The 206,832-nt window shown below is 42.6% G+C and carries 205 protein-coding genes, 10 tRNA genes, 8 pseudogenes and 1 CRISPR repeat array; of the genes and pseudogenes, 105 read left to right on the top strand and 118 right to left on the bottom strand.

Features of this window, described 5'->3' with window-relative positions:
• From EFE42_RS07110 to acnA, 4 genes are all read left to right on the top strand, one after another.
• A partial coding sequence (locus tag EFE42_RS07110) for an RNA-guided endonuclease TnpB family protein (RefSeq protein WP_148039263.1) occupies positions 1 to 581 on the top strand: 581 nt, incomplete at its 5' end.
• A gap of 126 nt (positions 582 to 707) precedes the next feature.
• Positions 708 to 1,346, top strand: a complete 639-nt coding sequence (locus tag EFE42_RS07105) for a CDGSH iron-sulfur domain-containing protein (protein WP_123136583.1) — start codon at positions 708 to 710, stop codon at positions 1,344 to 1,346.
• 125 nt (positions 1,347 to 1,471) lie between these two features.
• The gene (locus tag EFE42_RS07100; protein WP_123136582.1) at positions 1,472 to 1,702 is read left to right on the top strand and encodes a citrate/2-methylcitrate synthase; all 231 of its coding nucleotides are present in this window, start codon (positions 1,472 to 1,474) and stop codon (positions 1,700 to 1,702) included.
• A 26-nt stretch (positions 1,703 to 1,728) separates the two neighbouring features.
• A complete protein-coding gene (gene acnA / locus EFE42_RS07095) occupies positions 1,729 to 4,506 on the top strand; it encodes an aconitate hydratase AcnA (RefSeq protein ID WP_123136581.1) in 2,778 nt (925 codons plus the stop codon).
• A 183-nt stretch (positions 4,507 to 4,689) separates the two neighbouring features.
• Here the strand turns inward: acnA and EFE42_RS07090 are convergent, their stop codons facing one another.
• Positions 4,690 to 5,121 carry a peptidylprolyl isomerase gene (locus tag EFE42_RS07090; protein ID WP_072359183.1) on the bottom strand — a complete coding sequence of 144 codons (432 nt, stop codon included), beginning with the start codon at positions 5,119 to 5,121 and terminating at the stop codon, positions 4,690 to 4,692.
• Positions 5,122 to 5,316: 195 nt separating this feature from the next.
• Between EFE42_RS07090 and EFE42_RS07085 the strand changes: the two genes are divergently transcribed.
• Complete coding sequence (locus EFE42_RS07085; RefSeq protein ID WP_233564769.1) at positions 5,317 to 6,513, top strand: NADP-dependent malic enzyme; 1,197 nt, start codon at positions 5,317 to 5,319, stop codon at positions 6,511 to 6,513.
• 85 nt (positions 6,514 to 6,598) lie between these two features.
• Here EFE42_RS07085 and EFE42_RS07080 read toward each other — a convergent pair whose 3' ends face one another.
• The 3 genes from EFE42_RS07080 to EFE42_RS07070 form a co-directional block, all read right to left on the bottom strand.
• On the bottom strand, positions 6,599 to 7,102 hold the full coding sequence (locus EFE42_RS07080) for a type 1 glutamine amidotransferase domain-containing protein (protein ID WP_123136579.1): 504 nt from the start codon (positions 7,100 to 7,102) through the stop codon (positions 6,599 to 6,601).
• Positions 7,103 to 7,145: 43 nt separating this feature from the next.
• The gene (locus EFE42_RS07075; protein WP_013036943.1) at positions 7,146 to 7,511 is read right to left on the bottom strand and encodes a carboxymuconolactone decarboxylase family protein; all 366 of its coding nucleotides are present in this window, start codon (positions 7,509 to 7,511) and stop codon (positions 7,146 to 7,148) included.
• Positions 7,512 to 7,943: 432 nt separating this feature from the next.
• Entirely contained in the window at positions 7,944 to 8,696 is a 753-nt protein-coding gene (locus tag EFE42_RS07070; protein ID WP_123136578.1) for a helix-turn-helix domain-containing protein, read from the bottom strand.
• A gap of 190 nt (positions 8,697 to 8,886) precedes the next feature.
• On the opposite strand from EFE42_RS07070, the gene EFE42_RS07065 reads away from it, so the two are divergent.
• The 3 genes from EFE42_RS07065 (at position 8,887) to EFE42_RS07055 (ending at position 10,651) form a co-directional block, all read left to right on the top strand.
• Positions 8,887 to 9,126: an MTH865 family protein gene (locus EFE42_RS07065; protein WP_123136577.1), complete on the top strand. Its 240-nt coding sequence runs from the start codon at positions 8,887 to 8,889 to the stop codon at positions 9,124 to 9,126.
• Between the two features lie 68 nt (positions 9,127 to 9,194).
• Entirely contained in the window at positions 9,195 to 9,851 is a 657-nt protein-coding gene (locus EFE42_RS07060) for a flavodoxin family protein (protein WP_123136576.1), read from the top strand.
• Positions 9,852 to 9,955: 104 nt separating this feature from the next.
• Entirely contained in the window at positions 9,956 to 10,651 is a 696-nt protein-coding gene (locus EFE42_RS07055) for a 4Fe-4S binding protein (RefSeq protein ID WP_123136575.1), read from the top strand.
• Between the two features lie 125 nt (positions 10,652 to 10,776).
• On the opposite strand, the gene EFE42_RS07050 is transcribed toward EFE42_RS07055, so the two are convergent.
• The gene (locus EFE42_RS07050) at positions 10,777 to 11,274 is read right to left on the bottom strand and encodes a flavodoxin family protein (RefSeq protein ID WP_123136574.1); all 498 of its coding nucleotides are present in this window, start codon (positions 11,272 to 11,274) and stop codon (positions 10,777 to 10,779) included.
• 619 nt (positions 11,275 to 11,893) lie between these two features.
• Between EFE42_RS07050 and EFE42_RS07045 the strand changes: the two genes are divergently transcribed.
• Complete coding sequence (locus EFE42_RS07045) at positions 11,894 to 12,826, top strand: nuclease-related domain-containing protein (RefSeq protein WP_158599203.1); 933 nt, start codon at positions 11,894 to 11,896, stop codon at positions 12,824 to 12,826.
• A gap of 88 nt (positions 12,827 to 12,914) precedes the next feature.
• On the opposite strand, the gene EFE42_RS07040 is transcribed toward EFE42_RS07045, so the two are convergent.
• Positions 12,915 to 12,999 (bottom strand) — tRNA-Leu (locus EFE42_RS07040).
• Between the two features lie 71 nt (positions 13,000 to 13,070).
• Here EFE42_RS07040 and EFE42_RS11000 point away from each other — a divergent pair.
• Positions 13,071 to 13,190, top strand: a pseudogene (locus tag EFE42_RS11000) (CRISPR-associated protein Cas1); the annotation flags it as partial.
• Positions 13,191 to 13,207: 17 nt separating this feature from the next.
• Here EFE42_RS11000 and EFE42_RS07030 read toward each other — a convergent pair.
• Together EFE42_RS07030 and fae are read right to left on the bottom strand one after the other, a co-directional pair.
• Entirely contained in the window at positions 13,208 to 13,732 is a 525-nt protein-coding gene (locus EFE42_RS07030) for a hypothetical protein (protein ID WP_123136572.1), read from the bottom strand.
• 92 nt (positions 13,733 to 13,824) lie between these two features.
• Positions 13,825 to 14,328, bottom strand: a complete 504-nt coding sequence (gene fae / locus EFE42_RS07025; RefSeq protein WP_123136571.1) for a formaldehyde-activating enzyme — start codon at positions 14,326 to 14,328, stop codon at positions 13,825 to 13,827.
• A 184-nt stretch (positions 14,329 to 14,512) separates the two neighbouring features.
• On the opposite strand from fae, the gene EFE42_RS07020 reads away from it, so the two are divergent.
• Positions 14,513 to 14,890, top strand: a complete 378-nt coding sequence (locus tag EFE42_RS07020; protein ID WP_123136570.1) for a helix-turn-helix domain-containing protein — start codon at positions 14,513 to 14,515, stop codon at positions 14,888 to 14,890.
• Between the two features lie 222 nt (positions 14,891 to 15,112).
• Here the strand turns inward: EFE42_RS07020 and EFE42_RS07015 are convergent.
• A tRNA-Leu gene (locus EFE42_RS07015) sits at positions 15,113 to 15,197 on the bottom strand.
• 253 nt (positions 15,198 to 15,450) lie between these two features.
• Positions 15,451 to 15,597 (bottom strand): hypothetical protein, encoded by a 147-nt coding sequence (locus EFE42_RS10515; RefSeq protein WP_158599202.1) that lies wholly within the window; start codon positions 15,595 to 15,597, stop codon positions 15,451 to 15,453.
• 114 nt (positions 15,598 to 15,711) lie between these two features.
• Between EFE42_RS10515 and EFE42_RS07005 the strand changes: the two genes are divergently transcribed.
• The gene (locus EFE42_RS07005; RefSeq protein ID WP_123136568.1) at positions 15,712 to 17,391 is read left to right on the top strand and encodes an ATP-binding protein; all 1,680 of its coding nucleotides are present in this window, start codon (positions 15,712 to 15,714) and stop codon (positions 17,389 to 17,391) included.
• 1,017 nt (positions 17,392 to 18,408) lie between these two features.
• On the opposite strand, the gene EFE42_RS06995 is transcribed toward EFE42_RS07005, so the two are convergent.
• From EFE42_RS06995 to EFE42_RS06975, 5 genes are all read right to left on the bottom strand, one after another.
• Positions 18,409 to 18,480: transfer RNA gene (locus tag EFE42_RS06995), tRNA-Gly, on the bottom strand.
• An 86-nt stretch (positions 18,481 to 18,566) separates the two neighbouring features.
• On the bottom strand, positions 18,567 to 20,543 hold the full coding sequence (uvrB, locus tag EFE42_RS06990) for an excinuclease ABC subunit UvrB (RefSeq protein WP_123136566.1): 1,977 nt from the start codon (positions 20,541 to 20,543) through the stop codon (positions 18,567 to 18,569).
• A 34-nt stretch (positions 20,544 to 20,577) separates the two neighbouring features.
• Positions 20,578 to 20,889, bottom strand: coding sequence for a DUF131 domain-containing protein (locus tag EFE42_RS06985; RefSeq protein WP_123136565.1), 312 nt, complete (start codon positions 20,887 to 20,889; stop codon positions 20,578 to 20,580).
• Positions 20,886 to 21,134: a DUF131 domain-containing protein gene (locus EFE42_RS06980; protein ID WP_123136564.1), complete on the bottom strand. Its 249-nt coding sequence runs from the start codon at positions 21,132 to 21,134 to the stop codon at positions 20,886 to 20,888. Before EFE42_RS06980 ends, EFE42_RS06985 begins: the two co-directional genes overlap by 4 nt.
• Before the next feature lie 30 nt (positions 21,135 to 21,164).
• Entirely contained in the window at positions 21,165 to 21,905 is a 741-nt protein-coding gene (locus tag EFE42_RS06975; RefSeq protein WP_123136563.1) for a hypothetical protein, read from the bottom strand.
• 503 nt (positions 21,906 to 22,408) lie between these two features.
• On the opposite strand from EFE42_RS06975, the gene EFE42_RS06970 reads away from it, so the two are divergent.
• The 6 genes from EFE42_RS06970 (at position 22,409) to EFE42_RS06955 (ending at position 26,936) form a co-directional block, all read left to right on the top strand.
• Positions 22,409 to 23,635: a proteasome-activating nucleotidase gene (locus EFE42_RS06970; RefSeq protein ID WP_123136562.1), complete on the top strand. Its 1,227-nt coding sequence runs from the start codon at positions 22,409 to 22,411 to the stop codon at positions 23,633 to 23,635.
• A gap of 71 nt (positions 23,636 to 23,706) precedes the next feature.
• A tRNA-Glu gene (locus tag EFE42_RS06965) sits at positions 23,707 to 23,781 on the top strand.
• Between the two features lie 308 nt (positions 23,782 to 24,089).
• Positions 24,090 to 25,298, top strand: a complete 1,209-nt coding sequence (locus EFE42_RS10785; protein ID WP_233564762.1) for a FeoB small GTPase domain-containing protein — start codon at positions 24,090 to 24,092, stop codon at positions 25,296 to 25,298.
• The gene (locus tag EFE42_RS10780) at positions 25,268 to 26,122 is read left to right on the top strand and encodes a nucleoside recognition domain-containing protein (RefSeq protein ID WP_233564761.1); all 855 of its coding nucleotides are present in this window, start codon (positions 25,268 to 25,270) and stop codon (positions 26,120 to 26,122) included. The genes EFE42_RS10785 and EFE42_RS10780 overlap by 31 nt, the downstream gene beginning before the upstream one ends.
• Positions 26,119 to 26,283 (top strand): hypothetical protein, encoded by a 165-nt coding sequence (locus EFE42_RS10635; RefSeq protein ID WP_199724101.1) that lies wholly within the window; start codon positions 26,119 to 26,121, stop codon positions 26,281 to 26,283. The genes EFE42_RS10780 and EFE42_RS10635 overlap by 4 nt, the downstream gene beginning before the upstream one ends.
• Positions 26,280 to 26,936, top strand: a complete 657-nt coding sequence (locus EFE42_RS06955; protein WP_123136561.1) for a metal-dependent transcriptional regulator — start codon at positions 26,280 to 26,282, stop codon at positions 26,934 to 26,936. The genes EFE42_RS10635 and EFE42_RS06955 overlap by 4 nt, the downstream gene beginning before the upstream one ends.
• A gap of 81 nt (positions 26,937 to 27,017) precedes the next feature.
• Here EFE42_RS06955 and EFE42_RS06950 read toward each other — a convergent pair whose 3' ends face one another.
• The 4 genes from EFE42_RS06950 to EFE42_RS06935 form a co-directional block, all read right to left on the bottom strand.
• Positions 27,018 to 28,613 carry a hypothetical protein gene (locus tag EFE42_RS06950; RefSeq protein WP_123136560.1) on the bottom strand — a complete coding sequence of 532 codons (1,596 nt, stop codon included), beginning with the start codon at positions 28,611 to 28,613 and terminating at the stop codon, positions 27,018 to 27,020.
• Complete coding sequence (locus EFE42_RS06945) at positions 28,610 to 29,761, bottom strand: poly-gamma-glutamate biosynthesis protein PgsC/CapC (protein ID WP_158599201.1); 1,152 nt, start codon at positions 29,759 to 29,761, stop codon at positions 28,610 to 28,612. Before EFE42_RS06945 ends, EFE42_RS06950 begins: the two co-directional genes overlap by 4 nt.
• Before the next feature lie 192 nt (positions 29,762 to 29,953).
• Positions 29,954 to 31,249, bottom strand: a complete 1,296-nt coding sequence (locus EFE42_RS06940) for a hypothetical protein (protein WP_123136558.1) — start codon at positions 31,247 to 31,249, stop codon at positions 29,954 to 29,956.
• Between the two features lie 170 nt (positions 31,250 to 31,419).
• Positions 31,420 to 31,911, bottom strand: a complete 492-nt coding sequence (locus EFE42_RS06935; protein WP_123136557.1) for a rubrerythrin family protein — start codon at positions 31,909 to 31,911, stop codon at positions 31,420 to 31,422.
• A gap of 102 nt (positions 31,912 to 32,013) precedes the next feature.
• Here EFE42_RS06935 and EFE42_RS06930 point away from each other — a divergent pair, with 102 nt between their 5' ends.
• Positions 32,014 to 32,376: a dihydroneopterin aldolase family protein gene (locus EFE42_RS06930; protein ID WP_123136556.1), complete on the top strand. Its 363-nt coding sequence runs from the start codon at positions 32,014 to 32,016 to the stop codon at positions 32,374 to 32,376.
• Here the strand turns inward: EFE42_RS06930 and hisC are convergent.
• The 8 genes from hisC to EFE42_RS06890 all read right to left on the bottom strand — a co-directional run bounded on the left by hisC (position 32,371) and on the right by EFE42_RS06890 (position 39,437).
• Positions 32,371 to 33,456 (bottom strand): histidinol-phosphate transaminase, encoded by a 1,086-nt coding sequence (hisC, locus tag EFE42_RS06925; protein ID WP_123136555.1) that lies wholly within the window; start codon positions 33,454 to 33,456, stop codon positions 32,371 to 32,373. The two genes, EFE42_RS06930 and hisC, sit on opposite strands and share 6 nt — an antisense overlap.
• The gene (locus EFE42_RS06920; RefSeq protein ID WP_233564768.1) at positions 33,443 to 34,549 is read right to left on the bottom strand and encodes an acetylornithine transaminase; all 1,107 of its coding nucleotides are present in this window, start codon (positions 34,547 to 34,549) and stop codon (positions 33,443 to 33,445) included. Before EFE42_RS06920 ends, hisC begins: the two co-directional genes overlap by 14 nt.
• A gap of 71 nt (positions 34,550 to 34,620) precedes the next feature.
• A complete protein-coding gene (locus tag EFE42_RS06915) occupies positions 34,621 to 35,466 on the bottom strand; it encodes an acyltransferase (protein WP_123136553.1) in 846 nt (281 codons plus the stop codon).
• 133 nt (positions 35,467 to 35,599) lie between these two features.
• Positions 35,600 to 36,073: a PUA domain-containing protein gene (locus EFE42_RS06910; protein WP_370448674.1), complete on the bottom strand. Its 474-nt coding sequence runs from the start codon at positions 36,071 to 36,073 to the stop codon at positions 35,600 to 35,602.
• A 198-nt stretch (positions 36,074 to 36,271) separates the two neighbouring features.
• Positions 36,272 to 37,732 carry an RtcB family protein gene (locus EFE42_RS06905; protein ID WP_199724100.1) on the bottom strand — a complete coding sequence of 487 codons (1,461 nt, stop codon included), beginning with the start codon at positions 37,730 to 37,732 and terminating at the stop codon, positions 36,272 to 36,274.
• A gap of 17 nt (positions 37,733 to 37,749) precedes the next feature.
• Entirely contained in the window at positions 37,750 to 38,178 is a 429-nt protein-coding gene (locus tag EFE42_RS06900) for an archease (RefSeq protein ID WP_123136550.1), read from the bottom strand.
• A gap of 44 nt (positions 38,179 to 38,222) precedes the next feature.
• On the bottom strand, positions 38,223 to 38,834 hold the full coding sequence (locus EFE42_RS06895; RefSeq protein ID WP_123136549.1) for a CDP-alcohol phosphatidyltransferase family protein: 612 nt from the start codon (positions 38,832 to 38,834) through the stop codon (positions 38,223 to 38,225).
• 45 nt (positions 38,835 to 38,879) lie between these two features.
• Positions 38,880 to 39,437: an aldolase gene (locus EFE42_RS06890; RefSeq protein WP_123136548.1), complete on the bottom strand. Its 558-nt coding sequence runs from the start codon at positions 39,435 to 39,437 to the stop codon at positions 38,880 to 38,882.
• A 79-nt stretch (positions 39,438 to 39,516) separates the two neighbouring features.
• Here EFE42_RS06890 and EFE42_RS06885 point away from each other — a divergent pair.
• From EFE42_RS06885 to EFE42_RS06840, 10 genes are all read left to right on the top strand, one after another.
• Positions 39,517 to 39,590, top strand: a tRNA-Thr gene (locus tag EFE42_RS06885).
• A gap of 650 nt (positions 39,591 to 40,240) precedes the next feature.
• Positions 40,241 to 42,994 carry a CRISPR-associated helicase Cas3' gene (gene cas3, locus EFE42_RS06880; protein ID WP_123136547.1) on the top strand — a complete coding sequence of 918 codons (2,754 nt, stop codon included), beginning with the start codon at positions 40,241 to 40,243 and terminating at the stop codon, positions 42,992 to 42,994.
• A gap of 13 nt (positions 42,995 to 43,007) precedes the next feature.
• On the top strand, positions 43,008 to 44,612 hold the full coding sequence (gene casA / locus EFE42_RS06875) for a type I-E CRISPR-associated protein Cse1/CasA (protein ID WP_123136546.1): 1,605 nt from the start codon (positions 43,008 to 43,010) through the stop codon (positions 44,610 to 44,612).
• A 38-nt stretch (positions 44,613 to 44,650) separates the two neighbouring features.
• Complete coding sequence (gene casB / locus EFE42_RS06870; protein ID WP_123136545.1) at positions 44,651 to 45,154, top strand: type I-E CRISPR-associated protein Cse2/CasB; 504 nt, start codon at positions 44,651 to 44,653, stop codon at positions 45,152 to 45,154.
• 19 nt (positions 45,155 to 45,173) lie between these two features.
• Positions 45,174 to 46,280, top strand: coding sequence for a type I-E CRISPR-associated protein Cas7/Cse4/CasC (cas7e, locus tag EFE42_RS06865; protein WP_123136544.1), 1,107 nt, complete (start codon positions 45,174 to 45,176; stop codon positions 46,278 to 46,280).
• A 20-nt stretch (positions 46,281 to 46,300) separates the two neighbouring features.
• Positions 46,301 to 47,047 (top strand): type I-E CRISPR-associated protein Cas5/CasD, encoded by a 747-nt coding sequence (gene cas5e / locus EFE42_RS06860; protein WP_123136543.1) that lies wholly within the window; start codon positions 46,301 to 46,303, stop codon positions 47,045 to 47,047.
• Entirely contained in the window at positions 47,038 to 47,721 is a 684-nt protein-coding gene (gene cas6e, locus EFE42_RS06855) for a type I-E CRISPR-associated protein Cas6/Cse3/CasE (RefSeq protein ID WP_123136542.1), read from the top strand. Before cas5e ends, cas6e begins: the two co-directional genes overlap by 10 nt.
• A 12-nt stretch (positions 47,722 to 47,733) precedes the next feature.
• The gene (cas1e, locus tag EFE42_RS06850; RefSeq protein ID WP_123136595.1) at positions 47,734 to 48,645 is read left to right on the top strand and encodes a type I-E CRISPR-associated endonuclease Cas1e; all 912 of its coding nucleotides are present in this window, start codon (positions 47,734 to 47,736) and stop codon (positions 48,643 to 48,645) included.
• Positions 48,626 to 48,907, top strand: a complete 282-nt coding sequence (cas2e, locus tag EFE42_RS06845) for a type I-E CRISPR-associated endoribonuclease Cas2e (protein WP_123136541.1) — start codon at positions 48,626 to 48,628, stop codon at positions 48,905 to 48,907. The genes cas1e and cas2e overlap by 20 nt, the downstream gene beginning before the upstream one ends.
• 121 nt (positions 48,908 to 49,028) lie before the next feature.
• Positions 49,029 to 50,094: direct repeats of the CRISPR family, unit length 29 nt; unit sequence GAGTTCCCCACACATGTGGGGATGAACCG.
• 40 nt (positions 50,095 to 50,134) lie between these two features.
• Positions 50,135 to 50,644 carry a cupin domain-containing protein gene (locus EFE42_RS06840; protein ID WP_123136594.1) on the top strand — a complete coding sequence of 170 codons (510 nt, stop codon included), beginning with the start codon at positions 50,135 to 50,137 and terminating at the stop codon, positions 50,642 to 50,644.
• A 46-nt stretch (positions 50,645 to 50,690) separates the two neighbouring features.
• Here the strand turns inward: EFE42_RS06840 and EFE42_RS06835 are convergent, their stop codons facing one another.
• The 3 genes from EFE42_RS06835 to EFE42_RS06825 form a co-directional block, all read right to left on the bottom strand.
• Positions 50,691 to 51,308, bottom strand: coding sequence for an N-acetyltransferase (locus EFE42_RS06835; protein ID WP_123136540.1), 618 nt, complete (start codon positions 51,306 to 51,308; stop codon positions 50,691 to 50,693).
• A 105-nt stretch (positions 51,309 to 51,413) separates the two neighbouring features.
• A complete protein-coding gene (locus EFE42_RS06830) occupies positions 51,414 to 51,779 on the bottom strand; it encodes a DUF1641 domain-containing protein (protein WP_123136539.1) in 366 nt (121 codons plus the stop codon).
• Positions 51,780 to 51,789: 10 nt separating this feature from the next.
• Positions 51,790 to 53,043: an NAD(P)/FAD-dependent oxidoreductase gene (locus EFE42_RS06825; protein WP_233564759.1), complete on the bottom strand. Its 1,254-nt coding sequence runs from the start codon at positions 53,041 to 53,043 to the stop codon at positions 51,790 to 51,792.
• A gap of 161 nt (positions 53,044 to 53,204) precedes the next feature.
• Between EFE42_RS06825 and EFE42_RS06820 the strand changes: the two genes are divergently transcribed.
• Complete coding sequence (locus EFE42_RS06820; protein ID WP_123136538.1) at positions 53,205 to 53,393, top strand: hypothetical protein; 189 nt, start codon at positions 53,205 to 53,207, stop codon at positions 53,391 to 53,393.
• Positions 53,394 to 53,449: 56 nt separating this feature from the next.
• Positions 53,450 to 53,890, top strand: a complete 441-nt coding sequence (locus tag EFE42_RS06815; protein ID WP_158599200.1) for a universal stress protein — start codon at positions 53,450 to 53,452, stop codon at positions 53,888 to 53,890.
• A 2-nt stretch (positions 53,891 to 53,892) separates the two neighbouring features.
• On the opposite strand, the gene EFE42_RS06810 is transcribed toward EFE42_RS06815, so the two are convergent.
• The 5 genes from EFE42_RS06810 to EFE42_RS06790 form a co-directional block, all read right to left on the bottom strand.
• Positions 53,893 to 54,099 (bottom strand): hypothetical protein, encoded by a 207-nt coding sequence (locus EFE42_RS06810; protein WP_123136536.1) that lies wholly within the window; start codon positions 54,097 to 54,099, stop codon positions 53,893 to 53,895.
• 9 nt (positions 54,100 to 54,108) lie between these two features.
• Positions 54,109 to 55,350, bottom strand: coding sequence for a 3-isopropylmalate dehydratase large subunit (locus tag EFE42_RS06805; protein WP_123136535.1), 1,242 nt, complete (start codon positions 55,348 to 55,350; stop codon positions 54,109 to 54,111).
• 80 nt (positions 55,351 to 55,430) lie between these two features.
• Entirely contained in the window at positions 55,431 to 55,622 is a 192-nt protein-coding gene (locus EFE42_RS06800; protein WP_233564758.1) for a hypothetical protein, read from the bottom strand.
• An 87-nt stretch (positions 55,623 to 55,709) separates the two neighbouring features.
• Positions 55,710 to 56,087 carry a transcriptional regulator gene (locus tag EFE42_RS06795; RefSeq protein WP_123136534.1) on the bottom strand — a complete coding sequence of 126 codons (378 nt, stop codon included), beginning with the start codon at positions 56,085 to 56,087 and terminating at the stop codon, positions 55,710 to 55,712.
• 159 nt (positions 56,088 to 56,246) lie between these two features.
• Positions 56,247 to 56,323, bottom strand: a tRNA-Ile gene (locus EFE42_RS06790).
• 416 nt (positions 56,324 to 56,739) lie between these two features.
• Between EFE42_RS06790 and EFE42_RS06780 the strand changes: the two genes are divergently transcribed.
• Complete coding sequence (locus EFE42_RS06780; protein WP_370448677.1) at positions 56,740 to 57,825, top strand: PAS domain-containing sensor histidine kinase; 1,086 nt, start codon at positions 56,740 to 56,742, stop codon at positions 57,823 to 57,825.
• A 102-nt stretch (positions 57,826 to 57,927) separates the two neighbouring features.
• Here EFE42_RS06780 and EFE42_RS06775 read toward each other — a convergent pair whose 3' ends face one another.
• On the bottom strand, positions 57,928 to 58,362 hold the full coding sequence (locus EFE42_RS06775; protein ID WP_123136592.1) for a flavodoxin domain-containing protein: 435 nt from the start codon (positions 58,360 to 58,362) through the stop codon (positions 57,928 to 57,930).
• A gap of 166 nt (positions 58,363 to 58,528) precedes the next feature.
• On the opposite strand from EFE42_RS06775, the gene EFE42_RS06770 reads away from it, so the two are divergent.
• Positions 58,529 to 58,605: transfer RNA gene (locus tag EFE42_RS06770), tRNA-Ala, on the top strand.
• 95 nt (positions 58,606 to 58,700) lie between these two features.
• Here the strand turns inward: EFE42_RS06770 and EFE42_RS06765 are convergent.
• Together EFE42_RS06765 and tnpB are read right to left on the bottom strand one after the other, a co-directional pair.
• Positions 58,701 to 59,480 carry a deoxyribodipyrimidine photo-lyase gene (locus EFE42_RS06765; protein ID WP_233564757.1) on the bottom strand — a complete coding sequence of 260 codons (780 nt, stop codon included), beginning with the start codon at positions 59,478 to 59,480 and terminating at the stop codon, positions 58,701 to 58,703.
• Positions 59,481 to 59,604: 124 nt separating this feature from the next.
• Positions 59,605 to 60,726, bottom strand: a pseudogene (gene tnpB / locus EFE42_RS06760) (IS200/IS605 family element RNA-guided endonuclease TnpB).
• A 319-nt stretch (positions 60,727 to 61,045) separates the two neighbouring features.
• Between tnpB and EFE42_RS06755 the strand changes: the two are divergent.
• On the top strand, positions 61,046 to 61,429 hold the full coding sequence (locus tag EFE42_RS06755; RefSeq protein ID WP_123136531.1) for an OB-fold nucleic acid binding domain-containing protein: 384 nt from the start codon (positions 61,046 to 61,048) through the stop codon (positions 61,427 to 61,429).
• 41 nt (positions 61,430 to 61,470) lie between these two features.
• Positions 61,471 to 62,631 carry a sugar phosphate nucleotidyltransferase gene (locus tag EFE42_RS06750; RefSeq protein ID WP_123136530.1) on the top strand — a complete coding sequence of 387 codons (1,161 nt, stop codon included), beginning with the start codon at positions 61,471 to 61,473 and terminating at the stop codon, positions 62,629 to 62,631.
• Between the two features lie 56 nt (positions 62,632 to 62,687).
• On the opposite strand, the gene EFE42_RS06745 is transcribed toward EFE42_RS06750, so the two are convergent.
• Together EFE42_RS06745 and EFE42_RS06740 are read right to left on the bottom strand one after the other, a co-directional pair.
• Positions 62,688 to 63,218 (bottom strand): peptidylprolyl isomerase, encoded by a 531-nt coding sequence (locus EFE42_RS06745; RefSeq protein WP_123136529.1) that lies wholly within the window; start codon positions 63,216 to 63,218, stop codon positions 62,688 to 62,690.
• A gap of 34 nt (positions 63,219 to 63,252) precedes the next feature.
• Positions 63,253 to 64,788 (bottom strand): radical SAM protein, encoded by a 1,536-nt coding sequence (locus tag EFE42_RS06740; RefSeq protein WP_123136528.1) that lies wholly within the window; start codon positions 64,786 to 64,788, stop codon positions 63,253 to 63,255.
• Positions 64,789 to 64,879: 91 nt separating this feature from the next.
• Here EFE42_RS06740 and ilvD point away from each other — a divergent pair, with 91 nt between their 5' ends.
• Complete coding sequence (gene ilvD, locus EFE42_RS06735; RefSeq protein ID WP_123136527.1) at positions 64,880 to 66,541, top strand: dihydroxy-acid dehydratase; 1,662 nt, start codon at positions 64,880 to 64,882, stop codon at positions 66,539 to 66,541.
• Here ilvD and EFE42_RS06730 read toward each other — a convergent pair whose 3' ends face one another.
• The 4 genes from EFE42_RS06730 to mtxX are packed head-to-tail and all read right to left on the bottom strand — an operon-like array spanning position 66,542 to position 69,533.
• Positions 66,542 to 67,111, bottom strand: a complete 570-nt coding sequence (locus EFE42_RS06730) for a hypothetical protein (RefSeq protein ID WP_123136526.1) — start codon at positions 67,109 to 67,111, stop codon at positions 66,542 to 66,544. It abuts the gene before it with no gap.
• Positions 67,112 to 67,162: 51 nt separating this feature from the next.
• Complete coding sequence (mtrH, locus tag EFE42_RS06725; protein WP_123136525.1) at positions 67,163 to 68,095, bottom strand: tetrahydromethanopterin S-methyltransferase subunit H; 933 nt, start codon at positions 68,093 to 68,095, stop codon at positions 67,163 to 67,165.
• A gap of 9 nt (positions 68,096 to 68,104) precedes the next feature.
• Complete coding sequence (locus tag EFE42_RS06720) at positions 68,105 to 68,689, bottom strand: tetrahydromethanopterin S-methyltransferase subunit A (protein WP_123136524.1); 585 nt, start codon at positions 68,687 to 68,689, stop codon at positions 68,105 to 68,107.
• Between the two features lies 1 nt (position 68,690).
• The gene (mtxX, locus tag EFE42_RS06715; RefSeq protein ID WP_123136523.1) at positions 68,691 to 69,533 is read right to left on the bottom strand and encodes a methanogenesis marker protein Mmp4/MtxX; all 843 of its coding nucleotides are present in this window, start codon (positions 69,531 to 69,533) and stop codon (positions 68,691 to 68,693) included.
• Between the two features lie 88 nt (positions 69,534 to 69,621).
• On the opposite strand from mtxX, the gene EFE42_RS06710 reads away from it, so the two are divergent.
• Both EFE42_RS06710 and EFE42_RS06705 read left to right on the top strand, forming a co-directional pair.
• On the top strand, positions 69,622 to 71,091 hold the full coding sequence (locus tag EFE42_RS06710; RefSeq protein ID WP_123136522.1) for a replication factor C large subunit: 1,470 nt from the start codon (positions 69,622 to 69,624) through the stop codon (positions 71,089 to 71,091).
• A gap of 63 nt (positions 71,092 to 71,154) precedes the next feature.
• Positions 71,155 to 72,498: an NAD(P)/FAD-dependent oxidoreductase gene (locus EFE42_RS06705; RefSeq protein ID WP_123136521.1), complete on the top strand. Its 1,344-nt coding sequence runs from the start codon at positions 71,155 to 71,157 to the stop codon at positions 72,496 to 72,498.
• On the opposite strand, the gene EFE42_RS06700 is transcribed toward EFE42_RS06705, so the two are convergent.
• A complete protein-coding gene (locus EFE42_RS06700) occupies positions 72,499 to 73,293 on the bottom strand; it encodes an ABC transporter ATP-binding protein (protein WP_123136520.1) in 795 nt (264 codons plus the stop codon).
• 120 nt (positions 73,294 to 73,413) lie between these two features.
• Here EFE42_RS06700 and EFE42_RS06695 point away from each other — a divergent pair, with 120 nt between their 5' ends.
• Entirely contained in the window at positions 73,414 to 74,175 is a 762-nt protein-coding gene (locus EFE42_RS06695) for an ATPase domain-containing protein (protein WP_123136519.1), read from the top strand.
• On the opposite strand, the gene EFE42_RS06690 is transcribed toward EFE42_RS06695, so the two are convergent.
• Complete coding sequence (locus tag EFE42_RS06690) at positions 74,172 to 74,579, bottom strand: MarR family transcriptional regulator (RefSeq protein ID WP_123136591.1); 408 nt, start codon at positions 74,577 to 74,579, stop codon at positions 74,172 to 74,174. The genes EFE42_RS06695 and EFE42_RS06690 overlap by 4 nt on opposite strands.
• Positions 74,580 to 74,906: 327 nt before the next feature.
• Here EFE42_RS06690 and clpB point away from each other — a divergent pair, with 327 nt between their 5' ends.
• Positions 74,907 to 77,516, top strand: coding sequence for an ATP-dependent chaperone ClpB (gene clpB, locus EFE42_RS06685; RefSeq protein ID WP_123136518.1), 2,610 nt, complete (start codon positions 74,907 to 74,909; stop codon positions 77,514 to 77,516).
• A 32-nt stretch (positions 77,517 to 77,548) separates the two neighbouring features.
• On the opposite strand, the gene EFE42_RS06680 is transcribed toward clpB, so the two are convergent.
• The 3 genes from EFE42_RS06680 to artA are packed head-to-tail and all read right to left on the bottom strand — an operon-like array spanning position 77,549 to position 79,759.
• Positions 77,549 to 78,232, bottom strand: a complete 684-nt coding sequence (locus EFE42_RS06680) for an archaetidylserine synthase (RefSeq protein ID WP_123136517.1) — start codon at positions 78,230 to 78,232, stop codon at positions 77,549 to 77,551.
• A gap of 3 nt (positions 78,233 to 78,235) precedes the next feature.
• Positions 78,236 to 78,937, bottom strand: a complete 702-nt coding sequence (locus EFE42_RS06675; protein WP_123136516.1) for a phosphatidylserine decarboxylase — start codon at positions 78,935 to 78,937, stop codon at positions 78,236 to 78,238.
• On the bottom strand, positions 78,938 to 79,759 hold the full coding sequence (artA, locus tag EFE42_RS06670) for an archaeosortase A (protein WP_123136515.1): 822 nt from the start codon (positions 79,757 to 79,759) through the stop codon (positions 78,938 to 78,940).
• A 65-nt stretch (positions 79,760 to 79,824) separates the two neighbouring features.
• On the opposite strand from artA, the gene EFE42_RS06665 reads away from it, so the two are divergent.
• The 4 genes from EFE42_RS06665 (at position 79,825) to priL (ending at position 82,413) form a co-directional block, all read left to right on the top strand.
• Positions 79,825 to 80,241 (top strand): NUDIX hydrolase, encoded by a 417-nt coding sequence (locus tag EFE42_RS06665; RefSeq protein ID WP_123136514.1) that lies wholly within the window; start codon positions 79,825 to 79,827, stop codon positions 80,239 to 80,241.
• Positions 80,219 to 80,533, top strand: a complete 315-nt coding sequence (locus EFE42_RS06660; protein WP_123136513.1) for a transcription factor S — start codon at positions 80,219 to 80,221, stop codon at positions 80,531 to 80,533. The genes EFE42_RS06665 and EFE42_RS06660 overlap by 23 nt, the downstream gene beginning before the upstream one ends.
• An 83-nt stretch (positions 80,534 to 80,616) precedes the next feature.
• A complete protein-coding gene (locus EFE42_RS06655; RefSeq protein ID WP_123136512.1) occupies positions 80,617 to 81,354 on the top strand; it encodes a DNA polymerase sliding clamp in 738 nt (245 codons plus the stop codon).
• Between the two features lie 3 nt (positions 81,355 to 81,357).
• Entirely contained in the window at positions 81,358 to 82,413 is a 1,056-nt protein-coding gene (gene priL / locus EFE42_RS06650; protein ID WP_123136511.1) for a DNA primase regulatory subunit PriL, read from the top strand.
• A 24-nt stretch (positions 82,414 to 82,437) separates the two neighbouring features.
• On the opposite strand, the gene EFE42_RS06645 is transcribed toward priL, so the two are convergent.
• The 4 genes from EFE42_RS06645 to EFE42_RS06635 form a co-directional block, all read right to left on the bottom strand.
• A complete protein-coding gene (locus EFE42_RS06645) occupies positions 82,438 to 83,889 on the bottom strand; it encodes a homoserine O-acetyltransferase (RefSeq protein WP_123136510.1) in 1,452 nt (483 codons plus the stop codon).
• Positions 83,886 to 85,190, bottom strand: a complete 1,305-nt coding sequence (locus tag EFE42_RS06640; RefSeq protein WP_123136509.1) for an O-acetylhomoserine aminocarboxypropyltransferase/cysteine synthase family protein — start codon at positions 85,188 to 85,190, stop codon at positions 83,886 to 83,888. Before EFE42_RS06640 ends, EFE42_RS06645 begins: the two co-directional genes overlap by 4 nt.
• Positions 85,191 to 85,493: 303 nt before the next feature.
• Positions 85,494 to 85,564, bottom strand: a tRNA-Cys gene (locus tag EFE42_RS10510).
• A gap of 86 nt (positions 85,565 to 85,650) precedes the next feature.
• Positions 85,651 to 85,971 (bottom strand): transcriptional regulator, encoded by a 321-nt coding sequence (locus tag EFE42_RS06635; protein ID WP_233564756.1) that lies wholly within the window; start codon positions 85,969 to 85,971, stop codon positions 85,651 to 85,653.
• Between the two features lie 190 nt (positions 85,972 to 86,161).
• Between EFE42_RS06635 and EFE42_RS06630 the strand changes: the two genes are divergently transcribed.
• From EFE42_RS06630 to larE, 3 genes are read left to right on the top strand one after another with little or no spacing between them, the layout of a single operon-like run.
• A complete protein-coding gene (locus EFE42_RS06630) occupies positions 86,162 to 86,560 on the top strand; it encodes an aminotransferase class V-fold PLP-dependent enzyme (RefSeq protein WP_233564755.1) in 399 nt (132 codons plus the stop codon).
• Entirely contained in the window at positions 86,553 to 87,278 is a 726-nt protein-coding gene (locus EFE42_RS06625; protein ID WP_123136507.1) for a HesA/MoeB/ThiF family protein, read from the top strand. The genes EFE42_RS06630 and EFE42_RS06625 overlap by 8 nt, the downstream gene beginning before the upstream one ends.
• Before the next feature lie 10 nt (positions 87,279 to 87,288).
• A complete protein-coding gene (gene larE / locus EFE42_RS06620; RefSeq protein WP_233564754.1) occupies positions 87,289 to 88,086 on the top strand; it encodes an ATP-dependent sacrificial sulfur transferase LarE in 798 nt (265 codons plus the stop codon).
• Between the two features lie 2 nt (positions 88,087 to 88,088).
• On the opposite strand, the gene EFE42_RS06615 is transcribed toward larE, so the two are convergent.
• Positions 88,089 to 89,402 (bottom strand): cobyrinate a,c-diamide synthase, encoded by a 1,314-nt coding sequence (locus EFE42_RS06615; protein ID WP_123136590.1) that lies wholly within the window; start codon positions 89,400 to 89,402, stop codon positions 88,089 to 88,091.
• Between the two features lie 122 nt (positions 89,403 to 89,524).
• On the opposite strand from EFE42_RS06615, the gene moaA reads away from it, so the two are divergent.
• Positions 89,525 to 90,445, top strand: a complete 921-nt coding sequence (gene moaA, locus EFE42_RS06610; protein WP_123136505.1) for a GTP 3',8-cyclase MoaA — start codon at positions 89,525 to 89,527, stop codon at positions 90,443 to 90,445.
• Between the two features lie 12 nt (positions 90,446 to 90,457).
• Here moaA and EFE42_RS06605 read toward each other — a convergent pair whose 3' ends face one another.
• The gene (locus EFE42_RS06605) at positions 90,458 to 91,747 is read right to left on the bottom strand and encodes a hypothetical protein (RefSeq protein WP_123136504.1); all 1,290 of its coding nucleotides are present in this window, start codon (positions 91,745 to 91,747) and stop codon (positions 90,458 to 90,460) included.
• Positions 91,748 to 91,934: 187 nt separating this feature from the next.
• Here EFE42_RS06605 and EFE42_RS10630 point away from each other — a divergent pair, with 187 nt between their 5' ends.
• Complete coding sequence (locus EFE42_RS10630) at positions 91,935 to 92,084, top strand: hypothetical protein (protein ID WP_199724099.1); 150 nt, start codon at positions 91,935 to 91,937, stop codon at positions 92,082 to 92,084.
• Here the strand turns inward: EFE42_RS10630 and surE are convergent, their stop codons facing one another.
• From surE to EFE42_RS06585, 4 genes are all read right to left on the bottom strand, one after another.
• Positions 92,085 to 92,873 carry a 5'/3'-nucleotidase SurE gene (surE, locus tag EFE42_RS06600; protein WP_370448672.1) on the bottom strand — a complete coding sequence of 263 codons (789 nt, stop codon included), beginning with the start codon at positions 92,871 to 92,873 and terminating at the stop codon, positions 92,085 to 92,087.
• Positions 92,874 to 92,922: 49 nt separating this feature from the next.
• Entirely contained in the window at positions 92,923 to 93,402 is a 480-nt protein-coding gene (locus EFE42_RS06595) for a hypothetical protein (RefSeq protein ID WP_123136503.1), read from the bottom strand.
• Entirely contained in the window at positions 93,399 to 94,997 is a 1,599-nt protein-coding gene (locus EFE42_RS06590; protein ID WP_123136502.1) for a BCCT family transporter, read from the bottom strand. The genes EFE42_RS06595 and EFE42_RS06590 overlap by 4 nt, the downstream gene beginning before the upstream one ends.
• A gap of 102 nt (positions 94,998 to 95,099) precedes the next feature.
• Positions 95,100 to 95,375, bottom strand: coding sequence for a hypothetical protein (locus EFE42_RS06585; protein WP_123136501.1), 276 nt, complete (start codon positions 95,373 to 95,375; stop codon positions 95,100 to 95,102).
• A 246-nt stretch (positions 95,376 to 95,621) separates the two neighbouring features.
• Here EFE42_RS06585 and alaS point away from each other — a divergent pair.
• The 5 genes and pseudogenes from alaS (at position 95,622) to EFE42_RS06560 (ending at position 103,305) form a co-directional block, all read left to right on the top strand.
• Positions 95,622 to 98,396, top strand: a pseudogene (gene alaS, locus EFE42_RS06580) (alanine--tRNA ligase).
• A 95-nt stretch (positions 98,397 to 98,491) separates the two neighbouring features.
• Entirely contained in the window at positions 98,492 to 99,559 is a 1,068-nt protein-coding gene (locus EFE42_RS06575; RefSeq protein ID WP_123136500.1) for a response regulator transcription factor, read from the top strand.
• 135 nt (positions 99,560 to 99,694) lie between these two features.
• Entirely contained in the window at positions 99,695 to 99,949 is a 255-nt protein-coding gene (locus EFE42_RS06570; RefSeq protein ID WP_123136499.1) for a hypothetical protein, read from the top strand.
• A 184-nt stretch (positions 99,950 to 100,133) separates the two neighbouring features.
• On the top strand, positions 100,134 to 102,731 hold the full coding sequence (locus tag EFE42_RS06565) for a valine--tRNA ligase (RefSeq protein WP_123136498.1): 2,598 nt from the start codon (positions 100,134 to 100,136) through the stop codon (positions 102,729 to 102,731).
• Positions 102,732 to 102,783: 52 nt separating this feature from the next.
• A complete protein-coding gene (locus EFE42_RS06560; RefSeq protein ID WP_123136497.1) occupies positions 102,784 to 103,305 on the top strand; it encodes a universal stress protein in 522 nt (173 codons plus the stop codon).
• Here EFE42_RS06560 and EFE42_RS06555 read toward each other — a convergent pair.
• The 5 genes from EFE42_RS06555 to thiD form a co-directional block, all read right to left on the bottom strand.
• Entirely contained in the window at positions 103,298 to 103,939 is a 642-nt protein-coding gene (locus tag EFE42_RS06555; protein ID WP_123136496.1) for a MarC family protein, read from the bottom strand. The two genes, EFE42_RS06560 and EFE42_RS06555, sit on opposite strands and share 8 nt — an antisense overlap.
• A 51-nt stretch (positions 103,940 to 103,990) precedes the next feature.
• Entirely contained in the window at positions 103,991 to 104,623 is a 633-nt protein-coding gene (locus EFE42_RS06550) for a hypothetical protein (protein WP_123136495.1), read from the bottom strand.
• Positions 104,610 to 104,897 (bottom strand): mechanosensitive ion channel family protein, encoded by a 288-nt coding sequence (locus EFE42_RS06545; protein WP_233564753.1) that lies wholly within the window; start codon positions 104,895 to 104,897, stop codon positions 104,610 to 104,612. Before EFE42_RS06545 ends, EFE42_RS06550 begins: the two co-directional genes overlap by 14 nt.
• A 23-nt stretch (positions 104,898 to 104,920) precedes the next feature.
• Positions 104,921 to 105,229 (bottom strand): hypothetical protein, encoded by a 309-nt coding sequence (locus EFE42_RS06540; protein ID WP_148039262.1) that lies wholly within the window; start codon positions 105,227 to 105,229, stop codon positions 104,921 to 104,923.
• A gap of 109 nt (positions 105,230 to 105,338) precedes the next feature.
• Positions 105,339 to 106,667, bottom strand: a complete 1,329-nt coding sequence (gene thiD, locus EFE42_RS06535) for a bifunctional hydroxymethylpyrimidine kinase/phosphomethylpyrimidine kinase (protein WP_123136492.1) — start codon at positions 106,665 to 106,667, stop codon at positions 105,339 to 105,341.
• A gap of 165 nt (positions 106,668 to 106,832) precedes the next feature.
• Between thiD and EFE42_RS06530 the strand changes: the two genes are divergently transcribed.
• The 3 genes from EFE42_RS06530 to purF all read left to right on the top strand — a co-directional run bounded on the left by EFE42_RS06530 (position 106,833) and on the right by purF (position 108,741).
• On the top strand, positions 106,833 to 107,051 hold the full coding sequence (locus EFE42_RS06530) for an LSm family protein (RefSeq protein ID WP_123136491.1): 219 nt from the start codon (positions 106,833 to 106,835) through the stop codon (positions 107,049 to 107,051).
• Positions 107,052 to 107,130: 79 nt separating this feature from the next.
• Positions 107,131 to 107,301 carry a 50S ribosomal protein L37e gene (locus EFE42_RS06525; protein ID WP_072358969.1) on the top strand — a complete coding sequence of 57 codons (171 nt, stop codon included), beginning with the start codon at positions 107,131 to 107,133 and terminating at the stop codon, positions 107,299 to 107,301.
• 27 nt (positions 107,302 to 107,328) lie between these two features.
• Entirely contained in the window at positions 107,329 to 108,741 is a 1,413-nt protein-coding gene (gene purF / locus EFE42_RS06520) for an amidophosphoribosyltransferase (protein WP_123136490.1), read from the top strand.
• On the opposite strand, the gene EFE42_RS06515 is transcribed toward purF, so the two are convergent.
• Positions 108,728 to 109,078: a phosphatase PAP2 family protein gene (locus EFE42_RS06515; protein ID WP_233564752.1), complete on the bottom strand. Its 351-nt coding sequence runs from the start codon at positions 109,076 to 109,078 to the stop codon at positions 108,728 to 108,730. The genes purF and EFE42_RS06515 overlap by 14 nt on opposite strands.
• Positions 109,079 to 109,300: 222 nt before the next feature.
• Between EFE42_RS06515 and EFE42_RS06510 the strand changes: the two genes are divergently transcribed.
• Both EFE42_RS06510 and EFE42_RS06505 read left to right on the top strand, forming a co-directional pair.
• Complete coding sequence (locus tag EFE42_RS06510) at positions 109,301 to 112,909, top strand: hydantoinase B/oxoprolinase family protein (RefSeq protein ID WP_123136488.1); 3,609 nt, start codon at positions 109,301 to 109,303, stop codon at positions 112,907 to 112,909.
• The gene (locus tag EFE42_RS06505) at positions 112,893 to 113,432 is read left to right on the top strand and encodes a M23 family metallopeptidase (protein WP_123136487.1); all 540 of its coding nucleotides are present in this window, start codon (positions 112,893 to 112,895) and stop codon (positions 113,430 to 113,432) included. Before EFE42_RS06510 ends, EFE42_RS06505 begins: the two co-directional genes overlap by 17 nt.
• Before the next feature lie 344 nt (positions 113,433 to 113,776).
• On the opposite strand, the gene EFE42_RS06500 is transcribed toward EFE42_RS06505, so the two are convergent.
• Both EFE42_RS06500 and EFE42_RS06495 read right to left on the bottom strand, forming a co-directional pair.
• Positions 113,777 to 114,361, bottom strand: a complete 585-nt coding sequence (locus tag EFE42_RS06500; protein ID WP_233564751.1) for a DUF5714 domain-containing protein — start codon at positions 114,359 to 114,361, stop codon at positions 113,777 to 113,779.
• Positions 114,362 to 114,903: 542 nt separating this feature from the next.
• On the bottom strand, positions 114,904 to 115,575 hold the full coding sequence (locus EFE42_RS06495) for a corrinoid protein (RefSeq protein ID WP_123136485.1): 672 nt from the start codon (positions 115,573 to 115,575) through the stop codon (positions 114,904 to 114,906).
• Between the two features lie 590 nt (positions 115,576 to 116,165).
• Between EFE42_RS06495 and EFE42_RS10775 the strand changes: the two are divergent.
• From EFE42_RS10775 to EFE42_RS06475, 5 genes and pseudogenes are all read left to right on the top strand, one after another.
• Positions 116,166 to 116,449, top strand: a pseudogene (locus EFE42_RS10775) (ISNCY family transposase); the annotation flags it as partial.
• A gap of 233 nt (positions 116,450 to 116,682) precedes the next feature.
• Complete coding sequence (locus tag EFE42_RS06490) at positions 116,683 to 118,308, top strand: methylamine methyltransferase corrinoid protein reductive activase (RefSeq protein ID WP_123136484.1); 1,626 nt, start codon at positions 116,683 to 116,685, stop codon at positions 118,306 to 118,308.
• A 112-nt stretch (positions 118,309 to 118,420) separates the two neighbouring features.
• Positions 118,421 to 119,293: pseudogene (locus tag EFE42_RS06485) on the top strand (GAF domain-containing protein); the annotation flags it as partial.
• Positions 119,279 to 120,073, top strand: a complete 795-nt coding sequence (locus EFE42_RS06480; RefSeq protein ID WP_370448676.1) for a sensor histidine kinase — start codon at positions 119,279 to 119,281, stop codon at positions 120,071 to 120,073. The pseudogene EFE42_RS06485 and the gene EFE42_RS06480, both read left to right, overlap by 15 nt.
• A 58-nt stretch (positions 120,074 to 120,131) precedes the next feature.
• Complete coding sequence (locus tag EFE42_RS06475; RefSeq protein WP_123136481.1) at positions 120,132 to 120,917, top strand: winged helix-turn-helix domain-containing protein; 786 nt, start codon at positions 120,132 to 120,134, stop codon at positions 120,915 to 120,917.
• A gap of 200 nt (positions 120,918 to 121,117) precedes the next feature.
• Here the strand turns inward: EFE42_RS06475 and EFE42_RS06470 are convergent.
• The 10 genes and pseudogenes from EFE42_RS06470 to EFE42_RS06425 form a co-directional block, all read right to left on the bottom strand.
• Positions 121,118 to 121,804 (bottom strand): annotated as a pseudogene (locus EFE42_RS06470) (formylglycine-generating enzyme family protein).
• A 104-nt stretch (positions 121,805 to 121,908) separates the two neighbouring features.
• On the bottom strand, positions 121,909 to 122,715 hold the full coding sequence (locus EFE42_RS06465) for an SDR family oxidoreductase (protein ID WP_123136480.1): 807 nt from the start codon (positions 122,713 to 122,715) through the stop codon (positions 121,909 to 121,911).
• 21 nt (positions 122,716 to 122,736) lie between these two features.
• Positions 122,737 to 124,158, bottom strand: a complete 1,422-nt coding sequence (locus EFE42_RS06460) for an aldehyde dehydrogenase family protein (protein WP_123136479.1) — start codon at positions 124,156 to 124,158, stop codon at positions 122,737 to 122,739.
• 37 nt (positions 124,159 to 124,195) lie between these two features.
• Positions 124,196 to 125,005, bottom strand: a complete 810-nt coding sequence (locus EFE42_RS06455; protein ID WP_123136478.1) for a hypothetical protein — start codon at positions 125,003 to 125,005, stop codon at positions 124,196 to 124,198.
• 171 nt (positions 125,006 to 125,176) lie between these two features.
• Positions 125,177 to 127,345: an FAD-dependent oxidoreductase gene (locus EFE42_RS06450; protein ID WP_123136477.1), complete on the bottom strand. Its 2,169-nt coding sequence runs from the start codon at positions 127,343 to 127,345 to the stop codon at positions 125,177 to 125,179.
• A gap of 195 nt (positions 127,346 to 127,540) precedes the next feature.
• Complete coding sequence (locus tag EFE42_RS06445) at positions 127,541 to 128,305, bottom strand: ABC transporter ATP-binding protein (RefSeq protein WP_123136476.1); 765 nt, start codon at positions 128,303 to 128,305, stop codon at positions 127,541 to 127,543.
• Positions 128,302 to 129,096 (bottom strand): ABC transporter permease, encoded by a 795-nt coding sequence (locus EFE42_RS06440; protein WP_123136475.1) that lies wholly within the window; start codon positions 129,094 to 129,096, stop codon positions 128,302 to 128,304. Before EFE42_RS06440 ends, EFE42_RS06445 begins: the two co-directional genes overlap by 4 nt.
• Positions 129,089 to 130,060 (bottom strand): ABC transporter substrate-binding protein, encoded by a 972-nt coding sequence (locus EFE42_RS06435; RefSeq protein ID WP_123136474.1) that lies wholly within the window; start codon positions 130,058 to 130,060, stop codon positions 129,089 to 129,091. The genes EFE42_RS06440 and EFE42_RS06435 overlap by 8 nt, the downstream gene beginning before the upstream one ends.
• A 5-nt stretch (positions 130,061 to 130,065) precedes the next feature.
• Positions 130,066 to 131,064 carry a radical SAM protein gene (locus EFE42_RS06430; protein WP_370448671.1) on the bottom strand — a complete coding sequence of 333 codons (999 nt, stop codon included), beginning with the start codon at positions 131,062 to 131,064 and terminating at the stop codon, positions 130,066 to 130,068.
• Between the two features lie 248 nt (positions 131,065 to 131,312).
• Positions 131,313 to 132,267: pseudogene (locus tag EFE42_RS06425) on the bottom strand (IS5 family transposase).
• An 11-nt stretch (positions 132,268 to 132,278) separates the two neighbouring features.
• Here EFE42_RS06425 and EFE42_RS06420 point away from each other — a divergent pair.
• The 6 genes from EFE42_RS06420 (at position 132,279) to EFE42_RS06395 (ending at position 138,518) form a co-directional block, all read left to right on the top strand.
• Complete coding sequence (locus EFE42_RS06420) at positions 132,279 to 132,590, top strand: hypothetical protein (RefSeq protein ID WP_148039261.1); 312 nt, start codon at positions 132,279 to 132,281, stop codon at positions 132,588 to 132,590.
• A 434-nt stretch (positions 132,591 to 133,024) separates the two neighbouring features.
• Positions 133,025 to 134,137 (top strand): uroporphyrinogen decarboxylase family protein, encoded by a 1,113-nt coding sequence (locus EFE42_RS06415; RefSeq protein ID WP_123136471.1) that lies wholly within the window; start codon positions 133,025 to 133,027, stop codon positions 134,135 to 134,137.
• Positions 134,138 to 134,186: 49 nt separating this feature from the next.
• On the top strand, positions 134,187 to 134,657 hold the full coding sequence (locus EFE42_RS06410; protein ID WP_123136470.1) for a hypothetical protein: 471 nt from the start codon (positions 134,187 to 134,189) through the stop codon (positions 134,655 to 134,657).
• 50 nt (positions 134,658 to 134,707) lie between these two features.
• Positions 134,708 to 136,123 (top strand): radical SAM protein, encoded by a 1,416-nt coding sequence (locus EFE42_RS06405; protein WP_123136469.1) that lies wholly within the window; start codon positions 134,708 to 134,710, stop codon positions 136,121 to 136,123.
• 162 nt (positions 136,124 to 136,285) lie between these two features.
• On the top strand, positions 136,286 to 137,425 hold the full coding sequence (locus EFE42_RS06400) for a phenylacetate--CoA ligase family protein (protein ID WP_123136468.1): 1,140 nt from the start codon (positions 136,286 to 136,288) through the stop codon (positions 137,423 to 137,425).
• Between the two features lie 634 nt (positions 137,426 to 138,059).
• Positions 138,060 to 138,518, top strand: coding sequence for a bifunctional nuclease family protein (locus tag EFE42_RS06395; RefSeq protein WP_123136467.1), 459 nt, complete (start codon positions 138,060 to 138,062; stop codon positions 138,516 to 138,518).
• Between the two features lie 5 nt (positions 138,519 to 138,523).
• On the opposite strand, the gene dinB is transcribed toward EFE42_RS06395, so the two are convergent.
• The 8 genes from dinB to dusB all read right to left on the bottom strand — a co-directional run bounded on the left by dinB (position 138,524) and on the right by dusB (position 145,588).
• Positions 138,524 to 139,615, bottom strand: coding sequence for a DNA polymerase IV (gene dinB, locus EFE42_RS06390; RefSeq protein ID WP_123136466.1), 1,092 nt, complete (start codon positions 139,613 to 139,615; stop codon positions 138,524 to 138,526).
• Positions 139,616 to 139,701: 86 nt separating this feature from the next.
• Complete coding sequence (locus EFE42_RS06385) at positions 139,702 to 140,796, bottom strand: outer membrane lipoprotein-sorting protein (protein WP_123136465.1); 1,095 nt, start codon at positions 140,794 to 140,796, stop codon at positions 139,702 to 139,704.
• 85 nt (positions 140,797 to 140,881) lie between these two features.
• Positions 140,882 to 141,520: an endonuclease III gene (gene nth, locus EFE42_RS06380; RefSeq protein ID WP_123136464.1), complete on the bottom strand. Its 639-nt coding sequence runs from the start codon at positions 141,518 to 141,520 to the stop codon at positions 140,882 to 140,884.
• A 24-nt stretch (positions 141,521 to 141,544) separates the two neighbouring features.
• A complete protein-coding gene (porB, locus tag EFE42_RS06375) occupies positions 141,545 to 142,423 on the bottom strand; it encodes a pyruvate synthase subunit PorB (RefSeq protein ID WP_123136463.1) in 879 nt (292 codons plus the stop codon).
• Positions 142,420 to 143,634 (bottom strand): pyruvate synthase subunit PorA, encoded by a 1,215-nt coding sequence (porA, locus tag EFE42_RS06370; RefSeq protein ID WP_123136462.1) that lies wholly within the window; start codon positions 143,632 to 143,634, stop codon positions 142,420 to 142,422. Before porA ends, porB begins: the two co-directional genes overlap by 4 nt.
• Positions 143,635 to 143,895, bottom strand: coding sequence for a pyruvate synthase subunit PorD (porD, locus tag EFE42_RS06365; RefSeq protein WP_123136461.1), 261 nt, complete (start codon positions 143,893 to 143,895; stop codon positions 143,635 to 143,637).
• Entirely contained in the window at positions 143,895 to 144,440 is a 546-nt protein-coding gene (locus EFE42_RS06360; RefSeq protein WP_123136460.1) for a pyruvate ferredoxin oxidoreductase subunit gamma, read from the bottom strand. Before EFE42_RS06360 ends, porD begins: the two co-directional genes overlap by 1 nt.
• Positions 144,441 to 144,634: 194 nt before the next feature.
• Positions 144,635 to 145,588: a tRNA dihydrouridine synthase DusB gene (gene dusB, locus EFE42_RS06355; protein ID WP_123136459.1), complete on the bottom strand. Its 954-nt coding sequence runs from the start codon at positions 145,586 to 145,588 to the stop codon at positions 144,635 to 144,637.
• Between the two features lie 68 nt (positions 145,589 to 145,656).
• Between dusB and EFE42_RS06350 the strand changes: the two genes are divergently transcribed.
• From EFE42_RS06350 to EFE42_RS06340, 3 genes are read left to right on the top strand one after another with little or no spacing between them, the layout of a single operon-like run.
• Positions 145,657 to 146,208 (top strand): dephospho-CoA kinase, encoded by a 552-nt coding sequence (locus EFE42_RS06350; protein ID WP_123136458.1) that lies wholly within the window; start codon positions 145,657 to 145,659, stop codon positions 146,206 to 146,208.
• Entirely contained in the window at positions 146,195 to 146,629 is a 435-nt protein-coding gene (locus EFE42_RS06345; RefSeq protein WP_123136457.1) for an RNA-binding domain-containing protein, read from the top strand. The genes EFE42_RS06350 and EFE42_RS06345 overlap by 14 nt, the downstream gene beginning before the upstream one ends.
• A 1-nt stretch (position 146,630) precedes the next feature.
• On the top strand, positions 146,631 to 147,410 hold the full coding sequence (locus EFE42_RS06340; protein ID WP_123136456.1) for a sugar phosphate isomerase/epimerase family protein: 780 nt from the start codon (positions 146,631 to 146,633) through the stop codon (positions 147,408 to 147,410).
• Here EFE42_RS06340 and EFE42_RS06335 read toward each other — a convergent pair.
• Positions 147,400 to 147,570, bottom strand: a complete 171-nt coding sequence (locus EFE42_RS06335; RefSeq protein ID WP_072359607.1) for a type II toxin-antitoxin system ParD family antitoxin — start codon at positions 147,568 to 147,570, stop codon at positions 147,400 to 147,402. The two genes, EFE42_RS06340 and EFE42_RS06335, sit on opposite strands and share 11 nt — an antisense overlap.
• A gap of 187 nt (positions 147,571 to 147,757) precedes the next feature.
• Between EFE42_RS06335 and EFE42_RS06330 the strand changes: the two genes are divergently transcribed.
• Positions 147,758 to 148,306 (top strand): hypothetical protein, encoded by a 549-nt coding sequence (locus EFE42_RS06330; protein WP_148039260.1) that lies wholly within the window; start codon positions 147,758 to 147,760, stop codon positions 148,304 to 148,306.
• Positions 148,307 to 148,325: 19 nt separating this feature from the next.
• Here the strand turns inward: EFE42_RS06330 and EFE42_RS06325 are convergent, their stop codons facing one another.
• Positions 148,326 to 148,586 carry a DUF3303 domain-containing protein gene (locus EFE42_RS06325; protein ID WP_123136454.1) on the bottom strand — a complete coding sequence of 87 codons (261 nt, stop codon included), beginning with the start codon at positions 148,584 to 148,586 and terminating at the stop codon, positions 148,326 to 148,328.
• A 192-nt stretch (positions 148,587 to 148,778) separates the two neighbouring features.
• A tRNA-Lys gene (locus tag EFE42_RS06320) sits at positions 148,779 to 148,852 on the bottom strand.
• A gap of 129 nt (positions 148,853 to 148,981) precedes the next feature.
• On the opposite strand from EFE42_RS06320, the gene EFE42_RS06315 reads away from it, so the two are divergent.
• On the top strand, positions 148,982 to 150,067 hold the full coding sequence (locus EFE42_RS06315; RefSeq protein WP_233564765.1) for a PAS domain-containing sensor histidine kinase: 1,086 nt from the start codon (positions 148,982 to 148,984) through the stop codon (positions 150,065 to 150,067).
• On the opposite strand, the gene EFE42_RS06310 is transcribed toward EFE42_RS06315, so the two are convergent.
• Positions 150,068 to 151,858 carry an ATP-binding protein gene (locus tag EFE42_RS06310; protein ID WP_123136452.1) on the bottom strand — a complete coding sequence of 597 codons (1,791 nt, stop codon included), beginning with the start codon at positions 151,856 to 151,858 and terminating at the stop codon, positions 150,068 to 150,070.
• Complete coding sequence (locus EFE42_RS06305) at positions 151,851 to 153,104, bottom strand: DNA double-strand break repair nuclease NurA (protein WP_123136451.1); 1,254 nt, start codon at positions 153,102 to 153,104, stop codon at positions 151,851 to 151,853. The genes EFE42_RS06310 and EFE42_RS06305 overlap by 8 nt, the downstream gene beginning before the upstream one ends.
• Before the next feature lie 309 nt (positions 153,105 to 153,413).
• Between EFE42_RS06305 and EFE42_RS06300 the strand changes: the two genes are divergently transcribed.
• The 8 genes from EFE42_RS06300 (at position 153,414) to thsA (ending at position 161,050) form a co-directional block, all read left to right on the top strand.
• Positions 153,414 to 154,568, top strand: a complete 1,155-nt coding sequence (locus tag EFE42_RS06300) for a glycine betaine/L-proline ABC transporter ATP-binding protein (protein ID WP_123136450.1) — start codon at positions 153,414 to 153,416, stop codon at positions 154,566 to 154,568.
• On the top strand, positions 154,565 to 155,395 hold the full coding sequence (locus EFE42_RS06295; protein ID WP_123136449.1) for a proline/glycine betaine ABC transporter permease: 831 nt from the start codon (positions 154,565 to 154,567) through the stop codon (positions 155,393 to 155,395). Before EFE42_RS06300 ends, EFE42_RS06295 begins: the two co-directional genes overlap by 4 nt.
• A 53-nt stretch (positions 155,396 to 155,448) precedes the next feature.
• Positions 155,449 to 156,339: a glycine betaine ABC transporter substrate-binding protein gene (locus EFE42_RS06290; protein ID WP_123136448.1), complete on the top strand. Its 891-nt coding sequence runs from the start codon at positions 155,449 to 155,451 to the stop codon at positions 156,337 to 156,339.
• A 108-nt stretch (positions 156,340 to 156,447) separates the two neighbouring features.
• A complete protein-coding gene (locus tag EFE42_RS06285) occupies positions 156,448 to 157,305 on the top strand; it encodes a glycine betaine ABC transporter substrate-binding protein (RefSeq protein WP_123136447.1) in 858 nt (285 codons plus the stop codon).
• Between the two features lie 340 nt (positions 157,306 to 157,645).
• Positions 157,646 to 157,828, top strand: coding sequence for a hypothetical protein (locus EFE42_RS10995; RefSeq protein ID WP_199724098.1), 183 nt, complete (start codon positions 157,646 to 157,648; stop codon positions 157,826 to 157,828).
• A 52-nt stretch (positions 157,829 to 157,880) separates the two neighbouring features.
• Positions 157,881 to 158,759: a glycine betaine ABC transporter substrate-binding protein gene (locus EFE42_RS06275; RefSeq protein WP_123136446.1), complete on the top strand. Its 879-nt coding sequence runs from the start codon at positions 157,881 to 157,883 to the stop codon at positions 158,757 to 158,759.
• 271 nt (positions 158,760 to 159,030) lie between these two features.
• Positions 159,031 to 159,204 carry a DUF5350 domain-containing protein gene (locus EFE42_RS10505; RefSeq protein WP_158599198.1) on the top strand — a complete coding sequence of 58 codons (174 nt, stop codon included), beginning with the start codon at positions 159,031 to 159,033 and terminating at the stop codon, positions 159,202 to 159,204.
• Positions 159,205 to 159,364: 160 nt separating this feature from the next.
• Positions 159,365 to 161,050, top strand: a complete 1,686-nt coding sequence (thsA, locus tag EFE42_RS06270; RefSeq protein WP_123136445.1) for a thermosome subunit alpha — start codon at positions 159,365 to 159,367, stop codon at positions 161,048 to 161,050.
• 52 nt (positions 161,051 to 161,102) lie between these two features.
• On the opposite strand, the gene xth is transcribed toward thsA, so the two are convergent.
• From xth to EFE42_RS06255, 3 genes are read right to left on the bottom strand one after another with little or no spacing between them, the layout of a single operon-like run.
• The gene (gene xth / locus EFE42_RS06265; protein WP_199724103.1) at positions 161,103 to 161,861 is read right to left on the bottom strand and encodes an exodeoxyribonuclease III; all 759 of its coding nucleotides are present in this window, start codon (positions 161,859 to 161,861) and stop codon (positions 161,103 to 161,105) included.
• Positions 161,862 to 161,869: 8 nt separating this feature from the next.
• Complete coding sequence (locus EFE42_RS06260; protein WP_233564748.1) at positions 161,870 to 162,382, bottom strand: TOBE domain-containing protein; 513 nt, start codon at positions 162,380 to 162,382, stop codon at positions 161,870 to 161,872.
• A gap of 28 nt (positions 162,383 to 162,410) precedes the next feature.
• Positions 162,411 to 163,526, bottom strand: a complete 1,116-nt coding sequence (locus tag EFE42_RS06255; RefSeq protein WP_123136443.1) for an ORC1-type DNA replication protein — start codon at positions 163,524 to 163,526, stop codon at positions 162,411 to 162,413.
• A 112-nt stretch (positions 163,527 to 163,638) separates the two neighbouring features.
• On the opposite strand from EFE42_RS06255, the gene EFE42_RS06250 reads away from it, so the two are divergent.
• The 5 genes from EFE42_RS06250 to EFE42_RS06230 all read left to right on the top strand — a co-directional run bounded on the left by EFE42_RS06250 (position 163,639) and on the right by EFE42_RS06230 (position 166,718).
• The gene (locus tag EFE42_RS06250; protein ID WP_072358895.1) at positions 163,639 to 163,944 is read left to right on the top strand and encodes a DUF134 domain-containing protein; all 306 of its coding nucleotides are present in this window, start codon (positions 163,639 to 163,641) and stop codon (positions 163,942 to 163,944) included.
• A 14-nt stretch (positions 163,945 to 163,958) separates the two neighbouring features.
• Complete coding sequence (locus tag EFE42_RS06245) at positions 163,959 to 164,792, top strand: Mrp/NBP35 family ATP-binding protein (protein WP_199724097.1); 834 nt, start codon at positions 163,959 to 163,961, stop codon at positions 164,790 to 164,792.
• A 35-nt stretch (positions 164,793 to 164,827) separates the two neighbouring features.
• Positions 164,828 to 165,526 carry a DUF169 domain-containing protein gene (locus tag EFE42_RS06240; RefSeq protein WP_123136441.1) on the top strand — a complete coding sequence of 233 codons (699 nt, stop codon included), beginning with the start codon at positions 164,828 to 164,830 and terminating at the stop codon, positions 165,524 to 165,526.
• On the top strand, positions 165,480 to 166,199 hold the full coding sequence (locus tag EFE42_RS06235; RefSeq protein ID WP_123136440.1) for a prenyltransferase/squalene oxidase repeat-containing protein: 720 nt from the start codon (positions 165,480 to 165,482) through the stop codon (positions 166,197 to 166,199). The genes EFE42_RS06240 and EFE42_RS06235 overlap by 47 nt, the downstream gene beginning before the upstream one ends.
• 78 nt (positions 166,200 to 166,277) lie before the next feature.
• Positions 166,278 to 166,718 carry a polymer-forming cytoskeletal protein gene (locus tag EFE42_RS06230; protein ID WP_123136439.1) on the top strand — a complete coding sequence of 147 codons (441 nt, stop codon included), beginning with the start codon at positions 166,278 to 166,280 and terminating at the stop codon, positions 166,716 to 166,718.
• A gap of 1 nt (position 166,719) precedes the next feature.
• On the opposite strand, the gene EFE42_RS06225 is transcribed toward EFE42_RS06230, so the two are convergent.
• From EFE42_RS06225 to EFE42_RS06215, 3 genes are all read right to left on the bottom strand, one after another.
• Positions 166,720 to 167,475 carry an ABC transporter ATP-binding protein gene (locus EFE42_RS06225; RefSeq protein ID WP_123136438.1) on the bottom strand — a complete coding sequence of 252 codons (756 nt, stop codon included), beginning with the start codon at positions 167,473 to 167,475 and terminating at the stop codon, positions 166,720 to 166,722.
• Positions 167,476 to 168,255 (bottom strand): ABC transporter permease, encoded by a 780-nt coding sequence (locus tag EFE42_RS06220; RefSeq protein WP_123136437.1) that lies wholly within the window; start codon positions 168,253 to 168,255, stop codon positions 167,476 to 167,478.
• Positions 168,256 to 168,339: 84 nt separating this feature from the next.
• Positions 168,340 to 169,353: an ABC transporter substrate-binding protein gene (locus EFE42_RS06215; protein WP_123136436.1), complete on the bottom strand. Its 1,014-nt coding sequence runs from the start codon at positions 169,351 to 169,353 to the stop codon at positions 168,340 to 168,342.
• 170 nt (positions 169,354 to 169,523) lie between these two features.
• On the opposite strand from EFE42_RS06215, the gene EFE42_RS06210 reads away from it, so the two are divergent.
• Positions 169,524 to 170,051, top strand: coding sequence for a helix-turn-helix domain-containing protein (locus EFE42_RS06210; RefSeq protein WP_123136435.1), 528 nt, complete (start codon positions 169,524 to 169,526; stop codon positions 170,049 to 170,051).
• A gap of 44 nt (positions 170,052 to 170,095) precedes the next feature.
• On the opposite strand, the gene EFE42_RS06205 is transcribed toward EFE42_RS06210, so the two are convergent.
• From EFE42_RS06205 to EFE42_RS06185, 5 genes are all read right to left on the bottom strand, one after another.
• Positions 170,096 to 174,022, bottom strand: coding sequence for an S-layer protein domain-containing protein (locus EFE42_RS06205; protein ID WP_123136434.1), 3,927 nt, complete (start codon positions 174,020 to 174,022; stop codon positions 170,096 to 170,098).
• Positions 174,023 to 174,043: 21 nt separating this feature from the next.
• Positions 174,044 to 175,033: a thiamine-phosphate kinase gene (gene thiL / locus EFE42_RS06200; protein ID WP_123136587.1), complete on the bottom strand. Its 990-nt coding sequence runs from the start codon at positions 175,031 to 175,033 to the stop codon at positions 174,044 to 174,046.
• A gap of 203 nt (positions 175,034 to 175,236) precedes the next feature.
• Positions 175,237 to 176,055 carry an anaerobic ribonucleoside-triphosphate reductase activating protein gene (locus EFE42_RS06195; protein ID WP_123136433.1) on the bottom strand — a complete coding sequence of 273 codons (819 nt, stop codon included), beginning with the start codon at positions 176,053 to 176,055 and terminating at the stop codon, positions 175,237 to 175,239.
• A complete protein-coding gene (gene nrdD, locus EFE42_RS06190; RefSeq protein WP_233564764.1) occupies positions 176,033 to 178,261 on the bottom strand; it encodes an anaerobic ribonucleoside-triphosphate reductase in 2,229 nt (742 codons plus the stop codon). Before nrdD ends, EFE42_RS06195 begins: the two co-directional genes overlap by 23 nt.
• A gap of 166 nt (positions 178,262 to 178,427) precedes the next feature.
• Complete coding sequence (locus EFE42_RS06185) at positions 178,428 to 178,682, bottom strand: glutaredoxin (protein ID WP_123136431.1); 255 nt, start codon at positions 178,680 to 178,682, stop codon at positions 178,428 to 178,430.
• Between the two features lie 328 nt (positions 178,683 to 179,010).
• Between EFE42_RS06185 and radB the strand changes: the two genes are divergently transcribed.
• Positions 179,011 to 179,688 (top strand): DNA repair and recombination protein RadB, encoded by a 678-nt coding sequence (gene radB, locus EFE42_RS06180; protein ID WP_123136430.1) that lies wholly within the window; start codon positions 179,011 to 179,013, stop codon positions 179,686 to 179,688.
• A gap of 11 nt (positions 179,689 to 179,699) precedes the next feature.
• On the opposite strand, the gene EFE42_RS06175 is transcribed toward radB, so the two are convergent.
• A complete protein-coding gene (locus EFE42_RS06175) occupies positions 179,700 to 180,428 on the bottom strand; it encodes an ATPase domain-containing protein (protein WP_123136586.1) in 729 nt (242 codons plus the stop codon).
• An 801-nt stretch (positions 180,429 to 181,229) separates the two neighbouring features.
• On the opposite strand from EFE42_RS06175, the gene EFE42_RS06165 reads away from it, so the two are divergent.
• From EFE42_RS06165 to EFE42_RS10765, 3 genes and pseudogenes are all read left to right on the top strand, one after another.
• The gene (locus EFE42_RS06165; RefSeq protein ID WP_123136429.1) at positions 181,230 to 183,701 is read left to right on the top strand and encodes a NosD domain-containing protein; all 2,472 of its coding nucleotides are present in this window, start codon (positions 181,230 to 181,232) and stop codon (positions 183,699 to 183,701) included.
• Positions 183,702 to 184,006: 305 nt separating this feature from the next.
• Entirely contained in the window at positions 184,007 to 184,240 is a 234-nt protein-coding gene (locus EFE42_RS06160; protein WP_123136428.1) for a hypothetical protein, read from the top strand.
• Positions 184,194 to 184,403: pseudogene (locus tag EFE42_RS10765) on the top strand (IS1634 family transposase); the annotation flags it as partial. The gene EFE42_RS06160 and the pseudogene EFE42_RS10765, both read left to right, overlap by 47 nt.
• A 152-nt stretch (positions 184,404 to 184,555) precedes the next feature.
• On the opposite strand, the gene EFE42_RS06150 reads toward EFE42_RS10765, so the two are convergent.
• The 8 genes from EFE42_RS06150 to EFE42_RS06115 form a co-directional block, all read right to left on the bottom strand.
• Positions 184,556 to 184,951 (bottom strand): hypothetical protein, encoded by a 396-nt coding sequence (locus tag EFE42_RS06150; RefSeq protein WP_123136427.1) that lies wholly within the window; start codon positions 184,949 to 184,951, stop codon positions 184,556 to 184,558.
• A 22-nt stretch (positions 184,952 to 184,973) separates the two neighbouring features.
• Entirely contained in the window at positions 184,974 to 185,582 is a 609-nt protein-coding gene (locus EFE42_RS06145) for an NTP transferase domain-containing protein (RefSeq protein ID WP_123136426.1), read from the bottom strand.
• Positions 185,567 to 186,394, bottom strand: coding sequence for an adenosylcobinamide-GDP ribazoletransferase (gene cobS / locus EFE42_RS06140; RefSeq protein ID WP_123136425.1), 828 nt, complete (start codon positions 186,392 to 186,394; stop codon positions 185,567 to 185,569). The genes EFE42_RS06145 and cobS overlap by 16 nt, the downstream gene beginning before the upstream one ends.
• A 7-nt stretch (positions 186,395 to 186,401) precedes the next feature.
• Positions 186,402 to 186,974, bottom strand: a complete 573-nt coding sequence (cobZ, locus tag EFE42_RS06135; protein WP_123136424.1) for an alpha-ribazole phosphatase CobZ — start codon at positions 186,972 to 186,974, stop codon at positions 186,402 to 186,404.
• A gap of 18 nt (positions 186,975 to 186,992) precedes the next feature.
• A complete protein-coding gene (locus EFE42_RS06130) occupies positions 186,993 to 187,991 on the bottom strand; it encodes a cobalamin biosynthesis protein (RefSeq protein ID WP_123136423.1) in 999 nt (332 codons plus the stop codon).
• The gene (locus EFE42_RS06125) at positions 187,988 to 189,466 is read right to left on the bottom strand and encodes an aminotransferase class I/II-fold pyridoxal phosphate-dependent enzyme (protein WP_123136422.1); all 1,479 of its coding nucleotides are present in this window, start codon (positions 189,464 to 189,466) and stop codon (positions 187,988 to 187,990) included. The genes EFE42_RS06130 and EFE42_RS06125 overlap by 4 nt, the downstream gene beginning before the upstream one ends.
• A 122-nt stretch (positions 189,467 to 189,588) precedes the next feature.
• Positions 189,589 to 190,341, bottom strand: a complete 753-nt coding sequence (locus tag EFE42_RS06120) for a tRNA (adenine-N1)-methyltransferase (protein WP_123136421.1) — start codon at positions 190,339 to 190,341, stop codon at positions 189,589 to 189,591.
• A gap of 9 nt (positions 190,342 to 190,350) precedes the next feature.
• Complete coding sequence (locus EFE42_RS06115) at positions 190,351 to 192,174, bottom strand: HD domain-containing protein (protein ID WP_123136420.1); 1,824 nt, start codon at positions 192,172 to 192,174, stop codon at positions 190,351 to 190,353.
• Positions 192,175 to 192,258: 84 nt separating this feature from the next.
• Between EFE42_RS06115 and EFE42_RS06110 the strand changes: the two genes are divergently transcribed.
• The 3 genes from EFE42_RS06110 (at position 192,259) to EFE42_RS06100 (ending at position 193,985) form a co-directional block, all read left to right on the top strand.
• On the top strand, positions 192,259 to 193,278 hold the full coding sequence (locus tag EFE42_RS06110) for an S-methyl-5-thioribose-1-phosphate isomerase (protein WP_123136419.1): 1,020 nt from the start codon (positions 192,259 to 192,261) through the stop codon (positions 193,276 to 193,278).
• Between the two features lie 83 nt (positions 193,279 to 193,361).
• The gene (locus EFE42_RS10885; RefSeq protein ID WP_370448675.1) at positions 193,362 to 193,511 is read left to right on the top strand and encodes a zinc ribbon domain-containing protein; all 150 of its coding nucleotides are present in this window, start codon (positions 193,362 to 193,364) and stop codon (positions 193,509 to 193,511) included.
• A gap of 300 nt (positions 193,512 to 193,811) precedes the next feature.
• Positions 193,812 to 193,985 (top strand): preprotein translocase subunit Sec61beta, encoded by a 174-nt coding sequence (locus EFE42_RS06100; protein ID WP_123136418.1) that lies wholly within the window; start codon positions 193,812 to 193,814, stop codon positions 193,983 to 193,985.
• Positions 193,986 to 194,015: 30 nt separating this feature from the next.
• Here the strand turns inward: EFE42_RS06100 and EFE42_RS06095 are convergent, their stop codons facing one another.
• Complete coding sequence (locus EFE42_RS06095) at positions 194,016 to 194,303, bottom strand: signal recognition particle protein Srp19 (protein ID WP_123136585.1); 288 nt, start codon at positions 194,301 to 194,303, stop codon at positions 194,016 to 194,018.
• Between the two features lie 115 nt (positions 194,304 to 194,418).
• Between EFE42_RS06095 and glmM the strand changes: the two genes are divergently transcribed.
• A complete protein-coding gene (gene glmM / locus EFE42_RS06090; protein ID WP_123136417.1) occupies positions 194,419 to 195,765 on the top strand; it encodes a phosphoglucosamine mutase in 1,347 nt (448 codons plus the stop codon).
• Positions 195,766 to 195,770: 5 nt separating this feature from the next.
• Here glmM and EFE42_RS06085 read toward each other — a convergent pair whose 3' ends face one another.
• Together EFE42_RS06085 and EFE42_RS06080 are read right to left on the bottom strand one after the other, a co-directional pair.
• Complete coding sequence (locus EFE42_RS06085) at positions 195,771 to 196,364, bottom strand: DUF99 family protein (protein WP_123136416.1); 594 nt, start codon at positions 196,362 to 196,364, stop codon at positions 195,771 to 195,773.
• Positions 196,365 to 196,372: 8 nt separating this feature from the next.
• Positions 196,373 to 197,662 (bottom strand): proteasome-activating nucleotidase, encoded by a 1,290-nt coding sequence (locus tag EFE42_RS06080; protein WP_123136415.1) that lies wholly within the window; start codon positions 197,660 to 197,662, stop codon positions 196,373 to 196,375.
• Positions 197,663 to 197,747: 85 nt separating this feature from the next.
• Between EFE42_RS06080 and EFE42_RS06075 the strand changes: the two genes are divergently transcribed.
• From EFE42_RS06075 to EFE42_RS06065, 3 genes are all read left to right on the top strand, one after another.
• Positions 197,748 to 198,230 carry a multiprotein bridging factor aMBF1 gene (locus tag EFE42_RS06075; protein ID WP_123136414.1) on the top strand — a complete coding sequence of 161 codons (483 nt, stop codon included), beginning with the start codon at positions 197,748 to 197,750 and terminating at the stop codon, positions 198,228 to 198,230.
• Between the two features lie 9 nt (positions 198,231 to 198,239).
• On the top strand, positions 198,240 to 199,055 hold the full coding sequence (proC, locus tag EFE42_RS06070) for a pyrroline-5-carboxylate reductase (protein WP_199724102.1): 816 nt from the start codon (positions 198,240 to 198,242) through the stop codon (positions 199,053 to 199,055).
• An 84-nt stretch (positions 199,056 to 199,139) separates the two neighbouring features.
• Positions 199,140 to 199,481, top strand: a complete 342-nt coding sequence (locus EFE42_RS06065; protein WP_123136412.1) for a DUF356 domain-containing protein — start codon at positions 199,140 to 199,142, stop codon at positions 199,479 to 199,481.
• Between the two features lie 43 nt (positions 199,482 to 199,524).
• Here EFE42_RS06065 and EFE42_RS06060 read toward each other — a convergent pair.
• From EFE42_RS06060 to EFE42_RS06050, 3 genes are all read right to left on the bottom strand, one after another.
• Positions 199,525 to 199,599: transfer RNA gene (locus EFE42_RS06060), tRNA-His, on the bottom strand.
• Between the two features lie 258 nt (positions 199,600 to 199,857).
• Entirely contained in the window at positions 199,858 to 200,634 is a 777-nt protein-coding gene (locus tag EFE42_RS06055; RefSeq protein ID WP_123136411.1) for a sulfide-dependent adenosine diphosphate thiazole synthase, read from the bottom strand.
• A 237-nt stretch (positions 200,635 to 200,871) separates the two neighbouring features.
• Positions 200,872 to 201,237 (bottom strand): response regulator, encoded by a 366-nt coding sequence (locus EFE42_RS06050; RefSeq protein ID WP_123136410.1) that lies wholly within the window; start codon positions 201,235 to 201,237, stop codon positions 200,872 to 200,874.
• Positions 201,238 to 201,708: 471 nt separating this feature from the next.
• Between EFE42_RS06050 and EFE42_RS06045 the strand changes: the two genes are divergently transcribed.
• Positions 201,709 to 202,812 (top strand): AAA family ATPase, encoded by a 1,104-nt coding sequence (locus EFE42_RS06045; protein ID WP_123136409.1) that lies wholly within the window; start codon positions 201,709 to 201,711, stop codon positions 202,810 to 202,812.
• A gap of 14 nt (positions 202,813 to 202,826) precedes the next feature.
• Positions 202,827 to 203,090, top strand: coding sequence for a hypothetical protein (locus EFE42_RS06040; RefSeq protein WP_123136408.1), 264 nt, complete (start codon positions 202,827 to 202,829; stop codon positions 203,088 to 203,090).
• 22 nt (positions 203,091 to 203,112) lie between these two features.
• On the opposite strand, the gene EFE42_RS06035 is transcribed toward EFE42_RS06040, so the two are convergent.
• Entirely contained in the window at positions 203,113 to 204,027 is a 915-nt protein-coding gene (locus EFE42_RS06035; RefSeq protein ID WP_123136584.1) for a ribonuclease Z, read from the bottom strand.
• Between the two features lie 152 nt (positions 204,028 to 204,179).
• On the opposite strand from EFE42_RS06035, the gene EFE42_RS06030 reads away from it, so the two are divergent.
• From EFE42_RS06030 to EFE42_RS06020, 3 genes are all read left to right on the top strand, one after another.
• A complete protein-coding gene (locus EFE42_RS06030) occupies positions 204,180 to 204,557 on the top strand; it encodes a 30S ribosomal protein S8e (RefSeq protein ID WP_123136407.1) in 378 nt (125 codons plus the stop codon).
• Positions 204,558 to 204,584: 27 nt separating this feature from the next.
• Positions 204,585 to 205,076, top strand: a complete 492-nt coding sequence (locus EFE42_RS06025) for an Lrp/AsnC family transcriptional regulator (RefSeq protein ID WP_123136406.1) — start codon at positions 204,585 to 204,587, stop codon at positions 205,074 to 205,076.
• A gap of 89 nt (positions 205,077 to 205,165) precedes the next feature.
• A complete protein-coding gene (locus EFE42_RS06020) occupies positions 205,166 to 206,257 on the top strand; it encodes an aminotransferase class I/II-fold pyridoxal phosphate-dependent enzyme (RefSeq protein ID WP_233564746.1) in 1,092 nt (363 codons plus the stop codon).
• 32 nt (positions 206,258 to 206,289) lie between these two features.
• On the opposite strand, the gene EFE42_RS06015 is transcribed toward EFE42_RS06020, so the two are convergent.
• The gene (locus EFE42_RS06015; RefSeq protein ID WP_233564745.1) at positions 206,290 to 206,688 is read right to left on the bottom strand and encodes an OST-HTH/LOTUS domain-containing protein; all 399 of its coding nucleotides are present in this window, start codon (positions 206,686 to 206,688) and stop codon (positions 206,290 to 206,292) included.
• Between the last annotated feature and the right edge of the window lie 144 nt (positions 206,689 to 206,832).

Genomic DNA, 206,832 nt, shown 5'->3' with positions numbered 1-206,832 from the left:
TTCCAGAAAGAACGATGGAAAATGTTGTAGGGATTGATATGGGATTATCCAGTTTCGCAACTCTATCTGACAGAACAGCAATACCCAACCCTAGTTTTTTCCGTCTGGAAGAAAAGGAACTCGCAAAGGCCCAAAGGAAATTATCCAAAGCCGCAAAGGGTTCTCCTGAACGCAAAAAGGCTATTCGAGTAGTGCAAAGGATTCATGAAAGAATCGCAAATAAGCGTCATAATTTCATTCATCAATTAAGCAGACAATTAATAAATGAATATTCTTTCATTGCTTTTGAAGATTTAAACATCAAGAAAATGCTTCAAAATCATTGTCTCGCAAAAAGCATATCAGATGCCGCATGGAATATGTTAATCTCTGCAACGAAGTACAAGGCTGAAAGTGCTGGTTCTTTAGTTGTGTTGGTTAATCCTGCAAATACTTCTAAGATGTGTTCAAGATGTGGTATATTAGTTGAAAAAACATTAGATGATAGAACTCATAAATGTAATAGATGTGGCCTGGTTTTGGACAGAGACCACAATGCCGCTATCAACATACTGAGATTGGGACTACAATCTCTTGGATAAAACCCATAGAAGCCCACGTACTTTAGTCGTGGGAGTAGTCACAGGAAAGTACTGAATAAAACAGAGAATTATTTCGCAATAATTACTTAAGCTATTCAGACAAAAGTCTATGCAAGGGGAATTTCAATGGATAAAGAAGACAAAACCATTATAAAAGTATCAAAAGACGGACCATACATTGTAAGCAATCTCAACACCCTGCGTAATTCAAAAGGAGTATTTATTGAAACAAAGCCCACTATTGCAATGTGCAGATGTGGGGGTTCCGGAAACAAGCCTTTTTGCGATGGCACGCACATGAAGAACGGTTTTTCAGGGGAAAAGAAAGAAGACCGCGTTCCTGACAAAATGGATACTTACAAAGGAAAAGCAATCACAATCCATGACAACCGTGGGGTATGTTCCCACAGGGGCCACTGTACAGATAATTTGCCTTCGGTTTTCAGAATGGGCGTTGAACCCTGGATCGACCCTGACGGCGCAGATCCGGAAGAGATTGCGAGGGTTATCAGGATGTGCCCATCCGGAGCATTGAGCTACACAATGGATGGACAGCTGCACAAAGATTACCCTCATAATGCAGAAGTATTCGTAGCGAAGAACAATGCCTATAATGTGGTGGGAAATATTGAACTTGAGGATCCGGATGGATCAAACCCCGAAACCCAGGATCATTATTGCCTGTGCAGATGCGGAAACTCCAAGAACAAACCATTCTGCGATGGCAGCCACTGGTATGTTGAATTCGAGGATGAGAAAAACTGAAACTCCTCTACATCTGGTGAAAAAGCACAATAGGAAATCGGTTGGCCTTGCAGGAAAACACCGATTATAATTTCTTGTTTTTTTGGAAAACTATCATGATCGATGTGACCTAATAGAGGTTCGAGATTGCCGAGAAGATAGAAGGGGTCGCATATGAAGAATATGTGCAAAAGAGGGGTAAACCTATATATCCGAATGTAGATTTTTATTCCGGTGTCGTCTACAAATATCTTGACATCCCTCCCAAACTTGCAACGGCAGTTTTTGCCACCGGCAGGATATCGGGCTGGATTGCACATTGTCTCGAACAATATTCAGATAACAGGTTGATAAGACCACGTGCAAAATTCGTTTAACGGATTTATATTTAAGGGTGCCAATAATGGATAATAATTCAGTTTCTTTTAAAGCAAGAGATACTCTTGATACCAGGGGTAAGAAGAGTATCATATACCGTCTGGATACACTTGAGGAAAATGGCCTTTGCAAAATTTCTTCTCTTCCCTATTCCATCCGGGTATTACTGGAAAATCTGGTAAGGAATACAGATGGCAAGGTTGTAACCGAAGAGGATGTAAAAAACCTTGCAGGCTGGAAACCCGACAATGTACCAAAATCGGATATCCCATATATCCCTTCAAGGGTAATCCTGCAGGATTTTACAGGCGTACCTGCGGTTGTGGATATTGCCGCAATCAGGTCTGCAATGAAAAGACTTGGTGGAAATCCGGAGAAAATAAACCCTGTAATTCCTGCAGACCTTATAATAGACCACTCAGTACAGGTCGATTGTTACGGCACTTCCTATGCAAGAAACTGTAATGAGAAACATGAGTTCCAGAGAAACGGGGAGCGTTATGAACTGTTGCACTGGGCACAGAATGCCTTTGACAATATCAACGTAGTACCTCCGGGAAGCGGTATAATCCACCAGGTAAACCTTGAACACCTGGCAAATGTGGTACATCTGCGGGAAGAAAACGACGAAACTGTCGCCTATCCCGATACTCTTGTAGGAACCGATTCCCATACAACAATGATCAATGGCCTGGGTGTCCTGGGATGGGGCGTTGGTGGTATTGAGGCTGAAGCAGTTATGCTTGGACAACCTTACTATATGCCAATTCCTGAAGTTGTGGGTTTTGAATTAAGAGGAGAACTGAAAGATGGAATCACAGCCACAGATCTTGTACTCACAATAACCCAGATGCTCAGGGAACACGGTGTTGTAGGTAAATTCGTGGAATTCTATGGTCCCGGTTACAGGAAACTGTCCCTGCCTGACAGGGCAATCCTTGCCAACATGGGTCCGGAATACGGTGCAACAATGGGATTTTGCCCCGTTGATGAAGTTACACTGGATTACCTGCGCATGACCGGACGCAGTGAAGAACATGTGAATATGGTTTTCCAATATTGCAAAGAGCAGGGCCTGCTTGCAGAAAGTGATGCACCGGTTCCGGAATATACCTCTACTCTTGGACTTGACATGGGCACGGTGCAGCCCTCCCTTGCGGGTCCGAAAAGACCACAGGACCGCATTGTCCTCAGTGATATGTCCGCTGCTTTCCACAGGACAATGAAAGATGTATTTTCCCTGAAGAAGGGAAGTGAAGACTTCGAGACTGATCCGGATTACAGCCGCTGGCTTGAAGAGGGCGGTTATAATGTTGTGGAAAAAACACATCCCGACCACAGCGGGATCATGAAGATCAAATGTGAAGGAGAAGAGGTCGACCTAAACCACGGTTCTGTTGCCATTGCTTCCATCACATCCTGTACCAATACCTCAAACCCTTCGGTACTTATCGGTGCCGGACTGGTTGCGAAAAGGGCAGTTGAAAGAGGACTTAAGGTCAAACCATTCGTGAAAACAAGCCTGGGACCTGGTTCAAAGGCTGTAATGGATTATCTGGAAGCAGCCGGCCTTGTACCTTATTTGGAAGCCCTGGGATTCCATCTCGTGGGCTACGGCTGTCTTACATGTATTGGGAACAGTGGACCCCTGCACGAAGCGGTAGTAAAGGAAATTGAAGACCGTGATCTGACTGTCGCATCGGTACTCAGCGGAAACAGGAATTTCGAAGGCAGGATCAGCCCCCATGTGAAAGCCAATTATCTGGCATCCCCTATGCTCGTGGTCGCCTTTGCCCTGGCAGGCACAGTAGATATTGACCTCACAAAAGAACCTATTGCATGTGACCCGAACGGTGAACCAGTCTACCTGAAGGACATCTGGCCTGCAAACGGTGAGATAGAGCAGTATTGTGGCGAATATGTACAACCCGAAATGTTTGAGAAAGAGTATGCCAATGTCTTCCAGGGAACTGAGCGCTGGCAGGAACTCGATGCGCCGGAAGGACTGCTTTACGACTGGAACAATGAATCAACCTATATCCAGGAGCCCCCTTTCTTTCAGGATTTCCCGCTTGATGTCGAAAATATGGAAGACATAAAAGATGCAAGAGCACTTGTTTTTGTGGATGACAGTATAACCACCGACCACATATCCCCGGCAGGCTCGATTCCTGCTGATTATCCTGCAGGCAGGTACCTGATGGAACACGGTGTGTCGGAAGAAGAATTCAATTCCTACGGCTCCAGAAGGGGTAATCACGAAGTAATGATGCGTGGAACCTTCGGTAACGTGCGCCTGAAAAACAAACTTGTACCTGGCAAGGAAGGTTCATGGACAGTTTACCTCCCTGACGGAGAGGAGATGCCAATCTATGATGCTGCCATGAAATACATGGAAAATAACATTCCCCTGGTAGTAATTGCAGGCAAGGAATACGGAACAGGCAGTTCCCGTGACTGGGCGGCCAAGGGTACACAACTGCTCGGTGTCAAAGCTGTGATCGCACAGTCCTACGAAAGGATTCACCGCAGTAATCTTGTAGGAATGGGAGTAATTCCCCTGCAATTCAGGGAAGGTGAAAGCAAAGAAGACCTGGGACTTAAAGGCGATGAAACCTACACAATCAGGGGCATCTCTGAAATGAAACCCGGCGGAAAACTCGAGGTTGTAGCCCGTAATCCAGATGGAAAAGAAGTCACATTCAATGTAACTGTAAACCTCAATTCCGATATAGAGGTAGACTACTGCAAAAACGGTGGAATTCTGCACAAGTTCCTGAGAGATAAGACAAAGGAGGAATAATTCCCCATCCTCCTTTTTTCATATTTTTCCAAAAAATTACACCTATATTTGATTCACATACTATTTTGCTACCTAAACGATACATTTCCAGAGCCTTCGCTGGGTAAAATATATCGATAAAAAAATTAATCCGTCAGCAGTAATTTCAGGAAAGAAATTAGGAAATTAGATGAAAAAGAGATATCAGGATGATATCTCTTTGACCTGTATATTGAAGTTCAATGCTTTACCGGCAAGGGGATGGTTCATATCGAGTATGACTTCCTCATCGCCAACCTCGGCAATCTTTGCTGGAAGTTCCTGGCCATCTGGTGTTTTCACCAGCAACATCATTCCAACTTCAACGTCAATGTCTGACTGAATGTTGTCTTTAGGTACTGGTTGGGAAAGACCATCATTGTATTCACCATAGGCTTCAGAAGGCTCAAGTCTGAACTCTTTTTCTTCACCTTCTTCCATATCTCTGACAGCATCGTCAAATCCCTGAATAACCTGACCTGCCCCTACAGTAAATTCAAGAGGCTCCTCATGATTTTCGGAACTGTCGAAAACTGTGCCATCATCCAGAGTGCCTGTATAATCGATCTTTATTGTGTCGCCATCTTTTATTGACAATATATCAACTCAGTGTTGTATAAAAACGAGTTCTCACTCATCTCATAGCCAACCGAGGTATTCTACCTTACTTAGGTGTTTTGGTGAAATTCCCAGTAGCGAGATTATAAGTAGATTACCTTCACAATTATAAATCAGGGAATTAACCAGTATAAAGGGGAATAAAAGTTGAAAAAATTGACAGTAAAATCGTGCATGGAAACCGACGACTCACTGGGAGAGGAGTCCCTCCAATTACACGAAAAACATCATGGTGTTCTTGAAGTAGCAAGCAAAGTCCGTCTGGACAATACCCGGGACTTAAGCATTGCCTATACCCCCGGTGTTGCCGAGCCCTGCAAACGGATCGCTGAAAACAATGATGATGTATATAAATATACACTGAAAGAGAACACCGTCGCGATCATAACAGACGGCTCAGCCATTCTGGGGCTGGGAAACATCGGTGCATCTGCAGGTTTACCTGTGATGGAAGGAAAAGCCATCATATTCAAGGAACTTGCAGGAATTAATGCATTCCCGATATGCCTTGATACCCAGGACACCGAAGAAATTATAAAAACTGTCAAAAACATCGCCCCGGTTTTCGGAGGGATCAATCTCGAAGACATAAGTGCACCCCGCTGCTTTGAGATTGAAGAGCGGCTCAAAAAGGAATTGCCAATACCCGTGACACATGACGACCAGCATGGAACCGCGATTGTTACAATAGCAGGTTTACTGAATTCACTCAAACTTACCGGCAAAAAAATCAACGAGATCAAAATAGTCATATCTGGCGCCGGTGCTGCCGGGATGGCCATTGCCAGAAAACTCCTTCATACAGGAGTGAGACCTGAAAACCTGCTTGTTTGTGACAGACATGGGATTATCAGCAGAAAACGTACAGGAGGGATGAATCCTGAAAAAGAGAAAATCGCTGAATTTTCAAATCCTGAAGAAATAAAGGGAAGTCTTGCTGACGCCGTAGCCGAATCGGACGTATTTATAGGCGTATCTGTTCCCGAAATCCTTACAGAAGATATGGTTGCTTCCATGAACAATGACGCCATTGTCTTTGCTATGGCAAATCCCATTCCTGAGATCATGCCCCTTAAAGCTTTTGAAGCAGGCGCTCGTATAGTGGCAACCGGAAGATCTGATTGTTCCAACCAGATCAACAATTGTTTGGGATTTCCGGGAATCTTTAAAGGTGCACTGGACACCAGAGCCACCCAGATCAATCTGGAGATGGAACTTGCAGCCGCCAATGCCCTAGCAGCAATTGTAGAAGAGGACGGCATTGAAGAAGATTACATAATACCCAATCCTCTTGACAGCAGAGTTGTCCCTGCTGTGGCAAAGGCTGTTGCAGATGCGGCTATAAAGAGTGGTGTCGCCCTTAAAAAATGATGGAATTAAAGGATATATGGATTCAATTATTTCAGAATAAAAAAAATAAAAAAAATAATTTCCGGGAAATGCCGGAAACCATACTTCATCCTTTAATCAAACCAAGCAACTCACGTCCAAAGGCGAAAAGATCACCCGGATGGCGTGAAGTGACCAGATTGCCATCAACTACCACTTCACTATCCCTGTAATCTGCACCTGCTACGATCAGGTCATCCCTGATACCGGGCCAACAGGTGGCCTTGCGACCATCCAGCACCCGGGCGGAGATCAGAAGCTGCGGGCCGTGACAGATAGCAGCCACAGGTTTTTCTTCATTCATGAAATGTTTCACTATATCCAGCGCATATTCATTAAGCCGCATTATCTCAGGTCCCTTGCCACCGGAAATTACCAGTGCATCGTATTCATCGGGATCGAGCTCATCAAAGGATAGGTCCGCTTCAACATGATAGCCGTGTTTACCTTCAATGGTACCACGGGAAACAGATGCCACCCTGGCATCGATACCTTCCTCTTTCAACCTGTGTAAAGGATAAAACAATTCGAGATCTTCAAAACCATCGGCTCCAAAAACCAAAACTTTCATTCAAATGTACCCCCATAAAAATTGAAAAACCGGAATGATCCGATTATTCCTTGAGAAGTTTCAACGCATCCCTGCAGGCAGCTACAGCGGGTGCACCCGAGGTTATGGATATGACTTCCATGGTTTCCATAATCTCTTCAGCCGTTGCCCCGTTTTTCAAGGCACTCTGCATCTGTACAACCGTGCATCGTTCACATTGCTTGGATGCCACCACTGCAAGTGCCATAAGAATCTTCATCTTTGCAGGCAGCGCACCATCAGATAGGAGCTTCTGATTGCAATGATTGTATTTTTTCAGGAAATGCGGATCGATCTCACCCAATGTTTTCAGGATTTGCGGAGTGAAACCCAGTTTGTTACTCATACTGTCCAGTAATTCTTCATGTTCAAGTTCTTCATGTTCTGACATGTTATACCCCCATTTGGTACATGCGTTTCTGGTTGCATGCTATATAAATACATTTGGTGAAGAATAATTCTCCACAGAAGCAGTTTACGCCATAATTAATATTATATTTTTGGTGACTTTATTTTGGTTAACAAAAACCTAAAAGTTAATTAGTCTGTTATATTGTAGTTGAAATTTTTAATTGCATAAAAAAATCCTCACACTACAGAAATTCTATTCCCATTTAGGTTATATGGGAAAATATCCTATTAGGGATTGCACCCGGGAACTTTTGCAGCAAGTTCCTGACCTGGATACAGCCGAAGGGGGTTCGGCTTAAAAAATGGGAGTGGGTGGTACGATTGAGAGCAGTGGATGGGGGTCCTGTGCTCTCAATTCTCCTGTGTTTTACAGTTAATTAATGCCTTGTCTTTATACAGTTATTACAGAAGTTTAATTCTCTTCAGAGACGAGAGAAAAATATATAGCGCTAATACCTTCCATTATCCTAAACCCTTTACCTGTAATCATGTAATCACCCCTCTCATGTTGCTGTATGATCATCCCACTATCTGAGAGTTTCTGGAGATGAAATAAAAGGTTTCCCCCTCGAAGATCTGTGAGTTTAGAAAAAGCAGAGAAACTCATTGACTGACCACAGACTGCTTTTAAAATTTCGAAACGCTTTGTGTGGCATAAGGGATCGAGCACGTCATCGATAGCTGATTGTGCTGGAATAAGCGAGATGTCCTGCTTCTTATCCTTATTTGTATCATATGTCCTCATAGACTCCATAAGGCTGACCTGTTTTTCAAAAAGATCGATTGCCTCGGAAAAGCAGATGTCACACTTATCATAAGGCATGCCTTTCCTTAAAGTCTTGATCTCAACACGTTTCTTATCAATAAGTTCACTATCAACAGAGGGCTGTTTGATAAGAGCTGCATTTTTCTGTAACATTTCTGTGAAAATTGATCGGCATTGATCAAGACGCTCACATTTCTTGACCATGTTTTTAGAAAGTCCAATTTCTGCATCGGCAACAAGGTGTTTTTCCATAGCATCAGAATAATCACTTCTTACAAATGCCAGAATGGATTCAAGATGTTGCCTGTTTGTATCTTCAGTAAATGATCTGACTTCTCTGTAGATATCATCAAGCTTTTCCCTTATATCCCCGAGTTCGGATTCGCAATTATTGTTCATAATATAGAATTTTCACACATTGCTTATAAGGGTTTCTAGTAAAACCTTAAAGGTCATAGGAGTTACTCCACTATACAAGAGTCATTGTAATGCCGATTAAGTATATATGAATAACTATCAATTATCTATTGTGGTTCAAATCTTCCAAAGAACATGGAACCACATAAAAAACCATAAAGGAGAAAACAAAATGAGCGTAAAAGAAGAAATCCATTCCCAGATCGTTGGAGCACTGGCAGATGCATCATTCCCTATAAATTCACCTGAAGATCTTCTTGCAGCAATGCCTGCTGGTGCAGACACTAAATGTAAAGCAGGAGATGTCGAGATTACCGCAGGAGAAGCAGGTGCACTTCTTACACCAGAAGACTTCCCAATTGAGAGTGCAAAGCAGATCGCTGACACCCTTGTTGAAAGGGCTGGGTTGTAATACCCACACCCTTTTGCACACAACACTCAAGGTATTTACAAGCTGATTGTCAATAGGAGTGAATAGTAATGAAAATTCTTGGTGTATCAGGTTCCCCTATCAAAGACAGTAATGCCGACCGTGCTCTAAAAGCAGCCCTTGAAGCAACAGGCATGGATTACGAATTTGTCAAACTTATTGATTATACCGTTGCTCCCTGTAAGGCGTGTCTGGGTTGTGTAAAAACGAATGTCTGTGTAATTAAAGACGACGGCATTGCTTTGGCAGAAAAAGCTAAAGAAGCAGATGCTCTAATTATTGCAGGTTTTACACCTTATTCCACCCTTGACTCACGTACAAAGGCATTCATTGAAAGGCTCTACCCACTTCGTCATAGATACGGATTTATGAAGGGAAAACCAGGCGGTGCTATAATCACATCTGCAATCCCGAAGGATTTTGAGATGATGCCACCCGCCTCTGATAACGGTATCAATGCGATTACATATTACATGATGGAAGAAGGAATGGAGGCTGTAGGCTCTGTTAGGATCCTTGGCAATAATCCATGTGTTCGATGCAGATTTGGAGACGAATGTGACATGAGCGGTATCAAGATGACGTTTGGTCCAGATGCAACAAAAGAGTCTGTAGGAATAAACAAATTTGAGGACCAACCTGAAGCTGTCAATGCCGCAAAAGAACTGGGCAAGAATATTGCAGAATACCTGAAGTCAAAAGAATAAAACAGGAATGCTTACAGTATATTTTTTAAACGCTGTGTACAATGTTTTACTGTGGTATTTTTGAAAAGTATCGCAAATAGTTCTTGTCAAAAGGAAGAGGAAAAATGACAGAGAATAATATTACAGAAACTTTGAGGAACCTGGCTTTTGAGTTAGGTGCTGATTTTATCAGTATCACTGATAAATCCTGTTTTGAAGATTCAGATTATACTGGCAACAAGCCTCAGGATGTGATGGAAAATTTACAATCAGTAATTATCCTGGGGGTTTCTGTACCACGAGGAGCATTTGAAACGTTACCAAAGGGCAGAGGTGAATATACAAATACACTTATGGCAGCTACAACTACATTGAGAGTCATTGCATTCAAGTTAGCTAAACTTATTGAAAAAGAAGGTTATATGGCAACGATTGCTCCAAGTGAAGGAAGTGAGTACGGTTACTGGTATGCCAATCGTGAGACACTTAAAGCAGATTTATCTTTCAAATATGCTGCTTATCGTGCAGGAGTGGGAAACTTTGGCATGAATCATCTTCTGATAACAAAGGACTTTGGGCCTAAAGTACGTATGGCTGCTATACTGACGGATGCACCATTGGATACGGAAGAAAAAACCGATTTGCCACTTATAAATGATGCATGTAGTGAATGCATGAAGTGTATCGAAGTATGTCCGGTTGATGCTCTTACATCAGAAGGGGTCATTCATAAAGAAAAATGCGCCGAGTATATGTTTAATGTTCTTGGCGGACTTCGATGCGGACTATGCATTAAAGTGTGCCCTTTGAACACTTTTTAATTTATTCAAGTAAGGACGTCTCTGAAAAGATAAAAGATTAAATGAACTCAAACTGAGTTGCGATTAATCTTTGTTAATAGCACCTGAAACCCCTACACGGATTGCAGGAAATCAGAAATATCCAGTCACTGGACCTTTGCCTGAATCTCTTTTGCGAATTCCCTTGCCTTCTGTACACGAGATTCATCAGGCTGTCCCTTAGTGGAAGGGCCCATCTCACCAAACTCTTTCATTTGTGGATCATCGGATTCCAGCAACATGTCGATTACAGGTTGTGCCAACTCACCCTGGCATTCAAACGTACCAATATAATTTCCACTGTCTGCAATATCCTTGCAGGAGCCGGTCCATGAATGAATGGCTTCGAATCCCTCGGGAACAGCATGGGTCATGAAAAATGCTATGTTCTTACCAGCTACATTCTCCTTTACAAATTTTGAAACATTTTCTGGAATATTGAATTGCAGGACCGGAAAGCCCACAAACACAAGATCATAACCTTCAAAGTTGCTTACATCTTCGATGTTTTTGATATCCTTCTCCCCGGTAATTTCCCCATAAATTGCTTCAGCTATTTTTTTTGTATTTCCTGTCTGTGTCATATATGTTACTAATGTCTTCATATAATCTCTCCTATCATTATTAAAAAATTACTTGCTGCTAGTTTATATAGATACGGGTTAGTGAAATGTATTTTTGTTGTTTTCGATACAGAATAATAACTCATGTATAGGTGTGAAATACGGATTTATGACAGTGATAAATTTATTGAGATTGAATGTTGATAATTTTGTGTATATTGGGAAAGAGGCCAATGATATTGATGAGTAGAGTAGGTATGTTTAAAGCCACAGGATTTCTTGAACAAGAAAGGGGCAATGCAGAAAATACTTAATTTATCTCAAAAACACATTGAAGGAGTGGATAGATAGAAAAACGATTCAGAGAATCAAGAAAAAGATAGTTGAGAAGGGAGATATTAAATTGAATACTGTTGCTGTTGAAAGAGTGGTTAAACATTTAAAGTAAAATAACATATAAATATAAGATTCGAATTGTAACTCATATTACTTCTGCAAGTATACTAGAGGATTTATTGTGGTAATCCAGTAGGGGCATTCGGGGGCTGTAAAAGATTTAATCTATTTAGCCAACGAAAAAGGTTTTCAAATATCGAATTTAGATGAAATTGATGCCATAGAAAAGGAGTTAAAGCATCAATATTATGGAAGAAAACTCGATGTGCGTAGGGAAATCAAAGATGAAATACAAAATATCGAAATAGAAATTGACATTGTAGAATGTGATATAAATTCACAAAAACCGCGCATAATAGACGAGATACAATCAGAATATGATGAGATAAAAAACAATGTAGAAGCATTGCAGTCAATTCAATTTAATTTGAAAGATATTTTTAACTACATATTAACCAAATTAAAAATACGTAAAAGCAAAAAACAACTAAAATATTTAGATACAAATTCTCAAAATGAAGTAGACAATCGCCTTGAACCTCTTCTTTCAAAATTGAGACAATTAAAAAGTAAAAGTGATTATCTCGAAAATAACACGGATGAAGAAACCGACTCTCGATTATCATCTCTAGTTTCTAAGGTTAATAAAATTGAAAGCCTTAGAAAATCCAATGAGTACTATGGTGCTTTGGGAGAATTGGCCGTTATTGAGGAATTAAACAAACTGTCTAATGACTACTACCTTTTCAATGATTTATATCTTGAATTGAATGACTACATAAGTTTTAATGGGTCAAAGTTGAGATCATCTCAAATAGATCATCTTGTGGTTGGTCCAACAGGCGTCTTTGTGATTGAAACGAAAAACTGGAGCCAACGTTATGTTCAAGAGGTGTTCGATGATGGATCTTACACACCATACGATCAACTTAATAGGGCTGGCTATCTTGTCTATCGCCACTTAAACAACCATAAATATGGAAATGCTTTGCAGAAGCTCTATTACAACCTTGCAAAAGATGAAATTAAGGTGAAATCAATACTTGCAATAACTGGTTCCAACATACCATTGCAAAAACATTCCTTCATTAAGTTGCTTCGTTATAATCGCATTCCAAACTACATTAAAAACACTGGCACAATTATACCAGAAGGTTTTATAATTGAAATTGCAGAAAAACTGTGCCCAAATTACTAAACTTATAGAATTTCTACTCTAAGTCAAAAATGAACTTTTTAGAAGAGTGGCGCTTTGCTGAGTTACATATATTTCTAAAAAAAACAGATGCGGGGAGTGGGATTCGAACCCACGAACTTCTACAAGACAGGGTCCTAAGCCCTGCGCCTTTGGCCTGAATGGGCAACCCCCGCATAGTGTTTTTGAATTATTGTTCAGTACAGCGCACAATCTCTTAAGAGTTGTAGAATTTATTTATCTGTTCTATACTGAATGGAAGAAGAGGGGATTTTCTAAAGGTACTTTACATTATATGAAGAAGAATGCTGAAGCTGAGAAGCCATTTACCCTCAATGCCCATGTTAGGGAAAGATTGGAAATGTAGGAAGGGGGCTAAATGAATTAAAACTCTCCCCCATCAGCTATTTTTTCATCAAATGCATTATCATTTATTTCCATAGGATTCTCGATGTCGTCAGAAGTCGTACAGAGACTGTGAATAAATTTAATTGTATAAATCAGATCAAAAAAACATAGACCTAGAAATACATGGATTATGATCAATTTTATTGTTATGTTGTAAGTATTGCCAAATGGAATCGATGCAAAAGGAATTAACATAAGCGAAAAAAAGATTATGAAAAATCCAACTAATATTGAAAATGAAAAAATGGTTTCAAGATAATTTTTTTGATGTGAATATTTGATATTATCTTTATTGAAAGTATAAACCACTATCAGAACACTAATGATTGCTACAAAGCTCTGCGCTACTGAACTAAAAAACCAATACCAAACATCATTGGTTATTAAGGATCCTTTAAGCAATTCGCTATAGGATATAAGGTAACCTGAAACTGCAAATATGACTACACAAAAAACCAATCTGGCATAAATCCCATAAGATATTTGGTTATTGATTTTCATGTTAGCTCCAAATTAAATAATTATAAATTTAAGTTATTGTTTTGAAATCAAAAAGATGAGCATCCTGCGATTTTGCTCGCAGGATATCTTTTTTAAGCAAATGGGTGCTCTGCAGAGTCCTTCTTTGCAAGTGCTTCATCAACGGTTGGTGTTCCGTCAATAGCGCGTTTGATTGCCATCTTTGTTGCTTCGTAGTTGAACTCGTAGATCTTATCCTTGTCTGTTGCATCCCACTCGAGGAATACTGAGACAATGACAAGAAGGTTTTCTGCTTCTTCTTTTGGAATAACGCCGTCAGCTACACTGTCCATTACAGCTTTTGCAATAGCTGCCTGTGCAGGGCCGAACATCAGGGAAGCCTGCGTTACATTCTTGATGGTAACCTTGTTCACCAGAAGTGTTGCTGGTTTTGGCATAACGTTTGGTTCAAGGACTGCAAGCAGTGGGGAATGACCCTGCTGTGGGTTTGCAAGTGCATTCATGAATGCATTCTCAACTGCACTTCCCTTTGTACCGATAACAAGATCGATGTGTGCAACTTCAGGTCCTTCTCCTACCAATGCTTCGCCAATAAGACTCTGTGTTATTTTTGCCATATTTTATCTCTCCTTTTGGCCTGCAGAAATACCCACATTGTATGCTCAAATTTAGATAATTTGGAACATTATTGTTTTATTTAATAGATAATGGAGGTTTTCTACAATGCCGTGTTGCACACCCTAATTACCAATAGTAATTTAAATACTTAATCTAACCAATTAGTAATCAGGTGAGATATACATGGGTCAATTGAAACGCAGTCCTATAGACAAAGCAATCAAACTAATAAGTAAAAAATGGACTCTTAACATTATCAGGGACATGTTTTGTGGAAGCACGCATTTCAATGATTTTTTAAAGAATAATCCAAAACTCAGTAGCAAGGTCCTATCAGAGAAATTGCGTCAGCTAGAACAAGATGAACTGGTAGAAAAAATAATTGTTTCCAAGACACCTTTAACGATAGAATATCACCTAACAAGTAAAGGTAGGAATTTAAACAAACTGCTTTATGAGATTTCAGGATTTGCTTATAAAGAATGTGTTGATGAGTCTGCTACTGAATGTACAGAACATAGCTATGAGCTGACCAAAGAAATATTGGGCATCGAGAATTGAAACGGTCCTGTAGAACATCAATTTAAATCAACATAGGGGATGAATTTAGGTTATATTCAATATCGTACAATACATCCTATATTATTATGTTTGCTTTTCCAACTAACTTGAATCTAAAATTCAGGCGACTAATTCTTTAGTAAAATTCGAGAATTAAACCTTCCTGACTTCAAAATTTTTTACCATTGTTATATTTTCTTTTTATACACCCCAAAAGAATAGTGCGAGAGGTGGGATTCGAACCCACGGACTCCTACGAGAATGGGTCCTAAGCCCATCGCCTTTGGCCTGGCTGGGCAACCCTCGCCCGATTGATGTTGATTAAATACATACCTTACATATTAAATTGACGGATTATTGAAAGCAAATTTGCAGAAAACAACATGCAGCCCTTTGAATATAATCCTAAGCCATGTGCCTTTGGCCTGGCTGGGCAATCCCCGCAAAAAGATTGAAAGGCATTTCACGTATTTCCAGAATTTCAACCTGTACTTATCGTCCGGCTGTGTGGAAAGTGGTCTTACATGGGCACACATAGATATTAATGTTGCGCAAAAATATCATTCAATCCTGATGGCAATCTCATGACGTTTCAGGAAATCCGGCGCCCAGGGCGGGTCATAGCTCAGCCGGAAGAAAGTGCCTTTGCGGATGTAATCATGGGAATCCAGGAATTGTTCCAGATAACTGCGTTTTTGGGCTTTCAATTTTGAACCAGTATATTTATATCATATACAAAATGAATATAAACATGGTTTAAATACCAATTAAGTTACCTGTTGCCTAGTATTTCTTGATTAGATTATAAGGGACACTTCTAAATGAATCGAAAAACAAATCATGAAAATGAAAAAGAGCGCAATGTCCTTTATGAAATAATGGATGAAGGCATTTGTTTTCATGAAATCGTTTATGATTATGAAGGTAATCCCATAGATTACAAAATAACTGATGCCAATCCTGCTTATGAAAATATTCTCGGTCTCAAAAGAGAAAAGGTAAAGGATGTTCTGGCATCTGAATTATATGGAAGTGATGAACCTCCATATCTTGATATCTATTCAAAAGTCGCTGAAACGGGGAAACCTGCCAAATTTGAAACGTATTTTGAACCAATGGATAAGCACTTTCAAATTTCCGTATACTCTTACCAAAAAGGTAAATTCATTACTGTTTTTAATGATATCACCGAACAAAAAAATACAGAAGCATCTCTTTCAGAAGCATTAACTCAACGTAATAAGAATTTGCAAAGAATAATTCATCTCACCGATACATTGCGTTGTATACGTGATGTGAATCAAGCAATTGTCAAAGAAAAAAACTCGTATGAATCATTACAGAAAATGTGTGACAGTTTAACCAGATACAATAATTATACTGCCGCCTGGATAGGTATTTTTGATGAAAACAATAAAATTAATATAATTACTGAAAGTGGTCACAGCAACAAAATTGATAATTTCCGTCAATATATCCAAAAGAATAATTTGCCACACTGTGCCCAGTGTGCTTTAGAGGCCAGTGATTATATAATAATAGAAAATCCCGAAAAAGAATGTAGTGGATGCCCATTGCAAAATGAATGTGGAAGGGAAGATGTCTTTGTATCAAAAATCGAATATGGCAATAAGGTATACGGCACAATTGCAATAGTAATACCTGAAGATTATGTAAGTGATGAAGAGATTATTGGTTTATCCAGGGAAGTTGTTGGTGACATTTCCTTTTCACTTTATAATCTGGAACTGGAAGCACTCCGACAAACTGCAGAAGAATCTTTACTTGAAGGGAAACTTGTGGCTGAAGAAGCCAATCGTACCAAGTCCGAGTTCCTTGCCAATATGAGTCATGAATTGCGTACTCCCCTTAATTCAATAATTGGTTTTTCTCAGGTTTTGAGTGGAGAACAATTTGGAGAACTAAATGAAAAGCAGCACAAGTATATTTCAAATGTAGAAAATAGTGGAGAACACTTACTGGAACTAATTAACGATATTCTTGATATTTCAAAAGTTGAATCTGGTAATATGGATTATGTGCCTGAATCTGTAAATATTGAAGAAATAATTGATGATACAATTACGCTTGTGAGCCCCATGGCAAAAAAGAAAGCAATTGATTTACATGTCAGTTTTAAGCATGAAAATCCAGATATACAGGTTGACAGGTCAAAATTCAGGGATATCATGTATAACCTGCTTAGCAACGCAATAAAATTCACACCTGAAAAAGGTGAAGTCCAGGTTACTACAAAAATTACTGATGGGAAACTCCATGTCTCTGTTTCAGATACAGGCATTGGAATTCCTGAAGGAGAGTTCAAAAGTATTTTTGATCCTTTCAAACAAGTAGATTCATCCGCTAACAGAAAATTTGGCGGTACTGGCCTTGGCCTATCTCTTGTAAAAAAGTATGTTGAGATGCACAATGGAAATATTTGGGTTGAAAGTGAAGTCGGAAAGGGCAGTACTTTCACGTTCACTGTCCCTCTTGTTTAATGGAAAAGTGTTTCTCTGGTAACGATTGCTATTTTAGCGTTTTGTAGAATACCAGGATACGAAAAATAATACTATAGAAGACATAAATAAAAGACAGATCAAACCCACGATTTGGTAATTTATATTCCGGTTCGATTTGTTATTTGTTGAATTTGATCTGTTATTTTGAATAATATAATCTTTTTCTTCCATACTATTCATGATAACATTGGTAATTGTGCTTTTATCAAATGAGTTTGAGATTTCATTACAGTTATATTTAAGTTCTTTTTGTGGACTTTCATCTTCAAAATCTTCATTATTATCAAAATTTATGAATAAATGAGAACTTACGATAATTACTGTAGCCACAATAATCACAAAAATAATAAAATTGGCTTTCATTCAATCACATTTTGCAGTCAATTCGGTAGCTGAGAATATGTTACAAAGAATATTTATATTTATATGTAACATATATAGACCCTATCAGTCTTCTTTATTCAAATTAAGAAAATTATCAAGTATTATGTATATACACTTTTAATTATTTGAACTGATTAGACTTAACAATTTATTGATTAATTTACTTTTATAATATTTTTAAAATAGGGTTATTATATAACTCCGCTCATATGGTAACTTATATATATTATAATTTACATAATTAATTACGATGGACAAGATGGAAAGCAGCTTTCATTTCGTACCACCACCATACCACCAAACTGCTTTTTTACGATGTTTTGCCCATCATATTGATCCCCGTATACAATTAGCATATATAACAATTTCAATATAGAATTGCTAAACAATTTTTCGCATAGACATCTACGCTGGCATTTTAACACATTCTCTCAGAAGACCCAACCCCAATTCTATACCAGATATTCCTCGAAACTGAAGAACCAAATATGGCACTTTGATTGTTATTTGACATCCAGGGTGCCGTATCATTCAAAGAGAATAGTAGTAATTCCCACGCACCATAAATGAAATCACCATCCTGAGATGAAAGCAGGATTGCAAAAAAGAGAATGCGTCGACCGGGATTCGAACCCGGGTTTAGGGCTTGGAAGGCCCCAGTCATAGCCACTAGACCATCAACGCTCACTGCAAACCTCTTGATAGTATTTTTCAGATATAACCCTTTCGGCCATGCCACAATACAAGGTATTGCCAGCAACAGAATACAATTACAGGGAATAGGTTTCCCTCATTTCCCTGATAGCATCCCTCAGGCGGGCTGCTTCCTCGAATTCCAGGTTGCGAGCAGCCTCATGCATCTCCGCCTCCATATCAATAAGCATGCTGTTGGCCTCCATTTTGGAAAGCCCCATGTCAACCCCGGCAGCCGGAGTGGATACATCCTCTGCCTCCACAATTTCACGCTGAATTTCCTTCATTATACTGGTCGGTGTAATGTTATGCTTGCGATTGAACTCCAGTTGCAGATTACGCCTCCTTTCCATCTCACCCATTGCACGGGACATTGAACCGGTAATCCTGTCCGCATACATAATAGCATAAGCATCCACATTCCGCGAAGCCCGGCCTATGGTCTGGATGAGAGAGCGTTCCGAACGCAGGAAACCTTCCTTGTCGGCATCAAGTATTGCCACAAGGGCGACCTCGGGAATGTCCAACCCTTCACGCAACAGGTTAATCCCCACAAGCACATCAAAGGTACCCTTACGCAACTCCCGCACGATCTCGGCCCGCTCCAGGGTATCGATGTCCGAATGCATATAGCGCACCCTGATACCCATCTCCAGCAGGTAGTCAGTCAGGTCCTCGGCCATTTTCTTTGTCAGGGTTGTCACAAGGGTCCTGTAACCTTTATCCGACACCTTCCGGACTTCTTCCATCAGGTCATCAATTTGATTTGCCACAGGCCTGACCTGTACCGGAGGATCAACCAGCCCGGTGGGACGAATGATCTGCTCCACCACCTGATCGCTCAGTCCCAGTTCATAATCCGCAGGTGTGGCGGAAATATAAACAGCCTGATTGATCCTCTCCTCGAATTCCCCGTAATTCAGAGGGCGGTTGTCATAGGCAGAAGGCAGACGGAACCCATATTCAATGAGAGATTTTTTGCGTGCCCGATCCCCGTTATGCATCCCTCCTATCTGCGGGATAGTCACATGGGATTCGTCGATGATGAGCAAATAATCATCCGGGAAGAAATCCAGCAATGAAGAAGGAGCCTCGCCTGGTTTGCGGCCGTCAAAATGACGGGAATAATTTTCAATACCGCTGCAATACCCAAGCTCTTCTATCATTTCGATATCAAACCTTGTGCGTTGCATTATACGCTGGGCTTCCAGTAATTGACCCTGTTTTTCAAATTCGGCAACTGTATCCTTCAATTCCTCATCGATTGATACAAGGGCACGATCAATCTGTGACTGGGGCATAACAAAATGCTTGGCAGGATATATTACAACCTGCATATCATCCTCCACTTCACGTACAACCTTGCCGGTCAGGGGTTCAAAATAGGAAATCCTGTCAATCTCATCCCCGAACATCTCTACCCGCACTGCTACATTATCCTGCGCCGGAAAAATCTCAACAGTGTCCCCACGGGCACGGAAAGTACCCTGGGTGAATTCCACATCATTCCTTTCATACTGGATATCTACAAGTTTACCGAATATCCAGCTCCTGTCAACCTCATCCCCCGGTTTCAGGAAAAGGGACATTTCCTGCCATTCCCTGGGCGAACCCAGGTTATAGATGCATGACACACTGGACACGACAATTACATCCCTGCGTTCCATAAGCGACTTGGTGGCAGACAACCTCAACCGATCTATCTCTTCATTGATGGAAGAATCCTTTTCAATATAGGTATCAGTTGTGGGAAGATAAGCCTCAGGCTGGTAATAATCGTAATAACTGACAAAATATTCCACCGCGTTGTCCGGGAAAAAGTCGCGGAATTCTGAAAACAACTGGGCTGCAAGGGTTTTGTTATGAGCAATTACAAGGGTAGGCCTCTGCACATTTTGAATGACATTTGCCATTGTGAAGGTCTTACCAGATCCGGTCACACCCAGCAGTGTCTGGTGCCTGAAACCACCGTTTATACCATTCGAAAGATTATCGATCGCCTGTGGCTGGTCACCACGGGGACTGTAGTTTGATACAAGTTCAAACTCCGGCATACTAACATCCTATCTGTTGTGAAAACGTATATAATTATACCAATATTACCACCAAAAGGTAAATCAGCACCAGAATGATGGCAAGCACCATCGCCTTTTTCGAGGTGTTGCTGTCTGAGCCAAAAATTATCGGCAAGGGGCCGACCATGATCACTCCTCCACTTCTGACATCGATACGTGAAGAATTGCCTTCATCACCTGTATGGACTCCATTCACACCACCACTTGTCTGTGATAAGGGCTGTTTTTTGTGAAAGGCGTGTTGTTCACGGATACCCCGTACTATCAGGAAAATACCAAGCCCAATAAGGGCCATCCCCCCGTAAACGAGTATATCCCCGATCAACGGTTAACCCTCCATAACAAAATGTAGATCACAAATATTAAAAGTCCTAATAAAAGCATTGAATAGGAAACACCTTCAGAAGAACCTATCACAATTGGAATAGGGCCTATCAATACAAGCCCGCCAAATTCGGATTGACCTCCGTTTTCATAAATCGATTTTGTAATAAAACCTAAAAACAATAGAAAAAACCCAATTGCAGTCAGCACGAAACCCTTTGTTATAGATTTTTCTGCTGAGTTCATGAGATAAAATAAGGATTCAGATATTAAATATCATGTCCTCTGAATGTAACCCGGAGAAAAGGACTGATGAACTGAAGATTGTTCTTCCATATCACCCACATAGAGATACTCCCGGTTGGTGCGATTGCCCCGCCTCTGGAGAAGATCTTTACGGTACATCCGGGAAAGGTATGTGGACACCGTGCTTAGTTTGATTGGCCCATACACCTGCTCATACTGATGCTGTATTTCCTGTGAAGTACCCCACATACGTGGAAACTCGTATTTCAGGAACAATTCAAGTCTTTCACTTATTGTCAACGAAGGATCTGATTTTGATTTATTCACCTGTTGAGAAGGAAAGGACCGGTTTACACTACCACTTTGCTGTCCTTGCTGGACTTGAGGTGGCTGGGACATCGATGGTGCCGGGGTGGTGGGTTGCATGGGAGGTAGTGGTTGTGGCATCATCGACGGGTAGTAAACCGGTGGGTAATACATTGGATTATAGTAATGTTGTGCAGGCATAGGCGGATAATTTGGAGGGACCATCTGTGGTGGAACCTGCTGTTGTGGTGGATATTGAGCACCGGAATGTGAAGGTGTGTTTACTTCACGACTGTTTTGTGATTGTGAAGAAAGGTTAAAAGATGAAGATTCTTCCGATGGAGGTTGCGACTCACCAAACATGTTGATAAACTGGATCGAGCGATTCTGCCAAGTATCTCCTTCAAATTGAACTCTGGCAACCTCGTTGTCATCATCATCGAATAACTCGAGTCGAATCTTCATCTTTTAGCCTCTGCATAAATCCATTCATCCCCTCAGATGTAATGGAGTGCAAAGCCATTCATCCCCTCAGATTTATGGTTTGCATTGTTTAGATCGAATTGTGAATCGTTATTACAGTTTCACACATCCATTATATGCAATATATGGTATGATAAGATCATATATAAGTCTTTTGTTATATATTTGTTTTAAACTGTTTTTTACTTGTGAAAAACAATAAAATAAAACTAAACAATTTAAAAATTCATATTTCATCTTATTCACAACAAGCAAAGAGAACAATGTGATATAAATATTACTAAAACTCGCCTTTTGCTCCAATGGAAATAAAGGGGTTTGTTTTTATCTGTATAGAAGTGTGAAACAGGCCATATAGGAGGACAATAGGTGCAAAAACACAGATAAGAGTCATAAAAACATAGGTGAAAATACATAAAACACGCCCAGATAATACCTGAAAACAGGAGTGGATTTATATTCGATGATATGCATAGGGACGCATTATGTCCGATGCAACTGCAAATACTCCTATTGAAAATACCAATAACACTGTTGATACTGCAGAGGAGATGGACTCTGAGATCGAATCACTCAAAAAGGAAAATGAGGAACTAAGAGTCCAGAGTGAATCTATGAGAGCAAAGCTTCTTGAAGCAAATATGCTGGCAAACAACTACCTCGAGGAAATGGAAAAACTCAAGGAACAACTCGAGCGTATTACATCACCCCCCCTTTTCATTGCAACTGTCATGGAAACAGAAGATGATATGGCACTTATCCGCCAGCATGGCAACAATCAGGAAGTCGTTACACAGATACCCGCAGAATTCAAGGATGAAATCGAACCAGGTGTGCGAGTATCCATCAATGCTGCATTTTCCATTGTATCAATAATGCGTAAAGCAACCGACATGCGCGCCCAGATAATGGAAGTCATCAATTCCCCTGATGTAGATTATGATATGATAGGCGGACTGGATGACGTCCTCAACGAGGTAATCGAATCCGTAGAGATGCCCCTTACCGAACCCGAACTATTCGATAAGATCGGTATCGAACCCCCATCCGGCGTCCTTATGTACGGTGACCCTGGAACAGGAAAAACACTGATTGCCAAAGCAGTGGCATCCCGTGCACATGCAAGTTTCATACGTATGTCCGGTTCGGACCTGGTCCAGAAATTCATCGGAGAAGGAGCAAGGCTTGTGAAAGATGTGTTCCAGATGGCCCGGGATAAATCCCCGTGCATACTGTTTATTGATGAAATTGATGCCGTGGGCGGAATGCGTACCCATGACGGCACCACAGGTTCTGCAGAAGTAAATCGTACAATGCTGCAATTGTTGTCCGAGATGGATGGATTCGAGCCAAGCGGCCAGGTCAAGATCATAGCGGCCACAAACCGTATTGACCTGCTTGACCCCGCACTTCTTCGCCCAGGAAGGTTTGACAGGGTTATTGAAATACCAATACCCGATGAAAAAGCGCGCGAGGATATCCTCAAAATACACACCCGACACATGAATATTGCAGATGATGTGGATATGACCAAACTTGCCAGGATGGCCGACGGCCTGAGTGGAGCAGACCTCAAGATCATTGTCAAGGAGGCAGGGATGTTTGTCCTGCGTCGCAGGGGCGAACAGATTACCATGAAGGATATGACAGAAGCCTTCAACAAGGTGACAACTGAAGAAGAACAGAACACAGCAAGCGGGATGTTTGCCTAACCCCGCTTCTTGTTTTTACAAAAGCTTAATATAACATAAATTGCTTTAGAATTGTGCCCTCATGCCAATGCGCTCCGATAGTGTAGCACGGCCAATCATACAGGACTCTCACTCCTGTGACTCGGGTTCGAATCCCGATCGGAGCATCTATTCACGCTTTTCTACAAAATTACTCCTTACTATTTGATTTTGTACTTTTTATAAATGCATCCGATTATTTCAAAACTTTTCCAAAGGGCATTTACAAGATTTTGAATGCCCGCCCGTTGTGAGATGGTACAGCATAGAGATATCACCAGTAGGAAAATATCGATTTTATCCCTGTACAAATATAAAATTCTGAAAAATAATTATCTGGTTTTTGTATAGTATTTACCTCCTCTCATGCACAAATATTATATATTAGGGCACCCTAAGAAACTCTAAATTAGGAAGCCCTAAAAGAGAGAACAATATGAAACTGCCATCGCTGAAAACAAGAGGCAAATGCTGCCAGACATCGGAAACTCCATCAAATGGACTTGAAAAGATAGTGCTTGTGGGCAACCCGAATGTTGGGAAAAGTGTCCTCTTCAACCATTTCTCGAACAGCTATACCATAGTTTCCAACTATCCCGGAACCACGGTAGAGATTAGCAAAGGAGATGGAAAGGTCGCAGGAAAAGAGTACGAGATAATAGATACTCCCGGAATGTACTCTATGTTGCCTATTACAGAAGAGGAAAGGGTGTCCCAGAAATACGTCTTTGATGAAGATGCCCATGTATACATCCATGTAGTGGATGCAAAAAACCTGAGGCGGATGCTGCCCCTTACAATCCAGTTAATTGAAGCAGACGTACCTCTTATACTTGTACTCAATATGATGGATGAGGCGGAAGAAAGAGGAGTGGAGATTGATACCCAAAGACTTGCAAAAAGGCTGGGAATTCCAGTCGTTAGCACAGTCTCAACCGCAGGCAGAGGGTTGAAAGAGCTGGAAGAAACCATCGCCAACTACAAACCCACTCTAAATTATTTCGTTCCAAATTACGGCGAAGAAATCGAATCTGCAATTGAGAAAACAGCTTCTGCCCTCAAGTCCGAATACTCCATATCAAAAAGAACCCTTGCACAACTTCTGCTCCAGAAGGATTTGGTAGCCTTTGAAAAAATCAAACAGAAGGAGGAAGAGCCGGCACGCATAAGCAAGATAGTTAGTGACATTGAGACTGAATACAGCGAGCCACTTAACCTGAAAATCGCAGTCAATAAGCAGGATAATGTCAACGAAATTGTTGATTCTGTAATGACACAGCAGGAAGATCGGAAAAAGCCAGCAGGTGAAAAACAGTCCAAAAAAGAGAACAGCCTGAGTAAGCAAATAGACAAACTTCTGATCCGGCCAATTACAGGCATACCAATACTCTTCCTGATACTATATTTCGGTCTTTACAAATTCGTAGGAGTATTTGCAGCAGGAACGGTGGTTGATTACCTAGAAGGAACACTTTTTGGCGAACAAATCAATCCATGGGTTATTGCTAATTTCAATGCTTTTGTACCCTATCCAGTCATCCAGGATCTGTTTGTAGGAGAATATGGGATACTGACCCAGGCAATCACCTATGCTATCGCACTGATAATGCCCCTGTGGGAGATTTCTTCATCGTATTCTCGATAATAGAAGACACAGGATACCTGCCCAGGCTTGCCATGCTCATTGACAGACTATTCAAGAAGATTGGCCTCAGCGGAAGAGCAGTAATCCCCATGGTACTGGGATTTGGCTGTGTTACCATGGCGACAATGGTCACCCGCACCCTAGAAACTAAACGTGAACGAATTATAGCAAGCATGCTCCTTGCACTTGCCATTCCCTGCTCCGCACAGCTTGGTGTAATCCTCGGTGTGCTGTCCTTCAGCTCAAAAGCATTGTTCATATGGGCCATTGTGGTATTTTTGGAATTGATACTCATAGGATTTCTGGCATCAAAAGTCATGTCCGGAGAAAAACCAAACTTCTTTGTAGAAATGCCACCCCTACGCCTGCCTAAAATATCCAATGTCGCTATAAAAACATACTCAAGGATGCAGTGGTATTTCCTTGAAGTATTGCCACTATTTGTAATAGCCAGTGTAGTGATATGGATTGGAAGGCTTATAGGCCTGTTCGATATTGCTGTGAGATTGCTGGCATACCCATCACAGTGGATCGGTTTGCCCGCGGAGGCAGGAGTCATGTTCCTGTTCGGATTCTTCAGAAGGGACTTTGGTGCGGCGGGTCTTTTCGATATGTATAATGCAGGAATGTTGACCGGAGTTAACATTGTGGTGGCTGCTATTACACTGACCCTGTTTATGCCCTGCATAGCCCAGTTCATGATGACAGTAAAGGAAAGGGGCCTAAAAACAGCCTTTGCAATGGCAGCCTTCATATTCCCAGGTGCATTTGTTGTTGGTTTTGTAGTAAATTATCTTCTCAATTATTTCGGAGTGGTACTATGAAATGCCCATTTTGTGGATTCGAATTCGATAAACCCGACAAATCCACATGTTCAGGATGCGGTAAACTGCATTCATGCAACATGCAGAAATGCCCAAACTGTGAATACGAGATACCTAAAGAAACAAAACTGGAAAAATTGCTAAGAGGTGTATTCAAGTGAAAATTAGTAACGATGCAGAAGAGATTGTTGAGAGAATGTGGGTATGTACAGAAGAAAAGGGAATGGAGTCAGTTCCACTGGATACACTCGGGATGGAAAAAGAATCAGCCGAAATACTCGAACTCATAGAGAAGAAAAACATCACCCTTCAGGGCAACAATGTAATTCTCAACCAGAAAGGAATTGAAAACGGCAGAAATGTAGTCAGAAGACACCGGCTTGCCGAACGTTTGCTTGTAGACGTGCTTGACACAAAGGGCAGGTACATCCACAATGCTGCCTGTGAATTCGAGCATGTACTCCATAGGGGCATAGATGACAAAATATGCACCCTCCTGGGCCATCCCAGAACATGCCCCCACGGAAGAAATATTCCTGAAGGAGAGTGTTGCAGAAAAGCCAAAGACAGAATAGAAAGGGTCGTTGCCCCCCTCTCAACCCTGAGCAATGGCCAACAGGGCAAGGTTGCATATTTTGACATCAAGGATGAAGAAAGACTACAAAAAATCATGTCAATGGGAGTATTGCCCAGCATGCCCATAGGACTTGTACAGTCATATCCATCCTATGTTTTCGACCTGGAACATACACGTTATGCGGTTGACAGGGAAATGGCAGACTGCATCTATGTAAAAATCGAGAGCGAGGTTTGAAAAGCCCGCTCTTGATATTACCTATGAGAATTTCCAAACCTGAATTTTGAAAAATACACCCGTAAAGGCCAGATGAGAGATTCAATGGTTAGAAGCAATCGAACTGACTTCCTCCAGGGTATCAACTTCTGGAGAATAATGCACATTCTCTCCTGCAACAACCCGTTTTGAGATCTCAATCTCAATCTGCCTCATGAACTCATCCACAGTATTACCCATAAGGATTACAGGCAGTCCTACCCCGACCATCTCATCGAGCACTTCCCCTGCATCCGCATCGGCGCTGAATTGACGGATAGGTGCCCTGATATTCCTGGCAAACGCCTTTGTGGTGCGGCCACCCATGAAAACCTCATCAATGTATCCTTTCTCAAAAAGATGGTTGAGATATTTCACAAATGAATATGACCTGCCCCTCCTTTCATCCCGCAGGTAAACAAAGGGAAGAATCTTCTCTTTACCTGCAAGCTGTTGACGTATCATTTCCGTACTTTCCACATCATTCACCTCAGCCGCATTAAAAAGTACACCCGACTCAAGTTCAACCCAGCGAGGTTGCATTGACTGCAGGTAGGAATCCAACTCGCCATCAGGGATAGGGTCACTGCCAACTTCAGCAAGCACATAATTCAATCCATAAACCGTTTCAGCACCAAGCAGTCCCCTGTGAACCTCCGGAATTTGTACATTTATTGCAGTTGCTCCACGTTTTTCAATCTCTTTTTTCATATAATCCTGCAATACGGGATTCTGTTCACAGTTAATAACCACAGTATTTCTTGGAACTGAGCGGGCAAAGGACCTTGCAATCTCACGCTTATCCCTGCCCAGGGTGGAGAGATGGTCCTGTCGCACATTGGTGATCATGATAATACGCGGTTTCACGAAAATCTCATTAACCATCCTTGTGGTGTATTCAGTTATAGCCTGGTTTTCAATAATGGCAACATCCTGTCGTTCATCAGGAGTATAGGACTCGATTACAGGCACAAATTCCCTGTATCCGTGGATGTTTTCATACAACATAACATTTGGACCCAAACGTTCAATCGGTATTGCATAACCATTAATTATAAGATGGGGACGATTGCCGGTAACCTTAGCCAGTGTATTATAACCCCGTCTTGTTAGTATCTCAGAAAGACGACTAACCGTAGAAGACTTACCACGAATCCCGACAACATCGATACGGATATCCGTCATTTCCAGCAGAGAACGATGCTTAGTACCTCTTTTAAGGAAACATTTAAAGCATTTCAGAGGACTGCGTTCTCCCACTTTGATGGTCAGCAGCTCATCACTTTCATCCATTACAAAGATTTTTTCTGCACCCATCATGTCCACTAACAATGAGCGGCGCATTTTTTCCGCTTCTTCGGATAACTCAAAGTGTTTGGCACTACATGCAAGCGTGTTGCCGGAACAGAATGTCAATTGCCAATCCTCTGCATCGGCATGGGCAACTTCCATGGAAGGAATATTATTCAGAGGTACATCCCCATAAGCGTTTACCCCTGCCAGTTTTGCTGCCAGGGCACGCACCCTATCGACTTCCCACCAGGCATCGGAAGACATGGAGAACGTTTTACCACTGTAAGCAAGAATGTCTTCATCGCTGCGCAATCTCCAGGTCCATTTACCATTTTTGTTATATATCTCATAAATAGCCCGCCTCATTCATCCCCCTCCGAAAACAGGGAAGCATCCCATACATTTTTTTCCAGGGGTTTGCCTACCCAGTTGATTTTCACAAAGGCTATTGATATAGCAAAGGCCAAAAAGACCAGAAATACCTGATAGATTCCCAACTCATTGAACAATCCCCCTTGCTGGCCTTCTCCCAATACGGCAGCCAGAATTAGGAGAGGAGCCAGAATGGATACCTGTAGAGGAATGAACAATTTCCTCTCAGCCGGAGGAGTGACATGCAGATTATAGGCATTAAGACCGGCAATCAACCCCAAAAAAAAGATGGACAAACCACGGGATACCGGGAAAATGAATACAAAAGGAAGTGTTAACGCCAGGGAGATAGAAGTTCCAAGCCCTATGAGATTTCTTCCGTAAAGCAGGGTTGCTTTCTGGATTATAGTTATACCTATGAAAGAAGCAATCAGATTGAAAAAGTAAAGCATCAGGAACCACTTGTTTTCCAGACTGAAGATTGCCAGGATGGCCATTGAAACCACACCTACACGAATTCCATAGGATTGCCTGACGATTTCCGAAAGTGCCAGAGATACAATGAACAGGATAAAAGCAGAAAAACGGTTCATTATGGAAGAGGCAGGATAAACATCCACTGCAACCTGTTTTAATAAAGCTATATCTGATGTGGGGCTGAAAAGAATTGGCGGGGTGAGACTGCCAATGGTTTCAGCTACAAATGGATTGATCAGAACCCAGGCTGCTATGACCAGCCCAAGGAAAATACCGATAGAAGTCAATATATCCGCAACCCTGTACTGAGGCTTTATACGGGAATAATTATAAGCCGCCAGGCCGGGAAGAATACTGCCAAAGAAGACGACATCAGTAAAATCGTAGCCAATCCCTTTTAGATAAAAAAGACCCAGGACTGGGAATACCGAACCTATCAGTAATGTTGCAACAAGTTCATTCCTTCCATAGATCATGGTGTTCTTCTGCAAATAGAGCAGGCCTATGTAAGCAATAATGACACCTACGATGAATAACGGCAACATCAGAAAATTTTTGCATGCATAGATAGCAAGCACAGGAACAACAATCACTCCCCCTAAACGGTAACCAAACAACTGGGTCAATATGATTACTTCCAGAATTCCAATTATCGCCAAGATCACCGCAATGAGCATAGATAATAGATTGCGTTAAATATATATTAGTTTTATCAGGCGATTAATGAAGACAGTAGAGAGATAAGAAGATACAATTCAATTGAAAGGGAGCAAAAGTAACCCTCAAACGGACTCGCAAAGCCAACCATAAAACATCCATGCAATATGCATGAGAAGGGAGTTAATCGGAAATCTCTATCAGACAAAATTAGAATACATATTATCGAAATCCTTGCCTGAAACCGATTCTATTATTGAAATATGACCAGAAGTATTCACCTTACCGGCGGCCAGCAACTTCCTGTTGGCAATTTGCATTCTTTCAAAACCAACTTTTTCATAAACATCCGATACGAAAACAAAAGATTTACTGTAACCATAGCCAATCCTTTCTGAGCTGGAAGTGTTATACTCATCCGGAATCGACCAACCATCAAGAGCCCATGCAAACTGGTGTTCTTTTTTGTCATAATCCCCCTCAAGTTCGGATTTCATAGCCAGGGCCTTTTTAGGATTTGTTTGTTTTAATACCAGGAAAGTATACAGGTTGGCATAACCTTCATGCATCCAGAGTTGCTCAAAATTACATGCATGGGTCCAGCTGTGACAAAGTTCGTGTATCAGCACACGGTCCCCTGCTGAATGTAGAAGGGATATTGTACCATCACCATAATTGAAACCATCATAACCCTTCGTTTCTGCGACGGAAGATTCCCTGATTATAAGATCCGATTTGCCCGGAAAAGGTACTCCCCAGACATCCTCCAGCAAGGGAAGATATGTAGCCGTTTTTTCCAGCACATCCTGCGCCCATTCATCATTTCCTTTCCGGTATTCCACACTGATGTTGACATTCCTGTCTCCCAGGGAAACAACTTCACTGGCAACCATAATGTCCACTGTTTTTACACAATCAATCCTCAAGGGAAATTCCTGAAAACTTGCGTTGCCAAACGTATAAACCGTATGATCGTGTAGATTTTCTTTTCCATAACCCACATCTTCCAGATATGTTTCATAGTCATCAGGGACAATGAGTTCCACAGTTCCAGTATCTGATTGTTCCGTAATTGTGAAAGTAGTATAGATGGGATCTGTCCGGACATCGTATTCCAGTGTGAAAGTGTAACTATCCCCATACCACACATCCTCATTGAATGTGAAAATGTAATACTCTCCGCCATCTTCAGCTTTTTTGAACCCCACTTCAGAAGAATCGTCATAGGAAGAAAGATTCGAATGATCCGGAGGAACAGGATAATTTAATGAAGAGTAAAATCCCTGCCAGTAACGGGTATTTTCATCCTTGTTGGTGAAAGTGATCTCTTTTGTGACATGGACAAACCCTGAGCCGACTTCATAGACAGAATTCACTTCCACCTCATTCTGCCCCCAGTCCGCTGAAGCCGGAGAAGTTGCCAGCACACAAAACAAAACCACTGAAATAATAGAATAAAATACAACGCTGGTAAAAGAATACCTTCCAGATTCCATTACCTGTAATTTGCCATGATCATAGGGATAATAAATATGGCAATGAATATACAATTGGTGTACATAAAATGCTGTATATTAATTAGAATAAATAAAATGGCCGCACCTAAACCAACAGGTAGCAGCAATAAATAAAAAATAAGAGAATATGTCCTACCCAACAGGACACTTTAATCAATTTTTTTGAACTTAGAAGATGGGGCTCCACAAATCGGACATACATCCGGTGCACCGTTTTCCACAGTATTACCACAAACTTCACATACGTAATACTCAACCTCTTCATTGTTGCCCGCATTATCAAGGGCTTTCTTGTAAAGTTCGGCATGAATTGCTTCTACCTGATTGGCAACATCAAAACTCCAGGCAGCCTTACCATTACCTTCATCTTTTGCCTGTGTTATGAATTCTGGATACATTTTCTCAAACTCATAGGTTTCTCCCTCAATGGCCTCCCTGAGGTTTTCCTCTGTGCTCTTAATACCATTCATAATTCCCAGATGGTTGTGGGCATGAACAGTCTCAGCTGCTGCAGCAGCCCTGAACAATTTTGCAATCTGAGGGTAGCCTTCGTCATCAGCTTTTTTTGCAAAGGCCAGATACTTCCGGTTTGCCATGGATTCGCCGGCAAATGCTCCTTCAAGGTTTTCAAGCGTACTCATACAATATACTCCTTATTTTGTAACCATACCACATTATACCTGACACTATGTAAAATGTGCCCCATCCACAAATATAAATAACACCCTGCCATCCCATTAATCATGGAAAAAAGACCTGAAAATGCACAAATAGCTGCTTTTGAGGCAGGGATCAAACTGGGAGCCCTCTATCACCAGTTCACGGGTTCACCCCTTAACCTGCAAAATGTGGATAGCCTGGAAAAAGCCATTGCTGAAAGTATTTCTGTACAGCCTTTTGTTGAAGAGATCAATGTAAATATAAACAGGGATATGATAGCCGCAAAATTAAATGGTGAATTCGGATACTGTGAACTTGAAGGAAAAATGTTGACAGTGGACCTGAAAGTAATCCATGGAGATACCAGAATCCGGGCATCTATGGCCTACAACAAAGAACTGGATTACCCACTTATGGAAATAAATGAGGTAGAAAGCCTCTCATAAATAGGTCGAAAAGCCTTCCACAACTCTTTCATTTTGTTCTTTTGTACCTACAGTGACTCTGATTAAAGAATTTCCTGCATCACGGAAAGAAGTACAATCCCTGACAATAACCCCCCTGCGCAACAGGTGGTCGCATACATCCTTTGCACCATAGGGGGCAACGTCCACAAGTATAAAATTAGCCTGTGACTCATATACTTTAAAAGGCAGGTTTGCCTGCAAATATTTACGACCCTCGATTACCATCTGTTGGCTGGCCTCCAGATGCTCTTTGTCCGAAAGGGCAGCAATACCTGCTGCAACAGCCGGTGCACTTACATTGAAGGGAGTAGCAGCTTTCATATATTCGACCTTAAGCCAGGCAGGCATTATGCCGTAGCCAAGTCTCAAACCTGCCAGCCCAAAGGCTTTGGAAAAGGTCCTGCCAACAACAAGATTATCATATTCCCCTACTAGAGATGCAATATCTGATCCTGCAAACTCCACATAGGCCTCGTCCACAAAAACCAGGCACTCAACCGAATCCAGCAACCTGCGCAGTTCTTTTTCAGCAGTGACATTGCCTGAAGGGTTGTTGGGGGAGCAGATGAATACTACTTTTGTTTTTTCATTAACTTCAGCAATCACCCTGTCAATATCCAAGTCAAATTTTTCATTGCGTTTCACAAATACCGGTTTTGCACCACATGCAGTTGCAGCAATCTCGTAGTAGGAAAAAGTGGGAGTTGTAATCACAACTTCCGATTCCGCAGATATGAGCATTCTCATCAGGCCGTCAAGCAAACCATCCATACCCGGACCGGATGCCACAATATTGGCCTGTGGCATACCAACATAAGCAGATATTGCATCCACAAGTTCCCTGGCATCTGCCGATGGGTAAATATTCACAGTGGCGGCAGCTTCCTGCAGGGCACTGACTGCTGCCGGGGAAGGACCCAGGGGATTTTCGTTTGAGCCGAGTTTGATAATCGAATCACTTTCCAGATTATATTTTTCAGCGATCCCGCCAATCGATTTACCCGGCACATAGGGAGCTATCGACCTGATCTCAGGTTTTACCAGTTCATAACTTGCCAATTACATCCACCACCGAATCAACCTGTTCTTCGGTTATGACAAGCGGAGGTACCATACGCATGATGTTGCCTGCTGTGCAATTAAGCAAAACACCTTTCTCAAGGCCCGCAGTTACCATTTCTGCGCAGGAGTCCTTCACATGCACACCAATCATCAATCCTTTACCCCGGATTTCCAGGAAATCCTCACGGTTTAAACCTTCCAGTTTCTTCACGAAATACTCACCCATCATGCGGGAGCGTTCCACGAGTCCTTCCTTTTCAATTGCATTAATGGATGCCAGGGCTGCTGCACAGGCAAGAGGACCTCCACCAAAGGTTGCGGCATGCTGGCCCTTCTGGAAAACAATGCCTTCCCTGCTTGCAATGGCACCCATGGGAAATCCGCCTCCAAGTGCTTTGGCCATTGTCATTATATCCGGGGCCACATTGAAATGATCCTTACAGAACCACTTGCCCGTACGCCCGAAACCAGTCTGCACCTCATCGAATATCAACAGGGTACCGGTCTCATCACAGATTTCCCGGACTTCTTTAAGGTAAGTTGAGGAAGGAACATTGACACCACCCTCCCCCTGGATGGGTTCCACGATTACCGCTGCTGTATCCGAATCAATGACATCTGCAATCGCCGGTGAATTATCGTAAGGTACAAAATCAACCCTGCCGGGGAGAGGTTCAAAGGGTTTCCTGTAAGCCTCTTTGGAAGTTACCGCAAGGGCACCCATAGTCCTGCCGTGGAATGAACCTTCTGCGGCCACGAAGTTCTTTTTACCTGAGTGGGCCCGGGCCAGTTTCATGGCAGCTTCTACAGCCTCTGTGCCGGAATTGCAGAAGAACAGGCGATCCAGGCCGGTAACCTGTGACAGTTTTTCTGCAAGCTCGGCCTGTACATCAGTATAATAGAGATTGGATACATGGATGAGTTTGCCTGCCTGCTCCTGTATCGCTTTAACAACTTCAGGATGACAATGTCCCACGTTGTTTACGGCTATTCCTGCAACGCAATCGATATACTGTTTGCCGGCAGTATCCCACACAAGAGCCCCTGCTCCTTTATCCAGTGCGATAGGATAACGACCGTAGTTTTGCATAACGTATTTTGAATCTTTCTCTACAATAGAGTTATAAATCTCAGTAGTTTCACTCAAAAAAGAACACCTTTTTACTGTGGTTGGTCTGCTATGTCCAGTTTTATCAGTTCCCTGTCCCGGGCGACCTCTTCTTCCTCACGTATGAATGTAGTGCCACCGGTGGCTCGCATCACGCCATCAACCCTTGAATCCTCATGAATCCTGATAGAGTAAGCATTGATTTCTCCCAGTATATGCGTACCTTTACCTACCACAACCCTGCCCCGGGAGACAATGTTACCGTGGATGGCATTATTTTCACCGATCTCAATATCACTGGCGGTCCTGATACTTCCATACAAAGTAGTAGCACCGCCCATTTCCAAAGATTCAGCCCTTATATTACCTACGAGTCTGCAGCTATCTCCTATGGTGGCCGCGCCAGGAACCCTGATAGAGTCTGCAGATATACGAGATCCGTTGGGAACTACCATAGCACCATAACTGATCTCTTTTGCTTCCTCTTCAAAGAATTCACTCATTGCCTTTTCTACTTCTTCACCCTTACCCATACGTAAAAGTTCGGAGATATAGAGGAAAATGTAAGTGATTACAGGCACAGGATTACGAACAACTATCCAGCCATGAGCTTCAAAGCCTCTGTTGATCTTTATATCATTACCAACATCAAGATCTCCATTGACGAAAAGTTTGCCATCTATATTCACAAACTCGCCTATATAGGCATTTTCGCCACAACGCACATTGCCACCGATTTTTGACCAGATGTCTATACGAATATCAGACCTGGCAAGTACATCACCTGATACCGATACCCTTTCTCCGATTATCACCGAATCAGCAATTATACCATAGCGTATATCGGAATGGTTCCCTACTATAATATCCTCATCCAGAACAATATTATGTTCTTCCATTTTAGTATTTGGAGGAATTACAAAGGTTTTCAGGAGCTGGTCTTCTTCGATAGTTTCACCTTCTGAGGAAGTACAATATAACTTACATGGTTATTTGTTGAATATATATTTAGATTTTGATTGCAACTACATATCAGCTGCTATCCACACCAACCCTGACATCAACAGCCGGGCCGTTCTGCATGGCAAGAACTTCTTCAGGAGCAAGGAGTAACTGGCCCGTAGCAATAAGATTGTCCTGTTTATCCACAAGCAAAACTTCATCCCCTGCCCGCAGACCAGTGTCTATGTCCTCCACATGCTTGGCAAAAGCAGTTTTGCCTTTTGAGACAAAGGGGATTGCATCCTCACACATCATCACGCGATAGCCTGGTGCTGGAAGATGGGAATGGATCAGCGAGGCTCCCTCAATACTCAAAGTGAACATTCCGTCCCTGGCACGCACAGTTGCCATACGTCTTCCTTCGGAAAAGATCTGCCTGATCCTTTTTGTACGGGACAGCTTAAATGTGATGTCACCGGAAAAGAGAATGTTCCCACATCCTTTGCCGAACTGGTAATCAGCCATGGTGCGGACCTGTTTAATACGTGATTCCTCTTTTGTCATGGCCATAAAAAAGCATTCGGACATTAAATGAGTAGCGGTGAATACATGGGGATTAATCAAACATTTTAAATATTATAGTCACCCATTGGAATGTGAGGAAGCGGAACCTGTCATATGGTTTAATACAGAATTACTGTAACCAAGCAAAACCATTCATCCCCTCAAACAATGTGTTCCCTTCCTCATATTCTCTCAATTTTAACCTTTTACAACACCCAGAGGCATGAGTTTTGCGACCTTACCTGCAATACCAAGCCTGTGTACAACATCCACAACCTCACTGCTGGATTTGTAAACCCCTGGTGCTTCCTCGGCAATGACCGAAGGATGAGCTGCCTTGACAGAGATGCCCTGGCCACTAAGGTCTTTTTGGATTTGTTCTCCCCTGAAGGTGCGTTTCGCACCGGAGCGACTCATTACCCTGCCGGCACCATGGCAGGCGCTTCCAAAGGATACATCCATTGCTGCCTGCTTACCGCAGAGCACATAGGAAGGAGTACCCATACTGCCCGGGATAAGTACCGGCTGACCTACATCCCTGTAAGCCTGCGGGACATCGGGATGGCCTGCAGGAAATGCACGGGTGGCACCCTTACGGTGTACATAGACCTGTTTTTTTCCACCGTTTACATTATGTTCTTCCAGTTTGGCGACATTGTGAGCCACGTCATAGACCAGATCCAGACCCAGTTCATCCGAATCCATTTTCATTTGTTGTTCGAACACTTCACGACAGTGGTGCATTATGATCTGCCGGTTGGTCCAGGCATAGTTGGCTGCTGAGGCCATTGCACCGAAATAGGCCTGTGCTTCTTCTGATTGTGCCGGTGCACAGGCAAGCTGTTTGTCAGGCAGGTCTATTTTGTATTTCTGCACTGCACGGGTGAGATGGCGCAGGTGATCGGTGCATACCTGATGACCCGCACCCCTGGACCCGCAATGGACCATGAAAGTAAGCTGGCCCTGTTTGAGGTTAAAAGCTTCAGCTGCGACCGGATCATATATCTCATCCACATACTGCAATTCCAGGAAATGATTGCCGCTTCCCAGGGTTCCAAGCTGGGGCCTGCCCCTTTTGCGGGCTTTGGCACTGACCTGTGCAGGGTCACCCCCTTCAATGCACCCTTCACCCTCACAGTGGGTGAGATCAGCTTCTACACCATAGCCCTGCTCCACAGCCCAGCGGGAGCCATTGGTGAATATGGCTTCAAGTTCACTTTCCGACGCCCGTATCCGGCTTTTGGAACCCACACCCGAAGGTACGGCTTTGAAAAGGGAATCCAGCAGGTCATTGACTTTGCCGTCTACATCGGATTTTTCCAGATTGGACCTGATCAGGCGCACACCGCAGTTGATGTCAAAGCCCACGCCTCCGGGACTGATGACACCTTCCTCGGCATCAAAAGCAGCAACTCCCCCAATGGGGAAACCATATCCTACATGGGCATCGGGCATTGCCATTGAGAATTTCTGTATTCCTGGCAGCGTGGCCACATTGGCTACCTGGTCCACTGCTTCCTTTTCCAGATTGGTGAACAATTTATCTGAAAGATATATCCTGCCCGGTACCCTCATCCCGGGTTTGTAGCCCGTGGGAATTTGCCATATATCATTGTCTATCCGTTCAAGTCCTTCTATTTCTGGTCCTTCTGTATCCATCCTATCAAATCCCCTTTTCATGTATCCACTGTAATACGTACCGTAACTCCTTGTGATGTAATTTGTACACCAAGGTCATTATATGTTACCGCTTTGACTTCGGTGTCAAATATGTGTTTTTTAAGATCCAGAGGCTCCCCCTCTGCTTTTGCTGAAAGGAGGTATTCATCGCCTTCCTTTTCAATAGCAAATACCTCAAAGCTACTGAACACAACCATATTAACTTCAAAGAGATAAAGAAGTTCAGAAAGCCAGTCCACAAGAAGGTTTTCCAGATCAGGTGCCTGCAATTCAATATACTCGGTAATCTGTGGATTAATGCCGGACGTATCTATCATAACGTTGAACATTGCCTGTGCGGCATTTGCGAAGGCTTCTTCTGCGGTTTTGCCAAAGGCTTTGAACCTCGCATCTGCGGTATGTTCGATGTATTCGTATTTTTTCATGAGGACAACCAATTACAGGGAGTAATTTAAATCATGCGTCTGTTTCAACCCAGACGTGTGCGGATAAAATGTATACGCTGCAGGGCGGTTACATGGGAAGCGATGCCCATAAGGATAAGAGACCAGCCAAGCAGGGTGTAACCAAATATAGCATACGGATAAATTATGTGTAAAAGCGATGCGACTATGACCAGTACGAGACGATCCGCCCTGCCCATAATCCCACCATAGAAGCGACCGATGGATAATGCCTGGGCCTGGGTACCGAGATAACTTGTCAGAAGGATGCCCACCATTGTGAACAGGCCGATACCCCAGCCTGCATATTCCCCGAAGATCAGGCCACCGACAATAAAGACATCTGCATAGCGATCAACCACATGATCAAGGAAATCCCCGGCTTTGCTACTTGTGTGAAGATAGCGGGCCATGCTACCGTCCAGTGCGTCAAACAGGGAGTTGAGGACTACAAATATAAGTGCCGCACCTATCAGAAAATTGTTGGTCTCCCCCAGGGCATAGCACAGCCCTGCGGCTGCGGAAAAAAGCAGGGAAGCAAGTGTTACCTGGTTGGGGGTTATGCCCGTGTCTGCAAATATCTTTGCGAGTCTAGAGATGGGGCCTGCAAAAACAGGCCTGAAGCGGTCCAGGGTCATTGTATAGTCCCCTTAGTTGTCCTTCCATGATTTAATCTTTTACTTTCACAACGAACTTTTAGCAAGATCGTAGTAATAGCGTACCTTGCATGTGTGCTCTATCTGGGTGGTGTTGATATATGCCCGGTCCAGAGTTTTTCCTGTAGATATGGTGCCGTGGCTTTTGACAATAACCCCATCGGATTCTGCCAGGGCCGCAGCGGAGTTTGCGGCAAGTTCTTCGCTGCCTATACTGCCTTCCACAATAGGCACAGGCCCGAGAAAACATACACCTTCACTGTCCAGTGGTTCGATGTGCCCCTTCTCGTCCAGCAGTGACATGACTACGGCAAAGGGGCAGTGGCCGTGCACGATGCATCCGGCATCAGTCTCCTGGTAGATACGCCGATGCACCCGGGTTTCCGACGAGGCAAGGCTGTCAAATTCACAGGTGGTATGGATGGGCACCTCCACCACATTCTCCGCACATATTTCGTCTAGCGGGCATCCGCTGCGGGTGATCACCATGCTGTTGCCCCGACGTACGCTTATATTTCCAAAATGGGACTCAACCAGCCCGTGATCCACGAGTTTTTTCCCGATTCTTGCCATTTCCTGCCACATAGGAGTTAGATATAGCGCAACCAGCCATAAAATTTATGTGCCATTATGATATCTATGGGTTGCATTCGATACCATAAGCGCCTCGGTGGCTCAGCCTGGCAGAGCGAGTGACTTGTAATCACTAGGTCGCGTGTTCAAATCACGCCCGGGGCTTTCTACTACCAGTAACAAGCCCTAATACTTTCACATAGGTTTCTTGGACTATTTATCCAAATAAAAGAAGGTATTAGGTATAGACTTTTATAATCATAAAAGACAAGTGGAAAACTGCAGAAAGAAGAATTATTAATGCATAATATTCACAGAGAAATAAAGATCTGATTTTTGAATTTGTTAAAGTCCTGTATGCGGAAGGTTTGTCGGATCCTCGAATACTCAAATACATGGACCAGTTGAATATACTGGCCTACAAATTCGGCAAAGATCTTGACAAATAACACTTACAGATATGTATCGAGTGGTTGCTGAAATTGTTTAGGAAAATTTCTTTCTAATTTTTGGATAATTCAACATTCACTTGTCGATATTTATACATCATCAAGCACTCAAGGACATCTTGATCATCGTTTTGAGATGTCTATAATCTTAGAGAATAATTGAAAAGAATGTATAAGAAGATAATTTCAGAACAAGTAATTCTATTGCCTATCAAATCGAATTATTTCAATAGTTATTTATAGGGTGGGATTTCTGATGAAATTACTTTAATTTAATTGGAGAGTACAAAAAACGGAGCTCAATTACAATAGTCTTGTAGCAACAAAAGGAGAGGTTGGACCATCGCTGACAAAGTTGAGAACCTAATGTATTTCAATTGGGGGAAATCCCTATCATCAGAGGGCGATAATCTTGATTATCATTTACTTGTTTACCATTGTCTGGATGTTGCTGCGGTTGGAACCATCCTTTTGAAAGACGACAAGCTATTGTTACAGAAATTCAAAGAGCATATTCCACTAAACGATGAACAAATCATCTCGTTGATTTCATTCTATCTTTCAATCCACGATCTGGGTAAATTCTCAGAAAGATTTCAAAATCTTCAACCCGATTTATTAGTGTCTTTAAGAGGACATGATAGTAACAGAAGTTATAATCTCCGACATGATAGCATGGGTTTTTACCTCTGGAAGATGATCTGGCAAAACGCGTGGGATGAGAACTGGCTTTGTCTGGACAAAAGCACCTTTGATTCATTTGATTGGAACGATCTTATACTTCCATGGATTAAATCAGTAACAGGGCATCATGGAAACCCTCCAAAACCATATATGAACAATGGACTTGCAGTCGATCAAAATGAATTATTTATTCAAGAAGACCTCGTAATGGCAAGTTCATTTGTAAAGAAAGTATCATCTTTTTTACTGAAAGATGCTTTCAAAGATCTCTCTGGACCTGAGGGCTATGAATATGAATTTGATGATTTGGAAACTGCATTCAAAAATACTTCATGGTTGCTTGCAGGCATTGTAATAGTGAGTGATTGGATTGGTTCTTCAAATACATATTTTAATTATTTATCGAAACCTCTTCCACTAGAAGAATACTGGGAGAAATACGCTTTACCTTCAGCAGAAAAAGCGATGAATAATTCAGGTATTTTACCTTCAACGGTTTCACATAGTACTGGAATGGATATCCTCTTTCCCAAAATCGATGTTCCAAGTCCGATGCAAAATCACATTTCCAATTGTCCCATTGCCGATAATGCCCAACTCTTCATATTGGAAGATTCTACAGGCAGTGGCAAAACGGAAGCTGCTTTGTGTTTGGCTCATCGAATAATGGCAAGAGGTATTGCAAACGGAATTTATTTAGGATTGCCTACAATGGCAACTTCTAATGCAATGTATGAAAGGCTAATGAATTCCTACAATAAATTGTACGAATATGATACCTTCCCTTCACTAATACTAGCGCACGCCCAACGTCATCTATCGGATCTTTTCCGTGAATCTATTGGTACTGAAGTTCACGAGAGTAGTAATTATGGAAACGCTTCGTCAGAAGATACTACTGTTTCCTTCCAATGCTCTGCATGGGTAGCTGATAATCGCAAAAAAGCTTTACTTGCTGATATTGGTGTAGGTACTATTGACCAAGCTTTAATGGGAATCCTTCCTTCAAACCATCAATCGCTAAGATTAATGGGTTTATCACGCAATGTTCTGATAGTTGATGAAGTTCATGCATATGATCCGTACATGCATAAATTGTTGTGCAGTCTTTTAGAATTCCATGCTTCATTGGGAGGCAGTGCAATTCTTCTCTCCGCTACACTACCGATAAAACATCGCCAGGAATTAGCATCGCATTTTTGCCGTGGCCTCGCTTGTCCGAGAAATAGCATTTACAGTGAAAAATATCCTCTTGCAACACATGTTTGCGAAAACGGTCTTTCGGAAAATCAAATAGAACCCCGTGTGGGTACAGAACGTACTGTCAATGTTGAATTTTTCAATGATGAGCCATCAGTCAGAGAAAGACTTGTAAAATGTTCTATTGAAAGGAAGTGTTGTTGCTGGATTCGTAACACTGTTGATGATGCGATTAAAGCATACGATACACTTGTATCTGAATTGGGGAAAGATTCTGTAATCCTTTTCCATGCAAGATATGTAATGGGAGATCGTTTGAAAATAGAAGATGATGTTCTTAAGACATTCGGAAAAGAAAGTGATATTCAGAAACGTAAGGGCAAAGTGCTAATAGCAACACAGGTAGTAGAACAGTCTTTGGATATAGATTTTGACTACATGGTTACTGATCTTGCTCCAATTGATCTGATTTTTCAGAGAGCCGGTCGTTTACAACGCCACTGTCGTGACAGAAACGGTGCTCTAAGTGACCTTGATGAACGTGGCACTCCACTTCTAGGAATCCTGTCTCCAAAATTGGACGGGGAGATTTCAGTAGACTGGTATTCGGACATGTTCCCTAAAGGAGCATATGTTTACCAATCTCACGGACAATTGTGGCTTACTGCAAATTTGCTTGCAGAAAGTGGAAAGTTCTGTATACCAGATGAAAGTCGATATTTCATAGAGGGTGTTTTTGGCAAAGATGCCGGCATCAAAGTTCCTTCAGAATTGAAAGTTCTTGATGAACGTGCCTATGGGGATGCAATGGCGCAAACATCCATGGCTAATTTCAAGTCTTTAAATTTTTCACAGGGTTATGAGCGTTCAGGTACTCAGTGGCTGGATGACGTTGTAACTCCAACTCGTCTTGGTGAATCGGTGAACATTCGCCTTGCACGGTTTGAAGATGGAATATTTGTTCCGATGGTAAAATCTGATACTTTTTCATGGGAACTGAGCCAGTTAAGTGTTAGTGGTGGCCGTATCAGGTACCCAGATGATTATGGGAAGGAAGTTAATGAGTTGGTGCAAAAAGTTCAGGATTCGATGAATGACAAGGGTAAGTGGAGTATATTAATTCCTGTGTTCTCGGATGACGGAACTAATTGGAAGGGTACTGCAAAAGACAAATACAACAGACAAGTCCGATTAGTTTACAATTCGGAGTTTGGTCTATGTATAAATAAGGAATGAAGAAGGTAATACTATGGTATTTAATTTGATTCATGAAAAATGGATATGGGTAAGTAGGCAGGATGGTAAAAAGGAACAGATAGCTCCATGGGAGATTACTGACAAATTAGATTCGAATCCCATAGTTTCTCTGGATGCACCCCGCCCTGATTTTAATGGTTCTTTGATCCAATTTCTGATTGGATTGGTACAAACTACTATGTCTCCTAAAAACGAAAGAGAATGGAGAAAACACATTACAGAACCACCAACCCCTGATAAATTTTTAGAGACGTTTGTAAATGTTTCTCATATTTTCAATCTAGACGGGGAAAATGAACGTTTTATGCAGGATTATGAGCTATTTGAAGGGACCGAAAATAGGGTAGACGCGTTTCTTATGGAAATGCCAGGCAGTAACACAATTGATAATAACGCAGACCATTTTCTAAAGAGAGATACAGTGACACAAATGTGTTTTTCTTGTTGTGCAACTGCATTGTTCAATTTACAATTAAATGCTCCCTCAGGTGGGCAGGGTCACCGCACTTCACTTAGAGGTGGTGGTCCTTTGACTACTCTAGTTTTGGGAAATAATCTGTGGCAAACAATTTGGTTGAATGTTATTCCCGAAGATAATTTTGAAAGGTTAGGCGATGTCGGTCAAAATGCAATAAGTGATATTTATCCGTGGATGGGACCCAGCCGTACAAGTGAAGAAAAAGGAACAGAAACAACTCCAATGAATGTAAATCCCAAACAGATGTATTGGGGAATGCCGCGTAGAATCAGTATTGATTTCGACAATCTCAAGGAAGGCTTTTGTGACATCTGCGGTTGTGAGACTGACAGACTTGTTTCCCATTATACTACAAAGAATCATGGAATAAACTATGAAGGGGGTTGGTGCCATGTTTTGAGTCCGCATCGTGAAACAAAAGATGCTATTATACCACTCCACCCGGGGCCGGGTGGCATAACCTATCGCCACTGGCTGGGTCTGGTTCAGAATGACCCCGAGAATGGGCAGCATCCTTCTTTGTCTTTTGAACGATTTGTAGAGAAACAGTTAGATTTGACAAATTTGGACGATGTATTCCAACGTTCTTCTCAACTATGGGCATTCGGTTATGATTTCAATAATATGAAGGCTCGTTGCTGGTATGAAAGTATTATGCCTTTATTCAATGTTCCCGATCATATTAAACAGAAATATGAGTCTATTGTATCCCAATTAGTTAAAACTGCTGAAATTATTGGAAACAATACTTACAGTTGCATCAAAAAAGCATTATACAGTGAAGAACAACTAAAAGATAAGAAAAAATATCGTCTTTTTGATAATTGGATTGATTCTAGATTCTGTCAGGATACAGAATCTGATTTTTACAATATTCTTAACAAACTGATTGTTGAACTTGATCATGATTCTGATGCATTGGAACTGAAAATAAAATGGATAAGAATTTTATCAAAAGCATCTGAAAAATTATTTGATGAATATTCCCAATCCACACAATTTAATGTTGTTGACCCAGAAAGAATAGTGCTAGCTCGCAGAAATCTTAGAAAATACAATTCAAAAGGTGGCAAAAAGATAAGAGAAACACTTGGATTACCGAAGAAATCGGAAAAATAAGATTGTGAATAATAATTGTGCTTAAAAGGTGATGAAAATTGGGAATTACAAAAAGTTCGTTGGAAAAAAATCCAGAATCATGCCAGGCTTTACTAACATGGTGGAGGGATTTGGACAATAACCGGGGAGATCGGGCAGATCTTCGCAGATGCCACAACACTGTGGAAGTGGTGTTTAATCCTGCTTATCACAAATTGTGGTTGAGTTTGAACAAGCTCGGATTTGGAAATCGAGACTCTGTTGCATTAATTGCCGGAGTATTAGTTCATGTAAAAAATAATCAGTCCGGAGAATCGTTTGCAGCCCAAATGGCAAGTGTCAAAGATGGTTCAAATGCACAGGTTAGTGGATTACGGTTTAAAAGACTGTTAAAAATCAAGGACAAGGAGAAATTGTTCAGTTCGATTGTTCGAATTGTTAAGTTAATGAATGGAAATGTCAATGTCTGCAATCTTGCAAACAGCCTCTACTGGTGGAATGATATTACAAGGAAAGAATGGGCTTACAGTTACTATGAAAAGGCACCTGGAACTAAAAGTTAAAAAATTAGGAGAGAATAAGATGACAAAATTTGTACAAATACACACACTCGTATCGTATCCCCCATCCAATTTGAACCGCGATGATTTGGGAAGACCAAAGACGGCTGTTATGGGTGGAACTCAAAGACTCAGGGTTTCTTCACAGAGCCTTAAACGAGCCTGGAGGACATCAGATATCTTCAAAGAAAGTCTTGGTAATCATATTGGCGTTCGCACAAAAAGCATGGGTGTCAATATTTTTAGAGCATTGACAACTGGTGTTAGTTTGGCAGATGTACTGAATAACAATAACGATGCATCACCAACCAATTCAATTATTTCTGAAAAAGAGGCGAAAAAGTGGTCCAAATCGATAGCCGGTGTTTTTGGTAAATCCAAAAAAGATAGTGATGATTCCTTAGTTGGTCTCGAAATAGAACAGTTGGCACATTTCAGTTCGGAAGAGATATCTGCGATTGATCAGCTTATAACTAAAATATCATCAAATAATAGCGATCCTTCTAAAGATGACCTTAATCTTTTGAGAAAAGAACACACTGCTGTAGATATTGCTATGTTCGGACGTATGCTTGCATCCAATACCAATTTCAATACTGAAGCTTCGGTGCAAGTTTCTCATGCCATTACGGCTAACGAAGTTGCAGTTGAAGATGATTTTTTCACAGCCGTAGATGATCTGAATAAAGGAGAGGAAGATATGGGTTCAGGACATCTTGGTGAAACAGAATTCGCTTCCGGTTTGTTCTATACTTATGTTTGTGTCGATCGGGAACTTCTTGAAAACAATCTTGGCGGAGACAAGGAACTTACAAATAAGGCATTATGTGCTTTAGTGGAAGCAATGGCAACAGTTTCTCCCACAGGTAAACAGAATAGTTTTGCTTCGAGAGCATATGCTTCATACATGATGATAGAGAAGGGAAATCAACAACCACGTTCACTCTCTGTTTCGTATTTAGAGCCTGTCAAGGGGAGAAGCATGTTGATAAATGCTATCGATTCTCTCAAGCAAACAAATGAAAAGATGAAAAAGGTGTATGGTGACTGCTGCGAAAACAGCCTGGATATGAATGTCTATACCGGAGAAGGTAGTTTGAAAGAAATGCTGAATTTTGTAAGCAGTTAAGCAGAAAGGAGTCGGTTGGGGTGAAAGATTATTTGATTTTCCGGTTATATGGTTCAATGGCTTCATGGGGTGACATTGCAGTAGGTCCTTATAGACCTAGTTTTGACCACCCTTCAAAATCAGCAATCTTTGGTCTGTTGGGAGCAGCCCTGGGTATTCGGAGGGAAGAAGAAGAAAGACAACTTGAGTTGGCTTCTGCTTATCATTATGGAGTTCTTATAAACTCTTCAGGAGTTATGCTTCGTGATTATCACACATCTCAGGTTCCTGCTTCTGGTAAAGGGAGAAATAAGAAGAACTTTTTAACAAGAAAAGATGAACTTGCTGTTTCCAAGTATGAATTAAATACCATTCTTTCGACACGAGACTACTATTGTGACGGGCTCTATACTGTGATTCTTTCTTCCAGAACTGATAATCCGCCATATTCTCTTGAAATGATTGGCAACGGTCTAAAAAAGCCTTCATTTTCTATGTACCTAGGAAGAAAATCATGTCCTTTATCCCTTCCTCTTGACCCAATGATAGTATCCGGTACTAATATGAAAGAAGCACTTGCAAATGCTGAGTTTAAAGATGAAGATTTTGTTAGAAATATAATCAAGGATGGTGTTTGCAGGTTCTATTGGGATGATCCTGACGAAGATATCACATTCCAACATAGTATTTCCCGACGTGACAAGGTATTGAGCCGTAAAAGGTGGCAATTCTCAGACAGGAAGGAGTACTATTCGATGGTTGATTGGGGGAATGATGCATGTATATGAGTAGAGCAAGATTGCTTCCAACTGCAGTTTCAAATAAAACCCTGTGGAAAAATATGGGAAACAGTTACAACATTCACCGATTGGTATGGCCTTTGTTTTCAAGAGGTGCTGACGATAAAAGGAGTTTTTTGTACCGTCAGGAATCGGACGGAAAATTGCCAACTTTTTACTTTGTTTCTGAAAGGAAGCCGAGAGATGAATCTTCTTTGTGGGACATCGATGTAAAGGAATACGATCCAGTATTAAAGTCCGGCCAGAACCTCTCCTTTTCTCTTCGTGCAAATCCAATCGTTTCAAAAAGAGATGAAAAAGGAAAACAACATCGACATGATGTGGTCATGGATGAAAAGTTTCGTATTAAAAATGAAAACAAAGGAAATGCTGTCTATCCTGATATCTCAGAAATTGTCCAGGCTAAAGGTGTTGAATGGCTGCAGAAGAAGGCTGAAAAGAATGGTTTTTCAATAAATACCGATAAAGTACGTGCCGATGGTTATCGGAACCATAAATTCTACAAACCAAGTGGTAAACATCACGTCAGCTTCAATACTATCGATTTTACCGGAATTTTAACAGTTACTGAACCGGAATTGTTTAAACAGGCCCTTTTTAGTGGAATTGGTCCTGCCAAAGGTTTTGGCTGTGGTTTGCTTCTTGTACGACCGGTTAGTTAAATGGTGATTTCGATGCTTCCCAACCTAAAACCCATCGCCATAAAGGAACGCTTTTCATTGTTATTTCTTGAAAAAGGAGAACTTGATGTTATAGACGGGGCATTTGTACTCGTTGATAAAAATGGAGTGCGTTCACAGATTCCCGTTGGTGGGATTGCCTGCTTAATGCTGGAACCGGGTACCAGAGTATCACATGCTGCAGCATCCCTTGCTTCACGTGTAGGCTGCCTCCTAATATGGGTTGGAGAGGCAGGAGTTCGGCTTTATTCTGCCGGCCAGCCGGGTGGTGCACGTGCCGACAGGCTGCTTTATCAGGCAAAGCTTGCTCTCGATGATGACTTGCGGCGTAAAGTTGTTAGGAAAATGTATGAGATGCGCTTTAATGAGATAGTGCCGGACCACTATAATATTGAACAGATGCGTGGAATGGAAGCAGCCCGGGTTAAAAAAATGTATCAGATGTTTGCCCAACAATATGGAATCGAATGGAAAGGACGCAGTTATAACCCAGGTGACTGGGATAGTGCTGACGTACAAAATAGATGCCTGAGTTCGGCAACCTCCTGTATATATGGTGTTACCGAAGCAGCGGTTCTTGCTGCAGGATATTCTCCAGCTGTCGGTTTTATCCACACTGGAAAACCTCGTTCCTTTGTTTATGATATCGCAGATTTGTTTAAGTTTGAAACCGTGGTTCCAATTGCTTTCAGAGTTGCATCCGAAAAACATACTAATTACGAAAGAGCTGTGAGGCTTGCTTGCAGGGATGTTTTCAGGGAATCGAGACTTTTGAAAAAGATCATTCCAACTATAGAGGAAGTCCTTTCTGCAGGTGAGATCGAGTTGCCTGAAACACCGAAAGAGTCATGGCCTACAGCAATTCCAAATGAGAGGAGCATTGGTGATGTTGGTCATCGTTCTTGAAAATGCTCCTGCACGTTTGAGGGGTAGGCTTGCTGTATGGCTTCTTGAGGTTCGTTCAGGAGTATACGTCGGAAATTATTCAATCAAAGTAAGGGAAATGATATGGCGTAATGTTGAAGAGGGACTGGAAGATGGTAATGCTGTAATGGTATGGAAATCTCAAAACGAAGCAGGATATGATTTTGTCACACTTGGCACCAACAGGCGTATCCCTAAAGAAATGGATGGCATAAAATTAATATCTTTTTTACCAGATAATTGACTTGTATTGAGATGATACATGTGGCTTATAGGAAAATCCAATCAGGAACATTGATAAGAATTTTCAGAATTCTTACTACTGTAGGAATCTGACTTCCGCCTTTCCAAATAAATAAGAAACAGAGTTCCCCACACATGTGGGGATGAACCGATGATTATACATCAAACACAGAGGTAACCGTAGAGTTCCCCACACATGTGGGGATGAACCGGGCTATCTGGTTGAGGTAGTCAGCTGCAGAATGAGTTCCCCACACATGTGGGGATGAACCGATTTTAATACCGTTCTGGTTTTTGGGTTTGATGAGTTCCCCACACATGTGGGGATGAACCGTTTTTAAATACTTCATATGGTAAATGGGGACAGAGTTCCCCACACATGTGGGGATGAACCGAGTTCCAGACAGGAAGGAAGAAAGCGATTGTGGAGTTCCCCACACATGTGGGGATGAACCGCATTAACATGGTACGTGAAAACCTGCAAAAATGAGTTCCCCACACATGTGGGGATGAACCGAGGGTGTTTCCGTAAGTGCCATTTCTGTATTGGAGTTCCCCACACATGTGGGGATGAACCGTGTGTTGCCGTCAACGTCAACAGTTCTCACATGAGTTCCCCACACATGTGGGGATGAACCGAATGCTTTACCATTATGAGTTTGTTCGGCGAAGAGTTCCCCACACATGTGGGGATGAACCGGGGCTACTGTTCGAATTGAAAATACTACAATAGAGTTCCCCACACATGTGGGGATGAACCGCACTCCAGCAATTTGATGCAGTTCCAATCGGCGAGTTCCCCACACATGTGGGGATGAACCGATTTCATGCAAATTAACCTCAGGTTGCGAGCAGAGTTCCCCACACATGTGGGGATGAACCGTTTTCCGAAATCTTCCACATCGAATACTATATGAGTTCCCCACACATGTGGGGATGAACCGTATGATACTTTTTATACTTTTCTTGTAATATAGAGTTCCCCACACATGTGGGGATGAACCGAACACAGATGGTGGAATTATCCGAAAAAACAAGAGTTCCCCACACATGTGGGGATGAACCGCGGATGCGGAAGAATATAATGCAGCGCTTGATGAGTTCCCCACACATGTGGGGATGAACCGAAACCTTTGAGAACTCTGCTGGTGGGCTTGATGAGTTCCCCACACATGTGGGGATGAAACATATACATGGAAAGATTATTACATTAAAACAGGAGGATACCATGACCAACGCTGATGAAATTATAAAATACCTTAATATGAGCAAGCACCCCGAGGGTGGGTATTTTAAAGAAACTTACAGATCCGGGGAAACGATCAAGCACAAATATCTCCCAGGCAGATTTACCCTGGATCATGCATTTTCCACGGCAATCTACTTTTTATTAAAACAAGATGAATTTTCAGCCCTCCACACAATAAAACAGGAAGAAATCTGGCATTTTTACAACGGGGCACCCATTGACATACACATGATACATCCAGATGGCGTTTATGAATCGATCCATCTTGGAAATGACATATTAAACGGTGAGGTTCCACAGGGTATTGTCCCTGCAGGTTCAGTCTTTGGTGCAACAGTGTGTGACAGTCCCAAATATGACTATTCGTTGGTGGGATGTACGGTTGCGCCGGGTTTTGAATTTGAGGACTTCACACTGCATAAGAAAGACGAATTACTGGAAAGATTCCCCCAGCACAGGGAGTTAATTGAATCATTGACAAGAGAATAATATTCTTATTTTGTTCCTTGGGCAAATTCATGAAGGAGACGATGTTTTAATACATATCCCCCTTTTTCAAAAAGCATCTTTTCTCTTTCTCCCCGATTACCTTCCTCAACTTTTGTACAACCTTTGGCTCCCCTATATCCCTGCTCAAAATATCAAACACCAGTGCCATTCCAATAAGTAAAAAATCTGACAAAAGATATTCAAATTTCAGAGAGGGGATTGGAGTGTCCGGGCAGTGAAATACAGGAGCTGCATTGACATCCAGTCCATAATACATATGTCCCTCATCCGAGCCGATCATCCGGAAACCACATGAAACATAGAACCTGCCGGCAGCGTAGTGGTGTGGAGATCTATAGGAAGTAGTCACATAAACACGACTGTACCCCTTATACCGGGCATGCTCAATGATGCAATTGACCAATCTGTGGCCGTGCCCCCTGTTTTGCTGGCGGGAAAAAAGAAGCAATATGTAGATAGCATCCCTGGCATCATATGCATAAGCCACAGCACTCCCCCATGTAAAACGGCGGGACTGCATTGCAAATTCGCAGTCATGGAAATAATCCAGCAGTGAGAAACTGTCATAGATTGCCCGGGAAGCATCGATAGCCTCCTTGCAACAGGCCACACGGCCAATGTCCCTGTCTTTGGCTAAATGCATAAAACACCTTAAAAGAAATTAGTAAGGCAGCAAGCATAAAGGTTGTGGTGGAAAAGCAGAATTGAAGTAAAAAAAGAAAGGAGGAAAACAGGAAAAAGCGGGAAATTAGTCTCCTATATCCTCCGAGGCCCTGCCAAGAGCTTTTAAGAATTCAATGGCTATCCCCAGCCCTTTCTGGAAGTCCTCATCTCCCATCTCACGAAGTGCACCATACATCCCCACCTTTGGCGGGTTCATCAAAGCCCGGTCCATACCCGGGTCCTGCATACTCCTTTCCAGTACATCCACAAGATCGGTACTGGCAACTCCGTTGAGCAGTTTTAGCATGGGAGTCATCACATTCGCAACACCGTGGACCGTCTCATCATTTAAGTAACTCTGCATGATACGGGCAGTCCTGACAATATCCAGGAAGGCGTCGATGTCTGCCTGTGTCATTCCTATATTAACATTCTCTATATCTTCAGCCATACCAATCACCTCACATCAATGCCTTAATACTCATGTCCCAGTGCAGGTAGTAATACATCCGGTACAGATACCAGCCAAGCTGAGTGGTATCGAACGACTCGGGAGGGTTCTTGTAACTCCAGGTTGCAATGTATGCTCTACCGGCATGGGCATCAGAGGCCATATCCGTGATTATCGGGCAACCGGTCTCCCCCTTGTACTTTGACTTGATATTGTTGCCATTGATCGTATTGATCAGGTTGTGGGATACCACCTGTGCCTGATAGTGCGCACCTATTCCTGTTTTCAGGATGTCGGCCGGACCATTGTCCCCCACAACATACACATTATCCTTATCCCCAACCGGACCACGATACTGCAATGTTGTTTTATCCGCAGGGATCCAACCTTTCTCATCCGTAAGACCCGAATCCAGTACAGCCTGTTGTGGCTTGTGGGGAGGAACTGTGATAAGCAGGTCATAGTTTTCCTGTCTGCCGTCTGTAGATTCCACCATCTTGTTTGAAGCATCAACCTTGCCAAGCTGGAACTGCCTGATAGCCTCAATTCCTTTTTCTTCAAGGCGGCCGGTAACCAGTTTGTTAAACTCCGGCGGACCTATTGGTTCCATGGGCCACAGAAGTGTCAGCTGCACATCATCCCTGATATTGCGTATATCTCTCAGGTAACTCTCCAGCAAAAAGGAGAATTTTACCGGCGCTCCGGGGCATGGTATAGGCATTCTGGAAACCGAAACCACTATCCTGCCACCTTTGAAATTGCTAATAATCTCCCCTACTTCCAGGGCATCATCCATAGATGTATAGAATGTATTTAGATCATCTTCAAGACCCGGCACACCGGAAGCATCCGGTCTTGCACCCATTGCAATCACAAGATGATCATAGGAATATTTTGTACCGGATTTGACCGTTATCTGCTGCCTGTTCAGGTCAATATCCGTGACTTCACCCTGATCCCCAAAATGACTCTTTATTCTGGGACTCAGCGATTCTTTCCGGGGCCTGACCAAGTCCTCAGGGGTGTATAACCCAAAGGGCAGGAAAGTAAAACCACCCTGGTTTACTCCCATATCGTTCCTGTCAAGCACTGTAATTTCAAGTTCATCCTTTGCAATTTTACGCCTGAACTCACGGGCCAGTGTGTTTGCAATCACCGCGCCCGCATAACCGGCTCCAAGTATCAGTACTCTTTCTTTCATGACAATCGCCTGTTGCAATATTATTACAGTACTGATATTGGATGCCAGCCCTATATAAATCAAATTAAGTACGGCTATCGTAACAAGAATATTAGAAGTACTGCAACCTGAATAAGAAAAAGGTCCGTAACGGCGTTAATCACCTCTGCAGGAAAACGCCTATAAGCAGACAGCACCGCAAATAATGAATAGGCAGATTTCAAATATTAATATAGTGAACAAACATGCCACCTGAAAAAGGGATATTCCAGATTATAGTGTTGATTGCTACAGTAATGATATATGTTGCCACAGTCAACCTGATATTTCACATGGCGGGCGGCAATATTCCTGTTTATGCCCCCGGGACCCTGATTGTAGCATTGCTGGGTTATGTGCTTGGAACATACCTTTACTCGAAGATATATGAATGAGGAGCCTTTCCAAATGTTAATATAACCTCCCTTCATGTTATATAATGGGGAATCTAATGAATAACGTTAAAACGATATTAATTGCAACAGATGGATCTGAACACTCCAAAAAGGCAGCTTCAGAAGGAATCGGGCTGGCAAAAACCTATGGAGCAAAGGTATTTGCAGTACATGTAATGAAAGAACTTTCATCAAAAACCCTTCCTTATGGAGCAAGAATCACAAATTTTGACATCCCCCACGAAGACATAAAGAGGGAAGGACAGGAAGCCCTCCAATATGTGGAAGAACAGGGAAACCCTCAGGGAGTAGCGATTGATACAGCTCTTTTGACAGGCAACCCCGCAGAAGAAATACTGGATTTTGCAAAAGAAAATGAAATAGACATTATAGTTATGGGCTCACTGGGACGTACAGGCCTGGAGCGCTATCTTATGGGAAGCGTTTCTGAAAAGGTTCTCAGGCATGCAAAAACTGCGGTAATGGTAATCCCTTGAAGTTACTCAAGGGATTCCAGTGCTTTTCTCAACATATCTGTTGATTGTTCCATTTCAGAAGAGGCAGCAGAAACGTATTCTGCAGCCTGCTGGAATCCCGCATCCTCAAGTTGGGGAATCCATTTTTCAAAACTATCACAATGGTTTTCGTTGTGTTCGATCCAGTGTCCAAACAAATGTTTCAGTTTATCCCTGTTTATTTCTTCCATTGTACCATCTCATACATTACGCGCATCGGCAATCTCACCTTTTATAGCCGAAGCGGCAACCGTTGCCGGGGAAGCAAGATAGATGTAGCCACCTGTACCCATACGACCCCGGAAGTTGCGGTTTGCAGTGGAAATACATACTTCACCTTCACCAATAACCCCCATGTGACCACCCAGACATGGACCGCATCCCGGAGTACCCATGGTAGCGCCTGCATCGAGGAAAATCTCTATTAATCCTTTTCTCGCGGCTTCCTTCATTATCTGTCTGGAAGCCGGTATTATAATCGTCCTGACCGCAACCTCGTTGCCTTCCAGCACTTCTGCTGCAGCCTCAAGGTCCTCCAGTCGGCCATTGGTACAGGTACCGATAAATGCCTGATCGAGTTTTTTGCCTGCAATTTCGGACACACCACAAACGTTGTCCACCTCATGGGGACAGGCAACCTGCGGTTCAAGGGAGTTCACATCAATGTGATATTCGCCCACATAATCTGCATTCTCATCCGAATAAGCAGGTTCATAATCACTGACCGCCCTGTCTTTCAGGTATTCAAAGGTCGTGGCATCGGGAGGTACTATACCCGCCTTGGCACCCATTTCAATAGCCATGTTGGAAAGGGTCATCCTGCCTGCCATGGAAAGATCCTCTATGGCATTACCATAGAATTCAACCGCTTTGTAGGTCGCCCCTGAAGCGGTCACCTCCCCGATTATCTTGAGGGTGAGGTCCTTGGCATAAACCCTGTCGCCAAGTTTTCCTTCAGCTGCAACCTTAATGGATTCCGGTACACGGAACCAGAGCTTGCCGGATGCGAATATTTCGGCCATGTCCGTTGCCCCTACACCCGTACCGAAGGCTCCAAAGGCACCATATGTACAGGAATGGGAATCAGCACCCACAATCAACTTGCCCGGCATTGCAAAACCCTTCTCAGGCAATACCTGATGGCAGATACCGTTACCAATATCATAGAAATTGTTTATGCCCTGCTGACGCACCCATCCCCTGATATCCTGCTGCAGACCTGCCGTAGTATCGGAATTCGCTGGTGCCAGGTGATCAAAGGGGATCACTATACGTGAAGGATCCCAGACCTTTTCAACTTCCATCTGGCGGAAAGAACGGACTGCCAGAATGCTGGTACCGTCGTGGGCCATTGCATAATCAATATCAGCTATCACAAAATCATTGGCCTTTGCCTCTTTGCCGACTGCCCGGCTGAATATTTTTTCGCTGATAGTAGTCAAAATTAAACACCTGTGAGATTCTTGAGAAAAATACGTTTTTACCCTGTATAGATGTTATGCACAATAATCTTTTCCGATAATCAAAGAGTCTCCAGGAAATCAGTCAGGTCAACCGAATGGGTCTGGAAGCCACAAACCTTGAGAGGATCGCCACCCAGTGCCAGAGCGGTGAATTGGGCAATGTTCATATGCACCATATCATACTTCTCGCCAAACTCCTTTTCTATAACGGGCTGATAACGGTCATACTGCACCTGGCAGTTGGGGCACATAAATTGAGCAGAAATATGAGACGAATATCTAATATATATTCCAAAATGGGAAACTAATAAAGAATCAAATGAAAAATAAATGCCTAATCAAGAGAATTCTTTGAGGCGATTTATATTTTCCAGTAGAATCTGGTTCTCTGAAAGAATTTCATGTTCTATACTTTCAATAATGGAATCCATGGGCACTGCAAGCTTATACACTTTGATAGGCCTTCCCTTCCCTTCATTGCGTTTTATTTCCTCAAATTCAACCCAGCCTTTTTTCTTCAAGAGGAAATTCATAGCAATGCTAACTTCCGGTTGCCTTAACTGTGACATTGATTCTATTTTGCGGGAGGAAACTTCTTCACCACATGAAAGACAAGCAAGTGTCCTTGCAATCGGTTTTGAAAGGTGTAGCCTCCTTAGCAGCTTTGCAATTTCTCTTTGATTTTCATTCATTGAAAATAATTCATCTTCTTCCATGGAAACACCGATTAATTTGAATGGAGCGTTCATCAGAGTATATAATATTCATATATGTACTTAATATTTATATTATCCCTTCAATATATAAAGTTATGGAAGTATGGACACCCCACAATAGATTCAGCAGAAGACAAAAATGTACAAAAACAGATATGATGGTGGGCCCGCTGCGATTCGAACGCAGGACCTCACGGTTATCAGCCGTGCGCTCAACCTGGCTAAGCTACGGGCCCATTGGTACACGATTTGTCATCGCGCAACCACTCAAATACACACCCTTGTACTTTAATGTTTCGGCTAATTAGCTTCATAATAAACCAGATTTAATGAACAAACCAAAAATCCCGATATGAACAGGGAAACGGCCCAACTGTGCACCGGAGATACTTTTTTAAGTAACTAACCTAAACCTAAATTGTGTACAATAAAAATATATTAAGATCAATTGTATTCCTCACGTATGGGATATTCACCGTACTAATCATAATTATATTTTCAATCTTATATTACAATGTGAACTTATCCCTGTACGAGTTCATAGCTACCATTACATCTGTCCTGATTTACCTATTTGTGTTTACAATTTTAGCATTCAAAGTACTGATCAATTCCAGCAAAATGGAAAAAGACATTTTAATAAAAGAAAACGCTGTCGAAAAATCAATCAATCAATCCGATAGGTTTTATAGATATGAAATGTAAATTTATTGATGTAAATAACGCTTTTCTTAATTTATGGGGATACGATGATAAAAGGGATGTCTCTGGAAAAACTATTTTTGATTTTTTCAAGAGGGAAAAAAGGACAAGAGAAATCGTACAAACTTTGATTTCAGAAGGAATGTGGGAGGGAGAAGTAAAATGTGTCAAAAAAGATGGGACAGAATTCCCTTCACTACTGTCAGCAAATTTAGTACTGGATAAGGACGATAAACCTCTTGGAATTATGGGATCTGCTATGGACATCACCAAATACAAAGAGGCAGAAAATGCAATAATAGACGGCAAAATTGCTGCAGAAAACGCCAATAAAGCAAAGACTGAGTTTTTAAGAAATGCAAGTCATGAACTCAGAACACCTTTAAATTCAATCATAGGCTTTTCCCGTATACTGATTGACAATCGTGATTCTGAACCTTTAACTGAAAATCAATTGAAATATCTCAAAATAGTACTTAAAAGTGGTGACCATTTATTAAAGGTTTTTAATGACATTCTAAGTATCGCAGACATTGACCTGCGAAAAACAGAGATTCATGCCCGACCATTCAATATATTAGAAGCTATAAAAGACATTGAAGAGGCCTTAAGGCCTCGTGCTGACTCAAAGAAAATTAAATTGGCATTTGATGTAGATCCGGATTTAGAAATCATAAATGGAGATAGGGAAAAGCTGAAACAAACATTATATAATCTTACTGAAAACGCCATTACTTTCACACCCCAAAATGGTTCTGTTTCGCTAACAGCAAGAAAAATAAATGATTATATTGAGATTAGCATAAAGGATACAGGTATCGGCATATCCCAGGAAGATAAGAGCAGACTGTTTCTACCCTTTGTACAACTTGATGGTTCAACAACTCGCAAATATGATGGTTTGGGACTTGGACTCACTATTGCCCAAAACCTCATAGAAGCACATAATGGCGATATATGGGTTGAAAGTGAAATTAATAAAGACAGCACCTTTACTTTCACAATACCCACAAATCTCCAGCTTTGCGAAAATTGATCTTTATTTCCCTTTATAAAAATAGAAATAATGGAATGCATCCGGAAAATGAATTCATACAATAGGTGGATTATAAAGATTTTGCTTTTTTAGCCAATCACATCACTTTCTTTTCAATTTCTCGGCCAGGTCTTTGCCAAGCCTGTTGCATTCCAGAAGATCCTTTTCATTTGGAGCATACTGGATTCTCAGTACTGGGTCTATAACTTCCATTCCTGCTTTACGTAGTTTGTTTGCTATCTGGACAGGGGCTTCCCCACTCCAGCCATAAGAACCAAAAGCAGCACCGGTTTTTCCCTCTACCCCAAATTGCACCATTTTATCAATAAATTTAGAAATTGGCGGATGCATGGCATAGTCAAATGTGGATGAGCCCACAGCAATCGCATCGGCAGAAGCGGCTTCTGCAGGATCCCATTCGAAAAAACTGTCCACCTTTACTTCAACGTGCCTTGTCCTGGCACCTTCAGCTATGGCCTCAGCCATCTTTTTGGTATTCCCCTGAGTACTCAAGTATACTACTGCTAATTCTGGCATCTTTTCCACTCCTCCATAATGATTATAAAAAGATGTGATGTTTGCTGCTTTAAGTGTTTCCCATAAAAATCCAAAACCGGTATTCAAGGTAAGAAAATAATAGTGATGCAAAGCAAAATTGGCGATAGGTTTATTAATAATGATTGCAACTGTGAATTGCAAATATGGGCCGGTAGATCAGCTCGGAAGATCGCTACCTTGGCATGGTAGAGGCCTCGGGTTCGAATCCCGACCGGTCCACCATAATTTTGATATCTTTTCTGGCTTAGTGCTATAGGTTGAACCTTACCAAACTTATTTTTCCAGATGTAATTTCATTTACTTTGTAACCGATACTATCATTTTATTGAAGATTCAATATCTCGAGAAAGGAAATCAAGGTTTGGGTCATTACGTTTTTCAGCATAATCTCCCAGTCTGCCTGATATAAAATCGGACAGTTTTTTTCTGGCCTGATGAATTCCCCCTTTATATGCCGGAGAGGGCTTTACATTCATGTCAATATCCATACTTTTCAAGATCTGTTCAAAATCATTCGGATCCAGAGAGTCCACATCAATTGAGAGGGATGAATTGGCCAGAGTGGATAATTCAAAGGAGTGCATGAATTCATCAAGATGTTTATGGATTTTCTTACGCAGGGTGGCTGCCGACCATTCCTCCTTATCGGAAACAGTTTCCACCGGCACTATAACATTACTTTCCACCTGCGCAAAAGGACAGGAAATCAATGCGGCAAGATTCACACGCCAGCGGCGTTGTAATTTCTGGTAATCCTGATCGGTAATCAACAGGCTTGCATCCCGGGCAAACTCATGGACAACATCAACTGGATTTCCCTTCAACATTACAAATTGTATTCCCAGTTTTTCCAGGGATTCTTTTGTTTGGACCAGACCTTCAAACATGAATGTATAATGCCGCAGGTTAACTTCAGGATATTCTGTCAGGCAGAATAGAACCAACAAAGGCAAATCCATTTCATTTGCCTGCTGTATAGCAAATTCCAGTGCATGATTATACTCCACACGCTGGGAAGATTGCATCCAGTAGAGTACGTATGTTCCCCTTCCAATAGGCCCCTCATTGAGCCAGTGAATCCTTCCAGTATTTGCCATCAGAGGGAATTTTATCTCCTATCACGTGAACTACACCTGAGCTAAAGACTCAGGTGCTTCCTGCTTCATTCTTTGAACTTATGTTCACAAGTCCACAGGCTCTCCCCGTAGTCCCTACGGTGCTTCAAATATCTATCAAATTCTGTTTATTTAAGGCAAACTTCTTAATGTTGATTGCAGCATTGACATCTCTGTCATGGGATGCACCACAATAAGGACATTGCCATTTACGGTCTGCAAGTGTAATGTTTTTGTTATGATACCCACAGACATTGCATATTTTAGTAGATGGCTCGAACTGTCCGATACGGAGAATTGTTTATCCGTACCATTCTGCTTTGTATTCGAGTTTTGTTACAAAGGAAGACCACGATGCATCGGCTATATGTTGGGCAAGATTGTGGTTTTTGAGCATACCGGACACATTAAGAGTTTCTAATGCTACTGCTTGGTTCTCACTAATGAGCTTTGTCGAAACCTTATGCTGGAAATCGTGTCTTTGGTTGCTTATTTTTTCGTATATTTTGGCTATTTTTTGACGTGCTTTTTTTCTATTTTTTGATCCTTTCTGTTTTCGAGAGAGGCGTTTTGATAGAACTTTAAGACGCTTCATTGAGTTTTTAAGGTGTCTTGGATTATCGATTTTGTTACCATTTGACGTGATGGCAAAGTCCTTAATGCCTACATCTACTCCTACGGTATTATTTTCAGAAATCTCCGCTTTTTCTGGGATTTTCCGACTATCATCTACAAGAATACTAATGTAGTATTTTCCGGTAGATGTGCGTGATACTGTAGCGGTTTTCAGGTCTCCATCTCCATAGTGACGGTGCAAAATAGTTTTGACGCTACCTATTTTCGGAATGTATATCTTATTATTCTCAAAATCAACCTTGTAATTCTGAGGAACACTGTAAGCCTGTACTGGGTTTTTCTTTGATTTAAACTTAGGAAAACTCCTATTCTCTCTGAAAAATCGTGTAAAGGCATTATCGAGATTGAGAGTAGCACCCTGCAATGACTGAGAATTAACGTCTTTGAGCCATTCGTGCTCTCCGTCTCTCTTTAATATTGTAATCCCTTTGTTCAGGTCAAACCTTGAGATTGATTTTCCATCCTGTTCATAGGATTTGATTTTCTGTTCTAAAGCCCAATTATAGATGAATCTACATGCACCGAAGTGTTGAAAGAACTTCTCTTCCTGCTCTTTTGTAGGATACATTCTATATTTGTAAGCACTTAACATTCAAATATATATTAAAGTTAACTGTATTTATAGTTTAAGTTAATGAGGTGTGCCCTAGAATGATGGATACTTTTTGTAGTACCATTGGAAATATTAGCACGGAAGCGGCATTAGAATACATAAGGAATCAGGGATAATGGACGCTTACATCCCCTATGTTTCATTTTAAAGAAATGAAACTCCCATAAAATCTCCGATTTAATGCGATGCTAAAGACGTGGGGGGTTTACGCTCTGTTTATAAAAGACTAATTACCGATACAAAAATATTTCTAGATTACACACATTGGTCGAACATAGTTAAATAAACTGGGATTAGTATGGAGAAAGAAGAAAAGGTAATTGCAATTTTGCTGACAATGGCGATATTATCGCTGGCTGTAGCATATATCACCTATTTTCCCAACTCTTTTAACAAAACAGGTGAGCAGCCCTTAACAGATTCTACAGAAGTAGGGAAAACTGTGACAATCGAAGGAACCCTCTACAGTAAAGAAACCACATTTAATGGAAATCACCTGATTCTTCAGATAGATTATAATTCCGATTTGTTGACTGTATTTATACCGGAAGATAACGGTGCAATGAATATAGATTCACGGATAACTGTCGGGGATAAATTAAGGATAAAGGGAGAAGTGGATGAATATAAGGGAGAACCGGAGATCATAGTGGAAAATGAAAACGATATCAAGAAAATGTAAATCGGTACAATTTTAAGTCATAAAAAATATCATTCCTATACATGAAAGCCTGTATTATGTGTGGAGGAAAGGGGACCCGACTTAGGCCTTTAACTTTTGACAGACCAAAACCAAATATTCCAATCATCAACAAGGCGTCAGTGGTACATCTTGTGGAACATCTTGCAAAAGAAGGATTCACTGAGATAATTGTCACCCTGGGCTTCATGGGTGATAAGATCCGGGAGGAACTGGGTGACGGTAGCATGTTCGGTGTCCATGTGGAATATGTGTACGAGGAGAAAAAACTGGGTACTGCAGGAGGTGTGAAGAACGCCGAGAAGTATCTCTGCGATGAACCATTCCTGGTAGTGGGGGGCGACCACGTCATGGATCTTGAACTCCGTACTATATACAGGTTCCATGAGCACAATGACGCAATCATTACTATTGGTCTGCTATCCATAGATGATCCACGGGAATTCGGTATCGCGGATATGGATGTGAACAACCGGATAAATCGATTCCTTGAAAAACCCGGGCCGGGAGAAATATTCAGCAATCTTGCAAGCACGGGTATATACATGTGTGATCCGGAAATCTTCAAGTGGATACCGGAAAACCAGCCCTACGATTTTGCCAAGGACCTATTCCCAGCACTGATGGCAGAAGACAGAAGGATCAATGGTTTGCTTGTGCGAGGGCACTGGACCGATGTGGGCAATCCGGCAGCCTATCGCCAGGCACAGCGCTGGATGCTTGAATCTATGCCGGGAACAACTATTGAAGGTCACTTCAACACAAAGGATTCCCGTATAAACGGACCCCTCAAAATCGGAAACAATGTGGTAATCGGTTCCAACACCGCAGTTGTGGGGCCAGTGGTGCTCGGTGAGAACACAACAATAGGTGACAATGTCCTGATCGGCCCATATACGACGATTGGTTCTAACTGTGTCATCAAGGACGGCTGCAGGGTCCTTTCATCCTACATATTCAATGATGTGACCATAGGAAATAATTGTAACACTTCGGGTACTGTGATTGATAACAATACCGTGATTGGCCAAAACTGCAGCCTGGAAAACGGGACCGTAATCGGACCAAGGGTAAATATCGGGAATAATTCGACGGTCCATTCCAATGTAAAGGTCTGGCCGGACCTGACAATAAAAAGTGGGTCCATAATACAGGAAAATATATTAAACCCTGATTATGGTTAATTTGAAAAAGAGAGATTGAGTATCCTGAGCGGATATTCAATCATTTAATATTACTTTTATTCTTCTATGGAAACCAGCGTAATATTAAATCTTAGTGTTTCACCGGCCATAGGATGATTGAAATCAATCATTGCTGCGGTGTCATTAACATCGACAATAACTACCTGCTGACCATAAGCGGTTGAAAGCCGGTCGCCTATTTGGTATGGTGTCGTTTTATTGGGTAAATCATCAAGGGGTACTGCCCTGACAAGTTCTTCTTTGTAGGGACCATATGCCTGTTCAGGTGGAAGCTCCACTGTCTTTTGTTCCCCGACAGCCATTCCCTGCACTGCACTGTCAAAACCTTTGATCATACCCTTGCCTCCCAGCGTGAAACCCAGGGGTTCGTATGTTCTGGCAGGGTTGTGTATACCCGCTTCCAGAGCAACTTCTTCTATGGAAGTATCGAATACCGTACCGTTTTCAAACTCACCAACATAATCCACAGTGACATTGTCTCCTTCCTCTGCAACTTCAGCAGAAGTCGAGCAGCCACTTATGAGAAGAATTGCGGTAAGTGCTAAAATAAATAGTAGTTTTCTCATGCTACGACTAATTTATTATTAATGATAAAACTTGTCATTCACGAACCACTGTTGCTGAAATGGACCTGAAACCGTGACCTGTTACCCTCACATCAACAAATTCACCCAGGGGAAGTTTTTCTGAGATACCTACAAGTATCGGATAGGAACCCATCTGCCTGCCAAAGGTACCCACCGAACCCTCCCCCCATACTTCACAAAGCACATCCTTAAGTACAGTTCCCTCGGGCACGACCCTCTTCAGCATAGGTAAATCAATATCCTTGCGGACCTTTTCCTTGTATCTCAAAAACATTTTCCGGTTTTTTGTCACGGGTAACTCCTGTTCTGCTGCGGGAGTACCACTAAAAGGCATAACCTGACGAATGTTTATCCTGCGCACCAACAGATCATTATCCAGGATATTCTTCAAAAAATCGTAATTCAATCCGAAGGTTTTCTTTGTTTCTCCTGCAAGACCGTGGACAAAATTAAGTCCGGGAAGCAGATGTGAAAGACCATTGGAGCCTCTTATGCTTCCAATATCATTCATCAATTTTACAGCTTCAAATACATCATCTGGCATTGCTTTGAGATTGTTGGCCCTGATTACAGCGGGATCGGCACTTTCCATACCCATGGCTGCTACATCCCCGGGTGTATGATATTTCAAAATGGTCTTCATTATTTTACTACATTCATCCGGATAGGTGGCTATAGTGGCCGGATTGGCATTGTCCATATGCAGTACCTCCAGCCCCGGAGCCACTTTCCGGATTCCCGAGTACAGGGATTCAAGCGCCTGCGGATCTGGCCTCGGGAGAGGATCCCCGCAATCCACTGCATGATAGGTGAAAAGATCAGGCTGGCGACCCAGGCGGAAATACAGGGCACCTTCCCTGTAAAGACTGGCGGCTTCAGCAACGACCTCCTCCACGGGACGGTAGGTTGATGGGCCATAAAAAAATTCAGTACAAAAAGAACAGTGAGTAACCCTGCCACATCCGCGATAGGTTTCCATCTCACACATTATATTCGGGAAATCCGGATGCCTCCTGATTATAAAGACACCCTTGCAGGCCCATCTGCCAATCTCCCCAACCGTACGCATCCGGTGTTCAACATTATCAGGGTCCTCGATGCAAGGGCCGGGGCCAATTATATCATGTACAAATGCCTCGATGTCCTGTCTTGCAACAAATACATTTTCATCAGCCATTTCAAGGGTTGACGCTGCCATGCCCCCTTCACTGCTGTAGCCCAGGCGTATAGGGCCACCGATCACCTTCACACCCGAAGCAGCCCTGCACAAGTATTCGATTTCCTTCAGGGTGATGGGTGAGGAGCGCAGGTACTTACCGGGGACGGTCATTCCCGATAAGATAACCACAAGATCAGCCCGACCAAGCAGGGCAAGGTCTTCCCGTTTACTGTTCCTGATACCGTCTATTGTAAAATAGGATATATCGTCCTGACCGATACCACGCTCAACCAGGGCTCCCGCTATATAGCGTATGTAGGGAGAAATATAAGGAGGAACTCCGAAACATGCGGGTTCGTCAACATAACCGTCTATGATTGCAATTTTCATGGATATCGTGGACCTTCCTATAAGGACAAACAGAAAGCTTACTTATATTTAATGATTCATAAATATGGAGTACATATCCAGAGGTTTCCACATGAGAAGTGACAGTATCAAAAAAGGGACAGAGAGGGCACCCAACCGTTCCCTCCTCAGAGCTACAGGAGTAACCGATTCAGAAATGGAAAAACCGTTTATCGCGGTGGTAAATTCCTGGACCGAAGTTGTACCCGGTCATATTCATCTTGATAAAGTATCCGAAGCCGTCAAAGCAGGCATACGCAATGCTGGCGGAGTGCCTTTTGAATTCAATACCATAGGCATATGTGACGGTATTGCAATGGGACATGAAGGAATGAAATATTCCCTCCCCAGCAGGGAAGTTATCGAGGATTCGATCGAACTCATGCTCGAAGGCCACCGTCTGGACGGCATGGTCATGATTACCTCATGTGATAAAATCACACCCGGCCACCTCATGGCTGCCGGCAGACTGGACATTCCGACTATCGTCGTAACAGGAGGACCTATGCTACCCGGTTTTTCGGGAGACGAGCCACGGGACCTGGTCTCTGTATTTGAGGGAATCGGGGAACACCGCACCGGCAAAGCCACAGCCGAACAGCTGAAGGTACTGGAAAATGTATCCTGTGCGGGTGCCGGGTCATGTGCCGGGATGTTTACCGCCAATACAATGGCATGTATGACCGAAGCGCTGGGACTTAGCCTGCCCGGCTGTGCCACAGCCCATGCGGTAGATGCCAAAAAGATCCACATCGCCAAGGAATCCGGAGAACGTATCGTGGCAATGGTGGATGAAGGGTTGTCAGCACGCAAGGTGGTCAGTCTGAAATCTTTTGAGAATGCGATCATGGTCGACATGGCGGTAGGCGGGAGTACCAACACAGCCCTGCACCTGCCGGCTATTGCCCATGCATTCGATATGGAACTGCCCCTGGATACATTTGATCGTCTGGGTCGCTCAATCCCACACCTCATCGGATTGAGACCGGGTGGCAAATATCACATGATCGACTTTGAAAGAGCCGGTGGTGTGCATGCAATAATGCAGAGATTGAAATCAAAACTCAACCCCGGAGAAAAAACTATCACCGGAAAGACAGTTGGAGAAAATATCGACGAATACGTGATCATAAATCCTGCCATAAATAAGAAGATTATCCAGACCCTTGAAAACCCCCTCCATCAGGAAGGTGGACTGGCAATATTGAAGGGGAATCTCGCCCCGGAAGGAGGGGTGGTCAAACAGGCAGCTGTTGAGCCCGAAATGATGCAGCACAAGGGCCCTGCAAGAGTCTTTGAAAGCGAGGAGGGAGCCATGCATGCAATCCTTGATAATGACATCAAACCCGGGGATGTTGTAGTAATCCGTTATGAAGGCCCCAAGGGCGGCCCCGGAATGAGGGAGATGCTCTCCCCAACTTCGGCAATTGCAGGTATGGGACTTGCCGATTCAGTTGCCCTCATCACAGATGGCAGATTCTCCGGTGGAACCAGGGGGCCCTGTATCGGTCATATATCCCCGGAAGCCATGGAAGGCGGACCAATTGGCCTTATCGAAGAAGGGGACATGATAGAGATCGATATCCCTGCAAGAAAACTGGAGATTCTTATCGATAAAGAAGAGATGCAGAAAAGAAAAGAAAATTTCAAACCCCTTGTCAAAGAAGTAAAAGGCTATCTTGCCCGTTACAGGAAGTCCGTAAGTTCTGCCAACAAGGGCGCTATCAGGGAATAATCAGCTACGTTGAACGCAGGTGCCGTCTTCTTTATCCAGAATGGAGATGGTACCTTCCCCGCTCATATCTTCAATACTATTTTCAACTTCATCTTTCGGATAGCGCACCGAAAGCAGGCTTATAAGAACTTGCTTTTTAATTATCATACCATCAGGAAGATACTGGAGTATACTCTGTTTAAGAGGAGAAGGCGCTTCGTCCACGGAGATCACTTTTTCATTATTCCTTATCCTTTTCATTTTAGTATAGAACGGATCATTATCCTGTTCACCAACTTCGCCGGATTCAGGGTTTGAAGCCCCTACAGGTTTTTCATCCGAAGATAAAGTATCGGCCACAGAAGAAGGAGGGACTGGATCTGTCGAGGAAGTGCCTGCTATGTGGTCCTCAATGGATTTCAATCTGTTTTCAATTGACATGAGTTTTTGAGCCATCAAGCCTGGATCATCGATTGTCTTTTCAGGATCAAGGGCTTCTTCGAGCAAACTGCGTATAAAATTGTCACTATCCGGCATCAATTCCAGTTTCGCAAAGAGGTTATCAGGAATGTCAATTTTCAATTGTCTCATATGAATCCCTTCATTAGTATAGACCATTGATTTATGTACAAAATAATATAATCAGACCAACCTGTTAAATGGATGGGAAGAAGCAGGTTCTATTTCAAATTCTTCGGCCGATTCATAGATCATGATATCTGACATCGCAGCCACCGGGAATATGTAAGGTGCATTCTCAATGGGGCCGTAAAGTACAAAATTTCCGGCTGCAACCTGCTGCATTACAGCAGATGCGATATCACACATCTTAAACACAAGGGGATCGTGTTTCTTTTTTTCCCTGAGCCATTCCCAGGAAGAAGGAGCGTTGTGAATTCCCGACCCTACCGGCAATCCCCATTTTGCCTTGGCTGCCAGCGTAATCCTCAGGCTGACCCCGGAACCATTGCCCATAGGAGTTATCCCCGGATCAATCAGTATATTGCACATCCCACATTCCAGAGCAATATCGATCAGGCCTTTATCCATTGAAGAAGTACCGGACTCCAGAAGTTGCATCCTGCCTTTGAAACCTGAATCCATGGCATTGAAACCCAGAACTATGGAACTGTCTATATCTGAATCTTTTAACACCTTGCGCTCCTTTTCACCGATTGTCATATTTATGGAATTATAGACTGCCCTGTCCCCCAGGCCGATCTCGCTCACATATTCTGCCACAGCCATCCGGGCCAGCGGGTCGGGGGAATCGATAAGGAAAGGAGAATCCGTAATCTCACTGACAAAGTCAATATAGTTGCGTAGGGCTTGTTCTGTATTGCCGAATATGTGCACCAGGCAGAGATTACCGGTTTCATCAGATGATGCACGCTGGGAATTGAGCAGGTCCTCTGCTATTTTGCGATCAAACAGCCCTTCATTCGCATCCTCCACGATATCATGTCCTTCGTAGAATATTGTGCCTGCAAGGGCTGTGGGCAGTTCACCGGGATTTCCTCCAATTTTCACACCGGCAATATTGGCAATTTTTTGCTCTTTTTGGAACCTGAACATTTGAAAACCTCAAGCAATCTCGTAAATTACACCGGAAAAAGCATCCATAACCACTTTTTCACTGATAAGTACATCAGCACCGATGGATTCTGGTGCCTGATATTTCCTGACAGCTTTTCTAAAGGATATCGGAGAAGCTTCAAAGGGTTTCTCCGAATCATGATAATTGTTAACAATCGAGCATATTTCATCAAGATCAGTAAGCCCGACACGGTCTATAAGTTCCACCTGTTGCCGGAAACGCTGAATGGTTTCAATTTCCAGGTTCTCAATAAAGGGAATCGCCCCCTCTGAACCCAGAATCCTGCCATCTTCATCAATACCGTTTTCGTAAAGGGCTTTCAGGGTCTGCCCGGCAAGATGGCCCCGGGATTCAGCACCACAGAGAAGCACGTACCTGATATTACAGTTGGATACAACATTCATTACAACTTTCTCAGCCCCCAAGTTTTCCGTTTTGCAACTACCCCAGATCGCTGCTTTTTTTAACAAAGGCATCGAACTTGCAAGGGTTACCACGGCAATACACGATTTGGGATTGCCTGCACTGAAATCCCCTTTTGTAACAGGCCATTTTTCTGAAACTGTATCCAACTTATACAACCTCCCTTTTGTTGGAAACAAGAGCTGCGGCAAGCATTATGGCCAGGGTATAATGGCCGCCCACGCGGGATGTGTCAATAAATACATGCCTGTCCATGAGTACGGGTGCCCCAATTCCATTGCCCCCACCCAGAAATACAAGTGAGCGGAAGATAAGATTGCCTGATATGCCATCCGGGGCAAGGATAAAATTAGATTCCCTGATGGCATCCTCTACAAGGATCGTGTAATGTTTCGCACCGATTCCTGCATCATTTAACCGGTTTGCCAGGAAATCCGCATCTGCCAGGGTGCGATCCACACGCTCATCACGACCAAGATCTCCCATACGCCCTCCGGACAGGATTCCAACTTCAGGTTCAATACCAAACCTGCGGATATAGGCAGCACTTCTTTGTACAAGCTCGATTTTATCGGAAAGGGAGTGGCCTTCATCAATACCCACAGGTGCAAGGAAAAAAGGATTATTGTCATGAGTTAGCAGGAAAGCAACCCTGTATAATTTCTCAATGCCGAGTACCTCTTTGAGGTGAGACAGGGTGCCTGAGGCTTTTGCCGTACCTCTTACAGCCGCATCAACGTCCCCGGATGCAAGCAGACTGCCGAGAACTTCTTCCGGTTGTGGGGTGTCAATCACTTCAAGGTTTGTTCCGATCGCCGATATATCACGCTGGTCGCCTACAAGAACCACCCGGGCATAGCCTTCAACCTGGGCTTTTTCTGCACTCTGGATCAGTTTGGAAGTAGGATTGCGCACACCCAGTGCAACCCGGGGACAATTATCAAGAGCCCTTGTACGTATGATATCCAGCAATCCGTCTGTCTTTTTCTGCATGGGCACCCTCATTAATATGCAAAGTTAAACAATCAACAAACAACACAATTATTAATTAGTTTTCGCTTTAATGTAGGTGAGGTCACAGATGACAATAGCGCAAGATTGGGCAGAAAAATACCGTCCTACCAAACTGGCAGATGTTGTGGGGAACAATAAACCCCTGCAGGCCCTCCGTGACTGGAAAGAAGAATGGGAGCACGGAGTTCCTGAAAAAAAAGCAGTCATATTGAGTGGACCTGCCGGTGTTGGAAAGACATCAGCTGCCCATGCCCTGGGAAACGAGATGGGGTGGGAAATTATCGAGATGAACGCCAGTGACCAGCGGACTGCCGGAATTATCGAGAAAGTGGCTGGTTCTGCTTCACGCATGAGTACACTTACGGGGATACAGAAGCGCCTCATAATACTTGATGAAGCAGATAATATGCACGGATCGGCCGACAGGGGTGGGACCCGCGCCATTACGAATGTGATCAAGAAATCCAATCAACCCATTATACTCATCGCCAATGACCTGTATGCTCTCTCATCAACCCTGCGTTCTCATTGTGTGAACATAAAATTCAATTCCATCCCCCAGCGTTCCATCCTGCCTGCTTTGAAAAAGATATGCAAAATGGAAGGGATAATGTGTGGCACAGGCGTGCTGGAAAAAATCGCTGAAAATACAGGCGGTGACCTCAGAAGTGCCATAAAAGATTTGCAGGCAACAGCAACTGATAAAAAAGAGATAGAAGTTGTGGATGTCACCACAGCCGAAAGGGATACAAAGGAATCTATTTTCAAAGTACTTACCAAAGTGTTCAAAGGCAGAGAGCCGATTGAAGCCTACAGGGCAACTTTTTCCCTGGACGAAACACCTGAAGACCTTATTCAGTGGGTAGACGAGAACCTGCCCAACCAGTATCTGAACAAGGATGAAAAACTAAGTGAAGACATAACAGCAGCCTATCACAACCTTTCAAGAGCTGATACATATCTTGGCAGGGTACGATTGCGGCAGAACTACGGACTCTGGAGATATGCCGGATTTCTGTTAAGCGGAGGAACGGCAGTGGCAAAGAAACACTCTCATTCCGGTTTCCGCAAGTTACAACCCCCATCCATGTGGAGACGTATGGGCCAACTGCGCTCCAAACGAAACATGAGGGATAACATAGCTGCAAAAGTGGGCTTACATTGCAATGAACCAATCCGGGATTGTCGTATAGACCTGCTTCGGATGTATGGCCTTTTGCTCAAAAACGAGGACTATGCAGTTGATGCAGCATATTCTCTTGAACTAGATGTAGATGAGATTGCTTACCTGACGGAAAGCAAAAGGGTGACCAAGAAAATCCAGAAAATCTATGATGCTTCCCGGGAAATGATGCATGAAAAGGAAGATGAAGATATCGACGTATTCATGCATGCTCCTGAAAAAGACAGGGGACAGTCAACCCTTGATTCCATGTTTTCAGAAGGAAAAGACCCTGCAGAAGAAAATCAAATGGACGGAAAGGAAAAGGATAATCCAAAACCTGCCAAATCCCAGAAGACTCTTTTTGATTTTTAAACTTATATTTGCGATAGCCATTTATCTTCCAACCGCCTAATTTTCCCCTAAGAGTTGAAGGAAATGGCCAGAGAATATGACATTATCATCATTGGGACAGGCGTAGCAGGCACTGTTTGTGCGAACAAGGCAGCTGCGGCAGGTATGAAAATCGCGATTACAGATATCAGGGAATATGGCGGGACATGTGCACTTCGGGGATGTGTGCCAAAGAAAGTACTTGTGGGTGTTGCAGAAACCGTTGAACAGGTTAATCGTTTCAACAAACTGGGAATCATGCCACAGTCTTCCGTGGACTGGAGTAAGTTAATGGACTTTAAGCAAACGTTTGTGGAAAATTTCCCCAAAAACAAGGAAGAAAAGTTCAAAAATATGGATATTGACACCTACCACGGGGGAGCAAAATTTGTTTCTCAAAACGAAGTGAAAATAGCAGATACAGTCCTTAAGGCCAAACACATTCTGATTGCACCCGGCTCAGTGCCCCGAAAAATTGGAATCAAAGGCAAAGAAAACCTGGTAACAAGTGAGCAATTTCTCAATCTCGATGAATTGCCCGGTAGAATTGTTTTTGTGGGCGGTGGATATATTTCGTTCGAATTTGCCCATATCGCTGCCCGGGCAGGAAGCCAGGTAACTATTTTGCAAAGAAGTGAAGTGCTCAAACACTTTGACAGGGATATGGTCAAATTGCTGGTAAAGGCTTCCGAAGAAGCCGGCATAAATGTCAATACCGGTGTCTCGGTCAGCTCTGTTGAAAGTACTTCTGCAGGATTTACTGTGAAGACCAGAGATAGCGAGGGCAAAGAATCCCGGATCGAATGTGATCTTGTAGTCAATGGTTCCGGTAGGATTGCAGCCCTTGAAGGCATGGAACTTGAAAAAGGGAATGTTGAAACCAATGACGGGTTCGTGGAGACAAATGAGTACATGCAAAGTATCTCCAACCCTTACGTATATGCAGCCGGAGATTGTGTAAAGCCCGGAGCTCCTTTAACTCCTGTTGCAAGTTTGCAGGGAACTACTGCAGCAGACAATATGATAAAAGGAAATGTCAAGACAGTGGATTATACCGGCATTCCTTCCACGGTATTTACCCTTCCTCCCCTCTCAAGTGTAGGTGTTAGCCTGTCCGAATCTACTGACAGGTATGAAGTCCTCATTCATGACCGCAGCCCTTGGTATAACAGCAGGCGCCTGTCGGAAAACTATGCGGCCTCAAAGGTTATCATAGAAAAAGAAAGCCAAAAAATTGCAGGCGCCCACCTACTGGGGTCTCATTCAGAAGAAGTAATTAATCTCTTTGCAATGGCAATAAGGCTCGGATTGACGCTTTCCGAGTTCAAGAGAGTGGTTTATGTCTTCCCCACAGTCAGTTCAGAAGTACAGTTCATGATACGTGGATAATCACCAGGCATGATAGTAACCATCCTTAGAGAAAACCTGCAGCTGTATTCCAAATATATCAGACAGGTTTTCTGCAGTTAATATTTCAGCCGTTGGCCCGTCCCTGTATACCCTTCCTTCACTGAGCAGGACCACCCTGTCAATTTCAGGAATCAGGTCTTCGAGATTATGTGTCACAAGAATTATGTTTTTACCTTTTGAAGCAATAGTGCGCATGGACTGCCTGAAAATATGCCGTGCCCTGAGATCTAAGCTGTTTGTAGGTTCATCCAGTATCAGTACATCCGGGTCATGCACAAGTGCCCTGGCAATCAGTAGCCTGCGAGCCTGACCTGTTGACATTTCGTTTATGGGACGTGAGGCAAGATGCTCAATACCAAGAAAGCCTAGCACATCATGGGCCCGCCTTTTCATATCCCCGGTAATAGTATGATTGCGATACAGGCCTATACTGCTAAAAAACCCGGATACCACCACCTCGATTCCCGGAATATTACGCATATATTCGTCCTGCAAGTCACCGCTTATTATACCCATTTTGTTGCGCAATCCGAAAATGTCCCAGCGTTCTTTTCCAAATAAGCGGACAATCGTCTTTTCAGAATGAAGAGGACGTAGATCTCCTGTAACCGTTTTGATAAAAGAGGATTTTCCCGCTCCATTAGGACCTATAATCGCAACATTTTCCCCATTTTTTATTTTAAGAGAGAAATTGTCCAGCAATCTGTTGCCATTTTTGCAAACTGTGACATTTTCCATTTCAATTATCATTGGTTTTACATTTTTCTTTTCCATGTATTACACAACAACATTTGAATAATTCATAAATTTTTTCTGGACTATATATCCTGCTATACACAGATATCCTAAGATATATATCCATATAAAAATATACTAACCTATGGAGGAAATGATATGGGGATGGAAGACAGTACTTTCTCAACACATCAATCAGGAATGATTCCCAGTGGCATAGAGGGGCTTGATAATTATCTGGAAGGTGGTATAGCAGAAGGAACTACAGTACTCCTGATGGCAGAACCCGGGGCGGGATCGTCTCTTTTTGTACAACAATTTGCATACGGTGGAATCGAAAACAATGAATATGTCCTGTTTTTTGACAGTGAACAAAGACCGGAAATGATAAATTCAAATATGGCCCGTTTCGGGATGAATATATATCCGCATATCGGCAAAAATATCAATATTATTGATGTCCACAAATATCGTGAGCAGGGACGTGAAGATGAACTTTACAATAAGTACCTGAGGGATACGGACATAAATCCTATACTTGGAGAAATGTTATCGGAAATCACCGAAAACGAATCCGAGAAAAAATGCCGCACCATTGTTTATTCACTATCATACTTTATACGCCTGGCAGGCATGGATCCTGTAGTTGAAGCTATTGAATCGCTATCAAAGAGAGGGGACATAAATAAATCGGTCAACTTTCTCCACATTACCAAAGGAATGCACGGGACAACTGTGGAAAACACATTAAAACAGGTTTGTGATACTGTGATTGAACTTCAGGTGGAAGAGAGGAGTTTCAATGTACAGAGAACAATATTTATCAGAAAACTCTACGGCTCCATTGCGCCGGATAATTTCCTGCCTTATTATATAGGAAAAGAAGGAATTAAACTGGATACAACAAAACGTATACTTTAACGGTTCCTGATACCTTTTTGCCTGTCAATCTCCGAAGCGATGGTTTCCAGTTCATCAAACATGCGCTCGGAGTCTTTGCGCATTTCATGTACTGCTGCCTTCAGGCTTCCCCCCCTTAGATAAAGCAGACGTTTTTCACGGTAAACAAGTCCTGCCTTTACCAGATTCCTTACATGGTGATTAACACGGGAGAGATTAATGCCAAGAGCCTCAGCTATCATTTCAGATGAAACACGTTCATTCTCGGCAATGTTATCAAGCAAAGTCATTACGATCTGGTTTGCCGTGTTTTCTATATCCCTTCCCGAAGACAGGCCAAAGCTATTACATAACCAGTGTAAATCCTTTTCAGGGTCCTTTTCCCTGGGTTTTTCCAGATTTACCAGAATAATCTGCCGGCTCATAAGAGATGATTTACAGAATAATAGTATATAAAAATAACTGTGTTTTGTAGATATGATATCTACAAAAAGCATATAAAATCCATAAAAAACAAAAAGTTTAAATAATAGGCTCGCCCTTAAGATTCCGTACTGACCGGGTTAGTCTGAAAAAGGTCAGGAGGAAAAAGATGAAAACGCACCTGCCATTATAATCTGATGGCAAGGAGCAAGCCCTGCTATCTTGCAGGGCTTTTTTTTGAGGCATTACACTTCGGGGGGAATGTCTTCAGAAAAACACTCCAAAAGTATAAAGCCCTGAAATATTGAATTAAATAATGGAGGATCAGTATGGACCTGAATAATTTCACACAGAAAGCCCAGGAGGCAATACAAAATTCCCGAACCATTGCTGCAAGATATTATCATCAGCAGATTGATTCGGAGCATCTATTCCTTTCCCTTCTGGAACAAAGGGAAGGACTTGTGCCTTCTTTGCTCGACAAGATGAACATTTCCAGTGCAATGGTTAAAGAACAACTCGAAAAACACATGTCAGGGCTTGGGCAGGTATCAGGTCCGGGAAGCGAGAATGTCTACTTCACCCAGAAAGCCATCCGGGTACTGGATAATGCTGCATCCCTTGCGAGTAAGATGAATGATGAATATACCAGTGTAGAGCATATACTGGTAGCCCTGGCCCGGGAAAGGGGGAGTTACAGCAAGGAACTGCTCGAGGAATTCGGAGCAGATGAAGAGCGCCTGAACCAGGCGATCAAGGAAATCAGGGGGAATCGCAGAGTGACATCAGAAAACCCGGAGGATACGTATGAACCTCTGGAAAAATACGGCATCGATTTTACAGAACTTGCCAACCAGGGTAAACTTGACCCCGTAATCGGCAGGGATCATGAGATCAGGCATACGATAGAAATTCTGTCCCGCCGCAGGAAGAATAACCCGGTACTGATCGGAGAGGCAGGTGTGGGTAAGACTGCCATTGTAGAAGGACTGGCACAGCGTATTGCAAAAAAGGATGTCCCCGATGCAATGAAGAATAAACGTATAGTGGCCCTGGACATGGGTTCACTGGTTGCAGGAGCCAAGTTCCGGGGAGAATTTGAGGAAAGGCTCAAGGCAGTCCTGAAGGAAGTAGCTGAATCTGAAGGCCAGATTATACTGTTCATCGATGAATTGCATACCATTGTAGGAGCAGGAGCCACTGAAGGTGCAATGGATGCAGGCAACCTGCTCAAACCTATGCTGGCCAGGGGGGAACTGCACTGTATAGGTGCAACTACCCTTGATGAATACCGGAAACACATCGAGAAGGATGCAGCCCTGGAGCGCAGGTTCATGCCAGTGATGGTGAATGCTCCGGATGTTGAGAACACAATCTCTATTTTGAGGGGTCTGAAAGAGAAATATGAGGTTCATCACGGAGTAAGGCTCAAGGATAGTGCCCTTGTAGCAGCTGCTGTCTTGAGTGATCGGTATATCTCGGACCGATTCCTGCCTGACAAAGCCATAGACCTGCTGGATGAGGCAGCATCCAAGGTGAAGACTGCCATCGACAGCAAACCGGCCAGTCTGGATGAAGCTGACAGGAAACTGATGCAACTTGAGATAGAGAAGGAAGCCCTGAAAAAGGAAAAGGATGCTGCTTCAAAGGAAAGGCTGCAGAGCCTGGAGAAAGAGATTTCAGAAATCCGGGCCGAATCTGACGCAATGCGCACTCGCTGGGAAAACGAGAAGGCCACTATTGCAAAACTGAACAACCTCAAAGAGCAGATCGATGATACCAAGACCCAGCTGGAACTGGCAGAGACAGAAGGCGATTTTGAAAAGGCATCCCGCCTGAAATACGGCACTCTGGTCCCCCTCCAGCATGAATATGAGGAAGAGGAAAATCGTCTGAAGGAAAAGCAAACCAATATGCTTCTCAAGGAAGAGGTGGACGAGGAAGATATTGCACATGTAGTAAGCGAGTGGACCAGAATCCCGGTTACCAAACTCATGGAAGGAGAAAGGGAAAAACTGGTGCATCTGGAGGATCGCCTGCATGAAAGAGTGATCGGCCAGAACGAGGCAGTAAAAGCCGTTTCAGATGCTGTGATCCGTGCCCAGGCGGGAATCAAGGACCCTCGTAGGCCAATCGGCAGTTTCATCTTCCTGGGACCTACCGGTGTGGGTAAGACCGAACTCGCCAAAGCCCTTGCAACCGAGCTTTTCGATAGCGAAGATCATATGATCCGCATTGATATGTCCGAGTACATGGAAAAACATACAGTTGCAAGGCTTATCGGTGCTCCGCCGGGATACATCGGCCATGAGGAAGGGGGCCAGCTTACCGAAGCCGTACGCAGGAATCCCTATTCGGTAGTCCTGTTTGATGAGATCGAAAAAGCCCATCACGATGTATTCAATATCATGCTCCAGTTGCTCGATGACGGTAGATTGACCGATTCAAAGGGCAGGACTGTGGATTTCAAGAATACGATCGTGATCATGACCTCCAATATCTGTGTGGATTACGCCATCTCCAAACTTGAAGAAGGAGTTGCCTACAACAAGATGCAGGAGACGGCCATGAACGAACTCACCAAACACTTCAGGCCGGAATTCCTCAACCGTATCGACGAGATCGCCATATTCCGCGCCCTCACCAAGGACCAGCTGACATACATCGTGGACATCAAGATAGAGGACCTCGTGCAGAGGCTCAAAGAGCGCAGGATCGATCTTGAAATCACCGACCGGGCGAAGAAATACCTTGGGGATGCAGGTTACAGTGAGACATACGGTGCGAGACCACTGAAAAGAGTCATCCAGAACGAACTTGAAACCGCGGTAGGCAAACGTATTGTCAGTGGAGAGGTGATGGAATCCGATACTGTTGTTGTCGATGCCGATGAGCAAGGCCTTAACTTCGAGGTCAGAAAGGGAGAAGAACATACATAATCTCCCTTTTTCTTTTTTAGAACTAATTGAACTCATTTTTCATAATACTGCCTGGGAATCCTCATGATCGGAGATTCCAGATACAGCATCAGGGACAAAAACAAAATCGTGGAGAATATCCACATATAGGAATTAAGCAGGAAATAGGACAGTATTGTTGAGAAAAAGAGTATTGATACAGCACCCATGGCCCTGGGACCGCGAAGTTTGGGATAAGGATGATCACTGATCATTAGATAGCACAACAGCACGACCAGGCCGAAGATTACCCAGCTATAGATATACCGGGGGGCAAGCAGGGCATAGGATGATAAAACCACAGCAGAAGCCGTGATTGGCAAACCTTCAAAATCCAGGATAGTTTTTTTCTTAGTGTTGAAGCGGGCAAGTCGCAATATCCCACATACCAGATACATGCAGGCAAAAACACCCGCTGCGTATCGCAGGGTACCTGATATATCTAAAAAGATCAGGCATGCCGGGGCCACTCCGAAAGAAACAGCATCTGCAAGGGAATCAAGGAATTCCCCCATCGGGCCCTGGCTAATAGTACGTGCCAGATAACCATCCATCCCATCGGCTACAGCAGCGACCAGCACAAAAACAAAACCCAGCTCAATCTGTCCACTAAAGGCCGCGAAGATAGCTAAAAGTCCGAAAACAGCGTTTGTTAATGTCATTATGTCCGGCAGGACCAGATCTTTGAAGATATCCATCCATTACCTCTCATGATGTGGGGTTTTTGCAATTTTGGTATCGCCTGCATACACCTTATCCCCTTTACTGACACAAATATCAAATCCTTCAGGGATAGTAACATCCACCCGGGATCCCAGCCGTATTATTCCAATCTTTTCTCCCTGCAGGATTTCATCCCCTTCCTCCACATAGGTAACTATCCGGCGTGCCAGGAAACCGGCTATCTGGGTTACTTCAATTTTTCCTACGGATGTCTGCAGCAGGATATTTGTTCTCTCATTGCGTGAGGAATCCTTGGTAAATGCCGGCAGATAGCTTCCTTTAAAGTGTTTTACAGATAAAACTTTACCGCAAAAAGGAGCGCGATTGACATGAACATTGTTAAGGTTCATGAAAATGCAAACCTTGCGCCCCCTGATATCCGAAATTTTACCATCGGCCGGGGCAATGATACAGCTTTTACAGAGAAGGGAATCCCGCTTAGGATCGCGGAAAAAGAAAACAAAAAATACTGTCAGCAAACCAAACCCAAAAGTGGAGTAGAGGAATATTTGCCAGACGGAAAACTGGCTCAAAAATAAAGTATTTCCGCCCAGCAGGGGCATATCCAGCATAGATTGAACGTTAAATATCTGCAATCGCGAAGTTACATACATAAACCCCATTGCAATTGTGAGCAATGAGGTCGTAAAAACCCAGCTATGAGAACCTTTTGCAAGCATTTACCTGTTTCCTGCAATTTTATCAATAATGTCCTTTAACCTGAATCTTGAAAGGGACACAAGTCCATCAATCAGATCGAAGAGCTGGGGAAGAATCTTCAAAACAGCATAGCCAATTACAAAGAGGGCTACCGCCGAACCCATCTTGGCAATCATATGATGGGCTATCTCAAAACTTTCTGCTCCAAACCATTGCTCCCCATAAGCTATAATTACAAAAACATCACGAAAAATATTCAGTATATAGATAACCGGTACTGAAACCATAAATGCCTGGAACAATTTAGAAGCGGGCGCCTTGACAGAAACGATAAGGCCGCTAAAAAGGGCAATACTTTCAATAGCAGTGCAGGCAAGGATGATCTCCACTGTATAGCCGTTGTAGGATATCAGGTACCAGGAATCCTGAGTAACTTGATAGCCCAGAACACCAAGAACCCAGGTGATGTTATCCGTAACGGTAGCAATAATCCAGTAATTAAGTGAAGGCAACTGAGCAAAAGGAAAATAAAATAGCGAACCTATTGCAGTCGCGCTGGTCACCATTGAAGTGATATCCAGATTCGCAACCGGCAGGGTCTTTGATCTGTATTCATCTACCATCGAGTAAGCCATCATAAGACAGAAGCAGGCAATCATTATTGTAAGGAATACATTGAAATAATCGTTAATTTCCATGTAATGGATTGGCTGGTAAGCCCAGTGCACACCAAAAGTAATCCATCCAAAAGCGCCTATCAGTTTACGATAGGATAATTTACCGGGAAGAATAGCTGAAAGAATCATTAATCCTATTGCTATCAATAAAATGTAGTCTGTCATTTTGGAAGCACCTTAATAAGTATCCAATCTTAATATAGTATCTATCCTATTAAGGTTTTGTCAGAATGAGACCGAAAACACCCCTACTAACAGTTGATGGCGTAATCATATTAAACGGGAAGATAGTACTTATTAAAAGGAAAAATGAACCGTACAGAGGATCGTTTGCCCTGCCGGGTGGTTTTGTAGAGATTGGTGAAACCACAGAAGAAGCGGTAAAGAGAGAAGTAAGGGAGGAAACGGGGCTTCTAATCGAAATACTCAAATTGGTTGGTGTATATTCAGACCCTTCCCGTGATCCCAGGGGCCACACAGTATCCGTGGCCTACCTTGCAGTAGGCAAAGGCGAACCAAAGGCAGATACAGATGCTGCAGACGTTGGATGTTTTAAGCCCAACAACCTGCCCGAGCTCGCTTTTGACCACCAGCGGATCTTAAATGATGCAGGAGATGATATTGATGGAATTTTGTCCAAAATGTAAGAGTATGATGTTTCCCAGAGACGGGGACCTTAAGTGTCGCAAATGTGGATATGAGAAAAGCAGGGAAGAAGGCGCAGAAAATATGGTTTCGAAAACCAAACGTGATGAACGTGAGGTTACAGTGCTTGAGGAAAATGTCGATGAAGGGTTACCTACAACACTTGTCCAGTGTCCGGAATGTGGAAATAACAAAGCATACTGGTGGATGCGACAACTACGTTCGGCAGATGAATCGGAGACCAGGTTCTTTAAATGTACAAAATGCAGTTATACCTGGAGAGAATATGACTGATATCCTCCGACAAAATAAAAACTTATATAACCTGTCGCGTATAATGATTTTCAGATTTTAATATAATCAGGCGGAGCGACAAAATGTTAGAGGCAACAATTGATGCATCACTTCTGAAAGATTCCATTGAATCATTATCTGTATTGGTTGACGAAGCCCGAGTACACATCTCACCCGAAGGTATAGGCGTGAAAGCTGTGGACCCGGCCAACGTTGCCATGGTCAGCTTTGAACTTCAGGCTGATGCCTTTGATGAATACCAGGCAGAGGAAAGCGAGATTGGCTTAGATCTTACAAGAGTACTGGACATATTGGGTGTCGCAGAAAAAACGGACAAAGTGAGGATGAAACTGGAAGAGGATTCCAGGAAACTCTCCATAAGCATTGGCGGAATATCATATACACTTACATTGCTTGACCCATCTACAATCCGCGCAGAACCCAGGATCCCCCAGCTTGAACTGCCTGCAGAGATCGTTGTGAACGGTAAAGGATTCAGCAGGACCATAAAAGCAGCCGAGAAAATAAGTGACCATATGTCAATGGGAGTTGAAGGAGAAACCTTCTTCCTGGAAGCAGAAGGCGACACGGATCGTATGCGTCAGGAAATGCCCCGTGATGAACTGATAAGCATCACTCCGGGACCTGCACGATCATTATTTTCCCTGGATTACCTTTCTGACATCGCAAAACCTGCCTCAAAATCCAATGAGGTAACCCTCCAGATAGGTAATGATTTCCCTATCAAGATCAATTTTGAAATTGCAGGTGGAAGGGGTAAGGTCGGATATCTGCTGGCCCCCAGAATAGAGTCTGAGTAAATTATGGAAAGGGCAGAACTTGCACTGTACCCCTTTACATCCGCCGCTTCGCAATATGTCGGAGAACTGGATTTTGATCTGGACCGCCTTATAAATTCAAGGGCGTTCCAATCAGCCAGACTCAGGGGTGAGGAAAGATTAATCCAGTCTCTTACCTCGGGCATCAGTAAACCCTCCCTTACAAATACAGATGAGGGACGGGTACTCACAGAACTTCTTTCCTACCCTTATGCAAGAATACTCGTATCCTGCCTGAACGATCCCTACCTTAACCGTAAATATTCTCATGCTGAAGCCGAAGCTGCATATTCCCTGCTGTTAGAGAGAGAAGATTTTTTTCTCAGGGAAATAGGAGAAGAATTCGGAATCCATGCCAAGCAGCACGAAAGAGGCTTCCATTTACATTTTGCGGATTTCTTGAAATATTCCACAACCCTCAAAGCAATTGAGTGGAAACTGATAAACCAGAGAATGGTACATGGCAACGTTTTTGTTGAAAGAAAAGATTTTGCCCGATTGTTGCAGGAAGCAATAAAAAAAAATATTCATGAAGGCCTGCCCCTCAAAGTTCCCGAAAAAACCTGTACAGATTGTTCAGGCGCACTATCAAGATTGAAGGAACTACTCCAGCAAAAGAAAGGTGATATTGAAAATGGACAGACAGGAGAAGTAGACAGTAAACTGTTCCCTCCCTGCATCAATTATGCCATCAATAATGTTCGTACAGGGGTAAACCTTGCTCATTCAATGCGTTTTGCAATGACTTCCTTTTTGACAGGTATTGGCATGACTGTGGATGATATAATCAACATGTTCAATGTATCCCCGGATTTTGATGAAGAAAAAACACGCTACCAGATTGAACATATTGCCGGATCCTCAGGTACAAAATATACTCCTCCCTCATGCAGCACCATGAAGACCTACGGCAACTGTCATGGGACCGATGACCTCTGCAAGAGAATCAACCATCCCCTGAACTATTACCGCAGGAAAATGTGGTATAAGAAGAAATTCAAAAAGCCTGCAAATACAAAAGAAAAGAAAGGGACAGAGTAACCGGTATAAATCACAGCACTCGTCTCACTTTGCACCCCTTCCCACCATTGCACTGATGGTATCACTGGAAAGGATTCCCACAAGACAACCTCTGTCATCAACCACGGGAAGGGCTGAGATTGCATGATCTTCCATTACAAGAGCTGCACTTGAAACATTTTCATCCGGATGGGATGTCAAAATTTCCCGTGACAATATGTTTTCGATGGAACTTGTTTTATTAGCAACAGCCCTTGTGATATCCCAGGAAGTCACTATACCCGTAATACGGCCACTTGCTGCCAGAATCGGAATATGTGTTGCATTTTTCAAAATCATTAATTGTGCCGCCTCTTCCAGCGTGCACCCTTCATGGAGAGTCGATACGTTCTCCGACATGACATCTCCCACAGTGAGATGGCCCAGGAAAGTGGATAGAAGATAATTTAATTGCCCCTTTTCCAGCAAAAAGGCATCATGGCCAAAATGTGAAATGAGTTTACGATACTGCACACTTGTATCATTGGAACCCAGCGCCTGGACTATTTCCTCAGACTGGTATGAAGGATAAAGCCAATCCGAAGATACAGAAATAACCATAAATTCTGTTTCTATATTGCTGAAACCTTTAACAAGGGATTGACCTTCACTCAGGTCAAAGTTGTCAATCGCGCCGGTAAGATAGAGATAGGAATTCGGATCAAAACGGGTAGTGAAAGTATCTCCCTGATGATGCAGATAACTTTCCACCTGGAACATCTCATTTTCCCTGATATCCCTTCCAAACTTATCATGCATGGAATCATCACTCAGGTAAGTGATGTGTCCGATCATGCGTGCAAGGGAAAGGCCCTGTTTGGGCAATTCCCCACCATAATAATCCCCATCATTCCAGTAGGGGTCCCGAATTATTGCCTGTCTTGCAACCTCATTAAAGGCAATCTGCTGGGGCGAGGAAATTGCTGTGGATGCAAGTACAATGGCTTTTTTCATGAAATCCGGATAGGAAACAGTCCATTGCAGGACCTGCATACCTCCCATGGAACCTCCGGCTATGGCATAAAGGCCGGAAATACCCAGATTATTAAGCAATGTGTGTTGCAGGTTTACCATATCTTCAATAGTGATACGGGGAAAAGACAGGCCATACGGCAGACCGGATTGGGAATTGGTGGAGGCCGGACCTGTTGTTCCCTTACATCCCCCAAGGACGTTAGAACAGATTACAAAATATTTATTAGTATCAAAAGCTTTCCCGGGCCCAATTACAATATCCCACCAGCCTGGTTTCTTGTCACCTTCATGCAACCCGGCAGCATGTGCATCGCCGGTGAGAGCATGGCAGATAAGAATCGCATTGGATTTGTCATTGTTCAGCTTGCCGTAGGTCTCATAGGCTACAGAGACATTACTCAATTCATCACCGTTTACAAGCCTGAAAGATTCTTTTAGACGATGATGTTTTGTTTCAACATAACCTACGGACCTCTCGGTCATACATTTACCTCGTTCAACGCCTGGTCAAGGTCTGCTATCAGGTCTTTTGCATCCTCGATACCAATGGCCAAACGGATGTAATCGGGCGTAACACTGGTACTAGCCTGTTCTTCGGGGGTAAGCTGCTGATGGGTGGTGGATGCAGGGTGCACGACCAGACTTTTTGCATCCCCGATATTGGCAAGATGAGAAAATAGTTCAAGATTTTCTATAAATTGTTTCCCTGCCTCAAATCCTCCTTTGATACCAAATCCCACTATAGGTCCGAAACCTCCTTTGAGATACCTTGCAGCCCTTTCATGGCTGACATGGTCTTCAAAGCCCGGATAATTCACCCATGCAACTTTCGGATGGTCTTTTAGGAAACGGGCGATCTCAAATGCATTTTCAGAATGCTTTCTCACACGCAGGAATAGGGTCTCCAGTCCTTGCAGGAAAAGGAACGAATTAAAAGGACTTACTGCCGCTCCCAGATCCCTTAACCACTGGACCCGGGCCTTCAGGACAAAAGCAACGTTACCCATTTCCGGAACATCCTTGAACGCATCCCAGTATACAAGACCGTGGTAGCTAGGGTCGGGTTCTGTGAATTCAGGGAATTTACCGTTACTCCAATCGAAATTGCCGGAATCTACTATGACACCTCCAATAGAGGTTCCGTGGCCGCAGATATATTTGGTGGCTGACAGGACTACAATATCGGCACCGTATTCGATGGGTTTCACAAGCCCGACACCGACTGTGTTGTCCACGACCAGCGGGATACCGGCTTGGTGGGCTATGGCCGCAATTGCTTCAAAATCCGGGATATCAAGTTTGGGATTACCTATGGATTCGATATAGATCGCCCGGGTATTCTCATTGACAGCCTGTCTGAAGGCTTCCGGGTTAGTGGAGTCCACAAAAGTGGTCTTCCTGCCCAGTTTGGGGAATGTGTGATTGAACAACTGGTACGTCCCTCCATAGAGGTTATCACCAGCCACAATCTCATCACCCAGCTGAGTTATGGTCAGCAGGGCAAGGGAAATGGCCGACATTCCCGAGGAAACCCCTAAAGCACCTGTTCCTCCTTCCAGGGCTGCCATCCTTTTTTCAAAGACATCGGTGGTAGGATTCATCAGGCGGGTATAGATATTTCCAAATTCCTTCAGGGCAAAAAGATTTGCCGCATGTTCTGTATCATCAAAAACATAGGCCGTGGTCTGGTAGATGGGAACGGCCCTTGAACCCGTGGTTGGATCCGGCTCCTGTCCTGCATGTATGGAAAGGGTCTCCGGATCATAATTATGTGATCTGCTCATTGTTTATACCTCAATTGACATTAATGTTATATTTTACTGCTATTCCCCTAAATGCATCTGAAAGGTAGTCTATCTTTTCCCTGCTGAGACCATTAGATATTCATTATGTAGCCTATTTTTAGCATCAACAGTATTATCGATATGGTGGCATGTTCGCTTGCATAATGATAATCAAAACGCTCCACCCCACAAAAGAGGGGGCTTTCCCTCCTACCTGTACCACATATCTTCCAGATCAAAAAGAGCTTCAAAGGTCTTTTCGATTGGATAATCTTTGGCACCTTTCATGTCCTTCCTCCTTAGAGGCCGGAGTGAGAATCGAACTCACCTACACCGATCTGCAGTCGGTTACATAACCACTCTGCCATCCAGCCGATATGTAGCAGACAATTCACAATCGTGAAATGACAATTGGGGATAGTTTTTACTATTATATATATGTTGGGAAACCGGAAAAAAGTTAATCATCATCCGCAGGACAGGCTTCATCTGCCCTCAGCTGGCGACAAATATCACAAAACCTGTGTGACAGATCATCTACTCTACCATCCTGGATATCGACCGCCAGACTAACGATGGAAACTTTTATTTCATCATCAAATTCAATCCTGTATCCCCGTTTTTTGGTAAGATACTGGGAAACCGCAGAAGGAGCCATCCCGAAAAGCTTAGCCACTTCCTGTTGTGTTACACCGTTATCCACCAATTCTTTTGCAAGGGCAGCCCTGATAGCAGGCAGTACATCCCATACCACAACCTGACACGGAGTTTCAGTTTTCATATTCTCATGCCTCATTTACTGTAGATATTGACCTACAAGTATATCACTATTGTGAATGGTGGTTGGTGCTTTCTACTGAATATACGTGCAAAAACTTAAAGGTATAAAAAAATAATATGTTCACATTTGTGACACAGCATGATAAGAATTAAAAAACAATAAGATATTAAAATAAATAAAGGAGGTCACAATGAACACCAACATGGAAAATACAGGAAATATCATTTATCTGGACCATGCAGCCACCACCTTTACTGATCCGAAGGTACTGGAGACGATGATGCCATATTTCACCGAAAATTTCGGCAACCCCTCTTCACCCTACAATATTGCAAACGTATCCAGAAAAGCGGTTGACAGTGCCCGACAGCAGGTGGCCACCGCCATCAATGCAGATACAGATGAGATCTATTTCACAAGCGGAGGGACCGAGTCTGACAACTGGGCCATTAAGGGCGTTGCCTTTGCCAACAGGAAAAAGGGCAACCATATAATCACCACCTCCATAGAACATCATGTTGTATTGCATACATGCCAGTGGCTGGAAAAACAGGGCTTTGAGCCCTTGAAGGAGAAAACCGATGCTTGATGCTACCGAAAAAGAACTCTATAACCGCCAGATAATGATGGTCGGTGAAGAAGGCCAGGAGAAACTTAAAAGCGCAACCGTACTGGTAGCCGGCTGTGGCGGCCTGGGATCACCAATTATGCATTACCTTGCTGTTGCCGGGATTGGGCACATCCGGTTTGTCGATAAGGATACTGTTGAACGGAGTAATCTCAACCGACAAATACTGCACTGGCATCAGGATATCGGAAAAGCCAAAAGCCAGTCTGCTGAAGAAAAACTTGCAGAACTCAATCCCAACATCGAACTGGAAGCCTTCAATACGGAAATCAATGCTGAAAACATAGATGAATTGATACAGGGAGCAGACATAATCGTAGATGCGCTGGATAACTATGAAACACGAATGTTGCTCAACAGGGCCGTAATCCGGCAATCCGTACCCCTGGTCCACGGTGCCGTTCACGGGTTCCACGGCCAGCTCACTACAATCATCCCGGGCAAAACACCCTGCATAGAATGTCTGATCCCTGAAAAACCCCCGAAAGAGGTATTTCCAATCATCGGTTGCACCGCAGGTGTCGTGGGAACCATGCAGGCAAATGAGGTGATCAAGTACCTGCTTGGCTGGGAAGATTTACATGCCGGTCATATTGTAATGTGGGACGGCAGGAGCGGAACGTTAGACAGGATGAAAATATGCCGCAGGATGGACTGCCCAGAGTGCGGCCATTTATAATATGAAAAACATGACAAATAACAAATTGAAACAACTGGAAAATTTCATACAATCCACCGGCCCAATTGCAATTCTTTTTTCAGGAGGTGTGGACAGCAGCCTGCTTTCGGTTGTCTCCAGGGAAATACATGGAGATAAACATATTTGTATCCTGTTGAATTCCCCGCTCATACCCGAATATGCGGTACGCAGGGCAAAACAAACTGCCCATGAATACGGATTAAAGCTGCATATACTGGATATAGATCCCCTTGAATATGAAAATATAAGAATGAACCCGAGGGATCGCTGCTATCACTGTAAGAAGAAAGTAATAGAAGTTGCAAGGAAATATGCTGCCTCCCTGGGTTATACGGTTATTGCTGATGGTACCAACGTCTCGGATACACAGACATTGCGACCCGGGCTTGCCGCCAGCCGGGAAGAGGGGATACTTCACCCTTTCGTGTCCAAAAATATCACCAAAGCAGATATCAGGCAGATAGCAAAACAAAAAGATTGCGACTTCTGGGACCTGCCCTCTTCTGCCTGTCTGGCCTCACGTATACCCTATGGCGAAATGCTGGACGCCGAGAAACTCAAAAGGGCCGAAGAGGGAGAGGACATTCTGCACAGAATGGGATTTTTGCAATGCCGGATGAGATTGCATGACGGGGGAACCCTTGCCCGTATAGAAGTCCCCGCTGAACAAATACCGACGGCTGTCCTGAAAAAGGATGAAATGATCCGGCAACTGAAAGCTACAGGTATCACCCATGTCTGCCTGGATCTCGAAGGTTACAGAAGCGGCAGCATGGATGAGATTTGAGATCAGCGTTGTTTGTACTTGCGACAGCTGTTCACAAAATCATCCACTGGGAATGAGTCGGGGTGGGCATGCATATAACTTGCCACAGAATTGTGTTCATAGATACCATCCATACCGTTAACAATTCCTTTGCCACGCTCCATAGTGTAAGCCAGACGGCTGTCAGACGCACAATCTGTTACAGAGTAATGGAATTCATGACCTCGTACTTCTCCCCTGAATATGGGGGAATGGGCATGCCCTTTAGTGTAGCCCAGTGCCTGCAATTTTTTCGTCATGACGGTCTCGGCGGGGAAAAGGTCAGCCAGTTTATAGACCCTATCCTCAATCTCGTAAGAAGTACAGAGATATTGCAGTCCGCCACATTCCCCGTAGATTGGCATTCCGTCTGCTGAAAGGTCCTTTAGTTTGTGGGTTGTCCGCGACTTTTCAAGTTCTGCTATGTGGAGCTCTGGATAACCCCCTCCGAAGTACATGCCGTCCACATCAGGAATTTCACCTTCAAGCGGACTGAAGAATTTGATTTCAGCCCCGCACCTGCAAAAAGAGTCCAGCATATCCTGATAGTAGAAACAAAATGCACTGTCCATTGCAACGCCTATTGTCACATCAGCCTCCCTGTTGGCGATGCATTCCTCAGGGGCAGCCGGGCGAGGTTCGTTTGCCAGAGATAGCACACCATCCAGATCAACGTTTTCCTCGATGAAGTTACCCAGTTTTTCCAGATCATAATCCCGTTCATCAGCCATGTGCAAACCAAGGTGGCGGGAAGGGACGGTCAGGTCCTGGTTACGGGGCAGGGCACCAACTACCGGCACATCCAGGACATCCCTGATCATTTGAGCATGTCTGGGACTGCCCACACGGTTGAGAACCACACCATCGATATGTACATCACTGTCAAATTCAGAGTAGCCTTTGATGAGGGCCGCAGCACTTCTGGACATGCCGTGCACATTGACTACCAGGATCACAGGGGCACCCAGGGATTTAGCCACATGAGCCGAACTTGCAAGATCTGAGGAATTCATTCCGTCAAAAAGACCCATGACACCTTCAACGACCCCTATATCCGCATCATTATAACTGCAATGAAAACTCTGCCTGACACCTTCCTCTCCCATCATGAACGTATCAAGGTTCCTTGAAGGTCTGCCGCAGATTGCGGTATGATGGGTGGGATCGATGTAATCCGGCCCTACCTTATAGGGCTGGACGTGCATTCCCCTACGGGTCAGGGCAGCCATGATACCCATGGAAACGGTTGTTTTACCGACTCCACTGTGTGTGCCTGCAATAACTATTGATTTTTTCATGGCACAAGTTGGTTTGATTTGGTATTTAAAATATGGGGCGGTAAGCTTCACTGTTACCGGATAAACTTAAGTTTATATACTCCTTTCACCATTCCAAATAAAACACCAATTACCGATATAGCATGACTCCTGAAAAACATCTCACAGATTCCTACGGACGCACTATAAAGAGCCTCAGGATATCGATTACTGATAGGTGTAATCTCAATTGTATTTATTGCCACAATGAAGGGAATATGAAAGTGGCAGATGAAATGTCAGCCCGGAAAATATCTGATATCATCAGGGCAGCCAGCCTGTATGGAGTGGACAGGGTGAAATTCTCCGGCGGAGAGCCGCTTGTCCGCAGGGATTTCGAGGATATACTAAAGAGCCTGCCCCCATTGAAGGATGTATCTGCAACTACCAACGGGATACTGCTGGAAGAGAGAGCCCGGAGCCTCAAGGAAGCAGGATTGGACCGGATAAATGTAAGTTTGGATAGTATTGATGACAAAAACTACAGCTTAATTACTGCAGCAAATCCGGGTGATGTACATAAAGTACTCAGGGGAATCGAAAAAGCAATCGAAGTTGGCCTTACCCCTGTAAAATTGAACATGGTAATGCTCAAAGGGATCAATGAAGACAAAATAGACCAGATGCTTGAATTTGTCCGTAAACACAAAGGCAACATCATACTACAACTCATACAGCTAATGGATTTCCAGGATGTTGTAGAATACCAGGTTGACGTGCAAGGAATTGAAAAGCAACTTGAAGAAAGGGCCGATGAAATCCATGTACGTAAAATGCACCGCCGCAAAAAGTACATCATCGACGGTGCTGAAGTTGAAGTAGTAAGACCCATCGACAATACTGAATTCTGTGCCAATTGCAACCGGTTGCGTGTGACAGCCGACGGGAAACTCAAACCATGCCTGTTGGTTAATGATAATCTTGTGGGTACAAAGGGCGCAAATTCAGAAGATATTCCACGGTTGCTGGAGGAAGTTGTGAAAAAAAGGGTACCTTTTTTCAAAGAAAATATCACGGAGTACTAACAGGTAAGATTGTTACCTGAAATTTATCTCGATATTCTCCTCAAATGCATCATTCACATCTGAGCTCAATTTCGATTTTGTATTTTCCAGCTGCTCTTTCAGGGATTGTAGCCGTTTTGTTTCATCTTTTAGTTTATCCTGTGTGGAAACCAAAGCCTCTTGCTTTTTTGAAATGTCTTTTTCCATGGAGGTTTTCTGATGATACACATCCATCCTGTCCAATTGGTCCCTTGACTGCTCGAGCCTGTTATCGTATTTCTTTTTATCCTCACACAAGGAATTAAGAGAAGAAGAGGTTTTTATTAAATGCACCTGTTCAAGGGTTTTATCTTTCTTCTTATCTTTCAGGCCAAGTGAATCGCTTTGAAGTCTCAGAATTAATTCATCATATAACGGATCCAGATCGTAATCCAGTGCAGAGACAGGATCTTTCATGACAATACCAAGTATATTACGCACTTGTGGCGATAGGGTATGAATTCCGTTTTCATCCTGTTTTTTCATTCTGGATAATGCCTTGGACAATGGGGTGAACATTCTTTTAAGATCAGCTTCTACATCCAGGACCTGTTGCCTGACATCGTCAATTTCACTGTTAATTGCTTCTGCGCGTGGATATTCAGAGCCATTAATCAACTTCTCAAGATCTGATTTTGCATCCTGCAGATTTTCATCCAGAGAGGTATACTTATTCTCCAATTCCTGAATTTTATTTCGACAATCTATTATTTCAGATTCCAGATTATGGATATCTTCAATGTCTTCGAATATATTGCTGATCATTTCCAGCTTATTCCAGGGACCTTCAATTGTCGAAAATAAATCACTTAAAGCATGGTTCAGGTTTGCAAGGTCGCCGTTTATTTTGTTATATTCAGCTGGATAGAGACTTTTTGCATAAAGCATGCTTTTTCGGGTATTGTCCAGAAAACTATCCATATGGGAAAGCGATTCAATATAGAAGGCATGAGCTCCCCCTATGGAATTGTCATGCGGGACAGTGATTTTCTCATCAAGTATTCCCAGGTTATCAACAATAACATCCCGGTTTGAATCTGCGATCTTACTCATTTTCATATCAGCTGATTCAATCGGTGTGGTATCCAGAAAGGAATTTTTATCGACCCTGAGCTGATCAAGTTTATTGTCAATTGCGGAATAAAGATCGCTTATAAGGGGTTTTGCAGAGTTAGCCTCCCTTTCATATCTGGTTTTACTCCATTCATAGAGATTTTCAAATTCCAGATGCAATTCTTCAGGCTCATCCTTGCCCTTACCAAATAGTTTCTTGAGGAAATCCATATGTTCAGATTAAAAAACATGTTGATTTGTTAAAAAGATTCTGCATGAAGAAAAATTGAAGCATAAATATTAAATCAACTTCCGGACATCAGGTTCAAATTAGAATATTTAATGCAGAAATAGAAGGATACAAAGGAAAATAAATATTGGAATCCATTCTATATGTACAAAAAAGGAAGTGTCAAAAATGAAAGTCGAACTCAATGTTGATGGTGAAAATATAGAAATAAACGATTTTGTTCAGCAATTCCTGGGAAAAACTGCTGCAGCTTCTGCAGAAAGTCTGCATGGTGTCGACCCGACCTGGAAAGAGATCGACATCCATATCAAAAAGTAATCAAAGTAATTTTTCTATTTCCGAGTTGTCCACCCGGGAAGTTGAATCCAGACTCAGAGGTGTTATAGATATGTGCCCCTTCTGGATAACTGCATGCACATCGGTACCTTCTTCACCCTGTGGCATAAGGTCACCTGCCAGCCAGTAATATGGCCTGCCCCTGGGATCATGACGCTCCTCCACTTCCATATTGAAAAACTTCCTTGCAAGACGGGTGATCTCGATCTCGGTATCTTCTTCCACATCATGCGGCAGGTTCACATTCAAAACATCCACATTTTCAGGCATTCCATATTCCAGAACTTTTTTTGCGATCCGGTTTACTACCTTGATACCAACCTCAAAATCATGTTCATAATCCCGCAGATCATCGAACTTGAGTCCCTGTTCTATGACCTGAATGGAAACCGCAATTGCCGGGATACCATAACTTGCACCTTCCAGAGCTGCACCCACGGTTCCTGATGTAGTGGCGGTATCAGTACTGATATTTTCCCCGATATTAAAGCCCGATACAATAAGATCGGGTTTTTCCTTCATAACCGAAAATATCCCCAGTATCACAGAATCCGTAGGAGTGCCTCCTATTGCATAAGCCTCTACACCATTTATCTTTGTACGGTTCATCCGCAGAGGCTCAAAAATAGAAATTGACCGCCCTACACCGCTCTGCTGGAAAGCCGGTGCAGCAATCGTCACATCACCCAGTGAATCCACACTTTTGTAAGCAGCACGTATACCAGCTGAATAAACACCATCATCGTTGGTAAGCAGAATTTTTTTCGACATGAAAAGCCAGATTAACCTTAAGGGTTTTAAAGGTAATGAATTGAATAAATCAGTAATTGATCCACTTGGAATATTCTGCGACAAAGCATTCGATGATATCTTCCCGGGTCAGGTTCTCTATATCATATTCATGGATTGGACCATGGCGAAGTAATATTTCCACCTTACGGATACGTGGCTGCTCTTCATCTGCATGTTGCGGAAAAGCAAAACCGGCCTTTTGGTAGGCCCTCCCTCTTATCTCAAAATAGAACTCCTCAACCTGTTCATCAGGCTTTTTGTCGGGAGGAGCATAAACGGTCAGAGAGGCAGAATTCATTCCGGTACCATCCACATTAACCTTAACAGTTCTGCCATATTTTTCAATTTCCTTTTTCAGGCCGTCATAAGCAGGAAATACCACATGTTTGAAAAAATCCCTCATATTGAGTTCTGCAAACCTGACATTCATTTCCTGCATACTCCTTTCCCCGGAATTTTTCTTTTCCGTCTGGAAAATATCCCGCAGTTTTTGTTCCCACATATTCATTTGGACCCTCCCCCGAATAGTTCTCCTACCAATTGCTTAGCTCTATTATCTGATGTATTTTCCGGCGGTTTTTTCTCCGAATTTATGATCCTATAACCATCAGACTCAGCTTTTAGTCCCTTCGATATGCTGTAACACATCAGAATTAAAACTACACAGAAAGGCAGAGCCGTGGTAAGAGCAGCTGTCTGCAACCCCACAAGTCCCCCGGTCAACAGGAGAACAGCTGCAACAGCACCCTGAAGCAGAGACCAGAACAATCTCAGGGGTTTCGCAGGTTTGGGATCTCCCCCGGAAGAAAGGATGGAGATGACAAGGGATCCCGAATCAGAAGATGTGACAAAAAAGGTCATTACGACAATCGTTGCAAGGGCAGAACTCACCAGTGAACCCGGTAATTTATCTAACAGGACATAAAGGGCAGTGGGAATACTTGTCTGGACGGCATTTATAATACCACCGTTGCCAAAAACCTCCATATGAATTGCTGTGTTACCAAAGACGATTATCCAGATGAAAGTTACAATTGCAGGAGCAAGCAGTACTCCCCTGATAAATTCCCTGATTGTGCGCCCCCGGGACACACGTGCAATGAACATGCCAACAAAGGGTGACCAGGAGATCCACCAGCCCCAGTAGAACATGGCCCACATTTTCTGCCATTCTAGGCCGGTGAACGCATCGGTCTGGAAAGTAAGATAAACAATGTTTTGCAAATAGTAACCTATACTTTGTACATATGAACTCAAAAGAAAAACAGAGGGACCTACGATAAAGACGAATATAACAAGGGTAAGACCCAGCAGGATGTTGACCTGACTCAATATGCGTATACCCCTGTTCAGGCCCGACATCACGGAAGTAGTGGCTGCAAGAGTTATGAATCCAATCAGCAAAATCTGGTTATTTATGGACACCGACATCAGCCCAAGATAATCCATTCCTGCATTTATCTGCATCACACCCAGGCCCAGCGAAGTGGCAACACCAAACAATGTACCAAAGATAGCCAGTACTTCCACAATATTTCCACGTATTCCATATATCTTATTACCAAACAACGGATACATTGTAGAGCGAATGGTTAGCGGCATATCATGCCTGTAGGAAAAATATGCAAGGGAAAGACCCACCACAATATATATTGCCCAGGCATGGAGTCCCCAATGGAAAAAAGTGAGATTCATCGCTTCAACTGCCGCCTCAATTGTGCCGGGTGCAGCATCCCGCGGGGAAGCGAGATGAAGAATTGGTTCAGCAACACTATAAAAAAGCAGCCCTATGCCCATACCTGCACTGAAAAGCATTGCAAACCAGGTGGTATCCTTATATTCCGGCCGATCCGAATCCTTGCCCAATCTTATGGTCCCATAAGGACTGAAATACAGCCATACAACAAATATGAGAAAAAATGCAACAGAGAGAATATAGAACCAGCCAAAATTTACTACAATCGCATCTTGTAATGTTCCAAAAATTTCAGACAATGTTTTTGTGAAAAAAACCCCCATAAACACAAAAAACAATACCAGAACTGCCGATACATAAAAAACATGAGGATTTAACTGAAACCCGGGACTTGCCTTTATCTGCATGTTGCCTCCTACCTATAAGGTAATGGCACAGAGACAAATTACAAAAGAGTTTTGATTATATATTTACTGATTCATATAAAAAGGAGGAAAGGATAAAAGAATTCAATCATTCAGGGAAAAGGGAGTTACTAACTTTGCATAATTCACTTCGTGAATATTTTCATTTTCGGAAATGTCACCCACAAACTGGGCTCCGTTAACTTCATAGTCACCCATTCCATACGTAGTTTCAAATTCTTCTTCCGCTGCAACAGGATCACAGAGATATATTTGGAGCTCACCATTTGAATCAAGGAATACCGAAGGATGAACACCGGTTTTTTCATAATCTTCTACTGCACCCCTGAAAACCATTGACATGTAATTAATAGTCTGCATTAATATCATCTCCTCAATAAGAGAAACTACTTATGGACATTCATATAATCCAAATGTACACAAATTGGTCGAAAAAGAGCGTATTAATGACTGTGTGTGTTCAAAAAATATGGTATAATAAATATAAATATCAAATAATAACTCATTGAGAAGTGTATATATGAGAAATATTTTTAAACATGGGGGCATTAGGCATAAGAATCTAAGGTTCTATTGTTACGATTAACTATTCAATTTGGGATTATTATGCTTGAAGAGGAATACGATATAAATTTCTTCTACGAAAACGGTTTTATCAGAAAACAGTGCCAAAAATGTGGCAGTTATTTCTGGACCCGTGACAGAGACAGGGATACATGCGGAGATGCACCCTGTGACCCATATTCATTCATCGGCAACCCCGTCTTCAAGAAAAAGTTTAATCTTGCACAGATGAGGGAGTTTTATCTTAGTTACTTTGAGAAAAATGGACACACACGTATTGAAAGATACCCTGTGATAGCACGCTGGAGAAATGATATCTATCTTACTATCGCCTCCATAGCAGATTTCCAGCCCTTTGTAACGTCCGGACAGGTTGCACCCCCTGCAAACCCACTCACCATATCCCAACCATGCATTCGTCTTTCTGACCTGGATGCAGTAGGAAGAAGTGGCCGACATCTGACTACCTTTGAGATGATGGCACACCACGCATTCAACAAAAAGGATAATGAGATCTACTGGAAAGACCAGACATTACAACTTTGCGACGGCCTGCTCAACGAACTTGGAGTAGATCCTTTTGCTGTAACCTACAAGGAGGAACCCTGGGCAGGTGGCGGAAACGCCGGTGCCTGTGTTGAAGTTCTCATAGGCGGCCTGGAAGTGGCAACCCTTGTGTTTATGAATCTCCGGCAATCCAAAGACGGAGATATCGTGATCAAAGGTGATACCTACAGGAAAATGGACAATTACATAGTGGACACAGGGTACGGATTGGAAAGGCTGGTATGGGCGTCCCAGGGCACCCCTACTGTATACGATGCCATATTCCCGGAAGTTGTGGGGGAACTCATGGAATTGGCAGGAGTGGAGCATCGGCTGGAAGATAAGGATTATGCAAATATTTTATCCCAGAACGCCCGGCTTGCAGGCCTGATGGATGTGAGCGAAAAGGCAAACCTGCTGGAATTGCGCAAACAGGTAGCTTCAAACATAGGAATTACTGCTGATAAACTGGGCACCATAATGGAGCCCGTTGAAACGGCATATGCCATTGCAGACCATGCCCGTTGTATAACATTTATGATGGGTGACGGAATAATACCTTCAAATGTCAAAGCAGGATATCTTGCAAGACTTGTGATCAGACGTACAATGAAAATGATGCAGGACCTTGGCATCACAATCCCGCTATCTGACATTATACAGATGCACATCAACCATCTCCCTGAATATCCTGAATTCGCCGACAGATTTGATGTAATAAACGACATACTGGATAATGAAGAAAAGAAATTCCAGGAAACCCTGCAGCGCGGGAAGAAACTCATACAAAAATCTGCAAAGCACTACAAGAAGAAGGGAGAAAAAATGCCTCTTGACACTGTTATAGACATGTATGACAGTCATGGCATACCGGCTGAGATATCCAAAGAAGCTGCCTCTGAAGTTGGAGTGGAAGTCGAACTACCAGATAATTTTTACTCCCTTGTCGCTGAGCGTCACAGCAGATCCGTACAGGAAGAAGAAAAAGAAATCCCCCATGCAGGTCGTCTCAAGAAACTCCCTCCTACAAAACGGCTTTTCTACGATGAGCCAAAAAGAATGGAATTCGAAGCTGTTGTTCTTGATGTTTTTGACAATAATATAGTGCTCGACAGCACACTTCTCTATCCGGAAGGAGGGGGACAGCCACCTGACCATGGCACATTCATGGTAGATGATTCCTTACTCAAAGTGATCGATGTCCAGATATTTGACGGCGTGGTCATCCATACCATAGAAGAAATCGAAGATGAACTCCATATTCGAAAAGGAGATATGGTTACGGGTAAAGTGGATGAAAAGCGTCGTATGGCGCATGCAAGAAATCATACTGCAACCCATATAATAAATGATGCAGCGCGGCAGGTGCTGGGAGAACATATATGGCAGGCAGGCGCACAGAAATTCGCCGATCGTGCCAGGCTCGATATTTCTCATTACAAAAGGATTGCTCCTGAGGAAATCAATGAGATAGAGATGATTGCAAACCAGATGGTAATGGAGAATAAGCGAGTGATCAGTGAGTGGATGGATCGCAGTACCGCCGAAAAAAGATATGGATTTTGCCTTTACCAGGGCGGAGTACCCCCAGGAGACCGCATTCGCGTATTGCATGTAGGAAACGATATTGAAGCCTGTGCAGGGACCCACTGCACCTTTACAGGACAGGTAGGCCCCATCAAGATTCTGAAGACAGAACGGATACAGGATGGAGTAGAACGTATTGAATATGCAGCAGGCGAAGCTGCTGTTGTAGCTTTCCAGACAAGGGATAAACTTCTCAGAAGTTCTGCAGAAACTTTGAGGGTAGCTCCCGAGCAACTACCGTCAACCATTGAACGCTTCTTCACTGAATGGAAAGAATTTAAGAAAGAAAACATCCGGCTCAAGAAAGAACTGGCAGAATCCCGCGTAAACCATTTAATCGAAAATACTGAACAGATAAAGGAGATTCGCTTTATAAGTTCAAGAGTAGACGGTGCAGATGCCGATGAACTTACCCGAATGGCAGGAGAATTTGCTTCAAGTGACGATATTGTTGCATTACTCTTAAGTGATCATGAAGGTGTCAAGATCGCAGCTGCTGCGGGTGACAGTGCAGTTTCAAAAGGGGTTAACGTAGGAAACATCGTACGTGAAATAGCAAGTCTAACCGGTGGAGGTGGAGGAGGTAAACCTTCAATGGCACGTGGTGGAGGCTAGGATAGTTCAAAGATTGACGAAGGTCTTGCACTGGGTCGCCGGATGGTAGAAAAGCAACTCGGGGATTAATAAAAAATGTATGGGACTTATTACATTGTGAACAGAAGTCCCAAACATTAATATTCTAAAACGCCAAATAGAGATATCAGGAGGAGTAGAGGGAAATGTCCGGCGAAGATACCGCAGAGATTATGGATACATTTCGTGAAGGACTTGCCGACAAAACTACTGTTTTTCTGGCTCCTGCAAGTGTATCCAGTGAAAGGTTAATCTATTTTTATATTCATTCCATACTCGAAAATGATGATCAAAAGAGTATAATATGGCTCTGTCTGAAAAACTCAAGAGACAGGATAATAGCTAATTTTAGAGATTATGAGATGGGAATTGGAAACTATCTGGATAGAATGTGGTTTATAGATATTGAAGATCCTTCAAAAGAGAAAAAAGAAAATACCCTTTACTATTCTTCCCAGACCGATTATATGAAAATCGGGTCACATACCTCTAAACTATTTTCTGAAATGCCCGGATCAATAATGGTCATTGATGACATGAATATCCTTTCAAAGGATAATCTCCAGGTCGTTGAAAATTTCCTGAAATACGTTATGTCAAATGTCCACCAGCATGAAGGAAGCGCTGTTTCAATGCTCAATAAAGGTTCTGCTGGTGAAAAAGAAGGAACTTTGGTATCCTTTTTCGATGTTGTAATAGATGCCTCGGATACCGGAGAGATGCATGTTGAAATGGGACTGAAAAGTCTTGATGTGAAATACGTAGTGGACAAGGGAAAAATCAATCTATACTATATCCAGAAAAAGATCAAAAAAGAAAGACTAAAAATACTTATTGTAGATGATGAACCCGATATTCCCGATCTTTTGAAATTGTCCCTTAAAGATGAACCCTACGATTTTTTAGTTGCATATAACGGGAAAGATGCTATCGAAATTGCAAGAGAAGAACTTCCCGATCTTATATTACTGGATATAATGATGCCGGATATGGACGGTTATGAGGTCGTTGAGACCCTGAAAAAGAAAAGGGACACAAGAGACATTGCAATTATCATGATTACAGCCAAAACAAAAGTAGATGACAAACTAAAGGGAATGGAACTGGGTATTGATGATTATATTTCAAAACCCTTTGACAAAAGGGAAGTTAATGCCCGTATAAAGATGGTTATGAAACGTTTTGGCTGGAAACCTCCCGAAGAGAGGGAATAATTACTAAACTTTCCTTTTGTAGCTTTTGTAATTTGAATATTATAATTACAACCATCAAAAACATTAATTTTAAAAACTCTGGTAACCGCACCAAGTTGCAGGCCATGTCTGATAAAAAAGTACCCAGGTGACAGGATGAAAAAAGAAAGATCATTATATCGCAACCCCTATCTTATAGCAGTACTCTATATCATTACAATTCTTTTTCTGTATACGGCATACCGTGATCTGATAGCTATAGCTGTTGGCGGAATATTTATAACCATTTTTGGCCTGATGTACGGAGTGCAGGAACATGACAGAGATCTTATATTTTACTCCAGTCTTTTTTTATCCGCATCAATCGTGGCAATAATCATAGCTGGTACCTTTGTTTCACTCATTGCATAACTTAAATTGAGTTCACCAAACCATATTCTGTGACCATGCTATTCTATAGAAGGCATTTCACACATAAGCAAACCTTTAATATAAGATTAGACAAGATGTTGTTCGAGATTTGCCGGATATACATACATTATGCCATCCGGTACTGAATATCAAACTTATTTATCATAATTATCGGAGTGTCCTGATGACGATCCCTAAAGAATATAACCCCCAAGAAGTGGAAAAAAGATGGCAGAATGCCTGGGACATGTCAATGTACCATTTTGATTGGGAAGATGAGAATAAACCCCAGTATATAATAGATACCCCCCCTCCCTATCCTACGGGCAATTTCCATATAGGAAATTCCCTAAATTGGTGTTATATCGATTTTGTTGCAAGATACAAACGCATGCAGGGATTCAATGTTATGTTCCCACAGGGATGGGACTGTCATGGCCTTCCCACTGAGGTGAAGGTAGAAGAAATACATGGCATCACAAAAAATCAAGTTCCAAGAGCTGAATTCAGGAAACTCTGTGAAGAACTTACAATCGGAAATATAGAGAAAATGCGCCAGACAATGCGCATGCTGGGTTTTTCGGTGGATTGGAGTAACGAATTCATCACAATGAAGCCGGAGTATTTCGTAAAAACACAGCACTCCTTTGTCCAGATGCAAAAACAGGGACGTATCTATCAGGCCGATCATCCGGTGAACTGGTGTCCGCGCTGTGAAACAGCTATTGCCTTTGCAGAAGTCGAATATGAAGCAAGGGACACAAAACTGAATTACCTGAACTTTGATAAAGTCAAGATCGCCACCACCCGACCCGAACTCCTTGCTGCCTGTGTGGCTGTGGCAATCAATCCCGAAGATGAAAGGTATAAGGAAAACATTGGTGAAAATGTAAAAGTACCTTTATTTGAGCATGAGGTGCCTGTAATCGCAGACAAAGAGGTCGATTCGGAATTCGGTACAGGCGTGGTAATGATATGTACCTTCGGTGACAAACAGGATGTACGCTGGTGGATCGAGCATAACCTGCCCCTGCGCAAGGCAATTGACCGGAATGGCTTTATGACAGATATTGCCGGCAAGTATGAAGGAATGAAATCTTCAGAATGCAAGGATGCAATCATTGGAGATCTCAAAGAGCAGGGTTACCTGTACGATCAGGACAGCCTTGACCAGAATGTGGGAATGTGCTGGCGGTGCAACACACCGATAGAGATCCTTTCTGAAAGGCAATGGTTTGTCAAAATAGAAAATGATAAAATCCTTGAGACTGCAAATGAGATCAACTGGATTCCCGACTACATGAAGATACGTCTGGAGAACTGGACAAACACCATGGAATGGGATTGGTGCATATCCAGACAGCGTATTTTTGCCACCCCCATACCTGTGTGGTACTGCAAAAAGTGTGGAAAATCCCTGATTGCAGAAGAGGACTGGTTGCCTCTTGATCCCACACAGACAAAACCTCCAATACCCTGTGAATGTGGTTCGACTGATTTTGAAGCTGAAGAAGATGTACTGGATACCTGGATGGACTCATCCCTGACAGCCCTGCATGTTACAGGCTGGCTTACAGATCATGAAATGAGATCACCTGCACAGCTGCGACCCCAGGGCCACGATATTATCCGCACGTGGGCATTTTACAGCATACTGCGCTCCAAAGCTCTTCAGGATTCCAAACCCTGGGACTCTATCATGATAAATGGTATGGTACTCGGAGAAGACGGACACAAGATGAGCAAATCCCGGGGCAACATTATATCTCCGGAAGAGGTCGTTGACCAGTACAGCTCTGATGCTTTCCGCCAGTGGGCTGCAATCGGAGGTTCTACGGGTTCTGATGTAATGTTTAGATGGAAAGATGTAGTATCAGGATCCAGATACTTTAACAAAATGTGGAGTATATTCCGCTTTTCAGTGTCCCATCTGGAAGAAGTACTACCCGAAATCCCTGAAGTTGCCACATCCAGCCTGGGCACAGTAGATCGCTGGCTACTCAGCAAACTCAACAGGCTGATAATTTCAGTAACCGAAAATATGGATAACTACCAGTTCGACGAAGCCTGCAAATCCATACGCGGATTTGCCTGGGAAACCCTTGCGGACAATTACATCGAACTTGTTAAAGCCAGACTATATGGAGAGGATGAAACTTCAAAGAAAGCAGCCCGCTACACCCTCCACACAACCCTGGAAACTCTGACCCGCATGCTTGCACCCTTTGCGCCTTTCTTTGCAGAGGAAGTTTATTCTCATATTTCTACAGGCAGCGTCCACCAAAAAAAATGGCCCTCTGCAAACAGGGAAATAATCGATGAAACTGCTGAGAAGCAGGGTGAAATAATAAAAGACCTCGCAAGCAGTATACGCAGATATAAATCAGATTGTGGGATGGCTCTGAATGCTCCCTTAAAGAAGATCGAGATATATTCTGTAATGGATGATGTTACAGACCTTGAGGGAGCTACAAACTCTGCAGTGGAAGTTATAGAAGGAAAACCCGAATTTGAACATGTGCCTGTGGATGTGAAACCCAACATGGGAATCATCGGACCAAAATTCCGCAAACAGGCTGGTAGTATAATCTCCACCCTGAATAACATGGATGCATCCAGGGTTGCACAGATGAAGGAGTCTGGATCCATTGATATTGAAGTTGATGGAGAAAAAATAAGTCTGGAACCTGAAAGTGTGGAAATAATAAAGGAAGTCACGTCTGCGGGCAGGACTGTAGACGTCCTTGAGGTCAGCGATGTAATGGCCGTAATATTGCGCTGATTTCGCTATTTATTTATTGGAGTACTCCCCTTGTTCCTATGGGGGAGTACCAATGGTATATAATACTATATTAATAACTACTGACGGTTCCGAAAATGCCCGAAAAGCAGTGCAATCGGGAATAGATTTAGCAAGTGCATGTGGTTCAAAGGTCTATGCACTTTATGTAATGGAACTGGATCCCGGAGGCCTTACAAAGGAAGCAATACACAGGGACTGGAAAACGGCAATGAAAGTGTCACTTCCAGAACATATTTCTCCGGCCCAATGGCGTACATTTGCAAAGATTGCCGACGAGAACTGGAAGATAGAGCGCAAGAAGCATCTCGAGGAAAAAGCAGAAAATGTTCTTTCCTACGTCGAGGAACTCGGGAAAAATAAGGGTGTAGATGTCGAAAAAGTACATATCGAAGGCAAACCGGCAAATGAAATCCTTGATTTTGCCTCCGATAAGAACGTAGACCTGATTGTAATGGGCACATTGGGCATGGGTTCTGACGGAACATTCCGCCTGGGACGTGTAGCAGAAAGAGTAATCCATAATGCCGGCTGTGATGTAATGTCAGTCAGGTGAATCCTGCAAGGTTACTGTATATATTCCACACACCATGAGTTACAAAATCCACCGCAAGAGCTGCAAGGAAAAGCCCGGGCAGCCTTGTGATAACATGAGCTCCGGTATATCCTATTAATTTATAGATACGACGGGAATAATATAGAGTCACAAAACATATGCCAAACGTCAGCAGGATTGACAGCAATACCACTAGTTTATAAGAAATTAAAGGAGACGTACCTGAAAGCACCACTACGGTTGTGATGGTAGCAGGCCCTGTCATCAATGGAAGGGCAATGGGAAATATCCAGACATCATCACGGCTGAGGGATTCATGAATTTCTTCTTCAGTTACGCTTTCACCGGATACTTTTGAGAGCAGCATGTCAAAGGCTACCTTGAACAGCAATATTCCACCAGCCACCCTCAGGGAATCTACGCTAATCCCGAAAACATTGAGGATGCCATGACCGGTAAGTGCAAAGAAAATGCATATCACGCAGGCAAGAAGGGTTGCACGGGTTGCTATACTGTTTTTTTCTTCCTGTGTCATGCTGCTTGTTAGTGAGATGAACGTCACGACTACTCCGATAGGACTCACGATAACGAGGATGCTAACAAAAGAGTAGATAAAAAATGATACAACGTCCATATCCCGCCACTATAGCAATCTGGTATTTAAAAGTGATCCTAAATAAGTTAGTTAATTAACATCGTTTTCACTGACAGATTCTTTACTTTCTGATAAACCGTAGGATTTTTTGTCCTCAATGTCACAGGATTCCGATTCCATTATTTCCACCATTTGGTTATAATCATCAAGAATGCTGTCCATTATAGAGCGGAGGTGTTCAAGCACCTTGGAGCGAAGCAGGCCTTCGGGAGATGATTCCATTTCTCCCGGTTCCGGAGCCTTTTCCAATGCCGTAACAATCTGCTCTATGTCGCCCAATCGATCCTTTATAGACGACCACCGATTCTGCTGGATTTCGGCAGGTTCTGCGGGAAGGCAGGAAATTTGTTTTTCCACTTTTGCCTTTTTATTATCGAAATATTCAAGCGTTTTTCGGGCTTTTCCCAGCATTTCGGCCTCTATAGCCTTACCAAAAATTATTTCTTCGGTAAATATCTCAGGAATGTAGTTCCTATCAGGCCGGCATTCCTCCTCATTTTCCCTACTTTCCCGCAGAGGAGGAATGAATCTTTTGCCATTCTTCATTACCCTCTGGTTCATGAAGGTAGGAGATACAATTTCAATATCCATCCTGTGAAGGGAATCCAGCACTTCCTTCTTAAAATTAGAACGGTCAGTTAGCAAGGCTTTAGTCTCTTTCAACAGACCCCCCCACCTTGTAGGTAACAGAGAAATCCCCTAGCTCAAGAACATGTACGAAAGAATCCTCCAGGCCTGCCTCATCAGCCGCCTTGAGTAAGGCGGTTTCAATATCCTGCCTGCATATATCATAAGCCAGTGAAACATTGGTAGAGATTATAGTCCCCGAAGAGCGGATGGTAATCAGGGGATTGGACATTAGTTTCAGGTTTGGCACGGTGATCAGGTCACGATCTTCTGATTGGATTCGTGTATAGAGTATAGTTTTGTCCGTCACCCTGCCAAAAATATCACCACTTCTTATGTAATCCCCACATAGAATGGCTTGATGAGCCGAACCATTATACCGGACATTCCATTTGAAACAAAAGTGGTAGAAGAAAGAGCTACCGTAGCACCAACAATAATACCTATCGCACTTACAATGATCTGTTTTGAATCACTGGATATCGGCAGGGAAAATATAACCAGCATCATACCCAGGAATGTTATAAGGGTAAAGACAAGATTCCTTATGAAAGTGTCACCCTTAAAAATCAAAGATTTTTTAAAAAGATACTGGAGCAGCAGGATCACCAGCGATGTCAATATAACTATGACTATCGTCAAATAAAAATCATCCACCCCCTACTGCGATACAATATTCCTCCATTTAATACTGGAAATAACAAATATTAGGTATAAATCTGTACATACTTATACCTATACCCAAAATCTATCAGTTAATTCTTTCAACTATTCGCAGGGCCATCTCCACAACATCTGTCGCACTCTTGCCAAGCAGCCTTATCATGGGTTCTTTCCCGACATCGCCTTCATCATATATGACTTCCGGAACCTTGCCGTATTTTTCTATTGCATAAGCCGTGCCCCAATCCATTGTACTCATATCGGAAGGCTCGTCCTTACGTTCAAAAGAAGCTATGCCAAAACCCATCTGGCTGCAGGCAGCAAGTATCTCCTTGCTATATTTCACATTCAGGCATGCCCTGGTATCAGGATTGGAATGAATAGCAGCAAGAACCACACTCCCTACATGTTTACTGGCACCAAACCCAACACAACCTGATGCCACAGGCTTGTCTTTTGAAAGGGTTATACGACCATGTACACCGGCTACATCTGATATTGTTGCAGCCTCAGGAGTCGCCATAGCAACATTGCATCCTACCTCGGGGATAAGTTTTGAAAAAGCCTTTTCCGAAAGCAGGATATCCAGGGCCTCGGTAGTATTCACTAAAGTATGGTATTTTGCAGCTGAATTACGCAGAAAAGCAAGCGGATCTACAGGGGATACACCCATTCCAACATCGGTACTTTTAGAAATGGCATTTTCTACAAATCTTTTGGCACACCTTGCAGCCTCGGGTACTCTCAATTCATTTGAGAGATAAACAAGCAAAGCCGCTGAATAGGTACACCCAGAACCATGAGTTCCCCCTTCAACAAATCGGCTTGATATTGTTGTAAATGTGTCATTGTGGGATTCATAGACAAGATCCGAAGCATCAAAATGACCTCCTGTGATTATTACATTATCCACACCGAGTTTTGCTATCCTGCGAGCTGCTTTCTGCCCATCTTCCCAGGTGTTTATCGTAACTCCTGACAGGGCTTTTGCCTCATATATGTTGGGAGTTACAACAAAAGCCAGAGGCAACAATTTTTCTTTCAGGATACTAAGCGCAGATTCTGCAAGCAATGTGCCCCCTGCCTCGGCAGTCATTACAGGATCCACAACCAGTTTAAGACGATGCTTCTTTACCTCAGATGCAACCACATCGATAATTTCAGGAGAAGAAAGCATTCCTGTTTTTGCCCACTTTACATCCATATCCGTACATACCGCATAAATCTGAGAGGATATATGGGATAGAGGCACCTCCGTTGAATCCTGCAGTCCCATTGTGTTCTGGGAGGTGATGCATGTAACGGCGCATGTGGGATGCATCCCCAGTGCCGAAAAGGTACGAATGTCTGCTTCTATGCCGGCACCGCCGCCGGAATCCGAACCTGCTATCGTAAGGGCTACCTTTGTATTGCTCATATAATTTCACCTGATGATAATTTCTTTGACTGATGCAGAATATCTGCGATAGCTTTATATATAGTATTTGCACCATGAGAGATTTACATTATTACATGCAAACACCCAATTAAATTCGTTTGGGTAACTTAAATTTAAATATTTATACCTACGGGGCAATTCAATATGGGAAACAGACCTCTGGATATACTGAACAACGCATTAAGCACAGCCGTAATCGTAAGATTGAAAGGTGCACGAGAATTTCGTGGAACACTTCAGGGATATGACGTTCACATGAATCTGGTACTGGATGAAGCTGAAGAAATCAAGGAAGGAGAAATAGTCCGCAAGATTGGCAGCGTTGTTGTCCGTGGCGATAATGTTGTATATGTATCTCCGTAACCTATAAGAATAATCAGGGCAATCAATGGTACCCTTCAGAATACTGATTACTACTATCCATATTACAAGGTGATAAATAATGTCAAAAGGTACTCCCTCAAGAGGAAAAAGACAGAAACGTACACATGCTAAATGCAGACGTTGCGGTAGCGTATCTCTTAATATCCACACCAAACAGTGCACATCCTGCGGATTTGGTAAGACCTCACGTATGAGAAGTTACAAGTGGCAGCGCAAGTGCAAATACTGATCACTCTATTCTTTTGCTGAGGTGCAAATGAAGGAAGAATGCGGTGTTGTAGGGATTTTGCTGGATGATACAAAATCCCAATCAAAAACCGCCGCACTTCAGATTTACTATTCTCTCTATGCACTACAGCACAGGGGACAGGAATCCACCGGCATTACAGTTTATAATGGCGGCTCAACCCATTCACTGAAAGGGATGGGACTTGTCCCGGAAGTTTATGCAAGGGAAGACATTGCAAAACTTGTAGGCCATGTGGGAATCGGCCATGTCCGCTATTCCACAACAGGCCAGTCGCGCATAGAAAATTGCCAGCCCCTTATTGTGAATTACAAAAGTGGTACTGTAGCTATTGCCCACAACGGCAATCTGGTAAACGGCAGTGACCTGAGGGACGAACTGGAATCAGAAGGCAGGATTTTCATTACCGATTCTGACACCGAAGTTATTGCCCACCTTCTGGTAAAGGAACTGCTAAAACACGGACCTGTAGAATCTATTAAAAGTGTGATGAACAGGCTTGAGGGGTCATATTCACTGGCCATAATGATCGATGACCTCCTGATAGCCGCCCGGGATCCGCTTGGAATCAAACCTCTCTGTATAGGAAAAACAGACCTTGGATTGGTAGTAGCATCCGAAAGTGTGGCCATTGATACATTAAACGGCAAACTTATCCGGGATGTAAAACCCGGCGAGGTTGTTGTATTAAAAGATGGTGAAGTGGAAAGCCATCAGGTTTATAATACCACGCATGCGGCACATTGTGTTTTTGAATATATCTATTTTGCAAGACCCGACTCTGTAATTGATGGCCAGCTTGTCTACAAAGTAAGGGAACGTATTGGCAGAGAACTTGCAAAAGAACATCCAATTGAAGCTGATATTATTTCCCCGGTACCAGATTCGGGCATTACTTCTGCTGTCGGATATACCCGGGAATCCGGCATCCAGTATCAGGAGGGTTTGATGAAAAACCGCTATATTGGCAGGACCTTTATTCTTCCGGGCCAGGAAATGAGGGAAACAGCTGTCAGGCTCAAGATGAACACTATTACAGAAAACATAGAGAACAAAAGGATAGTACTCATCGATGACAGTGTTGTAAGGGGAACTACTTCCCGGAAAATCGTCAATATGATAAAAGATGCTGGCGCCAGAGAAGTACACGCCAGAATCGGAAGCCCCGCTATAATTGCCCCCTGCTATATGGGAATTGATATGGCCACACGTGAGGAATTAATTGCGGCCAACAACAAAGTGGAGAATATTTGTAACACCATAAACGCAGATTCCCTGGGCTATCTAAGTGTCGATGGACTGGTCAAAGCCATAGGTCTTGACAAAGAAGATCTCTGTATGGGATGTCTGACAGAAGTATATCCACTGGAAATTCCCGGGGAAAAATGCCAGTGCAGGCAAACCCGGCTTAATCAATTCTAAACCTTTTTACTTTTCTTACTAATGCAGGATACAAAAGCAAACCTGCATAACCCAGAATAAAACCTGCTATTGCACCTGCTATAACATCCGAAGGATAATGCACACCTACTGCAATCCGGCTGATTCCCATCATTATGGCAAATATCCAGAACAAATAACTTGATTTGCCTGAAACCGGATGCAAAAAACTGGCAGTTCCAAAAGCTAGTGCTGTGTGACTGCTGGGAAAAGAATAGCCTGCTGCATCCACAAGGATACGTCCTGTTTCTGGCCTGGGAACCATGAACAATGATTTCAGCACAAAAACTACCGCCCAAACCGCAAACAAAAGCGTCAAGTAGTAGGCTGCACAGGGTTTACCTTTAAATATATATAGAAATGCAGCGATTAACAACCATATAAACAGGTTTCCCGCTATTGTCAGGGGAACCATTATAAAATCAAGAGCCTGAATGGAATTTATGTAATGAAATAATTGTAAATCAAATTCCTAAAATGGCATTGAAAGAAGATTGTAAACCACATATAAACATTTTTGCAGAATAATAGCTGTGAAAACATGCAAAATAATTCAAATTCCTGGGACTTCTGGATTGATAGAGGAGGTACCTTCACCGATATAGTGGCCCTAAAACCGGATGGGGAGCTCCTGACACACAAACTCCTCTCAGACAATCCTGAACAATACGAAGATGCTGCTATAGAAGGAATCCGACAGGTCCTGAATCTTGGAAAAGATGAAACCCTTCCCGCAGAAAAAATTACATCTATCCGTATGGGAACCACCGTAGGAACAAATGCACTGCTTGAGCGCAGGGGAGAACCTACGGTACTTGTAATAACGGAAGGGTTCAGGGATATCCTGAAAATAGGATACCAGAACCGCCCCTCCATATTTGCACTTGAAATCAAAAAACCTGAAGTCCTCTGTGAGAAAGTTATTGAAGCCAGGGAAAGGTACAACTCTGACGGAACAATAGTAACTCCTCTGGACTGTGAGGACATCAAAGAAAAACTTATGGAATATTATAATAAGGGTTATCGCTCGGTCGCAGTTGCCCTTATGCATTCGTTTCGCTATCCTGCTCACGAAGAGCAAATAGAAAAGATTGCACATGTTGTAGGATATACCAATATATCCCTCTCCCATCGCACAAGCCCGTTAAGCAAACTGGTTGCCCGGGCAGAAACAACAGTTGTGGATGCATACCTGTCCCCTGTGCTGGAACATTATGTAAATCTGGTACGCAATAAACTCAATGACCAGAAAAACCCGACTGATCTTTTCTTCATGCAATCCAGCGGCGGACTTGTAGACGGAGACAGTTTCAGGGGCAAAGACAGTATTCTCTCGGGTCCTGCCGGCGGTATCGTAGGATCGGCAGAAGTCTGCAGGATGGCAGGGTTTGACCGGGTAATCAGTTTTGATATGGGAGGAACATCCACCGATGTAGCCCATTACAGGGGAGAAATGGAACGAACCCTTGAATCAACTGTCTCGGGAACACACCTGCACACCCCCATGCTGAACATACATACTGTTGCCGCAGGCGGTGGATCCATCCTGCATTTTGAAGATGGCAGGTTCCAGGCAGGACCTGATTCTGCGGCCGCCGATCCCGGACCCGCCTGCTACAGGAAAGGAGGACCACTTACCGTTACTGACTGTAACGTAATGCTGGGCAAGATAAACCCACAGAATTTCCCCCAAATTTTCGGTGAGAATGCGGATTTACCTCTTGACAGGGACATTGTTGTGGAAAAATTCCGTGAACTTGCAGAAGAAATAAAACTGCAAACCGGCAAAAGCATGAAACCGGAAGAAGTGGCAGAAGGTTTCCTGAAAGTGGCAGTGGAAAATATGGCTAATGCCATCAAGCATATTTCGGTGAAAAGAGGATATCATCTTGAAGATTACATTCTCTGTTGTTTCGGAGGCGCGGGAGCCCAGCATGCGGGCCTTGTAGCTGATTCTCTGGGTATTGGAAAAATACTGATTCATCCCTTTGCAGGAGTACTGTCAGCGTACGGGATGGGACTTGCAGACAGACGGATAATCGAGGAGAAGGCCCTGGAAAAGTATCTTAAAGAAGGAGTGGAAAAAGAACTGGCACGTGTTACAAAAGGCCTTTCTGAAAAAGGAATGGAACGCATGCTTGCAACAGGTGACAGGAATATTGACATTGAAACCTTGGAAAGGGTCCGCCTGAAATATGAAGGTACTGAAACCACTTTTGATGTGCCATGTGGCCCTATAGACGAAATGACAAAAGCTTTTCACAACCTGCACATAGAACGTTTTGGTTTTGTAAGCGAAAATAGAAAACTGGTAGTGGATTCTGTTTATGTGGAAATTATCGGCAGAAACCAGACACCTGCGGAAACTACCCATTTATTGACAGATAAAAGCCCTAAACCTGCATCTTCAAAGGAAGTTTACATGGAAGGGAGATGGCACCGGATACCTTTGTTCACAAGGGATGGTCTCAAACCCGGCAATCGGATCACCGGTCCTGCCTTAATCATGGAAGATACAACTACCATTGTACTGGAAAAAGAATGGCAGGCTTGCGTAACAGAACACAATCATTTGCTGCTGGAAAAAAAGATAACAAAACCCAAGCCGGATATTGGTACTGAAGTTGATCCCGTCATGCTTGAGATTTTCAATAACCGTTTCATGTCAGTCGCCGAGCAGATGGGATACAGGTTGCGCAATGCAGCCCATTCGGTGAATATAAAGGAGAGACTGGACTTCTCCTGTGCAATCTTTGATGGCAACGGTAACCTTGTTGCAAATGCGCCCCACATCCCGGTACATCTGGGCTCCATGGAAGATGCAGTAAAAGAGGTAATCCGCAATCATGAAAATGATTTCAGCAAAGGTGATACCTACATTCTCAATTCCCCTTATCATGGAGGGACCCACCTCCCTGATATCACCGCAGTTTCCCCGCTTATTAGCAACGGAAAATCACAATTTTATGTTGCATCCAGAGGCCACCATGCAGATATCGGCGGGATTACTCCGGGTTCCATGCCACCATTAAGCAAAAGGATCGAGGAAGAAGGAGTTCTTATTGAAGAATTCAAACTTACAGAGCAAGAAATTTTTCGGGAAGAAGAATTGGTTGAACTTTTCAATCAGGCAACATACCCCCCTCGAAACCCCGACCAGAACATCGCAGATCTCAAAGCACAAATTGCTGCCAACCAGAAAGGAATAGAAGAACTCCGCAAGCTTGTTGATACATATTCCCTGAAAACCATTACTGCATACATGCAACACGTACAGGATAATGCTGAAATGGCAGTGGAAAGAGTGATTGATATTTTAGAAGATGGAGACTTCGAGTACAGACTGGATGATGACAGTAAAATTGCAGTAAGGGTAAGAATTGACAGGGAAAACACAAAAGCAATCATCGATTTTACAAACACTTCACCTCAAACGGAAAGCAATTTCAATGCACCGTCTGCAGTCTGCAAAGCGGCGGTACTTTACGTATTCAGGACACTTGTGCAGGATGATATCCCGCTCAACTCGGGCTGCCTCAGGCCTATTACTATAATCATTCCCGAAAATTCGATGCTTAATCCTTCATATCCTGCAGCTGTTGTGGCCGGCAATGTCGAAACTTCCCAATACATTGTAGATTGCCTTTACGGAGCCCTCGATATACTTGCACCGTCCCAGGGAACAATGAATAATTTCACATTCGGCAATGACAGATTCCAGTATTATGAGACCATCTGCGGAGGAGCGGGAGCAGGCAATGGTTTTGATGGAGAAGATGCGGTTCAGACACACATGACTAATTCCCTGATCACAGACCCCGAAATCATGGAATTACGTTTTCCTGTCAGAATAGAGGAATTCAATATTAGGAGTGGTACCGCAGGAGGGGGGAAATTCCGGGGAGGCAACGGCGTGGTCAGAAAGATACGTTTTCTCAAAAAAATGAAGGCAGCAATTCTTTCAAGCCACAGGAAATACCCGCCAAAGGGAATGGCAGGAGGGGAAGCTGCAAGCACCGGCGAAAATATCTTAAAAAAGAAAAGTGGGAAAACTATTGAACTTACAGCCGCTGATGAAGTAGAGGTGGAAAAGGGAGATGTATTCGTGATTAAAACTCCCGGAGGAGGAGGCTATGGAAGCAGAGAATGAAAAAAACTGCCCCCTACCAGTATCGGTACATATACCAGATGATGGTGAAGCGGGTTGTTTCTGGGAAGACAGAAAAGACCGCCACCACTGTGGCATTGACCTTTATGCAGAAAAAGGAACCCCGGTTTTTGCCATAGAGGAAGGGGAAGTTGTAGAAATTGAAATCATGACCTCTTCCTCAATGATAGAGTACTGGAATGAAACCTACCATCTAATAGTACGGGGAAATTCCGGGACATATTACAAATACGGAGAGATGTGCATTACCATTCCGGAAAAAGGTTCAAGGGTCAAAAAATATGACCGGATTGGAGAAGTCGGACAGGTACTCAACCCTGCGATGATAGATAGCACATCACCCCGATACATCCAGGCACTCAAAGGAAAAAACCCTGCCATGTTGCATCTTGAAATATGGGAAAAATACCCTGTTACAGATCATAAATTGTACCTGGGAGGCAACTGGTTCGAGTCCAAAAAACCTCCGGGCCTCCTGAACCCCCTGCATTATTTGCATAAATGAAATCATTCTCTGTAGAATTCCTTTCATATGTCTTTACCTAATAAATCAGCATTTCTATAAGAAAAAAATCCCCAGTATGATTTTGGATGAAAAAAGGAGGTAAATGCTTTTTGTTCCAGATTGGATATCTGGAACTCCGATTAAATCTGTGACTTAATTGCATGTCTGACAATTAATTAAACTTTATTGATACAACTATGACTAAAACTGAAGAGTTTCATCTTCCAATTTACACCTGAATTAATCTATATTAGGATTACTTATACAGAGTGAATAAAACGTTTCGTAATTTGCTGTAGTAAGCTATGGAGATAATATGAAAATAGTCTATTGATAAGTGTGCTTTAATTGTCATTATATTCACAGTTCTTGTCACATTCCCTGTTATAGGTGCCATAGTTACACTTTACCGAAAAGTCTATTTCATCGCCCCAACTCAAACCAAATAAATTGGACAGGTATATCACACCTTCTTTCAGAGCCACTCTTACTGATTTTTTGCAGCATCTAGCCCCCCCTGCATCGGCAATCGAACTAAGAGCACATGACGTTGCCCAGTTCGCATGAGATCTGGGTTGCGGTGTTAGTGGTGTAGCATCAAGTAAAATACTGACTGCGATACCTACACCAATCCCCCCACCACATGCCCCGTAAAGACCACAATAGCCACCAGGAATCTTTTTTCCTCGTTTGATAGCTTCTGAGATAGTACTTTCGTTCTCGTAGCCCATATAGTTTTGATAAGCGGCTACTAAAACTGCAGGAACTAGAGCATGGTGTTCCGGTCCATGCATATGGACACTAGGATGTTTCATCAATCTTTCTGCAATTAAGAAAGGACTACCTGAATCAGTAGCAACAGATACACTTTCAATTAATTTTAATGCATCGTTGGTATGGCATGTGTCGCATACATAATGACCTTCCATACAACAAAAATGCGCTTCTTTCTCTTCTAATCCACAATAATAGCATTTAAAATCAGTTGAATAATTCAGGTATCTTATTTCAGATCCACAAACAAGACAATCAACCTTATTAGATAAATTTTCTTTCGATGAAACATTCATTTTATCGCCTATTAACAAATAGCAAAACTATATATTGAATTATGAAAAACAAAATCGAATCCCATACAATGAACATTATGTGTTAGCCAATTACATTTATCAAATTTAAGAAGGAAGGAGTGTAGAAGTTAACATTAGACCCTGTGCCGAGATTGTTAACTTCAAAAATGAAAGAACTATATTTATTAGGAGTTTTTGGACAGATTCATTTTTGCATAATCAATCACTTTCCTTTATACATTATTTCATGGGATGTAAGCTAATGACTATATATTTAGAGGAGGTTGTGAAATTTATGCATGCCTACATGCCACATACATAAATTTCTTGCAAAAAATTCGGAATCGAATTTGATGCATTTCCTTCAAGGTGATGAGTCTATGCTGAATCGAATTAGTATATTATCCCCATCTTTCTTCAGTGGGAGATAATTCACTCACAATAGATTTTGCCCATTTAGCAGCTTCCATTGCATCTTCTTTGGTAGCATCTGCACCTATATCCATTGCAAAGGATTCGGTTACAGGAGCACCACCTATAATTAATTTTATATTATCTCGTGTTCCACTGGATTCAAGGGCTTTAACTGTTTTTTCCATACTGTCCATTGTGGATGTCATCAACGTGCTCATGGATACAATATCTGCCTTGTTCTGAGTTGTAGCATTAACAAAATCATCTATAGGCACATCTTTTCCAAGGTCAACAACATCGAATCCCATAGCGCTCATCATAGTCTTTACCAGATTTTTCCCGATGTCATGTACATCTCCCTCAACCGAACCAATGACTACGACAGCTGGTTTATCTGCACCATCCACTTTCAAATGAGGAGTGAGCTTTTCCATTCCACCATACATGGCATTGGAAGCCATTAAAAGATGGGGCATGAACGCTTCCTTTTTGTCATATTTGTCGCTCATTATTTCCATTCCCTTTGCCAGACCCTCAATGACGGCTTTATAGGGATCGATACCTTCTTCCAAAGCTTTTTCAGACAATTCAATAGCTTTGTCTTTTTGTCCGCTTACCACTGCGTCCGTCAATCCTTGGATTAATTCATTTTCTTCCATAGAATGCCTCCACATTTTTTAGTATAAAGACAGGATCCGCAATATTTACGTACATTTCCGATCTCCATACAATTCACTAAAGATTTCCAATATGCTACACAGAACAATGCCTCCATCCATTATTAGTAGCATAAATTGAAAACCATATCAGATGCAAACATTGTTCTTGGTCTGTAGTTATTGAACAATATCTAGTTTTCACTTTAAGGGATATATAATAACTCATAATAATTAATCAAGAAAAAGAATATAATCAATGAGGGTTTTGCAGTTCAACCCGTAGACAAAACAACTATGGACCCCCAAATCTAACGAGTGCTAAGAAAACTATAGTAAAAAGAGAAGTAACACCTTTGATATAATCAAGGATTTGAGTTACAACAACTCATGTATCTTGGAAATATGACAATGGTCCTAGTTATTGTTAGACCATTAAATTAGATTTTTACTTTAAAAACGTAACTATTTATTCATTATCAATGAACGATTAAGTAGCGTAGTCCATGCATTATGTTTATATATTGAAAAATGCGCCAAAATATTGAAAATTATCATAATATTTAGGCAGAATCGATAGCTAATAAGTGGAGGTAGACTTTGATATTTATGCAATGGATGGAGAATATTATTCGTTCAAAAACCATGCAGATGCATAGTATAAATTGGAGACAAAACCTGTCATTGCATATTCTTCTGATTTTAAGGTCCATAATAAGAACAGGATGAAAAGAATTGATCACCGGGTCAATAAGATATGAATAATTGGTGGATAGATTCATATGAAGTAGGAGAATAAACTTCGCCTGCTCAATGAGAATGGAAGGAAAAGGCAGGCCGGATGTATCTGAGAAATAAGAACATAGAAGATGAGGGTTTATAGGAAGGATATTCAAAAATTTCTACACCTCTATAAAAAACAAAATGATCAATCTAATCAATATAGTCGATTTGAACAAAGGCGTTGGATATAGCGCTTGCCTTGATATTGAATTCATATAAAGTAATTCATTTGAATTCGTTATTTATAGATATAAACTAGATATTCCCTTCTAGGATTCTATCGTCTGAAATTTTTCAGACCATTAATGTAATAATAGGAGGAACTTCATGTATGGAATTGCATTGGACCTAGGGACCAGCGGATTTCGTTTACAACTTATAGATATGGAAAACAAAGATATTGTAAAAACTGTAATAACTACCCGCCACCCTCTTCCCGGAGGAAATGTGACTGATCACCTTGATTTTGCAATTCGGGTAGGAGAAGATATTGCAAATGATATTATGATTAAAACTATTGAATATATGATACGTAAATTACCAATAAAATCTGAAAAAATTAATAAAATTGTGGTGTGTGGGAACCCGATTCAATTATCTCTCTTTCAAAATATCGAAATCAGAGATCTCGCATATGCAGGCAAAAACATGCAAAAACGCCTGGGAGTTGAAGATATAGAAAGAAATTTAAACATATATTATGGCAAGGATATATTTGTATCGTCGCCACAATTGCATAAATGTGAAATTATAGTTCTGCCATCTATAAAGCATGAAATTGGCGCAGATGCGCTTGCTATGATGATCAAAACAGATTTCCTTAAGCAAAAAAAACCTGCCCTTGTGACAGATTATGGTACAAATGCAGAAATGGCACTGAAGGTTGGTGATCGAATAATCACTGGTAGTGCGGCAGCAGGACCAGCCATTGAAGGTCAGGGAATTAAATGCGGTATGCTTGCAAGTCCTGGATCCATATGCGATGTGAACCAAGAAGGGGACTACTGGAGAATTGCTGTACTTGACCAAAATATGCTGGAATCGAAAGGACCACTTATCAATCCAGTCACTGGTGACATTCTTGAACAAGGTGACATTCAGCCCTTGGGAATAACCGGCACAGGTATAGTTTCTGTGATATGTCTGGCCTTAAGTACCGGCCTCATTAAAAATCTTCCTAATTTGCCAAATGGAAAACTTTTTTTGGGGGAAGCAATAGAGGTAAATGATAAAGATATTAAAGAAGCAGGAAAGGCAATTGGTGCAATTAGAGCTGCACATCTTACACTTCTAATTGAAGCCGGTGTGGATTATGGAGAACTAGAGTACATGTATATGTGTGGCGCTTCAGGTACTTATGTAAATGCTGATAAAGCAAGAAAAATAGGTTTGTCACCAGGATTTGTAAAAAATATTGTCCAATTCGGAAACACATCCCTTGCACTTGCAAAGGATGTCCTTCTAGGAGATATAGAGTTGCAAAATGTACGTAAACTTGCACATAGAATAAAAGCTGATCACCACATGATGGCATCCAGCGGAACATTCAAAGAAATTTATACTTGTGAATTAGCGTACTGGACAGAAGGAATGCCTGAAGAAGATTACGACATGTTCATGCAGTATTATAAATTGCCAAAAATACCTCCACTTGAAATTGCTCCTATTATTGAAAAAAGAGCAACAAAGGACATTGAAGATAGTGGTTATGGCGGTGTAGAAATTGTAGGAAACATTAATATAATTATTGAAGAGGAGACAAAGGGATGTATTGAATGCCATAGATGCGAGAGAGAATGCCCCGAAAAAGCTATAGTCAATACTAACAAAAATGGGAACATATATGCAGATTATGTTGCACATCGATGTCTCGGTATGAGCTGTAAAAGATGCGTAGATGTTTGTCCTGTAAGAGCAATAAGATACAGAGACATAAAGGTCCTTGCAATGTGAAGATACCAAAAACTCTGGCATCTATAATCTATATGTATCTTCATATTGAATTTGGCAAATACAAAAGTATGTTCGCACAGAAGCAAAAATAGTAAATCGAAGTGAGGGATGCATGAAAGAAAAACGAGCAAGTGAACAAATAAAAAATATACTAAACAGCAGCCCTGCTATTATTTTCCTTTGGAAAGCAGAATATAATTGGCCTGTTGATTTTGTATCTGACAATATAAGCCAGTTTGGTTATAGTCCAGATGAATTCTTGGATGGTTATTTAGAATATGCAGACATTATTCATCCAGATGATAAGGAAATGGTAGAAAAAAATTTAAATTTATACATGCACGAAAATAAATATAAGGGATTCTCCCAGCAGTACAGAATCTTAACAAAAGTTGGAGATATTCATTGGGTCGATGAAAGGACTCTTGTTAGAAGAAACAAAGAAGGAAAAACTACCCATTATCAGGGGATAATCTTTGATATTACAGAAAATAAGAAAGTTGAGGAACTATTACAGATAAACAAAAAGCGTCTTACTACATTATTAGAGTTAAACCAAATGAGTAACCAGTCAGTTAGACAAATTATGAACTTTGCTCTGGAAGAGGGTATAAAGCTTACAAAAAGTGATATTGGACACCTCGGTTTTTTGAATCAATCTGAAACTGCCTTTACCATACATGCAAGTTCAGAGCATTCAATGAAAAATCATAATGTTGAAGAAGAACAACACCTTTACCCTGTGGAAGAAGCTAGCCCCTGGGGAGAAGTTATCAAAAGAAAGGAATCAATAATTACCAATGAATATATGTCTAACTCCCCGAAGAAATGTTATCAATAGGAAGATGTAGAAGTAATTCGTTATCTGAGCGTGCCCATTTTAGAAGGCAATAAAGTAGTAGCTATTGCAAGTGTAGGGAACAAGAAATCAGATTACAATGAAACAGATTTAAAACAACTACAGCTTCTAATGGAAGGAATGTGGAAAATAATACAACGTAAGCAAATAGAACATTCTCTTGAGATGTTTTCTGAAGAATTTGGTAAAGCTGAAAATGAACTTAAATCAATAAATGGTATTAAGAAGGAATTTTTAAGGTTAAAGGATTCTAGCTATGCTTCCAATAATAATGAAAACGTTATAAATCAGGATACACTTGCATCCTTAAATCAACAACGAGATAAAGCTGTAGAAGCAACTATCCGAGAATCTGAAAAAATGAAGAGTGTTGTTGATTTTTTGCTTTATATGAGTAGAGAGCACGCCGGACAGAACCAATACAATATGTCTAACGTAGATATACTTGAATTAATGGACAAATCATTACTGGATGTTAGTTTAAGGATAGATGAAAAGAACATAAAAATTATTCGAAATATACCCAAAGTGGTTTCCAACATAACAGGAGATTATAATAAAATAAAAGATACATTTACGAGGATAATTGGAAGTTCAATTAAATTTTTGGAAACCTGTGGTACTATGAAGATTAGTGTTTATGAAGACACAGATCATGTTCACTTTGAACTTGAAGATAATGGTACGGGTATTCCTGAATCTGTCACATCGAACTTATTTATGAGGTTCTACAACATAGAAGATGCTATAGAAAATTCTGCTTCCAACAAGATTTATGAGGAACTAAAAGCAGATTTTTATATATCAAGAAGTATAATTGAAGCACATGATGGAACTATCAATATAGAAAGTGAAGAAAATAAAGGAACAAAAGTGCATTTAAAATTGCCGAAACGTGATATATAAATCCATTTTTATTAGTATAGATGTTGCTGATGACCATAAGTAAACAAAGGAGAATATTATGACAAATGAATTGATAGGAACGGTCTTTTTGTCTGAAAAAAGAAAAAGTATTCTTTTGATGTTAGTGAGTAATGGGCCTACTTCTATTGATGACATTAAAGATTCACTTACAGGGACTACTAGTGCAATTATGGCTCAGATAAAAATCCTTCTTGAGCAAGGTCTTATTGAACAAATAGATGACGAATATAAACTAACATATATCGGAAAAATTATACTTAAAAAAATAAGACCCCTTGTAGAAACATTGAATGTTGTAGAAGAAAATAAAGATTATTGGGAAAACAGGGATTTAAGTTCGATACCTGAAAGACTACTTGACAGAATAGGGGAACTTGGAGACGTAACTATACATGAGCCTGATTTAAGTCATTTATTTGAACCTCCTGAAGAACTTTTGACCAGTTTTAATAAAACCACACATGTGCATACTTTTTACTCATATTTTTGTCCATCTTGCCCTTGCAACTACAAATATCTGGCAGATAGAGGAGTGAAATTTGACCTAATGCTCACAAGAGCCGTTTATGAAAGATTCAAAGACGAATTTGCAGAGCAATATAATATAGTGAAAAACTCAAAAAATTCAAATTTATATATATATGATGACAATGACGTGAAACAGGGAGCTCTTTCAGTAACTGATGACTTATTGCTTCTTGCTTTCTTCAGCAAAGGTGGGGTATTTGATCATAAAAAAGTAATTAGTTTTGAAGAAAGTGCAAAACAGTGGGGATTAGAATTGTTTTCTCACTATAAAGAAAAAGCAGAACTTGTTGATTAAAACAAATTAACGCATTATGAATTTGAACTTACAGTAGTTATGATTAACTCATATGCAATCATCAAATTAGCTTTTCACTTCAAAAAGGTAACTCTTATTTTATTAACAATGAACATGACATGATTTACGTTCATACATTATGTTATATCCCCACTTTGAATGTCAAACCTGGGTTTCCCTATTATAGTTAGTGAAAGGTATTATATCTCCTTTAACAGACGTAAACCTATGCGACTGCTGTTGCGACAGGAAATTTGTGGATAATAAGAACGACTTGCACATCGACATCCTGCAGCAGATGTTTGCCAACTACCACCACGAAGGACCCTCATTAATTTATTAGTATGGTCATTTTCCTGCCGGACATTGCCATTTACTGAAGATTGATCATAGTTATCTACATATAGATCCTGAACCCATTCCCAAACATTTCCGTGCATGTCGTACAAGCCCATAGGATTTGGCTATTTTTGGCCAACAGGTTGAGCACCAAAATTTAAACTGCCATAATAGCCATATTTATCAAGCTTTGATTCGTCGTTACCAAAAGAATATCTTGTGCTGGTACCTGCTCTACAGGCATACTCCCATTCAGCCTCAGACGGAAGACGATATTTAACAGTATCTTCCATTTCATTTAATTTCTCGATGAAATTCTGTATATCATCCCATGAAACTTTTTCTACAGGTCTGTCATGACCAATGAATTTGGATGGATTTTTGTCCATTAAATTGATCCATTGCTTTTGTGTAACCAAGTATTTACCAAGATAAAAAGGATTTTTTATGTTCACTTTATGCACAGACTTTTCGTTCCTGTACCATTTGTTATCTACTGATAATGAACCCATATAAAATTCACCAGCAGGAATCAATACAAATTTCATACCAATTGAATTGGTGTAAGTTTTCGATGGCCCCGATTTGTCTTTCTCTATGATAAACCCACCATATAAGAATTCTCATAATTAAACTTTAACGATTCATAAACTCAGCATTTTTCCTTTAATTGACCTCTGGCAATATTCATTAACCATTTTGTAGGCAACATGTTTATTATTTTATGAATAATAAAAAACCTTCTCATTGGAATTAGTATCTCTTTGCCACATAACATTGCTTTGTAAGTATCCTGGGCCACAACATTTGCCGTTGTAGTCATCCATGTATTGAATGTGTTGGTGCCTTCCATATTTGCAGTTTTTTTAAAAGCCGTTCCTTTAACTGCCGTAGGGCATACTGCAAGGATTTTTACACTGGATTTGCGTTCATTGAGTTCGTAGTTTAAAGCACGGCTGAAATTTAATACAAAACTTTTACTCGCTCCGTAAGTTGCCATATTTGGGTTGGGTTGGAAGGCAGATATAGAGGATAGATTTATTATATAACCCATGTCATTTTTCACCATATCAGACAAATAAAGACGTGTGATATGGTATAAGGTACAAACATGAAGTTGTAACATCGAAAGTTCTTTTTCTAAACCAATCTCATTAACAAAACCAAAAGTACCAAAACCTGCACAGTTTACCAACACATCTACAAATAGCCCTCTTTCCTGAGTAAAAGCATAAACTTCATTTGCAGCAAGGGGCTTTGCAAGGTCAATTTGCTTCAATAAAATCTCCGATTTTGGATATAATCTCTGTAAATATGTTCTAGCATTCTCAAGTTCTACTCGTGGTTGAGCTACTAGTATCAATCTGTAACCATCCATTGCAAATAATTTGGCTAGCTCTAGCCCAATTCCACTGGAACCCCCAGTTATAATCACAGTTTTTTGTTCATTTTGAATCATTGGCACCAAACCTCATATATTTCAAAAAAACCTATACATTTTTTGTATAACCCACAATGTTTTTTTTGAATACGGTGGATACAATAAACTTAAGGAACCCCACCTGCGATGTATAACACTGCGCTCATTGGAAAATTCCCTGAAACCCCTGAAGCCAAAGGATTTACCTATCCCACTGTTATTTACCCCCCCAAAAGGCAAGTTTGGATTGCTATACCCTAGCATGTAATCATTGATAACTGTCCCTCCTGCTGAGGTTTCCTTTATGAAATAATCTATACTCAATGAACTATTACTTGCAATGTAAAGTGTGAGTGGTTTTGGTCTTTTTCTGATTATTTCCACTGCTTGGCTTTTATCTCGGTATGCCAAAACTGGAAGGAGGGGACCAAACACTTCCTCGTTCATAATATTCATTTCCTCAGACATGTTATAAAGAAGCGTTGGGGATACATATCTATCATTTTCATCAAATTCACCCCCTAATAGGACAAGAGCACCCTTGTCGAGTGCATCATCGAAAAGATTGTTGAGTCTTTGAAAATGCTGCTTGTTAATTATACGGCAATAGTCAGGGGATTTTGCAATTCCAGATCCATCGGTATCATAAAATTCTTTGATTGCTTTTCTGTATTCGTCTATGAATTCATCAAAAATGGATTCCTGCAAAATGAGATAATCAGGAGATATACATGTTTGTCCATTATTTATTGATTTAGCCCATGCAGCCTTTCTAGCGATTTTTTTAACATCAGCTGTTTCATCTACAATTGCAGGAGATTTACCTCCAAGTTCCAATGTTACACTTGTAAGGTGTTGGGCAGCCTTGGACATAACTATTTTTCCAACCTCAGGACTACCCGTGAAAAATATATGATTAAAAGGTTTATCCAGTAATTCTTGGGCGACTTTGCTATCTCCTTCAAATACTGCTACTTCACTTTCATCAAAAATATTAGATATCATATGCTTTATATATGATGATGTATTGATAGAAATTTCACTTGGCTTGATTATTACTGAGTTGCCAGCTGCAATAGCATAGATCAGGGGTACTATGGAGAGATTGAAAGGATAGTTCCATGGAGAAATTATAAGCACAACACCTCTCGACTCATAATGAATAGATGATTTTGTACCTACCAGAGGAAGTGGAGAAGGCACATATTTAGGTTTCATCCAGTTTTTCAGCTGCCTGCAAACATATGATATGTGGGATTGAACAATTCCTATTTCAGTTGCTATTGCTTCTACTTCTGGCTTATGAAGATCTCTATATAGGGCACCATAGAGATTTTGCCGATTGTGTGAATTATTAAGATATTTATCTATGCGCATCAGAAGTTCAATGCGTTCTTCCTCATTAGTGTGATTTATTTTTGAAGAACCACTTTGTTGGATCTTAAATATTCTTTGAATTTCCTGTTGTATACTTTGGTTCATATATATCGACTTTTAGTAATTTTTAAATTATATTAATTTATATAGAAAATATCCCTGCCATTGATACAATGTAATATAAAGTGAGTAAAGAAGCAGCTATAACTTCCACAACTCCCCATTTTTTTACCCCATCGATACTGTCTGCTATAGTGATGCAAATCCACAACAAAAAGACATAGCCGGTCATTAGAGAAAGGAGAGAAAAATCTGGATGATACCATGTTCCCAGAATTTCTCCACTGAATTCAGTAAGTACTGTAAAAAAACCCACAAAATATGCAAGTCTCAACTCTTTGAAATTTTTGAATAGTAAGAATGCAAGGGAAAACTTAACCATTATTGCAATTGGATTTTGTGCTAAATCAAAAAAAAAGAAATCAAAAACTAACAAAATAGTAAGGCTTACAGGAATGAAATAATTGACAACAGGAAACCATTGTGACTTTGAATACCTAAGTTCAAATACATGCCAAAGGTTATAAGAAGACCAGAAGATTGCACCATAACCTGGCAAGATCCATATTGGAACATTGCCGATTACACCCCCAAGATAGGTGAAATATCCATATATCACTCCTAATAATTCATGAAAATACCCGAAAACAGAAGCAATTATAAGAAGAATTTGTCCCTTTCGTTCACTGTTACTCCAGAACATTATCCACAAAAATGAGAGTATTGTTAAAGGCAATATTTCATCCATTGCCCACCTGTAGAACAATAATATACCTATGATTACAAAAAGCATGAAAAAGAAAAAATACCAAATATTGTTGATCAATGCTTTACTTTTGTTTTCAACTATTAACTTTAAAGTCGTTGGAGGGAGAGTCTCTTGATTTAGCATAACTCAAAAATATGCAGAATATTTGGTATTATAGCTATGCATATATAATCATCAATGTAACTGACAAAAACAATGAAGACGATAATCACGGCATTCTTATCAAAAAAGGTGGAAGGATTTTATTGATGTCCTGTAAATTGGAAATTTTGTATTAGTAATAATATTGCAAATTCAAATGTTACGAGCTATTTCATTTGAAGAAGTAACCGCTTCCCAAACCCCTCCAATCTCTTTTGAGTCACCTACACAATATACATTAGCAGATATATTTTTCTCTGCAAGTCTCCTATATAGAAAATCATCTGCTTCTCCACCGGTAGCAAAAATAATATAATCAGCATATGTTTTTATTATCTCTGTATTCGTTTTCTTTAAGTTTTTCTCAAAAGGATTGGATATATTTTCAGGGATCAAACTTTTCCAGGGTGTATAAGGACCCTCTCTATCCTTATTCGCTGCTATACGGACCAATTTTCCTGAGATGTTTAGAATTTTGGAAGAAGTATAGGCACGAATTGGCTTTTTGATGACATCTTCTTTTTTGCCCGAACAAGACCCTTTTCCCATCATCAGCCACAACATTTGCGACCTGTTAGGTAGAGAGGTAGAAGGCATAAGTTCTTTGTTTTTACCCACAATTGTAACATTCAAGTTTTTTTCAAGGGACAGGGTATAACCAATTTCACAACCGATGGAACCACCTCCAATGATAAGTACATTCTTTACATTATCAGGTAATTGCATGTCACGTGCTAAGAAATCTCTAGCTTCTGAATAATTTGTTGATTCCATTCCCTCTATAGAAGGAAGTGTGGGTTTTGATCCATTGCAACATATAATAACATCAAAATCATTTTTTATGTGATCATTATTTATTTCAGTATTTAGTCTGATTTCGAGACCTTCTGCTTGAAGTAAATTAAGACGATGTTTAAGGTTGTCTAAATATCGTTTAATATCGTGTTTTATAGCCATTTTAGCTGCCAGATGGAGTTGACCACCAATATTAGCCGTTTTTTCAAAAAGGATTACTTTATGCCCTCTGTTATGAGCAGTTATTGCAGCCTCACATCCTGCGGGCCCTGCACCTATAATAGCAACTCTCTTAGAAATGTCAGCTATTAATAATTTCTTTCGATCCTCAAAACCAGTGTAAGGATTTACTGAGCAACAAGGATGTCCCCCTTTTTTGAAAGATTCAATGCAACCTTCATGGTCACCAATACAATGAATTATTTCCTTATCCCTACGTGCCTTTACCTTTGAGGGCCAGTGTGGATCTGCTAAAAGAGGCCTTCCAAGCATAATGAGATCAGCCCATCCATTAGCAAGAATTTCTTTCGCCTTTTCAGGTTTCCCTATTTTCCCCACTGCGATCACAGGAGCAGAAATACTTTCATCATTGAAAAATTTCTTTACCCTTCCTGCTATTTCTTCCACATACACAATGTCATCGAAATAGGAAGGAGGATGAGGCCAAAACCAGTTATCATAGCAACCTTTATCGACATCAAATGCATCAACACCAGCTTCATATAAAGCCTTACAAAACATCAACCCTTCTTCTATTTTTCTTTCTTTGTTTTTAAATTTTTTTTTGAATATATAATCCCCATAACTTTCCTGAAGTCCCTGAGTTAAATCAATCCTGTAAATAACGGGAAAATTTTCACCACATCTTTCTTTAATTTCCTTTACAACATCTATTCCGAATTGGAATCTGTTTTTATATCTCCCAAATTTCCTTCTATTCCAGGGATAAGATGTCAATTGATCCATCAGATACCCTTCATGACCATGCAGATGTATACCGTCAAACCCTGACACCTTTGCATTGATTGCACATTGACCGAAATTCTTCACAATCTTTTTGATTTTGCGATCAGAAAGAGGCAAATGAGGAACTTGAGGAATATAAAAATTCCAATTCAAGGAAGAAGACTTGGGTACCTTCCCTTTCAAAGCAACTTCAGGAGATCCAACCCGTCCAAGTCCTGCAGATAACTGGATAAATATCTTTGAGCCATAGGGCCGTACTGCTGAGCAGAGATCTCTCCATCCAGAAAGGCGTGTCCTTGATGCACCATCAATACGAGGGAAATATGTATTGTTACATTCTGCATCAAGTGTTGGATCAATACCAAAAGAAACAGGAACCAATCCAGTAATCAAAAGACCTGTTCCACCTTGTGCTCTTTCTACAAAAAAATCAATCATTTTGTCTGTGGGCCTACCTGTGGGATCTGCCATGTTAATATTTCCAATCGGAGCCATTACTATGCGGTTATTTAAGTTACATTTACCAATATTAGTTGACTCAAACAATTTTTCATCATTCATTAAGCAGTCCTCACCTAACTATTATCAAGTGATATTCTTTCATATTATTAATTAAATAAACGGATGGCTCTTTAGAAACGTAATCCGATATATTCAAATAGAGGAATCTGTAGATTTTCTCATGCCAAACTGGGCGATCTCCAGAACATTGAAAGCAATTGCCGATACAGGGGATAAAAAAAGATAAATTCCAGTTCATGTCAGTAATTTGCCGAGTATACGACTTTTTAGAATTGAGAAGTCCTCTGATCCGGCAAGTGAGATAGTGCGTGGACGTTCAAAAGGAACTGATATCTCCTCGATAATTCTACCGGGTCGCCTACTCATGATACAGATACGATCTGATAACAAAAGGGCCTCTTCAACATCATGTGTAATGAAAACGATGGTCTGCCTGTTGTTCTCCCAGAGCTGGAGCAACAATTGCTGCATACTGTAACGTGTCTGGGCATCCAGTGCTGCAAAGGGTTCATCCATCAACAGGACCTTGGGACCCAGTACCAGTGAGCGGATAAGGGAAACCCTTTGTTGCATACCCCCCGATAACTGGGAAGGATAATAGTTGCCGAAACCCTCAAGCCCGACAGCCTTTAGATATTCTGAAGCAAGTTGTTCTGCATCCTTTTTTCTTTTGCCCACTTGTTTCAGGCCGTACATGATATTTTCCTTTACATCAAGCCATGGGAACAGGACCGGAGATTGGAAGACCACTGCTCTTTCCGGGGAAGGACCTGTTATTGATTCCCCACAGCATACCGCATTTCCACAGTCCACATTTTCAAAACCGGCAAGTATGTTCAAAAAGGTCGATTTGCCACATCCACTTGGACCCAGAATACTTACGAACTCACCTTCCTGAATCTCAAAATCTATTTTCTCTAACACCTGAAGAGAAATATTTTCACCAGGCATGTAAAAACTCTTATTGATATCACTTACTGATAGTTTTGCTTTTCTCATTCTTCATAGCTCCCTTTTAATAGATTCAATCTCCTGAAGGAACCCAGTAGTAACAGGTCACTTATGCGACCGAACAATCCGATGAAGATCATCGAGACAAGTATCATCTCAACATTACCTAACATACGTGCATCCATCATGACCGCACCCAGTCCATGTGTCACTCCTGTTAGCTCACCCAATACCAGATACGCCCATGATAATCCTAAACCCAGTCGAAGCCCGGCTACAGTTGAGGGCATCGCTGCCGGAATTATAACCGTAGTGAATATTCTCAGTTCACTTGCTCCCAGCATTCTTCCAGCACGTACAAGCATTGGGGATACTGATGATGCACCCTGGGCAGCATTGACATAGATGGGGAAAAAAGATGCAAGGGAAATGAGAAATAAGGTTGTACTCTCCCCTACCCCGAACCATACCATTGCAAGGGGAAGCCAGCCTATTCCAGGCACTATACGAATGAGATGCACAGTCGGATCCAGAGAACTCTTCGCCAGAGCTATGCGCCCTGAAAGAAAGCCGAGTGGGAGGCCAATCGCTGCAGCCAGTCCAAAACCTGTTACCACCCTCCCTATGCTGGCTATGGAATGCACGAGAAGCTCCCCTGAATAGGGTGTCAGGCCCTCACTTGCAATGGCAAAATCGATGGCGGTGCGTATCAGGTCCCAGGGAGAAGGGAGCAGATATGCAGGTACAGCATCCTCCATTGTTGCAACATACCATACAGTGAACAATGTTACAGGGAGTATGAAACCTGCAATCTCCAGTTTATCGATATGCTTATACATTCTCACTTTCATCCAGATCTTTACGTGCCTGTTCCACAAAACTCAGGTCAAATAAAGTATCCATGTCCGGGACCTCTTCTATCATTCCCAGTTCTTTCATCCTCTTTGCCAGGTTTTCTGCTTGTTGAACATAGTCCTCGTCCATGTTCCATGCAAGTTCCATATTACCCGAAGCAATATCCAGGACCTGCGGGTCTGTACCAAATTCGGATGACATGCTGAGCCATTCCTCCGGATTATCTTTCAAATATTCTGTGGCCCTTGCATGGGCTGTAACCAGTTCCTGTATCTCTTCCCTGTTGTTCTCGATCTGGTCTTTTGTGGTCAACATTCCTGCATTGATCGTTCCGACACCCTCTTTGTAATACGGATAACTTAGTACCCGTCCATAGCCATCTGCTATTGCCAGGGAAGGATATGGTTCACCACTGCAGAAAGCATCTACCTTACCCTGCGAAAGTGCCTGTCCCATATCAAAGAAATCAATCCTCTGAAGAGTTACATCTTTTTCAGGGTCAAGTCCTGCATTCTTCAGTGTTTCAAGAAGAAGTACATGATGCATGGTTCCAGGTACATATGCGATAGTCTTTCCTTTCAGGTCAGCAGGTTCCAGGATATCCGAATCTTCTCTTACCACAATAGCCGAACATTTGTTGCAAAGAGCACTCACAACGACAACAGGTTCACCCCTTGATGCAGCTGTTATCGCAAGGGCTATGGTTGTGCCGGTCATTTCAAGGTCCCCTGCAAGCAGAGCTGATTTCTGGTCTCCCGGATTGGTGAAAGGAAGAACCTCTACAAAGTGGTCATCTGTGATATAGTCCTGATATAGGAATGGCTGTATAGTTTGCGCTGTCTTCCAGGTTCCTACTGTGGATGTCTGACTTTGCTCAGGGGCATCACCTGTACAGCCTGAAATGACCAGCACCAGAAATATGCACAGTACAAAAAATAGTTTGTTCATCCATGTCACTCCCCTGAGAAAAAGGTATAGCCTGCACTCGTGAACCGGTCTTTTGCGGTGTTCATATCGAATTCATGCCACTCACGATCACAGTCCCCGGTGTCCCTTGGAATTGCACCCGTCTCAACAACAACAATATTGGCGCCCCATTGTATTGCAAGTGGTGAAGGTGGATGTACACAGATATTAGGTGCCTGGTGGCCGGATGCCAGACGTGTCACTGCCACTATCTGAGCCAGTCTCTTTTCAGATATTTGGGCACGGTCGGCAAGAGGAGTGCCTGGCAAAGGCACCCTTGCCATGACACCGGAGAGAATGGCATTATGTTCCATTCCTTTCATGAAAACATCCGCAATCTCCTCATTCGTATGTTCGATGCCTACAGGTTCGACCAGATGGGCAAGACCCAGAGGTGACAACTTGACACAGCCTAATGTTGCAAGTCTTTCTTCAGGTTTGAACTTCGTATCCGTACCTTCGCGTAGCCTAAGTGTGTGATAGACCATCTGAGCCCGGGCATCTGCAAGGGTCATTGCTTTTTCATCATCAAACTCACCGGTATTAACAACGATCTCATAGTCTCCAGAAACAGATGAACGGATATCCCGTATCAGCTGGATGAGCTTGTCGAATCCATAGAACTGAGTTGTGCGCAATGTTACCCATCTTGCACCCCGGGATACAAAATTATCGATTAGGCCTATTATCTCTTCTGTGCTCCTTTCACTTTCCTGTTCCACTAATCCCCATTTCTGCCCGAATGAACAAAAATTGCAGCTCATGGCACATTTCCTATAGTCAACTCCTATAGATGCCCATACACTGGCCCGATTCCCGGTCACATATCCAGCAACCTCCCTTGCAGCTTTCCCAAGTAATTCCGCATCCCGGGAATCAGGATCTATCTCAAGCAGGCCTATAATACTCTCCCTGTCCAGTTTTTGGCCATTTAGCGCTCTTTCTTTTGCATCCATAATAAAATCTGTATTTGACAAAACACTCACCTTTTTTTACATTAAGATTTATGTTCCCTATTCAGCTTACAATACAAGCCCTTAAATGTCTCTATATCAAAATTCGACTGGAAGTATTTATAATAACTTTAAGTAATTAATCGACGTTAATATTATTATCAACAAGATGATTTCAGTCCAAATTATGAATCTTGTAATACATATGCCATGTGTTCACAGTACATCGAAAAGATCATCAAAAGGAATCTTGGAAAGGGGAAGGAAATATGAATTTGCTATCATTTTACTAATGGCTCTGTAGAAATCCTCATTTGAATAATTATTGAAACAGAGATTGCCCTGTCTATATTATGAATTAATAATTTGAACTTGACCTCTTTTCTGATTTCTGTATTTTGTTGCTCTCAGTTCTTCTCTATATTTCCTTTTCAAAACAGAAAACATCGTCTCTACCAGGTTTCTATAATGGTAGATATCTTCATCAAATTCATCTCTCATTTTTCGACGGTATACCATTAAATCACAGATTTAATGGGAGTTCCAGATATTCAATCTGGAACATTTTCCCTTGATTCTTTTCCTTTTTCTGCATCTTACAGGTATGATGGCTTCTGCTTTCAATTCTTCATTGATTAGAGTATGTATCTTCTCAGAATCATATCCTTTATCCATCAGATAACACTCAGCTTTTCTCCTTTTGTGACATTGTCTAAGTAATGTCGATGCATGCTTTGCATCATGCACAGGCTTACCTGAAATCTTAAAACCAGTTACAATGAACTTCTCAACGTCAACGGTTATACTTGTTTTCAGATACGACCGTCTTTTCTTTCCTGTTCTCACAGAATAATAGTAACTACAATGTCCTCCTGTAAATCCACTTGAATCAATAGCAACCAGAGGTATTTTTTCACCGTGTGAATAGAAGAGTTTCAGAGTTTGGTATAGTAAGCTATTGAAATAGAATGAAGATAGTCTATTGATAAATTTGTGTAATGTTGTGAAGTGAGGTACGTGCTTTATACCAATCTTGGATTGGACCCCTTCCATTAAATCAACAAGTTCAACAACGTCTCTATAGTCCGTATTCATATACTCTTTGATCAATACCAATGCCAGTAACTGATGTTGGGTATATTTTCGTTTGGAATACTTACAACTGTAGATTAGAAGATGAGATCTTCCAGCTACAGACATAGCTGTATCGATAAAGTTTAAGTAATTAAGAGCCATTGATTTTTGACATGAAGCGTGAAGAGAGATTGACAAGTGAAATGAAAAGATACGGTGTAAACAAGAATCTTTTTGATTCAAATAGACCTGTAACCTGTCCTTCATGTGGAAATTCATTTAATCTTTTCTACTCAAGGGCAAAAGTCTGTACTGGTTGTCCAAAATCAGTTACCGGATGTGAATTGGCTCGATGTGTTTACTGTGACACTGAGTTCCCTCTGAACAACATCATGTCCAAATTTGATTCAAGAAGAACATCCAACTACCTTGGTTCCGTAGTAAAACGTTACTACGACACTTTTGGAGAAAGTGAATTTCGCTAAGTTAGTTGAAAATACAAGTATCCCCTAAATTCTCAAAAGCTGCTTGTTTGTAGTTATTGAACACAATTCCAAACATAGCCCTTCAGCCTCATAATGCTTTTTTTGTAGCAGAATTTGTAGCATATATTCATGTATTTGATAATATCAAAGATGTTTATTATTGTTACAATGAAGTTATTTTTCTTATATTGCCACTGGGCTATATCGTAAATATATCCATTTGATGAACATTGAATTAACGGTTGATAATAATACGTTTATTGATAAATAATTAAGGTTTATTATATATTCTTTTATTTGGATAGAGTTTGTGTTCAATAATGCAAAACAAAATCATGTGCTATTGGACGTAGATAAATTTTGTAAATATGGATGGTAGTAAGTGTCTAAAAATTAAGATCTTTACTAGCATTCCCTAAATATCAGGTGATAAAATGCCAGCAGAAGATTATGCACCAATAAATCAAGATTGGCTAGAAAAAGCAGGGAATTTATGGACAACCCCATGGGCAGATACGCCTTCAGAAAGAGTAACAGTAGATCCCATCATCCTATCCCATGCCGCAAGCATGTTCAGGAAGAGTCCAGGATATTTCTATAAAAATCCAGAAGAAGCTGTAAGGATGGTCTGTCATACCTGCGAATTGTACGATGTTACTCCAGTGGGACACTATCTGTATGCAGATTACTGGGGAGAGGACTACGGAGGAGAATTAAAATTTCAAGAAAGTGCACCACCAGGTATGCAAAAACGTCCAATCACAACTCCAGAGGATGTTGACAACTTCGAAGTCTTAAGTCCTGAAGAACTTGCCAAAGGTCCGAGTTTTACAAGACATTTCCGGGCATTGGATACCTGTAAAGAAGAATATCCACAAATGTTTGCTCCTATCACCCAGTTAGCTGGTACCATGGAACTAGCTACAAATTGGGCGGCTATTGAAGATGTGTTCATGTGGATGATAACAGATCCTGATTTAGTTGACAAACTATGTTCAAAAGCTGTAGATCATATGGTAAATGCGAGTAAGGTTACCGCCGATAGGTATGGAGCCAATGTAATGATAACCGGATCAGTGGTAGCTAGTGGAGATTTGATGGACAGAGAACAGATTAAGAGGTTCAGTTATAATCCTGTATCAAAAGCTGTTAGAAAGGTTCTAAATGAAGGCGCTGGCCCTGGAATCTATTATCATCTTTGTGGAAATCATAGTGATGATTTTGATTTGTGGAAAGATGCCCCAATGAGCCCATTCACTATTGTACAAATTGGGTATGATGGAAAAGAAATATTCCCTACTTCAAAACTTGTGGAAAATTTTGGAGACCGTTGTACATGTTTCGGAACTGTTGATACAAAACTAGTTGACCGTGGTACACCCGCACAGGTTTATGAGCAGGCAAAGCAACAAGTCCTTGCAGGTAAAGATAGTCCCAGAGGTTTCATTTTAGGAACTGCTTGTGAATGCCCAACAAACGCTCCTCCAGCAAATGTTCACGCAATTGTAAAAGCTGCAAAAGACCACGGAAAATACGAAAAGTTCTAAGCAGAAAAATCATTGCGACATAATTATAGCAAATTAAAGAGGTATTCTCATGGATATAAATATGACAGAAGAAGTGCAAAATTTATTAAAAGATGAAGGATTCAAGAAAGAAGAGATCCAGGAAATCATCGAAAAAGCAGAGTCAAACGGAAAGAAACTCAAGCATAAGAGTGAGGACACTTTTATTGCCAAAGACGATTCTGAAAATCTGACCACCTATGCTGTTTACACAATATCAGGAGAGGGGATTAACCTAAACAATGTCTATTCTCACAAAATGCATATCGATGGTCTAACCGGTGGAGAACTTCATGAAGTTGAAAATGATGACCAAAGTGAGTGGATCTGCCAGAAGTGTAATGAGACCGCACTTGAAAGGAATGTCGACATGTCCTACATGGGAGTCACAAGAGCCGGGCCTGCTATTGTATGCCCCAAGTGCCAGGAGTTCTATGTTTCAGATGGTGTGGCAAAAACACTCAAGACCGCTGAATCTATCCTGGAAGAGAAGAGAGCATAAAAATAGCTGATAGGGATTTGTAAAAAATTTAATATTTGGGAGGGAGCCTATTGGATATCATAAATAAAGTCGAAAGCCTTTGTCCTGAGTGTCTCAGGAAGATTGAGGGTGTAAAATACGTTGAGGACGGTAAAGTATTCATTAAAAAAGAGTGCGATGACCACGGAAGTTTCACAGCTCTTATTTCTAATGATGTGGATCATTACCGTAAGATGGAAGAATGTTTCGATGTAGATCGGAAAAGGGTAAAGGCGCCCTTGACAGATGTGGATAAAGGCTGTCCTTTCGATTGTGGTATTTGCCCCTCCCATAAACAGGATACATGTCTGGCAGTTGTAGAGGTAACTGACAGATGTGACCTGGACTGTACATATTGTTTTGCCAATTCTTCTATGGATAAGAGCCTTGATCCTGACATGGAAACAATAAGAAAGATGTTTGAGACGGTCAAGAAATGTCAGAACGATCCCACATGTATCCAAATCTCTGGAGGAGAACCAACTCTCAGGGACGATCTACCTGAAATCATAAAGATGGGAAGGGAGATGGGAATCGATCATATAGAACTGAATACAAACGGACGCAGAATTGCTAAGGATCAGGAATATTTTGATAAGATTGCTTCTGCAGGTATTGATTCGATCTATCTTGGATTTGATGGCGTATCGGATGATGTTTATATGCAGAGGACCGGAAAAAAGCTGTTCGATGTAAAATCCGAAGTTATCAACAGATGTGAAAAAGCCGATATTGGTGTAGTCCTGGTGCCTCTGGTTGCTAAGAATTATAATCTTCATGAAACTGGTAAGATCATAAAATTTGCAAGCAACAAGGTACCCACAGTCAGAGGTGTACACTTCCAGCCTGTCTTTTATTCGGGACGGTCTCCTTCGATGCTGGAGGGAAAAATAACCATAGTTGAACTCCTTGAAGCGATTGAAGATCAGACAAATGGACAACTCAAAGTTGAGAACTTCACCCCCTCGCTTATGCCGACAGCTCATTGTGGAACTACCTGCCTTACACTGGTCAACAATGGGGAATTCATACCACTGACAAATACTTCTCTTGGAGCCGCAAAATCAGCCTTCGATGTGGCAAGCAAGACAAAAAACTCAATTATGGGCAGATGGAAAGGTTCTGAGAAAGAAAAGGAAGATGATGACAGTTCATGCTGTGGTGAGATTATTGCCAAAGGTTCATGCTGTGAAAAACAGATTGATGTAACCTCACTTGATACCTCATGCTCCAATTCGGAAGGAGGCTGGGCAGACTTTATAGAGATGAGCAAGGATAACTATCTCACAATCTCCATGATGGCATTTCAGGATGTCTGGTCATACGAGAGAGAAAGGGTAGAGAATTGTTGTATACATGTTGTGACCGAGAATGGGAAATTTATTCCCTTCTGCAACTACAATCTCACCAATTGCAAAGGTGAATATCTTTACAGAAATACAGGATGAACAATTAATAAACTCCCGTTTATAGGGTGGATATTATCTGCAGTTTCCCTCAGATCACCGAGAAATAACCTAAATATCCACCCTTTTTTATTAAAATGCAATTTTATCTATTTAAATACAACAATCATTTGACTTCAATTCGATGAAACTGGAGGTTTAGTAATGCAAATTGTAAAGCAATTCAATAATGCTGTACGCCAAAATATCGCAAAAAGAAAACTCGAATCCAGAAAATTGGACAGTAATACCAGTAATCCACTAGAAAAGTGGAGTATTGTCAAAATAAAAAAAGATATCTCAAAAACCAATGAATTGAAAAATACTCTTAATCCGAATAGTCTTAGTAGGAAAGATATAGAAAAATATAAACTTATAAAATTACGTGAAGTATTGAAATATGCATCAAAATATAGTCCCTACTATATGGATCTTTACGAAAAAGAAAGAATTGACCCTTCCAGCATACAAAAACTTGAAGACTTAGAAAGTATACCATTGACAGATCCCGTCGCTCTTGCTGAAAAACCCTATCATTTTCTGTGTGTTTCAAGAAAAGACATAGCTCGTGAATTTACCACTTCAGGTACCACCAATATCCTAAAAAGAGTATCTTATACACAAGAAGAACTACTAGAAATTGTAGATTCCGTAGTGGCCGGTTTAAAAATGGCCGGAATGGATTCAGAGGGAGATACGCTCCAAATAATGTATCCTACTATAACAGCGACATGGGAACCTGGTCTTGTCTTAAGTAAAGCATGTGATCTGGCTGGAATGGATTCCGTAATAAATGATTCTCTTAATGCAGAAAGTCAAATATCCACCATGAAAAAGGTTGGAACTACTGTAATTATAGGAACATCTTCTTTTATTTACAGCTTATCCAGACAGATAAAAGAACTTGGCATAGATCCTCATGAGTTAGGAATAAAACGAATCATATGTTCCTCAGAACCACTGACTGCATTTATGAAAAAAGAGATTGAAGAAATATGGGGATGTAAAACCCTTAGACAATGGGGGATGACTGAGATGGGACTGGCAAATGCCATCGAATGTACTGAACAAGATGGTATGCATGTTAATAATGCAGATTTCCTTGTTGAAGTAATAGATCCAAAAACAGGGAAAATACTCCCGCCAGGCGAAGAAGGTGAACTCGTATTCACTACGTTGAGACGAAAATGCATGCCTCTTATACGCTATAGAACTCGTGACATAGCCACACTTATAGATGAACCCTGCAGATGTGGAGCCACTTTAGATCAAAGAATAAAGAACATTAAAAGAATAGATTTGTAAGCAAATTTGAACAGTCCAAATTAATGAAAGTGTTCTTAATTTTGCTGTATTTGGCAAAAATGCAAACAAAACTAAGAACATACGAGACTATACCTAACAAGAATATATTCCCATTGGAACTAATCCGTGCTGTAAACCAAATTTACGAAATCCTGGACCCCCTCAATTTTTGGAAAATATAGGGAGAACGGGATTGACATCAACAATCTGCTGAAAATTGAGGATGAAATTGAGATTAAACCATTAAGAGTGTGAACAAATGTTAACACTTATAGAGATACCATCCAATTAAATCATAAATCCTTCCATTCTAACTTAATGATATTTTTTATACTTTATTTTTTGTATGCGCCACGTCGGTGGAAGCGTGACTATTATGTTGATACACCATCTGGGTTCAGATAGCTAGCAATTGAATCTTTGGTACAAATTCCATTCAAACATTGTATAAATGTTTTACATATTAATATACTTCCTAGCTTATAAAATGACAAATAAGTTACGCTCATGCAATGCCTGTTGATAATGAATAAATAGTTACGCTTTTAAAGTGAAAAGCTAATTTGATGGTCTCAGTTTCAACAGAGCAATCAATTGATAAGATATTAATATTATTGAATTTCATGGTAAAGGCATGCCAGAGGAAGACGAAACCTGCCAGGTGAATGTAAAGGGAGTTTACCTCATGAAAATGGAAGAGGGACTAGCCCCAACTGTCATTCTGGAAGGTCCGAGCGGAAAAATAATGCCGATTTATATTGGGCATCTGGAAGCCCTGTCCATAAATAATGCATTAAACAGTGAGACGACACCTCGTCCAATGACCCATGACCTTTTGATGTCCATCCTCTCAAGAATGGAAGGCAAAGTGGAAAGCGTATTCATTGACGAAAAGACAGAAGGAGTATTTTTCGCCCGTCTGACTTTGAGCAAAAACGATGTTAAAATGGAATTCGATGCAAGACCCAGTGATTGTATCGCCCTTGCTCTGCGAGCAGATGTTCCAATCAATATTAAAAATGAAATTCTGGAAAACGATACCATAAGTCCTGATAAACTGGATGGCGCGAAATCATTCGAATCTCTCCTATAACTGACTCAAAAGTAAGAAGCAAGCGTTGTCTGAGACGATACTTCCTGTAACCCGGCAACCCTAACTCCAATCCTGCGAATGTCCGTTTTGTTTTCCTCAAGGAAGATTGTTAGTAATTTATCCAGATGTTGTCTCAGAATTTCTTTTTCAGCAACTGCTCTCTGGAGGGTATGGTTACGAGTTTGGGTTTTGAAATCAGATGTGATTACAATCAGTGTAACCTGACGGAAAGAAACACTTCTTTCGATGACCTTTCTAATCACATCACCGGCAAGGTTATCCAGGACTGGCATGATCAAATGATAATCCGATGAATTTTCCGGTAAGGTGGCTATCCTGCCAATTTGCTCACTTCCTTCCCGTTGCCTGACAGGAGACTCATCAATCCCCTGTGCAGCCTTTTTGAGCCATGAACCTTTCTTTTTACCAAAAGCATCTATAAGAGACACGATATCCGAAGAAGCAAGTTGCCCCACTGTTTTTATACCCATCTGTTCAAGCCTGGCGGTTGTGACATCCCCCACACCCCAGAGTTGAGAGGGAGTACGATCCACCAGAAATTGTTTTACATCATGGGGTGAAATTACCGTAAGTCCATCTGGCTTGTTTTCCGAGGATGCCATTTTAGCAATGAGTTTGTTGGGCCCGACCCCCACAGAACATGTCAGATGTTCTTTTTCCAGAATCTTTTGCTTAATACCTTCACCCAGTTTACGGGCACATTCAAAATCACCGTTACAGTTATCCGCAACTTCGATGAATGCCTCATCTATACTGATCTGCTCAAAGGATTCATCATTATCCGCATGCGAGCGCAGTATCTCCATGATACTGTCAGATACTTCTGTGTAAAACTCTTTCCTTACAGGGAGAAAAACCGCATCCGGATTCAGTTTAATGGCCCTGGAACAAGGCATGCCGGATTTAATACCGTATTCCCTGGCAGTATAATTGGAGGTGCTTACCGAGCCTCCGTGCTCCCCCCTACCCGAATACATGCAGACTACCACAGGCCTGCCTTTAAGGGAAGGATCTTCACGCTCCTCAATAGCAGCATAAAAGTAGTCCATGTCCACATGGACAACAATATGTGACATAATAAAAAGAGAGGTTTTTTAGATTTGTATAGTTTGTGGAAAAGAGAAACCATTTTTGAATAAAGGAAAGGTGCATAATGCACCTTTCATTCCATGGATTCAGCAATCCTGACAATTTCATCAGAATCCACAGATCCCATGATCGTTACCATGCATTTTCCACGATTCCAGGAAAGATGAGTAGACCCACCATCCGGATAGGATGTCAGACGAGCCTCATTGCCGTTGACGGTAACAGGTTCACCCCTTTGCGGAAGAGAGGGTTCTTCTTCATAAAAAGTTTCAGTAATATGAAGGAATCCATCTCCTGACTGGTAATAAAGAGATATAATATTTTCAGGTCCTCCGAAAAGAGCCGAATTATTGTTTACACGAGCATACTGTAACTCGCAGCCTTCCGGCAGATAGGATGGAACAAGGATCTCATTTTCAGAAACATCCATCGCTTTTTCCAGCGTCAGGTCTTCAGGCACCATATCATTGATGTCATCATACCTGACTACCTTCGCATCTTCCGGTATCTTGAAATTAAATTCCGAATCCTCAATTCCGGTGTTAATTTTCAAGTCACGGTATTCTACGACCATGAGCTTTTCACCGTCATTATACATTTCATATTTCAAAGGCAACCAGGTTTCCTTATCCAGCCACATCCGGGTGGATACATTTGTTGGAAAATAACTGGTATTTGCCGGATTATTTTCATTTTCTCTGGGATTAATAGCAATAATGTAAGAATCTCTATCATCGATTTTTTCTTCACCTTCAAGTGAAATCTCGTTATTTTCCATTGTATCCTGGATCAGATTCAGATAATCAAAATCACTTTCATTGAAACTTGTTAGTGATTCAAGGACCATAACAGTATTTTCATCAGGATTATAGGTCCAGGTAGTACTCCCGTTAGAAACTGTTATAATTTTACCAGATGACGAGGATTCAATTATTTCTGTCCTCATCATATTTGGTTTCTTCATTTCATACCTGGCAACGGTACTATCTTCATTTCCTTCTAAAAAAGTAGCCATGTGAATAGTCGCTGAATAATCCTGAATATTATCCTGCTTTTGTTCAAACTGTTCTGCTATCTGTTCTGCCGTTAAATCCCCACCAACGCATCCTGATGATAACACCAGGATCGAGATGGCAAGCATACCCATAATTATTTTTTTAGTACTCATTCATATTCCATCCAAAGTAACAGACCGAATAAAGTACACTCAATATAAAAAGTTATTGCAAAAAAGGAATTATTAATATGGATGGTTAAACAATACTTGAAGGACAGAGATGATGTACAACACATTGCCCACAAGCAGGTTTGCGGGCAAAACATACATTCCTGCCATGTAATATCAGGGTCAGGGAAAAATCATCCCACTCATTCCTGTCAACAAGTTCCATCAGATCCTTTTCAATTTTGACAGGATCCTTATTTTCAGTAAAACCCAGTCTTGTAGCAAGCCGTTTGACGTGGGTGTCCACAGCAATACCCGCTTTTACACCAAAACCTCTTGCAAGCACAATATTAGCAGTCTTACGGGCCACACCGGGAAGTTTTAACAGGTCTTCCATAGTGGACGGAACTTCACCATCAAACTCCTCGCTGATAACTCTGGCACTCTGTTGCAGGTGTTTGGCCTTATTACGATAGAACCCGGTAGAATAGATATCCTTTTCCAGTTCACTGATGTCCGCATCCGCATAATCAAAAACCGAACGGTATTTCTTGAACAACTCACGTGTCACTTTATTGACCTGCACATCCGTACTCTGGGCCGACAGGATAGTCGCAACCAGCAATTCCAGCGGGGTTTTGAAATGCAGAGCAGGCTGTGGATCAGGATACTCCTTTTTAAGAAGTTCCCATATTTGAGGAAAATTAGAAAGATTACTGGCTGTCATAGAAAAAGAGAATAAGATTCAGGCTTATTCAAGCCCGAAATCTTCAATGTTTTTATCTGCAAGTGCCTGGATCAGTTTGAGTTGTTCCCCTGCGCCTTCCATTTTGAAAAGGTGCTTGAACCGTTTCTGCATCTTGAGATAATCCTCGACAGGCTTTTTCTGTTTGCCTATCTTGCGTACCTTTGTAACTTCACCATTCTCCATTTCGTACAGCGGCCACAGACCGGTCTGTACTGCCAGTTTTGCAACTTCCACAGTCTTGGAAGTGTCAAAACCCCATCCTGTGGTACAGGGCGCATGGGCATGAATATAGGTTGGGCCCTCAATCTCGGTTGCCTTCTTGATCTTCTTGATCATATCCTTGGGGTAACCCAGGGAAGTTGTAGCAATGTATGGAGAACCATGAGCTGCCATTATTGCAGGCATATTCTTCTTGGGCCTGGGGTTTCCATAGGAAACCTTTCCGGCAGGGCTTGTTGTGGTAGACGCATCAAAGGGTGTAGCACCACTTCTCTGCACACCGGTATTCATGTATGCCTCATTATCGATACATACATAGGTAATATCATGGCCTCTTTCAAAGGCACCGGAAATGGATCTCATCCCGATATCAATAGTAGCACCATCTCCTCCCAGAGCGATTACCTTGGTGTCACCTTTCTTACCCATTGCCTTAAGGGCAGCCTCCACACCGGAAGCCACAGCCCCTGCATTCTCGAAGAGGGAATGAACCCACGGAACCTCCCAGGAAGTTTCAGGGTAAGGTGTACTCATAACTTCCAGACAGCCGGTAGGGGATATTACAATACAGTCCTCCCCTGCAGCCATAAGGGTGAACTTGGCCACCATTGCATCACAGCAACCTGCGCAACCACGGTGTCCTGATGTAAACAATGATTTCACAACAATTCCTCCTTCAGATCAGCATATTTGCTCTCAGTATTGATACCCGAAGAAATTATGCCTTTAGCTTCCTCCACGATGTCCTCAATGGTTTTTTCGGGTATGTCACGACCACCGTGTCCAAGCATCCGGCCCACTATCGGGACATCAACCTTAGTATTATACAGGCTTGCCTTGGTCTCGGTAAACAGGGATCCTTCATTGAGTCCCAGAGAGATGTTCTTGTCAAGTGCGACAACAACCTTTGCATCCTTTACAACATTCTTTATTGCTTCTGCAGGGAATGGCCTGAAAGTCCTTACTTTAAGCAAGCCGACCTTAATTCCCTTTGCACGGAGTTTATCCACGACATCCCTGATGGTACCCACAAGTGAACCCATAGCCATGAGGATTATATCAGCATCTTCTGTTTCATATTCATCGATAAGGCCACCATAGTACCTTCCAAATATTTCATAGAACTCATTGGCAGCTTCTTCTATCTTGGGCAGGGCATTATCCATCGCCTGTTGCTGCAGGTACCTGAATTCAGTGTAGGCAGTTGGATCTGCAAAGGCACCGAAGGTCAGCGGGTTTTTAGGATCGAGAGTAAATTCCGGTTCATAAGCAGGCAGATATTCATCCACAAGATCCTGTTCCAGCAAGACCAAAGGTTCATAGACGTGAGACAGGATGAAACCGTCCATACAGGTCATTGCAGGCATCATTACGTCCTTATCTTCTGCAACCTTGTAAGCCTGGGCAGTCATATCCGAGCTTTCCTGCAGATCCTCGGCATACATCTGAATCCAGCCAGTGTCCCGCTGGGAAATTGAATCCTGTTGATCGTTCCAGATGTTAATAGGAGCGCTGACCGCGCGGTTTGCAATGGTCATTACAACCGGCAGGCGCATTCCTGATACATTGAAAAGCACCTCATGCATCAGTTCCAGACCCTGCGAGGTGGTGGCCGAATAACACCTGGCACCTGCTGCTGCGGATCCCACAAGGGCCGAAAGGGCGGAGAACTCAGATTCCACTGTTATATATTCACAGTTTGGAATCTCACCATCGGCCATAAACTGGGAAAGGTCCTCCACAATATGGGTCTGTGGGGTGATAGGATATGCAGAAATAACATTTGGCCTGCATACCTTCACAGCATGGGCCACTGCATAGGAACCTTCGGCCACATCCATCTTATCCTTGTCAAGGGTACGTATAACTGTCATTTATTTCTCCTCCAGTACCATATCGATGGCTTCCTTGGGACATTCATTGGCACATATTCCGCATCCTTTGCAGTAATCGTAGTCAAATTCAAAGAATCCGTCGTCCCTGGGTAGTACTGCCATATCAGGACAGAGCAATTCACATAATTTACATTTGATGCATTTATCGTAGTCATAGACAGGCCTGAATGTTCTCCAGCTACCAGTCTTGTTTGCCCTCGTGGTACCGGGTTGACAGACTCCTCCGAGTTGTATGCTCATTATTTATCCTCCGCCATCAAGTCATAGGCTTTCTGCACAGCCTCTGCATTTTTCTCTCCTATTTTACCAGAGAAGCGCCCCTTTACTGCATTGACAATGGAACTGGCCCTGACCTCGCCCGTTGCACCTGCAAAGGCTCCTAAAAGAACAGTATTGACAATAGGCCTGCCAATGATATCAAGAGCAATTTTTGTTGCATTTACAGTCATTATACGGGCATTGGTGTCAAGATCAAAATCTTCCGGAGCAAAATCAGAATTAATAATTATGATACCATCATCCTTTGCACCGCTTGCAATATCCACTACCTCAAGAAGTGTGGGATCCTGAACAATTATGTAATCCGGTTCATATATCTGGCTTCTGAGCCTGATTGGGGCATCGCTGATCCTTGTAAATGCCTGTACTGGTGCTCCACGTCTTTCGACACCAAAGGCCGGGAATGCCTGACTGAACTGGCCATCCTCAAAAGCGGCTCCTGCCAGTAGTTCGGCTGCTGTTACCGAACCCTGTCCGCCTCGACCATGTATTCTTATTTCTTTCATCTGTATTCTCCGTAACAAATGTAATGAACATATAATTGTAGATAGCGGATACGAACCCGCATGCATCAACAATTACCGTTTGGATGGTAATTGGAATAAATACAATGTTTAATTGTGTAGAATAACTAATTCCTATTTAGTTTTTCGGTGATAACAAATGACAGAAATTTATTTTAAAAAACCCAAAAGAACAATTAGGCCTCCCTGCATAGTATTTCCATCCTGGAAATAATACCCTCACTACTCTTTACGTTCTGGATGGAATTGCGGAATGACCTGGAACCTGCAAGACCCCTGGTAAACCACGCAGAATGTGCTGCCAGGTTTACATTTTTGTTCAAATCATAGGTTTCCAGTAGTTTCAGATATTCCTCCAGACTGCTTTTTCGCTGATAACAATCGGCAGGTGAAGACTCTACACCACTTTCAAGGAATGCCGCTATCCTTGAAAAGATATCAGGATCCCCCATGGCCGCCCGCCCTATCATAAGACCGTCACATCCCGTATATTCTAAGACTTGAGCAGCAAAAGCACCGTCGCGTATATCCCCGTTTGCAATAACAGGTATTGATAACTCCTCTTTAATCCTACGAGTGTACAAATGATCCGCTACACCTGAATATTGTTGCATGGCAGTCCTTCCATGGACTGTTATGGCTGAGACCCCGGCATTTTCAAGCCTTGATGCAAGTTCTACAGTCTGTGACACATCCCTGAATACGCGTATCTTCACAGTAACCGGCACAGTTACTGATTCCACTACACACTGTACAATATTTTCCAGCACATCAGGTTTTTCCATAAGCATTGAACCCGCACCCGTTTTCCGGATTCTGGGAGACGGACAGCCCGCATTGATATCTATAATTGAAGGAGATGTTTCATTTTCAATCAGGCGGGCAGCTTTTGCCATAGAAACCGGGGATCTGCCAAATATCTGGACACCGAATATACCCTCATCCGGACAACTTAACGCCATATGATGTGATTTTACATTGTCGTGCAGTATCGCCTCTGAATTAACCATCTCGGTAAAAGCAAAAGATGCACCCCTGCGCCTGCAAACTACCCGATAGGCAAGATTGGTCACCTCTGCCATTGGAGCAAGCAAAAGGTTTCCTCCAAGCCTTACCTTTCCGATTTGCATGATATGTCCTATGGGATAACGATATATAAATAATAACATATCATAGGGCAGGAGAGGAGAAGCAACTCATGAAAATAATAGCCTTTGTAGGAATGCCCGCCTCCGGGAAATCCGAAGCCTCAAAAGTGATCCGTAATATGGGACTTAACGTAATCAATATGGGAGATGTGATCCGGGAAGAGGTCAAGCACCGCCAGCTCGATCCAACAGACAGCAACACTGGAATGGTAGCCAATGACCTGAGGGACAAAGAAGGCATGGATGCCGTTGCCAGGAGATGTATCCCGAAAATCAAACAAAGAGATAACGATGTTGTTGTGATCGATGGTGTCCGCGGGATTGCAGAGGTGGAAACTTTCAAGAAAGAATTTGGAAATGAATTTTCATTAATAGCTATAAGCAGCCCTATTGAAAACCGGTTTAAACGTGTGCGTAAAAGATGCAGAAGCGATGATATGCAAAAAATAGAAGATTTGAAGATAAGGGATGAAAGGGAAATGAAATGGGGAATGGGCCAGGCAATAGAAACGGCCGATGTAACCATTGACAACACCGCAAGTCTCAAGGAATTCAGGCAACACGTGAAAGATACGGTGGAAAAGATAAATGGCCAGAGTTAAGTTATGGGCCCCTGTAAATCCAACAGAGGATGCCTCAAAGGTCTGTGGGGCACTCACAAGAATTAGTGGTCTTGCACCCCGTTTAGATGATAATATCGCAGTTATAGATTGCAACCATCGTGACCTGCAGATCTTACACCGCCTGCTGCGGGATGAAGAAATTCTCGATACCGCAAGATCCGTTCTCGAAAAAGGAATACACAGCCCGGAAGAAAAAATAAGTTTCATGCTCAATAAACAGGTTGCTTTTGTAGGACGCATCAGTTTTCCTGCAGGAGAAGAAGAGCTCGGGTCGATCCATGTGGAAATTAAATGTAATGAAGGGGAACTGGAAGATATAATAAACTGGTTAGCCCCTCCCACAGAAGAAGGAAAACCTGTTTATGAAAAGAAAATGCCCCCATTAAGAGAAGGTGAGTAAGTTGTCACCGGCAATCGGGTTTTCTGCAAGAGCAAGCGGAGAAAAGCCACTTGAATGGGCTTATGAACTGGAAGAGATGGGATATTCAGCAATCGAACTTGTACAGGAAGGAAAACAGAAAATTACTTCTGAAAACATTGACAGGGTACAACAAATAAAGGATACAACAAACCTGACCTTCACAATACACCTGCCATTTTCTGACATAAACCTTGCAACCCTCAATCCCGGTATCCATAAAGAAATTATAAGGCAGATGGGACATTGTCTGCACATGGCATCAGGTCTTGCTGAAATTGCAGTAATCCATCCTGGCTATCTATCTCCTGAAGGAGCATTATATCCTGAAAAGGCCTGGGACAATACGATAGGAACCCTGAAAGAAGTAAGCACCATTGCAGGGGAAGAAGGAATTATGATTGCACTGGAAAATATGCCAGATATGCCTCACATATTCGGAAAATATCCTGCTGAAATACTGGAAATAATAGAAAAGGTAGATTCGGATAATATAGGCATGACACTGGATATCGGCCATGCCAATACAATGGGCTTGCTTGATGAGTTTCTGGATTCCTGCAGGGAAGTAATGGTCCATTCCCACATACATGACAACCATGAAAAACGGGATGAACACCTCCCTCTTGGCAGGGGCTGTATTGACTGGGAAAAAGTATTTGACAGGGTTGACGGTTATGAAGGGTTGTTCATTACAGAAATGAAAAATCTGGAAAATGGTACAGAATGTATGGATTATTTAAAATCAAATCTTATTCTTTAACTCTACCATGCCTTGTATCCACATCATCCATCCTATCCAGTAATTTACGTATTGCAGTCCGGATAGCATCCGACTGACTCACGAATTTCCTATCTTCCCCTACGTGACAATTAAGGTCATCCAGCAACTGCTGGGGGATATCCACACTAACCTTGGGCACAAATCTCACTCTCCTGTGAATTTTATATAAGATAATAACCGATAATACATATAAACGACTCGTTGAAAACGGGCCTAAGAAAATAAATTGGCATACGTCCAATTATGCTTGTAAAATCAGGGGAAATTTTATTTCAGCAACCGGATATAACATATTTTTGGGGTTTTACAAAATTGTAAGCTCAATATTGAGACCTATAGAAGAAAAGCCAGACACAAAGGACTCTGATATTGAGTGGGACGTATCACACAAGCATCTCAAGCCCGGGGAAAACATCACAATAACGGGCAATACCAAGCCCGAAGCCCGCATAAATATGGTCGTGAGATTTAATGTTGCGGTTGCGGTACATGATGGCAGGTACAGCCATGATTTCCGGAAAGTACACATTCCAGAAGGGCCGAATGAATTTAAAGTCCAAACAAGGCCTGTTAAAAACATGACATTTACCGTTAAAATGTTGATGCCTTTCCGACAACACAGGGATGCTGAAGATTCAGTGGCCACATACATAGACACAAATGTGCCTTCCGGCACCTTCAATATAAACATCAATGGAGATGCTCAGGAAAATACAGAAACGGTTCAGATGGATGTAAAGGCCTCACAGGTCATTCGAGCCGATCCTGAAGGTAATATTAGTTATACTTACGATACAACCCCATTTCGCCCCGGAATCGTTGAGATCGAAATCGGCAATGATAAAAAAGAAGTAGAACTTATAGGGGAAGATTGAACTCCCCCGAAAAACTTTATTATTTTGACATCAAGGCAATGAATCTGCTCGATTCCATCACAGGAACACTGTCTATTTCACAGATGTCGGACCATGGAAGGTTGAAAGCCGCATAGGCTTCTGCATCATCACATTCGTAGAGGATGAAATAACGTCCTCCTGTAAGGTCAACCCACTGTTTGATTATATTGATACCTGATGGAACTTTCAATTCCTTAAAGTGTTCAATTACCTTATCACTGAGTGTTGGCTCCCATGTACTAATATCCATATATAACATCTTTTCAAATCCTCCTTTACAGTTAGGAATGAGATAGATGGCTAACTATCACCCCACGGAACCCCATTCCGTATCAATAAATATTGAGAAAGTAGTATATAGGTTTTGTTGTTTAGCCTATTTTTAATCCAAAATAGAAGAAAGAAAAATATTGAATATGATTTGGAAAATTGCAAAGAACAACAAAATAGGCGGGCCGGAAGGGATTTGAACCCTCGGCCTATGGATTAAGAGTCCATCGCTCTGCCTGACTAAGCTACCGGCCCATTTGTGCGGCCCTTCATAGGTATTACCTGAATATATACGTTTCGGCAAAAAGATAAAACAAAAACAGTACATAGCCCTATTAGTAACTAAATTATCGCCAAATGAAGAGGGGAGTAATTGTGGGAGAAATGGATAAATCAAAACAATATCCTATGGATATGTATTCCACCCTGGTCAAAAAAAGTAATGATGGGATCATAATAATCCAGGATGATGTTATAAAATTTGCAAACCCTAAGTTCAGGGAGATTATCGGATATACATCCGAAGAACTTAAGGGAATGGATTTCAAAAACATCTTTCCTCCTGAAAGCATCAATATGATCAGCGAACGATATCATCGCAGGCTCAAAAAAGATCCCGATATCCTGGAAAGATATGAAACCGAAATGCTCAGCAAAAAGGGATTAAGGGTTCCTGTAGAGATCAGTGCCTCTTACATAGAGTACGACAACAGGCCTGCTGATATGGCAATAATCAGGGACATAACAGAAAGAAGGGATGCAGAAAAAAGATTTGAACAATATACCAAAAGTCTTGAAAAAAATTATCATGTCAAAGAGCTATTTGGTGACATCGTAAGTCATGATCTGAAAAATCCTGCAGGAATAATTAAGGGTTACTCACAGTTGCTGATCGAAGGGGAAGAGGAAGCAGAAAAAAAGAAGATGGCCCTTACTATCAACAGGAACATAAACAGGATACTGGAACTTATTGAAAACGCATCTGTTTTTGTAAAACTTGATACCCTCACAGACATCAAATTCGAAAAAGCAGACCTTGCAATGATGCTGAAAAAAGTCGCAAACGAATATACAGAAGAAATTCAAGAAAAAGAAATTGACCTGAAAATAAATGTCAGCGGCGAATATCCTGCAAGCATCCACAAATCAATCCATGAAGCATTTTCCAATCTCCTTTCAAACGCAATCAAATACGGACCTGAAAAAGGCCAAATAACCATCGATATAATAAAAGATAATGGCATGTGGAAGATACGTTTCATCGATGAGGGAGAGGGAGTACCCGATAATAAAAAGGAGCTAATATTCGAAAGGTTCGAAAGGGCAGGATCATCTGTCAGTATAAAAGGGACCGGACTTGGACTTGCCATTGTCAAAAAGATAATGGAACTACATGGCGGCCATACAGGTGTTGAAGACAGGGAAGATAGAAAGGGAAGTATTTTCTGGGCCACCATCCCCCGTGCCTGATCAGGCGTGTTTTACCACACATTTATGCAGACCGGTGATCTCCACAATATCACTGTTATCCGGACTCTGAATTATCATCTGCCCCTTGCGAAGATAGGGAATCCTTTTTTCAAATTCCAGTGGAACATTTAATGCATTTATAGCATTGTCATTTGAAAGATTGAGAATGATCCGACTATTTATCTGCTTGAGCACTGTGTCATCGATATCCTGTGGGTCCTGGGTAATCAGGAAAAGACCAAGTGTTTCCTTGCGCCCCTGCCTTGCTGCATCTGCGAATCGGGAAACAATACGTCTTGAATGAGCCGACACCGCGCCTGAAAGATACCTGTGTGCTTCATCAAGAGCCAGTAACACGGGCGTCTTTTTAACAGAATCGTTGCCTGATGTGCTGAGTTTGTTATCCACTACGATTGTCATCAAGGTGAGAGTGATGAGGTCCCTGATACGACTATTATTTATATATTCAGTCGGGAAAACACTTACCCTGCCCGGCTTGAAAACCTCATCAAGTATTTCGGTAATCGGTTTTGCCGGCTGGTCGAATACCTTACTGAAAGAGCGATTTTTGACCTTACGCACAATGGCATCATAGGAAGATTCATGGATTTTCCCGCTATCCACATAAACAGAACGTGTGCCCTCATCAGCAATGAAATTTGTAAACCCCTGATAGGTATGATTTGCAGGAGTCTTGAAATAATCCTCAAGCAAAAGCTCAAGGCCTATATACTGGTTTTCTGTCAATTCCGCTGCTGATATCAACCAGGAATTATTCCTTACAAGTTCGAAAGGAATTGTAAATTCCATTTGTTGTGCACGGGATTTACCCGGATAGGACTGGCCTTCCACACTTGCCAGGAATGTCCTTGTATCCTGATGGCCTCCATGCAAGACGTCCTCTTCTGCAAAGGTTACTTCATCGGCATATCCTATATCCACATTGTCCTCAAACAGCTGGGAATATTCATCCTGTGGATCCATTATCACAAGACATGGGTTTTTCTTTCTGCCCTGTTCACCCCTTACAAGATACTGGTTATCCGATGCCAGGAATTGACGCAGAATATTCTTTGTAAGGAAGGTTTTACCCGTACCGGTACTTCCGCACACCAGCATATGACGGAACATGAGAGGATCCCCCATTGAATAATCGTTGCGCAGATAGTAGGCAACTGTCGGAGGAGAAGCATGTGTCCTGACAAGTTCACCCCCCACACTCAAATGTCCCAGGAAAATACCTTCGGTAGGAATGTTGAGACCTGTCTGGATCTTGAGTTTTTCAGAAACCGGTAGTATCGGAGTATTGGGGCGGGGAAGCCTGTCGGCCATGCGGCGCATTAGGCCTGCCTTTACGGGAGACAGGATACACAGAGGGTCAAGATATGCAAGGAATTTGTAATCTATCTCATTGGTATTATTGGCCTTTAACATGCGCAGGGAATGCAACTCTGTCGCATCATCCACTTCAAATTCCTGAAGGTACTGCAGTTTCCAGACCCTTGCAAACAGATCTTCATCTCCGTAGGGAACCAGTACATATGTACCAAGCCTGACATTCGGCCTGTGCGAAGAAGTAATATAACCAGTAAGTCGTGCACCTGATTCAGTTATTTCCAGCGGGTCAATTCCTGTTGTAATTGTACCCAGCGCATTATCAAAGGACAATCCATCCGGATTATCAACTGCATCAGGAACATATTCCTCAAAATCTTCAACCGGTTCTTTCGTGGATACACTGTCCCCCTTATCACCTGTGGCATAAGCAAGTATATCGTCATCATTATCCATCTGTATCACTCCAGCGTATATCGTTGTATTTCGTATCAACCCTGAGTTTACTGAATTGCCCCAGAATCTGTTTCCTTTCTTTTTTGCGTATCTTTGCTATAGAATCCACCTTGGAGAGGGTCGGTGGGATACCGCCTATTGAAATGTCATATAATACCTTGCGGGTTAGCAGATGCCTCATATCATCATCTTTTGTCAGACCATAAGGAGATTCTACTTTAAAAAGAACATTCATAGCAGGAACATAGATTACAAAAAATGTTAATGCATAATCCTCTGCATCATATTTGTGGGAAAGAGAACTATCCATCAAAGGACTTGTGGTCTGGAGCATATTCTCATAGAACTGATTGGGTTGCATGAACCAGTTTGTATAAGTAATACAATTGCGTGAGTCTTCAGCAGAAGGATGGAGGACATTCTTGAAAAACTGGGCATCTACCAGCCAGGGTATATCCAGCTCCATTTCCTGCTTTTTAAGCGTTTGTACAATCTGCATATCTTCGGGATTTTTCACAAACCCTACCAGTGGAAGACTATTATCCATTGCATGATCCATGATGTCAATGTAATTCTGCAGGATTTTCAATGCCGAAGGATCATACCTTATTCTGACTTCTTCAGAAGGCACAACCATCCAGTACATTAACTGTTTAGGATATATGGGACCATCCATTATGAAGAAATCCCCTTTTGCGAAAATATCTTTCATCCAGAGAATATGTTCGGACTCGGAAAGATAAAGAGCAATATTGTGAACGAGGCGTTTTTCCCTGGTCTCCAGCAAACCTGCTTCAATTTTTACCAGACGGCTTCTACCATTGCCCCTGTCAAATAATTTCCAGTCCTGTGAGGTATTGATAGTAACATTTGCAGAAGAGGAATAAGTAGCAGCAACAATTGTTCTTTTGGAATGAATATCAAGATCGCTTGGCGAGGAAGCCATTGCACAATGACAGAAATCCAGTGCAAGCCCCGAATCAAAGAGAAAAGTGTTGGTACTTCCACTATCAGAAGAAAGAGTCCTTTCAACAGGGTCTTTTGATTGTGACATACGGGCTATATCTACCTTTCCCCTGTATAGCCTCCCGATAGATTTCAAAACAATTCTGGAGCCGTATTTTAGTTCTTTCAAAAAATCAAGAAGATCAGTAGTATCGCTGTCTTCATCATCCTGTTCTACATCCATTTCAATACCGGATGCGATTTCCTGTATGACTTTTATATGGATAGGTTCAAGTGACATTTAATGCTAAAAGAGGTCCCTGACAATATATAATTATTCACATAGACTGGAATTTTCAGCAGATAGCGCCACTTTTCATAGAAAAAATTATCACCATAAAGTATAAAAGGAATTAAGCCATTTATAGTTTGAATTCCAAACGATTATTCCCTGTTTAATATTGAAAGTACATTTATAAAAAAGATTGTTATGATATTTACTAAATAACCTATTAAAAAAAAAGGGGTTATTTTTATTTCTGAGGAAAGAACGAAGAAAATTGTAGTTAGCAACTTAACGAAGATATTTGGGAAGCATCCAAACAAAGCTTTGTCCTATGTTGAAGAAGGTCTTTCAAAAGATGAAATCTTCAACAAGACTGGCCAGACCGTAGGATTGTATAATGTGAGTTTTGATGTGTATGAAGGAGAAATTTTTGTACTTATGGGGCTTTCAGGCTCCGGTAAGTCAACCCTTCTACGTTGCCTAAACCGACTCATTGAACCCACATCCGGATCGATACAGATTGACGATGAGGATGTTACAAAAGCATCAAAGGAAAGACTCAGGTTGATAAGGGAAAAACAGATCAGCATGGTCTTCCAGAATTTCGCCCTTTTGCCACACAGAACTATCATTGATAATGTTGCTTATGGTCTTGAAATACAGGATTTCGCAAAGGATGAAAGACATGAAAAGGCATCAGTAGCAATCGAAACTGTTGGACTGAAAGGTCATGAATTCAGTAAACCATCCCAATTGAGTGGAGGTATGCAGCAGAGAGTCGGACTTGCGAGAGCCCTTGCAACAGATCCGGAGATCCTCTTAATGGATGAAGCATTCAGTGCCCTTGATCCGCTTATCCGCAGTGAGATGCAGGACGAGTTGCTCGAACTTGAAGAAAACATGCAGAAAACAATTGTTTTCGTATCACATGACCTTGATGAGGCCCTCAAGCTCGGTGACCGTATTGCCCTGATGAAAGATGGGGAAATTGCCCAGATCGGGACTGCCGAAGAGATTCTCACAAACCCTGCGGACGACTATGTTTCCAAGTTCGTTGCCGGTGTGGACAAAACAAAGATTCTTACCGCCGAAAATGTAATGAAGAGACCCGATCCGGTTGTATCACTCAAATCCGGTCTTGAAGTCGCCCTCAAACTTATGGAAAAGCACGGCATATCCTCCATATATGTGGTAGATAAAGCCAAGCGCCTTCAGGGATTCCTGAAAGCCGATGATGCGGTCCGGGCACAGAAAGCCGGAAAAACCATGGAAGATGTCGTCATAAAAGAGTTCCCGAAAACTACAGTCGATACTCCACTACAGGACCTCATATCAATCCGGGCAGAAACTGACAAGCCAATTGCAGTTGTTAATGAAAACGAAAAGCTTGTAGGCGTGATAGTCAGAGGCAGTATCCTTGCTGCACTTAAGACCACAGAAGAAGATGATGAAGAACAAGAGGAGGAGGTAGAACAATGATAGTACCACAACTCCCTATAGGAAGCGTTGTCGAATCTTTAGTATACTGGATTAGTGATACTTTTGGCTTCATCCTTGATTTATTCAGTGCTCTCTTTGGGTTTGTCATTGATATTTTCAAAGATGTACTGATGGCAATGCCACCTCTGTTATTTGTTGTGCTAATTGCAGCCATTGCATACGTAGTTGGGCGAAAGGATTGGAAACTCGCTTTAGGCACTGGCCTTGGATTCATAGTGATACTGAGTATGGATCTGTGGGAATATTCCATGGAAACAATCGCTCTTGTAATTTCGTCTGCTGCACTGGCTCTAATAATAGGTATTCCGCTGGGTATACTTGCAGCAAAGAGTGAGACTCTTTACAAGGTACTGAGACCGATTCTGGATCTTATGCAAACCATGCCTTCATTTGTTTACCTTATCCCGGCAGTTATCTTCTTTGGACTTGGTAACGTACCGGGTATGATTGCAACCGTTGTGTTCTCCATGCCCCCTGCAATCAGGCTTACAACCCTTGGAATTACCCAGGTTCCCAAAGAACTGGTAGAAGTTGCCGATGCTTTTGGATCAACCCCATGGCAAAAACTTATCAAGGTCGAAATCCCGGTAGCCCTGAAAACTATAATGGCAGGGGTAAACCAGTGCATTATGCTTGCTCTTTCAATGGTAGTTATTGCTTCCATGATCGGAGCACGTGGTCTGGGTTACCAGGTATTGATAGGAATCCAGAGAGTCGATATCGGAGTCGGATTCGAGGCAGGACTCGGTATTGTCATAATAGCAATTGTCCTTGACAGACTGACCCAGCACCTTACCCCCAAATAAGGGCTGAACAGTCTTTTTACTTTTTATCCAATCACACAGGAGGAATAAAAAATATGGATAATAAATATAAAGCAATAATAATCGGAATTCTATTAGTTCTTTCTCTCTTTGCTGCAGGCTGTGCCCAGCAGGGAGATGAAGGTGAAGGAGCCGACACTGGCGCTGAAGAAAAATCAACAACCATCGGATATGTAATGTGGGATGGCGAGATTGCAAGTACCAATGTAATGAAAGAGGTCCTTGAACAGGCCGGTTACGACGTAGAAATAATCGCTGTTGATGCAGGCCCACTGTATCAGGGACTTGCAGATGACCAGTTTGATTTCACTACATCTGCATGGCTTCCCAAAACCCATGCAAATTACTGGGAGCAGTATGGAGACCAGGTTGACAGCGTTGCTGTAAACCTTGAAGACTGCAAACTCGGTCTTGTAGTACCAACTTACATGGAAGACATTAACTCCATTGAAGACCTGAATGCAAACAAGGAGAAATTCGATGGAAAGATCACCGGTATTGACCCCGGTGCAGGTGTCGTGCAGAACACAGAAGATGCAATCGATATGTATGACCTGGAATACAATCTTGAAACCAGCAGCAGTGCAGGGATGGCATCTGCTCTTGATGGTGCCTACAGGGATGAGCAACCGATTGTTGTCACCCTCTGGACACCTCACTGGGCATTCAACAGATATAACCTGAAGTTCCTGGATGATCCACAGCAGGCCTACGGAGAATCAGATCATGTGGAAACCCTTGCAAGACAGGGACTCGAGGAAGAAAAACCGGAACTCTATGCAATCATCAGCAGGTTCAACTGGAGCCATGATGAGATTCAGACCGTAATGGCTGATATGGAAGACGGCATGGATGCCGAAGATGCCGCTGCAAAGTGGGTCGAAAACAATCCTGACAGAGTTAATGAATGGCTTGGAACTGAATAAGGGTAATTTACCCTTATTCCTGTTTTTTTATCGTTCCAACCATCTTTATAAAATGCAAAAAGGAGTGATAGTTTGAGATATAATGTTTTGAAAGTGCTAGCATGCTTTATGGTAGCAATCGCCCTAATTGGTGCAGGTTGCACATCACAGGAAGAAGGCCCAACAAAAGAAACAACAAAAGAACCAGTACGAATCGGAGTAATCCAGTGGGATGACTCACGTGCGGGAGCATATGTATTCACAGGTATCCTTGATGAAGGAGGCTATGAATACGAAACTGTTTCCGCAGATGTCGGTGGTCTATACCAGGCAACTGCACAGGGAGACATCGATGTCCTTATACACACATGGTTACCTGTAACCCAGGCTTCCTACTGGGATAAGTACGGAGACAGTCTGAACAAGGCAAAAGTTGTATCCTCAGGTGCTAAAATTGGACTTGTTGTTCCAGACTATGTATATGATTCCGGAATTACCACAGTGGAAGACCTGAAAGGCAATGCCAGCAAATTCGATGGCAAAATCAATGGTATTGAGCCCGGTGCTGGAATAATGATAACCTCAGAGAAGGCAGTCGAGGAATATAACCTTGAAGAATATGAATTATATTCCAGCAGTACTGTGGGAATGGCAACCGAGCTTCAGGACAAAATTGACAATGAGGAATGGATCGTAGCTACCCTCTGGAGGCCACACTGGACCTTTGCCCGTATGGATGGCCTGCACTTCCTTGAAGATCCAAAGGGAGTATATGGAGAAAGTGACAACCTTGTAATCCTCACAAGACCCGGTTTTGAAGAGGACAGACCAGAGTTCTACCAGCTTATCCAGAACTATGAAATGGATCTTAATGATATCGAATCAATAATGGTCGCTATCGATGAAGGAAAGAAGCCAGAACAGGCAGCTCAGGATTGGCTTGCGGAGCATCCTGAAAAGTATGATGAAGTACTTGGAACTCAGTGAGGTGCCAATCCTCACATCTTTTTTTTCCGCAACCTTTAATAACTAGCATTCCCTCTAAAGTAATCCACATATCTAAGAAGGAATGGAAAACCCACTTTAGATACCGGCATTGGACATATTTAAATCGTAACAGTGGACCTATGGAAGTATCCATAAAAACCATTGCGCTTGTAATATCATCTGCTGCACTGGTCCTGCAATCCTACTTATAAACCTGAATATTACACAGACACCAACAGAACTTGTCAAGGTTGCCAATATTTTCGGCTCAGCCCTGGCAGAAACATATCAAACTAGATCTCCCCGTTGCTATTAAGACAATAATAGCCGGTGTTAACCAGTGTATTATGCTGGCCTTTCAATGGCAGTTATTGCTTCCATGATCGAAACCTGTGGCCTGAGTTATAAGGTATTGATAGGAATCCAGCGAGTAGATATCGGAGTTGGATTCGAAGCAGGACTCGGTATTGTCATAATAGCAATTGTCCTTGTCAGACTGACCCGGAACCTTACACCCAGATAAGGCCTGAACAGTCTTTTTACTTTTATCCAATAAAAAAGGAGGAATAGAAAATATGGATAATAAATTAAAAATGATTATAATAGGAATAGTGTTAGTGCTTTCCCTCTTTGCTGCCGGATGTACCCAGCAAGAAAGCGAAGGTGCAGGCGCTGAAGAAAAATCAGCAACTATCGGATATGTAATGTGGGATGACGCAATTGCAAATACCAATGTAATAAAGCAAGTTCTCGAACAGGAAGGGTATGAAGTAGAAATAATAGCTGTCGATGCAGGCCCACTATACCAGGGACTTGCAGATGGCCAGTTTGACTTTACCACATGTGCATGGCTTCCACAAACCCAGGCAAATTACTGGGAGCAGTATGGAGACCAGGTTGACAGAGTAGGCCCAAATCTTGAAGACTGCAAACTCGGCCTTGTAGTACCAACTTACATGGAAGACATTAATTCCATTGAAGACCTGAATGCAAACAAGGAAAAGTTCAATGGAAAGATCACCGGTATTGATCCCGGTGCAGGTATCATGCAGAACACAGAAAATGCAATCGATATGTATGGTCTGGGCTATACTCTTGAAGCCAGCAGCAGTGCTGGAATGGCATCTGCCCTTGATAGTGCTTACAGGGATGAGGAACCAATCGTTGTCACCCTCTGGACACCTCACTGGGCATTCGGCAGATATGACCTGAAGATCCTGGATGATCCACAGAAAGCTTATGGTGATGGCGATAACATAGAAACACTTGCAAGACAGGGACTCGAGGAAGAAAAACCTGAACTCTACGCAATTATAAGCAATATACATTACAGCCACGAAGAGATACAGACTGTAATGACCGACATTGAAGCAGGAATGAGTGCCGAAGAAGCCGCTGCAAAATGGGTCGAAAACAATCCTGACAGAGTAAATGAATGGATTGGAACTGAATAAGGGCAATTAACCCTTATTCCTTTTTTTTTCGCTCCAACCATCCTTATAATAGGCAAACATGAGTGATAATTTGATGGAATAATCAACGGTATCAAACCGGATGCAGGAAATCATGCACATTACGGAAAACCACACTAGAGAAATACAACCTGAGTGCAAACCGTGAAAACTAGAATCCTCACATCTTTTTTTTCCGCAACCTTTAATAACTAGCATTCCCTCTAAAGGAATCCACATATTCAAATAATCAATATCATAGAGAGTGATAATTATGGGCAAAACCGGAAGTATTGAATGGGTAAGAATAAAAGGACGCAAAGGCAACACAATCAAAGTTAAAAAAGCCAGAGCTAACAAGGCACACACTGCACCTGCACAGAGATATTCTTCTGCAGGTACAAAGAGGAGATTCAAAAGAAGATCCCAAAAAGCCATTGTTGGCTGATTTTCTTTTTTTTATTATACTAATTTTTAGAATACAATTTTCAATAGGTTAACCGATATTCCCCTTGCAGTAATATTTATATAGAACCACAAACATGTATAAACGACCTGTATAATACAGGGAATATCAATTTGATGTATATAATACGGAGGTAAAAGTAATGGCAGGACAGATGGCTGGTGGACAGCCAATATTTATTTTAAGAGATGGAAATCAGAGAACCCGGGGCAGGGATGCCCAGAGCAACAACATAATGGCTGCAAAAGCTGTGGCTGAAGCTGTCAGGACCACACTCGGACCAAAGGGAATGGACAAGATGCTTGTAGACTCCCTTGGTGATGTAGTGATCACAAATGACGGTGCAACCATACTCAAGGAAATGGACATCGAGCACCCTGCTGCCAAGATGATAGTTGAGGTAGCCAAGACCCAGGACGATGAAGTAGGAGATGGAACAACCACTGCTGCTGTGATCACCGGTGAACTGCTCAAAAAGGCAGAAGACATGATCGAGCAGGATGTACACCCAACAATCATCGCATCCGGGTACAGGATGGCAGCTGAGAAAGCTGGCGAATTGCTCAAGGGACTTGCACAGAATGTTACAATCGATAACAAGGACACCCTGATAAATATCTCCAATACGGCCATGACAGGAAAGGGTGCAGAGGCTTCCAAAGATGCACTCAGCGAAATAGCTGTATCCGCTGTCGCAAGCATTGCAGACAAGACTGATGACCAGACAATTGACATCGACAATATAAAGGTAGAAAAGAAGGTCGGTGGCAGTGTCGAGGATTCAGAACTCATTGAAGGAATGATCCTTGACAAAGAGCGTGTACATTCCAACATGCCAAAGAAAGTCACCGATGCAAAGATTGCACTTATCAACAGTGCCATCGAACTCAAGGAAACTGAAGTCGACGCGGAAATATCCATCACCTCACCTGACCAGCTCCAGTCCTTCCTTGACCAGGAAGAAAAGATGCTTAAAGGGCTTGTAGACAAAGTCGTCGCAAGCGGTGCAAACGTTGTCTTCTGCCAGAAAGGTATTGATGACATGGCGCAGCACTTCCTTGCAAAGGAAGGAATATTTGCAGTTAGACGTGTCAAAAAGAGTGACATGGAAAAACTCGTACGTTCCACCGGCGGTAAACTGGTTACCAACATCGAAGAAATGAACGCAGATGATCTTGGAAAGACCGAAACCGTGGAAGAAAGGAAGGTTGCTGGCGACAACATGATCTTTATTACCGGCTGTGTCAATCCAAGATCCGTATCCATCCTTCTGCGCGGCGGAACCGAACATGTAGTCGAAAACATTGAAAGGGCACTTCATGATGCTCTGCGCGTAGTAGGCGTAGCTATAGAGGATGAAAAACTCGTAGCAGGCGGCGGCGGTCCGGAAGTGGAAATTGCACTCCAGCTGCAGGATTACGCATCATCCCTCAGTGGCAGGGAACAGCTGGCAGTTAAAGCATTCGCAGAATCCCTTGAAGTTATCCCAAGGACCCTTGCAGAAAACGCAGGTCTGGACCCAATCGACATGCTTGTAGAACTTCGCTCTCATCATGAGAAGGGCGCCAAGACCGCAGGCCTTGATGTCTACAGTGGAAAAGTCATTGACATGTGGGACGCAGGTGTTGTTGAACCCCTGAGAATAAAGACCCAGGCAATCAATGCTGCAGCAGAAGCATCCGTAATGATCCTGAGAATCGACGATGTAATTGCATCCTCCAACCCATCCCCATCAAGCGGCGGTAGCGAAGGCGGCATGCCACCAGGCATGGGCGGCGGAATGCCTCCAGGTATGGGCGGTATGCCACCAGGCATGGGCGGAATGTAAAGTAATCTGATACTACAGAGCGCTTTTTGCGCTCTGCTTTTTTATATTTTATTCAGGAATCAAGTTCCAACCCTACAGGACAGTGGTCTGAACCGATCACTTCACTTAAAATAAAGGCTTCTTTTACACTCTGTTTTAGATCAGCACTTACAAAGAAATAATCCAGCCTCCATCCCACATTACGATCCCTTGCTCTGGTCTTCAGGTCCCACCAGGTATAGTTACCTTCATTTTCATTAAAAAGCCTGAAAGTGTCGATGAAACCATGGGAGAGAAACCTATCTATCCATTCCCTTTCCACAGGAAGGAAACCGGAACGGTTTTCGTTCTGTTTTGGTCTTGCAATATCAATCGCTTTGTGAGCAGTGTTCAGGTCTCCGCATACAACTACAGAATGACCCTCTTTCCTTAATTCCTGTACATATTCCAGGAAAGCCCTATAGAAATCCATTTTATACTGTAGTCTCTCATCCGAAGAATTACCATTGGGAAAATAAATATTAAAAAGAACGAATTTCTCATAGAAAGCAATCAGGATACGGCCTTCGTGGTCGAAACGGTTTATACCAAAACCATAACGAACTTCTTGTGGCTGGACCTTACTGTAAAGGGCAACACCGCTATAACCCTTTTTTTCAGCAGCACTGAAATAACTGTAATAACCATCGATACGCCTGATATTCGGTGGCAGCTGGGAAGGGCGGGCTTTTGTCTCCTGCACACACATGATATCAGGTGATTCAGAATCCAACCATTCCAGAAATCCTTTTTTAGCAACTGCCCGCAAACCATTGACATTCCAGGAAAGCAGTCGCAGGTTTATTCCTCCTCATTTTTCGCAGGAGAGATACCTATATCGACAGCCCGAATAGTAGCAGTTACTTCATCCCCTTCATCGATATCCAGATTTTCCAAATCCTTTTCTCCCATTATAGAAGTTAATACTGAAGACTCAATTTCAATCTGGATTCTGGAGATTCCATCAGAAGATTCTATTTTCCTGACCTTACAGGCAATATTGTTGGTCTCACTCACATTTTCAGAGGATAATTCGTCCTCCACCATCCTGTCAATATACTCCCGATTAATCTCATATTGATTTATCAGGTCCCTTCCATACTCTGTAAGAAAAGTACCCTGCTCCTTACCTCCTCTTACAGTCCTTACAACATCGTGTCCGATTCTCAAATTCATCTTCTTCAATATGTTCCAGGCATGTTTGTAAGAGATCTGGAGCTTTTCACAGGCTTTTTTCAGGGATTTCTCTTCATCTATAGCCTTCAGGAGACGTACCTTACCGGCGCCAATCACAGGTTTGCCTTCATGTGTCAACCATACTTTTGTACGGGTTTCCAGAGTATCAACCCCCGATACATTTAATTACATCATCTGCAGGATAGTTCAGACTGATTATTCGGGTTCTGCCCCGCATACCTTCACCCGAGAAAGAGACATTCAGGTAATGCGAATCTTTTAATTTATTCACCAACCCATAAAACCGCGTATATCCCAATTCGTTGTTATTGTTGAAAAGTTCGTAAAGTTCGCCTGCTTTGATTTCATCATTTTCCGCCACAAGCCGCAAGATATCTTTTTCATTATCTGAAAGGGATGATATGTTACGCCTCAAATGCAAAAGGCGTGATGATTCATAGGCCTTATCCACATCCTCCCCAGAAATGTTTTTACTTGCCCTTTTTTCTGCGTTCAGGCCTGACCTCTTGAGTAGATCGATACCAACACGCAGATCACCGGTCACATCGACATAATTCACTATTTTTTCCCTGACTTCCTCCGCCACTACCTCAGGATAGAAAGCCAACTGGATTCGGGAAGAAATGATGTCCCCTACTTCGTCATAAGAATAAGAAGGAAATTCAATCTCTTCAGGCAGGAATACAGAACTCACTTTTGGATCAAACCTGTAAAGTTTTCCTGTATCACTTACAATCGCAATCACACCCATTTTCACACCGGGATACTGTTCATGGGCTCGTAATATGGAATACATGATCTCATCGGCATGTCCGCCGTGGAACAAATAATTGATATCATCCAGACATACTACCATTGCCTTGTCCTTTTCGATAAGTTTCAGGACAATCTTTTCAAAAAGTTTCCTGAAGGCTACTCCTGAAGACGGCGGGTCTATATTGAAAAGTTTGCGATATATGCGTGAAACAACAGCAAAACGAGTGGAATCCATCTGGCAATTGATCTTAACCAGAACCACATCCGAGGTATGTGCTTCAATTTCTTCAAAAACCTTCAACACAGCACTGGTTTTACCGGTACCTGGTGGACCATATACAAGACAATTAATAGGCCTCATACCTTTTACTGCAGGCTTTAAGCTATAGATGAGGGATTGTAGCTGAGAATCCCGGTGCATAAATTGTTCGGGAAGATAATCCAGCTCCAGTACGGTGGGATCTCTGAAAATTGTCTCATCCCAGAGAAGCATATTATTTTTCATATACCTGTCTCCTAAACCTATTATTAAACTCCCCTGTAAATATAATAGCTTTTTTGCAGGACAATTTGGAATCCTTTATATATTTGCTCACCTATGGGTGATTGGTTATCGTATGAAATGCAGGAGAGGAAGACCAAAATGCCCCCGCAGGATAAGGGCAGAGCCCAATATTATGTGTTTTAAACCCTGTGGCATACCAAGGTCTGAGGTTGAGGTAATAGAACTCGCATTTGAGGAACTGGAAGCCATCCGGCTTGTGGATGTGGATGAGCTGACACAGGAAGAAGCTGCCCTTGAGATGGGAATTTCCAGAAGGGCTTTCTGGGAAGAACTGAAAAATGCGAGAAAAAAAGTCGCCAGAGCTCTTGTTGAAGGGCAGGCCATAGATATCAAAGGCGGAAATTACACTACTGAATAAATGGAGTCATTAAAATGAGTCAAAACATACAGTCAGCTGAAAGTCTGGTAAATTCCAAAGTTGAAGAACCAAAACTCGTATCGAATCTGCGTGGAATAAGAAATAAAATCATGGTTATGAGTGGCAAAGGCGGGGTAGGAAAGAGTACCGTTTCCGCAAATCTCGCTGCAGCCCTTGCCAGACGCGGGAAAAGGGTCGGGCTGCTTGACAGTGATATTCATGGACCAAGCATTCCCACAATGTTTGGAATTGCTGACAAGAGACCAGAAGTAGGAGAAAAGGGGATCCTGCCTGTACAGGTTGCCGATAACCTCAAAGTTATGTCCATCGGTTTACTGCTGGACGATCAGGATTCCCCTGTGGTCTGGAGAGGACCTGCCAAGATGGCAGCCATAAAACAGTTCCTTGAAGAAGTTGACTGGGGAGTGCTGGACTACCTGATCATAGACCTGCCTCCGGGCACAGGAGATGAACCATTGAGTATAGTGCAGTTGCTGGGCAAGGTCGACGGTGCCATCGTTGTCACAACTCCCCAGGATGTAGCACTTACAAGTGTAAGGAAATCCCTGAAATTTACAGAAATGCTGGAAGTACCCGTTATAGGAATGGTCGAAAACATGAGCGGTGTAATCTGTCCCCACTGCAATGAAGAAATACAGGTCTTTGGCGGTGAATCTGTAGAAAAGGCTGCAAAAGATTTCAACACGCCCATACTTGCCACATTGCCTATCGAACCCGATGTTTCATCATCAGGGGACAAAGGAGATGTATATGTCAATGATGATAAATCCATCTGGAAAGAAAAGTTCGATTTAATCGTTAATTCTGTGGAAGAAAAGTTCAACTAATCTTCCATTCTATTTTTAAAGGCAAGGGGATTTTTATGGAAAATAAAGAGATAAGTGACAAACTCAAGGAAATACTGCAACTAAGATACGAACCAGTAGCCGTGAAATTGGTTAAAAAGAGCGAAGATATTCCTGCAGACTTTAACCAACCCGAGAAGAAAACCCGCCATTGCCAGTCTATCATGAAAGCAAGGGCAGGCGAATGTCTTGTGATACCGGCAGATAAACATGCATGTGTGGTAGGTGGTTCCAGTCTGGGACTTTTAGAAACACCTGACAATGTAAGAAGTGGGGAATTCCACTCCAAGATCGGCATGTTCGATACACCTGAAGCAGCTGCTAAGATGATAGAGGAAAGAACAGAATTCGAAGAGTGTTCCATGCAGGCAACAGTAGTTTGTCCTCTTGAAAAGGCTGACTTTAAGCCCGATGTAGTGGTTCTGGTCGATCTTCCGGAAACCCTTTACTGGATAGTGCCCGCGTTTACTTTTGAAAAGGGAGGAAGGGTAACCCTGAGCACAGCACCGTTCCAAGCCACCTGTGTGGATTCAACTATAATTCCTATCCAGACCGGCGATGTAAATTTTTCCATGGGATGTTTCGGATGTCGCAGGACCACCGATATAGGCAGGGATGAAATGCTTGTGGGAATTCCGGGCCCAATTCTTGAAAACATAGTAGAGCATCTTGAAAAACTCTCTGAAAAGCCCATCAGAAAAGCCAGGGGATTGTAAGATTCAGGCAAAGGAAACTAAATATAACGATGCGGCAAGCAGAGGACTTGACTGGCTGGATGAAAATCCGCCTGTGACCCTCAAGGAATATGCCAGAAGCACAACTGCCAGCTATCTCTGGGACAGGGGATATACCCGTACAGCCACCCTTATAAAAGAGATTCACAAGCCACAATCTTTCAGGGAAATTTGCAGAGGTGTATCAGCCCTTGCCACAATGGGGATTTACTATCCTGCAGTTACCCATTATATCAAAACCAAACAGAAGGATGGCACTTTAGAAGATATATATGATAGAATTTATGCCCTGATTGCCCTTGCAGATCTAAAAGTGGCCTGTCCCGGGGAATGCCAGAAAATAATAAGAGCTTATAATCGTACATGGGAACATCCCGGCACAACTGCATTGATAATAATTTGCCTCATTAAACAATCAGAACTGACAGGAACAGATTACACTGATTTTATCCGGGAAAAAACTGACTGGTTATTGTCCCGGATGCAGGAGAACGGAGGCTGGAAATTCATAGCAACCAGCAATCTTGTTATGCAGGCACTGATAATGGCCGGTCGCTCAGGCGAAATAGACAAATCTATCCGGTGGTTACTGGAAAAACAAAATGATAACGGTAGCTGGGGCAAAAATAACGGAGATATTACGGCTACTGCATAGTCATTGATAACTCTTGCTCTGTATATCAATGCTTGAAACAGAAGGGCTAAAATACAAGCCATTTATAATATTGGAAACATGAACGAAGACAATGAGAACAACATGAAATTCCATCTACAGAGCAATACATATATTGTCCGGAAGAAATCCTATTTTGAGCAAAATGTAAGCCTGGATGGAAATCTCATTACAGGACCTGATACTAATTTCTGGAAAAACCTGAAAGTTGCCGGCAACGTGGAACTGGGCAAGGGTACAGTTATCAGAGGGAGCCTCCATGCAGAAGAAGTGATACTGGGCCCTGATTGCAGGATTGACGGGAATATTCATGCCAGCAGGAATGCGACCTTGCTTGATCGTTGTACAATCAGTGGTCAAGCCACTACAGATGGGTGGATGAAGGTAAGGCCTGGTTGCAGTATAAAGTTTGTAAGGGCAAAAAAAGAACTGGAACTTGTTGGTAAAGTCAATGTTGAAAGTATAGAATCAGGTACGAAAGTAATCGTACATTCTGAATGAATTACTTATTTTCTTCAGCCAGCATATTCAGCAGACGGTTACGCAGTTTATTTGCAGAGGTACTTGTCCTGTCCCTGGGCCGGGACAGATCAACATCAACCATTTCCTTTATTCGCCCGGGGCGGGAAGTCATAACAGCAATCCTGTCGGAGAGATAAACTGCTTCATCCACACTGTGTGTTACAAAAAGAATTGTAATCTTTTTAGATTCCCATATCTGTAACAGTTCCTGCTGGAGTTTATTGCGTGTCTGGGCATCCAGGGATCCAAAAGGCTCATCCATAAGTAAAACCGCCGGGTCATTTGCAAGAGCTCTGACAATCGCAATCCTTTGTCTCATTCCTCCTGAAAGTTCGTAAGGATAACTATCCCTGAACTGTTCAAGACCTACAAGCCTCAGATATTCTTCAGCAATCTTCCTGGATTCTTTCCTATCCATACCACTCATGTCCAGGCCGAAGGTCACATTATCCATGACTGTCCGCCAGGGGAACAGCGAATATTCCTGAAAAACCATGCCCCTGCGAGGATCTGGAGAGTTTATTGTCTCTCCATCCAGCAGGATCCTGCCCGAATCAGCCCTGTCAAGGCCGGCAACGATTCTCAATAAAGTGGTTTTTCCGCAACCTGATGGACCAATGATACAGACAAACTCCCCATCTTTAACCTCAAAATTCACATCCCTGAGGGCATCGGTAGCCTCACCTCTATCCTTCTCAAAACTCTGTCCCACATTCTCAATCACAAGTCGGCCCATTTAAACAACGACTCCTTTTCTCCATTTGAGCAATTTCCCGTCCACATACCAGCGGAAAACACGATCTATCAACAATCCCAAAAAGCCCAGAATGAGCATGTAGACCAGCACGAAATCCATCTGGTGCAGATAATAATGCCACCATATCTTGTATCCCAGACCGTTTTTACTGACACCGAACATCTCAGCTGCTACCAGACACATCCAGCCAACACCCATGGCAATTCTTATGCCTGCAGCTATAGAGGGCAGTGAATAGGGTAGTGCAATATAACGAATAAGAGAAGTGCTTTTCATGCAACCCAGTACCTTACCGGCTTCCACATAAACTTTTGAAACGCTCTTGAAACCGGTCAATGTATTGATAATAATCGGGAAAACAGCCCCTACAAAAACTACAAATCCGGCAGATATGTGAGTTAGGCCAAACCATACAATTGCAAAGGGAATCCATGCAAGAGGAGGAATCGGACGTACAATCTCTATCAGGGGATCTGCTGCCCTGTCTGCATTATGGAACCATCCCATTGCAATCCCGGTTGGGACACCTATAACAAGAGCCGAAATGATACCTATTCCAAAGTGCAGCAGACTTATTGAAAGATCGGTGAACAGAACTCCCTTTTCGATTATTTTGATGAAAGCATAAACTACATCTGTAAAACTTGGAAGAATGAAGGTATTCCCGATAACAAAATCAGCTATAAGTTGCCATATTATAATGGCTGTTACCAGAGAAATGATTTCTATGCCTTTTTTTGAAACCGGTTTGGTTTTCATGATACCTCCGGAAATATGTGGAGGAATTACCTCCACTTCCGGCGACCTATAATCAACAGGTCCTTAAAAGGGTTGCTGTTTATTTTACTCAGTTATGGCCAGTTCATAGAAACTCATGTCGAATATATCTTCCTGGGCGAATTCCTCATCGACATAACCAAGTTCATACTGCACCTGTGCATAATCCACAGTGGAATCTGCTATTATGGCAGGATCAGCAATCCACTGACCATCCCATTCTTTCAGGGAAGCACGAACCACATCAACATCCCAGCCCTGTTTATCTGCAAATATCTGTGCAGCTTCATCCTTATTGTCAAGATTATAATCTGTGGCTTTTATGTGGGTTTTTACAATCTCGGCCACCATTTCCGGATGATTGCGTATGAGATCACCACTCACAACAACTACACAGCATGCATGATCGGGAAGCATTTCCCCTGAAGATACAATTGACCTGCCGTTGCCTTCCTGTTCAATCAGGGTTGGAGCAGGATGGGGCAGGAATGCAGCATCAATCTGGCCTGCGGAAATTGCAGAGATAGCATCACCGGGACCCATCGGTTTTATATCAACATCTTTGTCCGGATCGATACCGTTTTCTTTCAGCCAGTTACGCAGAATTGTATCCTGAATCGTGCCCGGTGGGAACGTTGCAATGCTCAATCCCTTGAGATCTTCGGGACTTTCATAGGAAAATTCAGGACGCAATACAAGATCGGATCCCTGGGAATTCACGCCTGCAACTACTTTGGCATCAAGACCGTTACTCAGGGCTGATACGAATGGTGCAGCGCCGACATAGGCCACATCCAGGTCACCAGCAAGCATTGCCTGCATTTCAGGAGCACCGGTCGGGAATTCATATTCTTTCACTTCTTCCACACCATTGGAAGCAAGATCCTCTTCCCACCATCCTTTTTCCCTGGCTGTCATATAGGAAAGCTGATGGGTACTGGGTTGGTAACCTATATTAAGAGTGGTCACGTCCGCCGCCTCTTCTGCTCCTCCGTCTCCATCCTGGGAAGCACAGCCTGCAAGGAAGACAGCACCTGCCACAACAAGCATGAGGATTAGTATTTTACTGATTTTTTTCATTATGATCCACCTTTTTATATTTATCACTATAATCTACTATATAGCCAATATTGTTAATGTAATCGAGACATTATTTATATATTGCCTTATGTCGCCATATTATGTCCTAAAAGTATTAATATATCATCAATCATTCCCTTTTAATGCTAGAAATAAATGGAGATAGGAAAATGAGTATTGCAGACAAAGTTATCGAATCAGCATTTGAATCCGATGAAGCGTTCCAGCATACTTTACTGAAGGTCATCAAGGAGGATCTGGGTCTTACAGCGATAGAATTTTCCGAACATTCCTCCATTCCACCAAGTACCCTCTACAAACTTATGTCCGGCAACCGGGAACCCAATTTACGCACGATGCGCCAGATAGTGAAAACCATAAAGAAACTCGAAGGCCATGAGGGCGGAGAATTCATAGCTGTTATAGCATCCCGGCCGGTACTGGATAATATTAAAGAGACAAAAAGGAAAATTCACGGAAACCTGTGCACCATACGAGAGTATGCAGCTACCTCCATGGAAGAAGCGATCATTGCGGCTGTACGGGCTGAAAGGGAAGGAGCAAGGGCACTGGTATGCGCACCTATCGTAAGCCCTACGGTGGAAAAAATCATCAAAATACCTGTATCTACCATTATGCCAAAGGATAGTCTTCTTGAGGCAATCGAGAATGTGGCACGAAAAATGGAAATGGAATGAAAAAAGAAGATAAGAGCGCTTTTCTAAGCGCTCATGTTCTGGTTTTACCTGCCCAGCATGGAACGCAGGGATTCTGCGATCTCAGCGAATTTGGCAGTTCCGCCTGTGGCAAATACGTAGGCTGCACCTCCACCAACTGCAAGGATAAGGCCACCAAGGGCATACCATACAATACTTGTTCCCTCTTCCACATCCATGGTTGTTGAAAGGCCGCCTGCCTTGACAAGATAGGTACCCGGCTCACCTGCAGTAGAGGTGAATTCAACGGTTGTGGAATTGTTCTGTCCGAGAGTGATTTCCTGGCTGTCTGTCACATTGTCGTTGATCGATAACTCGACCGTGTAACTGCCCTCTGCATTACCTGTGTTGGTCGATTCAAGCATTACCGTGAATTCCTCACCGGCAGTGGCAGGAAGCGGATCGATCCTCAGATTGCTGAATTCGAAGTTTGCTGCCAGTTCATTGACCTTGATGTTCAATTCTGCATCAAGGTAACCATCAACTTTGGCTTCCAGCTTGTGGGTGCCGGGCTCTTTGGGATTGTAGGTTATCGTGCCGTCCTCATCAGTCTCACCCAGGGATGTGCCGTCAAAGAATACCTCGGCATCCTCCAGTGGTTCGGAGCCGATCGCCTTGACCACAGAGATGGTTATCGGTGTACCCTCAAAGACTTCCTCAGGGGAAACTTCGATACTGATCTTTTTGCTCTCATCCTCAGGAGATATTACTTCGAAACTGCCTTTTGATGAAACATAGCCTTCCTTTTCAGCTGTTGCAGTAAACGTACCGGCATCACCAGTATCATACTCGAAAACACCTTCATCTGAGGTAGTTCCAACCTTTTCATCATCAATGAGTATCGATGCATCCCTGATAGAAGCCCCACGGGAGGTTACTGTGAAAGTGATTTCCTCGCCTTCGACAACAGTGGTTGGTTCGATATCAATGTCCAGGGATTCATCGGGTTCGGTTTCCACTTCAACGAATGGGTAGTAACGGACATTACTGCTGTCATCGGCAACCTTGAATTTGATCTCGCCCATGATGTCGATGGTGCTGTCTTCATCAAGGTCGATGGAGTCTTCATTTTTCAGAGTGATCGGACTTGTACCGGTAACTTCCATCTCCCCAAATGTGTCCCCATCTTCAACTTCTTCATAATCTTCGGAGATCTGGAAGATACCTTCAACAAATACAGCACTGGTTTCAGTACCGCTGAACACTTCATTGAAATGGACAACGATTATTGGCACATCGTCTTCATCACCGACATCTTTCTCATAGACATATTCATCGTTGGAAGATATTATACCTGACTCAACGTCATCTCCATCCCGGGTCAGTTCAACCATTACCCTTTCACCATTGACATCAATTTCCTGAATATTAAGGGCATAACCTTCTTCCAGAATCAGGGAGGAACCTGTATAGACCGATTTTTCATCGTCATCATCTATCAGGACCTTTGAAAGCTGGCCGCTGGACATGAGATCTGAATCATAAATTTCACCTCCAAACTCACTGTCATCATATCCTGCGAAATACTTCTCGGCCATGAAACCGATTACATTATATTTACCCCAGTTATTGTATTCGAAATCTACAGGTACAGGTTCAGCTTTATAAGTTAGATTACCTTCATCAATTGACCGTCCATCATATTCCACAGTAAGAGATTCACTGCTCAGCCCCTCATCTATGTCATAATAGAAACCCTCGAAGTTCAATGGAGTCCAGGTAAAGCCCTGATCTTCAGCAATGGTACCCCTTAGTTCATAGGTGCCGGGTTCGGACATATCGACAAAGGGTGCAAATCTCAATACATCATTATCGTCTGCTACTATGAATTTGAGTTTGCCCATGATGTCAATAATGTCGCCTTCATCAAGGTCGATGGAACCGTCCTCATTTTTCATTTCTATTTCAGTCTTACCTACATTGGAAATCGTCATCTCGCCGTATTCATCGCCTTCATCGATTTCCACATAGTCATCGGAGATCTGGAAAATACCGTCAATAAAGACAGCATTTGTCTCAGTACCACTGAATACGTCCTCAATATGTACTGCAATTACGGGGACATCATCCACGCCTCCAAGGTCCTTTTCATAAACATAGGTGTCACCGGAGGAAAGGATTGCATCATCTACCTCATCTCCATCCTGAGTAAGGCTTATCCATACACTGTCCCCGTTTACATCCACCTGCTGAATATTGAGGTTATAACCTTCCTCAAGAGCCAGAGATGATCCGGAGTAGATGGATTCGTCATCGTCTGTATCCAAAAGAACCTTTGATAGGATGCCATCTGACATCAGACTGAGGTCGCTATCTACGATAGATGTAGATGTATTTTTATAACCAGCAAAATATCGCTCTGCCATGAAGCCTATTATCTGGTAATTGTCCCAGCCATTGTACTCAAATTCCTTGGATATAGGCACGGTACTATACAAAAGGGCATTTTCCTCTATCTCACGACCATCGACATCAATCGTGATTGTCATAGACTCGGAAGTATCACCTGTGTCAAGGTCATAGTAGAAACCGGAGAAACTACGGCCGTTCCATGTGTACGTGGTTGACTGATTTCCTTCTTCCCAGATACGGTTACCCCAGTAATATGTAGAAGATTGGATGGTTACTGTCTTTTCCGAAGAATTTGCTTCAAATGTACCATCTGAAGCAAAGAATTGGTACGTATAGTTTCCTTCACCAAGAGATGTAGTATTATATGAATAATCCACACCATCCTCTGGATTGTTGGATGAAACCTTACTCATATTATGAGTATCACCTTTTATTACTACCCTCACATAATCAGACTCGTTATTGTCCTGATCTTTATATGTTGCATTGAAGTAAATTTTAGAACCGACGATATTTGATCCGGTTTCATATTCAGCTTTTCCATCTATTGTGGGTTCATGGTTTGAAACTGCTGAATCGAAAGTATCAGGAGTGTTTGTATACGTTACTGTTTCAGTTCCGTCGGATGCTTCAAAATGATATGAATAAGTGTCTTCAGGGAAACCTGACATATTGTAGGTATAATTTTTACCATCAGTGTAATCGGTATCCCCGGTATCCACCGGATCCATATCGTGAGTGCCGTTTATGTAATCCATATCGTGAGTGCTGTTTATGTAAACTTGAATGGTTGAAGGAGTCTGATTATCAAGGTCAGTATAGGTTGCATTGAAATAAAATGTAGTTGTCGGAGACCCAGTTGAAGGTGAAACAGAGCCGTCTAACTGGGGTGCATTATTCACTGTAAATGATTCTGTAGAAGTTGGATCTGCTGTATCTGTTCCATCAGAAGCAGTGAAAAAATAGTCAAAAATACCGAGACCAAAGAAAGAACCTGATTTGTTAAATTCATAGTCCTTTCCATCAATAGTTGTGTCATCTCCCGAATTTGATTCATTCATCCCATATTCAGTTCCGTTAATAGTTACATTTACATAAGCTGCACTATCATTATTTGCATCTGTAAAAGTAACTGTGAAGTCAAAATTTGTAGAATTGTTACCCGATGTTGATGACACGCCTTGATTGATAAGAGATGGTTTTGTGTTCAATATCTCAAATGTTCCACCCCCAGAAGGACCGGTTGTATCTCCTGCAGCAGTAGCTGAGAAATTGTATGGATGAGAAGCGTTCGCAACACTTGAATCATGGGTTGTGCCGGGAGTGAAGTCAAAATAAAAATCTTTACCGTCACTATAATTAGTGTCACCAGAATTTGATTCGTTCATCTCATAGTCAATACCATCAATCGTGATATTAACAGAAATAGAATCATTATCTGCATCACTGAAATTTGCGGTGAATGTAAAATCTTGTCCGATTTCACCATTTCCAGGCGTTACACCGCCATCATTGAATGTGGGTGCAGCAGCCGCTGCCACTCCGCAACTCATACCAATAATCATCAATCCTATCAATAAAATCTTAAATCCGGTTTTCATAGCATAATCTCCTTTGTATAATCATATCTGTTCAGATGTTCCTATATGTAAATAACCTTTTCGATTAATAGCAAAGTTTGCCCTATCTTTGCCAATTAAGTTAATACCTGCATCAATGCCAACAGTTTCTCCTACAACAGTTAAATAAGATTCGGCCTGTAACGCCTCGAACATCTCCCTTGAAACCGTTACCAACAACTCGAAATCCCCGCCTGAATACAGCGCCATTTCCAGGGCTTCTTGCTTGCTTGAAGCAATCTCAGAAACACGCCTGTCTATTGGGAGGGATTCTTCCCTCAGGACAAAACCCACGTCATTGACAGCGGCAAGATCATACAGCGACAGTGCCAGACCGTCACTGGTATCCATGGCAGAGGTCACAGCACCGCTTTTTGCAAGCATCCTGCCCTCGACAATCCGGGGCACGGGTTCCAGCAGGGATTTCATGAAATCGTCATCAAAATCCATCTTTTTCAGGTAGGCTTCCAGGGCTGCCCCGGCTGCCCCCAGGGTGCCGGTAACACAAACCAGATCTCCGGGTTTTGATCCTTTACGGGTGAGAAGTTCTTCTTTGGAAACCCTGCCCAGGGCAGTTCCTGTGATGGTAAGTTCCTCATGGGAATCCACGTCCCCTCCGATCACAGAAGTTTCGCAGAATTGTGCACAATCCCGCATTCCCCGGGCAATCTCGCCGGCATCTGCCAGAGACATATTCTCAGGATAACCCACCGCTGCAAGCAAACCCAGAGGCTGGCCGCCCATTGCAGCAATATCACTGAAATTCACCGCAGCAGCCATCCAGCCGATCTGCCAGGGGGTCATCGTATCGGGAAAATCGGTTTTTTGGTGCAACATGTCTGTAGTAACTACAAGGTACTCCCCGCCAAATTCAAGGACCGCACAATCATCATCCCCGGCAGGCACCCTCAATTCCCTGTTACCCCTGCCAAAAACTGAAGCCAGCTGTGAGATAAATGCGCGTTCATCAATATCCTTTATCGTTGATACCATCGAAACCTCCGAAATATCCAATGCCTCTCTGCACATCATATCAGCAATACGAATGTTCCGGTTTACGAAATCAGAAGGCATCGGAAAAAGCCAGAAAGCACGCCTGCAGATCAAGTACCGCCAGGACAGGCGATAATTCAGCAGGTATGCTTCTCATAACTATATCTTACAAAAGGTACTGCCGGCACATATAAAGAGGTTGCTTAAACTTCAGACTGGTTTGAAGTTATTTTTTCAGTGCCGTTTTTGCCGGTACGTATACAGACATTATTCAGGAAAGAAGTTGCAGCATAACCCAGGGATAAAAGTTCATCCCGGCTCAGGGGAGACAGATTCCTCAGGTTCCTGTCCATTGAATGTTCCGTTTCACCCTGCTGGATAAAATAGGCAACATCGCTGCCAGCACATTTTAAAATAGAAGAAGCAATCGATTCAATATCCTCGGGTTTATCCATAAAACCTGGCAGCACGGTTGTTCTTAATTCCTGCAGGAGTTTGTTCTCTGCAGCCAGTTTTATGGAACGTTGCACATTATTCACAGCATCTGCCGGTGAAATTGTCACAGCAGGATAGGAGCCATAACCAATCATCCTGCCATAATCCCCGGCATTTTCAAGAGAGGCTTTGACATCGATGAAAACACCATCAACCAATTCATTTTCAATAAGATCTTCCAGAACATCGATGTGTACACCATTGGTATGTATCCCGACCAGAAGTCCCATATCCCGGGCCATTTGAGCGATTCCTGAAACTGCCTGCTCCTGTTGCAGGGGTTCCCCACCCGAGATTATCACAGAACTCACAAAGGGACGGGAAGTTTCCATTAACTGTTTTATCTGGGAACTTTCGACCAGCTCTGAACCATTCAAAATAGAATAGTTCTGGCAGTAAGGACACCTGAAAGGACAGTCCCTTAAAAAGAAAACTACAGAGGCCTTGCCCGGCCAATCGAGGGTAGAAAGGGGGACATAGTCCCCGAAATTCACCTCGAAATCTTCAACGCATGTCCGGGGAGCCATATCTCATCCTGTCCGCAAGTTCTTGTTTCTTGGCAGCATTCCATCCGCCTACAGACTGGATATAACCGGTAACCCTGGAAAGGTGCTCCACATTATCGGAATTACAATTCTCACAACGGTCCTGCAATCCGGACATCATATGGAAATCATTCATACAGACGGTCATGTCCTTTGTAAAAGCAAAGTAGCCAGTCTGGGTGTTGCGTGCAAGATGCATGGTAAAGTCTTTCAGTCCCTTTGCATCGGGAGAACCTTCACCAAGCCAGATGTGCATGATATTTCCCCCATCAACAATAGGGAAGAATACATGCTCTACATTGATCCGCTCCATCAGGGACAGGTCTGCTCCCGGTGGTACATGTGTACCATTGGTGTAATACACAGGCAAATCGTGCGTTTCCTTGAGTCTGGATACCGAGGATTCCACATCTCCCTTGAGAACCGAAGCAGCCATTTCCCTGTACTCATCATGAAGCAGGTCTGAAACACCGAATCTCTGACAGGTAGTTTCAGCAGGCGTTCGTGCAAGAGCTATCTCAACCCCGTGTTCCTCTGAAATCTTGCGGGCATGCATTTCCATTTCTGTCATTGCCCTGACGGCAACCTTGAAAGCCTCTTTTGACTCATGCATCTGGGAACCTGTATGGTACTGGACCATCTCATTGATACCCACCACACCTATGGTAAACACAAGACTATCCATATCAACAGCAACAGCGCCTTTCTTGCCGGTAACCGGGTCCTTGGGCTGCTGTGTGGCAAAGGGCATCCTGCCGGATTCAATGATCGGGGTCATCCATTTAAGTTTGGTCTGGAACACCTCAATTGCCCTGTCCATCAAACCCTTAAGCTTTGCGAATAGTTCCTCATCATCACCCTGTGCATCGTAGGCAGCCCTTGGACAATTCAGGGAAACAACCTGCCAGGAACCCATGGAAAAGTGTTTTCCGTCCTTGAAGTTAAGCTTTTCTTCAAATTCATCATCATCTTCTGCATTTGCAGAAAACTGATAAGCACAGCACTGGTAACAGGAGATTCCTTCACCTGCTCCCCTGTAAGGAGGAAGCTGGTTATCAAAATAGGGAGTGCCAAACTTGGCGGTAAGTTCGAATGTCAGGTTATAAAGATCATCATAGGTCGGAAGTTCTGGATGGGCACGATTGAACATCTCGTCCTCTTCCATGAAATCAGGCTCAATCGAGATCTCCGGTTTGGGGAAATTAAAGGGTTTACCCCAGTAATCACCCTCAAGCATGACATTCATAAGCGCCTGGAAACCAAGACGGACCTCCCTTTCATAATCACCATAAACCCTAACGTCACTACCATCCGAACCATCCCAGACACGTCCGCGATAGACTACAGGTTTATCTCTCCAGAGTTTTGGAACCCCGGGAGAAAGCTGTACGGAGGAAAAGACAAGCTGTCCTCCCCGGGCTACCATCATCTGGGTCATCTCATAAACGAACATCTGCATCAGCTGTTCGATCTCCTTGTAGGACTTACCCTCTAAAAAGGGCGCAAGGAACGTAAGGAAATTATAGAATCCCTGACCTCCGGCAAAATTCGTCTGGGCACTACCCAGGGCTTTTACCGCATGAAGAACTGCAACTTCAGCTTTCATTGCAGGACCGGCAACACTTGCCTTGGCACCGGAACCATCCGGCATGAGACCATAATAGAAGAAGTATCTCAAATCCCAGTCCTGACAGAAAGCGCGGGTTCCCATGTATTCCAGGTCATGGATATGCAGATCACCATTCAGGTGAAGGTCGGAAAGTTTGGGTGGCAGAAGTAAAAGATACTGTTCCTTGGAGATTTTGTCGGCCTTTTTCTTGTGGGAGGTTTCCGCATTCTCCTGGAGATTGGCATTTTCTTTGGCTTCAAAGCCTGTACCCATATCGATCTCGCAGGCATCATAAACAGGAGTACCTACCCTGGTGGAAATATTACGCCATTCCACCTCATTGCGCTCAATCAGGACCATATTAACAACTTCCCTGATGAGCGGGCCGGAGAGGAATCTGAGATTCATACTACGAATTCTTTTTTCCGTTTCCTTTGCTATACCAAGGGCATCATCCCGGGTGATAGCCGGGATACCATGGAAGCGTTCACTGAGAGAGGTTTCTTTTAGCAGCTGATTTACAACGATATTGCGGTCCCATTCAACCATATGGCCGTCAGTGGTCCTGACTTTAGGCATTATTGAAACAAAGCTCCCGTCAAGAGTCTGCTGGCGTGGAGATGATTCGGAAGTTGCTTCAACAACATTGGACGAAGGAATGGTGTCCTCAGGGACACCGCTTATATCGGTATTTTTTACTTTCTTTTCAATTTCTTCTGCCATAGAATCCATATTAAGCCCCCATTTAATTTAGTAAATTCTGAAGGACATCCATATCCACATCACTGCCTTTGAATATATTGTCAGATGTAAGGAAATCGTCCCCTATCTGCAATACAGGTGCTTCACTTGTAAAGACACCATTTATGCGCAGTTCGGTAAGTGCTTCTGCAGATGTCATATCTGCTTCTTTAAACTGTACATTATTCTCTTTTAGCGTCGCTTTCAGACGGGCACATTTCGGGCAGACATCGGTGGTATAGATAATAATTTCAGACATGATACTCCATCCTTGTAACAATAAACACCATCAGGAGAGCCAGAGAAGATAGAAAGGAATCAACGATCATGAACAAGATTCCGATTTCCCCTAAACGACTGACTTCCCGCAGTAAGTAGATCGAAATAGGATTCATTCATTTATAATGCTTTTTCACCCTATGTCTGGATACACTGAAATGTGCCTGGTAACAAATGTGATATACAATAAAATAATCTAGATGTTCTGAATTTATTGTATTATCTGATCTGGTAACAAACAAAAAGAAATGTTTCCAAAAGATGTATAACCTAAACCCCGATAATAGCAGTAACTTGAACCAATTGAGGTGTACAATATAACCGACTTACTTACATCAGGGTGCAAACCCATAGATGAACTGCTTGGAGGCGGGTTCGAAGCAGGAATTGTGACCCAGATATATGGAGAATCCGGAAGCGGAAAGACAAACCTCTGTCTCCAGCTTGCAGTCCATTGTGTAAAGGGTGAAAAAAAAGCAATTCTTGTTGATACTGAGGCAATCTCACCGGAACGGTTCAGTCAGATAGCAGGTGAAAATGCCAGGGAAATTGCCCAGAACATAATCATCTACGAACCCCACAGTTTTGAGGAACAGTATTCTGCAATCCATGAGATAGAAAAAATAAGTGCCCAGAACATCGGACTTATAATTGTGGATTCAGCAACTGCTTATTACCGCTTTGGTCTTGAAGATGAAGAGAAAAGTATCCGCACCCGCAGGGAACTTGCCAATCAGATAGGCTATCTGCACGGCCTGGCCCGCAAGAGAGGAATTGTAGTTGTTATCACAAATCAGGTCTATTCAGACATAGGAACGGGCAAACTGAAACCTGTGGGTGGCAGTACGGTCGAACATATGTCAAAAACCATAATTCAGCTTGAGCGTACAGGGGAGAATAAAAGAAAAGCCAACCTGCTCAAACATCGCTCCCGGCCGGAAGGATTGAGCAGGGAATTCATAATTACCGAAGAAGGGCTGGAGTAAAATAAGAATATTCACTCCAGATACGGAGACTGGGCAAGCACCGACATCCCATTATCCGAAATATTAAGCACACGCACCTCATTGATTGTGCTCGAGCCCCTCATTTTCATAACAAAGATGGTACGCTGGAGATTATTGCCTACCCTGACACGTTCCAGTTTGACAACTGAATCGGCACCATATTCCACCATCTCATCAAGGTCAAACATCTTGCCAACCGAAATCAAAGAAGTTACATCGCGGCTGCGCAGGACACCAAATACATCATCTATCAGAGTCCTGAGTTTATAATTTGAGTCTATGGCAAGGAAAAGGGCCTCAATTGAATCAATGAATACCCTCTGAGGCTGCACATCATCTATTTTGCTTTCAATTAGCTTTTTGAAACTCTTGATAAGCTCTGAGGGTGCGATTTCCACACTTTTCTGGAGACGAAGCCCCGGATCTGTGATATCAACAAAAGAAAGTAAGCCATCATCCTCAAGTTTCTTGAAATCCCAGTCAAAAGATGCTTTCATTTCCCGAACGATGGATTTGGATTCTTCCGATGTGATTATACACATCACCTTCTCGCCGTTCTTTGCCCCCTCATAAATGAACTGAGATCCAAAAATCGTTTTACCGGTACCTGATTTCCCGGAAACAACGTTTGCGGTACCTTTAAAATACCCGCCTTTGAGCATCTCATCCAGTCCATTAATACCAGTACTAACCCTTTCAGGAATTGTTGTCTCCTCCATTTGAAACACCTTGTGAACCACACCACGCTTACGCATGATGCTTCCTGCTTCATACCTTTTCCCAACGGAAACAAGTCCACAGGCTCTACCCGTAGTCCCTACGGTATTTTAAATATATTAAGTTTACTTGTTTCTCGTAAATTTATACATTACATTATGTAGTTAATATTTTTATATTTTTTGTACGCCTTCATCCCCTAGCTTACGAAGGGGCATTCTGCTTTTTTGATAAATATCTCACAATGTAATCAGAACATAATAGCAAAAATATCCACCTATGAGTAAACACAATGGAATTTATTTACATCCCGACTTTGACAGTCAAAAGTAATAATAGTGTTCTTAGCCTTGCTGTATTGGGTTATAATGCAAACAAAAACTAAGAACATATGAGATTATTCCTGACAAGAATATATGCTTTCCTATCGGAACCGTTCTGGTTGTAAACCAACTTTACGAAACCCTTAATCTTCCTTCAGTTTTTGGTAAACACAAAAAGAATGGAATTGATATCAACAATTTACTGAAAGCTCTTGTAAGTTACAAACTGACATATAATTTCAGCATAAGTAAAGCTCACGAATGGATCAATCAGGAGGAAGCCCTTGATATTGTAACTACCGTTGCGATAAGCAGAAATTTTTTCTTTATAAATGTTATTCTGTTCACAGTATCTCCGAAAGATTTCCTACACTTTTTGATCGAAACTCTGTTTTTGTTCAAGATGTCACAAAATGTTGTAAGACATTCAATATATATATATTAAGCATCACACTATAATCTATCTAGGAATGATTCAACATGGATAGATCCCACTCATCCAGGCTGAAATGCCTGTTAGTATTGATATTTGTATTGTCATTGCTCACCATCGCAACCCACCCAGCGGCTGCGGCAATTATTACAGTTGATGATGGCGGTGATCAGAATCACACTGCCATCCAGGATGCAATTACTGCCGCCAGTGCAGGCGACACCATCCGGGTGTATCCCGGCACGTACAATGAGAACGTGGAGGTAAATAAGCAACTGAACATCACTTCAACAGATGGTGCTGCCGTTACGAATGTTACTGCTGTATCATCATCTGATTCTGTGTTCTTTGTCACTGCTGATGATGTGACCATCAACGGGTTCAATGTGAGTGGTGCTACATCTGTTTATAACTCCGGCATCTTTCTATCTAGTTCCAGCAACAACACGCTGACCAATAACACGGCGTCGAGTAATTATCGCGGCATCTATCTGGATATTTCCAGCAACAACACGCTGACCGGCAACACGGCGTCGAGTAATTATCGCGGCATCTATCTGGATATTTCCAGCAACAACACGCTGACCGGCAACACGGCGTCGAACAATACTGACGACGGTATCTATATATATAGTTCCAACAACAACACGCTGACCGGTAACACGGTGTCGGACAATAGTGACGAAGGCATCTATTTATCTACTTCCAGCAACAACACGCTGACCGGTAACATGGTGTCGGACAATACTGACAACGGCATCTATATATATAGTTCCATCTTTTTACCTAGTTCCAGCAACGACAACACGCTTACAAGCAACACGGTGTCGAATAATACTGACAACGGTATTTATCTATCTGGTTCCAGCAACAATACGCTGATCAGCAACACGATGTCAAACAATACGTACAATTTTGGAGTTGTGGGTGACAACATGTTGGAGATGCTTAATGACATTAACACAAGTAACACTGTGGATAGTAAACCTATTTATTATGTTGTGAATAATAGTGACATTACAATTGATTCATCCACGAATGCTGGTGTTGTATATTGTATCAATTGCCAAAATATATCCATCGAGGATCTAACCCTCTCAAATAATGTGAATGGTATTTTCCTTTACAATTCAACCGACTCAAATATTACCAACAACACAGTGTCAAGTAATTATGAATGTATTTCTCTGGATTCTTCCAGCAACAACACGCTTACAAGCAACACTATGTCGAACAGTAGTGACGACGGTATTGATCTAGACTATTCCAGCAACAACATGCTGACAAGCAACACTATGTTGAACAATAGTGACGACGGTATTGATCTAGGCTTTTCCAGCAACAACAACACGCTGACAAGCAACACAGTGTCGAACAATAGTGACGACGGTATTGATCTAGACAGTTCCAGCAACAACACGCTGACCAATAACACAGCGTCGGACAATAGTGACAACGGTATTTATCTGAAGGATTCCAGCAACAACAACACGCTGACAAGCAACACGGCGTTGGACAATGGTGACTACGGTATTTATCTATCTGATTCCAACAACAATTTCATCTACAACAATCTCTTCAACAACTCTGACAACATTAATGTTGACGGAACCAACACTGGCAATGTCTGGAATACCACAAAGACCTCAGGCACGAGCATCGCAGGAGGTTCGTATCTTGGTGGCAACTACTGGCTTACACCAACTGGTACAGGGTTCAGCCAGGTCAATGATACCGATGTGGATGGTGATGCTATATGTGATGAGACATATAGCATTGCATCAGGTCATGTGGACTATCTGCCCTTGATTGCACCGGACACAACTACACCTGCCAGTAGTGGAGAAAGTAGTAGCGGAAGCCGTGCATCCGTCGGTCAGAGCAACACGCCATCGAATGTTGCATCCACGGATTCTGCAATAAAGAAGGTTCTCGCAGGTGACAACGTGGAATATGATCTCTCGGGTGGGGAGGGACCGGTACTCGGTATCAGCTTTGATGCAAATAGCTATGAAGGCAATGTCGTCACCAACGTGCAGGTACTCAAACAGATGCCAGACGATGTAGAGGATGATCCTTCGGATGGTCAGCCATACCAAGTAGTAAGTCTCACTGTTGGAAGTGAGGGGACCATCTCGAATGAGAATGCTGACAACATCCTGATCAGGTTCAAGGTTAGCAGGGAATGGATAAATGAAAACAATATAGATCCATCCACCATTCGCATGACAAGGTACCATGAGGATGCATGGAACGATCTGCCAACCAATCAGGTAGGAGAAGACGATGAGTTCCTGCACTTCACAGCCCAGACGACTGGATTTTCTGTATTCAAGATAATTGGGGATGAACTCGTGGAAGTATCCGAACCTGTCGAGGAACCAGAGTCTGAACCTGTTGAGGAAGAAACACCTGAAGCTCCCGCTGAGGAGGATACCGGTCTTCCGGGATTCACGGCAGGAATTGGCATTGCTGTGCTGGGATTGGCAGGGTTTATGTACAGAAGAACGAAGCAGTAACGGCGTAAGGGGAAACGGGTGTTTCTCCTGACTTACATTTCTATTGCACCACTTCTGTGGTGGTGCTTTTCTATTTTTATTCCTTCAGCAGCGTATCCGCTGCAATGTGCCCGCTTCTGATCATGTGATCCGCCATAACCAGAGCCATCATTGCCTCTGCGACAGGCACCTGTGGTGGGATCGTGCTTTGGAACTTGAATTCAAGGAAAATCAATTATATCGAGGTATTTTCAGAGCTTTTGTAGCCCGACTTTGACAGTCAAAAGTAATAATAGTATTCTTAGCCTTGCTGTATTCGACGAAAAATGCAACAAAAACTAAGAACATATGAGATTATTCCTGACAAGAATATATGCTTTCCTATTGGAACCGTTCTGGCTGTAAACCAACTTTACGAAATCCTCGATCTTCCTTCAGTTTTTGGTAAACACAAAAAGAATGGAATTGATATCAACAACTTGCTCAAAGCCCTTGTAAGTTACAAACTGACAGATAATTGGGTTCATTGCACAATTGTTCATATCACTGATGCGATATGAGTACGATGAACTCAAATCCAAGTCTACAAAATTCATTAAAAATAGCTTATTGAATTTGACAGTTACCGTGGATTACATGAAAAATAAGGCAAAAAGGTACATTTACGCTAATTTTGATGCCATAAATACACTGATTTTAAGGCAAAAAAGGATGAAATCGTAGAAATTAACGTGAATTATTTAACATTGTCAAATGGGTTTTCCTGACAAAAAAGTGAAATTTTGGGGTTCAAAGAGGGGACGGTTTCTTCAAGATAGAGTTGAAACTGTCAAACTGGGGTTACATATAAAATAGGGGATTCCTTATATAAAAATTCATGTATCTTCCCCTGAAGTTAATAAAAAACCGCTTTCATCAGACGTATCCGGTTCTTCGACAACTTCTAGCAACACCTCACTGAAAAGTAATTTTTCCAGTGTACGCGTGACATAGCTGCGTTGCTGATGTTTACTTATGTCCTCCCCGAGACGCAGGTCAGAATCAACCTGTACCCTCCACAATGCCAAACGGAGATTTTCAGGGTCCTTTATGTCCATAGTATAGAATTTCTCCAGGAAAAAGGGAAGAATAAAGGGATTGTCCACAACTTCACACAATAAGAGATATTCTTCAGGGAAAGAATTTGTGATATCCAAGTTCTGCGTACCCACAATCAGCCCTAATGTATCCAGAGAATAATCCTTGCCCTTAATATTGACACAATTTGTCATAGACAACCCCGAATTATTTATTCTACCTCTTTTCCAGAATACCAGTGCAGCGCTGCAGATCCTCTGCAGTATTGACATTCAGGGCTACTTCAGGGTCTTCCAGAAGATAATTATAATATACCTGTTCCTCCCGGATTTTGCTTCCGTCAAGGATATTTATCCCGGTGGGGACTATGAGGTTTCCACTCCAATTGAAAACGGTATCCGGGCGCAAACCTACCTTTTTACACAGAGAAAGGGGTATAAATACCGACATTGAAGGTTTTCCACACCTGTAATATTCTTCCACAATGGAATCGATAAGATCGGCTGTTATCAGAGGGAGGTCGGACATGATTACCATCAGGGGTTCTGCAACTTTTGCCTGTTCCACAGCATAAACCATATCGCCAACATAATTATCGCCGGCAGTATCAATGGTTTCGACATTACCTCCATAGCAATTTTGTACAACTTCTTCGGTGTGAGGGGTAAAGGGGGACACTGTCACATAAACATCACCAATGCTCCCTGACTCCTCCAGGGCATCCACAACATAACATACCATGGGCTTACCCAGAATATCCACACAGGGTTTCTCACCCATACCCAGACGCAAACCCTGACCACCAGCCATTATAAAAGCATCCATGAAAGACCTCCGTAACCTGTATTGATAGCCATTATTGCAAGAGTGATGGCAATCAGGGAAGTAAGCCTGGCAATTTCATTGGCAGTACCGATACAATCCCCGTTGACACCACCAAAATGCCTGTTAGAAACATTGAGAACTCCGAAAGCTCCCATTATGGCTGCCACAAAACCTATCAAACCAATTAAACCCAACCCGAGAACAGATACAGCACCACCCATTACCAGGCCAGTCAGGTATTTACCGATATCTGTTTTGTCGATAACCATGGAACCCAGGCCTTCATGGATCGATTTGCCAAAAGCTGCTATTGTGAGCATACCCTGTTTGGCACCGATCTCCGCCACAAGCAGGGACAGGGGCAAAAGTGCCCACTGAGGCAGCGATGATATACCTCCGGTAATGTATATCTGCTGCTGAAGAGAGGAAATACTGGCATAGAGCAAAATCAGGCCGATGACACAATATGCCACCCCGCCTATGCCCAGCGACATATCCTTAAGGGCCTTGATCTTCTTTTCAAGGGAACCGTGAGCAGTACACCCGTCACCAAAATCAGACAGCCCGTCCAGATGATTGAGACCTGTTAGATAGTAAATAAAAACAATAACCAGGGCTGCGGAAATATTTGCAGGGAACACATACTCCACAATTCCTGTAAACATGCCAATCAAAAGACCCAGTATAATACCCGTAAAGACAAACAGGTAACTTCGTTTAACCAGTTCATCGAGGCCTTCCATGGTAATTCCCACGGGAATTGTCGATAAGAAACCAAAACCCGTCCTGACTGCAAGTAGAAATCCGCTCATCCGGCTATCACACCACCGTCGACTTTTCATCATCTTCTTTTTTAGAGTTGTCAATCTCTGCCATTCCCCTGGTATACATATTGGCAGAAACGCCTCCGATAAGTCCACCAATGACATCATCCATGAAAGGACCGAGTTCTGCAAGTATACCCGGTTTTTGTTTGTCGAACCTGACAAACTCAAACATTCCCTTGTCCCCACTGATATATTTGGAAATGCTCATCCCCAGTACCTCATCAGCTATCAGGAAGGTCAGGTCCCTTTCATAGGAATCACGACTTATGTTAGGCAGTGTCCCATTGCGACCCTCTCTTTCAAGCAGGATACCGGAATAGATCAACATGCAAAGATTGGGATCGGAAATCGCAAGACGAAGTTCCCTGATAAAAAGGGCTTCTGCCTTTTCACGAGTCTCGATTCCCGGATGAGGCGTGTAAAGTCCCATTGAAGCTTCCACAAGTGCCTCTTCAGTAATACCCTCCTCCTTCAGGATATCCATAATATCATAAATATAACCGGTATCAGCTTCTTCGGGCTGTTCTCCTTTTGTATTCCTGGATTCTACATCAGACAATTTCATAGTATCACTTTGACCAGATTATATAAATTTCCAGATGAAGTTAGTAAAAACATAAATTACAAGTGAAAAGCACGCTATAGCTATAAGAGCCGCTCCTTCTACAAGCCGGTTTGCCCTTTTAATAGATTCCGCACCCGGGGATGCAAGCCCCTGCCCCAGCACATAAACTCCCGGTTTTTCCAGTTTGACACCTATAGCACCGGCCACTGCTGCCATTGGATAGCCGGAATTCGGGGAATCCGGAACGTTGCAATCGTTATTTGAACAGTAGCATGCACCTGAAGGATCAAAAGACATATTTTTTGGCAGGATGTTCAGGAAAAATGCAGCCACCCAGATGAAAAACAGGGAGATCCGGGCAGGAATCCAGTTAAGTACATCATCCAGTTTTGCCGAGAAGAAACCAACTTCCCTGTGTGCCTCATCACGGTAGCCAACCATGGAATCAAGGGTACTTACGGCTTTAAAGGCATAAGCTGCTATCAGACCGAAGGGGCCTGCTACAGAATAATAGAGAAGGGGAGAGAGAATAGAATCTACATAATTCTCGGATACGGTTTCTATGGCAGCAGAAGATACATGAGAGCCACCAAGTTTTGATGTGTCCCTGCTTACATACATAGAAAGTTGTCTCCTGGCCTCCTCCAGGGCTCCCACTTCCAGAGATGATGCAACTTCTTCTCCGGCAAATAACAATCTGCGGATAGCAAAAGTACTTTTGAGGAAATAGGCCTCAATAACTATACCCACAAGTTCAGGCACCAGGGATTGACTCGATACTAAAAGTACAACATAGGCAATAAGGGATGCAAAAAGAATGCATGTAATACCCATGAAAACACCATAGGCTTTTCTTCCCGATGAAGGAATGTGCTTTTTGAAAATGCCAATCAATGTCCCGATCCAGACCACCGGATGCAGGCGAGCCGGAGGTTCCCCTACTGCAAGATCAATTAACACAGCAAATAAAAGCACATAAATCATATGCATATAACCGGCATAAATAAAGTCCATCATAATAGGGGCTCCATTACCTCATCCCAGGCTTTTTTGAGTTTGTCTTCCATCTCTCCTTCACCTTTGAGGACATCAAGCAGATTCCGGACAGTTGGTTTTTGGTGAACCAGGCCACATTTTTCACAACTCCACACCTTGCCTCCGCTTGAGCGACAGACCCACCTGCCTCCTGTGCACTCATCCCCGCAGGGATAAAAGGGGCAGAAGCAGAAAGTGCAATCCTGCCCTTTGAAATGGCAGGGATAATAGGGACATGCCCTGTTCGCACCAAGAGGCCTGACAGGTTCTTCTTCCAGTATCTGGTTAAGATTCTCCATGGCACTATCCCGGGCACTGTCAACTACAACGGTCCCTATAGCTTCCACAAGTCTATCAGTATCCTCTTTCGGCCTCACCGAAACCCTGATAAAATTACGGTCCAGGGAATAAAAGTCGGAACAATCCCTTACAAGAAGACCTTTTTCAGCGAGTCTGCGAGTCAATTCGACCGAATCGAGACTTGCAGCGCTTACATCAACAAGGACAAAGGATGTATTGCTTTCATATGTCTTGAATTTCCGCACCTTACTCAGGCGCTCCATAAGGTAGCGGCGGTTTTCCCGGACGAATTGTCTGGAAGCAGGCAAATAGGTATTAATCAGTTCTTCCTGCATATCCAGCAAGGAAAGAGCCGTTGCCTCTTCCAGCAAACCCAGGTTGAAGAGATTGCGTACCCTGTTCAAAATTGCTGCAAAATTCTCATTAGTAATACCAAAAGCAATCCCTGCTCCGGGAAGCGAAAAGGTGTCTTTCAGGGAACGGATCACCAACAGATTGGTATCATGAGATACTTCACCAACCATTGTGACGGATTCAGCCGTAAAGTCTATCAGACTCTCATCAACCACCAGCAGGGTAGAATGGTCATTACAGCGTTGCAGAAGAGAAATTAAATCACTTTTTGAATAAAGCTGGCCGAAAAGATTGTCCGGATTGGTTAGGAGAATAATCTTTGCCTTTTTAAGCAAAGCTGACGATATGTTTTTTAAGTCGTCCTCAAAAACATAGTTCACTTCCCCACCACTGATTATGCAATGTTTTTCATTGGCCGGATTCTGAGACCTGTTCAGAAGAACGGTATCCCCGGTTTCAATTACTGAGGAAAACACCATGCGTATTACATCTTCAACTCCCAGAGCAGGAACAATATTATCAGCAGAGATATTATTTCCAAAATATTTGGCAGCACTTGACCTTAATTCTGAATATTCATTATCAGGAAAGTGTGAATACATAGATTCCACACGGGAAAAAATATCCTTCAGGCAGAGTTTGCAATCCGGATAATCAAAAGGACTGCCCAGAGGATTGGATGTTGAACTAAAGTCAATTATAGCTGTTTCACTAATACCTTTTTCCAGAGCAATCCTGTGCCCATCTTCTAAAGGTTTCCTGATTGATTCAGCATCCTTTTTCCATAATCCATTATCAGACACGTTAATCGAAATGAACTAATGAATAGAACCTATATTAAATTAATCAAATTGAGTTTCCTATACTCCAGAATCATTAGCCTTGAAACATTATGTGAAAATAAAAAAGATAAATCTACTCTTGATCATTTTCTGGCAAAGGTCAGATAACCGGTGTGACCCACACGTGCCGGTGCGGGTCTTGTACCTCTCTCGGATACAGATAACTCTCTTTCCAGACATTCAAGAGTATGTACACTGTAAAATCCTGCCTTCACTGCTTCCAAATATACGGCTTTTGCCTGTTCAATAAAAGGTGAATAAACAACAAGGAAACCTCCGGCAATCAGGCTAGAACAGGCATACCTGACAGATTCTGCCGAACCTTTAATATCAAGTACTATAACATCGAAAAAATCACTGCCCTGTTTCATCACATCCACAATATCCCCGCATCGAACTTCCACATTGGAAAGACCTGCCATGGACAAATTGGCCCGGGCATTCTTCACAAAATCCTCACGTATCTCATAGCTGATAACTTCCTTTGCTACAGAACCCAGATAAATGGCAAGCACACCGCTGCCTGTGCCGGCTTCGAGGACCCTGTCAGAAGAATTTATACCTGCATGCGAAATGATCTGGCCCACATCCTTGGGCATGATAGGTGCCCCCGTGCGTTTTGCCAGCCTGAACATATCCGGGGCCCGGGGCCTGATCACAGAGAATTGCTGACCCATATGGGACACAATGGTGCCTCCGGGATTTATATCCAGCAAATCAGCCGTTTCAACAATACCAAATTCGCAGTGGAACTGTTTACCCGAAACTGTGGTCAAATATTCCCGGAATTTATCTTTATGACGGGTGCGCAAAAGTACTGTTTCATTTTCTTTCATACATACACCTCAGGGTTGTTGATAACGGCGGGCAGGAATTGTTACGATATCCCGGGGGATAGAGTGTTTATCCTGCCTGAGTACCTTTGAAAGTTCCCTGAATTCACGGCTGTAGGCTTCTGAAAGTTGTTTTCCATATTTAACTCCGTGCATCGTCAGGACATACTCATAGCGCTGGTGGAACCTGTTATCCTTTTCATAATAACGCAGGTCTTCATCCACAATGCCCATTGCCACGAGCAGCTGGATGTCCTCAAAAACCCTGTTGCTGTAAGGAAAACCATAATCCCGGTGGAAATTATAGTCAAAGAGGTTACGAAGTCTTACGTCTTCACTGAACCGCTGGACCATGCGATATATCCAGGTTATATTGCGTAAGCGGGGAATCGAGACAAAGCCATCTTCCTCTTTCCAGAAGATTGAATTTACAGTATAGAACAACAATACCAGCCCCTCTATGGGCAGGTAATTTTCCTGGCGTATAAATCTCAGCAACTGGGGAGAAAGGGTATCAACAGTGTCACCTACAACATCCTTAAGCTGTGCAGCTTCGGGGCATCCGACACCATCAACCGGAGAAAAAACAACCAGTGACAGTTGCCTGGAAATTGCCCTGACCAGACCATTTGCAAGGGCGGATTCATCGTAAAAGAAACTATCCTCACCGTTCACAACAACCCTTGTACTGCGAGGCACTCCACTGGCAACACTCAAATCTACAAAAACGTCCCCTATTCTCTTTTCAAGCTGTTCCTCGAACATCCTCTTGGCCACACCATGCCGGGCGATTGTAGACAGGGCCATCCGGGTTGCCGGGTTGAGGGTTTTCTGGTTAAATCGTACAATTGGGTCACAGATATTTCCTGCCAGGACTGCACTGATCAGCTGTTGTGCCTGATCGTTGCCATATGTTTTTATGAAATAGAGCAAGTCAGCATCATTATATTCTGTGAAAAACAAACCCACCTCGTTATTCACAGATTCTGCATCCTTCTTTTCCCCAAACACAGCCAGAGCATTTTCAAGAGCCCTCAATAACATAATCCTGGCAGACTGGGTATGAGGATGATGAACTATAGCATTATAGTGATGTGCACGTGCTATGAGCATTGATTCAGCAACCGTCAATGTCATATCTTCATCATAACTGCAGCCATCCCTTTTACCCAGTACGATATTGCCATTGCGGATGCTCAGGTTCTGTATTATCTGATCCACATCTATTAATCCCAGGGATATGCCGGTGTGATACGAATCACGAAGCAAAAAATCAATCCGATCCGCATCTATGTCACCGGATATTAACTGTCCCAGATAGGGCTTATCCAGAAGAGAGGACTTACCTGTTGCCATGAGGGCGATTTGATCGAAAAAATCAACAGGATCCTGGCCCAGCTCTGTCTCAACTATTCTTGCAATATTACCGTTGTTTGCAAAACAATTCCTTATGACATATTCACTGAAAGCTTCGTGGTTTTCCCTAATTATACCACCGTATTGTGGCTTAATATCGGGATTGCGCTTCAGGACATCTTCCACGGCATGAGAATATGCAGAATGACCCACATCATGCAAAAGACCTGCAACTTCTACTTTCACTTTATCCTCTTGTGGCAGAGACAGGGCATCGGCCATCAGGGATGCCATATGCATGGTACCCAGGCTATGCTCAAAACGGCTGTGCTTTGCACCCGGATAAACGATATCAACAAGACCGAGCTGCTGGATGGAACGTAACCTCTGCACCTGAGGAGTTTCCACCAGTTCCTTTTGGAGAGGAGTTAACAGGATAGTTTTATGCACAGGATCATGAATAGCCCTTGAACTGACCATGGATGTGTATTTAGGTGGAAGATATATATAAAGGTGTAAAATATCTCAACCAGCCTTAATTAATTATCACCAGAGTGAAACATAATGAGAACAATTCAATGGAATGCTGAGAATTCTACCGTGAGAATGATCGATCAGACCCTGTTGCCTGTCGAATACAGGGAAATCGAATGTGAAAATCTGGCCCAGCTGTGTGAAGCAATCAAATCATTGCGTGTCAGGGGAGCACCCGCCTTGGCAGCAGCAGGTGCCTATGGTATTGCCCTTGCCAGCAAACTCAGCAGTGCAAATGACATGGAAAGCCTCCTGGAAGATCTCAAAAATGCCGCACGGATCATCTTGGCCACCCGACCCACAGCTATAAACCTGGGATGGGGAGTAAACCGGGTGATAAAAGCGGTCTCAGAGGCCTACGACACCGCAGGCATACGGGATATAGCTCTCAACGAAGCACAGGCCATTGCAGATGAAGATGTACAGATCAACAAAACTCTCGGCAAACATGGTGCTTCCCTGCTGGAAGACGGGGATACCGTTATGACTCACTGTAACGCCGGCAGGTTGGCCTGTGTGGACTGGGGCACGGCCCTGGGAGTGGTACGCTCCGCTGTGGAACAGGGAAAAGATATCAATGTGATCGCATGTGAGACCCGGCCTTTGAACCAGGGAGGCCGGCTTACGACCTGGGAACTGATGCAGGACAATATCCCGGTCAAACTTATCTCGGACTCCATGAGTGGTTATGTAATGCGCCACGAGCTTGTGGACAAGGTGATAGTCGGGGCAGACCGCATTACAGAAGATGCTGTATTCAACAAGATCGGAACCTACAACCATGCGATCGTGGCCATGGAACACGAAATTCCTTTCTATGTGGCAGCTCCTGCCTCGACATTTGATTTCAAGGGCTGGGAAGGTAGCGTGAAGATAGAAGAGCGGGATCCTGATGAATTGCGCTACATGCAGGGAGTACAGATAGCACCCGAAGATGTACCGGTGATCAATCCTGCTTTTGACAGCACGCCGATGGAATATATTGAGGCGATAATTACAGAAAAAGGAATCTTCAGGCCCCCGTTCCTGCTAGATGAAGTAAGAACCTGAGAGCGCAAGCTTTTAACTCAATAGGCGAGAAGCCCCTTTCCGTAAGGGAGGGGATGAAAGCCGTGGTATAATAACACAATTGCATAAGTTATTTATATCGTTCTACACAAAGCAATGGTTATCTATCACGTTTCATCGAATTTCTCACCTATAAAGCAGAACTTATAGGTAAACAAGTAGTTAAAATTGATGAGAGATATACGTTAAAAACAGGTTATGTTTGTGGAAAATAACATGATATGCCATTATATAGACGTGATATGACATGTGATTGTGGTAACGTTATTGATAGAGATAGAAACAGTGCTATCAATATCATGATACGTTACCTATCCAATTATGCCATCTGGACAGGCTATGAACATTTTGCTCATAATCTACGACAAACAGGATTATTGACATTTGATGTATCCCAAATACATCCTATGAATGATATGACAAATCGTAGGAATCTCCATGCGTAAGCGTGGAGTAGTTCAAAGTATAAAATACAATCAGGATACAAGTAAACAAAAGGAAAGAGCTGGAAGAATATGGGAAAAAAGAAACAGAGTGACAACGGATTGATGTCTTCTGCCGGTCTTATGAGATATTATGAAGAGGACAAAAGGGCAATCCACCTGGACCCAAAAGCAGTTATAGTCTTTGGATTGCTTTGTGGAGCTGCTGTTATTCTATTAAGTGCCAGTTATGGTACCTGGCCATAAAATGTAATCCATTATAAAGAAAAGGGGCATTCAGCCCTGTCTATCTTTTTTTATTGTTTTAGATATCTGTCTTGCTGTGGTAGATCTGGATTCGTTCTTATCCACCATGATACGTCCGCTTTTCTCCCACCAGGAACGTGGATAAGCTTTGTCTTTTTGAACCTCGGGATTAAGATCCAGGGACGCAGCTGCCTTTTCCATCTCTTCCAGACTCGGCTCCTTTACTGAACTTTTGCGAGATATAATCCTTCCTTCATTCCTGCTTTTGGAACGATCTATGGAAGCCAGCCAGATTACAAGCCTGCCTTCATCTTTCATTAGCATGGTCCATAGATTGGAATTCATTAAATATAATTCTTGGTGATAGACCAACCTCCTGATAAACCTAAAATAGTAAAGTGGCATCTAGTATAGCAAGTAGGAGAGTTTACAAATGGGTCTGTTCGGAACCAACGGAGTACGTGGTATAGCTAACGAATTCATCACACCTAAATTTGCAATAGACCTTGCCAGAAGTCTGGGAACCTATCTGGGAGAAGGCAAGACCGTAGCAATCGGAAGAGATACACGCATATCAGGAGAGATGCTAAAAGCAGCTGCAATATCCGGTTTACTTTCAGCAGGCATAAAAATTATCGACATTGGAACCTGCCCCACCCCGTCTGTCCAGTATTATGTGCGCGACCATGCAGATGCAGGGATTGTTATTACTGCATCCCACAATCCCCGGGAATACAACGGCATAAAACTTATAGACGCAGATGGTACCGAGTTTTCCAGGGAAGGGGAGAAAAAGGTCGAAAATATCTACAATACCGGCGAATTCCACACTGCTAACTGGAACCTGACAGGTGAACTGAACCTGGATTATAATGCCAATGATTACTACATCAATGGAATAATTTCATCGGTCAATTCCACAGAGATCAGAGCAAAGCGATTCCGGGTGGCCATAGATACAGGATGTGGTGCAGGTTCTCTTACACTCCCCCTCTTATTGCGTAAACTGGGATGCGAGGTCATTACTATCAACGCCCAGCCGGATGGTACATTCCCCTGGAGAAATCCCGAGCCGACACCCGATGTACTGGGAGAGCTCAGGGATATTGTCAAAAACTATGATGCTGACCTGGGAGTTGCCCAGGACGGGGATGCAGACAGGGCAGTCTTCTTTGATGAAAATGGAACTTTCATTGATGAAGAAATACTACTTTCCATGATGGCAAAATATGTGATCTCCGGTAAAAAGGGCCCAATCGTGACACCGGTCAGTTCATCCCGGCGCATGCTGGACATTGCAGAAAATGCGGGGGTGGAACTCCACTGGACAGCTGTCGGATCCATTAATGTAGCACGCAGGATGATGGAAGTAGATGCCGTGTTTGGCGGAGAGGGGAATGGGGGGCTTATTTTCCCCGAACACCAGTATTGCAGGGATGGTGCAATGGCCTGCGCTAAATTGCTCGACATAATGGCAGCGGGAGTGAAACCTTCAGATATGGCTGCAAATGTTCCAGAGTACCACAATGCCAAAACAAAAGTGAAATGTGGTGATCTGAAAAAGACCCTTGAAAACGTAGCCATCGATGTACAGGAAGAGGGAATTGAGATTGATACCACTGATGGTTTCAAGATATGGTATGAAGACGGGTGGTTACTGATACGCCCTTCAGGTACCGAACCAATTGTCAGGGTGTTTGCCGAAGCTAAAACGGAGCAAAAGGCAAAAGAACTGCTGGAAAGAGGGGAGACAATAGTACTGGCTTCAATTCAGGACTAAACACATCAGGGTTTGCCACAGGATTCACCGCAAATAATACCGGTGGCAATGAGATGTGCAACCCTCAAAGGTTCAGGGATATTGCTATGGGTGGCACTTAACTGGACTATCCTGATGGCGGAAATTTCATCGATGCCTGCACACTGGATGTAAACCGGTGTCCGGGAATGTGAAGTTACCACCCGGGATATCCTGCCTGCTTTTTTTATTATCGCAAACCTTTCATCCGGGTATTCCAGATGAGATAGAGCTTTTCTTATGTTCTCAAAATCAGGCAGCGAGCGCATCAGCACAATCACACCCATTCCTGTATATTCATTTAAGCGCACGATGTCAATCGGATTGAAACCACCGTATGTGACTCCATCCAGCATTATCACACGCGCCTGATCCCTGTGTTTGCTGGCTGATATCATCTTTATTAACGAATCGGTAGCATCCATACCATCCCTGGTAATATAGGTGGATAACACTCCGTCAAGCCACATTCCCCCTCTGAAAAAAGTCCCTACCACAAGTATACGTTCACTTATAAGAGCTGAATCATCAATACCCAGAATCCTTATTTCCGGTTTTATATGAAAAGGAGAAAAGGGTATACCCCCTTTTAAACAAACATTGCGCCCGGATGCTCATTAACCTGAGGTTGTCGGGGCTTTAGGACCTTATCGATGGCATCCATAAAGTCAGCCATTGTCACACTATCACGATCATTGCGCACAGCAAACATGCCGGCCTCGGTAGTCAGTGCATGCAGATCTGCACCACTTGAGTTTTCTGTAAGTGTGGCAAGTTTGTCAAAGTCCACATCCCGGGCAAGGGAAAGGCCTCTGGAATGAATCCTGAGGATCAAACTGCGGGCTTCTTTATCCGGCATCGGGACCTCGACCATCCTGTCAAAACGACCCGGACGGATAATGGCAGGATCCAGAATATCTACCCGGTTGGTGGCTGCAATTATACGGATATCGCCCCGGTTCTCAAATCCATCCATCTCTGCAAGAAGTTGCATTAGAGTGCGCTGTACTTCCCTGTCGGCACCGTTGGTATCACTCAGTCGGGTTGCTGCAATGGCATCGAGCTCATCTATGAAAATAATGCTGGGAGCTTTCTTTCTTGCCATATCGAAAACTTCCCTGACCAGCCGGGAACCTTCACCAATGTACTTTTGCACAAGTTCCGAGCCCACAACACGGATAAAAGTTGCGTCAGTACGATGGGCTACCGCTTTTGCCATCATTGTTTTACCGGTACCCGGCGGCCCGTGCAGGAGCACACCTTTAGGAGGTTCCACACCCACACGTTCAAAAGATTCGGGTTTAATGAGCGGTAGTTCGACACATTCGATAATATCCTGGATCTGATTATCCAATCCACCGATATCTTCATAGTTTATATCCCGGGATTCCAGGACTTCCATTGCTGAAACTTCCGGTTCTTCTGTCGAAGGGAGAACGTCCACTATAGAAAGGGTCTGCTGGTTCAGGGCAACCCTGACACCGGCAATCAATTTGGACTCATCTATGTACTGGGAAACTCCCACCATGAACTGGGGGCCCGAACTGCTGCGTATCAATACTTTATTGGAATCAATGACATCAATGATATTTGCCACGATCAAAGGAACAGTCTTAAGCTTGTTGATCTCAGAGCGAAGTTTGCGAACTTCTCGCTCATACTTCACTTTCTGGGATTCAACATTCTTTTTTTCAGATTCAATCTGGTCACACTGCTCTTTAAGTTTGCTGTTGCGGGATTCAAGTTGTTTCATCCTGTCCCGAAGGTACTTTGAAAAGTCTTCGTCTCCTTCAGAACCCATATAATCATATTCTACATCGGACATATTTTTAAATCCGTAATTCCCCTGATTCACCGTATCATCACTGGTTTCGTTCATATAGCTCCGAATAATATTTAAGTCCATAGGTATATAGCACTTTCGAAAAGAGGCATGGCAGCTTCCATGTAAGAGATGATTTTTTATGCAGTGTGAAATATGTGGTGCAGAAATAAAAGGGGAGCCTTTTAAGGTAAATGTCGAGGGAAGCGAACTCAACGCCTGCAACCGATGTTCACAATACGGAACATCAGTAAGCACCCGGAAACCGGTATCCAGAAAGAATGCTCCTGTGCGGCAGGGGATCAAAAAGAGTTCAAAGCCCAAAAAGAACCCGGTAACTGCTCCTACAGAAGAACTCATAGACGAATACGAACAAACCATAAGAGAGGCCAGGGAAGCAAAAGGCCTTACTCAGGAAGAACTTGCTTCCAAGATAAAAGAAAAAGCATCCCTGATCAAAAAGATCGAGAAGGGAGACATCGTACCCGAAGACTCGGTACGTACAAAGCTTGAACATGCCCTTGATATCGAACTCACCGAGAAAGTGGGAGAAGACGACTGGGATACAAATACCCTGAACCAGGGTACTACTCTTGGCGACATAGTAACTATCAAGAAAAAATGAAGTGATATGATGCACCTTGAAAACAAAAAAGTCGGCATAATAGGGACCGGCAAGATGGGGCAAAGCCTGCTAAGAGGCATAATAAGTGCAGGAAAAGCTAAACCTGCAAATATCTATGCCAGCGATGTTTATGAACCTGCACTGCAGGCCCTTAAAGATGAACTTGGAATTAACGTTTCAACAGATAACTTTGATACAGTGGATAATTCAGACCTCATCATCCTGGCAGTCAAGCCCCAGATACTGCGCAATGTACTGAGAGGTTTTGCAGACCATATCAACGAAAATAAACTCATAATTTCAATTGCAGCAGGAGTTCCTGCATCCACTATTGAAGAGGAATTACATGAAGATACAAGAGTAATTCGTGTGATGCCAAACATTGCCGCAACCGTCGGTGAAGCAGCCTCTGCAGTTAGTGCAGGAAAAAATGCATCCGCAGAAGATGCAGAAGTTGCAATGGAAATATTTTCAAGCATGGGTTCTGCTGCTCTTGTTACTGAACATCTCATGGATGCGGTTACAGGAGTTTCCGGGAGCGGGCCCGCATATATTTTTCCCGTAATCGAGGCCATGGCGGACGGTGGTGTGCTTGAAGGACTTGACAGGGAAAGTGCACAAAAACTGGCAGCCCAGACAGTACTAGGCGCAGCAAAGATGGTCCTTGAAACAAAAAAACATCCAGCAGAGCTCAAGGACATGGTGACCTCTCCTGCAGGGACAACCATCCACGGAGTTCATGCACTTGAGAAAAACGGAGTAAGGGCGGCTTTCACAGATGCAGTGATGGCTTCTGCAAAACGCTCCCGTGAAATGGGGAAATAATTCCCCATCATTTCCTGAAACAATACAAAAATTGATATAGTTGTATGATTTAGTTAATTACAAAGCCTTCAATGGGGGGTTTGTATGAAATCCTTTGCAGTAATCAGGGGAGAAGATAAAAACAAAGTCAGGATTGCGCTGCACGATTTGCAGCAATACGGGAGCATGAAGTTCAGTTCCTGTCCAAAACGTATCGAACCAAACTATGCAGACACTATTCTTGTAAAGGTTGTGGGTGTACCCTTGCGTTCAAATTGTAAGTTTGCAGCACTTGTGGGTCTGGAAAATAATGCCGGCTCTGCGATAAACAAACTGAGGAAAATACATCCACCAGCCCATATTGTAATAATAAGCCCCAAGCACGATGCTTACGAAGAATTAATGGATAATTCTGAAATTTATCCTGAATTCGAAATAGACAATTAATGCTTTTAAAAAATGTCAAGAATCCTGTGAAAATTAAAGAAAATGGGGCCGGGACCGAGAATCGAACTCAGATCGTAGCCTCCACAGGGCTACAGGATAACCGCTACCCTACCCCGGCATATTGAGAATGTCCTACGCGAGGACATCCTATAGATGTATTTCTCGTGAACTACCCCACGCTTACGCATGGTGCTTCTTGCTTCATACTTTGAACTATTGTTCACAAGTCCACAAGCCCTTCCCCTCGTTCCGAAGGTGATGGACTATGCTAGTGTCAATACTATTTAAACATTATGTTAAATCAGGGGGAAAGCATTCATTCCCCCCTCCCTCAAAGAAGGATTCTTCTGCTCAATAAGATAAACTTTTCTCCAGATCAGTCTTTCAGGCGAGAAATTGCAAGCTGTGCGGCCTTTTCACCAGAGAGAAGCATCCCTCCAAAAACAGGACCCATCCGGGGAGAACCTGCAACTGCATTGGCAGCCATACCTGTAACTATCAAACCGGGATAAACCTCCCGGGTATTTTCCATTACAAGACGCTCACCAGTATCAGCCCACATTGGTTTTTCACCCACTACCCCCTTGCCACCAAAAGCTCCGGGAATCTTGCGCTGCACAGTATTGCATACAGTAGCCTCGTGTCCGGTTCCGTCAAGTACCAGGCTAGAACGGATTGTGAGAGGATCAACATGAAGCCGGCCTATTTCAACTGCTGTCCAGTTAATAACAAGCCCGCATACCTCATTGTTATCCCGTATCATAACATCTTCAAAACTTACCAGATTGAATATTTCAACTCCGGCAGAAACCGCTGCACTTATGAGTTTACCTACAGTACCAACCGAGTTTGCCACATAGTAACCTTCTTCATATTCATGATATGGCACATCAAAATCATCAAGGATCCTGCGCGCTTCTTCCTGGACCACAATGCGCGGGAACATCATGCCACCGCCCCACATACCGCCTCCTACAGAGAGTTTCTTCTCAAAAAGTACAGTCTTTAGTCCTGCTTCTGCAAGATAACGTGCAGCAACAAGGTTTGCCGGACCTCCACCCACCAGGGCCACGTCAACATCAGTATAGTCTAGAAAAACATTGGTAAATTCTTCAACTATCGCTCGGGTAATAATTCTCTCATCAAGTTCCATGAATCCTGCCTCAAATGCTGCTAATTTTCTCATTTGATAAGTTACATAGATATTAAAACTATTGGATGATGAAAAAACAAATCCCTGTACATTAAATGCATTGAATTATCCCTGGAAGAGATGCCAAAATACATTGAAAAGAGGTTAGAGGCAGAATTCAAATTGCAATGAATGCAAGAGTAAGACCCTTGCAAAAAGCATTTTTAATCCACCAATGAAATTCCAGAATATCTATAATTAATTTTCGACATAAGATGAAATGGTTTGTTGGAAATCATGTATGTCGATTGGTTTGGATATGTAACCCGCACATCCTGCATTAATAAATTTCTTATCATCGCCCCTCATTACATGTGCTGTCAATGCAATTACAGGAGTATCTTTTGCGTTTTCAATCTCTTTGAATTTTTCCAGAACTTCAAGCCCATCCATTTTGGGCAGCTGCATATCAAGTAAGATGAGATCAAAAATATTATTTTCTACAACATCAAGAGCCTGTAAACCGTCTTCTGCCTGCATTACTTCATATCCGTAAGACTCAAGCAAGTCCACTGTAAGTTCCATGTTCATTGGGTTGTCTTCAACTACCAGAATTGTGGCCATTCTTTAATACCTCTAAATATGATTTTATAAATATCGATATATTTCCCTTTCCCGGAAAATACCTGACTGATTTGATCACAATTTAAATTGAAAAGCTATTGTATAGTATGTTTCCATATATATAGTAATAGGCATACAACTTATAAATCTGAACTTTTATACATCTGATTATATATAAATTTAGAATTAACTCATCCAAACCCATAAATCAAATTAATCGTTACTAGCAGAATCACCATGACTTTTCTTTGAATCAAGATGTTTTATCATTTCGATCAGATGAGTATGCAAAGAAGAATAAATATAAATTTATCTATCTAACTAAGATAAAACCAACAACAATATGCATCCTGAAAAAAGTAGAAGGAAATAACTTTATCTAACAGATCTTTTAAAATTTAATTTTACAAGAAAAGCCTATGGATAAACTTTAATACTGCAACATGACCCATATGACCTAAAGGAGAAAATATGGCAAGATCCGCACAACGTTCTACCCTGAAAAAAATGCCCCAGGAAGCAATCGAGGCAAAAGAAGCTACTGCAGAAATTGTAATTTTGCAACCTATTGGCTATCCTCTCTGTGGAATTATTGAAGAATATCCACGCATCGAAGAACCCGAACTTTTCGAATGTTATGCGAGAATGCAATGGAATGGTTACGTTGCCCGAAAAAACGATTATCTATTTGATCACCGAATGTTCCCTGATTTTGCATACATAATCCAGGAAGTAAGACCTGAAGCTACAATAATAGGCCAATCCACAACAATTGTAGTAAATCAGGAAGAGAAAGAAAAAACGGATATTGAATATCCCGTGGAAATTGCATTTGATGATATCGTCGGACAGGTTAAAGCAAAACGCAAATGCAAACTCATCGAAAGATACCTGGAAGAGCCTGAGAGGTTTGGCAAATGGGCACCCCGTAACATCCTGTTTCATGGACCATCAGGTACAGGAAAGACCATGGTCGCAAAAGCCCTTGCGAATAAAACTGATGTGGCATTCCTCCCGATCAAAGCCACACAACTAATAGGAGAATTTGTAGGGGAAGGCTCCCGCCAGATACATCAGTTGTATGAAAGAGCCGGCGAAATTGCACCCAGCATCATTTTCATAGACGAACTGGATGCGATTGCCCTTGACAGGCGATACCAGGAACTCAGAGGCGATGTAGCCGAGATCGTCAACGCCCTGCTCACAGAAATGGACGGTATCAGCCAGAGAGAAGGAGTGTGCACCATCTGTGCCACAAACAGGACAGCAGTACTTGACAGCGCAGTAAGGAGCCGTTTTGAAGAGGAGATTGAGTTTGTACTTCCTGGCAAAGAAGAAAGAAAAGAAATAATCGAACTCAATCTACAGACATTCCCCCTAAAAGCTGAAGCTAACTTGGGTGAACTTGCAAAACTGACCAACGGTCTTTCAGGAAGAGACATCGTGGAAAAAGTCCTCAAAAGTGCCCTTCACCATGCAATAATGGACGACATGGAAAAAGTTGAAGCACATTATTTTGAAAAAACTGCGTCCGGGTTGCAGAAAAAAGAAACCAATACCCACCTTTACGCCTGAGAAGAGGTGACAAAATGACAGAAATAGAAGAAACAGACAGGTTTGAGTGCGAAGTTGTCAACATAATAAACAACCTGAAATGGAAAGGAGTAATGGTCAAAGAAATAAAAAGTGGAGGGAATGTTTATTTTGCCCGCACTGATCCGAAGAGGGATTTGAAACCCGGGGATACCCTTTACCTGGGAGTCAAAGAATTACCCAGCCAGATGGAAGAGATGCAGGCCGAAGTTACCCTTTATGACAAAAATGATGAGAAAATTGATTGGGCCTTCATTTAAAGGCACAGGAGTGCTTCCCTCATTATTTCCCATAGGGAACTTCAAATTCCATCAGGTCATCTGCCACACAGGTATTTTCGAAAACTTCTTTTGCCTCCTCCAGAAGCACTGAAGAATCGTCAGTATACCTCGAGCTGATATGGGTCAGGATGAGCCACTTTACCTCTGCTTTTTGTGCCACGTCTGCGGCCTCTTTTGTTGTAGAATGCAGTGATTCACGGGCCCAATCCGCTTTTTCCTGTGCAAGTGTCCCATCATGAATTAATATATCAGCGTTTTTACTTGCTCTAATAATTGCCTCACATGGACGGGTATCACCGGTATAGATGAGTTTACGCCCCCTGCGGCAGGGACCTATCACTTCATTCGGATGGATGACCCTCCCATTTACTTCTACAGATACCCCTTTTTGGAGACGGGAAAAAAGGGGGCCTACGGGTACACCCAGCTCTTCAGCACGACGGCGGTCAAATTTGCCCGGGCGTTCATTTTCCACAAGAGCATAGGCAAGGGAAGGAACACTGTGCTCACTTGCAATTGCATTAATCACATAACCTTCCCGGCGGACAGTGTCCCCGGCTTCGAGAGGTACTGCTTTGATCTCAAAATTCAATCGGCAGTAGCCAAGTAGTGCTACCAATTTTACAAATTGTTCCACCCAGGCAGGACCATATATAGTCAGTGGAGCATCCCTGCCGTGGAAAGAAAGAGTTTGCAAAAGGCCAGGAATTCCCAGCACATGATCTGCATGAAAATGTGTAATGAATATAGAAGAGAGGGACATCATGCCAGTTCTGGCACGCATCATTTGCTGCTGGGTACCCTCCCCACAGTCAAAAAGGAGCAACTCCCCCTCCCTGTTGACCAGAATAGAAGAGGGATTCCTGTTCACAGTTGGGAGAGCTCCCCCGGTACCAAGAAACACTACACGAAGCATAATAAATATCATAAGTAAAAGCCTTATTTATGATTATCCAAACTCGTGAGAAGGCTGTATTCGAAAGGTTCATATACAATATTACAATTAATGAATTCTCCTAATAGCAAAGCTTAGTATTATATTTAAATCACAAAACAGAGGTTCCAATCATGATATCCCAGGGAAGATCAAAGAGAACGGCCACAGCTGCCAAGAGAAAAACAGCACGCGGAAAGAGGAAATATGAAATCGGCAGTGAACCTGCAGAAACACATGTCGCAGAAACCAGAAGAAAACCCGTAAAGACCAGGGGCGGCACCCAGAAAATAAAGCTTCTCCAAGAAAAAATTGCCAATGTCACCGATCCCTCTACTGGCAAGACAGTAACCACAACAATCGAGAATGTTACCGACAACGAAGCCAACGAGCACTACGTCAGGCGTAACATACTCACAAAGGGAAGCATCATCAAGACCGAACTTGGAGATGCCAGGATCACCAGTCGTCCGGGCCAGGATGGCGTTGTCAACGCAATTCTTACAAAATAAACAAAAAATACAGGTGGCTCAAAGAGCATGGACAGGCAAACAAGGGATATATTGGAGATTCTGGAAAATGATGCCAGGTCAAGCCCAGAGGACATTTCCGCCCTTGTTGACATGACCCCGGAAGAAGTCCAGAAGCGAATCCATCAGCTTGAAAAAGCAAAGATAATCCGCAAATATAAAACAGTGATTGACTGGGAACTTGCCGGGGAAGATTATGTCTATGCGATCATTGAACTGAAGGTAACACTGGAACGCAAACAGGGATACCAGGCCATCGCAGAGAGATTATACCGTTTCCCCGAAGTGCGTTCTGTCAGACTGCTTTCAGGAGAACATGACATAGCCCTTACTGTCCGTGGCAAATCCATGAAGCAGGTCGCTTTTTTTGTTGCAGAGAAAATAGCCACTCTGGAACAGGTGCATAATACTGCCACTCATTTCGTACTCAAGACATACAAAGAAAACGGGTTGATCATGGAAGAGCCCGAACATGTAAAACGTCTGCCAGTTTCCCCCTAATGGAGGTATGAGAACTGACAGACACTTCACGCTTTGTAGCCAGTTATCTGGACAGGGTACCCCCTTCAGGGATCCGCCGCTTTTTTGACATGGTCTCCGACAATGAGGACATAATATCGCTCGGAGTTGGAGAACCCGATTATATTACTCCCTGGCATATCCGGGAAGCCTGTATTCATTCACTTGAGCAGGGAGAAACGTCCTACACATCCAACTATGGACTTGTAGAACTCAGGGACGAAATATCCAGGACCTATACCCAGAAGCAAGGATTATACTATGATCCTACATCCGAAATACTGGTGACATCGGGAGTAAGTGAGGCACTGGACCTGGCGGTGCGTGCCATTACCGACCCGGGTGACGAGATCATAATTGTGGAACCCTCTTACGTTGCCTATGCACCGGCAATCATTTTTGCAGGAGGAGACCCGGTTGCCGTACAAACATGCAGGGAAGACGAGTTCAAGCTTACTTCGGAAAACCTGAAAAGAGCGATCACTCCGAAAACCAAAGCCATCCTGCTCAATTATCCAAATAATCCCACCGGGGCTGTGATGGATAAAAAGGAACTGGAACCCATCGCAGACATTGTTGAAGAACATGATATAATGGTCATCTCGGATGAAGTCTATGAAAGGATGACCTATGATGCACGGCATACATGTTTTGCCGCCCTGGATGGCATGAGGGAACGCACCATAGTCCTCAATGGGTTTTCCAAGGCATATTCGATGACCGGTTTTAGAATGGCCTATGCACTTGCCCCTGCACCGGTGTTAGCAGCCATGATGCGCATACACCAGTACAGCATGCTTTGTGCCCCCATAACCGCACAGGTAGGAGCGATAGAGGCCCTCAAGAATGGTGAGGAAGAAGTGGAGAAAATGGTCACTGAATATAACCGGCGGCGCAGACTTATTGTCAAAGGATTCAATAATATAGGCCTGGACTGCTTCAACCCGGGCGGGGCCTTTTATGCATTCCCGTCTGTTGCATCCACAGGCCTGACATCGGAACAATTCGCCGAAAGACTCCTTGCCCAGCAACAGGTGGTTACCATACCGGGTGATGTATTCGGCAAGGCCGGAAATGGATATCTCAGATGTGCCTATGCGGCCTCAAGGGAAAACATCAAGGAAGCTCTTGAGAGAATCGAGAGTTTCATATCAAGTATCTAAAGTCAATTCCATAAAACAATTGTGAAGAAAGATCATTTCCTATCACTTTTCTTATCCTTTACGTAAATCAACCGATTATTGCTGGAGTTATCCGCCCGGACTTCATCGATATCAAAAAGATCTATTGCCCGGAAAATATCCCACATTTTTTTGTAACCATAATTACGAGGATCAAAATCCGGCTGTTTCTGCACAAGATTGCTGCCCACATTACCCAGAAAAGCCCAGCCACTTTCCTCAGCTGAATCTTCGACAGCATCCCTTAGCATTTTAACTAGCTTGCTGTCGCCTTTGAGGCGGTTGGTATCCCATTTTCCCGGAACCTGCATTGGCGACTCATCTACTGTGCCTTCTACATCTTCCTCCTTGCGCAGGTTTTCCGTATATATGAACTTGTCACAAGCCGCAATAAAGGGTTTGGGAGTCGTCAACTACCCCTCCCTGACGGAAGGGGCTTGAATGTCAATTAAGCATTCGTCTGGGTGGCTGACAAGCACCCCTGAGATTCCAGGATATACCTGTAATCTCGTGTTTTGTGTTCAATATTCATTGCACCAATTAGGTCGGCATTGTTT

The organism is Methanohalophilus sp. RSK (assembly GCF_003722075.1).
In the GTDB taxonomy this organism is placed as follows: Archaea; Halobacteriota; Methanosarcinia; order Methanosarcinales; family Methanosarcinaceae; genus Methanohalophilus.
This window is presented reverse-complemented; position numbering and strand designations above follow the sequence as displayed.

Excerpts from the sequence above, each read along its gene's own strand:
- EFE42_RS06350 (WP_123136458.1), top strand. The coding sequence starts at position 145,657 with ATGAAAATAATAGCCTTTGTAGGAATGCCCGCCTCCGGGAAATCCGAA.
- porD (WP_123136461.1), bottom strand. The coding sequence starts at position 143,895 with ATGAGCATACAACTCGGAGGAGTCTGTCAACCCGGTACCACGAGGGCA.
- EFE42_RS07060 (WP_123136576.1), top strand. The coding sequence starts at position 9,195 with ATGAAAATTCTTGGTGTATCAGGTTCCCCTATCAAAGACAGTAATGCC.
- casA (WP_123136546.1), top strand. The coding sequence starts at position 43,008 with ATGGTATTTAATTTGATTCATGAAAAATGGATATGGGTAAGTAGGCAG.
- EFE42_RS06225 (WP_123136438.1), bottom strand. The coding sequence starts at position 167,475 with ATGGGCCGACTTGTGATTGAGAATGTGGGACAGAGTTTTGAGAAGGAT.
- EFE42_RS06585 (WP_123136501.1), bottom strand. The coding sequence starts at position 95,375 with ATGCAGACTATTAATTACATGTCAATGGTTTTCAGGGGTGCAGTAGAA.
- EFE42_RS06905 (WP_199724100.1), bottom strand. The coding sequence starts at position 37,732 with ATGGATACAGAAGGACCAGAAATAGAAGGACTTGAACGGATAGACAAT.
- EFE42_RS06255 (WP_123136443.1), bottom strand. The coding sequence starts at position 163,526 with ATGAAAAATAATATGCTTCTCTGGGATGAGACAATTTTCAGAGATCCC.
- EFE42_RS06630 (WP_233564755.1), top strand. The coding sequence starts at position 86,162 with ATGAACACCAACATGGAAAATACAGGAAATATCATTTATCTGGACCAT.
- EFE42_RS06310 (WP_123136452.1), bottom strand. The coding sequence starts at position 151,858 with ATGGATAATGATGACGATATACTTGCTTATGCCACAGGTGATAAGGGG.
- EFE42_RS06500 (WP_233564751.1), bottom strand. The coding sequence starts at position 114,361 with ATGGAAGGTCATTATGTATGCGACACATGCCATACCAACGATGCATTA.
- EFE42_RS06175 (WP_123136586.1), bottom strand. The coding sequence starts at position 180,428 with ATGGAGGAGACAACAATTCCTGAAAGGGTTAGTACTGGTATTAATGGA.
- EFE42_RS06230 (WP_123136439.1), top strand. The coding sequence starts at position 166,278 with ATGAACGAAGACAATGAGAACAACATGAAATTCCATCTACAGAGCAAT.
- EFE42_RS06590 (WP_123136502.1), bottom strand. The coding sequence starts at position 94,997 with ATGCAGATAAAGGCAAGTCCCGGGTTTCAGTTAAATCCTCATGTTTTT.
- EFE42_RS06040 (WP_123136408.1), top strand. The coding sequence starts at position 202,827 with ATGACAGAAATAGAAGAAACAGACAGGTTTGAGTGCGAAGTTGTCAAC.
- EFE42_RS06645 (WP_123136510.1), bottom strand. The coding sequence starts at position 83,889 with ATGACCGAGAGGTCCGTAGGTTATGTTGAAACAAAACATCATCGTCTA.
- EFE42_RS06690 (WP_123136591.1), bottom strand. The coding sequence starts at position 74,579 with ATGAGCCGGCAGATTATTCTGGTAAATCTGGAAAAACCCAGGGAAAAG.
- thsA (WP_123136445.1), top strand. The coding sequence starts at position 159,365 with ATGGCAGGACAGATGGCTGGTGGACAGCCAATATTTATTTTAAGAGAT.
- EFE42_RS06975 (WP_123136563.1), bottom strand. The coding sequence starts at position 21,905 with ATGAAGATTCGACTCGAGTTATTCGATGATGATGACAACGAGGTTGCC.
- EFE42_RS06250 (WP_072358895.1), top strand. The coding sequence starts at position 163,639 with ATGAAATGCAGGAGAGGAAGACCAAAATGCCCCCGCAGGATAAGGGCA.
- EFE42_RS06640 (WP_123136509.1), bottom strand. The coding sequence starts at position 85,190 with ATGAGCAGATCACATAATTATGATCCGGAGACCCTTTCCATACATGCA.
- EFE42_RS06730 (WP_123136526.1), bottom strand. The coding sequence starts at position 67,111 with ATGAGACAATTGAAAATTGACATTCCTGATAACCTCTTTGCGAAACTG.
- EFE42_RS06570 (WP_123136499.1), top strand. The coding sequence starts at position 99,695 with ATGAAAAAAGAAAGATCATTATATCGCAACCCCTATCTTATAGCAGTA.
- EFE42_RS06605 (WP_123136504.1), bottom strand. The coding sequence starts at position 91,747 with ATGGATTTCCTCAAGAAACTATTTGGTAAGGGCAAGGATGAGCCTGAA.
- EFE42_RS06765 (WP_233564757.1), bottom strand. The coding sequence starts at position 59,480 with ATGGCAAATACTGGAAGGATTCACTGGCTCAATGAGGGGCCTATTGGA.
- EFE42_RS06065 (WP_123136412.1), top strand. The coding sequence starts at position 199,140 with ATGAAATCCTTTGCAGTAATCAGGGGAGAAGATAAAAACAAAGTCAGG.
- EFE42_RS06800 (WP_233564758.1), bottom strand. The coding sequence starts at position 55,622 with ATGTGCCCCAACTGCCAGGTGCAGTATGACCGTTATCAGCCCGTTATA.
- EFE42_RS06025 (WP_123136406.1), top strand. The coding sequence starts at position 204,585 with ATGGACAGGCAAACAAGGGATATATTGGAGATTCTGGAAAATGATGCC.
- EFE42_RS06440 (WP_123136475.1), bottom strand. The coding sequence starts at position 129,096 with ATGTATAAGCATATCGATAAACTGGAGATTGCAGGTTTCATACTCCCT.
- EFE42_RS06110 (WP_123136419.1), top strand. The coding sequence starts at position 192,259 with ATGAGAACAATTCAATGGAATGCTGAGAATTCTACCGTGAGAATGATC.
- EFE42_RS06755 (WP_123136531.1), top strand. The coding sequence starts at position 61,046 with ATGGAGAAAGAAGAAAAGGTAATTGCAATTTTGCTGACAATGGCGATA.
- proC (WP_199724102.1), top strand. The coding sequence starts at position 198,240 with ATGCACCTTGAAAACAAAAAAGTCGGCATAATAGGGACCGGCAAGATG.
- EFE42_RS06245 (WP_199724097.1), top strand. The coding sequence starts at position 163,959 with ATGAGTCAAAACATACAGTCAGCTGAAAGTCTGGTAAATTCCAAAGTT.
- cas2e (WP_123136541.1), top strand. The coding sequence starts at position 48,626 with ATGTTGGTCATCGTTCTTGAAAATGCTCCTGCACGTTTGAGGGGTAGG.
- EFE42_RS06775 (WP_123136592.1), bottom strand. The coding sequence starts at position 58,362 with ATGCCAGAATTAGCAGTAGTATACTTGAGTACTCAGGGGAATACCAAA.
- EFE42_RS06510 (WP_123136488.1), top strand. The coding sequence starts at position 109,301 with ATGCAAAATAATTCAAATTCCTGGGACTTCTGGATTGATAGAGGAGGT.
- glmM (WP_123136417.1), top strand. The coding sequence starts at position 194,419 with ATGGGTCTGTTCGGAACCAACGGAGTACGTGGTATAGCTAACGAATTC.
- EFE42_RS06750 (WP_123136530.1), top strand. The coding sequence starts at position 61,471 with ATGAAAGCCTGTATTATGTGTGGAGGAAAGGGGACCCGACTTAGGCCT.
- EFE42_RS06675 (WP_123136516.1), bottom strand. The coding sequence starts at position 78,937 with ATGCTTGCAAAAGGTTCTCATAGCTGGGTTTTTACGACCTCATTGCTC.
- EFE42_RS06575 (WP_123136500.1), top strand. The coding sequence starts at position 98,492 with ATGTCCGGCGAAGATACCGCAGAGATTATGGATACATTTCGTGAAGGA.
- moaA (WP_123136505.1), top strand. The coding sequence starts at position 89,525 with ATGACTCCTGAAAAACATCTCACAGATTCCTACGGACGCACTATAAAG.
- porA (WP_123136462.1), bottom strand. The coding sequence starts at position 143,634 with ATGACAGTTATACGTACCCTTGACAAGGATAAGATGGATGTGGCCGAA.
- EFE42_RS06665 (WP_123136514.1), top strand. The coding sequence starts at position 79,825 with ATGAGACCGAAAACACCCCTACTAACAGTTGATGGCGTAATCATATTA.
- fae (WP_123136571.1), bottom strand. The coding sequence starts at position 14,328 with ATGGCAAAAATAACACAGAGTCTTATTGGCGAAGCATTGGTAGGAGAA.
- EFE42_RS06595 (WP_123136503.1), bottom strand. The coding sequence starts at position 93,402 with ATGAATATGTGGGAACAAAAACTGCGGGATATTTTCCAGACGGAAAAG.
- EFE42_RS07065 (WP_123136577.1), top strand. The coding sequence starts at position 8,887 with ATGAGCGTAAAAGAAGAAATCCATTCCCAGATCGTTGGAGCACTGGCA.
- EFE42_RS06035 (WP_123136584.1), bottom strand. The coding sequence starts at position 204,027 with ATGCTTCGTGTAGTGTTTCTTGGTACCGGGGGAGCTCTCCCAACTGTG.
- EFE42_RS06710 (WP_123136522.1), top strand. The coding sequence starts at position 69,622 with ATGACAATAGCGCAAGATTGGGCAGAAAAATACCGTCCTACCAAACTG.
- EFE42_RS06150 (WP_123136427.1), bottom strand. The coding sequence starts at position 184,951 with ATGACAAATTGTGTCAATATTAAGGGCAAGGATTATTCTCTGGATACA.
- EFE42_RS07085 (WP_233564769.1), top strand. The coding sequence starts at position 5,317 with ATGGAAACCGACGACTCACTGGGAGAGGAGTCCCTCCAATTACACGAA.
- EFE42_RS06795 (WP_123136534.1), bottom strand. The coding sequence starts at position 56,087 with ATGGAAGAAGATGAATTATTTTCAATGAATGAAAATCAAAGAGAAATT.
- EFE42_RS06410 (WP_123136470.1), top strand. The coding sequence starts at position 134,187 with ATGGATATAAATATGACAGAAGAAGTGCAAAATTTATTAAAAGATGAA.
- EFE42_RS07030 (WP_123136572.1), bottom strand. The coding sequence starts at position 13,732 with ATGAAAATCAATAACCAAATATCTTATGGGATTTATGCCAGATTGGTT.
- EFE42_RS06895 (WP_123136549.1), bottom strand. The coding sequence starts at position 38,834 with ATGACCCTGGACCGCTTCAGGCCTGTTTTTGCAGGCCCCATCTCTAGA.
- cobS (WP_123136425.1), bottom strand. The coding sequence starts at position 186,394 with ATGAGCGGATTTCTACTTGCAGTCAGGACGGGTTTTGGTTTCTTATCG.
- EFE42_RS06295 (WP_123136449.1), top strand. The coding sequence starts at position 154,565 with ATGATAGTACCACAACTCCCTATAGGAAGCGTTGTCGAATCTTTAGTA.
- EFE42_RS06740 (WP_123136528.1), bottom strand. The coding sequence starts at position 64,788 with ATGAAAATTGCAATCATAGACGGTTATGTTGACGAACCCGCATGTTTC.
- EFE42_RS06980 (WP_123136564.1), bottom strand. The coding sequence starts at position 21,134 with ATGAACTCAGCAGAAAAATCTATAACAAAGGGTTTCGTGCTGACTGCA.
- EFE42_RS06815 (WP_158599200.1), top strand. The coding sequence starts at position 53,450 with ATGAATAACGTTAAAACGATATTAATTGCAACAGATGGATCTGAACAC.
- EFE42_RS06900 (WP_123136550.1), bottom strand. The coding sequence starts at position 38,178 with ATGAAAAAATACGAATACATCGAACATACCGCAGATGCGAGGTTCAAA.
- EFE42_RS06450 (WP_123136477.1), bottom strand. The coding sequence starts at position 127,345 with ATGAATGATGAAAAATTGTTTGAGTCAACTAATATTGGTAAATGTAAC.
- cas7e (WP_123136544.1), top strand. The coding sequence starts at position 45,174 with ATGACAAAATTTGTACAAATACACACACTCGTATCGTATCCCCCATCC.
- EFE42_RS06120 (WP_123136421.1), bottom strand. The coding sequence starts at position 190,341 with ATGAAAGAAAATGAAACAGTACTTTTGCGCACCCGTCATAAAGATAAA.
- priL (WP_123136511.1), top strand. The coding sequence starts at position 81,358 with ATGGAAAGGGCAGAACTTGCACTGTACCCCTTTACATCCGCCGCTTCG.
- cas1e (WP_123136595.1), top strand. The coding sequence starts at position 47,734 with ATGCTTCCCAACCTAAAACCCATCGCCATAAAGGAACGCTTTTCATTG.
- EFE42_RS06315 (WP_233564765.1), top strand. The coding sequence starts at position 148,982 with ATGGATAAATCAAAACAATATCCTATGGATATGTATTCCACCCTGGTC.
- surE (WP_370448672.1), bottom strand. The coding sequence starts at position 92,873 with ATGTCGAAAAAAATTCTGCTTACCAACGATGATGGTGTTTATTCAGCT.
- EFE42_RS07080 (WP_123136579.1), bottom strand. The coding sequence starts at position 7,102 with ATGAAAGTTTTGGTTTTTGGAGCCGATGGTTTTGAAGATCTCGAATTG.
- EFE42_RS06055 (WP_123136411.1), bottom strand. The coding sequence starts at position 200,634 with ATGGAACTTGATGAGAGAATTATTACCCGAGCGATAGTTGAAGAATTT.
- EFE42_RS06840 (WP_123136594.1), top strand. The coding sequence starts at position 50,135 with ATGACCAACGCTGATGAAATTATAAAATACCTTAATATGAGCAAGCAC.
- EFE42_RS06695 (WP_123136519.1), top strand. The coding sequence starts at position 73,414 with ATGGGGATGGAAGACAGTACTTTCTCAACACATCAATCAGGAATGATT.
- EFE42_RS06220 (WP_123136437.1), bottom strand. The coding sequence starts at position 168,255 with ATGAAAACCAAACCGGTTTCAAAAAAAGGCATAGAAATCATTTCTCTG.
- EFE42_RS06460 (WP_123136479.1), bottom strand. The coding sequence starts at position 124,158 with ATGAACCAAAGTATACAACAGGAAATTCAAAGAATATTTAAGATCCAA.
- EFE42_RS10630 (WP_199724099.1), top strand. The coding sequence starts at position 91,935 with ATGAAAGTCGAACTCAATGTTGATGGTGAAAATATAGAAATAAACGAT.
- EFE42_RS06385 (WP_123136465.1), bottom strand. The coding sequence starts at position 140,796 with ATGAGTACTAAAAAAATAATTATGGGTATGCTTGCCATCTCGATCCTG.
- EFE42_RS06555 (WP_123136496.1), bottom strand. The coding sequence starts at position 103,939 with ATGGACGTTGTATCATTTTTTATCTACTCTTTTGTTAGCATCCTCGTT.
- EFE42_RS07055 (WP_123136575.1), top strand. The coding sequence starts at position 9,956 with ATGACAGAGAATAATATTACAGAAACTTTGAGGAACCTGGCTTTTGAG.
- dusB (WP_123136459.1), bottom strand. The coding sequence starts at position 145,588 with ATGCAAATCGGAAAGGTAAGGCTTGGAGGAAACCTTTTGCTTGCTCCA.
- EFE42_RS06935 (WP_123136557.1), bottom strand. The coding sequence starts at position 31,911 with ATGAGTACGCTTGAAAACCTTGAAGGAGCATTTGCCGGCGAATCCATG.
- ilvD (WP_123136527.1), top strand. The coding sequence starts at position 64,880 with ATGAGAAGTGACAGTATCAAAAAAGGGACAGAGAGGGCACCCAACCGT.
- artA (WP_123136515.1), bottom strand. The coding sequence starts at position 79,759 with ATGACAGACTACATTTTATTGATAGCAATAGGATTAATGATTCTTTCA.
- EFE42_RS06495 (WP_123136485.1), bottom strand. The coding sequence starts at position 115,575 with ATGGAAGAAAATGAATTAATCCAAGGATTGACGGACGCAGTGGTAAGC.
- thiL (WP_123136587.1), bottom strand. The coding sequence starts at position 175,033 with ATGGTATCAACGATAAAGGATATTGATGAACGCGCATTTATCTCACAG.
- EFE42_RS06940 (WP_123136558.1), bottom strand. The coding sequence starts at position 31,249 with ATGGAATCTGGAAGGTATTCTTTTACCAGCGTTGTATTTTATTCTATT.
- EFE42_RS06625 (WP_123136507.1), top strand. The coding sequence starts at position 86,553 with ATGCTTGATGCTACCGAAAAAGAACTCTATAACCGCCAGATAATGATG.
- EFE42_RS06465 (WP_123136480.1), bottom strand. The coding sequence starts at position 122,715 with ATGATTCAAAATGAACAAAAAACTGTGATTATAACTGGGGGTTCCAGT.
- EFE42_RS10785 (WP_233564762.1), top strand. The coding sequence starts at position 24,090 with ATGAAACTGCCATCGCTGAAAACAAGAGGCAAATGCTGCCAGACATCG.
- EFE42_RS06445 (WP_123136476.1), bottom strand. The coding sequence starts at position 128,305 with ATGAGAAAAGCAAAACTATCAGTAAGTGATATCAATAAGAGTTTTTAC.
- EFE42_RS06420 (WP_148039261.1), top strand. The coding sequence starts at position 132,279 with ATGAAGCGTGAAGAGAGATTGACAAGTGAAATGAAAAGATACGGTGTA.
- mtxX (WP_123136523.1), bottom strand. The coding sequence starts at position 69,533 with ATGCAGAAAAAGACAGACGGATTGCTGGATATCATACGTACAAGGGCT.
- EFE42_RS06830 (WP_123136539.1), bottom strand. The coding sequence starts at position 51,779 with ATGGCTGAAGATATAGAGAATGTTAATATAGGAATGACACAGGCAGAC.
- EFE42_RS06615 (WP_123136590.1), bottom strand. The coding sequence starts at position 89,402 with ATGAAAAAATCAATAGTTATTGCAGGCACACACAGTGGAGTCGGTAAA.
- EFE42_RS06480 (WP_370448676.1), top strand. The coding sequence starts at position 119,279 with ATGGAAGGAATGTGGAAAATAATACAACGTAAGCAAATAGAACATTCT.
- uvrB (WP_123136566.1), bottom strand. The coding sequence starts at position 20,543 with ATGCCGGAGTTTGAACTTGTATCAAACTACAGTCCCCGTGGTGACCAG.
- EFE42_RS07075 (WP_013036943.1), bottom strand. The coding sequence starts at position 7,511 with ATGTCAGAACATGAAGAACTTGAACATGAAGAATTACTGGACAGTATG.
- EFE42_RS06215 (WP_123136436.1), bottom strand. The coding sequence starts at position 169,353 with ATGAAAAAAATCAGTAAAATACTAATCCTCATGCTTGTTGTGGCAGGT.
- EFE42_RS10505 (WP_158599198.1), top strand. The coding sequence starts at position 159,031 with ATGGGCAAAACCGGAAGTATTGAATGGGTAAGAATAAAAGGACGCAAA.
- EFE42_RS06660 (WP_123136513.1), top strand. The coding sequence starts at position 80,219 with ATGGAATTTTGTCCAAAATGTAAGAGTATGATGTTTCCCAGAGACGGG.
- EFE42_RS06560 (WP_123136497.1), top strand. The coding sequence starts at position 102,784 with ATGGTATATAATACTATATTAATAACTACTGACGGTTCCGAAAATGCC.
- EFE42_RS06165 (WP_123136429.1), top strand. The coding sequence starts at position 181,230 with ATGGATAGATCCCACTCATCCAGGCTGAAATGCCTGTTAGTATTGATA.
- EFE42_RS06655 (WP_123136512.1), top strand. The coding sequence starts at position 80,617 with ATGTTAGAGGCAACAATTGATGCATCACTTCTGAAAGATTCCATTGAA.
- acnA (WP_123136581.1), top strand. The coding sequence starts at position 1,729 with ATGGATAATAATTCAGTTTCTTTTAAAGCAAGAGATACTCTTGATACC.
- EFE42_RS06045 (WP_123136409.1), top strand. The coding sequence starts at position 201,709 with ATGGCAAGATCCGCACAACGTTCTACCCTGAAAAAAATGCCCCAGGAA.
- EFE42_RS10635 (WP_199724101.1), top strand. The coding sequence starts at position 26,119 with ATGAAATGCCCATTTTGTGGATTCGAATTCGATAAACCCGACAAATCC.
- EFE42_RS06970 (WP_123136562.1), top strand. The coding sequence starts at position 22,409 with ATGTCCGATGCAACTGCAAATACTCCTATTGAAAATACCAATAACACT.
- EFE42_RS06240 (WP_123136441.1), top strand. The coding sequence starts at position 164,828 with ATGGAAAATAAAGAGATAAGTGACAAACTCAAGGAAATACTGCAACTA.
- EFE42_RS06095 (WP_123136585.1), bottom strand. The coding sequence starts at position 194,303 with ATGAAAGATGAAGGCAGGCTTGTAATCTGGCTGGCTTCCATAGATCGT.
- EFE42_RS06435 (WP_123136474.1), bottom strand. The coding sequence starts at position 130,060 with ATGAACAAACTATTTTTTGTACTGTGCATATTTCTGGTGCTGGTCATT.
- EFE42_RS06395 (WP_123136467.1), top strand. The coding sequence starts at position 138,060 with ATGCCAGAGGAAGACGAAACCTGCCAGGTGAATGTAAAGGGAGTTTAC.
- EFE42_RS06415 (WP_123136471.1), top strand. The coding sequence starts at position 133,025 with ATGCCAGCAGAAGATTATGCACCAATAAATCAAGATTGGCTAGAAAAA.
- EFE42_RS06210 (WP_123136435.1), top strand. The coding sequence starts at position 169,524 with ATGAGTATTGCAGACAAAGTTATCGAATCAGCATTTGAATCCGATGAA.
- EFE42_RS06130 (WP_123136423.1), bottom strand. The coding sequence starts at position 187,991 with ATGATGGACTTTATTTATGCCGGTTATATGCATATGATTTATGTGCTT.
- EFE42_RS06930 (WP_123136556.1), top strand. The coding sequence starts at position 32,014 with ATGGAAAAAAGACCTGAAAATGCACAAATAGCTGCTTTTGAGGCAGGG.
- EFE42_RS06745 (WP_123136529.1), bottom strand. The coding sequence starts at position 63,218 with ATGAGAAAACTACTATTTATTTTAGCACTTACCGCAATTCTTCTCATA.
- nrdD (WP_233564764.1), bottom strand. The coding sequence starts at position 178,261 with ATGCCTAAAGTCAGGACCACTGACGGCCATATGGTTGAATGGGACCGC.
- EFE42_RS06565 (WP_123136498.1), top strand. The coding sequence starts at position 100,134 with ATGACGATCCCTAAAGAATATAACCCCCAAGAAGTGGAAAAAAGATGG.
- EFE42_RS06910 (WP_370448674.1), bottom strand. The coding sequence starts at position 36,073 with ATGACAAAAGAGGAATCACGTATTAAACAGGTCCGCACCATGGCTGAT.
- EFE42_RS06100 (WP_123136418.1), top strand. The coding sequence starts at position 193,812 with ATGGGAAAAAAGAAACAGAGTGACAACGGATTGATGTCTTCTGCCGGT.
- EFE42_RS07005 (WP_123136568.1), top strand. The coding sequence starts at position 15,712 with ATGAATCGAAAAACAAATCATGAAAATGAAAAAGAGCGCAATGTCCTT.
- cobZ (WP_123136424.1), bottom strand. The coding sequence starts at position 186,974 with ATGAAATTGTCTGATGTAGAATCCAGGAATACAAAAGGAGAACAGCCC.
- EFE42_RS06185 (WP_123136431.1), bottom strand. The coding sequence starts at position 178,682 with ATGTCTGAAATTATTATCTATACCACCGATGTCTGCCCGAAATGTGCC.
- EFE42_RS06950 (WP_123136560.1), bottom strand. The coding sequence starts at position 28,613 with ATGAGGCGGGCTATTTATGAGATATATAACAAAAATGGTAAATGGACC.
- larE (WP_233564754.1), top strand. The coding sequence starts at position 87,289 with ATGACAAATAACAAATTGAAACAACTGGAAAATTTCATACAATCCACC.
- EFE42_RS06030 (WP_123136407.1), top strand. The coding sequence starts at position 204,180 with ATGATATCCCAGGGAAGATCAAAGAGAACGGCCACAGCTGCCAAGAGA.
- EFE42_RS06810 (WP_123136536.1), bottom strand. The coding sequence starts at position 54,099 with ATGGAAGAAATAAACAGGGATAAACTGAAACATTTGTTTGGACACTGG.
- EFE42_RS06920 (WP_233564768.1), bottom strand. The coding sequence starts at position 34,549 with ATGCAAAACTACGGTCGTTATCCTATCGCACTGGATAAAGGAGCAGGG.
- EFE42_RS06075 (WP_123136414.1), top strand. The coding sequence starts at position 197,748 with ATGCAGTGTGAAATATGTGGTGCAGAAATAAAAGGGGAGCCTTTTAAG.
- EFE42_RS06080 (WP_123136415.1), bottom strand. The coding sequence starts at position 197,662 with ATGAACGAAACCAGTGATGATACGGTGAATCAGGGGAATTACGGATTT.
- EFE42_RS06505 (WP_123136487.1), top strand. The coding sequence starts at position 112,893 with ATGGAAGCAGAGAATGAAAAAAACTGCCCCCTACCAGTATCGGTACAT.
- EFE42_RS06205 (WP_123136434.1), bottom strand. The coding sequence starts at position 174,022 with ATGAAAACCGGATTTAAGATTTTATTGATAGGATTGATGATTATTGGT.
- dinB (WP_123136466.1), bottom strand. The coding sequence starts at position 139,615 with ATGTCACATATTGTTGTCCATGTGGACATGGACTACTTTTATGCTGCT.
- EFE42_RS06360 (WP_123136460.1), bottom strand. The coding sequence starts at position 144,440 with ATGAAAGAAATAAGAATACATGGTCGAGGCGGACAGGGTTCGGTAACA.
- EFE42_RS06705 (WP_123136521.1), top strand. The coding sequence starts at position 71,155 with ATGGCCAGAGAATATGACATTATCATCATTGGGACAGGCGTAGCAGGC.
- EFE42_RS06915 (WP_123136553.1), bottom strand. The coding sequence starts at position 35,466 with ATGGAAGAACATAATATTGTTCTGGATGAGGATATTATAGTAGGGAAC.
- cas6e (WP_123136542.1), top strand. The coding sequence starts at position 47,038 with ATGTATATGAGTAGAGCAAGATTGCTTCCAACTGCAGTTTCAAATAAA.
- EFE42_RS06160 (WP_123136428.1), top strand. The coding sequence starts at position 184,007 with ATGCAACAAAAACTAAGAACATATGAGATTATTCCTGACAAGAATATA.
- nth (WP_123136464.1), bottom strand. The coding sequence starts at position 141,520 with ATGACAGCCAGTAATCTTTCTAATTTTCCTCAAATATGGGAACTTCTT.
- EFE42_RS06285 (WP_123136447.1), top strand. The coding sequence starts at position 156,448 with ATGGTAGCAATCGCCCTAATTGGTGCAGGTTGCACATCACAGGAAGAA.
- EFE42_RS06115 (WP_123136420.1), bottom strand. The coding sequence starts at position 192,174 with ATGGTCAGTTCAAGGGCTATTCATGATCCTGTGCATAAAACTATCCTG.
- thiD (WP_123136492.1), bottom strand. The coding sequence starts at position 106,667 with ATGAGCAATACAAAGGTAGCCCTTACGATAGCAGGTTCGGATTCCGGC.
- clpB (WP_123136518.1), top strand. The coding sequence starts at position 74,907 with ATGGACCTGAATAATTTCACACAGAAAGCCCAGGAGGCAATACAAAAT.
- EFE42_RS06290 (WP_123136448.1), top strand. The coding sequence starts at position 155,449 with ATGGATAATAAATATAAAGCAATAATAATCGGAATTCTATTAGTTCTT.
- EFE42_RS06020 (WP_233564746.1), top strand. The coding sequence starts at position 205,166 with ATGGTCTCCGACAATGAGGACATAATATCGCTCGGAGTTGGAGAACCC.
- EFE42_RS06050 (WP_123136410.1), bottom strand. The coding sequence starts at position 201,237 with ATGGCCACAATTCTGGTAGTTGAAGACAACCCAATGAACATGGAACTT.
- EFE42_RS06820 (WP_123136538.1), top strand. The coding sequence starts at position 53,205 with ATGCCACCTGAAAAAGGGATATTCCAGATTATAGTGTTGATTGCTACA.
- EFE42_RS07050 (WP_123136574.1), bottom strand. The coding sequence starts at position 11,274 with ATGAAGACATTAGTAACATATATGACACAGACAGGAAATACAAAAAAA.
- EFE42_RS06835 (WP_123136540.1), bottom strand. The coding sequence starts at position 51,308 with ATGCATTTAGCCAAAGACAGGGACATTGGCCGTGTGGCCTGTTGCAAG.
- EFE42_RS06145 (WP_123136426.1), bottom strand. The coding sequence starts at position 185,582 with ATGGATGCTTTTATAATGGCTGGTGGTCAGGGTTTGCGTCTGGGTATG.
- EFE42_RS06455 (WP_123136478.1), bottom strand. The coding sequence starts at position 125,005 with ATGCTAAATCAAGAGACTCTCCCTCCAACGACTTTAAAGTTAATAGTT.
- EFE42_RS07070 (WP_123136578.1), bottom strand. The coding sequence starts at position 8,696 with ATGAACAATAATTGCGAATCCGAACTCGGGGATATAAGGGAAAAGCTT.
- EFE42_RS06680 (WP_123136517.1), bottom strand. The coding sequence starts at position 78,232 with ATGGATATCTTCAAAGATCTGGTCCTGCCGGACATAATGACATTAACA.
- EFE42_RS06635 (WP_233564756.1), bottom strand. The coding sequence starts at position 85,971 with ATGAAAACTGAAACTCCGTGTCAGGTTGTGGTATGGGATGTACTGCCT.
- EFE42_RS06525 (WP_072358969.1), top strand. The coding sequence starts at position 107,131 with ATGTCAAAAGGTACTCCCTCAAGAGGAAAAAGACAGAAACGTACACAT.
- EFE42_RS06305 (WP_123136451.1), bottom strand. The coding sequence starts at position 153,104 with ATGTCACTTGAACCTATCCATATAAAAGTCATACAGGAAATCGCATCC.
- mtrH (WP_123136525.1), bottom strand. The coding sequence starts at position 68,095 with ATGTTCAGGTTCCAAAAAGAGCAAAAAATTGCCAATATTGCCGGTGTG.
- EFE42_RS07020 (WP_123136570.1), top strand. The coding sequence starts at position 14,513 with ATGGGTCAATTGAAACGCAGTCCTATAGACAAAGCAATCAAACTAATA.
- EFE42_RS06325 (WP_123136454.1), bottom strand. The coding sequence starts at position 148,586 with ATGTTATATATGGATATTAGTACATGGGAGCCAACACTCAGTGATAAG.
- EFE42_RS06195 (WP_123136433.1), bottom strand. The coding sequence starts at position 176,055 with ATGGCTCCCCGGACATGCGTTGAAGATTTCGAGGTGAATTTCGGGGAC.
- EFE42_RS06475 (WP_123136481.1), top strand. The coding sequence starts at position 120,132 with ATGACAAATGAATTGATAGGAACGGTCTTTTTGTCTGAAAAAAGAAAA.
- purF (WP_123136490.1), top strand. The coding sequence starts at position 107,329 with ATGAAGGAAGAATGCGGTGTTGTAGGGATTTTGCTGGATGATACAAAA.
- EFE42_RS06890 (WP_123136548.1), bottom strand. The coding sequence starts at position 39,437 with ATGTGGCAGGAAATGGCAAGAATCGGGAAAAAACTCGTGGATCACGGG.
- EFE42_RS06345 (WP_123136457.1), top strand. The coding sequence starts at position 146,195 with ATGGCCAGAGTTAAGTTATGGGCCCCTGTAAATCCAACAGAGGATGCC.
- EFE42_RS06400 (WP_123136468.1), top strand. The coding sequence starts at position 136,286 with ATGCAAATTGTAAAGCAATTCAATAATGCTGTACGCCAAAATATCGCA.
- EFE42_RS06700 (WP_123136520.1), bottom strand. The coding sequence starts at position 73,293 with ATGGAAAAGAAAAATGTAAAACCAATGATAATTGAAATGGAAAATGTC.
- cas3 (WP_123136547.1), top strand. The coding sequence starts at position 40,241 with ATGTATTTCAATTGGGGGAAATCCCTATCATCAGAGGGCGATAATCTT.
- EFE42_RS06530 (WP_123136491.1), top strand. The coding sequence starts at position 106,833 with ATGGGAAACAGACCTCTGGATATACTGAACAACGCATTAAGCACAGCC.
- EFE42_RS06490 (WP_123136484.1), top strand. The coding sequence starts at position 116,683 with ATGTATGGAATTGCATTGGACCTAGGGACCAGCGGATTTCGTTTACAA.
- EFE42_RS07105 (WP_123136583.1), top strand. The coding sequence starts at position 708 with ATGGATAAAGAAGACAAAACCATTATAAAAGTATCAAAAGACGGACCA.
- EFE42_RS06275 (WP_123136446.1), top strand. The coding sequence starts at position 157,881 with ATGGATAATAAATTAAAAATGATTATAATAGGAATAGTGTTAGTGCTT.